The 228,072-nt window shown below is 69.0% G+C and carries 208 protein-coding genes, 4 pseudogenes and 1 riboswitch (2 of these 213 cut by a window edge); of the genes and pseudogenes, 126 read left to right on the top strand and 86 right to left on the bottom strand.

The genetic code is table 11. The features are described from left to right. Window positions 1-56 carry the final stretch of a hypothetical protein gene (locus OG555_RS06880; protein WP_327637732.1) on the top strand. Its footprint begins 169 nt before the window's first position, so the window shows 56 of its 225 coding nt (coding positions 170-225); its start codon lies beyond the left edge, outside the window; the stop codon is at window positions 54-56. Next, window positions 56-547 carry a Clp protease N-terminal domain-containing protein gene (locus OG555_RS06875; protein WP_329481976.1) on the top strand — a complete coding sequence of 164 codons (492 nt, stop codon included), beginning with the start codon at window positions 56-58 and terminating at the stop codon, window positions 545-547. Before OG555_RS06880 ends, OG555_RS06875 begins: the two co-directional genes overlap by 1 nt. Here OG555_RS06875 and OG555_RS06870 read toward each other — a convergent pair. The 6 genes from OG555_RS06870 to OG555_RS06845 form a co-directional block, all read right to left on the bottom strand. Next, window positions 544-2,061 carry a multicopper oxidase family protein gene (locus OG555_RS06870; protein ID WP_329481975.1) on the bottom strand — a complete coding sequence of 506 codons (1,518 nt, stop codon included), beginning with the start codon at window positions 2,059-2,061 and terminating at the stop codon, window positions 544-546. The two genes, OG555_RS06875 and OG555_RS06870, sit on opposite strands and share 4 nt — an antisense overlap. Further along, on the bottom strand, window positions 2,058-2,492 hold the full coding sequence (locus OG555_RS06865; RefSeq protein WP_329481974.1) for a hypothetical protein: 435 nt from the start codon (window positions 2,490-2,492) through the stop codon (window positions 2,058-2,060). Before OG555_RS06865 ends, OG555_RS06870 begins: the two co-directional genes overlap by 4 nt. Next, window positions 2,489-2,857, bottom strand: a complete 369-nt coding sequence (locus OG555_RS06860; RefSeq protein ID WP_329481973.1) for a hypothetical protein — start codon at window positions 2,855-2,857, stop codon at window positions 2,489-2,491. The genes OG555_RS06865 and OG555_RS06860 overlap by 4 nt, the downstream gene beginning before the upstream one ends. A gap of 72 nt (window positions 2,858-2,929) precedes the next feature. Then, on the bottom strand, window positions 2,930-3,274 hold the full coding sequence (locus OG555_RS06855) for a hypothetical protein (protein WP_329481972.1): 345 nt from the start codon (window positions 3,272-3,274) through the stop codon (window positions 2,930-2,932). A gap of 203 nt (window positions 3,275-3,477) precedes the next feature. Continuing rightward, window positions 3,478-3,693 (bottom strand): hypothetical protein, encoded by a 216-nt coding sequence (locus OG555_RS06850; protein WP_329481971.1) that lies wholly within the window; start codon window positions 3,691-3,693, stop codon window positions 3,478-3,480. Between the two features lie 119 nt (window positions 3,694-3,812). Then, window positions 3,813-4,850, bottom strand: a complete 1,038-nt coding sequence (locus OG555_RS06845; protein WP_329481970.1) for a LacI family DNA-binding transcriptional regulator — start codon at window positions 4,848-4,850, stop codon at window positions 3,813-3,815. 121 nt (window positions 4,851-4,971) lie between these two features. Here OG555_RS06845 and OG555_RS06840 point away from each other — a divergent pair, with 121 nt between their 5' ends. Next, window positions 4,972-5,676 (top strand): copper homeostasis protein CutC, encoded by a 705-nt coding sequence (locus OG555_RS06840; protein WP_329481969.1) that lies wholly within the window; start codon window positions 4,972-4,974, stop codon window positions 5,674-5,676. Then, window positions 5,673-5,945: a DUF4031 domain-containing protein gene (locus OG555_RS06835; protein ID WP_329481968.1), complete on the top strand. Its 273-nt coding sequence runs from the start codon at window positions 5,673-5,675 to the stop codon at window positions 5,943-5,945. The genes OG555_RS06840 and OG555_RS06835 overlap by 4 nt, the downstream gene beginning before the upstream one ends. 17 nt (window positions 5,946-5,962) lie before the next feature. On the opposite strand, the gene tuf is transcribed toward OG555_RS06835, so the two are convergent. Next, complete coding sequence (gene tuf, locus OG555_RS06830) at window positions 5,963-7,150, bottom strand: elongation factor Tu (protein WP_329481967.1); 1,188 nt, start codon at window positions 7,148-7,150, stop codon at window positions 5,963-5,965. 314 nt (window positions 7,151-7,464) lie between these two features. Beyond that, window positions 7,465-9,846: an outer membrane protein assembly factor BamB family protein gene (locus tag OG555_RS06825; protein ID WP_329481966.1), complete on the bottom strand. Its 2,382-nt coding sequence runs from the start codon at window positions 9,844-9,846 to the stop codon at window positions 7,465-7,467. A 176-nt stretch (window positions 9,847-10,022) separates the two neighbouring features. On the opposite strand from OG555_RS06825, the gene OG555_RS06820 reads away from it, so the two are divergent. From OG555_RS06820 to OG555_RS06810, 3 genes are all read left to right on the top strand, one after another. Further along, a complete protein-coding gene (locus tag OG555_RS06820; protein ID WP_329481965.1) occupies window positions 10,023-10,898 on the top strand; it encodes a Gfo/Idh/MocA family protein in 876 nt (291 codons plus the stop codon). Between the two features lie 65 nt (window positions 10,899-10,963). Then, window positions 10,964-11,587, top strand: a complete 624-nt coding sequence (locus OG555_RS06815; protein WP_329481964.1) for a TetR family transcriptional regulator — start codon at window positions 10,964-10,966, stop codon at window positions 11,585-11,587. Then, window positions 11,584-12,405, top strand: coding sequence for a class I SAM-dependent methyltransferase (locus OG555_RS06810; protein WP_329481963.1), 822 nt, complete (start codon window positions 11,584-11,586; stop codon window positions 12,403-12,405). Before OG555_RS06815 ends, OG555_RS06810 begins: the two co-directional genes overlap by 4 nt. A gap of 16 nt (window positions 12,406-12,421) precedes the next feature. On the opposite strand, the gene OG555_RS06805 is transcribed toward OG555_RS06810, so the two are convergent. After that, the gene (locus OG555_RS06805; RefSeq protein ID WP_329481962.1) at window positions 12,422-14,683 is read right to left on the bottom strand and encodes an outer membrane protein assembly factor BamB family protein; all 2,262 of its coding nucleotides are present in this window, start codon (window positions 14,681-14,683) and stop codon (window positions 12,422-12,424) included. 87 nt (window positions 14,684-14,770) lie between these two features. Next, window positions 14,771-15,082 carry an ArsR/SmtB family transcription factor gene (locus OG555_RS06800; RefSeq protein ID WP_329481961.1) on the bottom strand — a complete coding sequence of 104 codons (312 nt, stop codon included), beginning with the start codon at window positions 15,080-15,082 and terminating at the stop codon, window positions 14,771-14,773. An 88-nt stretch (window positions 15,083-15,170) separates the two neighbouring features. Here OG555_RS06800 and OG555_RS06795 point away from each other — a divergent pair, with 88 nt between their 5' ends. Genes OG555_RS06795 through OG555_RS06785 form a run of 3 tightly spaced genes read left to right on the top strand, consistent with a single transcriptional unit; the run spans window position 15,171 to window position 18,834 of the window. Then, window positions 15,171-16,361: an MFS transporter gene (locus OG555_RS06795; protein WP_329481960.1), complete on the top strand. Its 1,191-nt coding sequence runs from the start codon at window positions 15,171-15,173 to the stop codon at window positions 16,359-16,361. Between the two features lie 38 nt (window positions 16,362-16,399). Next, the gene (locus OG555_RS06790) at window positions 16,400-17,422 is read left to right on the top strand and encodes a hypothetical protein (protein WP_329481959.1); all 1,023 of its coding nucleotides are present in this window, start codon (window positions 16,400-16,402) and stop codon (window positions 17,420-17,422) included. Further along, the gene (locus tag OG555_RS06785; protein ID WP_329481958.1) at window positions 17,419-18,834 is read left to right on the top strand and encodes a hypothetical protein; all 1,416 of its coding nucleotides are present in this window, start codon (window positions 17,419-17,421) and stop codon (window positions 18,832-18,834) included. Before OG555_RS06790 ends, OG555_RS06785 begins: the two co-directional genes overlap by 4 nt. Here the strand turns inward: OG555_RS06785 and OG555_RS06780 are convergent. From OG555_RS06780 to OG555_RS06760, 5 genes are all read right to left on the bottom strand, one after another. Continuing rightward, window positions 18,811-20,835: a HelD family protein gene (locus tag OG555_RS06780; protein ID WP_329481957.1), complete on the bottom strand. Its 2,025-nt coding sequence runs from the start codon at window positions 20,833-20,835 to the stop codon at window positions 18,811-18,813. The genes OG555_RS06785 and OG555_RS06780 overlap by 24 nt on opposite strands. A gap of 39 nt (window positions 20,836-20,874) precedes the next feature. Next, window positions 20,875-21,666, bottom strand: coding sequence for a phosphatase PAP2 family protein (locus tag OG555_RS06775; protein ID WP_329481956.1), 792 nt, complete (start codon window positions 21,664-21,666; stop codon window positions 20,875-20,877). A gap of 122 nt (window positions 21,667-21,788) precedes the next feature. Then, window positions 21,789-22,709, bottom strand: coding sequence for a carbohydrate ABC transporter permease (locus OG555_RS06770; RefSeq protein WP_329481955.1), 921 nt, complete (start codon window positions 22,707-22,709; stop codon window positions 21,789-21,791). Continuing rightward, entirely contained in the window at window positions 22,706-23,650 is a 945-nt protein-coding gene (locus OG555_RS06765) for an ABC transporter permease (RefSeq protein ID WP_329481954.1), read from the bottom strand. Before OG555_RS06765 ends, OG555_RS06770 begins: the two co-directional genes overlap by 4 nt. Continuing rightward, a complete protein-coding gene (locus OG555_RS06760; protein ID WP_329481953.1) occupies window positions 23,651-25,273 on the bottom strand; it encodes an ABC transporter substrate-binding protein in 1,623 nt (540 codons plus the stop codon). It abuts the gene before it with no gap. Between the two features lie 47 nt (window positions 25,274-25,320). Here OG555_RS06760 and OG555_RS06755 point away from each other — a divergent pair, with 47 nt between their 5' ends. The 4 genes from OG555_RS06755 to OG555_RS06740 all read left to right on the top strand — a co-directional run bounded on the left by OG555_RS06755 (window position 25,321) and on the right by OG555_RS06740 (window position 29,098). After that, window positions 25,321-26,397 (top strand): sialidase family protein, encoded by a 1,077-nt coding sequence (locus tag OG555_RS06755; RefSeq protein ID WP_329481952.1) that lies wholly within the window; start codon window positions 25,321-25,323, stop codon window positions 26,395-26,397. A gap of 14 nt (window positions 26,398-26,411) precedes the next feature. Then, window positions 26,412-27,347, top strand: a complete 936-nt coding sequence (locus OG555_RS06750; protein WP_329481950.1) for a dihydrodipicolinate synthase family protein — start codon at window positions 26,412-26,414, stop codon at window positions 27,345-27,347. A 26-nt stretch (window positions 27,348-27,373) separates the two neighbouring features. Further along, a complete protein-coding gene (locus OG555_RS06745; protein ID WP_329481948.1) occupies window positions 27,374-28,084 on the top strand; it encodes a FadR/GntR family transcriptional regulator in 711 nt (236 codons plus the stop codon). Window positions 28,085-28,240: 156 nt separating this feature from the next. Next, on the top strand, window positions 28,241-29,098 hold the full coding sequence (locus OG555_RS06740; RefSeq protein WP_329481947.1) for a type IV toxin-antitoxin system AbiEi family antitoxin domain-containing protein: 858 nt from the start codon (window positions 28,241-28,243) through the stop codon (window positions 29,096-29,098). Window positions 29,099-29,136: 38 nt separating this feature from the next. On the opposite strand, the gene OG555_RS06735 is transcribed toward OG555_RS06740, so the two are convergent. The 5 genes from OG555_RS06735 to OG555_RS06715 form a co-directional block, all read right to left on the bottom strand. After that, complete coding sequence (locus OG555_RS06735; RefSeq protein ID WP_329484779.1) at window positions 29,137-30,309, bottom strand: IS110 family transposase; 1,173 nt, start codon at window positions 30,307-30,309, stop codon at window positions 29,137-29,139. Window positions 30,310-30,720: 411 nt separating this feature from the next. After that, the gene (locus OG555_RS06730) at window positions 30,721-32,361 is read right to left on the bottom strand and encodes a DNA repair helicase XPB (protein ID WP_329481946.1); all 1,641 of its coding nucleotides are present in this window, start codon (window positions 32,359-32,361) and stop codon (window positions 30,721-30,723) included. Between the two features lie 46 nt (window positions 32,362-32,407). Next, entirely contained in the window at window positions 32,408-34,693 is a 2,286-nt protein-coding gene (locus OG555_RS06725; protein WP_329481944.1) for a helicase-associated domain-containing protein, read from the bottom strand. Then, window positions 34,690-35,241, bottom strand: a complete 552-nt coding sequence (locus OG555_RS06720; protein WP_329481943.1) for an AAA family ATPase — start codon at window positions 35,239-35,241, stop codon at window positions 34,690-34,692. Before OG555_RS06720 ends, OG555_RS06725 begins: the two co-directional genes overlap by 4 nt. Next, window positions 35,238-36,020 carry a GNAT family N-acetyltransferase gene (locus OG555_RS06715; RefSeq protein ID WP_329481941.1) on the bottom strand — a complete coding sequence of 261 codons (783 nt, stop codon included), beginning with the start codon at window positions 36,018-36,020 and terminating at the stop codon, window positions 35,238-35,240. Before OG555_RS06715 ends, OG555_RS06720 begins: the two co-directional genes overlap by 4 nt. Window positions 36,021-36,377: 357 nt before the next feature. Between OG555_RS06715 and OG555_RS06710 the strand changes: the two genes are divergently transcribed. Then, the gene (locus OG555_RS06710; RefSeq protein WP_329481940.1) at window positions 36,378-37,142 is read left to right on the top strand and encodes an alpha/beta fold hydrolase; all 765 of its coding nucleotides are present in this window, start codon (window positions 36,378-36,380) and stop codon (window positions 37,140-37,142) included. Between the two features lie 161 nt (window positions 37,143-37,303). Here OG555_RS06710 and OG555_RS06705 read toward each other — a convergent pair whose 3' ends face one another. Next, window positions 37,304-37,681, bottom strand: coding sequence for a DUF427 domain-containing protein (locus tag OG555_RS06705; RefSeq protein ID WP_329481939.1), 378 nt, complete (start codon window positions 37,679-37,681; stop codon window positions 37,304-37,306). A 90-nt stretch (window positions 37,682-37,771) separates the two neighbouring features. On the opposite strand from OG555_RS06705, the gene OG555_RS06700 reads away from it, so the two are divergent. Both OG555_RS06700 and dmpI read left to right on the top strand, forming a co-directional pair. Next, window positions 37,772-38,644, top strand: a complete 873-nt coding sequence (locus tag OG555_RS06700) for a LysR family transcriptional regulator (protein WP_329481938.1) — start codon at window positions 37,772-37,774, stop codon at window positions 38,642-38,644. Window positions 38,645-38,732: 88 nt separating this feature from the next. Beyond that, a complete protein-coding gene (gene dmpI, locus OG555_RS06695; protein ID WP_328526316.1) occupies window positions 38,733-38,915 on the top strand; it encodes a 4-oxalocrotonate tautomerase DmpI in 183 nt (60 codons plus the stop codon). Window positions 38,916-38,960: 45 nt separating this feature from the next. Here dmpI and OG555_RS06690 read toward each other — a convergent pair whose 3' ends face one another. The 5 genes from OG555_RS06690 to OG555_RS06670 all read right to left on the bottom strand — a co-directional run bounded on the left by OG555_RS06690 (window position 38,961) and on the right by OG555_RS06670 (window position 44,600). Beyond that, entirely contained in the window at window positions 38,961-39,737 is a 777-nt protein-coding gene (locus OG555_RS06690) for a metallophosphoesterase (RefSeq protein WP_329481937.1), read from the bottom strand. Window positions 39,738-39,756: 19 nt separating this feature from the next. Further along, complete coding sequence (locus OG555_RS06685; RefSeq protein WP_329484778.1) at window positions 39,757-40,992, bottom strand: Nramp family divalent metal transporter; 1,236 nt, start codon at window positions 40,990-40,992, stop codon at window positions 39,757-39,759. Window positions 40,993-41,059: 67 nt separating this feature from the next. Next, window positions 41,060-41,824: a hypothetical protein gene (locus OG555_RS06680; protein ID WP_329481936.1), complete on the bottom strand. Its 765-nt coding sequence runs from the start codon at window positions 41,822-41,824 to the stop codon at window positions 41,060-41,062. Window positions 41,825-41,958: 134 nt separating this feature from the next. After that, the gene (locus OG555_RS06675) at window positions 41,959-42,576 is read right to left on the bottom strand and encodes an SIMPL domain-containing protein (RefSeq protein WP_329481935.1); all 618 of its coding nucleotides are present in this window, start codon (window positions 42,574-42,576) and stop codon (window positions 41,959-41,961) included. A gap of 560 nt (window positions 42,577-43,136) precedes the next feature. Continuing rightward, window positions 43,137-44,600, bottom strand: coding sequence for a restriction endonuclease (locus OG555_RS06670; RefSeq protein ID WP_329481933.1), 1,464 nt, complete (start codon window positions 44,598-44,600; stop codon window positions 43,137-43,139). 176 nt (window positions 44,601-44,776) lie between these two features. Here OG555_RS06670 and OG555_RS06665 point away from each other — a divergent pair, with 176 nt between their 5' ends. The 3 genes and pseudogenes from OG555_RS06665 to OG555_RS06655 all read left to right on the top strand — a co-directional run bounded on the left by OG555_RS06665 (window position 44,777) and on the right by OG555_RS06655 (window position 48,057). Further along, window positions 44,777-46,399, top strand: a complete 1,623-nt coding sequence (locus OG555_RS06665; protein WP_329481932.1) for an AMP-binding protein — start codon at window positions 44,777-44,779, stop codon at window positions 46,397-46,399. 132 nt (window positions 46,400-46,531) lie between these two features. Next, a pseudogene (locus OG555_RS42765) lies at window positions 46,532-46,945 on the top strand (FAD-dependent oxidoreductase); the annotation flags it as partial. A gap of 299 nt (window positions 46,946-47,244) precedes the next feature. Further along, window positions 47,245-48,057, top strand: a complete 813-nt coding sequence (locus OG555_RS06655; protein WP_329481930.1) for a glycosyltransferase — start codon at window positions 47,245-47,247, stop codon at window positions 48,055-48,057. Here the strand turns inward: OG555_RS06655 and OG555_RS06650 are convergent. From OG555_RS06650 to OG555_RS06640, 3 genes are read right to left on the bottom strand one after another with little or no spacing between them, the layout of a single operon-like run. Beyond that, window positions 48,031-48,987: a R2-like ligand-binding oxidase gene (locus tag OG555_RS06650; protein ID WP_329481928.1), complete on the bottom strand. Its 957-nt coding sequence runs from the start codon at window positions 48,985-48,987 to the stop codon at window positions 48,031-48,033. The genes OG555_RS06655 and OG555_RS06650 overlap by 27 nt on opposite strands. Next, entirely contained in the window at window positions 48,984-49,664 is a 681-nt protein-coding gene (locus OG555_RS06645) for a TetR/AcrR family transcriptional regulator (RefSeq protein ID WP_329481927.1), read from the bottom strand. The genes OG555_RS06650 and OG555_RS06645 overlap by 4 nt, the downstream gene beginning before the upstream one ends. A gap of 55 nt (window positions 49,665-49,719) precedes the next feature. Continuing rightward, window positions 49,720-50,649 (bottom strand): TauD/TfdA dioxygenase family protein, encoded by a 930-nt coding sequence (locus tag OG555_RS06640; protein ID WP_329481926.1) that lies wholly within the window; start codon window positions 50,647-50,649, stop codon window positions 49,720-49,722. A gap of 152 nt (window positions 50,650-50,801) precedes the next feature. Between OG555_RS06640 and larE the strand changes: the two genes are divergently transcribed. Both larE and OG555_RS06630 read left to right on the top strand, forming a co-directional pair. Next, entirely contained in the window at window positions 50,802-52,271 is a 1,470-nt protein-coding gene (gene larE / locus OG555_RS06635) for an ATP-dependent sacrificial sulfur transferase LarE (RefSeq protein ID WP_329481925.1), read from the top strand. Between the two features lie 143 nt (window positions 52,272-52,414). Further along, the gene (locus OG555_RS06630) at window positions 52,415-52,798 is read left to right on the top strand and encodes a cold-shock protein (protein WP_329481924.1); all 384 of its coding nucleotides are present in this window, start codon (window positions 52,415-52,417) and stop codon (window positions 52,796-52,798) included. Here OG555_RS06630 and OG555_RS06625 read toward each other — a convergent pair. Next, window positions 52,795-53,523 carry a TetR/AcrR family transcriptional regulator gene (locus tag OG555_RS06625; protein ID WP_329481923.1) on the bottom strand — a complete coding sequence of 243 codons (729 nt, stop codon included), beginning with the start codon at window positions 53,521-53,523 and terminating at the stop codon, window positions 52,795-52,797. The two genes, OG555_RS06630 and OG555_RS06625, sit on opposite strands and share 4 nt — an antisense overlap. Window positions 53,524-53,638: 115 nt before the next feature. Between OG555_RS06625 and OG555_RS06620 the strand changes: the two genes are divergently transcribed. Further along, the gene (locus tag OG555_RS06620; protein ID WP_329481922.1) at window positions 53,639-55,216 is read left to right on the top strand and encodes an MFS transporter; all 1,578 of its coding nucleotides are present in this window, start codon (window positions 53,639-53,641) and stop codon (window positions 55,214-55,216) included. Between the two features lie 1,120 nt (window positions 55,217-56,336). Here the strand turns inward: OG555_RS06620 and OG555_RS06615 are convergent. Continuing rightward, the gene (locus tag OG555_RS06615; RefSeq protein WP_329481921.1) at window positions 56,337-58,238 is read right to left on the bottom strand and encodes an MFS transporter; all 1,902 of its coding nucleotides are present in this window, start codon (window positions 58,236-58,238) and stop codon (window positions 56,337-56,339) included. A gap of 66 nt (window positions 58,239-58,304) precedes the next feature. Here OG555_RS06615 and OG555_RS06610 point away from each other — a divergent pair. Continuing rightward, window positions 58,305-59,075: pseudogene (locus OG555_RS06610) on the top strand (DUF3027 domain-containing protein); the annotation flags it as partial. 223 nt (window positions 59,076-59,298) lie between these two features. On the opposite strand, the gene OG555_RS06605 reads toward OG555_RS06610, so the two are convergent. Continuing rightward, on the bottom strand, window positions 59,299-59,613 hold the full coding sequence (locus tag OG555_RS06605) for a DUF2530 domain-containing protein (RefSeq protein ID WP_329481919.1): 315 nt from the start codon (window positions 59,611-59,613) through the stop codon (window positions 59,299-59,301). 81 nt (window positions 59,614-59,694) lie between these two features. On the opposite strand from OG555_RS06605, the gene OG555_RS06600 reads away from it, so the two are divergent. From OG555_RS06600 to OG555_RS06590, 3 genes are all read left to right on the top strand, one after another. Then, on the top strand, window positions 59,695-61,164 hold the full coding sequence (locus OG555_RS06600) for an NCS2 family permease (RefSeq protein WP_329481917.1): 1,470 nt from the start codon (window positions 59,695-59,697) through the stop codon (window positions 61,162-61,164). 567 nt (window positions 61,165-61,731) lie between these two features. Further along, entirely contained in the window at window positions 61,732-62,181 is a 450-nt protein-coding gene (locus OG555_RS06595) for a MarR family winged helix-turn-helix transcriptional regulator (RefSeq protein WP_329481915.1), read from the top strand. Further along, window positions 62,178-63,515 carry an MFS transporter gene (locus OG555_RS06590; protein ID WP_329481913.1) on the top strand — a complete coding sequence of 446 codons (1,338 nt, stop codon included), beginning with the start codon at window positions 62,178-62,180 and terminating at the stop codon, window positions 63,513-63,515. The genes OG555_RS06595 and OG555_RS06590 overlap by 4 nt, the downstream gene beginning before the upstream one ends. On the opposite strand, the gene OG555_RS06585 is transcribed toward OG555_RS06590, so the two are convergent. Then, window positions 63,512-64,228: a DUF4429 domain-containing protein gene (locus OG555_RS06585; protein ID WP_329481911.1), complete on the bottom strand. Its 717-nt coding sequence runs from the start codon at window positions 64,226-64,228 to the stop codon at window positions 63,512-63,514. The genes OG555_RS06590 and OG555_RS06585 overlap by 4 nt on opposite strands. Window positions 64,229-64,292: 64 nt before the next feature. Between OG555_RS06585 and OG555_RS06580 the strand changes: the two genes are divergently transcribed. Next, window positions 64,293-65,696, top strand: a complete 1,404-nt coding sequence (locus OG555_RS06580; RefSeq protein WP_329481910.1) for a mycothione reductase — start codon at window positions 64,293-64,295, stop codon at window positions 65,694-65,696. Here OG555_RS06580 and OG555_RS06575 read toward each other — a convergent pair. Beyond that, a complete protein-coding gene (locus OG555_RS06575; protein WP_329481909.1) occupies window positions 65,679-67,124 on the bottom strand; it encodes an LLM class flavin-dependent oxidoreductase in 1,446 nt (481 codons plus the stop codon). The genes OG555_RS06580 and OG555_RS06575 overlap by 18 nt on opposite strands. Before the next feature lie 33 nt (window positions 67,125-67,157). Here OG555_RS06575 and thpR point away from each other — a divergent pair, with 33 nt between their 5' ends. The 4 genes from thpR to efeB (OG555_RS06555) are packed head-to-tail and all read left to right on the top strand — an operon-like array spanning window position 67,158 to window position 71,052. Further along, on the top strand, window positions 67,158-67,721 hold the full coding sequence (gene thpR / locus OG555_RS06570) for an RNA 2',3'-cyclic phosphodiesterase (RefSeq protein ID WP_329481908.1): 564 nt from the start codon (window positions 67,158-67,160) through the stop codon (window positions 67,719-67,721). A gap of 45 nt (window positions 67,722-67,766) precedes the next feature. After that, a complete protein-coding gene (gene efeU, locus OG555_RS06565; protein WP_329481906.1) occupies window positions 67,767-68,615 on the top strand; it encodes an iron uptake transporter permease EfeU in 849 nt (282 codons plus the stop codon). Between the two features lie 26 nt (window positions 68,616-68,641). Then, window positions 68,642-69,781 carry an iron uptake system protein EfeO gene (gene efeO, locus OG555_RS06560; RefSeq protein WP_329481904.1) on the top strand — a complete coding sequence of 380 codons (1,140 nt, stop codon included), beginning with the start codon at window positions 68,642-68,644 and terminating at the stop codon, window positions 69,779-69,781. After that, window positions 69,778-71,052, top strand: a complete 1,275-nt coding sequence (gene efeB / locus OG555_RS06555) for an iron uptake transporter deferrochelatase/peroxidase subunit (protein WP_329481902.1) — start codon at window positions 69,778-69,780, stop codon at window positions 71,050-71,052. The genes efeO and efeB (OG555_RS06555) overlap by 4 nt, the downstream gene beginning before the upstream one ends. A 120-nt stretch (window positions 71,053-71,172) precedes the next feature. Here the strand turns inward: efeB (OG555_RS06555) and OG555_RS06550 are convergent, their stop codons facing one another. The 4 genes from OG555_RS06550 to OG555_RS06535 form a co-directional block, all read right to left on the bottom strand. Then, window positions 71,173-72,012, bottom strand: a complete 840-nt coding sequence (locus tag OG555_RS06550) for a carbohydrate ABC transporter permease (RefSeq protein WP_329481900.1) — start codon at window positions 72,010-72,012, stop codon at window positions 71,173-71,175. Next, on the bottom strand, window positions 72,005-72,988 hold the full coding sequence (locus OG555_RS06545) for a carbohydrate ABC transporter permease (protein WP_329481899.1): 984 nt from the start codon (window positions 72,986-72,988) through the stop codon (window positions 72,005-72,007). The genes OG555_RS06550 and OG555_RS06545 overlap by 8 nt, the downstream gene beginning before the upstream one ends. 100 nt (window positions 72,989-73,088) lie before the next feature. After that, window positions 73,089-74,411 carry an ABC transporter substrate-binding protein gene (locus OG555_RS06540; protein ID WP_329481897.1) on the bottom strand — a complete coding sequence of 441 codons (1,323 nt, stop codon included), beginning with the start codon at window positions 74,409-74,411 and terminating at the stop codon, window positions 73,089-73,091. A 321-nt stretch (window positions 74,412-74,732) separates the two neighbouring features. Further along, window positions 74,733-75,809: a LacI family DNA-binding transcriptional regulator gene (locus tag OG555_RS06535; RefSeq protein WP_329481895.1), complete on the bottom strand. Its 1,077-nt coding sequence runs from the start codon at window positions 75,807-75,809 to the stop codon at window positions 74,733-74,735. An 86-nt stretch (window positions 75,810-75,895) separates the two neighbouring features. On the opposite strand from OG555_RS06535, the pseudogene OG555_RS42760 reads away from it, so the two are divergent. Together OG555_RS42760 and OG555_RS42755 are read left to right on the top strand one after the other, a co-directional pair. Beyond that, a pseudogene (locus tag OG555_RS42760) lies at window positions 75,896-76,171 on the top strand (acyltransferase); the annotation flags it as partial. A 120-nt stretch (window positions 76,172-76,291) separates the two neighbouring features. Continuing rightward, window positions 76,292-76,430, top strand: a pseudogene (locus tag OG555_RS42755) (DapH/DapD/GlmU-related protein); the annotation flags it as partial. Window positions 76,431-77,862: 1,432 nt separating this feature from the next. Here OG555_RS42755 and OG555_RS06525 read toward each other — a convergent pair. The 4 genes from OG555_RS06525 to OG555_RS06510 are packed head-to-tail and all read right to left on the bottom strand — an operon-like array spanning window position 77,863 to window position 83,553. Beyond that, window positions 77,863-80,382 (bottom strand): hypothetical protein, encoded by a 2,520-nt coding sequence (locus OG555_RS06525; protein ID WP_329481891.1) that lies wholly within the window; start codon window positions 80,380-80,382, stop codon window positions 77,863-77,865. A gap of 10 nt (window positions 80,383-80,392) precedes the next feature. Beyond that, window positions 80,393-81,703 (bottom strand): ABC transporter substrate-binding protein, encoded by a 1,311-nt coding sequence (locus OG555_RS06520; RefSeq protein ID WP_329481889.1) that lies wholly within the window; start codon window positions 81,701-81,703, stop codon window positions 80,393-80,395. Between the two features lie 18 nt (window positions 81,704-81,721). Beyond that, a complete protein-coding gene (locus OG555_RS06515; protein ID WP_329481887.1) occupies window positions 81,722-82,582 on the bottom strand; it encodes a carbohydrate ABC transporter permease in 861 nt (286 codons plus the stop codon). Continuing rightward, the gene (locus OG555_RS06510; RefSeq protein ID WP_329481885.1) at window positions 82,582-83,553 is read right to left on the bottom strand and encodes a carbohydrate ABC transporter permease; all 972 of its coding nucleotides are present in this window, start codon (window positions 83,551-83,553) and stop codon (window positions 82,582-82,584) included. Before OG555_RS06510 ends, OG555_RS06515 begins: the two co-directional genes overlap by 1 nt. Window positions 83,554-83,785: 232 nt before the next feature. Between OG555_RS06510 and OG555_RS06505 the strand changes: the two genes are divergently transcribed. Continuing rightward, window positions 83,786-84,892: a hypothetical protein gene (locus OG555_RS06505; protein WP_329481883.1), complete on the top strand. Its 1,107-nt coding sequence runs from the start codon at window positions 83,786-83,788 to the stop codon at window positions 84,890-84,892. On the opposite strand, the gene OG555_RS06500 is transcribed toward OG555_RS06505, so the two are convergent. Both OG555_RS06500 and OG555_RS06495 read right to left on the bottom strand, forming a co-directional pair. Next, a complete protein-coding gene (locus OG555_RS06500; protein WP_329481881.1) occupies window positions 84,822-86,102 on the bottom strand; it encodes an MFS transporter in 1,281 nt (426 codons plus the stop codon). The two genes, OG555_RS06505 and OG555_RS06500, sit on opposite strands and share 71 nt — an antisense overlap. A gap of 14 nt (window positions 86,103-86,116) precedes the next feature. After that, on the bottom strand, window positions 86,117-86,743 hold the full coding sequence (locus OG555_RS06495) for a helix-turn-helix domain-containing protein (protein WP_329481879.1): 627 nt from the start codon (window positions 86,741-86,743) through the stop codon (window positions 86,117-86,119). 189 nt (window positions 86,744-86,932) lie between these two features. On the opposite strand from OG555_RS06495, the gene OG555_RS06490 reads away from it, so the two are divergent. The 3 genes from OG555_RS06490 (at window position 86,933) to OG555_RS06480 (ending at window position 89,775) form a co-directional block, all read left to right on the top strand. Continuing rightward, a complete protein-coding gene (locus tag OG555_RS06490; RefSeq protein WP_329481877.1) occupies window positions 86,933-87,298 on the top strand; it encodes a hypothetical protein in 366 nt (121 codons plus the stop codon). Between the two features lie 72 nt (window positions 87,299-87,370). Next, on the top strand, window positions 87,371-88,687 hold the full coding sequence (locus OG555_RS06485) for a class I SAM-dependent methyltransferase (RefSeq protein ID WP_329481875.1): 1,317 nt from the start codon (window positions 87,371-87,373) through the stop codon (window positions 88,685-88,687). Next, window positions 88,684-89,775 (top strand): hypothetical protein, encoded by a 1,092-nt coding sequence (locus tag OG555_RS06480; RefSeq protein WP_329481873.1) that lies wholly within the window; start codon window positions 88,684-88,686, stop codon window positions 89,773-89,775. Before OG555_RS06485 ends, OG555_RS06480 begins: the two co-directional genes overlap by 4 nt. 223 nt (window positions 89,776-89,998) lie before the next feature. Here OG555_RS06480 and serC read toward each other — a convergent pair whose 3' ends face one another. Further along, entirely contained in the window at window positions 89,999-91,123 is a 1,125-nt protein-coding gene (gene serC / locus OG555_RS06475) for a phosphoserine transaminase (protein WP_442914487.1), read from the bottom strand. Window positions 91,124-91,266: 143 nt separating this feature from the next. Continuing rightward, entirely contained in the window at window positions 91,267-92,130 is an 864-nt protein-coding gene (locus OG555_RS06470) for a phytanoyl-CoA dioxygenase family protein (RefSeq protein WP_329481871.1), read from the bottom strand. Window positions 92,131-92,270: 140 nt separating this feature from the next. Between OG555_RS06470 and OG555_RS06465 the strand changes: the two genes are divergently transcribed. Continuing rightward, on the top strand, window positions 92,271-93,029 hold the full coding sequence (locus tag OG555_RS06465) for an AraC family transcriptional regulator (RefSeq protein ID WP_329481869.1): 759 nt from the start codon (window positions 92,271-92,273) through the stop codon (window positions 93,027-93,029). On the opposite strand, the gene OG555_RS06460 is transcribed toward OG555_RS06465, so the two are convergent. Then, window positions 93,030-93,686, bottom strand: coding sequence for a DUF2293 domain-containing protein (locus OG555_RS06460; protein ID WP_329481868.1), 657 nt, complete (start codon window positions 93,684-93,686; stop codon window positions 93,030-93,032). 68 nt (window positions 93,687-93,754) lie between these two features. Next, complete coding sequence (locus OG555_RS06455; protein WP_329481866.1) at window positions 93,755-94,867, bottom strand: citrate synthase 2; 1,113 nt, start codon at window positions 94,865-94,867, stop codon at window positions 93,755-93,757. 161 nt (window positions 94,868-95,028) lie between these two features. Here OG555_RS06455 and OG555_RS06450 point away from each other — a divergent pair, with 161 nt between their 5' ends. From OG555_RS06450 to pdxH, 3 genes are read left to right on the top strand one after another with little or no spacing between them, the layout of a single operon-like run. Continuing rightward, window positions 95,029-95,604: a hypothetical protein gene (locus OG555_RS06450; protein ID WP_329481864.1), complete on the top strand. Its 576-nt coding sequence runs from the start codon at window positions 95,029-95,031 to the stop codon at window positions 95,602-95,604. A 31-nt stretch (window positions 95,605-95,635) separates the two neighbouring features. Next, on the top strand, window positions 95,636-97,528 hold the full coding sequence (locus OG555_RS06445) for a hypothetical protein (RefSeq protein WP_329481862.1): 1,893 nt from the start codon (window positions 95,636-95,638) through the stop codon (window positions 97,526-97,528). Between the two features lie 9 nt (window positions 97,529-97,537). Then, window positions 97,538-98,179, top strand: a complete 642-nt coding sequence (gene pdxH / locus OG555_RS06440) for a pyridoxamine 5'-phosphate oxidase (RefSeq protein ID WP_329481860.1) — start codon at window positions 97,538-97,540, stop codon at window positions 98,177-98,179. Here the strand turns inward: pdxH and OG555_RS06435 are convergent. Continuing rightward, window positions 98,128-100,311 carry an MMPL family transporter gene (locus OG555_RS06435; RefSeq protein ID WP_329481858.1) on the bottom strand — a complete coding sequence of 728 codons (2,184 nt, stop codon included), beginning with the start codon at window positions 100,309-100,311 and terminating at the stop codon, window positions 98,128-98,130. The two genes, pdxH and OG555_RS06435, sit on opposite strands and share 52 nt — an antisense overlap. A gap of 116 nt (window positions 100,312-100,427) precedes the next feature. Here OG555_RS06435 and OG555_RS06430 point away from each other — a divergent pair, with 116 nt between their 5' ends. The 4 genes from OG555_RS06430 (at window position 100,428) to OG555_RS06415 (ending at window position 103,335) form a co-directional block, all read left to right on the top strand. Next, window positions 100,428-101,150: a TetR/AcrR family transcriptional regulator gene (locus OG555_RS06430; RefSeq protein WP_329481856.1), complete on the top strand. Its 723-nt coding sequence runs from the start codon at window positions 100,428-100,430 to the stop codon at window positions 101,148-101,150. 302 nt (window positions 101,151-101,452) lie between these two features. Next, window positions 101,453-101,743 carry a hypothetical protein gene (locus OG555_RS06425; protein WP_329481854.1) on the top strand — a complete coding sequence of 97 codons (291 nt, stop codon included), beginning with the start codon at window positions 101,453-101,455 and terminating at the stop codon, window positions 101,741-101,743. Then, window positions 101,743-102,720, top strand: coding sequence for an SPFH domain-containing protein (locus OG555_RS06420; RefSeq protein ID WP_329481852.1), 978 nt, complete (start codon window positions 101,743-101,745; stop codon window positions 102,718-102,720). Before OG555_RS06425 ends, OG555_RS06420 begins: the two co-directional genes overlap by 1 nt. Before the next feature lie 3 nt (window positions 102,721-102,723). Next, the gene (locus OG555_RS06415; RefSeq protein WP_329481850.1) at window positions 102,724-103,335 is read left to right on the top strand and encodes a CGNR zinc finger domain-containing protein; all 612 of its coding nucleotides are present in this window, start codon (window positions 102,724-102,726) and stop codon (window positions 103,333-103,335) included. A 1,577-nt stretch (window positions 103,336-104,912) separates the two neighbouring features. On the opposite strand, the gene OG555_RS06410 is transcribed toward OG555_RS06415, so the two are convergent. Continuing rightward, window positions 104,913-105,638 (bottom strand): PaaI family thioesterase, encoded by a 726-nt coding sequence (locus OG555_RS06410; protein ID WP_329481848.1) that lies wholly within the window; start codon window positions 105,636-105,638, stop codon window positions 104,913-104,915. 283 nt (window positions 105,639-105,921) lie between these two features. On the opposite strand from OG555_RS06410, the gene OG555_RS06405 reads away from it, so the two are divergent. The 5 genes from OG555_RS06405 to OG555_RS06385 all read left to right on the top strand — a co-directional run bounded on the left by OG555_RS06405 (window position 105,922) and on the right by OG555_RS06385 (window position 110,580). Continuing rightward, a complete protein-coding gene (locus OG555_RS06405; protein WP_329481847.1) occupies window positions 105,922-106,548 on the top strand; it encodes a TetR/AcrR family transcriptional regulator in 627 nt (208 codons plus the stop codon). 143 nt (window positions 106,549-106,691) lie between these two features. Next, a complete protein-coding gene (locus OG555_RS06400; RefSeq protein WP_329481845.1) occupies window positions 106,692-107,642 on the top strand; it encodes an ROK family protein in 951 nt (316 codons plus the stop codon). Then, window positions 107,639-108,769 (top strand): N-acetylglucosamine-6-phosphate deacetylase, encoded by a 1,131-nt coding sequence (nagA, locus tag OG555_RS06395; RefSeq protein WP_329481844.1) that lies wholly within the window; start codon window positions 107,639-107,641, stop codon window positions 108,767-108,769. Before OG555_RS06400 ends, nagA begins: the two co-directional genes overlap by 4 nt. Continuing rightward, a complete protein-coding gene (locus tag OG555_RS06390) occupies window positions 108,757-109,728 on the top strand; it encodes a 1-phosphofructokinase family hexose kinase (RefSeq protein ID WP_329481842.1) in 972 nt (323 codons plus the stop codon). Before nagA ends, OG555_RS06390 begins: the two co-directional genes overlap by 13 nt. Window positions 109,729-109,743: 15 nt before the next feature. Beyond that, window positions 109,744-110,580, top strand: a complete 837-nt coding sequence (locus OG555_RS06385; protein WP_329481840.1) for a class II fructose-bisphosphate aldolase — start codon at window positions 109,744-109,746, stop codon at window positions 110,578-110,580. Window positions 110,581-110,583: 3 nt separating this feature from the next. Here OG555_RS06385 and OG555_RS06380 read toward each other — a convergent pair whose 3' ends face one another. Continuing rightward, entirely contained in the window at window positions 110,584-110,841 is a 258-nt protein-coding gene (locus OG555_RS06380; protein ID WP_329481838.1) for a hypothetical protein, read from the bottom strand. Between the two features lie 75 nt (window positions 110,842-110,916). Here OG555_RS06380 and OG555_RS06375 point away from each other — a divergent pair, with 75 nt between their 5' ends. The 3 genes from OG555_RS06375 to OG555_RS06365 all read left to right on the top strand — a co-directional run bounded on the left by OG555_RS06375 (window position 110,917) and on the right by OG555_RS06365 (window position 113,369). After that, a complete protein-coding gene (locus OG555_RS06375; RefSeq protein WP_329481836.1) occupies window positions 110,917-111,474 on the top strand; it encodes a TetR/AcrR family transcriptional regulator in 558 nt (185 codons plus the stop codon). A gap of 70 nt (window positions 111,475-111,544) precedes the next feature. Continuing rightward, window positions 111,545-112,069 carry a hypothetical protein gene (locus OG555_RS06370; RefSeq protein ID WP_329481834.1) on the top strand — a complete coding sequence of 175 codons (525 nt, stop codon included), beginning with the start codon at window positions 111,545-111,547 and terminating at the stop codon, window positions 112,067-112,069. Between the two features lie 85 nt (window positions 112,070-112,154). Then, window positions 112,155-113,369, top strand: a complete 1,215-nt coding sequence (locus OG555_RS06365; RefSeq protein ID WP_329481832.1) for an APC family permease — start codon at window positions 112,155-112,157, stop codon at window positions 113,367-113,369. On the opposite strand, the gene OG555_RS06360 is transcribed toward OG555_RS06365, so the two are convergent. The 4 genes from OG555_RS06360 to OG555_RS06345 form a co-directional block, all read right to left on the bottom strand. Beyond that, window positions 113,335-114,396 (bottom strand): ABC transporter permease, encoded by a 1,062-nt coding sequence (locus OG555_RS06360; protein ID WP_329481829.1) that lies wholly within the window; start codon window positions 114,394-114,396, stop codon window positions 113,335-113,337. The genes OG555_RS06365 and OG555_RS06360 overlap by 35 nt on opposite strands. Next, window positions 114,393-115,271 (bottom strand): ABC transporter ATP-binding protein, encoded by an 879-nt coding sequence (locus OG555_RS06355; protein ID WP_329481827.1) that lies wholly within the window; start codon window positions 115,269-115,271, stop codon window positions 114,393-114,395. The genes OG555_RS06360 and OG555_RS06355 overlap by 4 nt, the downstream gene beginning before the upstream one ends. Continuing rightward, entirely contained in the window at window positions 115,268-115,660 is a 393-nt protein-coding gene (locus OG555_RS06350) for a GntR family transcriptional regulator (protein ID WP_329481825.1), read from the bottom strand. Before OG555_RS06350 ends, OG555_RS06355 begins: the two co-directional genes overlap by 4 nt. Window positions 115,661-115,824: 164 nt before the next feature. Continuing rightward, entirely contained in the window at window positions 115,825-117,141 is a 1,317-nt protein-coding gene (locus OG555_RS06345) for a cryptochrome/photolyase family protein (RefSeq protein WP_329481823.1), read from the bottom strand. A gap of 51 nt (window positions 117,142-117,192) precedes the next feature. On the opposite strand from OG555_RS06345, the gene OG555_RS06340 reads away from it, so the two are divergent. From OG555_RS06340 to OG555_RS06295, 10 genes are all read left to right on the top strand, one after another. Beyond that, entirely contained in the window at window positions 117,193-117,906 is a 714-nt protein-coding gene (locus OG555_RS06340) for a metal-dependent transcriptional regulator (protein ID WP_442914486.1), read from the top strand. Between the two features lie 72 nt (window positions 117,907-117,978). After that, window positions 117,979-118,758, top strand: a complete 780-nt coding sequence (locus OG555_RS06335; protein ID WP_329481820.1) for a class I SAM-dependent methyltransferase — start codon at window positions 117,979-117,981, stop codon at window positions 118,756-118,758. Window positions 118,759-118,800: 42 nt separating this feature from the next. After that, window positions 118,801-120,174 carry an aminodeoxychorismate synthase component I gene (pabB, locus tag OG555_RS06330; RefSeq protein ID WP_329481818.1) on the top strand — a complete coding sequence of 458 codons (1,374 nt, stop codon included), beginning with the start codon at window positions 118,801-118,803 and terminating at the stop codon, window positions 120,172-120,174. Next, window positions 120,171-120,866, top strand: a complete 696-nt coding sequence (locus tag OG555_RS06325) for an aminotransferase class IV (protein ID WP_329481816.1) — start codon at window positions 120,171-120,173, stop codon at window positions 120,864-120,866. The genes pabB and OG555_RS06325 overlap by 4 nt, the downstream gene beginning before the upstream one ends. An 894-nt stretch (window positions 120,867-121,760) precedes the next feature. Continuing rightward, window positions 121,761-122,666: an SPFH domain-containing protein gene (locus OG555_RS06320; RefSeq protein WP_329481814.1), complete on the top strand. Its 906-nt coding sequence runs from the start codon at window positions 121,761-121,763 to the stop codon at window positions 122,664-122,666. A gap of 9 nt (window positions 122,667-122,675) precedes the next feature. Beyond that, window positions 122,676-122,885 (top strand): hypothetical protein, encoded by a 210-nt coding sequence (locus OG555_RS06315; RefSeq protein WP_328526396.1) that lies wholly within the window; start codon window positions 122,676-122,678, stop codon window positions 122,883-122,885. Further along, window positions 122,878-123,600: a GOLPH3/VPS74 family protein gene (locus tag OG555_RS06310; protein ID WP_329481812.1), complete on the top strand. Its 723-nt coding sequence runs from the start codon at window positions 122,878-122,880 to the stop codon at window positions 123,598-123,600. Before OG555_RS06315 ends, OG555_RS06310 begins: the two co-directional genes overlap by 8 nt. Window positions 123,601-123,660: 60 nt before the next feature. After that, window positions 123,661-124,023 carry a GntR family transcriptional regulator gene (locus OG555_RS06305; RefSeq protein ID WP_329481810.1) on the top strand — a complete coding sequence of 121 codons (363 nt, stop codon included), beginning with the start codon at window positions 123,661-123,663 and terminating at the stop codon, window positions 124,021-124,023. Further along, window positions 124,023-124,940 carry an ABC transporter ATP-binding protein gene (locus tag OG555_RS06300; protein ID WP_329481808.1) on the top strand — a complete coding sequence of 306 codons (918 nt, stop codon included), beginning with the start codon at window positions 124,023-124,025 and terminating at the stop codon, window positions 124,938-124,940. Before OG555_RS06305 ends, OG555_RS06300 begins: the two co-directional genes overlap by 1 nt. Beyond that, the gene (locus OG555_RS06295; protein WP_329481806.1) at window positions 124,937-125,734 is read left to right on the top strand and encodes a hypothetical protein; all 798 of its coding nucleotides are present in this window, start codon (window positions 124,937-124,939) and stop codon (window positions 125,732-125,734) included. The genes OG555_RS06300 and OG555_RS06295 overlap by 4 nt, the downstream gene beginning before the upstream one ends. Before the next feature lie 491 nt (window positions 125,735-126,225). Here OG555_RS06295 and OG555_RS06290 read toward each other — a convergent pair whose 3' ends face one another. The 4 genes from OG555_RS06290 to OG555_RS06275 all read right to left on the bottom strand — a co-directional run bounded on the left by OG555_RS06290 (window position 126,226) and on the right by OG555_RS06275 (window position 131,711). Beyond that, the gene (locus OG555_RS06290) at window positions 126,226-128,919 is read right to left on the bottom strand and encodes a glycogen debranching protein (RefSeq protein ID WP_329481804.1); all 2,694 of its coding nucleotides are present in this window, start codon (window positions 128,917-128,919) and stop codon (window positions 126,226-126,228) included. A 40-nt stretch (window positions 128,920-128,959) separates the two neighbouring features. Continuing rightward, window positions 128,960-130,000 (bottom strand): LacI family DNA-binding transcriptional regulator, encoded by a 1,041-nt coding sequence (locus OG555_RS06285; protein WP_329481802.1) that lies wholly within the window; start codon window positions 129,998-130,000, stop codon window positions 128,960-128,962. Window positions 130,001-130,073: 73 nt separating this feature from the next. After that, window positions 130,074-130,877, bottom strand: coding sequence for an LLM class flavin-dependent oxidoreductase (locus OG555_RS06280; protein ID WP_329481800.1), 804 nt, complete (start codon window positions 130,875-130,877; stop codon window positions 130,074-130,076). A gap of 93 nt (window positions 130,878-130,970) precedes the next feature. Next, entirely contained in the window at window positions 130,971-131,711 is a 741-nt protein-coding gene (locus tag OG555_RS06275; RefSeq protein ID WP_329481798.1) for an SDR family oxidoreductase, read from the bottom strand. 123 nt (window positions 131,712-131,834) lie between these two features. Between OG555_RS06275 and OG555_RS06270 the strand changes: the two genes are divergently transcribed. From OG555_RS06270 to OG555_RS06255, 4 genes are all read left to right on the top strand, one after another. Next, window positions 131,835-133,316 carry an AlkA N-terminal domain-containing protein gene (locus tag OG555_RS06270; protein WP_329481797.1) on the top strand — a complete coding sequence of 494 codons (1,482 nt, stop codon included), beginning with the start codon at window positions 131,835-131,837 and terminating at the stop codon, window positions 133,314-133,316. Between the two features lie 165 nt (window positions 133,317-133,481). Beyond that, window positions 133,482-134,036, top strand: coding sequence for a GNAT family N-acetyltransferase (locus OG555_RS06265; RefSeq protein WP_329481795.1), 555 nt, complete (start codon window positions 133,482-133,484; stop codon window positions 134,034-134,036). Next, window positions 134,018-134,518: a methylated-DNA--[protein]-cysteine S-methyltransferase gene (locus OG555_RS06260; RefSeq protein ID WP_442914485.1), complete on the top strand. Its 501-nt coding sequence runs from the start codon at window positions 134,018-134,020 to the stop codon at window positions 134,516-134,518. Before OG555_RS06265 ends, OG555_RS06260 begins: the two co-directional genes overlap by 19 nt. Before the next feature lie 46 nt (window positions 134,519-134,564). After that, window positions 134,565-135,137: a YdeI/OmpD-associated family protein gene (locus OG555_RS06255; RefSeq protein ID WP_329481791.1), complete on the top strand. Its 573-nt coding sequence runs from the start codon at window positions 134,565-134,567 to the stop codon at window positions 135,135-135,137. Window positions 135,138-135,699: 562 nt separating this feature from the next. Here OG555_RS06255 and OG555_RS06250 read toward each other — a convergent pair. Beyond that, complete coding sequence (locus OG555_RS06250; RefSeq protein ID WP_329481789.1) at window positions 135,700-136,974, bottom strand: cation:proton antiporter; 1,275 nt, start codon at window positions 136,972-136,974, stop codon at window positions 135,700-135,702. Window position 136,975: 1 nt separating this feature from the next. Beyond that, window positions 136,976-137,494 carry a cation:proton antiporter regulatory subunit gene (locus OG555_RS06245; RefSeq protein ID WP_329481788.1) on the bottom strand — a complete coding sequence of 173 codons (519 nt, stop codon included), beginning with the start codon at window positions 137,492-137,494 and terminating at the stop codon, window positions 136,976-136,978. Between the two features lie 202 nt (window positions 137,495-137,696). Between OG555_RS06245 and OG555_RS06240 the strand changes: the two genes are divergently transcribed. From OG555_RS06240 to OG555_RS06230, 3 genes are all read left to right on the top strand, one after another. Beyond that, window positions 137,697-138,239 carry a PadR family transcriptional regulator gene (locus OG555_RS06240; RefSeq protein WP_329481787.1) on the top strand — a complete coding sequence of 181 codons (543 nt, stop codon included), beginning with the start codon at window positions 137,697-137,699 and terminating at the stop codon, window positions 138,237-138,239. A gap of 118 nt (window positions 138,240-138,357) precedes the next feature. Continuing rightward, on the top strand, window positions 138,358-140,379 hold the full coding sequence (locus OG555_RS06235) for an NADPH-dependent 2,4-dienoyl-CoA reductase (RefSeq protein WP_329481786.1): 2,022 nt from the start codon (window positions 138,358-138,360) through the stop codon (window positions 140,377-140,379). Between the two features lie 103 nt (window positions 140,380-140,482). Then, complete coding sequence (locus tag OG555_RS06230) at window positions 140,483-141,718, top strand: FAD-dependent monooxygenase (RefSeq protein ID WP_329481784.1); 1,236 nt, start codon at window positions 140,483-140,485, stop codon at window positions 141,716-141,718. Here OG555_RS06230 and OG555_RS06225 read toward each other — a convergent pair. Together OG555_RS06225 and OG555_RS06220 are read right to left on the bottom strand one after the other, a co-directional pair. Beyond that, window positions 141,668-142,258 carry a TIGR03086 family metal-binding protein gene (locus tag OG555_RS06225; protein WP_329481782.1) on the bottom strand — a complete coding sequence of 197 codons (591 nt, stop codon included), beginning with the start codon at window positions 142,256-142,258 and terminating at the stop codon, window positions 141,668-141,670. The genes OG555_RS06230 and OG555_RS06225 overlap by 51 nt on opposite strands. 120 nt (window positions 142,259-142,378) lie before the next feature. Further along, a complete protein-coding gene (locus OG555_RS06220) occupies window positions 142,379-142,963 on the bottom strand; it encodes an HhH-GPD-type base excision DNA repair protein (RefSeq protein ID WP_328526415.1) in 585 nt (194 codons plus the stop codon). Between the two features lie 78 nt (window positions 142,964-143,041). Here OG555_RS06220 and OG555_RS06215 point away from each other — a divergent pair, with 78 nt between their 5' ends. Then, complete coding sequence (locus OG555_RS06215; protein WP_329481780.1) at window positions 143,042-143,974, top strand: GntR family transcriptional regulator; 933 nt, start codon at window positions 143,042-143,044, stop codon at window positions 143,972-143,974. 26 nt (window positions 143,975-144,000) lie between these two features. Then, a complete protein-coding gene (locus tag OG555_RS06210; RefSeq protein ID WP_329481778.1) occupies window positions 144,001-144,876 on the top strand; it encodes a hypothetical protein in 876 nt (291 codons plus the stop codon). Here OG555_RS06210 and OG555_RS06205 read toward each other — a convergent pair. Beyond that, window positions 144,830-145,657 carry a hypothetical protein gene (locus OG555_RS06205; protein ID WP_329481776.1) on the bottom strand — a complete coding sequence of 276 codons (828 nt, stop codon included), beginning with the start codon at window positions 145,655-145,657 and terminating at the stop codon, window positions 144,830-144,832. The genes OG555_RS06210 and OG555_RS06205 overlap by 47 nt on opposite strands. Window positions 145,658-145,716: 59 nt before the next feature. Continuing rightward, on the bottom strand, window positions 145,717-146,661 hold the full coding sequence (locus OG555_RS06200) for an NAD-dependent epimerase/dehydratase family protein (protein ID WP_329481774.1): 945 nt from the start codon (window positions 146,659-146,661) through the stop codon (window positions 145,717-145,719). Window positions 146,662-146,716: 55 nt separating this feature from the next. Between OG555_RS06200 and OG555_RS06195 the strand changes: the two genes are divergently transcribed. The 7 genes from OG555_RS06195 (at window position 146,717) to OG555_RS06165 (ending at window position 153,182) form a co-directional block, all read left to right on the top strand. Then, the gene (locus OG555_RS06195) at window positions 146,717-147,391 is read left to right on the top strand and encodes an SDR family NAD(P)-dependent oxidoreductase (RefSeq protein ID WP_329481773.1); all 675 of its coding nucleotides are present in this window, start codon (window positions 146,717-146,719) and stop codon (window positions 147,389-147,391) included. Window positions 147,392-147,478: 87 nt separating this feature from the next. Next, a complete protein-coding gene (locus OG555_RS06190) occupies window positions 147,479-148,987 on the top strand; it encodes an LCP family protein (protein WP_329481771.1) in 1,509 nt (502 codons plus the stop codon). A gap of 18 nt (window positions 148,988-149,005) precedes the next feature. Beyond that, window positions 149,006-149,362: a YciI family protein gene (locus OG555_RS06185; protein ID WP_329481769.1), complete on the top strand. Its 357-nt coding sequence runs from the start codon at window positions 149,006-149,008 to the stop codon at window positions 149,360-149,362. 84 nt (window positions 149,363-149,446) lie between these two features. After that, window positions 149,447-149,821: a YciI family protein gene (locus tag OG555_RS06180; RefSeq protein WP_329481768.1), complete on the top strand. Its 375-nt coding sequence runs from the start codon at window positions 149,447-149,449 to the stop codon at window positions 149,819-149,821. A 276-nt stretch (window positions 149,822-150,097) separates the two neighbouring features. Next, complete coding sequence (locus OG555_RS06175) at window positions 150,098-151,354, top strand: RNA polymerase sigma factor (protein WP_329481766.1); 1,257 nt, start codon at window positions 150,098-150,100, stop codon at window positions 151,352-151,354. Window positions 151,355-151,626: 272 nt separating this feature from the next. Next, window positions 151,627-152,400, top strand: a complete 774-nt coding sequence (locus tag OG555_RS06170) for an alpha/beta fold hydrolase (protein ID WP_329481764.1) — start codon at window positions 151,627-151,629, stop codon at window positions 152,398-152,400. After that, complete coding sequence (locus tag OG555_RS06165) at window positions 152,397-153,182, top strand: alpha/beta fold hydrolase (protein WP_329481762.1); 786 nt, start codon at window positions 152,397-152,399, stop codon at window positions 153,180-153,182. The genes OG555_RS06170 and OG555_RS06165 overlap by 4 nt, the downstream gene beginning before the upstream one ends. 69 nt (window positions 153,183-153,251) lie before the next feature. On the opposite strand, the gene OG555_RS06160 is transcribed toward OG555_RS06165, so the two are convergent. The 3 genes from OG555_RS06160 to OG555_RS06150 all read right to left on the bottom strand — a co-directional run bounded on the left by OG555_RS06160 (window position 153,252) and on the right by OG555_RS06150 (window position 155,043). Then, window positions 153,252-153,878, bottom strand: coding sequence for a superoxide dismutase (locus OG555_RS06160; RefSeq protein WP_329481761.1), 627 nt, complete (start codon window positions 153,876-153,878; stop codon window positions 153,252-153,254). A 220-nt stretch (window positions 153,879-154,098) separates the two neighbouring features. Beyond that, complete coding sequence (locus tag OG555_RS06155) at window positions 154,099-154,734, bottom strand: NADP-dependent oxidoreductase (protein ID WP_329481759.1); 636 nt, start codon at window positions 154,732-154,734, stop codon at window positions 154,099-154,101. Then, window positions 154,735-155,043, bottom strand: a complete 309-nt coding sequence (locus tag OG555_RS06150; RefSeq protein WP_329481758.1) for an alcohol dehydrogenase catalytic domain-containing protein — start codon at window positions 155,041-155,043, stop codon at window positions 154,735-154,737. It lies immediately after the preceding gene. A 71-nt stretch (window positions 155,044-155,114) separates the two neighbouring features. Here OG555_RS06150 and OG555_RS06145 point away from each other — a divergent pair, with 71 nt between their 5' ends. Then, window positions 155,115-155,474 (top strand): winged helix-turn-helix transcriptional regulator, encoded by a 360-nt coding sequence (locus OG555_RS06145; RefSeq protein WP_329481756.1) that lies wholly within the window; start codon window positions 155,115-155,117, stop codon window positions 155,472-155,474. Here the strand turns inward: OG555_RS06145 and OG555_RS06140 are convergent. Together OG555_RS06140 and OG555_RS06135 are read right to left on the bottom strand one after the other, a co-directional pair. Next, the gene (locus OG555_RS06140) at window positions 155,430-156,251 is read right to left on the bottom strand and encodes an alpha/beta fold hydrolase (protein ID WP_329481754.1); all 822 of its coding nucleotides are present in this window, start codon (window positions 156,249-156,251) and stop codon (window positions 155,430-155,432) included. The genes OG555_RS06145 and OG555_RS06140 overlap by 45 nt on opposite strands. Beyond that, window positions 156,248-157,153: a TIGR03564 family F420-dependent LLM class oxidoreductase gene (locus OG555_RS06135; protein ID WP_329481752.1), complete on the bottom strand. Its 906-nt coding sequence runs from the start codon at window positions 157,151-157,153 to the stop codon at window positions 156,248-156,250. The genes OG555_RS06140 and OG555_RS06135 overlap by 4 nt, the downstream gene beginning before the upstream one ends. Before the next feature lie 86 nt (window positions 157,154-157,239). On the opposite strand from OG555_RS06135, the gene OG555_RS06130 reads away from it, so the two are divergent. The 3 genes from OG555_RS06130 to OG555_RS06120 all read left to right on the top strand — a co-directional run bounded on the left by OG555_RS06130 (window position 157,240) and on the right by OG555_RS06120 (window position 162,490). Next, entirely contained in the window at window positions 157,240-157,776 is a 537-nt protein-coding gene (locus OG555_RS06130) for a TetR/AcrR family transcriptional regulator (protein WP_329481751.1), read from the top strand. Between the two features lie 54 nt (window positions 157,777-157,830). Then, window positions 157,831-160,818, top strand: coding sequence for a glycine--tRNA ligase (locus tag OG555_RS06125; protein WP_329484776.1), 2,988 nt, complete (start codon window positions 157,831-157,833; stop codon window positions 160,816-160,818). A 499-nt stretch (window positions 160,819-161,317) separates the two neighbouring features. Then, window positions 161,318-162,490 (top strand): IS110 family transposase, encoded by a 1,173-nt coding sequence (locus tag OG555_RS06120; RefSeq protein WP_329484775.1) that lies wholly within the window; start codon window positions 161,318-161,320, stop codon window positions 162,488-162,490. A gap of 1,050 nt (window positions 162,491-163,540) precedes the next feature. Here the strand turns inward: OG555_RS06120 and OG555_RS06115 are convergent. Both OG555_RS06115 and OG555_RS06110 read right to left on the bottom strand, forming a co-directional pair. Then, window positions 163,541-164,587 carry a GDSL-type esterase/lipase family protein gene (locus OG555_RS06115; RefSeq protein ID WP_329481749.1) on the bottom strand — a complete coding sequence of 349 codons (1,047 nt, stop codon included), beginning with the start codon at window positions 164,585-164,587 and terminating at the stop codon, window positions 163,541-163,543. Beyond that, a complete protein-coding gene (locus OG555_RS06110) occupies window positions 164,584-165,279 on the bottom strand; it encodes a GntR family transcriptional regulator (RefSeq protein WP_329481747.1) in 696 nt (231 codons plus the stop codon). The genes OG555_RS06115 and OG555_RS06110 overlap by 4 nt, the downstream gene beginning before the upstream one ends. Window positions 165,280-165,396: 117 nt before the next feature. On the opposite strand from OG555_RS06110, the gene OG555_RS06105 reads away from it, so the two are divergent. The 6 genes from OG555_RS06105 (at window position 165,397) to OG555_RS06080 (ending at window position 173,860) form a co-directional block, all read left to right on the top strand. Then, entirely contained in the window at window positions 165,397-166,455 is a 1,059-nt protein-coding gene (locus OG555_RS06105) for an isocitrate/isopropylmalate dehydrogenase family protein (protein WP_329481745.1), read from the top strand. Then, on the top strand, window positions 166,452-168,920 hold the full coding sequence (acnA, locus tag OG555_RS06100; protein WP_329481743.1) for an aconitate hydratase AcnA: 2,469 nt from the start codon (window positions 166,452-166,454) through the stop codon (window positions 168,918-168,920). Before OG555_RS06105 ends, acnA begins: the two co-directional genes overlap by 4 nt. Then, window positions 168,917-170,692, top strand: coding sequence for an aldehyde dehydrogenase family protein (locus OG555_RS06095; protein WP_329481741.1), 1,776 nt, complete (start codon window positions 168,917-168,919; stop codon window positions 170,690-170,692). Before acnA ends, OG555_RS06095 begins: the two co-directional genes overlap by 4 nt. Window positions 170,693-170,767: 75 nt before the next feature. After that, window positions 170,768-171,490, top strand: coding sequence for a VIT1/CCC1 transporter family protein (locus tag OG555_RS06090; RefSeq protein WP_329481739.1), 723 nt, complete (start codon window positions 170,768-170,770; stop codon window positions 171,488-171,490). Next, entirely contained in the window at window positions 171,487-173,265 is a 1,779-nt protein-coding gene (locus OG555_RS06085) for an FAD-binding protein (RefSeq protein WP_329481737.1), read from the top strand. Before OG555_RS06090 ends, OG555_RS06085 begins: the two co-directional genes overlap by 4 nt. Before the next feature lie 10 nt (window positions 173,266-173,275). Next, window positions 173,276-173,860, top strand: a complete 585-nt coding sequence (locus OG555_RS06080; protein WP_329481736.1) for a Chromate resistance protein ChrB — start codon at window positions 173,276-173,278, stop codon at window positions 173,858-173,860. Window positions 173,861-173,867: 7 nt separating this feature from the next. Here the strand turns inward: OG555_RS06080 and OG555_RS06075 are convergent, their stop codons facing one another. After that, window positions 173,868-174,800, bottom strand: coding sequence for a MurR/RpiR family transcriptional regulator (locus tag OG555_RS06075; protein WP_329481734.1), 933 nt, complete (start codon window positions 174,798-174,800; stop codon window positions 173,868-173,870). Window positions 174,801-174,990: 190 nt separating this feature from the next. Here OG555_RS06075 and OG555_RS06070 point away from each other — a divergent pair, with 190 nt between their 5' ends. The 17 genes from OG555_RS06070 (at window position 174,991) to OG555_RS05990 (ending at window position 193,768) form a co-directional block, all read left to right on the top strand. Then, window positions 174,991-176,172: a C45 family peptidase gene (locus OG555_RS06070; protein ID WP_329481733.1), complete on the top strand. Its 1,182-nt coding sequence runs from the start codon at window positions 174,991-174,993 to the stop codon at window positions 176,170-176,172. A gap of 46 nt (window positions 176,173-176,218) precedes the next feature. Further along, complete coding sequence (locus tag OG555_RS06065) at window positions 176,219-177,238, top strand: ABC transporter substrate-binding protein (protein ID WP_329481731.1); 1,020 nt, start codon at window positions 176,219-176,221, stop codon at window positions 177,236-177,238. A 1-nt stretch (window position 177,239) separates the two neighbouring features. Further along, the gene (locus tag OG555_RS06060; protein WP_329481729.1) at window positions 177,240-178,307 is read left to right on the top strand and encodes a FecCD family ABC transporter permease; all 1,068 of its coding nucleotides are present in this window, start codon (window positions 177,240-177,242) and stop codon (window positions 178,305-178,307) included. Continuing rightward, window positions 178,304-179,332 (top strand): FecCD family ABC transporter permease, encoded by a 1,029-nt coding sequence (locus OG555_RS06055; protein WP_329481727.1) that lies wholly within the window; start codon window positions 178,304-178,306, stop codon window positions 179,330-179,332. The genes OG555_RS06060 and OG555_RS06055 overlap by 4 nt, the downstream gene beginning before the upstream one ends. A gap of 7 nt (window positions 179,333-179,339) precedes the next feature. After that, window positions 179,340-180,155, top strand: coding sequence for an ABC transporter ATP-binding protein (locus OG555_RS06050; protein ID WP_328526448.1), 816 nt, complete (start codon window positions 179,340-179,342; stop codon window positions 180,153-180,155). A 19-nt stretch (window positions 180,156-180,174) separates the two neighbouring features. Beyond that, on the top strand, window positions 180,175-181,161 hold the full coding sequence (locus OG555_RS06045) for a threonine/serine dehydratase (protein ID WP_329481725.1): 987 nt from the start codon (window positions 180,175-180,177) through the stop codon (window positions 181,159-181,161). A gap of 169 nt (window positions 181,162-181,330) precedes the next feature. After that, window positions 181,331-182,128, top strand: a complete 798-nt coding sequence (locus OG555_RS06040; RefSeq protein ID WP_329481723.1) for a COG4280 domain-containing protein — start codon at window positions 181,331-181,333, stop codon at window positions 182,126-182,128. Then, entirely contained in the window at window positions 182,125-182,343 is a 219-nt protein-coding gene (locus tag OG555_RS06035; protein ID WP_329481722.1) for a hypothetical protein, read from the top strand. The genes OG555_RS06040 and OG555_RS06035 overlap by 4 nt, the downstream gene beginning before the upstream one ends. Window positions 182,344-182,510: 167 nt before the next feature. Beyond that, the gene (locus OG555_RS06030; RefSeq protein ID WP_329481720.1) at window positions 182,511-183,962 is read left to right on the top strand and encodes a TldD/PmbA family protein; all 1,452 of its coding nucleotides are present in this window, start codon (window positions 182,511-182,513) and stop codon (window positions 183,960-183,962) included. After that, on the top strand, window positions 183,959-185,284 hold the full coding sequence (locus OG555_RS06025) for a metallopeptidase TldD-related protein (RefSeq protein ID WP_329481718.1): 1,326 nt from the start codon (window positions 183,959-183,961) through the stop codon (window positions 185,282-185,284). The genes OG555_RS06030 and OG555_RS06025 overlap by 4 nt, the downstream gene beginning before the upstream one ends. Window positions 185,285-185,359: 75 nt before the next feature. Continuing rightward, window positions 185,360-186,007, top strand: coding sequence for an MBL fold metallo-hydrolase (locus tag OG555_RS06020; RefSeq protein WP_329481716.1), 648 nt, complete (start codon window positions 185,360-185,362; stop codon window positions 186,005-186,007). Continuing rightward, window positions 186,004-188,304 (top strand): aminotransferase class III-fold pyridoxal phosphate-dependent enzyme, encoded by a 2,301-nt coding sequence (locus OG555_RS06015; RefSeq protein WP_329481714.1) that lies wholly within the window; start codon window positions 186,004-186,006, stop codon window positions 188,302-188,304. The genes OG555_RS06020 and OG555_RS06015 overlap by 4 nt, the downstream gene beginning before the upstream one ends. A gap of 23 nt (window positions 188,305-188,327) precedes the next feature. Continuing rightward, a complete protein-coding gene (locus OG555_RS06010) occupies window positions 188,328-188,807 on the top strand; it encodes an amidohydrolase family protein (RefSeq protein ID WP_329481712.1) in 480 nt (159 codons plus the stop codon). Window positions 188,808-188,812: 5 nt separating this feature from the next. Further along, complete coding sequence (locus tag OG555_RS06005; RefSeq protein WP_329481710.1) at window positions 188,813-189,721, top strand: ribonuclease Z; 909 nt, start codon at window positions 188,813-188,815, stop codon at window positions 189,719-189,721. 104 nt (window positions 189,722-189,825) lie between these two features. Next, a complete protein-coding gene (locus OG555_RS06000) occupies window positions 189,826-190,950 on the top strand; it encodes an EfeM/EfeO family lipoprotein (protein ID WP_329481709.1) in 1,125 nt (374 codons plus the stop codon). After that, window positions 190,947-192,140 (top strand): iron uptake transporter deferrochelatase/peroxidase subunit, encoded by a 1,194-nt coding sequence (efeB, locus tag OG555_RS05995; protein WP_329481708.1) that lies wholly within the window; start codon window positions 190,947-190,949, stop codon window positions 192,138-192,140. The genes OG555_RS06000 and efeB (OG555_RS05995) overlap by 4 nt, the downstream gene beginning before the upstream one ends. A gap of 20 nt (window positions 192,141-192,160) precedes the next feature. Beyond that, window positions 192,161-193,768: a phospholipase C gene (locus OG555_RS05990; RefSeq protein WP_329481706.1), complete on the top strand. Its 1,608-nt coding sequence runs from the start codon at window positions 192,161-192,163 to the stop codon at window positions 193,766-193,768. Between the two features lie 103 nt (window positions 193,769-193,871). On the opposite strand, the gene OG555_RS05985 is transcribed toward OG555_RS05990, so the two are convergent. Then, window positions 193,872-194,816: a helix-turn-helix transcriptional regulator gene (locus OG555_RS05985; protein ID WP_329481704.1), complete on the bottom strand. Its 945-nt coding sequence runs from the start codon at window positions 194,814-194,816 to the stop codon at window positions 193,872-193,874. A 62-nt stretch (window positions 194,817-194,878) separates the two neighbouring features. Between OG555_RS05985 and OG555_RS05980 the strand changes: the two genes are divergently transcribed. Next, window positions 194,879-196,021, top strand: a complete 1,143-nt coding sequence (locus OG555_RS05980; protein ID WP_329481703.1) for an epoxide hydrolase family protein — start codon at window positions 194,879-194,881, stop codon at window positions 196,019-196,021. Here the strand turns inward: OG555_RS05980 and OG555_RS05975 are convergent. The 3 genes from OG555_RS05975 to OG555_RS05965 are packed head-to-tail and all read right to left on the bottom strand — an operon-like array spanning window position 195,984 to window position 198,456. After that, a complete protein-coding gene (locus OG555_RS05975; RefSeq protein ID WP_329481701.1) occupies window positions 195,984-196,631 on the bottom strand; it encodes a TetR/AcrR family transcriptional regulator C-terminal domain-containing protein in 648 nt (215 codons plus the stop codon). The two genes, OG555_RS05980 and OG555_RS05975, sit on opposite strands and share 38 nt — an antisense overlap. Then, window positions 196,624-197,598: an alpha/beta fold hydrolase gene (locus OG555_RS05970; RefSeq protein WP_329481699.1), complete on the bottom strand. Its 975-nt coding sequence runs from the start codon at window positions 197,596-197,598 to the stop codon at window positions 196,624-196,626. Before OG555_RS05970 ends, OG555_RS05975 begins: the two co-directional genes overlap by 8 nt. Before the next feature lie 27 nt (window positions 197,599-197,625). Continuing rightward, window positions 197,626-198,456 (bottom strand): oxidoreductase, encoded by an 831-nt coding sequence (locus tag OG555_RS05965; protein ID WP_329481697.1) that lies wholly within the window; start codon window positions 198,454-198,456, stop codon window positions 197,626-197,628. A 97-nt stretch (window positions 198,457-198,553) separates the two neighbouring features. On the opposite strand from OG555_RS05965, the gene OG555_RS05960 reads away from it, so the two are divergent. Then, window positions 198,554-199,111 (top strand): TetR family transcriptional regulator, encoded by a 558-nt coding sequence (locus tag OG555_RS05960; protein WP_329481695.1) that lies wholly within the window; start codon window positions 198,554-198,556, stop codon window positions 199,109-199,111. A 123-nt stretch (window positions 199,112-199,234) separates the two neighbouring features. Next, window positions 199,235-200,989 (top strand): S1C family serine protease, encoded by a 1,755-nt coding sequence (locus OG555_RS05955; RefSeq protein WP_329481693.1) that lies wholly within the window; start codon window positions 199,235-199,237, stop codon window positions 200,987-200,989. 114 nt (window positions 200,990-201,103) lie between these two features. On the opposite strand, the gene OG555_RS05950 is transcribed toward OG555_RS05955, so the two are convergent. After that, window positions 201,104-202,015 (bottom strand): NAD-dependent epimerase/dehydratase family protein, encoded by a 912-nt coding sequence (locus OG555_RS05950; RefSeq protein WP_329481691.1) that lies wholly within the window; start codon window positions 202,013-202,015, stop codon window positions 201,104-201,106. Window positions 202,016-202,153: 138 nt separating this feature from the next. On the opposite strand from OG555_RS05950, the gene OG555_RS05945 reads away from it, so the two are divergent. The 7 genes from OG555_RS05945 (at window position 202,154) to OG555_RS05915 (ending at window position 211,506) form a co-directional block, all read left to right on the top strand. Further along, window positions 202,154-203,566, top strand: a complete 1,413-nt coding sequence (locus OG555_RS05945) for an MFS transporter (protein WP_329481689.1) — start codon at window positions 202,154-202,156, stop codon at window positions 203,564-203,566. Further along, window positions 203,563-204,096 carry a TetR/AcrR family transcriptional regulator gene (locus tag OG555_RS05940; RefSeq protein WP_329481687.1) on the top strand — a complete coding sequence of 178 codons (534 nt, stop codon included), beginning with the start codon at window positions 203,563-203,565 and terminating at the stop codon, window positions 204,094-204,096. Before OG555_RS05945 ends, OG555_RS05940 begins: the two co-directional genes overlap by 4 nt. Before the next feature lie 81 nt (window positions 204,097-204,177). Further along, a riboswitch (S-adenosyl-L-homocysteine riboswitch) is annotated at window positions 204,178-204,255 on the top strand. 22 nt (window positions 204,256-204,277) lie between these two features. Then, window positions 204,278-207,883, top strand: a complete 3,606-nt coding sequence (gene metH / locus OG555_RS05935; protein ID WP_329481685.1) for a methionine synthase — start codon at window positions 204,278-204,280, stop codon at window positions 207,881-207,883. A 54-nt stretch (window positions 207,884-207,937) separates the two neighbouring features. Beyond that, window positions 207,938-208,789, top strand: a complete 852-nt coding sequence (gene sigJ, locus OG555_RS05930) for an RNA polymerase sigma factor SigJ (RefSeq protein WP_329481683.1) — start codon at window positions 207,938-207,940, stop codon at window positions 208,787-208,789. A gap of 1 nt (window position 208,790) precedes the next feature. Next, complete coding sequence (locus tag OG555_RS05925) at window positions 208,791-209,150, top strand: DoxX family protein (RefSeq protein WP_329481682.1); 360 nt, start codon at window positions 208,791-208,793, stop codon at window positions 209,148-209,150. 30 nt (window positions 209,151-209,180) lie between these two features. Then, entirely contained in the window at window positions 209,181-209,657 is a 477-nt protein-coding gene (locus tag OG555_RS05920) for a GNAT family N-acetyltransferase (RefSeq protein WP_329481681.1), read from the top strand. Between the two features lie 997 nt (window positions 209,658-210,654). Continuing rightward, window positions 210,655-211,506 (top strand): HAD family acid phosphatase, encoded by an 852-nt coding sequence (locus OG555_RS05915; RefSeq protein ID WP_329481679.1) that lies wholly within the window; start codon window positions 210,655-210,657, stop codon window positions 211,504-211,506. An 82-nt stretch (window positions 211,507-211,588) separates the two neighbouring features. Here the strand turns inward: OG555_RS05915 and OG555_RS05910 are convergent, their stop codons facing one another. Beyond that, complete coding sequence (locus OG555_RS05910; protein ID WP_329481677.1) at window positions 211,589-212,263, bottom strand: TetR/AcrR family transcriptional regulator; 675 nt, start codon at window positions 212,261-212,263, stop codon at window positions 211,589-211,591. A 98-nt stretch (window positions 212,264-212,361) separates the two neighbouring features. Here OG555_RS05910 and OG555_RS05905 point away from each other — a divergent pair, with 98 nt between their 5' ends. Beyond that, entirely contained in the window at window positions 212,362-213,303 is a 942-nt protein-coding gene (locus tag OG555_RS05905; protein WP_329481676.1) for an SDR family oxidoreductase, read from the top strand. Then, a complete protein-coding gene (locus OG555_RS05900) occupies window positions 213,300-214,067 on the top strand; it encodes a class I SAM-dependent methyltransferase (RefSeq protein WP_329481674.1) in 768 nt (255 codons plus the stop codon). The genes OG555_RS05905 and OG555_RS05900 overlap by 4 nt, the downstream gene beginning before the upstream one ends. Here the strand turns inward: OG555_RS05900 and OG555_RS05895 are convergent. After that, window positions 214,060-214,587, bottom strand: a complete 528-nt coding sequence (locus OG555_RS05895) for a GNAT family N-acetyltransferase (protein WP_329481673.1) — start codon at window positions 214,585-214,587, stop codon at window positions 214,060-214,062. The genes OG555_RS05900 and OG555_RS05895 overlap by 8 nt on opposite strands. A 60-nt stretch (window positions 214,588-214,647) precedes the next feature. On the opposite strand from OG555_RS05895, the gene OG555_RS05890 reads away from it, so the two are divergent. Continuing rightward, window positions 214,648-214,944 (top strand): YciI family protein, encoded by a 297-nt coding sequence (locus OG555_RS05890; RefSeq protein ID WP_329481671.1) that lies wholly within the window; start codon window positions 214,648-214,650, stop codon window positions 214,942-214,944. Here OG555_RS05890 and OG555_RS05885 read toward each other — a convergent pair. After that, a complete protein-coding gene (locus OG555_RS05885; RefSeq protein WP_329481670.1) occupies window positions 214,941-215,483 on the bottom strand; it encodes a dihydrofolate reductase family protein in 543 nt (180 codons plus the stop codon). The two genes, OG555_RS05890 and OG555_RS05885, sit on opposite strands and share 4 nt — an antisense overlap. A 252-nt stretch (window positions 215,484-215,735) precedes the next feature. Between OG555_RS05885 and OG555_RS05880 the strand changes: the two genes are divergently transcribed. Together OG555_RS05880 and OG555_RS05875 are read left to right on the top strand one after the other, a co-directional pair. Next, window positions 215,736-216,551 carry an SAM-dependent methyltransferase gene (locus OG555_RS05880; protein ID WP_329481668.1) on the top strand — a complete coding sequence of 272 codons (816 nt, stop codon included), beginning with the start codon at window positions 215,736-215,738 and terminating at the stop codon, window positions 216,549-216,551. Between the two features lie 171 nt (window positions 216,552-216,722). After that, on the top strand, window positions 216,723-217,625 hold the full coding sequence (locus OG555_RS05875) for a DUF3800 domain-containing protein (protein ID WP_329481666.1): 903 nt from the start codon (window positions 216,723-216,725) through the stop codon (window positions 217,623-217,625). Here the strand turns inward: OG555_RS05875 and OG555_RS05870 are convergent. The 4 genes from OG555_RS05870 to OG555_RS05855 form a co-directional block, all read right to left on the bottom strand. Continuing rightward, on the bottom strand, window positions 217,601-217,894 hold the full coding sequence (locus OG555_RS05870; protein WP_329481664.1) for a hypothetical protein: 294 nt from the start codon (window positions 217,892-217,894) through the stop codon (window positions 217,601-217,603). The two genes, OG555_RS05875 and OG555_RS05870, sit on opposite strands and share 25 nt — an antisense overlap. Before the next feature lie 84 nt (window positions 217,895-217,978). Further along, on the bottom strand, window positions 217,979-220,660 hold the full coding sequence (locus OG555_RS05865; protein WP_329481663.1) for an ATP-binding protein: 2,682 nt from the start codon (window positions 220,658-220,660) through the stop codon (window positions 217,979-217,981). 41 nt (window positions 220,661-220,701) lie between these two features. Further along, window positions 220,702-221,457: an SDR family oxidoreductase gene (locus tag OG555_RS05860; protein ID WP_329484774.1), complete on the bottom strand. Its 756-nt coding sequence runs from the start codon at window positions 221,455-221,457 to the stop codon at window positions 220,702-220,704. 726 nt (window positions 221,458-222,183) lie between these two features. Next, complete coding sequence (locus OG555_RS05855; RefSeq protein WP_329481661.1) at window positions 222,184-224,364, bottom strand: HNH endonuclease signature motif containing protein; 2,181 nt, start codon at window positions 224,362-224,364, stop codon at window positions 222,184-222,186. Between the two features lie 583 nt (window positions 224,365-224,947). Between OG555_RS05855 and OG555_RS05850 the strand changes: the two genes are divergently transcribed. The 3 genes from OG555_RS05850 (at window position 224,948) to OG555_RS05840 (ending at window position 226,412) form a co-directional block, all read left to right on the top strand. After that, window positions 224,948-225,319: a YciI family protein gene (locus OG555_RS05850; protein ID WP_328526498.1), complete on the top strand. Its 372-nt coding sequence runs from the start codon at window positions 224,948-224,950 to the stop codon at window positions 225,317-225,319. Window positions 225,320-225,321: 2 nt separating this feature from the next. Beyond that, window positions 225,322-225,699: a VOC family protein gene (locus OG555_RS05845; RefSeq protein WP_329481659.1), complete on the top strand. Its 378-nt coding sequence runs from the start codon at window positions 225,322-225,324 to the stop codon at window positions 225,697-225,699. Window positions 225,700-225,848: 149 nt separating this feature from the next. Next, a complete protein-coding gene (locus tag OG555_RS05840) occupies window positions 225,849-226,412 on the top strand; it encodes an adenylate kinase (protein ID WP_442914517.1) in 564 nt (187 codons plus the stop codon). Window positions 226,413-226,431: 19 nt separating this feature from the next. Here the strand turns inward: OG555_RS05840 and OG555_RS05835 are convergent, their stop codons facing one another. Beyond that, window positions 226,432-227,064: a hemerythrin domain-containing protein gene (locus OG555_RS05835; protein WP_329481656.1), complete on the bottom strand. Its 633-nt coding sequence runs from the start codon at window positions 227,062-227,064 to the stop codon at window positions 226,432-226,434. A gap of 108 nt (window positions 227,065-227,172) precedes the next feature. On the opposite strand from OG555_RS05835, the gene OG555_RS05830 reads away from it, so the two are divergent. Further along, window positions 227,173-228,072: the 5' portion of a lipoate--protein ligase family protein gene (locus tag OG555_RS05830; protein ID WP_329484773.1), read on the top strand. The gene runs 150 nt beyond the window's last position; only the first 900 of its 1,050 coding nucleotides appear in the window; its start codon is at window positions 227,173-227,175; its stop codon lies off the right edge, out of view.

Raw genomic sequence — 228,072 nt, 5'->3', positions numbered from 1 at the left:
ACAAGAAACACGCCCGGCGGCTCGTCGCCGCCGGCGTCGCCCTGAGGAGGCGTTGATGCCGACGGACGCAAAGGACGTCCGTGCGCTGCTGGTGCGTGGCGCGCGGGACGAGGCACGCCGGGACGGATCCCGGACGATCGAGGCCGAGCATGTGCTGCTCGCGCTGGCCGCTACCCGGACCACGTCCGCCGCGCGGATGCTGGCCGAGGCCGGCCTGACCGAGGACGCGATCCGGGCCGCGCTCGGGCGCGAGTGGGAGCACAGCCTCACCGTCGCCGGGATCGCGGTCCGGATCGGGTTGTTGCCGATGGCAACACCAGAGCGTGGCCGCGATCCGCAGATGGGAGAGTCGACCAAGCTGTTGCTCAAGCGCGCGATGGACGCGCCGCCGAAGATCGGCGCCGGCCGGATCGGCCCGACCCGGATCCTGGTCGGCCTCCTCGACACCGACCGTGGCCGCGTCGCCCGCGCCCTGCAGGTCGCCGGCGTCGACCGCACCGCCCTGCGCGCCAAGGCCGCCGCGGCCCTGGCTCAGGGCGTCCACTAGATCGTTTCGAACGCCGCCATCATGGCCATGTCCTCGTGCTCGAGGTTGTGGCAGTGGATCAGGTACTTGCCTTTGTGCGCGCTGAACCTGACCAGTACGTCGACCACCTCGGCCGGCCGGATAGCCACGGTGTCCTTCCAGCCCGCGTCGTACCCGCCGGGCTTGCCACCGCCGCGGCTGAGCACCTGGAACGGTGCGAGGTGGACGTGCACCGGATGATGGACATCGGTGACGAACGACCAGATCTCGAACTGATCCAGCTTCACCTGGGCCTGCATCACCGCCGGGTCGAACGCCTTCCCGTTGATCGTCCACCCCTGATGCCCGTTCGCGTTGCCGCGGTGGAACAGCCACTTCCGCCGGACGACACCGGCCGGCTCGGGGAGTACGGCGCACGACGAGAGCTTGGCCGGGATACTGCTGTCGTCGGTGGCCTTGCGGGCGACCTTGAAGCGCAGCACATTCGCGTTGTTGTCCAGCTTGTTGACGAGCGTGACCTCGTCGCCCGGCTGGTACTGCGAGAAGTCGACGATCACGTCGAAGCGCTCGGCCGGGGCGATCACCAACGTCCTGAGCTCGACCGGTGCGTCCAGCAGTCCGCCATCGCTGCCGATCTGGACGAATGTCGCCGGGCCTTTGTCGAAGGCGAGTTCGTAGCGGCGGGCGTTGCTCGCATTGAGGAACCGCAGGCGATAGCGGACCGCGTCCACCTCGTGCACCGGCCACGGTGCGCCGTTCACCAGGGTGACGTCGGCGACAACCCCTTCCATGTATGACGTTTCGACGCCGGGACCGTCCTTCGCGGCCGGATACAGGAACGAGCCGTCCGCGGCGAACGCACGGTCCGCGATGACCAACGGGATCTCCCGATCGCCCGCCGGCAAAGGCAAACGATCCTCTTCGTCGTCGCGAATGATGTGCAGACCGAACAGACCGCGATAGACCTGTGGTGCGGTGTAGTCCATCGTGTGATCGTGGTACCAGAGCATCGCGGCCCGCTGCGTGTTCGGGTAGGTGTAGGTCCGGCTGCCCATCTTCATGTCACCGCCGGCCATCATGTGGTGTCCCGAGTGATCTCCATCGGCCGGCATCAGCAGATCCAACGGCCAGCCGTCACTCGAGGCTGGGGTGTGACCACCGTGCAGGTGTACGACGGTCGACACGTCGAGCTCGTTGACCTGCTCGACGACCGTTGTCCGCCCACTCCGGACATCGAAGGTGGGTCCCGGCAGGAGGCCGTCGTACCCCATGACCTCGGTCTTGAGGCCGGGGAGGATCTCCAAGCTGGCCTTGCCTTGTACGACGCGGTAGTAGTCGGCACTCGTGTCGGTGCGGATCGGCTTCTTCACCGGTGGGATCGGGAGTGGCACCTTGAAGGGCTCGGGAAGTGGCGCCTTGCTGCGGAGCAGTTCACCGGCTTGCGCAGGCTTGGCCTCGCTGCCGCAGTTCGTCAAGGTCAGGGCGGCGCCGGTGCCTCCGGCAACGGCCAGGAACCCGCGGCGGGACAGCTTCATCGCTTTGCCTCCCGGCGACTCAGGCGTGCAGTGGGACGGAAGGACCAGACGGTCGTCCAGACGACGGTGATCACGATCGCCGTTCCGAGCGGGATATGGACGGCGAAGTTCCGCTGGTAGCCGAAGACGAGCTGGACGAACTCGGCGACGAACAGCACGGCGGTGAGGACGGTCGGCCAGCTCCGGCCGCCGCCGACCAGCCAGTAGATCGCCGCGACGACGAACTGGATCAGCGCGACCAGCCACACCGACGAGCCGATCGGGCTGTGGATGTTCATCGCGTCGACATTGCCGGACAGGAAGTAGCCGGCCAGGATCGGCTGCGCGACGATGAGTGCGGCGTGGAGAACGAGCACGATCCGGAGGGACACCAGGCTCGCGCGCGGCCGGCGTACCGACTTCTCGACCGGTTCGGCGGTGTGCGTCGTCATACCGGCACCGCCACGCGCTGGCGAGTGGTCCAGACGGCGAAGGCGACCGCGCCGGCGACCAGGGCGACGCCGAGCGGGATGTGGATCGCCAGTTGGCGGGTGTAGCCCATCGCGACCTGGAAGCCTTCGCCCAGCGTGATCAGCAGCGTCGCCGCCGGGGCGAGCAGCCGACCGCCGGACCGCCACCAGATCGTTGCTATGAGCAACTGGAGGAGCCCGGTGAAGGTGAGCGCCAGGCCGGTCGGCTCGTGCATCCGCATCGCGGCGCCGGATCCGTTCAGGTAGATCCCCGCGAAGACAGGCTGCAGGCAGATCGCGACGGCATGGACGCCGGCGACCAGTCTGAGGGCGGTGAAGGACTTCATGTAGACAGACAATAGTAGCCTGGCTACATGTAGATCAATCAGGTATTCCCCGAACCGTCGTCCGGGGGTTTGTCAGGTGAGGTGGCCGAGTGGGGCGACCTCGATCCCAGCGCGTTCGCAGACCCAGTGCGGATCGGGGCCGAGCTCGGGCTCGATCCGCAGCTCGTGGTCGTTGAGGTCGTCGCACGCCGTACAGCGCGGCCAGCGGACGCCGGAGTCGACCAGGCGGTCCTGAACGTCCTGCGCAACCAGCCCGGCGATGTGCTCCGCGCCGTCCGGCCACTGGTCCAGCCACCACTGCCGGCCGGCCACCGCGTCCTCGAGCAACGACACCATCACCGCGTCGTCGAATCCCCGCGCGGCCAGGTCGTGCAGGACCATGGCTCGGGCGGTCAGCAACACCCTTGGCTCACTCATCGCCCTTCAGAGTGCCAGACCGAACCGACAAAACCCCACGCCTCCCTCGCCGCCCACCCACCGGTCACTCCAGGGGAGATTCCCCGGAGTAGCCGGTTCTCCCACCGTATGAAGGCGGGAGAACCGGCACCGCGAGGGGTTATCCGCTCGCGTGGTCAGCCGGCGAGGGCCGGTCGGCGTGGGGCGGGGTCAGCCGGCCGGGGTCAGCCGGCGGTGGGGCAGGCGGGGTCGAGGCGGTCGGCGAGGCGGAGCTCGCGTTCGGCGGCGGAGCGCAGTACGGCGCTGAGCCGGGTGCGGGCCGCGAGAGTACGGCGCGGGGCCGGCTCGTGGTACGGCTGCTGGGGAGCGTTCGGGAGCGCCGACTGCGCGACTGCGCGAGCGTTCTCGACTGCGGTGTTGCCGGCGATGAAGTACGTCATGGTTCTGCTCCCTCCCGAGAGCGTGGTGGGTCGGCCGGCGGCCGGTCCGGCCGTCGGAAGAAGTCGTGCGGTATCAACCCAGGAACCCGGAAGTGGGGCCTAGGTGTGGTGTGGAATTGTCAGCGTCGAGGTGCCGGTCCGCTGCTCTTACGGACGACGAGCTCGGTCGGCATCAGGAGCTGTCGCTCGGTGGTGACCGGGTCCAGCAGCATCCGGCCGACCGCGCGGCCCTTGTCCTTGATCGGCTGGTGGACCGTGGTCAGTCCGGCCGGTCCCGCGGCCGGGATGTCGTCGAAGCCGGCCACGGTCAGATCCCGGCCTGGGGTCAGGCCGCGGACCTTCATCGCCTCCATCGCGCCGAGTGCCTGGACGTCGCTCAGGCCGACGATCGCGGTCGGCCGGTCCTGCGAGTCGAGCACCCACTCCGCGCCGGCGAGCCCGGAGCTGAACGCGTTGTGGCCGCCGGAGACGATCCGCAGCCGCGCGTCCGGCATCGTCTTCTGCAGGCCGCGAATCCGCAGCTCGCAGTCGGTGTAGCCGACCTCGTCCGGCGTCAGCTCCACCGGACGGCCCCCGGCCGCCTGGGCGTTGTCGACCAGTACGACGACGTCGCGGTGACCGAGCCGGGCCAGGTGCTCGCCCAGTTGCGCGGCCGCCTCCACCTCGTCGATGGCGACCCAGGACAGGTCCGGGTGGTCGCCGCGGTCGGTGGACACCGCCGCGATGCCACGGTTGGCGAGGATCTCGAGCGCCGGATGACCACCCGGCACACAGAAGATCGCCGCACCGTCGATGGAGGCCTGCTGGACGGCGTTGCTGCCGCCGGCGATGTCGGTCGAGCTGAGTGGCATCAGCAGCAGGCTGGTGCTGAATTCCTCCGCGACCTCGGCCAGGCCGGCCAGGAAGCCGACCGCGTACGGATCCGAGAAGGCGTAGGACAGCTTGTCGGTGAACAGGACCCCGATCGCACCGGCCTTGCCGCTGCGCAGAGCCCGGGCGGATGCGTCCGGACCGGAGTACCCGAGCTCGTGGGCGGTGCTCAGGATCCGCTCGCGGAGCGCGGCGGACAGTTGGTCGGGCTTGTTGTAGGCGTTGGAGACGGTCGACGGCGACACTCCCACGGCCTTCGCCACGGTTTTCAGGGTGACCCCAGCCATCGTCCGACTCCTTTCTACATCGTTCTACTAAATCGTTCTAGAAAAACGATACAGAAGACCCCGGGGGAGTGCAACACCTATTTCCGCGAGGTCTGACCGGCGGTGCGAGATGATGACCCTCATGGGTTCGTTGCTGGAGGTGATTGCGCTGCATCCCGCCGATGCGGAGGCGGCGCAGGAGGGTGGGGCGGACCGGCTGGAGCTGTGCGCGTCGATGGAGGCGGACGGGTTGTCGCCGTCGGTGTCGACGGTCAGTGCGATCCGGCGGTCGACCGACCTGCCGTTGCGGGTGATGCTGCGGCTGTCGGACTCCTTCACGCTCAGCGGCGCCGAGCAGAACAGGTTGACCGCGATGGCGCAGTCCTACCTCTCGGCCGGCGCGGACGGCTTCGTCCTGGGGTTCCTGACACCCGACAACCAGGTGGATGTCGAGTCGGTGGCCGCCTTGGCCAGCACCTTCGCCGGTACGCCGTGGACGTTCCATCGTGCGATCGACGCCGTACTGGAGCAGGGGCCGGCGTGGCGAGCACTCCGCTCGCTGGCCGGGCTGGACTGCGTGCTGACGGCCGGGTCGTCGATCGGTGTCGCACATGGGCTGGACGATCTGTGCAAACTGGCCAAGGAGGACGCCGCGATCGCCGGCGTGATGATGGCGGGCGGTGGACTCCAGCCGGAGCACGTGCCGTGGCTGTACCAGAGCGGCGTACGGCGTTTCCATGTCGGCTCGTCGGTCCGTCAGGACGGATCGTGGACCAAGGCGTACGTGAACTCCCGCTTCGTGCGTTCCTGGCGCAACCTGCTCGACGCCCAGGACGCGCGCGAATGATCCTCATCGACCCACCGGCCTGGCCGGCCTGGAACCGTCTCTGGTCCCACCTCGTCAGCGACGAGTCCTACGAGGAGCTCCACGCCTTCGCGAAGGCCGCCGGCATCCCCGCCCGCGGCTTCGACCGGGACCATTACGACGTACCAAGCGAGCGGTACGACGACCTGGTCGCTGCCGGTGCGGTCCCGGTGTCCAGTCGGGAAGTGGTTCGTCGATTGATTGCTTCCGGTTTGCGTCACCGGAAAAGACAACGGCCCCCAACCGATTGAGGTTGAGGGCCGTTGGGTCAGTCGAGCAGCTCGGTGACTGTGCCCGCGGCGACGGTGTGGCCGCCTTCGCGGACGGCGAAGCCGAGGCCGACGGTCATGGCGACCGGCTTCTCCAGTTCCACGCCGAGCTCGATGGTGTCGCCCGGCATGACCAGGGTGATCTCACCCAGGTCGATGCCACCGGAGACATCCGTCGTACGGAAGTAGAACTGCGGGCGGTAGTCCGCGGCGAAGGGGGTGTGCCGGCCACCCTCGGCCGTGGACAGTGCGTGCAGGGTCGCCCGGAACGTCCGGTGCGGGTGCACACTGCCCGGCAACGCCACCACCTGGCCGCGACGGACCTCGTCGCGCTTCACGCCACGCAGCAGCACTGCCGCGTTGTCGCCCGCCTCCGCGGACGCCAGCGTCTTGCCGAACGTCTCCATCCCGATCGCCGTACTGGTGACAGTCGGGCCGAGCCCGACCACCTCGACCGCGTCGCCGAGCTTCAGCGAACCGCGCTCGACCGCACCGGTGACCACCGTGCCGCGGCCGCTGATGGTGAGCACGTTCTCGATCGGCATCAGGAACGGCTCGCCCAGCACGCGGTCCGGCACCGGTACGTAGGAGTCGACCGCGTCCAGCAGCTCACCGATCGCGGCGGTCCACTGCGGGTCACCTTCCAGCGCCCGCAGTCCGGAGACGCGGACGACCGGTACGTCGTCGCCCGGGAAGCCGTACTCCGACAGGAGTTCACGGACCTCCAGCTCGACCAGGTCGAGCAGCTCGGGGTCGTCGACGGTGTCCGCCTTGTTCAGCGCGACCACCAGGTACGGCACGCCCACCCGGCGCGCGAGCAGCACGTGCTCCCGCGTCTGCGGCATGGCGCCGTCCTGTGCGGAGACGACCAGGATCGCGGCGTCCACCTGCGCGGCGCCGGTGATCATGTTCTTCACGTAGTCGGCGTGCCCGGGCATGTCGACGTGCGCGTAGTGCCGGGTCGCGGTCTCGTACTCGACGTGCGAGATGTTGATGGTGATCCCGCGCTGGACCTCCTCGGGCGCCCGGTCGATGCCGTCGAACGCCACGAAGTGGTTGACGCTCGGGTCGCGGTCGGCGAGCACCTTGGTGATCGCGGCCGTCAGGGTGGTCTTGCCGTGGTCGACGTGACCCATCGTCCCGATGTTGAGGTGCGGCTTGGTCCGCACGAACTGGCTCTTGGCCATGAAGATTTCCCTTTGCTGTCAGAAGATTCGATGCGAGCCAGGACCCTCCGGGCTGCCTTCCGCAGCGCTGTCACCGCGCGGAGGGGGCCGGTGAGCGACCACCCTCCTCCGCGGGTCCTGCTCAGCAGGAGGAGGGTCGGATTCGCGCGCCGGTGAAGGTTGCTGAATCAGCTGACGCCCACGTGGGAGCGCCCGTCAGGCCGGTGCCTGACAGGTCGGACTCGAAAACCACGCGGGACATGCGGATCACGGTAGGTAGGAACGCTGCCGACGGCAACAGAAATTCCCGCGCCGCGCCGGAGCGGGAGGCGAGGTCAGTTGAGGGCGAAGAGCCTGCTGCCGTCGGAGAAGATGGGGCGGGCGCCGGCGACGGTGACGGCCGGCTTGTTGCAGGTGACCACTTCGGACACTGCGACCGGCTTCGCGGTGGTGCCGGCCAGGATCGGGCGGGGCTGGACGCCGGTGGCGCCGATCATCACCGGTGAGCAGCTTCCGTTCGGCTGCGGCATCAGCGTGACGACCCGCCCGTCCGGCAGCAGTCCGAACCCGTCCCGCGGGTACTCCGGCTGCTGCAGCTTCGGTGGCACCTCCAGCAGGTGGTGCCACTGCGGTGTGCCGTCTGCGGGGCTCGACGCGGAGACGTCGTACGTCTGCGGCTGTCCGACGTCGCTGGCGTTCCGGCAGGTGATCAGGACGAGAGATGCGTGGGTGGCGGCGAGCTGTGCGTCGCACGACGCGGACCCGAGTCGGGGCCGCGGTGTGCCCGGCACCGGGGTTGTCCAGATGATGCGGCCCTCGCCGACATCGACAGACCACTGGAAGAGCGTTCCACCCGCGGCGCCGGTCCAGATCAGTCCGGAGACCTCCCGGGTGTCAGGTACGGCGACCAGGTCGCCGACCCAGGTGGACGGCTCCAGCTCGGCACTCAGGTCGAACCTGCTCCCCAGATCGACCTCCCAGCGCTGGTCACCGGTCTTGACATCCAGACCGCGTACGACGGCACTGTTGCCACCGCACGCGTCGACGACGACCGCCTGGTCGCCGATCAGCTCGCCCTGTGTCACGTTGCAGCGCAGTTGCGTGCGCCAGTGCGTCGGACTGCTCACGCCGTGGGCCACGACGTAGTTGTCCTCCGCCACCAGCAACTGGTCTTGGTCGACGGCCAGGGCGGTCCCGTCGGTGTGGACCTCGGTCAGCACCTTTCCGCTCACCGCATCGAGTACTGCGTACGTCGGCAGGTCGATGCCCGCCGGATCGCGATAGTCCGCGGACGGGAGGTGCGCGGCGATGGTCCGGCCGTCAGCGGAGACCAGGAGGCCCTTGGAGCCACTGGACGCGGCGTCCTGGACGTCGGAGCGCGAGTACCGCCAGCGGATCTGGCCGGTGGTCGCGTCGGACATGACCACGCCGTCGGAGCGCAATTCGGCCACGCCGCCCGCCGTACCAGCGATAGCGCCCGTGGCGGGCACTTCGCGGCTCCAGGCGAGCGTCCCGTCGAGCTGCACCGGCATCTGGTTGGGGGCGATGGTGGTCGTCGTACTCACCGTGTTGGCGGTCTCCAGCCGGGCCTGTACGAACGGCTCACCGGCCGACACCACGATCCAGGCCAGTAGCGCTGCGCACGCCACAGTGGCGCCGAGACCCAGCGTCCGCGGCGGAGCCTGCGCGTACGGCGGTGCGAGCCGCAGCCGTCTCGCCAGAGACAAGAGCGCACCAGCCAGCACCAAGGCGACGGACGCGAGCATCAGGTACGGCCAGCGCTCGGACATGGCCGCACCGGGCTGTGCGGCCGGCCAGCTCCACCAGCAGATGCCGACAGCGACCACTCCGACCACTGCGAACACAAGTGCAGGGATGCTCAACAGCCGCGGTTGGGTTCGGCGGAACCATGCGCAGGCCAGTCCGGCCGACAGCGCCGTACCAGCGATCGGCGTCCAGACCGGGAAGCCGCTGACGTCGTCCGGGCCGGCGGGCCACTTGGCGGCCGCGCCGAGGCCGCGGCCGAGCAGGACCGAGGAGGCGATGACCACACCGAGCGCCGCACCGAAGTAGATGACCGGGATCAGCCCGCCGATCGGCCGGGCGGCCTTAGGGCCTAAGGTGCCGACCTCCCGGGCGATGTTGTCGCGGGCTGCTCGCTCCCAATGGTCATGACCTCGGGTGGTCGCGTACAGCCGGGTCCCGGCCAGGCTCTGCAGGAACGAGATCCGGCCGCGGGCGAAGTCCCGGTCGGCGATGTGCCCGTACTCCTGCCGGATGCCGGCGGAGTACTCGTCGTACCGCTGCGGTACCGCGCTCAGGATGCGCAGATCGGCGTCGCACAGGACGGCGCCGTTGCGGTCGTCCGGCTCGCAGTCGTGCTTGGCGGTCAGGCGGACCAGCCGGCCGATCTCCTCGACCCGCCCGGCCTCGACGCCGTACGCCGCCAGCTCGAGCTCGGCCAGCTGGGCCGAGACCTCCTCGTTCTCGCCGGGGTCGGCCTGAGGGTCGTAGATCGCGTCGTGGAACCACGCCGCCAGCCGGACCGTGTCCGCGTCGTCGGCGGCGTCGGCCAGCTCGTCGATGGTCTCCAGGACCTCGGTCAGGTGCCGCTGGTCGTGATAGTGCCGCTGTTGCTCTGCGTAGCGAGCCAGCAGGTCTTCGCCCAACGGTTGCGCGTGCGGCAGCAGGCGATTCCACTGGTCGCGCAAGTCCATGGCTGGGAGTCTCGCACTCCCCGGGAGCCTGTACCGACCGATCCGGGGCTCCCGGATAGGGTCGTGGCCAAAGCGATATCGGCTCGTCACCTAGCCGCTTCGATGGGTGCACCAGGCACCGAATTCCAGCGGTGAAATTGCGGTGCAGGTCACAGTTCCGGCGCGAGGAGAAGTGCATGCGATTCGGGTTGGTCGGCACGGGTTCCTGGGCTCGGCGGACGCATGGACCGGGGTTGAACGCCGCATCCGGCGTGGAACTGGTGGGCGTGTGGGGGCGACACGCCGACAAAACCAGGGCGCTCGCGGGGGAGCTGGATGTTGCGCCATACGGCGACTACGCGGAGTTACTGGAGTCGGTGGATGCGGTCGCGTTCGCCGTACCGCCGAAGGTGCAGGCGTCGATGGCGCTGGAGGCCGCCGCCGTGGGCAAGCATCTGCTGCTGGACAAGCCGGTCGCGGACTCGCTGGACGACGCCCGGGCGTTGGCGGACGAGGCCGCGGACGAGGGCATCGCGTCGGTGGTGTTCTTCACCAGCCGGTTCCAGCAACCGCTGCGGTCGTTCTTCGCGGAGATCCGGGCGCGGGGAGGCTGGAAAGGCGGCTGGACCCGCATGCTCGCCGCCCTCGACGAACCGGGCAAGCCGCTCATCGACTCACCCTGGCGACGCGAGCGGCGTGGTGCCATCTGGGACGTCGGCCCGCACGCCCTGGCCAACCTGACCGCGATGCTCGGCCCGATCGTCGAGCTGGCCGCCGTCGGCGGTGCCGGCGGCCTGGTCCACCTCGTCCTCACCCACGAGTCCGGAGCCACCAGCACCGCCAGCATCTCGCTTTCTGCTCCGCCCCTGGGCAGCAACTTCGAGACCGGCGTCTGGGGAGAGACCGGTACGGCGCTCCTGCCGGCCGCCGAGACGTCCGCGATCGATGCGTTGCGACTCGCTGCTGAGGAGTTGGTCGCCGCGGCCGAGTCGGGCGAGTCGCACCCCGTCGACGTCGCCTTCGGCACGCGCATCGTCGAGCTCCTCGCCGCTGCCGAGCTGCAGCTCGCCTGACGTCCGGAGCGCCGTACACCTCGATCAGCTTGCGCGGCGTTGAACATGTGTTTAGTCTATTGAACATGCGTTCAGAAGACCTCACCGCGCGGGCCAGGATCCGCAATGCGGCGGTCGAGCTGTTCGCCCGGGACGGCTTCGAGAAGACCAACCTGCGGGCGATCGCGGCGGCCGCGGGCGTCAGTGCCGGCCTGGTCATTCACCACTTCGGCAGCAAGGACGGGTTGCGGGCGGCCTGCGACGAGTTCGTGCTCCAGGTGCTGACCCGCCGGGCCCGGGCGGCCGGGACACCGGATCTGCTGGGCGAGTACCTGGCGGATCCGGACGGCTATCGGCGGCAGGTGCAGTACATGACGCGGGCGATGGCGGAGGACTCGCCGGCCGCGCAGACCTTCGTCGACCGCATCGTCGGCGAGTCGGAGGCGGTGCACCGGGCGGGGGTGGACGCCGGCCGCATGCGCGAGTCATCGGATCCGCGGGCGCTCGCAGTGCTGAACGTGCTGCTCAGCCTGGCCACGTTGACGATGCCGCCGGCCCTCGCGCGAGCGCTCGGCCAGGAGGAGTTCGGGCCGGACGTGCTGCGCCGGCTGGCGGTGCCGACGCTCGAGCTCTACACGTACGGCCTCTACACCGACGACACCGCGCTGCGGACGGCAGCCGCGGCAGATGAGGAGATGAGCCAATCATGACGATCACGCTCCCGGTCTTCGACCAGCTGGAGGACAGTCTCTGGCTGACGTTGTGCGGCCGGGCGCTGGACAACCGGCGCGAAGACCCGTTGCTGCGTGACGAGCTGGCGGACCAGATCGTCCGTACGGTCGATTACGACTACGGCAAGCTCAAGATCAGCCCGAGCAGCGTGATCTACATCGCGCACCGGGCGCTGAAGCTGGACGAGATCGCCCGCGACTTCGTCACCCGTCATCCGGACGCGATCGGGCTCGACCTCGGTGCCGGGCTGGACTCGCGCGCGACGCGGATCGACGTACCACCGACGGTGGACTGGTACGACGTCGACTTCCCCGACGTGATCACCGCGCGGCAGCAGCTGGTCCCGGCGCGCCCGCACGTGCACAACCACGCGGCTGATCTCGCCGAGCCCGGTTGGCTGGACCGGATCCCCACGGACCGGCCGGCCGTCATCGTCGCGGACGGGCTGCTCGCGTTCTTCCCGCTGGCGGAGTGGAGCGCGATCCTGAACCGGATCATCGAGCATTTCCCGAGCGGCGAGATCGCCTTCAACGGATACTCGACCTTCGCCGTCAAGGCCGCGAAGGTGTATCCCGGCGCGAAGGCGGTGCGGGCGATCATGCGCTCGGAGGGTTTCGACGATCCGCACACCCCGGAGAGCTGGAACCCGAAGCTTCGGCTGGTGCGGGAGATCCTGCTGACCCGGGAGCCCGAGATCGAGCGGTTCCCGGCAGGACTGCGGTGGGCCAACCGGCTGTCGGCCCGGAGTGAGTCGTTGTCCCGGCGCGGGAACGTCGTACTGCACTATCGCTTCTGAATCAGCCGCTGCTGGATCAGCGCAGTGCGATGACGGTGTCGGTGCCAGAGGTGAGGACGAGGTTGCCGATGGCGCGAGGGTCGCGGCCGCAGGAGATGCCGGTGGGGAGCGGGACCTGACGGAAGCCGGTGCTGCCGATCACGTTGGCGACGCACCCGGTCGTGCCGCGGCCGAGCGAGATCACGCGGGCGTCGGCGGTGACGGTCACCTTCATGCGCGGGCTGACCGGTGCGGTCGTCTGCCAGGCGGTCAGGCCGGTGTTGGCGTCGATGGCCGTGACCACGGTCTTGCGGTTCTCCAAGGTGCTGGGACCTGGGCAGTCCACGACGACCAGGTACTTGCCGGCCGCGTTGAGCAGCGTCCGGCACGCCCAGGTCCGCGGCACCGGCCAGCGCCAGCGGACGTCACCTGTCCGCGGATCGATGGCAGCGAGGGCGACAGGTGCGTCGGAATCGTCGCCAGGCTCGGCCACGACCACCAGGCCGGCCACAACGACGGGTCGGCGGTAGGCGTCGGCGGAGGCCTTGGTCCACAGCCTCTTCCCGGACTTCAGATCCAGTGCGGTCATCTCGTCGGGCTCGTCGTTGCAGCTGTGCCCCACGAACGCGACCACGGTCTCAGCGGTCGCGACCGCGCCCAGATCCGTGCAGCCGCCCGGCTCGAACGTCCAGCGCTCGTGTCCATCCGGGTCGACGCCGTGCAGTTTGCTGGAGCCGCCCGGCGCCGGCCCGCCGGTCAGTAGTGGTTGCGCCTGCTGGATCAGGCGGTCGCGGGTGTGGCCGGGCCACGCGGCCTTGCGGTGACCGGTCCTCGCGTCGAGCAGCAGGTAGCCGACGTCGGCGAACTCTGCGAGCACGTAGTCACCGTCGCCGGTCGCCACGATGTTCGGCTGCTCGTCGGAATCGGACCGGCTGTAGCGCCAGCGCAGTACGCCGGTCGCGGCGTCGAGCATCTCGATCACGCCGCTCTGCCGGGGGACGGCGATGCCGTACCTGGTGCCGATCGCCTGCTCGGCCCCGGAGCCCGGCAGTGACTTGCTGACCCAGGCGACCGTGCCGTCGAGGACGGACGGGGACGCCTTGCCTGCCTCGTTCGGTGTGCCTTCCACTCGCTCGTTGGAGCTCAGCACGTAGTTGCGGGCCACGGGCTGGATGATCAACAGCAGGATGAGTGCCACCGTGGCCGGCACTGCCAGCCAGGCGAGTTGCTGACCGGGGTTGCGGGCGGGGAGGAAGCGGGCAGTTCTCGTGCGCAATAGCGAGGCGACCAGTGCTGCGGAGCCGGCCAGCAGGAGCAGGAGCAGGGCAGCGATGAGCAGCGGAACGCGCAGGCCCACGCCGACGGCTGGGTTGATCCTCGGGACCCGAGCCCAGGCGACGAGCAGTCCGGTGACAGCAATCGCGACCACCGCACCTGCGATGAGTCGAGAGCGTTGGCTGGCACTGCGGGCGCAGCGGAACAGCAGCGGTGCGCTGAAGAACGCGACGACGGCCAGCACGACGGGAGGCCAGCCGGCCTCGTTCTGGGCGGTCGGGACCTGCCATGAGGCACCGGATGCGGCGATGGAGACCACGGCGGCGGCGATCGCGCTGAAGATGGCGGTGGCGGTCAGGGCGGCTTGTTGCCAACCACGCCAGGGTGCTGGGAGTTGGCTGTCCAGCCCGGCGAGCTCTGACTCGAGGTTGACCCGGGCGACCGGGCCGAGTCGTTGGCGGGCCAGTTGGGTGCGGTAGAGGTGGCCGTCGAGCAGTTCGCGGACCTCGTCGTACCGCTGCTCGAGTGCGGCCTTGCGGTCGCCCGTGTCCCGCCGTACTTCGGCGGTGTGGACGGCGTACCGGCTGGGGTCGGCGGAGAGGATCGCGTTGACGGCGTCGAGGAGTACGTCGCCGTTCGCGTCGCGCCGGGGTGGTGCGTAGGAGTCGGGTGGGGGTGCGGCGAGCTCGCCGGTGAGGCGGATCAGGCGGGCGACTTCCGCGATCCGGATCGGTGGTACGCCGTACTGCGGGAGGATCTGCTGGGCCAGCCGGGCGGATGCCTCGGCGTCCTCGGCCGGTGTGCCGCCCGGCTCATGGACCGCCCGGTGGAACCAGGCCGCGAGCCGGACCGACGTCGGGTCGGTGGACAGCTGGATCAGTGAGTCCAGCGCCGTCAGCACGATCTCCAGGTACTGGTCGCGGTAGGCCCGGCGCGTCCGTTCTACGTACCTCGCCACCAGTTCATCCGCGAGCGAGGCGGAGCCGGGCACCAGCTCGCCCCACCGCCCACGCAGCTCGACCACTGCCCCAGTTTGCCAGTCCGACCCCTACAACGAACGCTCGATCACCCGACCGGCAGCTTGCGGTTGCGGTGCGAGGCTCGCACAGGGCTACCGGCGGGCGGCGAGGACGCCGGAGAGGAGGCCGGGGTAGAGGGACTCGAGGTCGGTGCGGCGGAGCTTGCTGATCCGCCGGGTGCCTTCGGTGTGGGTGGACAGGACGCCGGCCTCGCGGAGGATGCGGAGGTGGTGCGCCCGGGTCGAGGCGGTGACGGGGAGGTCGATCTCGCCGCAGGCGATGCCCTGGGGCACGTCGGCGAGGGCGCGGACGATCTGCAGCCGGACCGGTTCGCCGAGGGCCTGAAGCACCGTCTCGACGCGGATGGCATCGCGCTCAGGCTGCGGGAGTTCCTTACTACTCATATGTCCATGATACGACGCACGTCGAAGTTCGATGATCTTCGTAGTACGATGACGGTCGAACTATTGAACCTCGTCCGGAAGGTCTCCGATGTCCGCACGGATCTACCTGCTCGGCGCCGGCGCGTTCGCGGTCGGCACCAGCGCGTACGTCGTGTCCGGCGTACTGCCCGACGTCAGCTCCGAGCTCCACGTCTCGCTGACCGCCGCGGGCCAGCTCGCCACCGCGTTCTCCCTGTCGTACGCCGTCGGCGCGCCGATCCTGTCCACACTGACCGGCCGGTGGGAGCGTCGTACCCTCCTCATCGCCGCACTCGTTCTGGCCGCGCTGGGCAACCTCATCGCCGCGGTCGCCACCGACTACCCAGTGCTGATCGTCGGTCGTGTGGTGGCCGCCTTCGGTGCCGCCGTCTACACCCCCGCCGCCACTCTCTTCGCGACAGGACTGCTGCCACCCGAGGAACGCGGTAGGGCCGTTGCCATCGTGTTCGGCGGTCTGACCTTCGCTCTGGTGCTCGGTGTGCCGGCCGGCAGCCTGCTCGGTCCGACGCTCGGCTACAAGGGTGTCTTCGCCCTGATCACGGTCATCGCCGTACTGGTCGCCATCGTCGAGCGGGCCGCGCTTCCGAGGGTGGACGCGCCTCCTGTGGTCAGTCTGCGCGAGCGGTTCGCCGGTGTGACCGATCGGCGGGTGCAGATCGTTCTGGCGATGACCGTCCTCGGAGTGCTCGGCGCCTTCAGCGTCTACATCTACATCGTGCCGCTGCTGAAGCACTCCGCCGGTTTGACCGGCAGTGTCACCGGCATCCTGCTTCTCGTGTACGGCGTGGGCGCCGTGGTCGGGAACCTGGTCGGAGGACGCGCCACGGACCGATTCGGCAGCCTGCGCACGCTCCTGGTCCTGCTGACCGGCCTCACTGCCGTCGTCGGCACGCTGGACCTCACGATGACCACCGAGGTCGGCGCGGCTGCGGCCTTGTTCATCTGGGGCATGTTCACGTGGGCCTTCAACCCGCCGATCCAGAACCTCCTGCTGGAGCTCGGCGGTGGCCTGCTGATCTCGCTCAACGCGTCCGCGATCTACCTGGGCGCAGGACTGTCCGCTGTGGTGGGCGGTCTGGTCATCCAAGCATTCGGTGTGAGCTACCTGCCGCTGCTGTCCGCCGTGCTCTCGCTGGCGGTGCTCGGCCTGCTGTTCGCGCTCTGGCGCGACTCGGCTCTCCAGCGAGTCGAGGAGCTGGAGCGCGAAGAGGACATCTATCTCACAGCTGCAGCCGACTGATCACTGAGTGGTACCCCGGCTAGGGCAGGCTAGCGCCCATGTGTCTGCTCGCCGGGGTCCTCTTCGTGTCGACCGTGCTCGCACCGACGGCGGCCGTGCCCGGTCCGGATCCGGCGTCCGTTGTGGGTGGCTGGAAGACCTCGTCGGTGTACGTCGACCCGTCGCAGCGCCCCCTGGTCCCCGACAAGGACGCCGCCGAGTTGGCCGGGCGGGTGCGCGATCAGGATCCGGCCATCCGGATCGCAGTGGTCCCGGTGGCGGCCTTGAACGGGAGTGGTGACAACAGCGCCGCCGCCCGTGCGTACGTCGACAAGCTGGTGGACCTGCAGCGGGCCGATGGCATCTATCTGGTCGTGTTCGGCGGGGCGATCACCTGGGGGAGCGCGGTCGGGGTCGACACCCCGATCGCCGGCATTCTGACCGACGAGCTGGACAAGCACAGCCGCTCCGATCCGGTCGGCACGCTCAACGGAGTGCTGGACCAACTCGACGTACCCAAAGCTTCGAGCGGCCCGCCTGGCTGGCTGTGGCCGGCTCTGATCGTGCTCATTCTCCTGGTCGCCGGCGGCCTGGCCCTGCGCTGGTGGAAGTCGCGGCCCGGTAAGGACGAAGGCCCTGCGCTCTATCGACCGTCGTACGCCGTCCTGCCGGATGAGGCCGACAGTCTGTCGGAGCGGAGGGCGCTGGCGCGCGAGGACGTGACGCGGTTCGGCGAGGAACTGGATACCGCGGACGTGCGTCTGGACGGCGTGAACACTGCGGCAGACGTGCAGGCGGCGATGGATGCGTACGCCGACGCCGGCCGCCTGGTCGACGGCGAGCCCGATGACGACAAGCTGCGCGAGGTCCGGACCACTGTCGAGTACGGGCGCTGGCGGCTCGCCTGCGCCCAGGCACTCGTCGCGGGAACGCCCAAGCCGGCACGACGGGCGGCCTGCTTCTTCGACCCCGCTCACGGCACGTCCGTGACGGATTGGATGTACACGCCAACCGGCGGGCGGCCCCGGGAAGTCCCGGTCTGTGGTGCCTGTCGCGACGGGCTCTCGGGAGGAACACGATGAAACGACTGCTCGGTGCGCTCGCACTGGTCGCGGCCTCGATGCTGCCGGGGGTACCGGCGCACGCGGCCACCGACCCCGACGTCTACCTGAACGCCGTGGCCGGCAACCTCGGCGACCCTGGTGTCTGGGTCGACCCGGACGTCAAGGAGCTGACACCGGCCGAGGTCGCGGAGCTGGACGCCGCGGCGAAGAGTGCCGCGGCGCCGATCCGGATCGCGGTGATCCCCGCGGCCAAGATCAACACCTCGGACAGCGACTACTTCGTGAACCTCGCCTGGGAGGGCGAGGAGATCGCGGACCAGCTCTACGACCGCGTCGGCGTCGAGGGTGTGTACGCCGTACTGGTCGATGCGGACTCGGAGTCCGACGGACGTGGTTTCCACGCCGTCCAGCGAGCCGACCACGGGCCGACGTACCACGTGGGGGACGCGGTGGACCAGGCGGTCGACTGCTGTGCGCCGGACTACCAGGACATGCTGGTCAGGTTCATCCAACGAGCTCAGCAGGTCGACAAGCCGTTCTACGTCGACGCAGCGCCGTACGCCGGTGGTGTCGCCGGACTGATCGGGCTCTTGTTCGGCGTGACCGCGCTGGACGCTCGCCGGGGACGCCGGAAGGACGAGAAGGAGCACCTGGAGGTCACGCGGCCGCTGCTGAACGAGGAGATCATCGCGCTGTCGCAGCAGGTCTCAGCGCTGCCGACGACGTCCGACCCGCAGCAGTCCAAGCTCTCCAAGGATGTGCTCGACACAGTCGAGAAGGCCCGGCACAGACTCGACGCGGCCAAGGGTGACGCGGACGTCGAGGCGGTGACGTCGCTGCTGGGATCAGCCCGCTACGGGCTGGTCTGCCTGGACGCCGTACGTGCCGGCAAGCCGATCCCCGAGCCGACGGCACCCTGCTTCTTCGACCCGCGCCACGGGCCCAGCACGGACACCGTCGAGTGGCAGCCGGAGCGGGGGAGCGTCCGCGAGGTCAGCGTGTGTGCGGCCTGCAAGCAGCGGGCGGTGGCCGGCGAGGAACCGCAGGTCCGGATGGTCGAGGAGTGGAGCGACCACCTGCGGCCGTACTGGATGGTCGGCGAGGGCATGTCCGCGTACATCGACGGCTACTGGTCGCAGGGCGACGGCCGGCGCTGGTGGTTCCCCGACGACGACGCGCGCCGGACTGGCGAGCGGATGCGGGCGCGGTGGCGCTCCCGGCGCCTCGGTGCGCGGTTCAGCCGGTGGAGCTCTGACGTCGGGTCCTCTATGAGCAGCTGGTCGGCGTCCTCCGGCACCGGCTCGGACGGCGGCAGCGGCTGGTCCAGTGGCTCCCGCCGTCGCAGCTCCTGGTCCTCCCGCACCCGGTCGAGCGGCGGAGGTTCGTCGCGGCGCTCGTCGCGGCGATCAGGCGGCTCGCGTGGCTTCTAGTACGTCAGGCAGGTCTTTGCTGTGCAGGACGGCCAGCGACGTGACCGCACGGGTGAGGCAGACGTAGAGGCGGCGGAGGCCGGTCCGCTCGTCGGCCTCACCGGCCACGATGCCGGCCGGCTCCACCAGGACGACGTGGTCGAACTCGAGGCCCTTCGCCAGTGAGGCGGGTACGACGTCCAGGTGCGCGTCGACGTCGTCCTCGTCACCCAGCACGGAGAAGGCGATTCCCTTGTCCTGCAAGGCCTGCCGGGTCGCCGGAACCAAGGCATCCGGGACGATCAGACCGATCGAGCCGAGCCGCGCCGACACCTCGTCGACGGTCGTCACCGCGGCGGCCAGGCTGTCCGGCACCCGGTCGATGATCAGCTCACCGCGCGCCCGTCGTACGGCGGTCGGCGGGGTGAGATGTGGTGCGATCAGGGGGAGCAGGCGGGCGGCGTACTCGATCACCTGGCCGGGGACGCGGAAGCCCGCGGTCAGCTCCTCGGTGTGGGCGCCGGTCTTGCCCAGGTGCTTCAATGCCTCGTCCCACGACGGTGTGGCCCACGGAGTGGTGCCCTGGGCGATGTCGCCGAGCACTGTCATCGAGCCGGTCGAGCACCGCCGACCGACTGCGCGCAGCTGCATCGCGGACAGATCCTGTGCCTCGTCCAGCACCACGTGACCCAATGACGGCGTCCGGTCGACCAGATCGGCGATCTCGTCGATCAGAGTGGCATCGGCGACCGACCACTTGGCGGCTCCGGCCGACCGCGGCACCTTGTCCCAGATCAGGAGCGCCTGCTCTTCAGCAGTGAGGAGCCCGTCGGCGTGCTCGGCCAGCAGTCCCGGGTCGGTGAAGAGGCGGAAGAGCAGCTTCGCCGGATCCACAGCGGGCCAGAGTGCTTCGGCGTACTGCTTGACCGGGCGGCTCCGGGCCACCGAGTCCTGCACCCGGTCGTCCGGTGAGTCACCGGCCGCCTCCATCCGCAGCAGAACGGCGTGCGCCAATCGCTGCGGCAACATCGACCGGCCGGCGCCGTACCGGACTCCACGCGTCTCAAGCTCGGCGACCAGCTCCTCGGCCTGGTACGTCGGGACCCGCCACCGGTGTGATCCCCGCGGCACCACCAGCGCCTCCGTCGGCATCCGCACCTGCGACCACACAGCCCGATGCAGTACGCCGGCCATCCGCGCATCGCCCTTGAGTACGTCGACCGCCGCCGGACCCGGCCCCGCCACCCGCACCCGGGCGACCAGCTCCTCGACCGTGGTCTGCTTCGCCTCGATCTCACCCAACGCGGGCAGCACGTCGCCGATGTAGCGCAGGAAGCTCGCGTTCGGCCCGACCACGAGCACTCCGGCCCGGCTGAGCTGGTCGCGATACGCATAGAGCAGGTACGCCGCGCGGTGCAGACCGACCGCGGTCTTCCCGGTCCCGGGGGCGCCTTGGACGCAGATGGTGTCGTCGACCCCAGCCCGGACGATCACGTCCTGCTCCGGCTGGATGGTCGCCACGATGTCGCGCATGGGGCCGGAACGCGGTCGCTCGATCTCCGCGTCGAGGATGTCGCTGTGTTCGTCGGCCGGCGCGCTCGAGGTGAGGTCCTCGTCCTCGAAGGCCGTCATCTCGCCATGCGTGAAGCCGAACCGGCGGCGTACCCCCACGCCCATCGGCTCGGTCCGGCTGGCCCGGTAGAACGGCACGGAGATGTCCGCCCGCCAGTCCACCACCAGCGGCTCGCCCTGGTCGTCGTTCACGTGCCGCCGGCCGATGTGGAACGTCTCGTCGGTGGCCTCGAGGTAGTCCAGCCGGCCGAAGAACAGCGGCACGTCCGGGTCGTCCTCGAGCTCCTTCATCCGCCGCCAGATCGCGGCCTGCAGGTACTCCTGGTTGACCCGGTCGGCGCTGTGGACCTCCAGCGCGCCGGTCTTGTCCCGCATCACCGCCAGCGCGGCTCGCGAGCTCTTCAGGTAATCCTTCTCGGCCTGGAGGATGTCGGTCGTATCGGGGGGCATGCGGGACCTCCGGCGGGAGTCAGGGGGAGCCTCGCCACGTTACTTGAGCACCTGCCGCGGGGAAACCGAATTACGCGTCCGCGGCCGGTCGTCGTGCAGGCCGGGGCGGAGCAGCAGCGGCAGGCTGACGCCCAGCAGGAGCAGTACGACGATGCCGTCCAGCCAGTAGTGGTTCGCCGTCACCACGACCACGGTGAACGTGATGATCGGGTGCAGCAGCCACAGCCAGCGCCACTTGGACCGGGTGATCAGGATCATCGACAGGGCGATCAGCGACGCCCACCCGACGTGCAGGCTGGGCATGGCCGCGAACTGGTTCACCGGGCCGCCGGAGTGCTCCGCGCCGTAGACCGACTGGCCGAACCGCAGCCCGGTGTCGACGAACCCGGGCATCATCCGCGGCGGTGCCAGCGGGAACGCGATGTGCCCGACCAGTGCCAGCCCGGTCACCGACACCATCGTCCACCGGACGTGTGGGTAGGCCTTCGGCCGCCAGATGCTCAGCCAGAGCAGTACGGCGGCGGTCAGTGGAGCATGCACGCTGGCGTAGTAGAGGTTCGCTCCCTCGACCAGGTGCGGGAACTTCAGTGCCGCGTGCTGGACCGAGGCCTCGTTCGGCAGGTGCAGCCAGCTCTGGAAGGACAGCACCTCATGGGCGTTGCTGAACGCGGACCCGGTATGTCGCGCGGCGATCTGCCGGCCCGCACTGTAGACGAGGAAGAGGGTGGCCAACAGGACCGCCTCCCTGACCACCCGCCAGAAGACCTGCGCCCCGCGCTGTCCCTGCTCTTCCCCACCCTGCCCCACCCGCTCCAGCGCCTCTATCCCCATACTCCTCGACGGTACCTGCCATACCCCGAGGATTTGCCCAGGCGCAACCCTGGCGTTGCCCTGGGCAACCCCTGGCCGCGCTCAGGGGCACCGTTCGTGACGTGCTCGTCACGCCGTTGCGATCATCCCTTGACGGCACCGGTCAGCACGCCCTTGGCGAAGTACCGCTGCAGGAACGGGTAGACGAGCAGGATCGGCACGATCGAGACGACCAGGATCGCCATCTGGATCGACGCCTGCGGTGGCAGCCGCTCGGTGCCGAGCTCCGCGCTGCCCAGCTGGGCGTCGTTGATCACGTAGGTGCGCAGCACCAGCTGCAACGGCGACAGTCTGGAGTCGTTGAGGTACAGCAGCGCGGAGAAGAACGCGTTCCAGTAGGCCACCGCGTAGAACAGCCCGATCACCGAGAGCACGGCCTTGGACAGCGGCAGCACGATGTAGGTGAACGTCTCCAGCTCACCCGCGCCGTCGATCCGGGCGCTCTCGGTGATCTCGGTCGGCAGGTTCATGAAGAACGCCCGCAGTACGACGACGTTGAACGCGCTCACCATCGTCGGCACGATCAGCGCCCAGATGCTGTCCAGCAACCCGACGCCCTTGACGGTCAGGTACAGCGGGATGATGCCGGGGGAGAACAGCATGCTGAACAGGATGACCAGCAGGATCGGCCGCCCGGCGACGAACCCAGGCCGGGACAACGCGTAGGCGAGCAGGCACGACACGGTCAGGCTGAGCAATGTGCCGACCACGGTCACGAAGATGCTGACGAACAGCGCCTGCGTCACCACCCCGCCGGAGAACAATGACTCGTACGCGGCGAAGTTGACCGACTTCGGGAACAGCACCAGCCCGCCGGACTCGTTGATCTGCTTGTTCGGCGCCACGCTGGTCGAGATCACCCCGACGAACGGGACGATCACCACCGCGCAGAACACCAGCAGGACCAGTCCCTTGAAGACCCGCATCGGCCAGGAGGGCATCGGCACGCCCTGGACGATCTTCCGGCGAGGCGCGACTCTGCGGGCCACGATCGTCTGCGTCATCGGTTGTACACCCCTTGCTCCCCGAAGATGTGGGCGACCTTGTTCGCGGTGAGCACGAGGATGACCCCGACGATGCCCTTCACCAGGCCGACCGCGGCCGCCACGCCCCAGGCGCCACCGAGCACGCCGTTGTTGTAGACGTAGGTGTCGAGGACCTCACTGACGTCCCGGCCGACCGCCGGCTGCTGCAGGATGATCTGCTCGAAGCCGACGGTCAGCGAGTCGCCGAGCCGCAGGATGAACAGCAGGATGATGATCCCGCGCAGCCCGGGCAGGGTGACGTGCCACAGCTGTTTCATCCGGCTCGCACCGTCCACGCCGGCCGCCTCGTACAGCTGCGAGTCGATCTGGGACAGGGCGGCCAGGAACAGGATCGTCGCCCAGCCGGTGTCCTTCCAGATGATCTGCGACGTCAGCAGGACGTGGAACAGGTCCGAGTTCCCGATGATGTCGAGCGTGGCGAGGTCGTGCGAGCGCAGGTAGTTGTTCAGCAACCCGCTGCCACCGAGCATCTGCTGGAACAGCGCGACCACGATCACCCAGGACATGAAGTGCGGCAGGTAGAGGATGCTCTGCGCGATCCGCTTGATCCGCTCGGAGAACAGCGAGTTCAGCAGCAGGGCCAGCAGGATCGGCGCAGGGAACACGAAGACCGACTGCAGGCTGGTCAGGATCAGCGTGTTCTTCAACGCCCGCAGGAACGCCGGGTCGCCGTTGAAGATCACGCTGAAGTTCGCCCAGCCGGACCAGTCGCTGCCGCCGATGCCCAGGAACGGCTGGTAGTCCTTGAACGCGATCACGTTGCCGAGCAGCGGCACGTAGTGGAACGCGATGATCAGCGCCGTCCCGGGCAGCGCGAACAGCAGCAGCACCCGGTCCCGGAGCAGTCGCCGCCCCAGGCTCAGCCGCTGCCGCGATCGCGTCTTCGAACGTTGGAGCATCTACTTCCCTGCCGTGTCGGCGAGCGCTTGCTCGAGCTCGGTCCGCATCTTGTCGCCGCCCGCGGACTTCCAGGTCTGCACCGCCGCGGTCCAGTCGGACACCGGCTTCTTGCCCTGCGCGATCTGGCCTTCCAGGTCGGTCATCGTCTTCGCGAGCTGCGGCTGCTTCTTCGACTGGGTGTCGGAGTACAGCCCGTACGACGCGTCGTACACGAGCCGTTTCGCGACCTTCTCCTGGATCGCCTGCTGCTTCTGCGGTACGTCCGGCTTGCCGGCCCAGTACAGCGCCAGGGTGCTGTCGCTGATGTACTGCAGGCCGATACCGGTCTCCACCACTCCGACCTTGGTCGGCACCGGATCCGTGCCCTGCAGGGTGTAGTGCCGGCCCGCGACGCCGTACTTGCGGAACAGGTACTCCTCGGTGCCGAAGGGCGCGGCCATCCAGTTCGCGATCTTCAGCAGCGTCTCGGCCGTGTGCTTGCTGTCCTTGCTGAACGAGGTGACGTTGTTCAGCGCCGAGCCCATCCACGGGCTGCCCTCGCCACCGTCGAAGCCGGGCACGTCGAGCATGTTCACCGCGAACGCGTCGCCGGCGGTGTTGTCGGAGTAGTACTGGTTCCACGCCACGAAGCTGTCGTAGTCGAACGCGGCGGTACCGCCGTTGAACCACTGCTTGCGCGCGCTCGCCTTGTCGTTGAACGCGTCCGGGTTGATCACGCCGGCGGCGACCATCTTGCGGGCCGCCTCGAGCGCCTCGAGTTGCGCCTCGTGCTCGTACATCGAGGTGAACTTGCCGCCGTCCTCCTTCCAGACGTTCGGGACGCCGAGCATCTGCCGGATGGTCGACAGCGGCACCCTGGTCCAGGCCCACTTGTTCTGCTTGGCCGCGGTCATCTCCTTGGCCAGGTCGAAGAACTCCTGGAAGTTCTTCGGGGCCGGGTCCTTGATGCCCTTGGCGGCCAGCAGGTCCTCGCGGTACAGGGCCAGTGAGGTCCGCGACATCCCGCGCGGCACCGGGACGCCGTAGATCGCGCCGTTGAAGACGCAACCCTTCCAGTACTCGGTCGGGATGTTCGCCAGGAACGGGTACTTGCTGACCGCGTCACCGGACAGGTGCTCGGTCAGATCCATGCACTTGGCCTTCACCAGGCCGGGGATCTGCACGGTGTCGACCGGGATGTTCAGGATGTCGGGCAGGTCGCCGCCGGCGATCCGGGTGGCGAACTTGTCCTTGTACTCGTCGTTCGAGGCCATGCTGATCTGCAGTTCGGAGCCGAGCCGCTGGTTCACGGCCTGCCAGAACGGGTTCTTGTCCGCGGCCGGCGGGATCGCGCCCGGGATGTTGGTCAGGAACGTGATCGGCTTGCCGTCGCCGGGGACGTCGGTGATCACCTTGGCGGGGTTGGCCGGGTACTTGAGGAAGCCGTCCAGCACCACGTCGGTGCCGGGCAGGTCGGGCTTGATCTCGCCGTACCTGGTGTACGTCGGCAGTTTCACCGCCGCGTTGGCGGCCGCGGTGTTCTTCTTGTCCGACGCGCACCCCGCCAGCAGCGGCGTACCCGTGACCGCGACAGCGGCGGCGGCCAGGCCGCCGCCGAGGAAAGTTCTTCTGCTGACTGGCATGAGGCCTCACTTCCATCGGAGGGCCACACCATGACATAGTACGTCCTATGTCTTCAAGAGTCGGCGCCGTGGAAATCGCTGCGGCCGTGGTCTTCGACCCGGCGGGCAGCGGCTATCACACGTTCCGCATCCCGTCCGTGCTGGCGCGAGGTGAGCTGGTGCTCGCCTTCTGCGAGGGTCGGCTGCACGGGTCCGGCGACGCGGGTGAGATCGAGGTCGTCCTCCGGCGCTCGCTCGACGGCGGGCAGACCTGGTTGCCGCTGCAGGTGGTGTCGGCCGTGCCCGGCAAGACCTGTGGGAATCCGGTGCCGGTGATCGACTCCGCGAGCGGCGACATCGTGCTGGTCACGGTGCACAACGGCGCCGACGCCGTCGAGATGTCGCTTGCCCGCGGCACCGATCCGGAGTCCGGCCGGCGGGTGTTCGTGCAGCGGTCCGCCGACGACGGCGTGTCCTGGAGCCCGACGGTGGAGATCACCGCGCAGGTGAAGCCGTCCGACTGGGGTTGGTATGCGACCGGGCCCTGTCACGGGATCGCGCTCACGAGCGGTCGGCTCGTCGTACCGGCGAACCACTCGTTCGTGCCGCCGGAGCCGGTCGACGACCTGATCCGGCTGAACGGCGGGCACTGCATCGTCAGCGACGACGGCGGGATCACCTGGTCGGTCGGCTTCGTCGATCGCAACGACGGCGCGGAGATCAACGCGAACGAGACCACCGTCGCCGAGTTGCCCGACGGACGGTTGTACTTCAACGCCCGCAACCACCAAGGGACCGGGCCGGCGCGGGTGCACGCCTGGTCCTCGGACGGCGGTGCCACGCTCGATGCGCCGTACGCCGGGATCCCCGAGATCACCGCGCCGGGCATCCAGGGGAGTGTGCTCACCCTGCCCGACGGCCGCCTGCTGCTGTCGACGCCGGTCAAGCCGTCGAGCCGCCGGGAGCTGACCGTGTTCGTCAGCGACGACTCCGGTCAGTCCTGGCGGGCCGCAGTGGTCGTGCATCCGGGCATGGCCGGTTACTCCGATCTCGTCCTCCGGCCCGACGGCTCGGTCGGCATCTTCTACGAGGCCGGCGAGACCTCTTCGTTCGCGACCCTCCGCTTCGCCACATTCGCCCTTTGACGTTGGGAGACCCCTTGACCGACTCCGCCCAGTTGACCGGCGTGGTGCCGCCACTCGTCACCCCGCTCACCCCCGAGTACGACGTCGACACCGCATCGCTGGCCCGGTTGATCCAGTACCAGCTGACCGGGGGTGTGGACGGGGTGTTCGTGCTCGGCACCTCCGGCGAAGGCACGTTCCTGACCGACGAGCAGCGGCAGGTCGTGCTGGAGACGGCCGTGGCGGAGGTGTCGGGGCAGGTGCCGGTGCTGGCAGGTGTCATCGACACGTCGACCTCTCGCGTGAGTGCGCACGTGTCTGCTGCCTTGAAGGCCGGTGTGGACGGTCTGGTCGCGACGGCGCCGTTCTATGCCGCCACCCATCCGGCGGAGATCGAGCGGCACTTCACGCGGCTCGCCTCATCGACTGGGGATACGCCGCTCTATGCGTATGACATCCCGTCGCGAGTCGGGACGAAGCTGCCGGCGTCGTTGATGATCTCGCTCGGGCAGCAGGGCATCATCGCCGGCGTGAAGGACTCGAGCGGTCAGGAGACGAGCCTGCGGCAGTTGGTGCTCTCGCGACGAGAGGCCGGGTTGGACGGCTTCGCGGTCATGACCGGGTCGGAGGTCACCGTCGACTCCGCGCTGGCCTTTGGTGTCGATGGCGTCGTACCTGGGTTGGGGAACGTGGATCCGGCCGGCTACGTGCGGTTGTTCGATGCGTCGGTCGCCGGTGACGCGGCCGCGGCGCGGGCGGAGCAGGATCGGTTGTTCCGGTTGTTCGAGATCATCGACGTGGCGGATCGTTCGCGGATGGGCGCGAGTTCGGCGGCGCTCGGTGCGTTCAAGGCGGGGTTGTATCTGCTGGGCGTGATCGACTGCCCGGTGACGGCGTACCCGTGCATCCCCTTGAACGAGCAGGAGATCGCCGGGATCCGGCCCTTACTGGACCGCGCCGGATTACACTGAGCGGTCCTAGTCTCAAGGAGGACCGGGTGACAACGGGTGGGCTCGGCCGGGCGCGTGGTGCGGCGGGAAATCAGTCCTTCATTCGCGACCAGATGAAGTCGTACATCCTTGAGCGCGGGCTGAAGGCGGGTGATCCGCTGCCCAACGAGCAGGAGCTGATGGCTCAGCTCGGCGTCGGACGGCACCCGTTGCGCGAGGCGATGAAGGCCCTGCAGGCGGTCGGGATCATCGAGATCCGGCACGGGTACGGGACGTACGTCGGCGAGGTGTCACTGCAGTCGCTGGAGGACGGGCTCGCGTTCCGGATGTCGCAGTCGATGGCCGGCGACCTCCGCGACGTGCAGAACGTCCTCGAGGTCCGCCAGGCCATCGAGGTCGGCATGGCCGAGGACGTGGTGGAGTTCTTCAGCCGGCACGGGGACGACACCCTGGAGCCGATCGTCGAACGCATGGAAGCCAAGGCAGCCGACGGGAAGTACTTCCCCGACGAGGACTGGGCCTTCCACCAGGCGCTCTACGAGCCGCTCGGCAATGCCCTCGTCATCGATCTGCTCAGCGTCTTCTGGCGGACCTTCTCCCAGGTCGACGCTCGCCTCCCCGGCGCCCGCTACACCCCCGCCGACGCGGCCGCGTGGCACCGGGATCTCCTGAACACCCTGCGGACAGGAGATCCCGAGGCCTTCGCCCGCTCCATGAAGAAACACTTCAACGGCATCCACACCCGCCTCGGCGAATAGGCGCGTGCAGCTCGACAGGACGTATAGGTCCACTGAAGTGGCAACGGCCGGTGAGCTGAGCGTGCGGTGCACCCTCGGACCCGGACACGTCCTGTCGAGCCGTCCCTTGTGGATAAACCAACTCACGAGTCGACCGACTTCGGGCACCATCCTTGGATGGAATCGGTCGGCGAGGTCCTCGCGCGCCATGGTGGGTGGGCGACCCGCTCCGAGCTGATCCGCGCGACTTCCCGCCACGCCGTCGTGGCTGCGGTCGAGCGAGGTGAGGTGCAGCGGATCGCTCTCGGCATCTACGCGCTGCCGGGCCTCCCGGCCGGCAAGATGGCCGTGCTCGCGTACGACGGAGTCCTTTCGCATGTGAGTGCCGCAGAGGCGCTGGGGCTTCCGCTACTGCTGACACCGGAGAAGCCGCACATCACGATCCCGCCCAAGCGCCGCCCGCGTCCGGGACCACCCGCTGTTCTGCATTGGGCCGACACCACCTCCGGCGAGCGCCGGGACCGGACCACCTCACTGCTTCGGACCGTCGTCGATTGCTCCCGCATCCTCCCGTTCGCCGAGGCCCTGGCCGTTGCGGACGCAGCCCTCGCCACCGGCCGGCTCAGCCAGGACGAACTCCTGGCCGCCAGTGCCGCGATGCGTGGTCCCGGCTGCCCGAACGCTCGCAGAACAGCGGCAGCCGCGAGCCGCCGCTCCGGCATCCTCGAGTCCATCCTCCGGGCCCTTCTCATCAGCGCGGGCATCACTGGCTTCGAACCACAGGTCTTAGTGACCCACGGTTGGTTTCGGGCTCGTGTTGATCTGGGGCACCGGCAAGCCCGGTTGGCGCTCGAGGCGGACGGATTCGAATTCCACGGATCCCGGCGGGACTTCGCCGCCGACTGTCAGCGCTATGACGAGCTGGTTGCTGCGGGGTGGCTGGTACTCCGATTCACCTACGAGCAGGTGCTCGGTGACCCGGCCTGGGTCGTGGCGACCGTCCGTGCCGCGTTGGCGTCGCGTCTCGCCGGCTGACAAAGTGCACCTCGACAGACATCCCAGGAGTTTGGGTGTCAAGCTGCGAGGGTTTGGGTGGGGTGGGTCCAGGCGGTTGTTTCGTTGTAGTGGGTGTTGGTTTTGAGGCAGCCGTGGAGGATGCCGACGAGTCGGTTGGCGAGTTGGCGTAGGGCGGGGTTGTGGTCGGCTCCGCGGGCTCGTTGTTTGTCGTAGTAGGCGCGGGCTCCGGGCGAGGCGTTGAGTGCGGCGAAGGCTTGGCTCATGAGGGCGTCGATGAGCCGGTCGTTGTGGACGTAGCGGGCCAGGGCGACTTTCTTCTTGCCCGAGGCGCGGGTGATCGGGCTGGTCGCGGCGTAGTTCTTGCGGGCTTTGGCCGATGCGTAGCGGTCGGGGTCGTCGCCGAATTCTGCGAGCACCCGGGCGCCGAGGATCGGTCCCAGCCCGGGCTGGGACAAGATGATCTCAGCGGCCGGGTGCCGGCCAAAATGGGCCTCCACCTGCCCTTGCAGGCCGGTGACCTGCTCGTTGAGGACGGCCAGGACCGCGACCAGTGCGCGGGTCGAGGCGGCGTAGGCGGCGGTGACCACCGCGGGCTGGCCGAGGTGCTCGGCGCGCAGCGCCGCCTGGATCGCCGCGGCCTTGTCGGCGATGCTGCGGCGACGGGCCCGTTTCAGCGCCGCGGTGATCTGGGCGGTGGTCAGCCGGGCCGCCGCGGCCGGGTCGGGGGCCTTGGTCAGCAGCTCGAGGGTGTCGGCGGCGTCCAGGTCCTCGAAGGCTTCCAGCGCGGCCGGGAAGTACTCGCGCAGCGCGTGCCGCAACCGCTGCGTGGTCCGGGTCCGTTCCCAGATCAGGGTCTTGTGCATCCGGGTGACGACCTTGATCGCCTCGGCCTCGGCGCTGTCACCGGCCACCGGGCGCAGCTGGTGGGAGTCGGTGCGGACCATGTCGGCCAGCACATGCGCGTCGGCCGCGTCGCTCTTGGCACCCGACACCGCGTGCCGTTTGCGGTACTGCGAGGCCTGCAACGGGTTCACCGCGAACACCAGGTACCCCGCGGCCACCAGCGCGGCCACCCACGGGCCCCGATCGGTCTCGATCCCGACCACCACCTCGACCTCGTCAGGATCAGCCGCACCGAACTGCTCGGCCACCAGCGCATGCAACCGCGCCATCCCCGCCACCCCCTCGGGCAACCGCGCCTTGGCCAGCACCCGCCCCGCCGGGTCCATCACCTCCACATCGTGATGCGCCTCGGCCCAGTCATCTCCCACAAAGAACTTCAACACCGATCTCCCACACTCTCGACGCCATCCACACCACCAGCAAGCCGGTCGGGAGAACCATCAGCGACCTAATGAAGCAGTGCTCACGCCCCCAACCACACCAAGGGCCGGGCACGACATCCCATCAGCGATCAAATCTCCCGGTCACCGGCAGGGGCACGATCTGTCGACAGGACTCAAACGGTCCAGGAGGTACAAGTGCTCACCCACCGGCGGCTTACCAGCCCCGAGTCTGCCCGACGGCGACCCGGTAACTCTCATTAGGAGGTGTTCCTGGAGCGTCGGCTGGTAGCGCAGTCGCTGAGCGTGGCGATCACCGGCTGAGCCCGACACCTCCTGTCGAGATTGCACATCGGGTCAGGCGAAGAGGTTCTCCGCGTCCACAATCGTGTAGGCGTAGCCCTGCTCGGCCAGGAAACGCTGGCGGTGAGCGGCGAACTCGGCGTCGACGGTGTCTCGGGCGACGATCGAGTAGAACCGCGCGGTGCGGCCGTCGCCCTTGGGGCGAAGGACCCGGCCCAGGCGCTGAGCTTCTTCCTGGCGGGAGCCGAAGGTGCCGGAGACCTGGATGGCCACGGATGCCTCTGGCAGGTCGATGGAGAAGTTGGCGACCTTCGACACCACCAGCCGCTTGATCTCGCCGGTGCGGAACGCCTGGAACAGCCGCTGCCGTTCCTTCACCGTAGTCTCGCCCTTGATCACCGGGCACTCCAGTCGTTCGCCGAGCTCGTCCAGCTGGTCGATGTACTGACCGATCACCAGCAGCGGCTCGTCCGCGTGGTGCTCGGCGATCTGCTGTACCAGCCGGGACTTCGCCGGGGTCGACGCGGCCAGCCGGTAGCGGTCCTCGGGCTCCGCGGTCGCGTACACGAACCGCTCGCTCTGCTCCAGGTCCACCCGCACCTCGATACAGTCGGCCGGAGCGATCCAGCCCTGGGCCTCGATGTCCTTCCACGGCGCGTCGTACCGCTTCGGGCCGATCAGCGAGAACACGTCACCCTCGCGGCCGTCCTCCCGGACCAGCGTCGCGGTCAGGCCGATCCGGCGCCGGGTCTGCAGGTCCGCGGTCATCCGGAAGATCGGCGCCGGCAGCAGGTGCACCTCGTCGTACACGATCAGGCCCCAGTCCCGCGCGTCGAACAGCTCCAAGTGGGAGTAGACGCCCTTCCGGCGCGTGGTCATCACCTGGTACGTCGCGATCGTCACCGGCCGGATCTCCTTGCGGGCACCGGAGTACTCGCCGATCTCCTCCTCGGTCAGGCTGGTGCGCTTGAGCAGCTCGTCCTTCCACTGCCGCGCGGACACCGTGTTCGTCACCAGGATCAGCGTGGTCGCGGACGCCTGCGCCATGGCGGCCGCGCCGACGATCGTCTTGCCGGCCCCACAGGGCAGTACGACGACGCCGGAGCCGCCGTGCCAGAACGAGTCCACCGCTTGCTGCTGGTACGGGCGCATGTCCCAGCCGTCCCGGACCAGCTCGATCGCGTGCGTCTCGCCGTCGACGTACCCGGCGAGGTCCTCCGCGGGCCAGCCGAGCTTCAGCAGCGTCTGCTTGAGGTGACCACGCTCCGACGGGTGCACCAGCACCGTGTCGTCGTCGATCCGCGCCCCCAGCATCGGCTTCACCTTGGCGCTCCGCAGCACCTCCTCAAGCACCGGCCGGTCGGTCGTCACCAGAACCAGACCGTGCTGCGGGTGCTTCTCGAGCCGCAGTCGCCCGTACCGGTCCAGCGTCTCCGCGATGTCGACGAGCAGCGAGTGCGGCACCGGGTAGCGGCTGTAACGCAGCAAGACATCAATCACCTGCTCGGCGTCATGCCCCGCCGCCCGAGCGTTCCACAACCCCAGCGGCGTCAACCGGTAGGTGTGCACATGCTCCGGCGCCCGCTCCAACTCAGCAAACGGCGCAATAGCCTTCCGGCACTCGTTCGCCTCCGCATGCGCAGTCTCCAGCAAAAGCGTCTTGTCCGACTGCACAATCAGTGGACCGTCTGTCACTACCGCTCCCTATCGTCGCCCCGACCTTCCATTGTGCCTCAGGCGGTCAAAGGACAGGCCGGGCAGTGGAGATGCGGTGGAGGGCGTAGGTGCGGGGTTGGTCGGTGGCGTCTTCGTAGGCGGTGAGCCAGCCGTCGGCTACCCGGACCGGCTCGACGATGCGTTCGGAGGCGGTGCCGTTGTGGTCGACGTACGAGATCCAGGTGCGGGTGTGGGACTCGGCGGCGTTGGTCAGGACCGCGATGGTCTCGGCGGGGGCGGTGGGGTCGAGCAAGCCGTCGTCGGCGGGGCGCTCGGCGGCGATGCGGTCGCCGGCGCGGACCTTCTCGATCACAGCCTTCACCTGGTCGTCGGTGAGGTCGACCGGGTTGTCCACGAAGTCCCGGCTGGTACGACGCCGTGGCGCCTCACCGCGTCGCGCCGCACCACCGGTCACATGGACCACGCCGTCGAAGGTCTCCGCCAGCGGCGCGAGACCCGCCTCACGCAATCGGCTCAGCACCATGTCCGGCGGCGACGGCGAAACGACCACGGTCGGCGCCAGCCGGCGGAAACGAATACCCGGCAGGTTCGAGTTCACCAGCTGGGTCAGCACAGTCTCGTCATCACAGCGCAGGTACGTCGACGCCGTGCCGATCCGGAGTACGCCGTGCCGCCGTGCAACGTCATCGATCAGGTAAGTCAGCGGCTGGGGGACCGGAGTCCGAGAGTGCTCGGCCAACCACTTGTGCAACTGATCAGCGGTCCGCCCGAGGTCGAAGGCACGCCGCACTGAGCCTTCACTGAAGCGATAGACCGCCGCGCCACCGTGCGACTCGACATCGGCCATCGCAGACAGCTCTTCCTGCACAACCCGCACCAGGGGGCCGGGCGCAACAGCAGTCAGGTCAGCCTGCAACAGGACCTCAGACACCGGCTCCGGCACCAGCGGGTTGATCGCCTCGGCCAGATCGTCCACCGTCGGCTCCGGCTGCAGCAGGGGCCGCGCATGCTCCGCCAACGCGCCTAGACCAGTCAGCCCGAGCAGTGCGGCCTCAGTGACGCTCCACTCGACCAGATCGTCGCGGAACTGCCCGCCACGCCGCGGCCGATGCCACGCGACCCAAGTCACCACAGACTCCGTGGACGGCGCCGTACCCGGACCAGCCTCGGCCAACGCCTGCAACGTCAGCACCCGGACCTCCGGCGCCAGCAACCGCTCCAGATCCGGGGCGAGCGCGTTGATCAACCGCTCACGTGCAGCGGCCGTAGCACCACCACTGTCGCGTCTGCCGATCAGTCCGATCGCCCTGAGCCCACCGAACCACGCAAACACCAGCTGGGCCCACCGATGCGCCAGGTCAAGCTCCAGCCAGTCGTCGTACACGCTGGTAGGCAGCCACATCTCAGTGGTGCCGACTTCCACGGCCGCTAGCAACCCACCGGCGTACGCGATCTCCAGCACGGCTGCGGTCGTCTGCTCCTCCGCGCCGATCTTGCCGGCCAGACTGCGGAGGTCACGCACGCCAATTCCACCCGTACGCAGCACTGGCGGCGGCTCGGACCCAAGCTGCTCCAGCGCACGATCAACGAGCCGCACCAGGTCAAGCGCTGCCCCAGCCGCGGCCCGGTCGGCGATCGCCGCCGATACCTTCTTCCCGTCCAACGGCGGCGGCGTCGGCCGCGTCGACGCCAGCACTCGCCCGCCCCGCAGATGCAGACCGATCTGCCGCGGCAACACCACAGTGTTCGCGTCCTTGGGTACGACGAGACCGCGCGCGAGCAACCGCTCGACCGGCGTACGCGCCGAGGCGATCGTCACCGGACGCTCGGCCTTCTCTACCGAACCGGTCGGCGGACCCCACGTCAGCTTGTCGAGCACCGCACGTGCGTCCGGGCCGGCCTCTTCGATCAACTTGTCCAGATCGCCGAAATGCCTGGTCGTGACAGGACCGAGCCCAGCCGGTGTCGGCCCGAGCAGCTCGTGGACCGCGCGGATCGGCCGCAGGTCGTCCTCGGTGCCCCACACGAGCGCCAGATCCAGCAGTTCGGCCACCCGCGGCCGGACCACCTCGACAGGCTGATCCACACCGGCCGCCAGCGCGGCCAGATCCACCGGCTCAGGCAGGGCCGACAAAGACTCGAGCAGATCCACCCCGAACTCGTCCAGCCGGTTGATCGCCCGCGCCGCGGACGCGTTGGTGGTCGCCCGGGCTGCCAGCTGACCGGTGTCGGCGGGGATCGGCATCGCCAGATCGGGGCGCTTCTGGAGCAGTTGGCCGAGCGCGGCGTCGTCCCACCCACGCAGCGCCTCGGCGAGGGTACGTGGGCGGTTCCGCTCGGATGTGCTCATCCCTCCAACGGTACGGCCCCATCCCCAAACACCACTAACCGTTCCCCCAGATCACTCAGGATCCGAGCGATCGTCTCCTCCAAGGTGCTCTCCACGCCGATCACCACCTCGCCGACGCCGTCCAGCACGTCGTGGGCCTGGTACCAGCTCCGCATCAGGTCAACGCTCACCGTGTGCGCCAGCGGCCGGGTCACATGCCGTACGACGGTCTCCTCGAAGGGCAGGTCGAAGTAGTAGTGCCGGGTCAGCCCCTGATGGTCCACGGTCAGCTTGCGCAGCATGTCGCCGTACCGGCCGGCGTCCATGATGCCCTCGAGGATCACGTCGTACCCGTGGTCGAGGGCGTAGCGGACGTTCGCGTCGATCAGGCCGATGTTGACCGCGCCCGGGAGGTCCTTCTCCCACAGCAGGACGCGGCGGATCTGGTCCTGCTCGACCCACGCCGTGCCGCGGCCGAGGCGCTCGCGCAGGACTCGTGCGGTGGTCGACTTGCCGGAGCCTGAGTTGCCGCGCAGTACGACGAGACGGGAGGACGGACTGCCTGTCACTCGGCTGCGCCGGCGCTGCCGATCCGGCGGAAGCCGACGCGTTCGTAGACGGCGGCGACCGCGTCGGACTCCGCCGACAGCAGGACGAGATCGACCCCGTTCGCGAAGGCGTGCTCGACCAGCACGGAGGTGAGGGCCGCGGCCAGGCCGCGGCGGCGCATGGACGGCAGAGTCCCGACGCCGACGATCTCGGTGGTGGGCCCGACCGGCTGGTGCGCCCCACTGGCGACCATGCCTTCGTCGGTGAACGCACCCGCGTTCACCGTCACGCCCCTGAGCGCCCGGTCCCGCAGGCCCGCGATCATGTCGTCCGCCACCTCGGCCGCGTGGGCGTCGCGCTCCACCGGTCCGGCTGCGCCCACCGACGTACCGGGGTCGCTGAAGGCGAGTCCCGCGACCGCCCGGGCCTGCCGCAGTACGGCGTCCTCGGCGGGCAGGATCTCGCAGCGTGCGTCCACCGTCACCGCGCGGAAGTCGTCGCGCTCGAGCACAAGCAGCGGGTGTTCGACCACGGTCAGCCCGGCCGCGGCCGCCGCCGGACCCAGCGACGGGCAGGTCTCGACGACCCACTCGAAGCTCAGCGGGATGCCCAGCTCCGCGCAACGGGCCCGGACCAGCTCGACGTCGGCCGGCTCGACGGTGGTCCCCGAGCCCGGCACCGGCCGCGCGTAGTACGGCCAGATCGTCGTACTGCGGAACAGTGTGAACGGCCCGACCTGCTCGGCCACCGAGCCGGACAGCGGGACCGCATGAAGGTAGTCGTCGACTCTGCTGATCATCGCGACGCAGTGAACCACCCCGGCGGGGTCCACGCCAGGGAATATCCGGCTCTCGTGTCGTTTCCGCGCCGGACAGGCCAACCGGACAGCCTGGCCCGGCCGGCGGACTTGCAGGCCATCACAATCAGCGAGACGCCGCGACCGCCCGCGGAAGGTCTTCGTACTCGCCTCGTTGTGATGGCCTGGCGACCCGGTCGACGGCACGGGCAACACCCACGGAACCGACCGAAGCGCCGGATATCCCCTGGACTGTCTGCTTCTCGCTTGGCTCACGAGGGGAGAACCCAGCAGGAACATGTCGAAGTTCGTGAACCGGCTCCGACGTCCAGAGTGTTCAACCAAGACCTGGAGGACGCAATGGAGAAAGTGACGTCGACGGACGGTACGACCATCGCCTACGAGCGGCTCGGCAGCGGACCTCAGGTGATCCTGGTCGGAGGCGCGCTCTGTAACCGCAACGCACTCAAGCCCCTGGCGACCGAACTGTCCCGCAACTTCGATGTGGTGACCTACGACAGGCGCGGGCGCGGTGACTCCGGCGACAGTACGGCGTACGCCGTGGAACGCGAGGTAGACGACATCGCGGCGCTGCTTACGGCCGTCGGTAGTAGCGCGGCGATCTATGGACACTCCTCCGGCGCCGGGCTGGTGGCGATCGCGGCGAGCACCGGTCTGCCGTTCACGAAGGTGGTGCTGCACGAGCCGCCGTACGGACCGGACGACGTCGACTCGGAGGAGGACGGCGCTCAGGTGCTCGAGTTGCTGCGCGAGGACCGCCGGCAAGAGGCGGTCGAGTTGTTCCTGATGATGGCGGGCATGCCGAAGCATGCGGCGCTCGAGACCGCGGCGGCTCCCGGTGTGGCCGACCTCGCCCAGACGCTGGCCTACGACTTCGCCGTCATGGACCACGGCGCACCCGGCGGGCGGACCCCGGCTGAACTGCTCGCCAAGATCACGCAGCCGACGCTCGTGGTCGCCGGGACCGCGTCACCGCCGTTCATGGTCGATGCCGCGCACCGGATCGTGGCGCTGCTGCCCACGGCCCGGTACGCCGAACTCGCCGACCAGGATCACGTCGTACCACCGGAGCTCCTCGCCCCAGTACTGACCGACTTTCTATAGGGCGTGTCTGATGGCCCCCCGCCTACTGCGCGGCACTCGGCACGGCACCTCGCCGCACTGGCGCAAAGGCCACGATGCTCCGCATCGAGACCTTCGCTCCAGCACGCCGACGCACCGCACCGAGCACCTGCTCGCTACGGCGCGGGACCATCAGACACGCCCTAGTCGGCGATGATCTCGATCGATACCTTATTGGGGTAGAACGCGACGTGCTCGCGGATGTCCGCGACCGCGTCGTACGGCTGCTCGTAGGTCCACACCGCGTTCACCCCGTCCGCCCCGGCGGGGAGGACGCTGTAGTACGACGCGTCGCCCTTGTACGGGCAGTAGCTCTCGTGGTCGGTGCGCTCGAGCAGCGTGAGATCGACGTCCTTGCGCGGGATGTACTGCACGGCGGCGTAGCTCGCCTCCTGCAGCGACAGTGCGTCCCGGGTGTCCGCGATCACCTGGTCGCCGACCTTCACCACCACGCGGTCCGGATTCTTCCCGACCGTGATCGGGTGGTCCGGGCCAGGAATCTTCACGGTCTTGTCCGCCATTGCCGTCAGCTCTCTGTCGGGGTGTCGTTCAACCTTTCACCAACCGGCGGCGGCCCGGCGGCATTCCCGCCTATCCGCGATCATCGTGGGATGGAACTGCGGCAGATCCAGTACTTCGTGACGGTCGCCGAGGTACTCAACTTCGGGCGGGCGGCGGAGCAGCTCGGGATGGGACAGCCGGGCGTGAGTCAGCAGATCGCGCGCCTGGAGCGGGAGCTGGGTGTGCAGCTGTTCGACCGCTCAGCCCGCGCGATCCGGCTGACCGAGGCCGGCCAGCGCTTCCTGCCGGCCGCTCGCGCGGTACTCGTCTCGGTCGACCAGGCGCGCGCGGCCGCCACCGGCCGGTCAGGTCACGCGGTGCGCCTCGGCACCAGCACCGGGCTGGGCGAGCGGCTGGAGACGGTGGTCGCCGAGCTCGCCGCGAAGGGTGTGCAGGTCGAGCTGGTCAGTACGTCGACCCGCGCCCGGCTTGACCGGGTCAGGGGCGGCCAACTCGACGCGGCGTTCGTCCGAGGACCGAACGAGACAGCCGGTCTGGAGTTCGTCCCGGTCTGGGAGGACGCCCTGCTGATCGCCCTACCGGCCTCGGTCGCGCCGGTCGGCGACATCGCGTTGAAGGAGCTGAGTGCGTTGCCGCTGCGGATCACCTCGCGCCGGAACAACCCGCCGCTCGTCGACCTGGTGATGACCGCCTGTGCGGCCGAAGGGTTCGAGCCCGTGCTCGGGCCGCAGTCGAACAGCCTGCAGGACACGCACGCCGCCATCGGCGCGGGGACGCCCAGCTGGACGGTGATCTACGAGTCGCACGCGCAGCTCCTTCGCGAGGGACGCGTGGTCTTCCGCCGGCCGCAGCCACGTCTCGCCCTGACCACGAGCCTCGCCGTCCCGGCCGGGACCACGGTCGGCGGCGAACTCGCCGTACTGCTGGAGGCGTGCCGGAAGGCGTCCGATCGATTCGAGTGATGGCTGCGCATCGAAGCTGCGTCTCGTTCACGGGCGCGGCGGCGACTGGAATGGGTTCAACAGCCCCACGGAGAGAAAGGAACATCCGATGCCCGTCGTCACCGTTCTGCAAGGCCCGCGGACCCCGGAGCTCAAGCGCGAGCTGGTCCAGCGGATCACCGACGCGTTCGTCGACAGCCTCGGCGTACCGGCTCAGAGCGTGCAGGTCTGGATCCAGGAGACCCCGCCAGAGAGCTGGGCCGTCGGCGGCACCCTCACCGCCGACAAGTAGTTAGTCGAAGAGGAAGACACCCCCGCCGCGACGGCGGCAGTCGCGTCAGTCCGCGGCGGCGTCCTCGAGCTCGACGACCAGGCAGGGGCCGCCGTCGAAGGCGCCGCCGTCGATGCCGAGGGCCAGACCGTCGGCGTACAGGTGCGGGCCGGTCAGGAACTCCGGGTCGATGCCGAGCTGGTCGGCAACGATGCTGTGGCCGTGCACGATCCGGTCGCCGCCGAGGTGGTGCAACATGATGCGCGCCACCTCCGGACCGCTCGGGCCGCGGAACGCGTACCGCGCCGTCATCCGGCGCCAGATCTCCCACCACACCTCGATGTCGTCGGAGTGCAGCTCGGCCTGGGCCGCCGCGTTGATCCGATCGATGGTGTCGCCCCATTCGACGTACTCCGCGGTGTCGGAGTGCATCAGCAGGTGCCCCGCATCCAGCCCGAGCATCGGCCGGTCGAGCAGCCAGGCGACCTCGTCGCCGGTGAGCAGCTCCTGGTCGCGGTCCTGGCCGCCGTTCAGCGCCCAGGATCGCTCGAAGCTGCGCGCGCTGAGGCCGTCGTGCGGGACGAAGGTGTCGCCGAACTTCCACATTCCGAGCGCGAGGATCTCGTGGTTGCCGAGCAGCATCCGGATCGCGTCGTCCGGCGCCTGGTCGATCAGCTCGCGGACATAGCGCAGTACGCCGATCCCGTCCGGGCCGCGGTCGAAGAAGTCGCCGAGGAACCACAGCCGGGCGTCCTGGCCCGACCAGTTGCCCTCGGCATCGGTCAGCCCGGCCTCGTGCAGTGAGGCCTTGAGTTTCTCCGGGTGGCCGTGGACGTCGCTCACGGCGTACACCCGGGTCATGTCATCCCCGCACGGTCAAAACGATCAGTACGACGTTGAGCGCCGTGACGGCGGTGGCTACCAGGCATGCGGCGAGAGTAGTCGCCCGGCGGTTGACAAGGCTGCCCATGACGCGCCGGGAGGCGGTCAATCGGACCAGCGGCCACAGTACGCAGGGGATGCCGAAGCTCAGCACCACCTGGGAGACCACCAGCGCCCGGCTCGGGTCGATGCCGATCGCAAGAACCACCAGGGCCGGCACCAAGGTCACCAGGCGGCGAACGGCCAGCGGGATGTGCCGGTGCCAGAATCCCTCCAGGATGACGGAACCGGCGTACGTCCCGACAGAGGAGGACGCGAATCCGCTGGCCAGCAGGGCGAGCGCGAACAACAGCGCCGGAAGCTGACCGAGCCGGTCGCCGATCGCGGCGTGGGCGGCGTCGAGCGAGTCGGCGCCGGTGCCGCTCAGTGACGCCGCGGCGACCACGACCATCGCCAGGTTGACCGCGCCGGCCAGGGCCATCGCGACGGCCACGTCGATGCGGGTGGCGCGGAGTACGCGGGATTTGCCGCTGTCCGAGCGAATGCTCTTCCAGTGCCGGTCGGTGACGAGGGCGCCGTGCAGCCAGATCGCGTGCGGCATCACGGTCGCGCCGAGCATGCCGGCCGCCAGCACCAGCGACTCGGTCCCGTCGAGTCGCGGCACCAGGCCGCCGACCACACCGCTCGCGGACGGATCCGACTTCACCGTCGACACCACGAAGCCGACCAGGACGACCGCGAGTAACCCGATGATCGCGGCCTCGAACGGTCGCTGCCCGCGCTTCGACTGATAGATCAGCAACGCGAACGACACGGCACCGGTGATCACCCCGCCGAGCAGCAGCGGGATCCCGAACAGCAGGTTCAGCGCGATCGCTCCACCGACCACCTCGGCCAGGTCGGTCGCGACCGCCACCAGCTCGGCCTGCGCCCACAACCCGGTCGACGTGGACCGCTTGAAGTGGTCACGGCACAGCTGGGGAAGCGTTCGCCCGGTCGCGATACTCGCCTTGGCGGCCAGATACTGCACCAGGACGGCCATCAGGTTCGCCCCGACGACCACCCAGCAGAGCAGATAGCCGTACGTCGCCCCCGCCGCGATGTTGGTCGCGAAGTTTCCCGGGTCCACATACGCCACGGCGGCGACGAACGCCGGCCCGAGCAGCAAGAGCCCGGACCGGTTGAGTTGCCGCCGCAGCGGCGCCGGTGCGTACATGAAAGCAGTCTCCATGACGCGACCGACAACGCAACCCCTGTTCTGCGATTGAGACAGGCGTTACAGCTCAGGCACCGCCGGTGGTCGAGCCCAGCACCGTCTTCGCCTTCTTCGACGCCGCGAGTGCGGGGAGTTCGATGTCCGCGAAGTCGAAGTTCATGCTCAGCAGGACGTCGTCGAGACCGGCGAACGCGAACGTCACCTCGAGGCCGTCCAGTGGCCCGCCGTCCGCCGCGAACCGGACCGCCACCGGAGCGGCGCCGGCCTTGGGCGCGGCGACCTCGGTGATCGCGACCGTCGAGGTCCCGGCGCCGGAGATCGTCAGCTTGGCCTTGGTGCAGGACTTCACCGCCGCCTTGATCGTGGCGAGGTGGGCGGTGGTCGCCTTGGCCGACGGCATCGCTTCGAGTGTCTCCTGCACGAACGGACCGTCCTGACCACCGGAGAACCCTCGGGTCACCACGACCTTCGCTCCGGGCGAGGTGTCGGCGTTGAACAGCTTGACCAGCTTGGCGCACTTCGCGTTCGTCGAGGTCAGTTTCGTGCCGTCGTCGCCCTCGGCGTCGGGATCGATCGCGAACCCGGGCTGCAGGTCGTCGAGCGCCAGCAGGGCCTTGGTCAGCGACGCTTTCGTCCGCGGCGCCGGAGCGGCCGGTGTCGTGGGCGCGACACTCGGCGTGGCGCTCGTGGTCGGGACCGGAGTGGGCGTCGGTGTCGGTGTCGACGACTGGGTGGTGCCCGGAGCCGCGGCGGTGTCGCCCTTGGAGCCGCCGCAGGCGGCCAGGCTCAACGCGAGACCGGCGGTGATGGCAGCAGAAACGAAGGTTCGCATAACAGGTCCTCCCCAGGAATCAGGCGCAGTGCAACGATCTGCCGACCAGACTTCCCGGCGCACCTAGGCAGGAGGCTACCGGCCGATCGCGTCGGCGGCGAGTAACTTTCGGGCAACGACCGGTAGACCGGAACTCAGGCCCAGGAGAAGTGGACCTCGAGCGTGACCTGGACGTCCTGGCCGCCGGGGATGACGTTGACCGCCGAGTCGAAGGCCTTGCCGGCCGCGAGCATTGCGGTTTCCCGGATGGGGGTGAAGCCGTGGGTCTCGGAGATCAGGCTGACCGATCCGAGCGAGTAGCCGGCCAGGCCGGCGAGTTCCTCGGCTTTCGTCCGCGCCTGACGGAACGCGAGCCCGCGGGCGCGGGTCAGCAGCTCGGTCTTGTCCTCGATGTCGAACTCGAGCGCCTGCAGCCCCAGGCTGTTGCCTCCGGCATCCACGGCCGCATTGAGCAGCCGGCCGAAGCTGGTCAGGTCCTTCGTCGTCACCGTCAGCATGTGCGACCCGCGGTAACCCGGCGAAGTGTCCGGCTCGCGGTACTCCTGGTAGATGTTCACCGTCGTGGTCCCGATCGCCGATGGGTCGACGCCCTGCTCGCGCAGCGCGGCGATGACCGCGTCCGTGCGTTCGCCGACCCGCGCGACCGCGGCCGCGACGTCCGGTGCGACGTGCTCGACGCTGAACGACACCCGCAGTACGTCCGGCGCCGCAGTGACCTGTCCTGACCCGACAACCCGCACCCCAGTCTCCATAGCGGCCAGTCTGACACTTCCCCCGACCATCGGAGGCGGCGTCACCACCCTCCCCGCCGCACCTCACAACACCACCTACGACCCGGGCGGCCTAGCCCTCCTGGACCTCAAGTCCAACCGCATCCTTCACGAGATCCCCTTCCCCGCCTTCTCCCCAACCACCAACCACTCCGCCACCCGCAACCCCGTAGCCCTCGAAACCACCCCCACCAAACTCCGCCTCTTCCACCGCCCCCGACGACGGCGAAGACCCCCAGGGCACCGAACTCCAGATCTACGAGGCACCGCTCGGTTGAGCCTGCCGTACCGAACAACAGGAGATCGCGCAGCGTTCGCCCCGCGCCCGGCGCGAACCCGGCTCGAGCCGATCACGTCCGGTCCGTGACGTGGCTCCAGGCGGGACTTCGGACAAGAAACCGCGGCCTGGGACATGTCACTACCTGTCCCAGGCCGCCACAAGATGTCCCAACCGGCGGCGTTCGGCCGGTCTGGACTGACGCAGACCCTGGGAGCTCACTTTGCGCACTATTTCGGCCATATGCCCAGTTTTCAGAGCATAGTCAGCTAGCGCGGTGGATTATTCGGGCGGGGATGTTGTGGGTGTGGCACAAGGACAAGAGGGCTGTGCCGTCGATCAACTGGAGGGGTTTGCCGGTGGCGAACTGGTAGCTGGTGGGGCCGAAGCCGCTGGTGGTGATGAGGATGCCCTTGGTGGCGCCGGCGTCGAGGACGGTGCCGAAGAGGTCGCGGACGGCGGATGGGGGGACGGTGCGGGTCCAGAGCTTGGCCTGGACGACGAACTTGCCACCGGTGATGGGTCGTGGATCGTAAGCGACACAGTCGATCCCGCCGTCGTTGCCGCTGCGGAACAGCCGCGTTTCCAGGCCCATCCGGGTCAGCAGGTTCTGGACGAGGTGCTCGAAGGACTCGGGACTCAGCTCCAGCAGGTTCGGCCGGCTGTCGATCTCGCTGATCACGTCGACCGCCTCGATCGTGCGCGGATCCGCGAGATCGAACTCCAGCACTGGCTCCACCGGCTGCAGTTCCTCTGGATGCCGCGACACCTCCGCCGCGAAGTAGTGCCGCACGCACGCGACCGGATCCAACTGATCCAGCACCAGCGCCTGGAACTGCTCCCGCGTCGCCCGCAGCGTGATCAAGCATGGTCGCACCGTCTGCCCAGTGGTCAGGTCCACGGACTCGACCATCCCGTTGAACACCACCGTGTCGACCACGCCGTACCGATCACTGCCGAACACCAGATGCAAAGCCCGCAAGGCCAACTGGGCCACCAGTTGCTGATACAACCGCCGCAACTCGGGTGCCTCCCGCGGCACCGCGAGCACCGCATCAACTGACCGGTCATAGCGGTACGACGCCTCAGCCGGTACGACGCTGACGTCCGGAAGATCCCACTCGAGCGCCAGCAACGTCGACTCGGGCACGTATCCGACCCGCCGGCGGCGCGGGAAGTCGAGCGGCTCCGCCACCCGGTCCAGCGCCTTCTGGAAGTACCGCGTGACCGCGGCGCGATCGCGGTTCTCGACCGCGCGTTCGTACGCGTCGATCCGCGCGTGCTGCTCCGCGGTCGCCTCGTCGAGCCGGCGTTGTTGCTCGACCTGGTCCCGCAGTGCCCGGGTGACCCGCTCGCGACGGGTGTCCTCGGCGGCCCGGTGCCGCTCGATCGCCTCCGCGAACCGGTCCTCCGCGTCGGCGAGTCGACGCGCGAACCTCCGCTCGGCTCCCCACCAGCGGAACCGTCCCGGCGGATGGGGCACGAACGCATCCCAGACGGGTCCGGGACGCGCCTCGAGATCGCCCGGCGACACGGTCGGCGGGGCCCGCCGGGGTGTGCGTTTGAGGGTCCGCAGATCGGTGCCGTGGACATCGATCGCGAGGGCGCCGGCCAGGATGTCGCCCAGGACCCGGACGCGCTCCTCCACCGCAGCGGTACGTTGTGCCGCCTCGGCGGTTCGCCCGGGCGGACGGTCGCTGCGGGCACGTCCTTCAATGGATCGGCCCATCGCCTCACACCTCTCTACACCAATGTAACGGTCCAACCACTCTGCGCGACTGTCGTGACGGAGAGTTGGTCATGACATTGCTTGCCGTCTACCCCCTGTTTCCTGCCGGCCGCCGCCCGCGCCTCCCGCCGCACGTGCCCTTGCCGATGCATCGGACGAAGGTGACGATGACAATCATGAGCCTGCCTTCGTACGCGTCCGGGGTGTCCGAGGTTCCGTTGCTGGGCGAGACGATCGGGGCCAACCTGAGACGGACGATCCGGGAGTACGGCGACCGCGACGCGCTGGTGGAGGTCCAGACCGGAAGGCGCTGGTCGTACGACGAGTTCGGCGCCGAGGTGGAGCTGGTCGCACGAGGCTTGCTGGCGCGGGGGATCGCGAAGGGTGACCGGGTCGGCATCTGGGCCCCGAACCGCGCCGAGTGGACGATCACGCAGTACGCGACCGCGCTGGTCGGCGCGATCCTGGTGAACATCAACCCGGCGTACCGGACGCACGAACTGGCGTACGCGCTGAACCAGTCCGGTGTCCGGCTGCTGATCTCGGCGACCGAGTTCAAGAGCAGCGACTATCGCGCGATGGTCGACGAGGTGCGGCCGAACTGCCAGGCGCTCGAGGAGACGGTCTACCTCGGCTCCGGCGACTGGGACGAGCTCAGGGACGCCGCCGGCCGCATCAGCCTGGACGAGATCCACCAGCGCGAGGCGGAGCTGTCCTTCGACGACCCGATCAACATCCAGTACACCAGCGGCACCACGGGCTTCCCGAAGGGCGCGACGCTCAGCCACCACAACATCCTGAACAACGGCTTCTTCGTCACCGAGACGATCGCGTTCACCGCCGACGACCGGCTCTGCATCCCGGTACCCTTCTACCACTGCTTCGGCATGGTGATGGGGAACCTCGGCTGCACCACCCACGGCGCCTGCATGGTGATTCCCAGCGAGGCGTTCGATCCGGCCGCGACGCTCGAGGCCGTCCAGGACGAGCGGTGTACGGCGTTGTACGGCGTACCGACGATGTTCATCGCCGAGCTCGGGCTGACGGACTTCTCGGACTACGACCTCACGAGCTTGCGGACCGGCGTGATGGCGGGATCGCCGTGCCCGATCGAGGTGATGAAGCGCTGCGTCGCGGACATGCACATGGCCGAGGTGGCGATCTGCTACGGCATGACCGAGACGTCGCCGGTGTCGACCCAGACGCGGCGTGACGACGATCTGGACCGGCGCACGTCGACCGTCGGCCGGGTGATGCCGCACGTCGAGGTCAAACTGGTCGATCCGGCAACGGGTCTCGTCGTACCGACAGGTGAGCCGGGCGAGCTGTGCACCCGTGGGTACTCCGTGATGCTCGGCTACTGGGACGAGCCGGAGAAGACCGCGGAGGCGATCGACCAGGCCCGCTGGATGCACACCGGCGACCTGGCGACGATGCGCGCCGACGGGTACGTCAACATCGTCGGCCGGATCAAGGACATGGTCATCCGCGGCGGCGAGAACGTCTATCCACGAGAGATCGAGGAGTTCCTGTACACCCACCCGTCGATCGCCGACGTCCAGGTCATTGGTGTGCCCGACGAGAAGTACGGCGAGGAACTCTGCGCCTGGATCAAGCTCAAGCCCGGCGCCGACCCCCTCGACGCGGAAGCCGTCAAAGCCTTCGCCGACGGCAAACTGGCCCACTTCAAGATCCCCAAGTACGTCCTCCTGGTCGACGACTTCCCGATGACCGTCACCGGCAAGATCCGCAAGATCGAGATGCGCGAGAAGTCCGTCGAAATCCTCGAACTCGGCTGACTTCCTGGCTACACACGCGAAACCCGCGGGGGCGGTTTGGAAACCTGAGTTTGTTCCGGGGGCAATTGCGCGGCAATCGGGCGGTCCTTCACTGGATGTCATCCAGAACGGACCGAATCCCCGGGAGCCGGCATGCAACTCACCGACGGTGCGCACGTCCCCGTCGTCGTGGTCGGCGGCGGCCAGGCCGGGCTCGCGACGAGTTGGCACCTCACCGCGCAGGGCCTGGATCACCTTGTCCTGGAGGCGGATCGGGTCGGCAGCGAGTGGCGCAACCGGCGGTGGGACTCGTTCTGCCTGGTGACGCCGAACTGGCAGTGCAGGCTGCCGGGATTCCCGTACGACGGACCGGACCCGGACGGCTTCATGGTCCGCGACGAGATCGTCGACTACCTGGAAGCCTACAAGGAGTCGTACGACGTCCCGATCGTGGAAGGTGTCCGGGCGACGCGGCTCGACCACGGGTTCCGGATCGCCACGACCGCGGGGACGCTGACCGCCGACCAGGTGGTGGTTGCGACCGGTCCGTACCAGCTCCCGCGCATTCCACGGATCGCTGAGCGGCTCGCCGTACCTCAGCTGCATTCGTCGGAGGTACAAGAATCCGGACCTGTTGCCACCCGGCGAGATCCTCGTCGTCGGCACCGGTCAGTCCGGCTGCCAGATCGCCGAGGACCTGCACCTGGCCGGGCGTACGGTGCATCTGGCCACCGGCAGTGCCCCGCGCGTCGCGCGGCTCTACCGCGGGCTCGACGTGGTCGCGTGGCTGGACCGGATGGGCTACTACAGCAAGGGAATCGACGAGTTCGACGACGTCGACGCGGCGATCGTCGATCCGTACGCACATGTCTGCGTCTCCACCGCCGTCGCCGACGAGCTACTGGCCGGATGGGGGCTCAAGGCAACAGTCATCCCGAACGGCGTGGACGCCGCTCGCTTCGCGGCGGCAGCCGGTCCGCAGCCTGTCGCCACGGCGGATCGGGAGAGGTGGCGTTGGCCGGCTCGGGCGCTACGTTCTCACCGTCGGCGGGATCGAGCCCCGAAAGGGCTCGCTCGATCTGGTCGAGGCGTACGCCCTTCTCGGCGACCCGGACGTGCGGTTGGTGATCGCCGGTGGCGAGACGCTCTTCGACTACCGCGCGTACCGTGCCGCGTGGGACGAGCGTGCCGCGGAGCTCAGCGTCGCGCCGGTCGTGCTCGGTCCGGTCGACGACACGCAGCTCCCAGCACTGGTCGCGGGGGCCGAGGTCTTCGCCTTCCCTTCTGTCAAAGAAGGTTTCGGCCTGGCCCCACTGGAGGCGCTGGCCGCCGGCGTGCCGCTGGTGGTCTCCGACCTACCGGTCTTCCGGGAGATCTTCCGCGACGCCGCGTCGTACGCGATCGGTCCGGCGGACCTCGCGCGCCAACTGCGTGCGGCACCTCGAACCGATCGCTCCGCTCGCAGCCGCGCACTCGCCGCGACCTACACCTGGCCGGCCGCGGCGGCCGCTCACCTGGAGTTCTATGCGCGAGTTCTGAACACGAGCCAGCGGAGCGCCCAGTCTGCCAGCCCACCCGTCCTCGGCGCCGACTGTGGAGGGTTTCTGCCCGATCCGGGGGTAAAACCCTCCTCGGTCTGCCACGGGACCAGGCTAGCGGACCGCGGCCAGCGCCGCTGAGTCCTCGTCGCCGAAATCATCCTCGAGTTTCTCCGGGGAGTAGTCGAGGTCGATGCCGGCGACATCCGCGCCGACGGCCGACTCGATCGCGCCGAGGCGCCGGGTCGCGCGGTCACCGGCGTACGTCATCAACGCTGTCGGGTTGATCTCCGGGGGAAGCTCCGCGGAGTTCTCGAGAGCCCACTGGATCTGGGTGAGTGCGTGCGGCAGCAACTCCTCCATGGTGTCGGTGACGACCGTCCAGTTCGACGCGTCGGCGGCGACGTGCCGGCGGCAGGTGAACGTGCCCCAGGCCATGTGCCGGCGCTCGTCGTCGCCGATCCGGCGGATCAGTTCCTGCATGCCGGGCAGTACGCCGCGCGCCGTACAAAGCAGGTTCCACGCGTGGTAGCCGGTCAGGGCCAGCGTGCCTTCGACTACGTGGTTGTAGGTGACACTCGCCCGGACCTGGTTGGCCGGCGACGGGTCGTCCGCCAGCGACTTGAGTGCGACCGGCAGCGCCTCGTAGAAGATCGCGCGGTAGCCGGGGTTGTTCTCGACGTAGTGGTGCAGGTCCTCGGTGACGCCGACCGCGTCCAGCCAGAGCCGGAAGACCGCGGTGTGCTTGGCCTCCTCGAAGCAGAACTGGGTCAGGTACATCTCGTCGCCGAACCGTCCCTCGGCCGCCATTGCCTGCAGGAACGGCTGCAGGTCCTCGGTCACTGCCTCCTCCCCGGCGATGAACTGCGAGCACAGCAGCAACGCGTTGTCCTTGTCGTTGTCGCCGAGCTCCTGCCAGTCCTTCGCATCCTGACCGAAGTCGATGTCCCGCGGGTTCCAGAACTTCCGGTTGCCCTTGTCGAACAGCCGCAGCGGCAGCGCGTCCCAGTTGAAACCACCCGACCGCAGTGAGCTGAATCCCTGCCGGTGAAGGGGATTCGTGGTGGTCATGGGGCCTCCCGGCCTGGACTGAGGAGCGGAGGGAGCGAAGCGACTGGAGCGACGAGGGAAGGCCGGGAGTCAGTGCCCCATGACCCTGCTGGCGCCGAAGGCCCGGCCAAAAGAAACGGGGAGAGGACGCGAGCCAGCTGCGCGGCCACGGCCGCCGGGGGAGGGCCCGGCGTGACGATGTGGCTCATGACGACGCGCAAGGCGACGTCCACGCAGCTGGTCGCGTCCTCGGACGGAACCTCCGGCCAGTGCTCCCTGACATGCGCGTCCAGCCGGAGGTGAGCCAGCTCCAGCACCTGCTGCCCCCGTGTGGTCAGCAGCTGACTGGCCTGGTCGGATCCCGGCTGGCTCAGCGCAGCCCGGATCAGCGGGTTCTCGCCGGCCAGCGTGAGCGCGCGCTCGACCGCGGCCCGCAGGCCGTCGATCGGATCGGACTGCTCGGCGAGCGCGGCGTTCACGTCCAGGACGAACCGCTCGGTCTCACGTGCTGCCACCGCTTCCAGCACGCCCCATTTGTCGCCGAACTCGTTGTAGACGGTCTGCCGGGACACGCCGGTCCGGCGGCCCACGTCGGCCATCCGGAGTCCGTCGTACCCGCCGGCGACGACCGCGTCGTACGCGGCGTCCAGCAGTTCGTCCCGGAGACGGCGCTTGGTCCGGTCGGCGAACGAGTCCATGACGACGAGGGTTTACAAGAACCTCCTGGATGTCAAGAGTCCGGACAGAGTGTCCTCAGTTGTCAAGTGACGAGAAGTGCGCCGCGTCGCCGGTCCGCGGCGTACTCCGGACGCCGTCGATGCTGACCGGGACGTCGCCGGCCAGGGTGACCCGGTGCAGGCGGCGCGGCTGGTCGTCGTAGTCGGCGACGCCGTAGTGCTGGGTGGCCCGGTTGTCCCAGATCGCCAAGTCGCCCGGCTGCCACTGCCAGCGGACCGTGTTGTCGAGATTCGTGATCCGGTTCTGCAGCAGCTCGAACAACGCGGTCGTCTCGGCGGAGGTGAAGCCGACGAAGCGCCGGACGAAATGGCCGAGCACGAGTGAGCGCTCGCCGGTCTCGGGGTGGACGCGGACGACCGGGTGCTCGGTCTCGAACAGCGTCGACACGAACTGCTCGCGGTGCTTCTCGACCTTCACGTCCACACCGCCGATCCGGACCTCGTCTGCTGCGCCGGCGTAGTCGTACACGTTGCTGTGCACCGCCCACAGCCGGTCGACCAGCGCTTGCAGAGCGACCGGCAGCTTCGCGTACGCCGCGACCGTGTTGGCCCACGTGGTCGCGCCGCCGTACGTGGGCAACGTGACGGCACGGAGGATGCTGATCGCGGGGATCCGGTCGACGAAGGTGACGTCGGTGTGCCAGCTGTTCGCCTTGCCGTAGTCGGAGTCGATCGGCAGCACGTTCGCAGCGCCTTCGATGCTCTTCGAGGTCGGATGGGCGAGTGTCGGCGTACCGAGCAGTTGGGCGAACGCGAGCTGACCGGCATCGTCCAGGTGGTGCTGCTCGCGGAAGAAGACGACCTTGTGGTCGAGCAGGGCCTGCCGGATCGCGGCGACGGTCTGCGGGCTCAGGTCCCCGCCGAGCGTGACGTTGCCGATGACGGCGCCGATCGCGCCACCGGCCTTGGTGACGGTGATCTCCGGTGCTTCGAGCTGAGTGGTCATGGGTGGGCTCCCTCAGGGTTTCACTCCCCTCGCTCCGAGCGAGGCGGGGGTGAGTGTTGGTTAATGTGTATTTTCCTACTTAATTAGTAGACATAGCTCTCGTTTCGGGATGCGAGATTCGAGGAACGGGTGGACCACGTAGGGTTGGGGACGTGTCAACCGCCGAGATCCAGCCTGCTTCCGCGACCGCCGATGTGCCGGAGTTGGTGGTCGGATTCGACCTGGACATGACGCTGATCGATTCGCGGCCGGGGATCCAGGCAGTCTGGGACCTGCTCGCCGCGGAGACCGGCGTACCGATCGACTCCGAGCTGGTGGTCAGCCGGCTCGGGCCACCGCTGATCTGGGAGATGGCGAACTGGTTCCCGCCGGAGCAGGTCGACGCGATGGTGTCCCGGTACCGGGAGCACTACCCGTCGTACGCGATCACCGGAAGCCTGCCGCTGCCGGGAGTCGCCGAGTCGCTGGCCGCGATCCGGGCGCTGCGCGGGCGGACGATGGTGGTGTCGGCGAAGTACACCCCGTCGGTGCGGCTGCACCTCGAGCACCTCGGCCTGGACGTCGACGAGCCGGTCGGTGACCTGCACGGAGCCGAGAAGGGTACGGCGCTCTGCGAGCACAAGGCGACGATCTACGTCGGCGACCACACCGCGGACATCGACGGAGCCCGTGCGGCCGGTGCGGTGGCGGTGTCCGTCGCAACCGGTCCGTTCACCGCCGACGAGCTCCGGGCGTACGGCGCGGATGTCGTACTGAACGATCTCACCGAGTTCCCGGCCTGGCTGGATGCGTACGTGCTGGAGCAGCGGCTGGACGCGTTGATGCGGCGGCTGTCGAGCTACGACAAGCTGGTGGTCGCGTTCAGCGGCGGCGCGGACTCGGCGTTCCTGCTCGCGGCCGCGGCCCGGGCGATCGGTCCGGCGAACGTGGTCGCGGCGACGGCGATCTCGCCCTCGCTGCCGACGGCGGAGCTCGAGCCCGCAGCGCGGTTCGCGGACGGGATCGGCGTACGTCATCTCACCCCGCACACGCACGAGATGGAGCGCGAGGGGTACCAAGCCAACTCGGGCGCCCGGTGTTACTTCTGCAAGGCCGAGCTGGTCGAGACGCTGCAGCCGATCGCGGACAAGTTCGGCATCACCGCGATCGCGACCGGGACGAACGCCGACGACGCGATCGCCGGGTTCCGGCCGGGCATCCGGGCCGCGTTCGAGCGGGGCGCGATCACGCCGCTGAAGGACGCGCGGCTGACCAAGGCGCAGATCCGCGAGGCGTCCCGCAGTTGGGGACTCGAGACCTCGGACAAGCCGGCCGCCGCGTGCCTGTCCAGCCGGATCGCGTACGGCATCCGGATCACGCCGAACCTGCTGGCCCGGGTCGACCGCGCCGAACAGGCGGTCCGCTCGCGGCTCTCGTCGTACGGCGTCGAGAACGTCCGCGTCCGTGATGTCGGGGAGACGGCAAGTATCGAGATCGACGCCGCGTTGCTGGATCAGGTCGATCACCAGGTGCTCGTCGACGCGGTGGTCGCCGAGGGGTTCCCGGCCGCTCAGGTCGACCCGCGGGGCTTCCGGTCCGGATCGATGAACGAACGGTTGAAGGATCCGGACAAGTACCGCTGAGGTGTGGGCTTGGACAGATGCGGGAAGCCTGCCGGTTCAGGTAGTTTCCCGGAGGCGCCGCGGCGCCGGTTCACGTACGCTGGGTTTCCGGCCGGGCCGCGTGTCCGGTCTTGTTCCGACGATTGACGACTGAAGAGGTTCCCGTGCCCGTTGGCAAGGTGAAGTGGTATGACTCCGACAAGGGGTTCGGCTTCCTCAGCAAGGAGGAAGGCGGGGACGTGTACGTCCGCGCCGAGGCGCTGCCCACGGGAGTGACCAGCCTGAAGCCGGGCCAGAAGGTCGAGTTCGGCGTCGTCGAGGGACGCAAGGGCGAGCAGGCTCTCCAGGTCCGGCTGATCGACCCGCCGCCGTCGGTGGCGAAGGCGATGCGGCCGAAGCCGGAGGAGATGCAGCTCGTCATCGAGGACCTGATCAAGCTCCTCGACAACGTCGGCGAGCAGTACCGCCGCGGCCGCCACCCCGACGGCAAGGCCGCCCGCCAGGTCGCCACCGTCCTCCGCGGCGTCGCCGACAAGCTCGACGTCTAGCCTCGGCGGTCGATCAGGGCCTGGATGCCGTCGAGGACGGTGTCCAGGCCGAAGGTGAACTCGGCGGTGTCGAAGTCGCCGGCGTACCCCTCGGACGGTGGCTGCTCGAGGGTGGCCGCGATCCCGGGGAAGCGGTCCGGGGTGGCGAGCATCGCGAGTCGCCGGGTGTAGCGCAGGTCGGCCTCGCGGGCGGCGTCCGGCTCGGTGTGCATGCCCGCGGTGAGCTGCGCCGTACCCCGGACATAGATGTTCACCAGCAGCATCGACGACAACCGGTCCGGCGGCGACAGCGGCGTACCGTCGAACGCCTGCAACGCTGACTCCATCCAGGTCAGCTGGTTGGGTGACAGCGGCGGCTCGGTGACCGGGATCTGCAGGATCCACGGATGCTGCCGCAATCCGTCGCGGAACGCCAAGGCCCAGGCGGTGATCCGGTCCCGCCAGCCGGTGTGCGCGTCCAGGTCCGGGGGCGTGCCGAACGCGTGCTCCAGCATCACGACGTACAGGTCGTCCTTGGCGTCGACGTACCGGTAGAGCGACATCGTGGTGAAGCCGAGCTCGGCCGCCACCTTGCTCATCGAGACCGCGGCCAGCCCGCCCGCGTCGGCCAGCTTGACCGCCGCGCGGGCGATGTCGCTGATGTGAAACGCCGGCTTCGGCCCCGGCCGCTGGCGGCCCTCGATCCCCCACAGCTGCTGCAGCACCCGCGGCAGTTCCTCGTCCATGACTCTCCTCTGCTCCGTCCCTCCACCCTATCTGTTTACAGCATAGACAGTCTTGGATATGGTCTGTGTATGGCGCACACAGTGTGCGGCGTAGACAGATAACCCGGAGGGTGTCATGGGTACGACGGAACGGGCGGGACGCAAGGAGTGGATCGCGCTCGGCGTGCTCGCACTGCCGCTGCTGCTGGTCTCGATGGACGTCTCGGTGCTGTACTTCGCGGTCCCGTTCATCAGCGCGGACCTGGGCGTCTCGGCGACCGAGCAGCTGTGGATCTTCGACATCTACGGATTCGTGCTGGCCGGTCTGCTGATCACGATGGGCTCGCTCGGCGACCGGATCGGGCGGCGCCGGCTGCTGGTGTTCGGTGCGATCGGGTTCGGGCTGGCGTCGGTCGCAGCGGCGTACGCGCAGAGCCCGGAGCAGCTGATCGCGGCCCGCGCGGTGCTCGGTATCGGCGGCGCGACCCTGATGCCGTCGACCCTGGCGCTGATCCGGAACATGTTCCACGACCCGGCCCAGCGGTCGAAGGCGATCGCGTTCTGGAGCGCGGTGATGATGGGCGGGATCACGCTCGGCCCGGTGCTCGGCGGCTTCCTGCTGGAGCACTTCTGGTGGGGCTCGGTGTTCCTGATCAACACCCCGGCGATGGTGTTGCTGCTGGTGCTGGCGCCGATGCTGCTGCCGGAGTTCAAGACACCTCGGGCCGGCCGTTTCGACCTGATCGGGTCGGTGCTGTCGTTGGCCGCCGTACTGCCGGTGATCTGGGGGATCAAGGAGCTCGCGGCCAATGGTGCGTCCGCGTTGCCGGTGGTGTCGATCGTGGCCGGGTTGGTCTTCGGGGTGCTGTTCGTGCAGCGGCAGCGGACCGCGGCGTACCCGATGCTCGACCTGTCGATGTTCCGGAACCGCGCCTTCAGCGGTTCGCTCGCCGCCAACACGATCGGCACGCTGGCGCTGGTGGGCAACGCGGTCTTCCTGACGCAGTACCTACAGCTCGTGCACGGTCTGAGCCCGTTCAAGGCGGCGCTGTGGTCGCTTGCCCCGTCCATCCTGGTCGGTGGTGCTGCTCCGCTCGCCACGGTGCTCGCGGGCAAGATGGACCGCGCGTACGTGATCGGTGGTGCCTTCGTCCTCGCTGCGACCGGGTACGGCGTACTGACTCAGCTGGACGCGGACTCGTCGCTGGCGGTGCCGCTGACCGGCGCTGGTCTGCTCGCGGCCGGGCTCGTCATGGTGATGTCCCTGGTCACCGAGGCCGTCGTCGGCTCCGTCGCCCCCGAACGCGCCGGCTCGGCGTCGGCGGTGATGGAGACCTGCTCCGAGTTCGGCGGCGCGCTGGGCATCGCGATCCTCGGCTCCATCGGTACGGCGGCCTACCGCGCCGATCTCCCGTCGGACCTCCCGTCCGACGTGGCGGACCCGGTCCGCGAAGGCCTCCCCGCCGCCACCGCCGCGGCCGCCCACCTCCCGGCCGACGTGGCCGACACCATCCTCACCACGGCCCGCCACGCCTTCACCCACAGCATGAACGTCGTCTCCCTCGTCGGCTGCCTACTCCTCCTCACCACCGCACTGGCCGCCACCCTCACCCTCCGCGGCACCACCCCCCAACATCCCACCCCCACCGACCCCGCCACCCCCACCCCCACCCCCGACCCCATCTCCACCCCCGAACTCCACCTAACCGCCTAACCCCCAACACCAACTGGGCCCGCCGGACAAGCCACAACCTGCCCGACGGGCCCAGAACCCTGTCCCCGGTCCCCGGTCCCCAGAACCTGTCTCCTCCCCGGTGCCCGGGGTACGGGAGGACGCGACAAGCTCCTCGGCGCTGCCTTCGGTCGGGGCTTTGGACACGAAGTGGGGTCCTCGGACATGGCACAACCTGCCCGACGGGCCCACAACCCTGTCCCCGGTCCCCAGAACCTGTCCCCGGTCCCCGTGCCCGGGGTGCGGGAGGTACCGACGGGCTGCTTGGCGCTGCCTTTGGTCGGGGCCTTGGACAAGAAGTGGGGTCCTCGGACATGGCACAACCTGTCCGTGCACCCCAGAACCTGTCCCCGGCCCCGATCCCCGTGCCTTGGGGTGCGGGAGGTACCGACGGGCTGCTTGGCGCTGCCTTTGGTCGGGGCCCTGGACAAGAAATGGGGTCCCCGGACATGGCACAACCTGTCCAAGCACCCCACAATCTGTCCCAGGTCCCTCCAGATGCACGGTCCCCAGGGGATGACTAGTGCCTCGCCAGGAAACGTCGAGGTCGTTACGGCACTTGCCTTCCGCGCGGTCAGTTCAGGGGAGAACCTCGCAGCTGCACCCTTCTACCTACGCATTCCCAGGGTGAAGGGACCAGATCAGGGGTGAACCCCGCACCTGGCCGCCGGGGCGGGCTTCGGGGTGGTGGTCACTGCGGATTACCTCCCCAACCTTGCTTGACGCGGCACGAGATCCCCGGAGGTGCCCCGGTCCCAAGGTGATCAGGTCCTGGGCGTGACCTGGACCCCGCTGGTGAGAGAGGTCGCGACGGGTCGCTCGGCGCTTTTTGGCCGGGCCTTGGACAAGAACTGGGTCTCCGGACATGGCACAACTTGTCCGAGGACCCCACAACCTGTTCCAGGACCCGCCAGATGCCCGCCTTGGAGTGGTCGGGTCCTGGGGGCGAATAGGTTCCGCGGGTGGTGACCAGGTCCCCAGGTTGTGTCCTAGGTCCCGGTGGGTGGTGAGTGTGTCAGCGGTACAGGTGCCGGCGGGGAGGTTTCGGAGGAGGGCAGCCCGGGAGGGCTGTGGTCGGCGCCGGGGTTGGCGGTTGTCTGGGCTAGCGCGGGGGGCGGCGGGGGGTGTCGCCGCCGGGGCGGCGTCTGAAGAGGCCGCGGTCGCGGTCGTGTTCGACGGTTGGCTCCTCGGACCAGGGGGCCTGGTCTTCGACGGTGTCGTCGGCATCGTCTTCTGGTTGGCCGCTCCACCAACGGCCGATCGGCTGGTCCGGGGGTTTGCGGGCGTCCGGCTGCCGGGCGTCCGGCTGCCGATCGTCCTGGTCGGTGCGGAACTCGACCGTCGGCTCGTCGTGGCGGCCGGAGCGTTGGGCCCGGTTGGCGCGTTGCTCGGCGACGCTGGTCGTGAGGATCGTCCGACTCGTGGACGTCGCCTGATGCTCCGTCGGGCCAGGCCGGCTGGGGTGCGGGCCGGCCGGCTTCGGCGGGTGCGGCGCGCGGAGTGGTGGGGCCGGCGCCGGGCGGAAGCGCAGTACCAGGAACACGACGATCAGCAGTACGGCGGCCAGGAAGCCGAAACCCAGCCGGGGGAGCAGGGGGAGGATGATGCCGAAGCCGCCGCCGATGACCCATGCCAGTTGCAGCACGGTCTCCGAGCGGGCGAAGACCGACGTACGCACGGACTCCGGCACGTCACGCTGGATCATCGCGTCCAGCGACAGCTTGCCGAGTGAGCTGCACAGGCCGGCGATGAAGCCGAGCGCGATCAGGAACACGAAGCCGTAGAACACCGCCACTCCGAGCGCGACCGTCGCGTCCGCGATCAGGACGACCAGCACGACCGTCTCGGGTTTACGGGCCTTGAGCAACGATCCGAGCACGGTGCCGAGGCTGTTGCCGATCCCGGCCGCCGCGATCACCGCGCCCGCCGCGAGCGCGCCGTCGATCCCGCTGATCGGCTTGTCCCGGAGCAGGAACGCCAGGTACATGGTCAGGAACCCGGACACGAACCGCAGCCCGAGATTGCACCGGATCCCGCGTGCCACGGCCGCCGTGATCGCGCGCCGTCTCGCGTCTCGTCCCGCCGTACCCGTGATCTCCTCGCCGGCCGGCGAGTCGACCGCGCTCGGCAGCCGGATCGCGAGGATCAGGCCGATCGTGTAGACCACCGCGGCCCAGCGCAGCGACCACTGCGGGCCGATCGCGGCGAACGCGGCCGCGATTCCGGCGCCGATCGTCGCGCCGGCGACACCGGCCAGCGAGATCCGGGAGTTGGCTGTGACGAGGGTGATCTCCTTGGGGAGCAGGCGCGGTACGGCGGACGCCCGGGTGACGCCGTACGCCTTGGAGGCGACCAGGCAGCCGAGGGCGGCCGGGTACAGCCAGCTGGACGTGCTCCCGTTCATCGAGGCGGCGAGGCTCCAGACCAGGAACCCGCGCACCGCGAGCGTCGCACCGATCGCCCAGCGGCGGCCGTGCCGGAAGCGGTCGAGGATCGGGCCGATCAGCGGTGCCATCAGCGCGAACGGCGCCATCGTCAGCACGAGGAACAGCGCGACCCGGTCCCGGGCCTGGTCGCTCGGCACGGTGAAGAACACGGTCCCGGCCAGGGAGACGGCGAAGGCGGTGTCACCCGCGGCGTTCACCGCGCCCAGCTCGATCAGCCGGGAGAGCCCCGACTCGCCGGCACCTTGTGCACTGGTCAGCCCGCGGATCCGCCGACCGGTGGCGCGTCCGACCTTGCCGCTGACCGAAGCGGTCTTCTTCGAGGCGGCCGCGACCCCGTCCGCGCCGACCTTCGACGCGTGGCCCACCTTCTTACTGGCACTGCCCAACTTGTCCCGGGCGTCGCTGAACCGCTCGCCCGCAGACTTCCCGGCCGGACTCTCATCGGTTGGCTGCCCACCCGCCGGCTGCCCACCCGCCGGCCGCCCCCCGGCAGGCTGCGCGCCGGCGGGCTTGCCACCGGGCGTCGCCTTCGGGTCGGCGGGGTCTGGGGTGTGCATGGAACTATCCTGCCTCCTGCCGGGGACAGACCGGAGTCACGGCACGTTCGGGTCAGCTTCCGGAGCATGCGAGAATGGGCGATTGTGACTCCCGTCAGAACTCCGGAACCGGTGCGTGCCAAGCCCGACGCCATCTGTGTCGCGGCCGTCGAACCGGCCCGCGAGGCCGCGATCATCGAGGCCGGCGCCGCGGTGGTCGGGGAGCACCTCGGTCATCGGGTCGAGGGTGAGCGCCTCGTCACCCACTACTTCGCGTCCACCCACCCCGGGTACCGCGGCTGGCGCTGGGCGGTCACGCTGACCCGCGCCTCCCGGGCGAAGACGGTCACCGTCAACGAGGTCGTCATGCTGCCCGGCGACGAGGCGATCGTCGCACCGGAGTGGGTCCCGTGGTCGGACCGGGTTCAGCCCGGCGACCTGCGTCCCGGCGACCTGTTCCCGACCCTCCCCGACGACCCGCGCCTCGAGCCCGGGTTCACCGACACCGCGGGTGCTCCCGAGGACGTACTGACGGTCGTCGAGGAGCTCGGACTCGGTCGCGAGCGCGTCCTCTCGCCGTACGGTCGGGAAGACGCAGCCGACCGCTGGTACGGCGGAGACTTCGGGCCGACGTCCGCGATCGCGCAGGCCGTCCCGTACAAGTGCCACTCGTGCGGGTACTGGATCCGCCTGGCCGACAGCCTCGGACAGGCGTTCGGCGTCTGCGCCAACGAGATGGCTCCGGGCGAGGGCCGCGTCGTCGCGTACGACTACGGCTGCGGCGCCCACTCCGACGCCGTTATCGACATCCCCGACCAGCCGATCGCCGAACACGCCTTCGACACCACCGGCTACGACGCCCTCGAACTCGAGGCCGCCGCCAAAGCCGATGCCCTCGAGGCCGACGCCGTAGAGCCCGAGGTGGATCTCACCGAAGCCGCCGCGGAAGAACTCGCCGAGGTAGACGCCGTCCAGGCCGAGGTGGAAGCAGCCGCCGAGCCAGAATCCGACGACGAACTAACCCAGCAATAACCGGAACTGGCCGAGCCACCGACTGTTGTTCCGGGTGATTCCCCAACCGTCAGTCTTCGACCTCGCTGCGGTGGCCGGCTTGGATGGCGGCCCAGCGGCGGCGGCAGTACCAGAGGCCGATCAGGCCGAGGCCGAAGCCGGCGACGGTGACCCAGAGCCACCAGCCGTGGCCGTTCTTCTCCAGATCGGCGCGGAAGATCAGGACGACGACGAACGCGACCGCCCAGGCGATGATGCCGGCGATCACGCTGGGGATGCCGGACAGGTCGAGCGGCTTGACCTCGGCGTGCACCAGTTCGCCGCGGGCGAGCTGACTCGTCGGGTCGTTGCGCTTCTTCGGCGCTGCCGCCTCCTCCTCCGTCACAGGCTCAACCTTAAGGCACAGCTGAGAACGGCTTGCCGTTAGTGCTCGCAACCTGGCGGTGAGAACTGGCACGATGCCGTCATGAGCTCGCCCCAGGCCACGACGGCCCGCTCCAGGTCAGGTTTCCTCGAGTCCTACTTCAAGATCAGTGAACGTGGGTCCTCCCTCAGCCGGGAGGTTCGCGGCGGGCTGGTCACGTTCTTCACGATGGCCTACATCGTCGTGCTGAACCCGCTGATCATCGGCACCGTCAAGGACGGCGACGGGCAACTGGTCGGTGGTGGCACCAACCCGGATGTGTCGATCGCGAAGGTAGCGGTCGCCACGGCGCTGGTGGCCGGCGTGGTCACCATCCTCATGGGCGTCCTGGCGAACTTCCCGCTCGCGCTGGCGACCGGGTTGGGGCTGAACGCGTTCGTCGCGTTCTCGATCGCGACCAAGATGACCTGGGCCGACGCGATGGGCCTGGTCGTGCTGGAAGGTCTGGTCATCCTGGTGCTGGTGCTCACCGGGTTCCGGAAGGCCGTGTTCGAGGCGGTGCCGCTGCAGCTGAAGATCGCGATCAGTGTCGGCATCGGCCTGTTCATCGCGTTCATCGGGTTGGTCGACGCGGGCCTCGTGCGCCGGCCCGCCGCGCCGGACGGGCCACCGGTCGAGCTGGGGAGTGCCGGGGAGCTGCGGGGCTGGCCGGTCCTGGTCTTCGTCTTCGGCCTGCTGCTGATGGTCACGTTGTACGCCCGCAAGGTGAAGGGTGCGATCCTGATCGGCATCGTCGCCTCGACCGTGCTGGCGATGATCTTCCAGGCGGCATTCAACCTCGGGCTGCGCAAGGACAACCCAGGCGGCTGGGGCCTGCAGGTGCCGGAGCTGCCGGACAAGTGGTTCTCGAAGCCGAATCTGGATCTCCTCGGTGAGTTCAACCTGTTCGGGTCGTTCGAGCGCATCGGGGTGATCGCGGCGCTGCTGATCATCTTCACGCTGATGCTGGCCGACTTCTTCGACACCATGGGGACGATGACCGCGATCGGCGCCGAGGCCGGCCTGCTGGACAAGGACGGCATCCCGCCGAACTCGCAGCGGATCCTGGTCGTGGACAGCGTCGCGGCCGCGGCCGGTGGTGCCGCGTCGGTCTCGAGCAACACGTCGTACATCGAGTCCGCGTCGGGTGTCGGCGAGGGCGCCCGGACGGGGCTGGCGAGTGTGGTCACCGGGATCTGCTTCCTGATCTCGATGGTGGTCGCGCCGCTGGTCACCCTGGTGCCGTACGAGGCTGCGACGCCGGCGTTGATCCTGGTCGGTTTCCTGATGATGACGCAGGTGAAGGGGATCAACTTCGACGACATCGAGGTCGCCTTCCCGGCGTTCCTGACGATCATCCTGATGCCGTTCACATACTCGATCTCGGCCGGGATCGGGGCCGGCTTCGTCTCGTACGCCGTACTCAAGGCCGTCCGTGGCAAGAGCCGCGAGGTGCACCCGCTGCTGTGGGTCGTGTCCCTGCTCTTCGTCCTCTACTTCGCCATCCACCCGCTCCGCGACTGGCTCACCTGAGCCGGAGGTACCGGCGCGAGCCCGGTGAAGTTGGCGGTGCCCACGTCAACCTTCAGCAGGGACGCGCTGATCAGCATCGGGTGGGTTCAGCAGCGTGATGTCGTACGACCGGCCACCGCGGCTGATGCCCCACAGGTCGCGCTGATCGCGAGCATGCCGAAGGCAACAAATTACGGCTCTTGTGCTGGGTGTGTGGGTGATAAGGGCCGGGGGTCTGCGGTGCGGTCGGTGGGTCCGGGGGGCTGCGGGGTCACCCGTTGGGGAGTGCGGACATCGGGTGTGGTGTCCGCGGTCCCGATCAGGTGTCCGAGGTCCGGAGAGTTGCTGGATCGAGTCCCCGGGAAGACCCGGCGTACCGACGAACGGGTAGTAGTCGGCGACGCCTCACCCGACCGGCCGGCATTCAGGCCGACCGCCTCATCCAGGTGCGAGCGCGGGCTGACCACTACCCGTCCGTCGGTACACCGGCCCGAACCCTGGTACGCCGCCGTCGTAGCCGAGTCACCGGGAATGCCGCGGGCCGGTTATGCGTTTTCTTTAGCAAAGGTAATGAGTTAAGGTAAAGGTATGCCCGAAGTCGTAGCGCAGCAGGTGAAGAGTGACGTCGGGCTGGCGAGTGCCCTGAGGTCGTCCACCTTGCGGTTGTCCCGGCAGCTCCGGCGGCAACGTGAGCCAGGTCACGACCTGACCGCGAACCAGCTCAGCGTGCTCGGCGCGCTGTCCAAGCACGAGGCGATGACGATCGGCGAGCTGGCCGCTCACGAGCAGGTGAAGCCGCCGTCGATGACGCGGATCATCACCAACATGGAGGAGGCGGGCCTGGTCGTCCGCCGCCCGAATCAGACCGACAAGCGCCAGATCATGGTCGAGCTGACCCCGCGCGCGGACGAGCTGATCCACGCCAACCGCCGGCGTCGCGACGAGTGGCTGCAAACCAAACTCAAGCAACTCACTCATGAGGAGCGCGACATCCTGCGCAAAGCAGCCCCCGTTCTCGAACGCCTGGCGGCCAGATGAGCCCGACCTTCCGCGCGTTCAAGGTCCGTAACTTCCGTCTCTACGCCTCCGGTGCGATCGTCTCCAACGTCGGCACCTGGATGCAGCGGGTCGCCCAGGACTGGCTGGTCCTCGAGCTGACCCATTCCGGTACGGCGCTCGGCATCGTCACCGGACTGCAGTTCCTGCCCGCCCTCCTGCTCGGTCCGTACGCCGGTCTCGTCGCCGACCGCTTCCCGAAGCGGCTGGTGCTGACCTGCACGCAGATCGCGATGGCCACCGTCGCCCTGGTGCTCGGTGGTCTGACGATCGCCGGTGTGGTCCAGCCCTGGCACGTCTACCTGCTGGCCCTGCTGTTCGGCGTGGGCACCGCCTTCGACGCGCCGACCCGGCAGTCCTTCGTCGTCGAGATGGTCGGCCGCGAGGAGTTGTCCAATGCCGTCGGGCTGAACTCGGCGTCCTTCAACGCCGCCCGGCTGCTCGGCCCGGCGCTGGCCGGTCTGCTGATCAACTGGATCGGCACCGGCCCGGTGATCCTGATCAACGGGTTCACCTATGCCGCCGTGATCCTGTCGCTGCGGTTGATGCGGGTCTCGGAGCTGCACACGCCGAAGCCCGCGGCCCGCGACAAGGGGATGATCCGCGACGGCATGCGCTACCTGTGGCGCCGGCCGGATCTGATGATGGTGCTCGTCGCGGTGTTCTTCGCGGGCACCTTCGGGCTGAACTTCCAGCTGACCTCGGCGCTGATGGCGACGAGTGTGTTCCACAAGGGCGCGGGGGAGTACGGCATCCTCGGCTCGGTGCTCGCGATCGGCTCGCTGGCCGGTGCGCTGCTGGCGGCCCGCCGGGTCCGGATCCGCGCTCGCCTGGTGATCGGCGCGGCTCTGGCGTTCGGTGTGTTCGAGATCATCAGTGCCTTGATGCCGACGTACCTGACCTTCGCGCTGGTGCTGCCGCTCGTCGGGCTGGCCTCGCTGACCATGCTGACCTCGGCCAACGCGACCATGCAGCTGAGTATCGCGCCGACCATGCGCGGCCGGGTGATGGCGCTCTACATGACGGTCCTGATGGGCGGTACGCCGATCGGGTCGCCGTTCATCGGCTGGATCGGGCAGGAGTTCGGCGCCCGCTACTCGCTGATCGTCGGTGGCGGCATGACGATCATCGGCACCGTCGGTTCGGTGCTGTACTTCTCCCGCCGGCGCGGCCTCGCGATCCGGCCGCGGCTGCTGCCGCGTCCCCGGCTCGAGGTGCTGCCGCAGACCGAGCTCCTCGGCGAGAAGGCCGTGGTCGACGCCGCCCCGCAGACGGAGGTTCTCGCCGGCAAGGACATCGGGCCTCGGGTCGCTTAGGGCCGGATTCGGGTCAGCAGGCGGGCGGCGAAGAACAGCGCGTCGACGTCGGTCCGGCGTTCGGTGCGCATCGCTGCCGGGTCGTGCCGCGGCTTCGGGCGCTCGAGCGGCGTCCGGGCCGTGCTGACCCGGAGGAAGCCCTCGACGCCGAAGCGGCCCTCGTTCGGCCTCCACTCGACATCGATGATGTCGGCGAGCGGCACCGGCCACGGGTCTCCGTTCGCCCGCTTCTTCCGCCCCGCCATCCGCTTGTACGCGAACACAAGCCGTCCGTTCGCCACGGACAAGGTCGCGTCGCGGCCCTCGATCTCGTCGGGTGCGACCGGCGGCGCGACCAGCCAGCGTACGGCGGAAGTCGTCGGGACATCGCGCCGGGCGAGTGTCACCCGGATCTCGGTCGCCAGCCGCTCGGCGAGCGCGCGATCGGTGAATGGGAAGGTGTACGGATCGATCAGTGCGTCGAAGTACCCACCGGTGACCGACTGCAGTGGATCCGCCTGCTCACGCAGGATCAGCCGGAGCACCGGAGCATCCTGGCTCACCTCGACCGCCTGCAGCGCCTCGACCGGAACGATCCGCTCGCCCAGCCGGGTCCGCAACGAATCGGTCAACGTGCCCAGCTCGCCGGCCGACGCGTCGTACCGGATCCTGAGCGTGCCTGCCCCGTCCCAGTCGACCGTTCCGTTCGCGCTCTTCAGTTCACCACCCGCCACCCTTCCCATCATCCTCGGTCGGCGGGTTCATGCGCACAGCTTGCCGTCACGGTCACAATGGGGTGTGACTCATTACGAACTCGTCGTCATCGGGACCGGCTCCGGGAACACGATCGTGAACCGCCGGTTCGCGGACCGGAAGGTGGCGATCGTCGAGCGCGGCACGTTCGGCGGCACCTGCCTGAACGTCGGCTGCATCCCGACCAAGATGTTCGCGTACACCGCCGACCTGGCCTACACGCCGTCGGTGAGCTCCCGGTACGGCGTCGACGAGCAGCGGCTCGGCGTCGACTGGCCGGCCATCCGGGACCGGATCTTCGGCCGGATCGATCCGATCGCGGCCAGTGGCTCGGAGTACCGGCACCACCACGTCGACAACGCCAACGTCACCGTGTACGACGGCACCGGCCGGTTCACCGGCGTCAAGGAGCTGACTGTCGACAACAAGGACGGGACGACCAGCGTGTTCAGCGCGGACCAGTTCGTCCTGGCGACCGGCAGCCGCCCGATCGTGCCGTTCATCCCCGGCCTCGAGGAGACCGGATACCACACCTCGAACACGATCATGCGGCTCGAGCAGCTGCCGCGGCGGCTGGGCATCATCGGCAGTGGCTTCGTCGCCGCCGAGTTCGCCCACATCTTCTCGTCGTACGGCGTCGAGGTCACGCTGATCGCGCGGTCGGAGCTGCTGCTGCGGCACGAGGACACCGACATCGCCGAGCGGTTCACTCAGCTCGCCCTCAGCCGGTACGACGTCCGCCTCGATCACGAGACGATCCGGGTGTCCCGACGGGAGAACGGATCGATCCTGATCGGCATGCTCTACCCGGACGGCGCGGACGAGGTCGAGGTCGACGAGCTCCTGGTCGCCGTCGGCCGCACCCCCAACTCGGACCTGCTGAACCTGGACGCCACCGGCGTCGAGGTCGACGACCAGGGGCGCGTGGTGGTCGACGACTACCAGCAGACCAATGTCGACGGCATCTACGCGCTCGGCGACGTGACCTCACCGCACCAGCTGAAGCACGTCGCGAACCACGAAGCCCGGGTGGTGAAGCACAACCTGCTGAACCCGGCCGACCGGATCAAGGCCGATCACCGCTTCGTCCCGCACGCCGTCTTCAGCTCACCACAGGTCGCCGCGGTCGGCCTCACCGAGCAGGAGGCCCGCGACCGCGGGATCCCTTATGTCGCAGGCGTCGAGAAGTACGCCGACATCGCGTACGGCTGGGCGATGGAGGACACGACCGGCTTCGCGAAGATCCTCGCCGACCCGAAGACCGGCCAGATCATCGGTTGCCACATCCTCGGCCCGCAGGCGTCCGCGGTGATCCAGCCGGTCATCCAGGCGATGAGCTTCGGCCTCGACGCGTACTCGATGGCGCGCAACCAGTACTGGATCCACCCGGCGATGTCGGAGCTGATCGAGAACGCGCTGCTCAAGCTGAAGCTAGACCCGGAAGGCTGAGATCACATCGCCGACCGCGTCCAGGGTGTCGAGGTCGGGCAGGCTGATCATCACCTCGGCCACGCCCGCCTCGGACAGCTCGCGGAAGCGGCCGATCTGGTCGTCGACCGTGCCCGCGTTGACCGAGGCGGCGTACCGGGCCGGGTTCAGATTGCGCGGGCGGAGCCGGTCGACCAGCTCGTCCACAGCCCGGGAATCCTTACCCACAAGGGTTGTGGACAGATGCGTGAGCTCGACCTTCCCAGAGAGGTAGGAAGCCAGCTTGCGCACCTGAGCGACGTCACCGAAGACGTTGACCGCGTCGGCGTACCGGGCGGCCAAGCGCAACGTCCGTGGACCGCTGCCGCCGACCAGCACCGGCAGATGCTCCTGCAAAGGTCGCGGATAGCACGTCGTGTCCGGCACCTCGAGGACCTTGCCGTGGAACGGTTTGTTGCCTGGTCCCCATAAAACCGGCAACAGCTGTAACGCGTCCTCGAGCAGCGCATAGCGTTTACCAACCGGTGGGAAGGACCAGCCGTAAGCCTTGTGCTCCGCCTCGAACCACGCCAGCCCGACGCCGCAGACGGCCCGCCCACCACTCAGTACGTCGAGAGTCGCGGCGATCTTCCCGAGATGCGCGACGTTCCGGTAGGTGATCCCGGAGACCAGGGTCCCCAGCCGCACCCGCGTCGTACACGCGGCCAGATACCCCAGCGTCGTCCAGCTCTCCAGGAAGTCCTCCCAGGCCCGCCCGACCTGCGGGATCTGCCGGAAGTGATCCATCACGTAGATCGCGTCGAACCCCGCCGCCTCGGCCTTCTCTCCGACCTCACGGATCCACGCGGCCGTTCCCGTCCGTCCGGCCGGGTGCGTGTAGCTGCTCAACTGCAACCCGAACCGCAACCTTGCCGGCGCCTCCACCTGCCGCGTCGCAGCCGCCCCGGCCGCCACGAACGCCTCCGGTACGACGCGCAGCACGGTCGGCTGCAGCACGTCGTCGTACCCCTCCTCCGGCAACTCCTTCTTCACCGCGTTCCAGGACCGCAGTTGGGCGGTCAACACATCGGCAGGGATCCGCTTCGGCCGGGATCGATTCCGCCGCCGGCACTCGTCCGCAGGAGTGTCGAAACCGACTGCCACACAAGGCATCCCGGCCGCGCGCGCCAGCCCGAGCCACCGCAACCGCCGCTCCCGATCCAGCCCGAGCGTGTCGATCACCGTCGTCAGCCGGCGACCGATCCGTTGCCGCACCACCTCTTCCAGCAACGCGAACGCGTCCGCACTGGCCGTGATGTCGTCCTCACCGGCCCCCACCAACGCCCGCAGCCGATCACTGGACACGATCAACTCCGCCCCGAACCGCTCCGCCGCCCACGACGACTTCCCGGACGCCCCCGGCCCGACCAGCACCACCACACAGGGCGACGGCAGCTTCAGTTCATCCACAAAAGCAGTTTCCACCACGGATAGAGTTTTGGGATGCGATTGTTCGTGGCCGTGGTGCCACCCATCGAGGTAGTGGAGGATCTGAGCGAGTTCGTGGAGCCGCGGCGGGAGCATCCGGATGACGACATCCGGTGGGCCGCGGACGAGCACTGGCACATCACGCTGGCGTTCCTCGGCGACGTGCCGGACTGGAAGACCGAAGAACTGGGGGAGCGGCTCGAGCGGGCCGCGAAGCGGCAGAAGCCGTTCGAGCTGCAGCTGACCGGCGCCGGCGCGTTCCCGGGCGTGCCCGACGCCCGCGTGCTGTACGCCGGGGTGCGCGACGAGACCGAGTCACTCAAGCACCTGTCGATGACGACGCGGGCGGCGGCGAATCGGGCCGGAGTCACCGTCGAGGGACGGAAGTTCACGCCGCATCTCACGTTGGCGCGGTTGCGGCGTCAGGTCGATGTCACCAAGTGGGTCAGGGTCTTCGACACGTACGACGGTCCCGTCTGGACCGCGGGCAGCGTGCAACTCATCGAGTCCCGGCTGGGTGAGGGCCCGGGACACAGTGCGGCGTACGCCACAGTGGGCGAATGGGACTTCTTAGGTTAACCTCAGGAAGGTTAGCCGTACCTAATGTCGTGAGAGAGTTCCGCCATGCTCGCCAACTACCTGATCGGACTCCGAGAAGGACTCGAGGCCTCGCTGGTCGTCAGCATCCTCGCCACCTTCCTGGTCAAGTCCGGGCATCGTGATCGCCTCAAACTGGTGTGGATCGGTGTCGGCGCGGCCCTCGCGGTCGCTGCCGCCGCCTGGGGACTGCTGCAGTTCGTCACCGCGCTGACCGCGCGCTCGTTCACCGCGCAGGAGACCATCGGCGGGGTGATGTCGATCCTCGCGGTCGGCTTCGTCACCTGGATGATCTTCTGGATGCGCAAGGCCTCCCGGGGCATCGCCAAGGAGCTGCGCGAACGGATGGGCCAGGCCCTGGAGATCGGCTCCCGGGCGGTGGTGATCCTGGCGTTCCTGGCGGTGTTCCGGGAGAGCATCGAGACCGCGTTCATCGTGTACGCGTCCGCTGCCCTCGCGACCACCGCCGTACCGCTGATCGGCGTCCTGCTCGGGCTGGCCACGTCGGTGCTGCTCGGCATCGCGATCTACCGGGGCGCCGTCAAGGTCAACCTGGCCGTGTTCTTCAAGTGGACCGGTGCGGTGCTGATCCTGGTCGCGGCCGGCATCTTCGCGTACGGCTTCCACGACCTGCAGGAGGCCGGCGTCCTGCCCGGCCTGCAGCATCTCGCCTTCGACATCTCGCACGTCGTCCCGCCGGACAGCTGGTACGGCGTATTGCTCAAGGGCATCTTCAACTTCAACCCGGCGCCGACCGTCCTCGAGTCGATCGCCTGGCTCGCCTACCTCGTCCCCGTGCTGATCCTGTACTTCCGCCCGGTCAGGACCCCGGCGCCGCCCGCCGTACCGGCGAAGACCGCCGAAGAAGCGATCTGATCCACCCTCACCTGTCCAGGAGAATCATGTTCACGTCCACGGCCCGCCGGGTCTCCGTCCTCGGTGTCGTCCTCGGCCTCGCCTCGCTCACCGCGTGCGCCAAGGACACACCGGCCGCGAAGGACGACGGCACCGGCCCGGTGTCCGTCAAGGCGACCGACTCCGAGTGCTCGCTCAGCCGCCGCGACGTCAAGTCCGGCACCAGCACCTTCTCCGTCTCCAACGGTGGCAGCAAGGTGACCGAGTTCTACGTGTACGCCGACGGCGACCGGGTGATGGGTGAGGTCGAGAACGTCGGCCCGGGCCTGAAGCGCGACCTGATCGTGGAGCTGCCGACCGGCAAGTACCAGGCGGTCTGCAAGCCGGGCATGGCCGGCGACGGCATTCGCGGCGACCTGACCGTGACCGGTGACGCGCCCGCGCAGACCGACGAGGACACCCTGCTGAAGCAGGCCACCGACAGCTATCAGCGGTACGTGAACTCACAGGCGGTCGCGCTGGAGCAGAAGACCACCGAGTTCGTCACCGCGGTGAAGGCCGGCGACGTCGCCAAGGCCAAGGCGCTGTTCCCGGTGTCGCGCACGTACTGGGAGCGGATCGAGCCGGTCGCGGAGTCGTTCGGCGACCTCGACCCGAAGATCGACGCCCGGGTCAACGACGTCGAGCCGGGCACCGAGTGGACCGGCTACCACCGGATCGAGCAGGCGCTCTGGGTCTCCAACACCACCAAGGGCGTGGAGAAGTACGCCGACCAGCTGCTGGTCGACGTGAAGACGGTGGTGGCGAAGGCCAAGGTCGTGAAGCTCAACCCGCTGCAGCTGGCCAACGGCGCCAAGGAACTGCTCGACGAGGTTGCCACCGGCAAGGTCACCGGCGAGGAGGACCGCTACTCGCACACCGACCTGTGGGACTTCCAGGCCAACGTCGAGGGTTCGCAGGCCGCGGTCCAGGCGCTCCGGCCGGCCCTGCAGACCCGGGACGCGGCGCTGGTCACCCAGCTGGACACGAACTTCAAGGCGGTCTTCGCCGCGCTGGACAAGTACCGCGAGGGTGACGGCTTCAAGACCTACACGGCCACCGAGGCGGAGAAGAAGCAGCTCGGCGCGGTGGTCGACGGACTGGCCGAACCGGTCAGCAAGGTCGCCGGAGTGATTGCGCAGAAATGACCGACGACACAGCTGCTTCCGCCCCAGCCCGGCGGGGCCTCTCCCGCCGGAGCCTGTTCGGCGCGGCCGGAGCCGCGGTCGCGACCGGCGTCGCGGGGTACGCCGCCCACTCGGTGCTGTCCAGTGAGCCGTCGCAGGCCGCGGACAACACCGGTCCGGTCGAGTTCCACGGTCCGCACCAGGCCGGGATCACCACTCCGGCGCAGGACCGGCTGCACTTCGCCGCGTTCGACGTGACGACGACGAACCGGAACGACCTGATCGCGCTGCTGAAGGAATGGACCGCCGCGGCCGCGCTGCTCACGGCCGGCCGCGACATCGGTCAGTACGGCGCGGTGAACGGGCCGGGCGAGGCGCCGCCGGAGGACACCGGTGAAGCCGTCGGCCTGCCGCCGGCCCGGTTGACCCTGACGATCGGGTTCGGTCCGGGCCTCTTCGACAAGCGCTTCGGCCTGGCGTCGAAGCGGCCCAAGGCCCTGGTGGACCTGCCGCACTTCATCGGCGACGATCTCGACCCGGCCCGGTCCGGCGGTGACATCGCCGTACAGGCCTGCTCGGACGACCCGCAGGTCGCGGTGCACGCGATCCGCAACCTGGCCCGGATCGGCTTCGGCCGGGTCGCGGTCCGCTACTCCCAGCTCGGCTTCGGCCGGACGTCGTCGACGTCGAAGGCGCAGACCACCCCGCGGAACCTGTTCGGCTTCAAGGACGGCACGAACAACCTCAAGCTCGAGGACGCGGACAAGCTCGAGCAGCAGCTCTGGGTGCAGCCCGAGGACGGCCCGGACTGGATGGTCGGCGGCTCCTACCTGGTGTCGCGGCGGGTCCGGATGAACATCGAGATCTGGGACCGTACGTCGCTCGGCGAACAGGAAGCCATCATCGGCCGGGGCAAGGGCACCGGCGCGCCGCTGGGCAAGGCGGATGAGTTCGACACGATCGACTTCACCGCGAAGAACGCCGACGGTGAGCCGAAGGTCGCGATGGACTCGCACGTCCGGCTGGCGCACCCGCAGTTCAACAAGGGCGCCGAACTGCTCCGCCGCGGCTACAACTTCGTCGACGGCTCCGACGGTCTCGGCCGCCTGGACGCGGGTCTGTTCTTCCTCGCCTACCAACGCGACCCGCGCAAACAGTTCATCCCGATCCAGAACCAGCTGGCCAAGAACGACACCATGAACGAATACATCCACCACGTAGGCTCCGGCATCTTCGCCTGCCCCGCCGGCGTAACCCCCGGCACCTACTGGGGCGAGAAGCTCTTCACCTGAGTCTGCCACCCGCTGATGGGCTGACCCACGTGCTTGCGGGTTGGCCCACCGGAATCGGGTGGGCCAACCCGCCGACGGATGGGTCAGCCCATCAGACGTGGTGGAGCGTGGCTGGTTGGACTACTTGACAGCTCCGGCGGTGACGCCGGCGACGAAGTGGCGTTGGGCGAGGAGGAAGCCGATCACCACGGGGACGCTGACGACCAGCGCCGCGGCCATGATCTGGTTCCAGTAGATGTTGGTCTGGGTGGAGTACTGGCGCAGTCCGACGGACAGGGTGTGGTTGGCCTCGGTCGTCATCACCGAGGCGAAGAGGACCTCACCCCAGGCGGTCATGAACGAGTAGATCGCGACCGCGATGACACCCGGCCGGGCCGCCGGCAGGACCACTCGCCAGAGCGCGCCCATCGGGCCGCAGCCGTCCACGAGCGCCGCCTCGTCGAGCTCGCGCGGGATGCTCTCGAAGTACCCGGCCAGCATCCAGATCGAGAACGGCAGGCTGAAGGTCAGGTACGTGATGATCAGCCCGAGTCGCGTCCCGACCAACTGAATGCCGAACTGGTTGTTGATGTTCACGAAGATCAGGAACAACGGCAGCAGGAACAGCACACCCGGGAACATCTGCGTCGACAGCACCGTGGTGGTGAACACCGACCGCCCGCGGAACCGGAACCGCGACACCGCGAACGCGGCCAGGATCGCGATCGCCACCGAGAACACCGTCGCGGCCACCGACACGATCGTGCTGTTCACGAAGTACCGCGCCAGCGGCACCGTCTTCCACATGTCCACGAACGGCGCCAGCGTCAGGTTCGACGGCCACCAGGTGAACGCGCCCTGCACGTCCTTCAGCGGCTTGAGCGACGACGTCGCCATCACGTAGAGCGGGATCAGCACGAACAGGCCGAGCACGACCAGCACGACGCCGCGGTAGAGCTTGAAGCCTCTGGTCTCACGCACGACGCGACTTCCTTCCGGTGACGAGCAGGTAGGTGCCGGTGACGATCATCAGGAAGATCAGCAGCAGCACGGACATCGCCGAACCGGTGCCGAAGTTCCAGGTCAGGAACGACGCGTTGTAGATGTGGAACGTGATCAGGTCACCGGCCGGCGGCTGCGCCGTACCGAACAGCACGTACGGCGTGTTGAAGTCGCTGAACGTCCACAGGAACAGGACCAGCACCAGCACCAGGTTGACCGGCCGCAGCGACGGCAGCGTGATGTTGCGCCACTGCCGCAGGTTGCCGGCGCCGTCCACCGAGGCTGCCTCGTAGATGTCGCGCGGGATGCTCTGCAGCCCGGCCATCAGCGTGAGGAACGCGAACGTCCACAGCTTCCAGGTCGCGACCGTGATCAGCGAGACCAGCGCGTTGCCACCGATCAGCCAGAACGGCCGGTCCGAGGTGAGATGCAGGTTGTCGACGATCACGTGGTTCACCACACCGGTGTCCCGTTGCAACATGAAGTTCCAGGTCAGGATCCCGGCGTACGCCGGAAGCGCGTACGGCACCAGGAACAACGTGCGGACGAAGCTCCGGCCCCGGAACGACGGCTGCAGCGCGACGGCCGCGGCCATCCCGAACACCCACGACAGCGCGACCGTGACGAGGGAGAAGGCGACGGTGACACCGAACGACTTCAGCAGGCCCTGGCCGACGGCGTTGTTGAAGTCGAGCGCCACCTTGTAGTTGTCGAACCCCGCCCAGGGCGCGGCGGACCAGTTCGCGATGAAGAACTTGGTCAGTTTGACGAAGCTCATCCAGATGCCGGTCAGCATCGGGATGATGTGGATGAACAGTTCCAGCAGCACCGCCGGAGCCAGCAGCAGATACGGCAGCCACCGGCTCAGACCTGGCCGGTGTTCGGGGCCGCGCCCGGCCTTCTTCGCCGGCTCGGTCGTGGCCGGCGATGTCGCTTCGGTTGTGGCGACGGACATCCTGGCGGTCGCCTCCTCTCCCTCGAAGTGCTGAGACGTGCGTTGCGTCCGAAGAAGTGTGGGTCAGAGGCCACACATCTTCGGACGCAAGCGCCGGTGGTCAGCTGCCTGCGGCGACCTGGTCCTCGGCGGTCTTGAGGGCCGCCTTCACGTCATCGGCCGTCACCGTTCCACCGGTGGCGATCTTGGCGAACATGGTGTTCATCGCCTTGCCGACAGTGCTCTCGAACTGGTCCTCGGCCGGCACCAGCGGCAGCGGCTTGGACTTGGTGTTGTACACGTCGGCGAAGGTCGCCGCCTCGGCCGCGTCGGTGGTGAACACCGGCTTGGCGTCCTTCAGCACCGGCAGCGAGGAGAACGGCTTGCCCAGCGTGGTCTGGGTGGTCGCGTCCGTCATGTACTTGACGAACTTCAGCGCCGCGTCCTTGTGCTTGGTGTTCTTGAAGATCGACAGGTTGATCCCGGCCACGTGGCTGGCGACCGGCGCCGCCGCGCCCTGCGGTGCGGGGAACGGTACGACGCCGTACTCGCCGGCCTTCATGCCGTTGGCAACGATCGAGTTGTCGGCGTTGTTCTGGTTGATCACCATCGCCACCTTCTTGGTGGCGAAGTCGTTCACCGACTTGGTGCCGTTGTCGTACTGCGCGTTGGACGGGTTCGCGACCTTGTCCTTCTGCATCAGGTCGAGGTACCGCAGCACGCCCTGGACGTTGCCGTCACCGGTGAAGGTCGGCTTGCCGTCCTTGTCGAACCAGTCCGCGCCGTTCTGCGCGGCGTTGATGAACGCGAAGTGCACGTTCTCGGTGTAGCTGCCCGCCGCCAGCGACATGCCCCACTGCTTCTTCGCGGGGTCGGTCAGCTTCTGCGCGTCGGTGACCATCTCTTCCCAGGTCTTCGGCGGCTGCAGGCCGGCCGCGGCGAACATCGCCTTGTTGTAGTACAGGCCGTAGGCCAGACCGTAGAGCGGGACCGAGGTCGGGTCGGTGCCTTCCTTGCCGCCGGTCGCCAGCGCCGTCGGCACGAACTTGTCCTTCCCCCCGATCGCGGTCATCGCGTCGCCGTCGAACGGCAGGAACGCGTCGGTGGCCTGCAGCGAGGCCGCCCAGGTGTTGCCGATGTTGACCACGTCCGGGCCCTGACCCGAGGTGGTCGCGGTCTGGATCCGGGTCTGCAGGTCGTTCCAGCCGATCACTTCGAGGTTGACCTTGATCCCGGTGTCGGCGGTGAACTTCTGCAGGACCGGGGTCAGCACCTCCTTGTCGTTGTCCAGGCTGGTGCCCTGGTTGCTGGCCCAGTAGGTCAGCGTCTGGTCACCACCCGAACCGCCGCCGGAGGAATCATTCTTGTCGCCACCACCACACGCGGCGAGGCTGATTCCCATGGCGGTCGCCGCCACCGCGGCTACAAACGAACGCAGTCTCACGTCGGACTCCCTCGTCCCGTCGAGCCTCCACAGACCTGCGAAGGCGGATCGGCCCCCATAGTGGCCTAACCGGTTAAGTTTCGAAACCCTAACCGGTTCAGTTGGCGGTAGTTCGTTACTGCCTCGTGACTCATCCAACCTCTCGTGGGCCTCCGGCAAACGCAATCCGACACACTCCGGAACCACGCGATTTCAAAGAGTCTTAACTCGGCCGTACTCCGGCCTCTTCCCGTCGCGCGAAGGGATATCCCCTCGGGACGTCGGTTCTCCCCTCCCACACCAGGGGAGAAGGCTCCGTTCCAGGGGATATCCCCTCGAAGGTCAGGCGACCGGACCGGAGGAGCCGCGGCGGTGGAGTTCGCCGGGAGGTGCCTCTTCGTGGAGCTCGGGGTCGCCGGCGACGATCCGGAGCAGGAGGTCGGCGGCCGCGCGGCCGCGTTCCATCGTCTTCTGGTCGACCGCGGTGATCCCGGGGCGGGCCAGTTCGCACAACGGCGAGTCCTCCCAGGCCAGGATCGAGACCTCACCGGGCACCGCCGTACCGAGATCCATCGCCACCCGGAGCGCGGCCACGGCCATCAGGTCGTTGCCGAGCACGATCGCGGTCGGTGGGTTGGGCCCGGTCAGCAGCTGCCGGGTCAGCTCGGCGCCGTCGTCGTACCGGTAGGTGCCCTCGATGTGGCGCACCGTGATGCCGCGCCGCACGGCGTGCTCCTGCAGCATCCGCATCCGCAACTGCTCGTGGATGAACGTGAACGGACCGCTGATGTGGGCGACGTCGCGATGGCCGAGTTCGACCAGGTGGTCGAGCAGCAGCGTGACGGTCTCCTCCGGCGAGCTGATCAGCCGGCCGACCTCGTCGCCCGGGTCGTTCGAACTCACCACCACGCAGGGCACCCCGAGCTCCTTGAGCAGCGGGATCCGCGGGTCGTCGTTGTGCTCGTCGAACAGGATGAACCCGTCGACCCGCCCCTGCCGGGACCATCGCCGCAGTACGGCGAGATCGTCGCCGTGCTCGCCCGTCAGCCGGAGCAGCAGGGACGAGTCGACCTCGTTCAGGTACTGCTCGATGCCGACCAGGGTGCGCATGTAGAACGCTTCGGTCGAGATCAGCGCCGGGTCGCGGGCGATCACGATGCCGATCGTCCGGGTCCGGCTGGCCGAGAGGGCGACGGCGGCGGAGTTCGGGTGGAATCCGAGCTCCTCGGCGAGGGCGAGGACGCGTTGCCGGGTCTCCTCGCTGACGCCGGCGCGACCGTTCAGCGCGTACGAGACCGAGGCCTTGGAGATCTGCAGACGGCGCGCGAGATCGCTGATCGTGACTCGCCGGCGCCCACTGGTGCTCGCCGGACCGTCGTCGGCGTTCTCACTGCCCGCCCCGGATCCGGTTGTCGTCATGTCTGCCTGCCACCCCGCACAGACGCGAGATTAGCAGCGGGTTCGTGGGACTAGCGGTTGTCCCACGTTTTGGATAGCGTTTTCCCATGACGCCTGACGAGCCGCTGCGACTGGATTTCCTGCCCTGGGAGTACAAGCGGAAGGCGTCGGAGGAGGAGCGGGAGCGGCAGGCCGAGCGGCAGGCACGGCTCGGCGGGTCGATCGAGCTCGCCGAGGATGTGTACGTCGCGGAGTCGGCCGCGGTGTACTGCGACGAGCTCCGGATGGGGGAGCGGTCGTATATCGCGGCGCACGCCTACGTCACCGGGCAGATCGTGCTCGGATCCGACTCGACCATCAACCCGTTCGCGGCGGTCCGCGGCCGGATCACGATCGGCGACGGGGTCCGGATCGGCGCGCACACGTCGCTGATCGCGTTCAACCACGGCACGGCCCCGGGACAGCCGATCTTCCAGCAGCCCCACACCGCCCTCGGCATCACGATCGGCGACGACGTCTGGATCGGCTCCAACGTCACCATCCTCGATGGCGTCACCATCGGCCCCCACACCATCATCGGCGCCGGCGCAGTAGTCACGAAGGACGTCCCAGCCAACACCATCGCCGCCGGCAACCCCGCTCGAGTGCTTCGCACGCGCGAAGTGGGAGAAGAGTCGGTCGCCTCGTCTCAGGCCCCGACCGCCACCTGGTCGCCGGCGCCGGCCGCCGTCTCGTCCCCGGTCCCGGACAGCGCCCCCTCTCCGGTTCCCGCCGGCGGTTCATCCCCGGCTCTGGCGGCCTCTTCCCCCGCCGGCTTGGTCAGCGTGAGTCGGCCGGCTAACGCGGCCGATCTGCCCGAGCGGCTGAGCGCGTTTGCCGCCAAGGCGCGGGATCAGGTCGACGACCTTCTGCTGCGCTGCTGGGACGGCGTCCGCTTCATCGACCGGCCGGGGCTCGACCACGAACCGGCGATCCGGCCGTGGTGTGACGCGGTCGAGATCGCCGACCTGCTGCTCCGGCGTACGCCGGCCGGCCACACCTGTGACGACCTCGTCCGCCGCCTCCGCGCCCGCCAGGACCCAGCGACCGGACTGGTCTCACCCGGAGACCTCTCCGACGCCGGCCTCGCCCTCCCGTCCGACGCGAAGCTCTCCGTCCTGGACGGCCCCGCGAGCTACCACATCCTCTGCGTCGGCTACGCACTCCAAGTCCTGGACAGCAGCTTCGAACACCCGATCCGGACCGACTTCACCCTCGACGAACTCGACAACTTGCCCTGGGCAAGGCGAGCCTGGTCGGCTGGCTCCGCGATCGATGCCCTCGGCACCGCGATCGCCCGAAACCTCCACGAACACAAGGAATCCGGCCCGCTCGAGCAACTGATGGGCTGGCTCGTCACCAGAGTCGACCCGTCCACCGGCGCCTGGGGCCGGCCGCACCCCGACGACGGCTGGCTGCAGGTCGTCAACGGCTTCTATCGCCTGACCCGCGGCACCTACGCCCAGTTCGGTCTCCCGTTGCCGCACCCCGAGCAGGCCGTCAAGACAGTTCTTGCCCACAGCAACGACCGTCGCATGTTCACCGGCGACAACTACAACTCCTGCAACGTCCTCGACGTGATCCACCCACTCTGGCTGGCGCGTAAGCAGACGACGTACGGCGAGCAGGACGCCCTGCGCTGGGCCGAGGACCAACTCAGCCGCATCCTCGACCGCTGGGTCGACGGCGCCGGCTTCGCGTTCGCGCCGGACGGCACCGACGACCGCTCGATCCCGGGTCTGCAAGGCACCGAAATGTGGCTCGCCATCATCTGGCTGCTCTCCGACTACCTCGGCCTGTCCGACGCCGTCGGCTACCGTCCCCGAGGCGTCCACCGCCCCGAACCGCTGGTCGGCCCGCGCTGAACCCCGGCCGCATCGATCTCCTGACCGATGCGGCCGGCACGGTGATACCCCCTGCCCTGACCGGCGGTGTGCAGGGGTCCACTAGCCTGAAGGAGTGGACCCCCGCACGCGTCGACTCGTCACCTCTGTTGTCCTGGCGGCGCTTGTCGCGATCGTGGTGATCGCGGCGTTCATTCGCTGACGGTCGCGGAGCCCAGGACGACATACGGCTGGTTCGACAGGTCGGCGGCCAGCCCGGGGTGGAGCGCTTGCCCGCCGTCTTGGTGCAGCACGCTGAAGAAGTACATCAGCGGGTACGTCGAGGCCGTGTAGTCACCGTCGATCGTGCCCGACAAGGTCTGCCCGGACAGTTCCATCGGGACCTGCCGCCAGGACTCCGACTGGTCCACGTGCCGGTAGTGCAGCGTCGCGCCGACCACGGCCGGATCCACCACCTGCAGCGAGAGCGTGACCGGTTCGCCCCGTTCGAAGCTCGTCGGCACCGAGTGGTCCACTCCCGGCGTGGCCGGCCGGGCGGGTGCCGCGGGCAAGGCCGCTGCTGCTCGCGGGTCTGCCGCCTCCTGCAGTTCCTCGGCGAGGGCCGCCAGGTCGGCGTCGATGGCCGGGACCCGATCCGCCCAGTGACCGTGCTCGGAGGCCTCGATCCCGAACCGCAGATCCGGCTGATACACGCCGTCCACGATCACCGGGATCTCGGCGTACGCGTCCCGGGCTGTCCGGTAGCGTCGCAGCGCCGACTCCAGCGAACCGACCTCCCCGGTCGTCCGATAGGTCGAGTAGTCGACCGCGGCCCGGAACTTGCCGGCGAAGAACCTGCCCAGCCGGACCAGGACCTCGAGATCGATGAGGACCCTACGAACCTGCGCGTCCGACTGGTCTGCGGTCTGCTTGGCGCGGTCGAGGGCCCGCGCTCCGTCGGCGACCAGTTGCTCGATCCACGCGGCCACCTCCAGCGGCGTGTACTTCGCCGAGAGTTCACCGCCGGCCAGCGCCGCGACGTACTCGTCGATGGCGTAGAAGGTGGTCGGGTCGAACGGGCTGACGCCACCCCAGTTGGCCGGCGGGTCGGTGTCGCCGGCGTAGTGATCGGAGTGCACCTGCGACGAGATCGGGAGGTTGAGGTACACCTCGGGCCAGTAGCCGTTGTTCGATCCGCCGACGCCGTGGACCACGGTCACCAGCGGGAGGATCCGGCTGAGCGGGCTCAGGGCGTCCTCCACGTCCGCCGCGGCCTCGCCGTACGTCGACCGGAGATGGCGGCGCCAGGTCTCGGGCTCGGCATCGGGGTTGTAGAGGAGCCGCCCCCACAGCAGGTAGCCGTAGCGGTACTTGGTCCACTCCCGGCTGCCGGGCAGCTTGAGGTCTTCGCGGATGTACGGGTCGCGCATGCCGGGTTCGCCGCTGCCGTGGCGTCCTTTGAAGAACAGCGGTTCACACAGGTCGACACCGCGAGATCCGCCGAATGTCGACAACCGCCCGTACCCCGCGGCGATCGCGGGATCGCCCCAGGCCAAGAGCTTCTGGGTGCCCGGCCAGACCCGGAACATCAGGTCGACGGTCCGGTCCTCGCGCAGGAAGTCGCCGTAGCCGTAGCGGGTGAACCGGCGGGAGAACTCGGTGATGCCCTTCATCTCATGCCCGGCGGGGATCGGCTTGGCCGCCTCCTTGGCCCGGATCGAGGCCTGGTGGTACGGCAGTCCGACGTGCTCGGCCCAGTACTTCGCGGACAGCACCGGGGACAGGTTCGGCAGGTCGACGGCATCGAGCAGGGCCTGGTCGACACCCTTGGCGTGCATGTCGATCTCCAACTGTCGGCCGGCCGAGTTCGCCCCCTCGAACACCGCCCGCCAGAAGATCTCGTGCCGATCGTCGGGGATGCCGCCCTCGTAGTGCACCCGGAACGTCAGCCCGTCGATGTCGGGGCACTCGGCGAGCAGCTGGGCGATGCCGGCCTTGCAGTACGCCGCGTGGTTGTCCGGGCCGATGCCCGTGATCGGGTAGCGGTGGACCGAGTCCCGGCCGTAGTCGTACGCGTGGTTCCACAGGCCCAGCTGGAACTTCAGCCCTCGCCGCTTGCTCTCGGCGGCGATGAAGCGCAGCATCTCCAGGTTGCGCTTCTGCTCGTCCGCTCCGACGCCCTCGGCCCGTACGTCGTAGCCGTCCACGTCGAACAGGAACGGATAGGCGAAGCACAGGTAGTTGTCGGTGGCGCCGTGCCGATCAGCGCCGTAGTTGTACTGCATGCCGAGCGCGAGGTGGAACCGGTTGAACCGGGACGCGGCCAGCCAGGTCAGGTAGTCGGTCCAGAACTGCTTGTCGTGGAACCAGGACGAGTCCTCGTCCACGCTGGAGAACGACCGCACCACGCCCCGGACGGGTACGGCGGGCTGCTCGGCGAACGGCGTCGTACAGGCGAGATCTTCGCCCGCGGCGACTCGGTCCGCGAGTTCGAGCACACCGCACCGGAGGCCGGGCTCATCGTTGCTGACAACAACGATCTCGTCGTCGGCACGGAGTACGGCGTACGACTCGGGCACAGCTGCGAGGGCCGCGGCGGGGACCTCGTCGGGGGTGGCCAGCCGGACCGGCGGGTCGTCGGCGGCGATCCCCCGCTCGGCCAGGGCTTGCACCAGCTGCTCGATCGCCCAGGTGGCGGTGCGGCCGGTGGTGACGGGGTTCTGCTCGTTCATAGGGCTCCAATCACTTGCCGTCGAGGGTCTTGCGGGCGTCGGCCATGAACTTCGGGACGCCCTGCTTGATCGAGATCTTGTTGAACGCGATGTCCTGGCTGGTCTTCAGCAACAGGTCGGCGACGGCGGTCGAGGCGGCCGGGCTGGCCTCCGGCGGGGCGGACGAGTTCTTCAGCGCCAGGTCGGTGTAGGCCAGCACCTGCTTCTCGCTCGCCGACAGGTCACTGCCCTTCAACAGCACGTCGCGGCCTTCGGCCGAGGCAGGCGGTCCGCTGATCAGCCGCAGGGTCTTCGCGGCCTCCTCGCCGTTGGCGAACCAGTTGATGAACGCGGCGGCGTCGTCCGCGCGCTGGCTCTTGGCGTTCAGCGACAGGAAGCTGCTCGGTGCCGGGAACGTCCCACACTTGCCGTCCTTCGTGTTCCGCGGCGGCAGGGTGATGTCGATGGTGTGGTCAGTGAGGTCCTGGAACCCGCCCTTGAGGTTGGGCGTCTGGATGTGCGCGAGTGCCGCCTGCTTCTTGACCAGCGGCCCGGTCGGCCAGTCGCCGTACTTGGCCTGAGCCGCGATGTCGGCCGGGATCGTGCCGCCGGTGGCTCGCAGCGCGGCCCAGTACTCGAACCACTCGATCAGCGAGGCATCGGTGAAGGCGAGCGTGCCGTCCTTGTACAGGTCTTCGCCCTTGCCGCGCAGGAAGATCTGCAGCGACGCTGTGTCCCCACTGGGGTCCTCCGCGCCGTAGATCTTCTTTCCGGACTTCTGCCGGATCTCGTTGGCCAGGTTCGCGAAGTCGGACCAGGTCCACGTCTCCTTCGGGTGCTCCAGGCCGAGCTGGTCGAGCACGGTCACGTCGTACCCCAAGCTGAAGGTGCTCATCGCGACCGGGATGCCGAACTGCTCGCCCTTCAGCTGGCCTTGGACGAGCAGGTTCTGGTCGATCGGCTTGGTGTCGATGGTGTCCGGGATGTACTTCTTCAGGGACTGCAGCGCTCCGGCTGCGCCGTACTGGCCGATCCGCGGGGCGTCGATGTTGATCACGTCGGGGGCGTTCCCGCCGGCCATCTGGGTGGCGAGCTTGTCCCAGTACTCCGCGGTCGCGGTACCCTCGAAGACCATCTTCACGTTCGGATGGCTCGAGGTGTACTTGTCCGCGAGCTTGCTGCGCAGGCCGAGCTTGGTCGGGTCGCCATAGCTGCTGAACCGGACCGATCCCTTCGCCTCCTTGGCCGCGGGGTCGAGGTTGCAGGCCGACAGCAACGGTGCGAGAACGCCGGCCGCGAGTCCGGCCTGCAGGAAGCGCCGACGGCTGAGCGGTGTGGTCATGACTGGGTTCCTTTCGGGCTAGCCCTTCAGGCCGGTCGTGGCGATGCCCTCGACGATCCGGCGCTGGGCGAGGAGGAAGACGATGAAGGTCGGCACCAGCGACAGCACCGACATGGCCAGCAGTTGCCCGTACGACGAGTCGCCGGTCGCGTCGACGAATCGCCGCAGAGCGACCGGTACGGTCTCGCTGCTGGGGTAGGACAGATAGATCAGCTGGGCGAAGAAGTCGTTGTACGTCCAGATGAAGGTGAAGATCATGGTGGTGATCAGCACCGGGCCGGTCAGCGGCAGGATGATCCGGCTGAAGATGCGGACCTTGCCGCAGCCGTCGATCATCGCGGCCTCGTCCAGCGTGCGCGGGATGGTGCGGATGAACTGGACCATCAAGAAGATGAAGAACGCGTCGGTGGCCAGGAACTTCGGCACCACCAGCGGGAGATAGGTGTTCACCCAGCCGAGGTGGAAGAACAGCACGTACTGCGGGATCAGCAGCGCGTGCGCGGGCAGCATGATCGAGCCGAGCATGATGCCGAAGAACACCTTCTTGCCGCGGAACTCCAGCCGGGCGAACGCGTACGCCGTGAGCGTGCAGGCGATCACGTTGCCGGCCACCGCGAGCACCGCGATCAGCAGCGAGTTGAAGTAGAACCGGGTGAAGGTGGGATCGGTCGCGGTCCAGCCGGCGATGTAGTTGCGCGGGTCCAGCGAGCTCGGGAACGGGTTGAGCTGGGAGAAGATGTCGCGCTCGTCCTTGAAGGATCCGCCGACCATCCAGAGCAGCGGATAGACCATCACCACGGTGCCGGCGATCAACGCGAGGTGGGTCAGCCACCGCCGCCCGCGACCCCGGCGTACCGGGCTTTGCAGAAGAGTTGTCATCAGCGGTCCTCGTAGTAGACCCAGCGGCGGGCGAGCCCGAAGTTGATCAGCGTGAAGGTGGCGATGATCAGCAGCAGCGCCCACGCCATCGCGGAGGCGTAGCCCATGTTCAGGTTCGTGAAACCCTGCTGGTACAGGTAAAGCGTGTAGAACAACGTCGAGTCCGACGGTCCACCGCTGCCGCCGCTCACGACGTACGCCGGGGTGAAGGCCTGGAACGCCTGGATGATCTGCAGCACCACGTTGAAGAAGATGATCGGTGTCAGCAGCGGCACGGTGACCGACCAGAACCGTCGCCAGGCGCTCGCACCGTCCACCGAAGCCGCGTCGTACAGCTCCTGCGGGATCTGTTTGAGCCCGGCCAGGAAGATCACCATCGGCGAGCCGAACTGCCAGATGTTCAGCAGGACCAGCGTGTAGAGAGCCGTGTCGGGGTTGGAGATCCAGCTGCGGCCGGCGACGCCGAAGAAGGCGAGGAAGCTGTTCAGGACGCCGTCGTCGTCGAACAGCTGGCCCCAGATCACCGCGATCGCGACGCTGCCGCCGAGCAGGGACGGGATGTAGTAGATCGACCGGTACCACGCCATCCCACGCAGCGGGCGGTTCAGCATCACGGCGACCGCTAGTGCGAATCCCAGCTGCAGGGGGACTGTCAGCGCGACGTAGATGAAGGTGACCTTCAACGACTGCAGGTAGCGGGGGTCGTCGGTGAACATCTTCACGTAGTTGCCGAAGCCGTTCCAGGCGGGTGGCTGCAGCAGGTTGAACTTGGTGAACGACAGGTACAGGGACCCGAGCAGGGGCCCGGCCGTGAGCAGCAGCAGACCGACGAACCACGGGGCCAGGAAGAGATAGGCGACCCGGTCACGTCGCCTGCTGGGTTTGGGCCGTGCTGCCGGGGTGCCGCCGGCCGGGACGCCGGCCGTCGATTCGCGGCCTGCCGGAGCAGAGATCTCGGTCCTCATGCTCATGGTGGCCTCCTCTCAGGGGCCTTCTTCACCGATGTAGAAGCGTGTCGGAAAAGTGCCGGAGCCTTCGGATCGGGTGACGTGAAGGACTCCGGCCGGTGGGCGGGGTTTACCGCTTGGTGGAAATGGTGTTCCACTACGCGAGAGGTTAGGGCGCCGTCGGACGATGCGCAAGAGCGGAGTGCATTCGTATTCATAAGCCTGAAACAGCCGTCGCCCGCTAAGGTTCTCGCGCATGAGCTCCAATGCGCGGTCGTCGTACCTGATGAGGGCCGGCCTGGTCCGCAACGTGCGGTCGGGGGAGCATCTGACCACCTTCGTGGTGGCCGGCGTGGCGACGGTGCTGGTCACCCGCCTGATCCTCAGCCTGAGCGGCTACCCGCAGATCGGCGGGAAAGGCCTGCACATCGCCCATGTGCTCCCGGGCGGCCTGCTGATGCTGGTCGCGATCTCGCTGTTGCTCGGGTACGTCGGTCCCGTCGTACGGCCCGCGGCCGCACTGGTCGGCGGGATCGGGTTCGGCCTGTTCATCGACGAGGTCGGGAAGTTCATCACCTCGGACAACAACTACTTCTACCAACCGGCCGCGGCGATCGTGTACATCGTCTTCGTGCTGATCGTGCTCGCGACCCGGTTCCTCACCACGCGGCGGCCGATCGACCCACGCGAGCAGCTGGCGAACGTGATCGATCACGCGGTGGAGGGCGTGGCGGGCGGTCTGTCCCGGCGCCGGCTGGCGCAGGCCTCGGAGGAGCTCCGCCAGGTGGGTCCGGAGGTGGCCGGTCGCCGCGAGACGCGGGAGCTGCTGATCGCCTGCCCGGCTGACGAGGTGGAGCTGGCCGCTCCGGTGGACGCCCTGCGGCGGACCGTCCTGCGTGGGTTCGACCGGCTGGCCACGCATCCGCTCGCGCCCACGATCGCGGTCTTCGTCCTGATCGTCCAGGCGATCGGCGCGCCCGCGATCGCGGCCGGGATCCGGTTCGACAACGGGCTGGTCGCCGACATCCCGGTGCTCGGGGTGGCGGCCGGGAGCTTGCTGTCGGCAACGTTCACGGCGCGCGGTGCGTGGCAGCTGCGGAAGGGGAACCGGGTCCGTGCGGTCCGGCTGTTCGAGCTCGCGGTGCTGGTGTCCTTGCTGATGACCCAGGTGTTCCAGTTCGCCGGGACGCAGTTCGCGGCGGTCGGCGGGATGTTGCTCGACCTGGTGCTGCTCGGGCTGCTGAAGGCCGAGCGCGACCGGATGCGGCGCCAGGCGACCGAGGTGACGAGGGCTAAGACGCAGCGACTGCCACCGGATCCTGATCAGCCTCCGTTCCCCCAGGATCCGTCGGCTCCGGTGTAGCCTTCCAGTTCTCGTGGCGGCCGATCAGCACCGGTGACATGGTCGCGACGAGGTAGACCGCCCCGGCCGCGAGCAGTGCGGGCGCCAGGCCGATGCCGGCGATCGCAGCACCCGCGATGATTCCGCCGAGTGGCACACCGGTCCAGCAGACCGCTTCGGCCAATGAGTTGACTCGGCCGAGCATCTGTCGCGGGATCCGCTCGATGAACAGTGCACCGAGCACCGGGTTGATGAAGCCGGCTCCGACGCCTCCGACGGCATAGACGGCCATGAGTGCCCAGACGGGAGCGTCGTACGCCATCACCACGAAGCGCGGCGCGCCACAGATCAGGAACGCCAGCGTGAAGACCAGCTTGCGCGGGATGCGCTCGCCGACGGCCGACGCCAGCAATGCGAACAGCGTCGCGGTCACACCGAACGATGTGAGGATCAGGCTGGTGTGCCCGGGGCCGAAGCCGTGCTCCTTGATCCAGACCGGCAGCAGTACGGCGCCGACCGCCGCGTCGAGCAGGTTCGTCACCGCGATCATCAGGACCAGCGGCATCATCAGCTTGTCCTTGCGGAGGAACCGCCAGCCCTCCAGGAGGCGCCGGCCGTAGCCGTCCTCGGTCATGACTGTCTTCTCGTGGTGCTTGGGGATCCAGCGGTAGATCAGTACGGCGCAGACGCCGAAGGACGCGGCGTCGATCCAGAGGGCGTTGACCGTGCCGACGAGCGTGATCAGGCCGCCGGCCAGTGCATAGGCGAAGAAGCTGGCCAGGCGCTCCGTCGTACTCTCGAGCCCGGTCACCCGCTCCAACGGGACCTGTGCCGCCCGGGCGATGTCGGGGATCAGTGTCGCCTTGGCCGCATCACCCGGACCGCGAAGCGCTCCTGCGATGGCTACCAGGATGAGGAGTACGGGAAACGACAACGCGCCCATCATGTGGAGCAGTGGCACCAGACCGACGACGCCCGTACTGGACGCGTCCGCGATCACACTGACCCGTCGTGCTCCTACCCGATCGATCAGCGGGCCGCCGACGGCCTTGACGAGGACGAGCGGCCCCATCTCCGCGAGCGCCACGATCCCGGTCTTCACCGGGGAACCGGTCGTGACCAGGACGAACCACGGGATGGCGATCGCACTGACCCGAGTGCCACAGATCGACACCACATTCGCCACCAGGAAGGCAACCAGTGGCGCCCGGTACCGCTTCTCCGCACCCACGTCCCTCACCTCACTCAGTGGGTCTCGCGCGGATACGCCTGGATCTGCACCGTCACGTGCTCGGCCCCCTCGGGCAGCGGAGCCGTCAGATCCGGTGTCTTGTACTTCTCGAACACCGCCACGACCTCGCGCATCATCGCGGCCAGCTCGTCGGGCCGCAGGTGGAAGAGGACGTCCGACAGCAAACTCGCTTCCTGCCACTCGGGCGGCATCGTCTGCATCGCGTCGATGAAGCCGAACATGTTCTCGGCGTACGTCTGTCCGATCCCGTGCAAGAACCCCAGCGCCAGCTCAGGCTCCTGGTCCAGCAGTTCGGCCGCGTCGAACTCGGTCCCCTGGTGCGCGGCCTTCCACCAGCGGTCGCGCGCGTTGCCCCGGCTGTCGTCCTCCACCACGAGGCCCGCCTCGGCCAGCTGGCGAAGGTGATAGCTGGTCGCGCCGGTGTTCACCCCGAGCCGGCTCGCCAGCGTGGTGGCCGTCTGTGGCCCGTAGACCCGCAGCAGGCCGAGCATCCGGTTCCGCATCGGGTGCGCCAGCGCACGGACCAGGTGCCGATCCAGCCGGACGGTCTTGGCGTCCTGCGCCTTCTCGTCCTGCGCGGTCTTGTCGTGGGGGTTCTCGTCGCCGGGCGTCTCGCTCATGCTGTCGATCGTAGGACTGCAAAGACAGTTTGCAAAGAGTTTTTGCAAACGAGTTGTGCGATCGGTTGTCCACAGGTCGCGAATCGGTCGCCGGGGCGGGGTGGAATCGCGGCATCTTCTCCGGTGAGACAGGGACCGGGCGCGCCCCTCGAGGCCGCCCGGTCCGCACCATGAAACGGAGATCAACCCATGCTGCGAGTGATGCTCGAGGACGCCGACTACTGCGACGTCCCCGCCGACCTGATGACGTTCGACGACGGGGCGGTGGTGTTCTGGCGCGAGGGCGAGGAGGTCGGCCGGCACCGCCAGGCCCGGATCCGCTCCCTGGAGCTGATGGACACCCGCTCGATGACCCGCAAGATCAAGGCCGCCCGCAAGAACCATCCGAACGCGTTCCGCCCGTGGTCCGCCGCCGACGAGGAGACCCTGACCGAGATGTATCGCAACGGCGCGACCAAGGACCAGCTGATCGATGCCCTCGGCCGCCAGGAGGGCGGCATCGCCACCCGCCTGCGCGGCCTCGGCCTCCTCCCGGAGGACGAGAAACTGCGATGAGCCCTCCCTCCACAACCAGCTGTGGGCGAGACCTCTTTGTGATCCGGCGGAGCGGTCGGCGACAATGGCGCGATGCAGGCAGAGGTGCACCCGGATCCCAGCGGCCCGGCCCTGGATCCGCGGGCCACGTCCGGCGATCCGGCCCCGGCGTCACAGCCGGAGCCCGGCGCGTGGGAGGTGATCCGGGCGGCGCTACTGGACCAGACCGGTCTGGTCCGCGCGCTCGCCTCCGGCCGTCGCCGCGGCGCCGAGGCACCGCACTACCTCCGGATCGAGCTCAGGTACGTCGACCTGAAAGGGCAGCGCCACCTGCAGATCACCGAGTACGACGAACGCCAGGCCCACACCCGCAACGTCGCGGCGTCGGACAGCGAGAAGGCCGTCGACGAACTGCTCGACCTGCCGTACGGGACGTGGCATGTCGAGACGACCACCGAGACACTGCGGCTGCGCTACACCAAGAAGGGCAAGGAGCTGCTCCACCGGCAGGAGGACAGCCGCGAGCAGAAGACCGGCCACGACCGGGTGAAGCAGCGCGTGCTCGACCCGGCCGCGCCGTTCCTGATCGAGCTCGGCATCAGCGACCACCAGGGCCGGGTGAAGCCGTCGCGGCAGGCGAAGTACAAGCAGATCGAGGAGTTCTGCAAGCTGCTCGCGCCTGCCCTCGACGAGGCTGTCTCGGCCGGCCGGATCACGACCGGCCGGCCATTGCAGGTCGTCGACCTCGGCTGTGGCAACGCCTACCTCACCCTGGCCGCGTATCACCTGCTGTCCGCGGCCGGCCACGACGTCCGGATGACCGGCATCGATCACAACCCGGCCGCCCGGAAGCGGAACACCCGGGTGGTCGAGGCGCTCGGCTGGCAGGATCACCTGCGCTTCGTCGACGCGACCATCCAGGCCGCCGAGCTCGACGTACGTCCGGACGTCGTACTGGCGCTGCACGCGTGCGACACGGCGACCGACGACGCGCTGGCCCGGGCGGTCGGCTGGGAGGCTCCGCTGGTGCTCGCGGCTCCGTGCTGTCATCACGACATCCAAAAGCAGCTCAAGAGCGTCTCACCACCGGCGCCTTATGCGCTGATGACGAGATATGGCATCGTTCGTGAGCGGTTCGCCGACGTCCTGACGGATTCGCTGCGGGCGGCGGTGCTGAGGCAGGTCGGATATCGAGTGGAGGTCGTGCAGTTCGTGGACAGTCAGCACACCCCGCGCAACCTGCTGCTCCGCGCCGCCCGGACCGGCGCCAAGCCGACCGCCGATGTGCAGTCCGAATACCAGACCTTGATCGCCGACTGGCAGGTCACACCGCGCCTGGCCCAGCTCCTGCTCCCGCCGGCAGCCGAGGCCGGAGCAGAACAGGCAGTCGGCTCCGAGGTGATGCCGTGAGACAGCTCCGGACGGCACTTGCCCTGACCGCCGCAGCCCTGTTCACGCTCGCCGGCGCCGCCCTGCCCACCTCCGCGTCGGCCACCACCACCGCGGACCCGACGCCGCCGAAGAAGCTGTTCACGATCAAGGACGACCGGATCAAGGACCCGTCGGGGCTGGCGAAGAGCCAGAATTACGATGACCTCTACTGGACGGCGAACGCGACGACTGACAGTGTCCGGGTGTTCGGCCTCGACACCACCGGCAGGTTGAAGGTGGAGCTGGGGTTCAAGGCGCAGGCGCAGGACATCGAGGCGGTCGGGGTGGACCGCGACGGCACGATCTACATCGCGGACATCGGCGACAACAAGGTCAACCGGGACATGATCGAGATCTACACGATCCCGGAGCCGGCCTCGCTGAAGGACTCCGACAGCGTCAAGTACCACCGGTTCGACTTCACTTACCCTGATGGTCCGCACGACGCCGAGACCCTGCTGGTCGAGCCCGGGACGAACCAGCTCTACATCGTCACGAAGTCGACGAAGGGCACCGGCGCGATCTACGCGGCGCCACCAGCACCGACCCGCCAGGGCACGAACGAGCTCTCCAAGCTCGCCCCGGCCCCGTCCGGCGTGATCACCGACGGCACGTTCCTGCCGGACGGTCAGCGCGTCGTGCTGCGAACGAACCGCGACGTCGCCACCGTCGCGTGGGGCGACACCCCCACGGCGATCGCCCGCACCCCGGTCGCGTTCGGCGAAGGCGAGAGCGTCGCCGTCGGCCCGACCGACACCACGGTCCTCGTCGGGACCGAGGGCACCAACTCGGCCGTCTACCAGGTCCAGATCCCTGCGAAGGCCGCCGCCGCCACACCCCCCGCGGCCTCCGCGACCCCCAAGCCCACCGGCAGCGCCGACGCCAACAGCGATACCGGCAAGAACCACAACCTCCGCTGGATCCTCATCGGCGCCGCGCTCTTCGCCCTCATCATCACCATCGTCACCTTCCCTCCAGGCCGCCGCGAACGCCTCGACCGCATGGCCGAAAACGCCCGCCTAACCGGCCAAACCCCCCGCACCCCCCACCGCCGCTCCCACTCCTAACCCCCCGGCACCACGCACCACCCACCCTGGTCCGCGGCGCTGAGCCACAGCCGCTCACAGGCGGTGCTTTGCCTGGCCACCGCGGTCAGGCGGGAAGCAACCTGCAAAGCATCGGCCGGGAGCTACCTGCACGGACGAGCGATGGCTGCGGCAGCGGCAGGTGCTGGGGAGACAAACAGCCGCCGGCCCCGGGCTGGGGTCGGCGGCTGTGGGGTGCGGCGGGTTACTTCAGGCGGTCGACGACGAAGTCGATGGCTTGGGTGAGCTTTTCGACGTCGTCGGGGTCCACCGCGGGGAACATCGCGACGCGCAGCTGGTTGCGGCCGAGTTTGCGGTAGGGCTCGGTGTCGACGATTCCGTTGGCGCGCAGCGTCTTCGCGACCGCCGCGGCGTCGATCGCGTCGTCCAGGTCGACGGTGCCGATGACGAGCGAGCGAGCGTCCGGGTCCTCGACGTACGGCGTCGCGTAGTCGGACTTCTCGGCCCAGGTGTAGAGCCGGGTGCTCGAGTCGGTCGTCCGGGCGACGCTCCACTCCAGGCCGCCCTGGGTGTTGATCCAGTCGGTCTGCTCCGCCATCAGGAACAGCGTGGCCAGCGACGGAGTGTTGTAGGTCTGGTGCTTGCTCGAGTTGTCGATCGCGGTGGCCAGGTCCAGGAACGCCGGGATCCACCGGCCGGACGCGGTGATCTCCTCGACCCGCGCCAGCGCGGCCGGGCTCATCAGCGCGATCCACAGACCGCCGTCCGAGGCGAAACACTTCTGCGGCGCGAAGTAGTAGACGTCGACCTCGTTGATGTCGACCGGCAGGCCGCCGGCGCCCGAGGTGGCGTCGATCGCGACCAGCGCGCCCTCGTCGGCGCCCTCGACCCGCTTGACCGGTGCCATCACGCCGGTGGAGGTCTCGTTGTGCGGCCATGCGTACAGGTCGACGCCGGCCTCGGCGACCGCGACCGGGCGCGTGCCGGGGTCGGACTTCACGATGGTCGGGTCGGCGAGATGCGGCGCGAGCTGTGCGGCCTTGGCGAACTTCGACGAGAACTCACCGAAGCTCAGGTGCTGGCTCTTCTCCCGGATCAGCCCGAACGTCGCGATGTCCCAGAACGCGGTCGAGCCGCCGTTGCCGAGCACCACCTGGTACCCGTCGGGCAGCTGGAACAGGTCGGACACACCCTGTTGGACCCGGGCCACCAGGTTCTTCACCGGCGCCTGCCGGTGCGACGTACCGAGCAGCTTGGCGCCCTCGGTCGCCAGCGCGGCCACAGCCTCCGGCCGCACCTTCGACGGCCCGGCCCCGAAGCGTCCGTCAGCGGGCTTGAGCTCTGCAGGAATCAGAATCTCGCTGGTCACCAGCGTTTCCCTTCGTCGTCTGCGTTCAGAAAGCCGACGACGCTGTCAGCGCACCCCATCCTCCCACACCCACCGCAACCCCCACCCCCGGGTCTCATCCCAGCCACGCCGCTCGGGGGCCGGAGTGCGGTGGGGAGTTGGGGTCACTCGTGTTTGCGGGTGATTGTTTGGGTGCCGGTCAGGAGGGCGACGGGGCCGTCCGGGGTGTCGGTCCACTCGCCGCACGCGCCGCCACCCTCGGCGATGTCGAGTGTCAGCTCGGACCCGTCCATCCGCAGCGCCGGGTGGTAGTACTGCGCGACCTTCTCGGCTTCGCCTTGGATGTAGTGGCCGATGAGGGCTCGGCGGAAGCGGTCGGCGGTGATGTTGGGAGCGCTGCCGTGGACCAGGGCGCCGTGGAAGAACAGGACATCGCCCGGTTCCATCTCGACGGGTACGGCGGCGCCCGCCTCAGGCAGCGGGACGGTGATGTCGGTGAAGCTGACCGTGGTGTCCGCCTTCTCGGTGCACAGGATCGGCCAGCGGTGGCTACCGGGCACGACCTCGAGGCAGCCGTTCGCGCGGTCGACCCGGTCGAGCGCCATCCACGCCGCGACGCAGGTGCCGGGGTCGGCCTTCAGATAGAAGTTGTCCTGGTGCAGCGCCTGCCCCCGCGAACCCGGCGGCTTGAAGTAGATCATCGTCTGCACCGCGTACGGCGACCTGCCGAGCAGCGCGGTCATCACCCGATCGATCCGCGGGTCGATCATCCACTGCAGCGAGGCGTCGTCCCAGCGGTGCATCTGCGCCATCCGCGGGTACCGCTTGAGCGGATCCCGGTCGGTCGCGGTGTGCCCGGCGAAGTCGTGGGGGTTGGTCCCACGGCGGCGCACCTCCATGTAGTGGTCCCGCAGCCGATCGACCTCGTCCTCGCTCCACAGTCCGCGCACCAGCGTGTACCCGGTCTCGTCGAACTCCGCCTTGTACGCCGCGCCGGTCTGCTCATCGATGTTGTACGAAACGCTCATCCACAACTCCCGCACTCGATCCGCCACTCACGCAAGGACCGCCTACTCTGTCCCTGACACAGCAATTCTCCGACCAATCGCCGCCGGCCGACCACGGACGATTCACGCGAGGTGTTGAACTTTTGTCGCATCGCCCGGCAGTGCACGCGCCCTTGCGGATCACTCTGCTGTCACCGCCGACGTTCTGGCGCTGCGAGCCGAGCTGGTCCTGGACGTCGCGTCCGCTCCCGGACCATCTGTTGTGGTGTGTGCTGGATGGACGTGGCCGGCTGGAGCTCGGCGGCGACCTGCGGGAGTTGCACCCTGGTGTCTGTGCAGTCTTCGCACCGGGCGACGCCCCGCGAGCGACCCATGATCCGCGCCGGCGCTTGCTGGTGTTCGGCATGCATTTCGAGGTCGACCGCCCGAGGGTGGCTCAGGATCCGCGGTGGGGCGAGGTGATGGATCGCGAGTTGCTCGGCGTACTCGCGCGCACCTGCGACGCGTCGTACCGGCGGCAGGACGCGTTGGGCCGGAGGCAGGCGGAGCTGTGTCTGGAGCAACTGCTCGGGGTGATCTGGGACGCGGTCCACAACCCCGGGCGGAGCGTGACCGACACGGCTGTGGACGAGGTGGCGCGGCAGATCCGGCAGGATCCCAGCCACGACTGGACCGTCACGGAGATGGCTCGCCGGGCCGCACTCTCCAGGGCGCAGTTCACCCGGAGGTTCGTCGCACAGCTCGGGATGTCGCCCGCGCAGTACCTGATCCAGTCCAGGATCGACCGCGCTCACCAGCTACTGACCGATTCAGGGATGACGGTGACCCAGACAGCCGCCGCGCTCGGCTACACCGACGTCCCGTACTTCAGCCGCCAGTACAAGCAACGCACCGGCCGGTCACCAAGCCAGGATCGGTGACTAGGACCGCCAGCGAGTCAGCACGTCGTCGAGTTGCGAGCGGATCTGATCGCGGGCGTCCTGCCGACTGATGCCGGTCATCAGGAGCCTGTCGTAGGGCGTGTCCTCGTGGCGAATGGAGGCAACCACCGCGAGCGTGACCGCGTGCTCATCGAGGGCTCGGCCGGCCGCCGATCTGCCGACCCGTCCACTGCTGCGGGTGCCGGCGTGCAGGGCGATCGCTGTGGCGCGCGACGCCGGGCAGGCGGGGAACAGACGCCGGATCTCGATGGCCAGCCGGTGCTGGAAGTCGACGTCCTCGATCGCACGCCGCTCCCGCGACCGTTCGCGCTGCCGCGCCCGGAGGTCCTCGTCGGCGAGGCACTGCTCCTCGGCGATCTCCAGCGCGGCTTGCTCAACCAGGACGCCTTGGCGCTCGTACCGTTTCCGCGCCCGGCTCCACCGGACCACGACCGCCGACAGCGTGCTCGCCTTCCGCGCGCGCCGGGTCAGCGCGGTGTTGCCCGACGGCAGGAACACCAGGTGGTCGAGATCCGCACAACCGAGACAGTGCGGCGCGTCGTTCTCCAGACGCATCAGATCTGTCTCGGTCGTTCCACAGTCCGCGCAGGTGAACTCTTTCACTGGCGAGATGACCAGCAGGTCGTCCGGCTTCACGACCAAAGACCTTACGTCCGAATGACGGTGGCCCATAACCCACACTTCTTCGGACGCAGGGGGACTGATCAGGCCCAGTCCGGGTTCCAGCCCTCGATGGAGGTGGCTGGGCGGCTGGCGGGACCGGAGTAGATCGCGGACGGACGGATCAGGCGGCCGGTGCGCTTCTGCTCCAGCACGTGGGCGCTCCACCCGGCGGTCCGGGCACAAGTGAACATCGACGTGAACATCGGCGGCGGCACCTCTGCGAAGTCCAGGACGATCGCCGCCCAGAACTCCACATTGGTCTCCAGCACCCGATCCGGACGCCGCTCGCGCAGCTCTGCCAGCGCGGCCTGCTCCAACGCCTGCGCCACCTCGTAACGCGGTGCCGCCAGCTCTCGCGCCGTACGGCGAAGCACTCGGGCGCGCGGGTCCTCCGCCCGGTACACGCGGTGCCCGAAGCCCATCAGGCGCTCGCCCGCGTCCAGCAGACCCTTCACGTACGCACGGGCGTCGCCACTGCGCTCCACGCCCTCGATCATCGTCAGTACCCGCGCCGGCGCCCCACCGTGCAACGGCCCGGACATCGCGCCGACCGCTCCGGACAACGCGGCAGCGACGTCCGCACCGGTCGATGCGATCACGCGTGCGGTGAACGTCGACGCGTTCATGCCGTGCTCGGCCGCGGACGTCCAGTACGCGTCCACTGCCTGCACGTGCTTGGGATCCGGCTCACCGCGCCAGCGGATCATGAACCGCTCGGTGATCGTCTTCGCCTTGTCCACCTCGCGTTGCGGCACCATCGGATGCCCGATGCCACGAGCCGCCTGGGCGACGTACGACAGGGCCATCACCGCGGCCCGGGACAGGTCGTCGCGAGCCTGTACGTCGTCGATGTCGTAGAGCGGCCGCAGACCCCAGGCGGGTGCGAGCATGGCCAGCGCGGACTGCACGTCGACGCGGATGTCACCGGTATGGACAGGCAGCGGGAACGGCTCGGCCGGCGGCAGGCCCGGGGTGAACGCACCGTCGACCAGCAGGCCCCAGACCGCTCCGAACGGCACCCGGCCGACCAGGTCCTCGATGTCCACGCCGCGATAGCGCAGCGCCGAACCTTCCTTGTCCGGCTCGGCGATCTGCGTGTCGAACGCGACCACGCCTTCCAGTCCGTGCTGCACCTCGGTCCTCGGATCTGACATGCGACTCCCTCGTCCTCGTGGCGGCGCACCCGGCCCACCAGAGACCGCGCGCACCGATAGGCGCCCAGGCAGCATAGTTCTCGCCGGTAACCTCCGGACAGATCTGTGACGAGCTCGGCACGTCGGCGCCGTGGACCGGTCGCGGGTCTACTCTCGACGCCATGGCCGCCAAGCCCAATCCCGCCCTCGGGCTCGTGCTCGGGATCATCGCCGGTTACGCCGCTGTCGTCGGTGCGTCCTACGCCGGCGCCCGGATACAGCTCACCCGCCAGGTCACGTTCGACAGCATCGTCCGGCACGGTCTGCAATGGCTCGTGCTGTTGCTCCTGATCGCCTCCGTGCTCGGCCTGCTGATGGCGGGCCGCACGATCGGCGCCGGAGTGATGGTCGGAGCCGGCGCCGTGATGGCCCTGGCCGGGCTGTTCGTCCAGGTGGCGCCGATCAACCGGGTGTCCGACCTGCTCAAGCTCTTCCAGGTCCCCGGCTCCAGCATCCCGCCGTACCTGCTGATGGACAGCTCGGTGCTGTTCATCGGAGTCGTCCTGCTCGTCGCCGGCGTCGGGCGCTGGGCCTCCGACGCCAAGGTGGCCAGACTGCTGCAGAGCGGCGGTTCCCAGTCGGGCTACCCCGTGCAGCAGCAACCGCAGCAGTGGGGTGGGTACCCAGGCCAGCAGCAACAACCGCCGTACCCGGGCCAGCAGCAACCGCAGCAGTACCCGAGTCAGCCGCCGCGATAACTTTCTCCGCGGAGCCAGCATCAGGCTCTGCATGGAAACGCTGATCGCCTACACCTTCTCTCACGACAGTGTGGTGAGGGCCGCCGCGGGCCGCGCCCGCGTCGAGGCGTACTACGGCGACCTGTGGAACCACGAGGCCAAACACCAGGGGTACGACGGCAGCACGCTCGGGCTGCACATCTGGGACCGGTTCGACGGCCACTGCTTCTGGCCGTCCTGGCACGACACCGGTGACCTCCGCGTCGCCAGCCTGCACACCCCACTCGGCTATCAACGTGTCGTCGGCGACGTCTCGCCGTACGACGCTCCTGGTCGGCTGGCTGAAGCGGTACGGCGTACTCCGGCCAGCTTCCTGGAATTGGCGCCACCGTTCACCATGGCGGTGCTGGACCCGGCCGAGGAACGGCTCGAGCTGTTCACCGATTCCATCGGCGTCGGCCGTCTCTTCCAGTTGCGGCTGTCCGACGGCTGGGTGTGGAGCAACCGCCCCGTCGCGGCCCTGCTCTTCGCTGGTGTGCCGGCTATGGCGGCTCCACGCGGTTGGAGCTTCGCTGCGGCGTGCGGCTGGTTCATGGACGACAGCACGCCGTACGACGGTGTGCTGGCTGTGCCCGGGGCGACACACATCGTTGCCGACGGCAGCCGTCGGCAACGTACGGTCAGCCGGATCGAGACGACCAGTGTGTGGTCGACGGACAGTCCGGACACGGTGGAGGAGACCGCCGAGGCACTGCAGGACGTGGCGCGGTCGGTGGGTCGACTGTGGCCCGGCAGACCTACTGTCGACCTCAGTGGTGGTCGCGACTCCAGAGTGGTGGCCGCGGCGTTCCTGGCCGCCGGTGTGGATCTCAAACTGAACAGCCACGACGCGGTGCCGGGTGAGGTCGAGGTGGCGGAGTCGCTCGTCCGGGCGTTGCCTGGCACGGTCGAGCATGTCGTCAGCCGCAAGCCCCCGGGCGGGCCGGTGCGGCCACAGCCGGTCAAGCCGCAGCCGCTCGAGCTGGTGGAGCGCGCGCGGCGCTGGCACCGGTACGCGGAAGGGCTGCGGCCCGCGAGCTACCTGTTCCACGCGCCGCCGAAGAATCTCACCGCGGTCGATCACCTCGCGATCGGCGGAGCCGGTGGTGAAGTCGCTCACGGCCACTTCTATCCGGCCGACGTACTGCAGCTCGACGAGCTCCCGCTGCAACGGAAACTGCATGCCTTCGGCAACCGCCTGCAGACCCGGCTGACGCCGACCGCGGGGCCGGCCGAACCGGCCCGGGCCGCGGTGGGCGAGCAGATCGAGCGTGTCCTGCTGACCGCGGTGCACGGCGGGATCCAGAACGCGACGATGCTCGACTACTTCTACGTCGTCGAACGGCTGCGCAGGTGGGGTACGACGGGGGAGCGGAGCGGAGTCGTGTCGCCACTGCTGATCCCGGCGTTCGTCCGGGCCGCCTTCGCGCTCGATCCGGCGCACCGCGTCGACAACGCGCTACACGGCGCGCTGGTCCGCCGCCTCGTCCCCGAGTGGGCCGACATCCCCTTCTTCAAGCCGACCGCGGCCACACCGCGCCGAGCCCCGGCCAGAGTCTGCGGCCTCGCCGAGGCAGCCGACAGTGAACTCATCGAAACGCTCCTCACCGACGTCGAGGGCTTCGACGCCCACGCGCTCAACACCTTGTGGGCCGCATCCGCAGCCGGTGCAAGCTCAGCCGCCGCCGAAGCCACCCTTCGCCAAGCTCTCTGGCGTGCCACCTTCGACGACCACCTCGCGGAGGTCAACCACCATCTTCCGGCCGGCCCGCCACCGATCGTCCGAGTCGAGACACCCGCGCCGAAACCACCCGTACGACGCCGTACCCGCAGCCCGCTGGTCCGCGCCTTGGCTCGCACCAGGCTGTGGCGGGCCTACCGCCGCAGCAGGTTCGGACGTAAGTAGGCTCAGGGTGTGGATCTTGCGGAGATGCGGCGGGCGTACGGGCTAGGGGAGCTGCTCGAGAGTCAGGTGGATGCCGATCCGGTCGTGCAGTTCCAGACCTGGCTGGCGCAGGCGACCGAGGCCGGGCTGCCTGAGCCCAACGCGATGGTGCTCGCGACCGCGGACGCCGATGGGCGCCCGTCGGCGAGGACCGTGTTGCTGAAGCGGGTCGACGCACGTGGTCTCGTGTTCTACACCAACCAGCAGTCCCGCAAGGCCGACGACCTGGCCGCGAACCCCCACTGTGCGCTGGTCTTCCCGTGGCACGCGATGGAGCGGCAGGTCCGCGTCGAAGGAACCGTCACCAAGCTCCCCACCGACCAGGTCGACGAGTACTTCGCCAGTCGTCCGCGCGGGTCGCAGCTCGGCGCGTGGGCCTCGCAGCAGAGCCAGCCGGTCGAGTCTCGCGAGGAGCTCGACCTGCAGTACACGTCGTACGAGCGACAGTGGCCGGAGGGCACGGACATCGCGACGCCGTACTTCTGGGGCGGCTATCTCGTCGAGCCGCTGGCGTTCGAGTTCTGGCAGGGCCGCACCGGCCGCCTTCACGACCGCCTGGCCTACCGGCGGACCAACCCGTCCGGCTGGGAGTTGCTCAGGCTCCAACCCTGAGGAGCTTCTGAGGTCTCGCGGAACCCGTACCGCGACCACCACTGGACCAGCGGCTTCGGCGCCCACCAGTTGACCCGCCCGAGCAGCCGCATCGTCGCCGGCACCAGCAGCGCCCGCACGATGGTCGCGTCCAGCGCGATCGCGATCACCAGCCCGACCCCGATCATCTTCACGAACACGATGCCCGACGTGGAGAACGCGGCCACCACGATGATGAGCAGCAAGGCGGCGCTGGTGATGATCCCGCCGGTCCGCTGCAGCCCCAGCGCGACCGCGTGGGTGTTGTCCCTGGTCCGGTCGTACTCCTCCCGGATCCGGCTGAGCAGGAACACCTCGTAGTCCATCGAGAGCCCGAACAGTACGGCGAACAGCAGCACCGGATTGGTCGCGTCGAGGAACCCGGCCGAGGTGAAGCCGAGCACCCCGGACAGATGCCCCTCCTGGAAGATCCACACCATCGCCCCGAACGCCGCCGACAGCGACAGCACGTTCATCACCAGCGCCTTGGCCGGGAGTACGAAGGAGCCGAAGGCAACGAACAGCAGGACGAACGTGACCAGCACGATGAACCCGGCCATGTACGGCGCGCGCTCCCTCAGCACATGGAGCAGATCGATCACCGCTGCCGTCTCACCACCGACCTCGGCCTGCGTCCCGCCCGGCGGCGCGACCGCCCGAATACTGTGCACGACAGCTCGCGCCGGCAGCTCCTGTCCGGTGTAGTGCGTGTGCACGACGACCGAGGCGACACCGTTCTGATAGCCACCGATCCGGACGTTGTCGACCTCGCCGATCTGCCGCAGCGACTCCAGGTACGGCGACAACGAAGCAGCCGGATCGGCAGGCGGCGACGAGAACCGCACCGCAACGAAGATGTCCGACCCACCGGCCCCGGCGAAGTCGCGCTGCAGCGTCTCGGTCACCGTTCGAGAGGTCGCGCCGGACGGCAGCGCTCGATGGTCGACGCCACCCAGTTGCGCCGACAGGAAGGGAATCCCGAGTACCAGCAGCACCGGGACGAGCACGACCACATACCGCACCGGCCGCCGCATCACGTTGTGCGCCAGGCGATACCACGCACCATGCTCGGTGGCAGTCCTCCGCTGCTTGAAGATCCGCAGGTTGTTCACCCGATGCCCCAGTACGGCGAGCAGCGCGGGCAGTGCGGTCAACGCCGCGATCATCGCAACCACGACCGCGGCGGCACCGCCGTACGCCATCGAGCGCAGGAACATCACCGGGAACAGCACCAGGCTGCTGATCGCGACCCCGACCGTCACGCCGGAGAACGCGACCGTCCGCCCCGCCGTCGCCATCGTCGCCGTCAGCGCCGTCTCCACATCATTGCCCTTGGCAAGTTCCTCACGGAACCGGGTGATGATGAACAGTGCGTAGTCGATCGCCAGCCCGAGCCCGATCATCGTGACGATGTTGATCGAGAAGATCGAGACGTCGGTGACTGCCGACAGCCCGCGCAGCAGCACGAACGCGCCCAGGATCGCGAGCGCGCCGACGAACAGCGGCAACGACGCGGCGACCAGACCGCCGAAGACGACCACCAGGAGCACCAGCACGATCGGCGTCGAGATCGTCTCGGCCCGCACGATGTCGTGCTCGGTCTGCGTGTTCACCTCGTCGAACACCGCGATCTCCCCGCCGACCTTGGCGTCCAGGCCCGGCGGCGCCGTCCCGACCTTTTCGGCGATCCGGTGGAACGTCGCCAGCCGGGCCTCCTGATCCGCTCCGGCCAGCGTGAGTACGGCGTACGTGCTGTGCTGGTCCTTGGACACGAACACCGGGGACTTGGTGTTCCAGTACGTCTTGGTGCCGGTCACGTCGGCGGCCGGCAACCCGGACAGGTGACTCTCGACCGACTGCCGGAAGGCGGGATCGGCCACCGTCTTCGCGCCACCGTCGTACAGCACGATCACATCGGTGCCGGTGCGGCCGATGTTCTGCTCGATCGTGGCGACCGCGTGGGCGGCCTCGGTGTCCGGCGCGTCGAAGCCGCCGTTGGCCAGCGAGCCGAACACACCGGTGCCCCACGCCAGCCCGAGGGCGACGAAGACGCCGGTCAGGGCGAGCACCAGCCGGCGGTGCCGATACGTGAAGTGGCCGAGCGTCTCGAACACGAAAATCTCCCCCAGGGCGTAGATTTGAGCGGTCGGGGCCTGAGTGAACAGCGTTAACTGTTAACGGTGTTAACTCTAGACACCTGCCCTACGGCTATGTCAAGGAGAGTTTTCGGGTGGAGTTCGGTGCGAGCCGGCGGGACCGGCAGCGGGCGGCGACGCTGGCGGACATCAAGGCGGCCGCCCGCCGGTTGCTGGTCAGCGGTGGCGCGGCCGCGGTCGGCCTGCGCGCGGTCGCCCGCGAGCTCGGCCTCACCCCGCCGGCCCTCTACCGGTACTTCCCGAGCCACGAGGCCCTCATCGGCGCGCTGATCGCCGACCTGTACGACGAACTGACGACGGCACTGGTGGAGTTGCAGAGCACCGATGAGGACATCGATCTGGGCGCCCGGCTGTATCTGCTGGCCAACGGGCTGCGGGACTGGGCACTGGCGCACCCGTCCGAGTTCGCGCTGCTGTTCGGCACCGCGATCCCGAACCCGTACGACGAGGATCACGCGGACACCCCCGGGCATCAGGCGGCGATGCGGTTCGGTGCCGTGTTCAAGGAGCTGGTGGCGCAGATCTGGTACTGGAAGCCGTTCCCGTACCCGCCCGACGAGGCGCTCGGCCCGGCGCTGGTCGCCCAGCTCACACAGGAGTCGGAGCACTTCCATGGCATGCCGCCCGGAGCGATCTACCTGTCGCTGACCTACTGGACCAGGCTGTACGGCCTGATCTGCATGGAGGTGTTCGGTCAGCTGGACTGGGTGCTGCCGGATGCCGCCGCCTACTTCGAGGCGCAGCTCTTCGAGATCGGGCAGGCCCTGGGTCTCGACTGCCCGCCACCTGAGCAGTAGGAGGGCAGTAAAAAGCCCGCGGGCGCTTCCAGAACGCGACCGGGTGGCCGAAACTCTGGGTCAGGCGGACTGACCTGACTGCCCGCGGGCCCGGTGGCTGGCGTTGAATTGGCCGACCCCGGTTCAACGCAATAAAGCGCTGTCCCACTTAACTAGTGGTTGGCGGTCAACCCGCCGCCACCTCACGAGTCCGATAGCAATTCATGCGTTGGACCACCTCCCTTCGCGTGTACTGCGAACTTACTGTCCGGCGGTCCACGGTTCAACCGGTTTTCGCCCAGGGATGAACGACAATCGGAGCCATGATCAGACTTGGCCTCCCGGTGATCGTGCTGTTGGTCGGAACCGGCTGGTTCGCGTGGGCGTCGTACCGCCGGGCCGCCCTGGCAGAGCAGGCCCTGGCCGAGGTCAACGCCGAGCATCGGGCGCTGATGCACGAGGTCAGGACGCTGGAACGGGCGGTCGCGGCTGCCGAGCAGGGCCTGCGTACGCTCAGCTCGCATCCGTCGGTGCCGCGGGACGTCGCGGTCACCGCAGACCTGACCCTCGCCGACATCCGGCGCATGGTGGAACGCAAGGAGCTGGACGAGTAATGGCAAAACTGGGGAACGCTGCTGCCGCGATCAGGCCCAAGGGCGGTGGCAGCGTGAAGGCCAAGGTGATCGGTGGCCTGATCGTCGCGGTGATCGTGATCATCGTGCTGTTCAACATCTTCAACTTCGCCAGCACCGACACGAACCGGATCGGCCTGCACTACGGCGGCGGCGTGGTCGAGGCCAAGAAGTTCAAGTCGATCATCCCGCCCGGCTCGACGAACAAGCTGATCGGCCCGGGCGACACGTTGTACACCTACCCGATCGACCAGCGCTCGTACATCATCGGCGGTGACGCCGCCGACACCGACGCGGCCGACGAGGTCACCGTGGTCAGCAAGGACAACGTCCGGCTCGGCGTCCGGGTCCAGGTCTACTTCACGCTGAACCGGGACAAGGACGTGATCAAGTCCTTCCACGAGCGGATCGGCCTGAAGACCGAGGCGTACGAGGAGCGCGGCTGGAACGACATGCTGCAGAGCTACTTCCGCCCGCAGATCGACCGGGCGCTGGCCGCGGTCGCGACGAACTACGGCTGGGCCGAGCTCTACAACAACGAGTCGAAGAAGGCCACCTTCCAGACCGCGGCGGCCCAGGAGTTCACCCGGTTGCTGCCGGCCGCCGTCGGCGGTGACTACTTCTGCGGGCCGTCGTACAACGGCAGCAACGACTGCGGCGAGCTGTCGTTCACGATCCAGAAGCCGACGCCGCTGGACAAAGGCATCATCGACGGACTGGAGGCCAAGCAGCGCGCCGAGCTGGCCAAGGCCACCCAGGAGCAGAAGAACCAGCAGGTCAACGTCGAGCTGCAGTCGGTCAAGCAGCAGGTCGCGATGCTGGGCGCGCAGGGCTACCTGCTGAAGACCGCGATCGAGTCGGGCAAGATCCAGTTCATGGTCATCCCGCAGAACGGCAACGTCAGCATCCCGGTGCCGACCACGCCAACCACACCGACCACGACCGAACAACCGCGCTGACCCATGAATGGCCTGCCGTCACATCTCGAGCTCGTGCAGGGCGTCGTGCTGCCCAGGCCGGTCGGCATGGACCCGGTGCTCGACTTCGTCAACACCCGGTCCGACTGGACCACCCGTGGCCCGGCCCGGACCGAGTGGCTGACGTCGTACGAGGCGTTCCTGATCTGGACGTCGTACGTCGGCCTGTTGCGGCCGGCGACCGTCTTCCGGCTGATCGAGCAGGCCGGCGGCAAGCCGACCGAGGCGGCGCGGCGACTGAACGAGACGCTGGAGTTCCGGGTCGACCTGTACGACGTCCTGACCGGCGAGGCGGCCGATGGGTCGTTCGAGGCGGTGGCGCGGGTGATCGAGCGGGCATCCGGGCGGCGGCGTCTGGTGCCGACCGACGAGGGTGCCGGCTGGGAGCTGCCGGAGGATCTCGCCCAGCCGCTCGACCACCTCGCGCTGCTCGCGGGTGAGCTGCTCACCGGTCCGTCCCGGGCACACGTGCGCGTGTGCCCGGGGGAGTCGTGCGGCTGGCTGTTCCTCGATCCGCGCGGACGCCGTCGCTGGTGCTCGATGGCCACCTGCGGCAACCGCGCCAAGGTCCGCGCCCACGCCGCGCGTACCCGCTAAGGTCTGCGGACATTTCGACAGGACGTGTCTGCATCTGGCAGGACGACGTACGGTCACACGACCGGCCGGCGCCTCGTCAGTGGAGGTATACGTCCTGTCGATCTGCACAGGCCACGTGGCGGGAGGAGGTTTGCCCGATCTCCCCTGGTCTTGCTCCTCTCCCGTGATCCTTCGGAGGTAGAAGGAGCAACTTGAAGGGAGATCCGGCCCTCCTGCTCAATGTGTGGGTGGTCCGCGCGGCTTTGGGTCGCGCGCCGGTCCGGGCTGTGTGGCCGCACCCTGCCCGACATCCTGCGGTCGTCGAGTCGTCGAGTCGTGGATTCGGGGGGAGGATTGGTGGTTTCTGGGACCGCGATCCACGACTCGGCGCACGCCTCTCGTCTCCCTGGGCAACGACCGGGCCGGTTAGCGGTCTGGTGGTGCCGGGGTGTCCCGGAGGTGCTGCGACGAGGTGTTCGGGTTGCGTCGGCAGGCGGGCGCGGGGGCGGGACATGCAATAGCGGCTCTTCTGCTGGATGTGTGGGCCAGGTCGGCTGGGCGTGTCAGCTCGACAGGCGGTGTCGGTCCAGGGGTGCTGGTCGGAGGAGGCATTCACGCCTGGCTCCGGCCGGCCAGGCCGGGGCCAGGGCGGACACCTCCTGTCGCCCCGGGCACACCCAGCCTCCGGGCCCGCGTCCGCAGCCCGGACCGGCCGCCGCCCACGGGCGGGCAGGTGCAGTGCTGGACGGGTTCGTCGTGGCGGCGGCCGGGACCGGTGGCGATCTGCGCGGCCTGGGACACCATCTGGTGGCCTCGGACAGGCTGTGCGGTGTCCAAGGTCCCCGGTACCTGTCCAGGGTCGCGGCAACCGCGCCGATCAACACCCCCGGCGGCGCCGGCAGGCCGGGACCCCGACATCTGCGCGTCTGGAGGCTGCCGACCGGATACCGGGAACCCGGGGGCCGCGACCGGACCACGGGCCGTCTGAGGTCACCGGTCCTGGGTCCGCCCGCCGACCACGACGCGGCAGGTGGGCCACCACCCACACATCGAGCAGAAGAGCCGGATATCCGGCTCTCCGGTCGGTTCCGTGGGTGTTGCCCGTGCCGTCGACCGGATCGCCAGGCCATCACAACGAGGCGGGGACGGAGGCCTCCCGCGGACGGATCGCGGCGTCTCGGTGATTGTGATGGCCTGGAAGTCCACCCACACCCCGCCCTGCGGCGGTGGCGGTCTCGGCGATGCCGCGCCGCTGACCGGACCTGCACCACTCACAGCACGATGCCAGACAGGCCCCGCTCGCCCGCGAACACTCGGCGGCTGACGGACGGGGTTGGTGAGTGCGCCACGTCCCGCCCAGGTCGAGACCCGCGGACAGGCCGGGCCGGGCTGGGGAGGATCTTCACACCCGATCCGGGACGAGATCCTCCCCACCCCGGCGGCAACCGAACAGGACAAGGCCGACGGCCGAGACGCGAAGGAGGCGATCGAACCACCCACGGATACGTCAGAAGAGCTGGAGATCCCCTCGCCGCGGACAGCGGTTCGGCCGCCCGAGGCGAGCGGCTACAGCCGTCGGTCCATGGATCCAGGTGCCGCTAGTTGAAGGCCGCTGGGTCGACGGTGATCCAGGTGTGCCGGGCGCGGGCGAGGACCCGGCCGTCGGCGTCGTACAGGGTGCTGGCGGTGAAGGTCTTGCGGCCGTCCTCGCCGAGGTAGCGGCCGAGCGCGACACACTCCTCGCCGGCCTGCGGCCGCGCGTCGATGCAGGCCGTCAGCTGCCCGAGGACCGACGGGCGGCCCTCCAGGTCGATCGTCCAGCCGCCCGGACAGTCCAGGGCGGACCACAGGAAGATCTCGTCGACCAGCCCGTCGTGGCGCGCCAGGTCGGCGGCCGGCTTCCAGGTGCACGCCGTACGCCCGTCGCCGACCGGCCCCGGCTTGAGTTGCAGACCGCGTGAGTTGGCCGGCCCGCATACGAAGCACGTCGGAAACGGATGATCCGTGAGCCCGCGGTACGCCGCCTCCGCCACCCGGGCCTCTTCCGGCAGGACCGGGTCGATCGTCGCGTCCGCCAGGAAGTCGCCGTCGACCGGCACGGCCTGGGCCACCAGGCTGTCCGCATCCAGCAGCCGCGCGCCGTCGGCATCCGCGGTCAGCTCGAGCTCCTTCTCCAACGGCGGCGGCATCCGCAACGTCACCTTCGGCACCACGTCCGACCCGATCTTCCCGGCCAATGCGGTCCCCACCAGACCGGCGACGTACCCGCCGTTGCCCGACCGCTCCGGTCCTTGAAACCGCCGTTCGACCCGCACCAGATTCATAGGCCCCGACCCTAGTACCAGTCACGCATGCCGACCGCACAGCGACGGACGGTGATCGCGACTGGCGGAGCCGATCTTCGGCCGAAGATGCTGACGAAGAGGAAGTGTGAGTGCCAAGAACCGTGGGAAGGAAGGAGTTTCAGAGAAATCTGAGGAATTCTCGGAGATTACCGGGCTGAGCCCTCCAGTTCAAACGACCGCTTGAACTATGCTGACTGCAGGCTACGGCGAGTGAGCAGGTGGGGTGCCTGAGCAAGCAGTGGCCGGGGGGAAGGAGAACTCTGTGGAGACACCGGTCGAGTCGACCCGGGAGAGGTTGCTCAACGTCGCCGAGCAACGATTCGGAGAAGGGGGTTACGAGGGGACATCGCTGCGCGCCATCACGGTCGCCGCGGCGGCGAACATCGCCGCGGTCAACTATCACTTCGGTTCGAAGGAAGCACTGCTGCGGGCGGCGGTCGCTCGTGCGATGGCGCCGATCAACACCGAACGGCGGCGCCGGCTCGACCAGTTGGAGGCGAGTGGGCTGCCGGCACCGGAGCAGCTGATCCGGGCGTTCATCGAGCCCGGCCTGGAACTGGTCCTGCGCCGCGGCGAGCGCGGTCCGGTGGTAGCGCGGTTCATCGGCCGGATCGCCTTCGATCCGAGCCAGCGGATTCGCGAGTTGTACGCGGCGGAGTCCGATCCCGTCGAGAAGCGGTACCTGGCGGCGCTCCAGGCCGCGCTGCCGCACGCGACGCCCGAGGCGGTCGCGTTCGGGTACGTGAACATGCTCGGTCTGCTCGCCCTGCACCAGTCGCAGGCGCTGTCGCGAGCACCTGGCGTCACGGAGACCGAGGATCCCGGCAAGCTCGCCGAGAACCTGATCACCTTCCTCGTGGCGGCCTTCGACAACGGCCTACGGTCCTGATCCGGAGGCGTCCGAAACCCGTGGCACCCTGCCCACGGATTCCGGACGCAACTGAACCACAAGGGCCAGTGGTCTGGTCGGAGTTGTCCGAAGATTGCTCATGGATGTTCGGACTGCCTGGTAACGCTGCATAATGGCGCTCCGTGGACCCCTGTGAAGTCGTGGTTGCCGTCGATCTCGGTGGAACCCGGATGAAATGCGGCCTGGTCGCCGCCGACGGTGCCGTGCTGCACCGCGAGACCAGGCCTACGCCCCGGGAGGCCGGGGGCCGCGCGGTGCTCGACGCGCTGCTGGAAACCGTCGTCGAACTCGGCCAGAAGGCGACCGCCGACGGCCATATCGTGCGCGCGATCGGCGTCGTCGTGCCCGGCGTCATCGACGCCGCGACCGGCACCGTCGGCGCCGAGAACCTGGCCTGGGTCGGGATGCCGGTGCTGGCCGAGATCATGGCCGCGGTCGGGGACGACGTACCGATCGTGCTCGCCCACGACGTCCGGGGCGGGGGGTACGCCGAACTCCGCCAGGGCGCCCTGGTCGGCACCACGAACTCGATGTTCCTCCCGCTCGGCACCGGCATCGCCGCGGCGATGGTGATCGACGGTTCCCTGGTCAGCGGCGACGGGTACGCCGGCGAGCTCGGCCACACGAGGTTCATCCACGGCGACGCCGCCGAGCTGTGCGCGTGCGGCCAGTGGGGCTGCCTCGAGACGGTCGCCTCCGCGGCCGCCCTGGCCCGCCGGTACGGCGCCCGCACCGGACGGACCGTCGACGGCGCCCGGGAGGTGCTGGAACTGCTCGCGGCCGGCGACCCGGACGCCGCGCAGGTCTGGGACGACGCGCTGCGGGTGCTGGTCGACGCCCTCGTCCTCTACACGACCCTGGTCGCGCCCACACGGATCGCGATCGGTGGTGGACTGGTCGGTGCGGGCGAGACGCTGCTGCAGCCCCTGCGCGACGGAATCCACGCGCGGCTGACGTTCCAGCGCGAGCCGGAGATCGTCGCCGCCGTACTGGGCGAGGAGGCAGGCTTCATCGGCGCTGCCCGGATGGCCTGGGACCGCGTCGAGGCGGACGAGAAAGGGAAGACCGAATGACGACCTATCGCGTGGGCCGGCTGGTTACGCCGGACGACGTTCTCGAGAACGCCTGGATCCAGGTGGTCGACGAGGACATCCGCGCGTTCGGCCGCCGCGCGGACGGGATGCCTGCCGACGGCAAGCGGCCCGAGGACCTCGGTGACGTGACGGTGGTGCCGGGGTTCGTCGACATCCACACCCACGGTGGCGGCGGGTCGACGTACTCGACCACCGATCCGGAGGAGGCGCGCAAGGTCGCGGCCTTCCACGCCAAGCACGGTACGACGACCACCCTCGCCAGCCTGGTGACGTCGCCGCTCGACGACCTGGTCTCGCAGACGGCCTGTCTGGCGGAGCTGATCGAGGACGGTGTGATCGCCGGCGTCCACCTGGAAGGTCCGTTCCTGTCCGAGGCCCGATGCGGCGCGCACGAGCCCACGTTGTTGCGGCCGCCGCTGAAGGACGACGTCGCGAAGGTGCTCAGCGACGCGGTCAAGATGGTGACGATCGCGCCGGAGTTGGAGAACGGCCTGGAAGCGATCCGTCAGGTGGTCGACGCGGGCGCTATAGCGGCGCTCGGGCATACCGACGCGACCTACGAGCAGATGATCGCCGGCGCCGACGCCGGTGCCAGGGTGGCGACGCACCTGTTCAACGGGATGCGGCCGTTCCACCACCGCGACCCCGGTCCGGTCGGCGCGGCGCTCAACGACGAGCGGTTGCTGCTCGAGGTGATCAACGACGGCCTGCACGTGAATCCGCAGGTGGTCCGGGTCGCCCTCGCGGCCGCTGGGGTGAACCGGATCGCGCTGATCACCGACGCGATGGAGGCGACCGGGATGCCGGACGGCCGGTACAAGCTCGGGGGTCTCGAAGTCGACGTCAAGGAGGGCCTGGTGACACTGGCCCACGGCAAGCACTCGATTGCCGGCAGCACCCTGACGATGGACGTCGCCTACGCCAACGCGGTGCGGGCCGGGGTTTGGCTCGTGGACGCGTCCCGGATGGCCTCGACGACCCCGGCGCAGACGTTCGGCTGGTACGACGTCGGCTCGATCGAGGTCGGGAAGCGGGCGGACCTGGTGCTGCTGGACGACGCGTACGCCGTTCAGAAGGTGATGCGGGCCGGCTCGTGGCTGGACTGATCGGGACCGTCACCCTCAACCTCGCGCTGGACGTCACCTACGAGGTCGACTCGCTCGTGGTCGGCGGAAGTCATCGCGTCGCCGCGATCCGCCGGCGGGCCGGTGGCAAGGGTGTGAACGTCGCGCGGGTGGCGGCGACGCTCGGCCATCAGGTGCTCGTGCTCGGGCTCGTCGGTGGGATCACCGGGGAACTGGTGGCCGAGGAACTGTTCGACGCCGGACTCACCGCCCTGCTGACCCCGATCGCCGGCGAGACCCGCCGTACCGTTGCCATCGTCAACGGCGCCGACGGGGACGCGACGATCTTCAACGAAGCCGGTCCGTCGGTGAGTGGGGACGAGTGGCGCGCGTTCGGCGACCGGATGCCGTGGGGACGGCTGGGTGTGCTGGCCTGCTCGGGAAGTCTCCCGCCCGGGTTGCCGGCCGACGCGTACGCCGAACTCGCGGTCCGCGCGCGGCATCACGACGTACTGACCGTGATCGACGCGGGCGGTGCGGCGCTGACCGCGGCCGCGAAGGCCGGTGCGGTGGTGCGATCGAACGCGGCCGAGCTGCGGGAAGCACTCGGGGACACGACGGTCGAGGACGGCGCCCGGCAACTGGTCGGGCTGGGCGCGACCGCGGCCGTGATCACCGACGGCGCGCGCGGGATGGTTGCTGCGAGCAACAAGGGTGTCTGGCGGGCGTTGCCGGTGGAGCAGGTCAGCGGGAACCCGACCGGCGCGGGCGACGCGTGTACGGCGGTGGTCGCGGCAGCCGTCGCGGAATCGCCGGAGCCGGACTGGTCCGTCGTACTCAAGTCGGCCGTCGCCGCATCCGCCGCCGCGGTGCTGACCCCCGTTGCCGGGGACATCGATCTCGCCGCGTACCGCCGCTGGCAACCCCAGGTCACCGTCAACTCGTCGCCCACCGCACCTCCATCACCTTCGCCTTCCGGGGCACCTCCGGTCACGTCTTAGCTAGGGAGAAGTTCAATGCCATTGGTATCCGGGGCCGAGGTCGTGCTCGCTGCCGCCAAGGCCGGTCGCGGGGTCGGTGCGTTCAACGTGATCCAGCTCGAGCACGCGACCGCGCTGATCGCGGGTGCTGAGCAGGCCGGCGCGCCGGTCATCTTGCAGATCAGTGAGAACGCGGTGAAGTACCACGGCGCGCTCAAGCCGATCGGAGTCGCGACGCTGGCCGCCGCGGCCGCCGCCTCCGTGCCGGTGGTCGTGCACCTCGACCACGCGATGGACCGCGACCTGGTCACCGAGGCGGTCGCCCTGGGCTTCACCTCGGTGATGTACGACGCCTCGAAACTCGAGTACGCCGACAACGTCGCGACAACGACCGAGGTCACGGCGTACTGCCACGACCACGGCGTCTTCGTCGAGGCCGAGATCGGCGAGGTCGGGGGCAAGGACGGTGTGCACGCGCCCGGCGCCCGCACACGCCCCGACGAGGCCGTCGCCTTCGCCGAGGCCACTGGCGTCGACGCACTTGCGGTCGCGGTGGGCTCCTCGCACGCGATGACCGAACGTACGGCGCAACTCGACTTCGACCTCATCGCGGACCTCAAGGCCGCCGTCGCGGTCCCGCTGGTCCTGCACGGCTCCTCGGGTGTAGCGGATGCCGACCTGACCCGGGCGGTCGAGTCCGGCATGACCAAGGTCAACATCGCCACCCACCTCAACAACGTCTTCACCGCCTCGGTCCGCCAGACCCTGGCCGCCAACCCGAAGCTGGTCGACACTCGCAAGTACCTGGGCCCGGCCCGCGACGCCGTGGCCGCCGAGGTCGCTCGGCTGCTCGGAGTCCTCAGGGCGGTCTGAGCACTACCCCAACGATGCGCTGCCCCGCACCCAGTGGGCGCGCAGGTTGTCACGGGCGAGCCGCACCTGCTCGCGGGCTTCCGGGTCCGGTACTTCGAAATCCTCCATCAACCGGGTGAGCGCCAGCTCCATCGCCGCCACCAGCGCGTCCTCCTCGGTGAGCTCGGACTCGGCGACCCCGCGCAGCCCGGCGGCGAGTGCGGTCAGGCCGGCCTGCTCCTGGGCCGTGAACCGCAGCCGGATCTCGATCGTCGTGTCCACTCGTCCTCCTCGCGGCTTGATAGGGTCATGGTGCAATGCAACGACCATGTTGCACAAGAGTGCGGGGTGAGGCCGATGACGATCGCGGTGGACGAGACGCTGCGCGCGGCGACCATCGCCGTACTCGGCGAGCACGGCTGGTCCGGCGTCACGCTGGAGCGGGTGGCAGAGAAGGTCGGCCGCTCCCGCGTCACCCTGTGGCGGCAGGGGCTGACCGTCGAGTTGCTGCTGAACGCGCTGCTCGACGCGCTGGCCGAGGACTACCGGGACAGCATGTGGCCGGTGCTGGCCGGGTCCGGCTCGGGCCGCGAGGGCCTGGTGAAGGCGGTGGAAGCCTTGTTCGAGGTGATCGATCGGCATCTGCCCCTGATGCTCTCGTCCGACCTGGTCTTCCACCAGGAGCAGGCGCGCAACGGCCCGGTGTCGTTCCTCGATCCGTTCGAGCGGTTCCTGCGCGAGGGTGAGGCGGACGGCACGCTGCATCCGCACGGCCGGGTCAGCGACGTCGCCGAGGTGCTGATGGTGTCCGCCGCCTTGACCTACGTGCACATGCGCGGCCGGCACCACTGGTCCCGGACCCGGTCCCGCCGGCTCACCCTCGACCTGGTGCTCCGTGGCGTGCTGAGCTTCTGAAGCATATCAATTGCATTTGATGCAACGACCGTGTTTCACTGGCGGCATCGACAAGTTTTGGAGGACCGCCATGACTCTTCCCTACGCCGAACCGCTGACCCGGCTCGAGCCGCAGCCCCGCGTGATCCCCGAGCCGCCCCGGGTCGGTGAGCCCAGTGGCGACCCGTGCGGACTGTGCAAGTGGCTGGCGAACTACGACGAGTCCGAGCACGAGTCGCCGCTCTGGGCCGACGAGAACTGGGCTTTGTGCCGGGCCACCGGCGTCACGATTCCCGGGGTGGTCTGGCTGGCCAGCCGGGGCCATCACGACTCCTTCGCCGACCTGCCCGACCCGGTCGCCGCGAGCTACGGTCCGGTCGTCGCCCGGATCGAGCGGGCGATCCTGGCGCTGGGCGACATCGCGCGGGTGCATGTCTATCGTTGGGGCGACGGCTTGGCCCACTTCCACGTGTGGTTCTACCCCCGCCCGCTGGGCATGCTCGAGGCCAAGCGGGAGATGCTGCCGCTATGGGCCGACCTGCTGCCCGAAGCACCCAAGGAGGTCCTGGCCGATGCCGAGCGAAAGATCGCCGCGGCGCTGGCGGCGGACGCCTGAGGTGAGCTCGACCGACCCCCGCGGCCCGCGCCCCGAGCCACGGCCGGCCTCCGGCGCTCAGCCCGGTTTGATACGGCGGCTTGGGGTGACCGATGCCGTGGTGATCGGGCTTGGCTCGATGGTTGGCGCCGGAGTGTTCGCGGTCTGGACGCCGGCCGCTCAGGCCGCCGGCTCCGGACTGCTGATCGGGCTGGCGCTCGCGGCGGTCGTTGCCTACTGCAACGCCGCGTCCTCGGCGCAGCTCGCCGCGGTCTACCCCGTCTCGGGTGGGACGTACGTGTACGGGCGCGAGCGGTTGGGGGAGTGGTGGGGGTTCGCCGCCGGCTGGTGTTTCGTGGCCGGGAAGACGGCGTCGTGTGCCGCGATGGCGCTGACGTTCGCCACCTACGTCGTACCGGGCACCGAATGGCTGCAACGACTTCTCGCGCTCGCGGCGGTGATCGCCCTCGCCGCGGTCAACTACCGCGGCGTGACCAGGACCGCCCGGCTGACCAGGATCCTCGTCGCCTGCACTCTGACAGTGCTTGCCCTGGTGCTGATCGTCCTCTCCACCGGCGAGCCGCACCGTGACCTGCCGTCGCTCGCCGGCGCCTCGCCGTACGGCGTTCTGCAGGCAGCCGGACTGTTGTTCTTCGCATTCGCCGGGTACGCGCGGATCGCGACGATGGGTGAGGAGGTCCGGGACCCGGCGCGGACCATCCCGCGCGCGATCAGTATCGCCGTACTAGTTGCTATCGGCATCTACCTGGCGGTGGGGGTCGCGCTGTTGCGAGTCCTCGACCCGGCGTCGACCGCAGCGCCCCTCGCCGCCGCGGTCGACACCGTCGGCGCGGCCTGGGCGTCCCCGATCGTCCGGGTCGGCGCGGCCGTCGCCAGCCTCGGCGCACTGCTCGCGCTGATCGCCGGCATCGGCCGCACCGCCCTCGCGATGGCCCGCAACCACGATCTGCCCGGCTGGCTGGCCGCCGTACACCCGCGCTTCCAGGTCCCGCACCACGCCGAGATCGCGCTCGCCGTGGTCGTCGGCGTCCTGGTGCTGACCACCGATCTGCGGGGCGTGATCGGCTTCTCGTCCTTCGGTGTCCTGCTGTACTACGCGATCGCCAATGCCTCCGCCTTCACCCAACCGGCCGATCAACGTCGCTGGCCCCGCGCCCTCAACGTGATCGGCCTGGTCGGTTGCGTCGTCCTCGCGGTCACCCTCCCCTGGACCTCCGCGGTGGCGGCCGCCGCACTCCTCGCGCTCGCCCTGCTCGTCCGAGCCGTCAGGACAGGTCGCGCCGGATCCGCCAGAAGCTGAACCCGATCAGCGCGAACGCGGCCAGCAGAAACAACCCGAACTCCCGCCACTGCAGGGCCCAGAACCGGTCCGCGGTGAAGTACTTGATGTGCTGCCGGTACCCCTCGTCGGCCAGCCGCTGGTAGCAGGCGGCGGCCTTGTCCGACACGCTGCCCTGGCTCGACACGGTCGCGCCGTCCGCCGCGGGAGGCCTCGGCGCACAGTCGATCACCCAGCTCGGCAGGGAGCTCACGGTCTTGCCGGCCTTGTCCACGGTCTTGTCGGACAGCTTCCACGCGCCGACTGCTCCGGACGCGACCTCCATCTGAATCACCCGTGGATTCGGACCGTCGCCGCTGAGCCCGAAGCCACGGATGTTGTCGGCGGTCGCGACGATGTACTTCTCCGTCGGCGCGAGCAGGTGTGGCCGGATCAGCGTCGGAGTGACGACCTGCACCAGGATCACGGCCGCCAGAGTGATCGCGAGCGAGACCACGGTACGGCGAACCACCAGACCCACCGCGACCCCGAGAGCGAACGCGAAGGCGGCGTACCCGACCGGGACCAGCCCACGCGCGGAGAAGATCGGCGGGAACATCCGGGGCAGGTAGGTGTTCGAGTCCTGCCCGGCGTTGATCGCGTCGTCGATCGGATCGGCCCACCAGGTCACGGCCAGGCTCAGCAGACCGGTGATCGCGATCGCGGTCAGGCCGGTGAACGCCACCTTGGTGGCGAGCCAGCGACGCCGGCCGATGCTCTGGCTCCACACCAGCCGGTGGGTGCCGGTTTCCAGCTCGCGCGAGATCAGCGGTGCGCCCCAGAACGCCCCGATCACCGGTGGTGCGGCGTACAGCAACACCTGACCGACGATGTACAGCAGGGGGTTGAGGCGCTGGAACCCGAGGTTCTGGATGAATTGGGTCGTCAGCCGCCGGTAGTCGTCGGCGAGCCCGGGTCCGGTGAAGGCGAGGATGATCGCGGCCGCGACGATCACCGACGCGACCACCAGGAACTGCACGCGGAACTGCCGCCAGGTCAGCCAGATCATCGCTGCACCTCCAGGACCGGACGCTCGGGCTGGACGTCGCGGCCCATGTAGGCCAGCACCAGATCCTCGAGCGTGAGTTGGGTGACGTTCCAGGCCGGATCGAGGATCGGCTGGTCGGTCCGGATCAGATACGTCGACTGCCGGTCGGTGTGGCTTTCGGTCACCACGTGCTGGTCCCGCGGCAGGTCCTTCGCGTCGCGTCGCGGTCCGGTCAACCGGCGGTGCGTCGCCAGCAACGTGTCGATCTCGCCGCTCACCTGCACGCGCGAGTCGACCAGCACGATCAGGTAGTCGCACGAGCGCTCGACGTCGGAGACGAGATGCGACGAGAGAACGACACTCAGCTCCTGCTCGGCGACCGCCTCCATCAGATCCTGCAGGAACTCCCGCCGTGCCAGAGGATCGAGCGCCGCGACTGGTTCGTCGAGGATCAGCAGGTCCGGGCGCTTGGCCAGGCCGAGCGTGAGCGCGAGCTGGGCCCGCTGGCCGCCGGACAGCTTGCCGGCGCGCTGCTTCGGATCGAGCTTGAGGTGCTGAATCCGTTGCTGGGCAAGGGAATCGTCCCATGCGCGGTTGAGCCTGGAGCCGAGTTTCAGGTGCTCGGCGACACTCAACCGGCTGTACGTCGGCGTGTCCTGCGCGACGTACCCGACCTTGGCCTGCTGCGTCCCGGCCGGCGCACCAAGCACCTCGACCGAACCGGTGGTGGGGTTCAACATCCCGACCGCCATGTTGAGCAGGGTGCTCTTACCGGCACCGTTCGGCCCGACCAGCCCGACAACATGCCCGGCCGGCACTTCCAGATCACAATCGGTCAGCGCCCAGCGCCGCCCGTATCTCTTGCCCAATCCCTGGGCTTGCAGAACCGCGGTCATGCTATCTCCTCCACAGAGGCGGACCGAAACGTTGTCAGGAACAGCGCCTCGATGCTCTCGTCGTCGAGGCCCGCCTTGCGTGCCTTGGTCAGCCAGCGGCGGAGGTCCTGCCGCAGCGGGCCGTGGGCGGCCAGCGTGTTGTCGGTCAGGGTCCGGGTGACGAACGTGCCCCGCCCGGGCCGGGCCTGGACCAGGCCTTCGTGCTCCAGCTCGCGGTAGGCCTTGAGCACGGTGTTCGGGTTGATCGCCAGCGCCGCGACGACGTCCTTCACGGTCGGCAGCTGGTCCCCCTCCCGCAGCAGGCCGAGCCGCAGCGCGTTCCGGACCTGCTGAACGATCTGCTGGTACGGCGACACCCCCGACCGCCCGTCCAGATGGAACTCGATCATCTCCAACCCCATTCATCTAGTTACCTAGCACTATAGATGTACTGGGTGACCGGTGGTCAAGGGAGGAGGACGTGCAGCACTCACAGTGCCGGGAGCGTGAGTAGCGAGGTCGGCCGAGCGTGCGGTGGTGAATGGTGGGCTCACTGTGAGTGGTGCAGGTCCGGTCAGCGGATGGCGTCGTACCGCCGGAGGGCTTCGCTGCGCGCGTCGGCGTGGTCGACGATCGGGTCCGGGTAGCCGTCGGCGCCGCCGTGCTTCCAGGGTTCGTGGGCGGTCTTGCCGTCGAGGTGCCGCAGCTCGGGCACCCAGCGCCGGACGTACTCGCCGGCGGGGTCGAACTTCAGTCCCTGGCCGACCGGGTTGAAGATCCGGAAGTACGGCGCCGCGTCCGCGCCGCAGCCGGCCACCCACTGCCAGTTCAACGAGTTCGACGCGAGGTCGCCGTCGCGCAGCGACCGCAGGAACCAGCGCGCGCCGAACTTCCAGTGCACATGAAGGTCCTTGACCAGGAACGACGCGACCACCATCCGGACCCGGTTGTGCAGGAAGCCGGTCGAGGCGAGCTGACGCATGCCGGCGTCGATCAACGGGAACCCGGTCCGGCCGGCACACCAGGCGTCGAACAACGCGCCGGGTTCGTCGTACTCCATCCGCTCGAACTCCGGGCGCAGCGGCTTCCACGCGGCCTCGGGATGCCGCGCCAGCAGGTCCGCACAGAACTCCCGCCAGGCGAGCTCGCGGCGATACGCGTCCGCGCCGGCGCTGCGCTTGCGGGCCAGATCGGCCAGCATCGTCCGCGGGTGGATCTCGCCGTACTTGAGGGGGATCGACATCCGCGAGGTGCTGTCGAGATCGGGCCGGTCCCGCTCGTCGTCGTACTGCGCAACCCGCTTCAGGTACTCCTGCCACTGCTCGAGAGCCGCCTGCTCACCAGCGCCGTCCCCCCTGCTGTCCGGCAGCTCCTCGCCGGCCGCGTTCACCCACTCGACCTTCGCCGGGGCATCGACGGGCTTCCGCCACCCGTGCTCGAGCCACGCGCGGAAGTACGGCGTGAACACCTGATACGGCCGCCCTTGCTGGTTGAGGATCCGCCCGGGCGCGATCGCGTACGGCGATCCCGTCGCCACCAGCGGACACTTCAACGAGGCTTCAACCTGTGCGTCCCGCGTCTGTCCATAAGGCCCGTGATCCGCGCTGACGTGCACGCTGGACGCGCCGACCTCCGCGCCTAGGGCCGGGATCACGTCCACCGGATCACCCCGCCGTACGACGAGCCGACCTTCGAGCGAATCGGACAAGCGGTGCAGAGACGCCACCAGGTGCTCACGCCGCGGATCGCCCGCGCGATCCCACAGGCGCGAGTCCACGACGAAGACCCCGAGCACCCGGCCGTCACCCGCGGCCACGGCGTCGAGCAACGCCGGGTTGTCGCTGAGCCGGAGATCCCGCCGGAACCACATCACCGCTGTCACGTCTCGCATCCTTCAGCAGTACCCACACCAATTGGGTAAGGCTTGCCTACATAGGTGACAATGGGTGTCGTGAGCGAGCTGATCGATACCACCGAGATGTACCTGCGGACCGTCTACGAGCTGGAAGAAGAGGGGATCCTGCCGCTGCGGGCGCGGATCGCCGAACGGCTGCACCAGTCCGGTCCGACGGTCAGCCAGACGGTGGCTCGGATGGAGCGCGACGGCCTGATCAAGGTCGAGGGCGATCGGCACCTGGAGCTCACCGATGTCGGCCGCAAGCAGGCGGTCCGGGTGATGCGCAAGCACCGGCTGGCCGAGCGGTTGCTGGTCGACGTGATCGGCCTGGAGTGGGAGGACGTGCACACGGAGGCGTGTCGCTGGGAGCACGTGATGAGCGACGCGGTCGAGCTGCGGCTACTGAAGATCCTCGACAACCCGACCGAGTCCCCGTACGGGAACCCGATCCCGGGCCTGGAGGAGCTCCAGACCAGCGGTATCGCGAGCGACATCGGCGAGTTCCGGATCGGCGTCGAGCCGCTGGACAAGGTGCTCGACCAGGCCACCGGCGACAGCGTGCGGGTGCTGGTCCGGCGGATCGCCGAGCCGGTGCAGACCGACGACGACGCGATGGCGGTGCTGCGCAAGGCCGGCGCGCTGCCGGGCCGCGAGGTGGACTCGACCCTGGACGCCGAGGGCGTGCTGGTCGGCAGCCGCGAGGCCGGTGGCGTGATCAGCGACGAGACGGCCGGCCACATCTTCGTGAGCCTGGTCTGACATTCAAAGCTCTGTTAACGCTGAGCACTCGATGCGGTACGTCGGGTGTCCAGCAGGTAGCCTCTAGCCGCAATGTCTGAGAACGAGATCGACTGGCCCGAGTATCTGCGAGAGTTCCACTCCGCGACTCCGGGCAGCACTGAGGCCCTGTTGTCCCGAGCGGTGGCAGGGGACCACACGCCGTACCGCTGGCTGGTCCGCGCGGTGTCCGGCGAGGCCAAGCGCGTGCTGGATCTCGCCTGCGGCAACGGCCCGGTCTCCCGCGAGCTCCACGGCCGGTGGGTCGTCGGTGTCGACAACAACCCGGCCCAGCTGGCCGGTGCGCCCGGCCCGAAGGTGCAGGCGGACGCGCTGCACCTGCCGTTCGCGAACGAGGTCTTCGACGTCGTCACCTGCTCGATGGGCCTGATGGTCCTGCAGCCGCTGCCCGAGGTGCTGGCCGAAGCCGGCCGGGTCCTGCGGCGGGGCGGCGTACTGGCCGCGATCGTGCCCGCGGTGCGGCCGCTGCGGCGCGGTGACATCCGCACCCTGAGCGGTCTGACCACGCGGCTGCGGTCGACTCCACAGTTCCCGGCCGGTGGCGAGATCACCGAGCTCAAGGACCAGTTGCACCACGCCGGTTTCGACGTGATGGAGAGCCAGCGCGAGCGGTACGTGTACACGATCCACAGCCGCGACGACGCCCGCCGGCTGGTGAACGCGCTCTACCTGCCCGGTACGCCGGACGTCCGCCGCGACACCGCGGCCGGGTGGCTCGCGGACCGGGCCGAGTCCAAGGACGGCCTCGAGGTCGCGATCCCGATCCGCCGGATCACCGCGATGCGCACCAAGCTCGCACTGACCGGTTCCTGAACCAGGGCTTACGCCGCGCCCCGCGGTCTGTACGGTGTGCCTGTGGGTGCGCTGAGCTGGTCCATCCGGACGGTCGACCGGGCGCTCGACGGTGAGACGATCTACCGCGAGCTGCTGGCCGGTGAACCCGTCGCGTTCTGGCTCGACGGCAGCCTGACCGACCGGGCCGTGCGCCGCGTCTCCGTCCTCGGTACGACGCTGGGCCCGGCCGCGGAGGTCGTCGTCCGGGATGTTGCCGATGGCGATGTGTTTGCCGAGCTGAACGCGTTGCTGGCGGGGCGGTCCGCCGACGTACCGGCTGAGCTGGCGGGGCTCTTTAGCGGTGGGTACGTCGGGTATTTCGGCTACGAGTTGAAGGCGCTGACCGGGGGAGCGGCGGCCCACGAATCGCCGGCACCGGACGCGCTGTGGATCTGGGCGAACCGATTCGTCGTCATCGATCACGACAACGACGTGACCTACCTCGTCGCGGTGGACGAACCCGGTGCCGGCGACGACTGGCTGGCGCGGGCGGAGCGGGCGGCCGCCGACTGGTGGATGGGCAGCGTCGAGGTGCCCGCGATCGCGACGCTCGACCTGGAAGCACATCTCGAGCAGGGCCGGTCGACGTACCTGGCCGGTATCGCCGCGTGCAAGGCCGCTCTGGAGGCGGGGGATACCTGGGAGATCTGCCTGACGAACCGCGTCCGGCTGCCGGCGGTGCCCGACCCGTTCGAGTTCTTCCGCTGGCAGCGGGCGGCCAACCCGGCGCAGTACGCCGCGTTCCTGCGGTACGGCGATCTCGCGGTGGCGAGCTCGTCAGCGGAACGCTTCCTGACCGTGGACGCGGACGGGTGGGCCGAGTGCCGCCCGATCAAGGGCACCGTGCCACGCGACCCGGACCCTGCGCTGGACCGGCTGGCCGCGAAGACACTGGCCGAGGACGAGAAGACCCGGGCCGAGAACCTGATCATCGTGGACCTGATCCGCAACGATCTCGGCCGGGTGAGCGAACCCGGGACGGTGCAGGTGCCGCGGCTGATGAACGTCGACACCACTCGCTCGCTGCACCAGCTCGTCACCACGGTGCGCGGCCGGCTGCGGTCCGGGGTGACCGCGGTCGACGCGGTGCGGGCCTGCTTCCCGCCGGGGTCGATGACGGGTGCGCCGAAGATCCGCACGATGGAGATCCTCGACGAGCTGGAGTGGAGCGCGCGCGGCGTGTACTCGGGTGCGCTCGGCTATCTCACCGTGGACGGCCGCGCGGATCTGAGTGTGGTGATCCGGACAGCGGTGCTGACTCCGGACGAGACGATGATCGGTGCGGGGGGTGCGATCGTGCTCGACTCCGAGCCGGTCGCGGAGTACGACGAAATGGTGCTGAAGGCAACGGCAGCCGTCGGCGGGAACGCCGCGGCCGAAGGGTGGGGGAGATGAGTGGTTTGCAGGTGGCGGATTCGTTCCTGGTCGCCAACGGCACGGTCCGCGGGATCGAGCTGCACCGGGAGCGGTTCGTGCGGTCGTGTGCCGCGGCGGGAGTGGATGCCACGGGCTTCTGGGACGAGCAGGTCCAGCGACTGCCCGGCTTCGGCCGCTGGTTCCCGCGCTTCGAGCTGCACACGTCCGGCGAACTGGCGGTCCAGCTCCGCCCCGCACCACCGATCGGCGGCCGCGTCCGCGTGGTCGTCCACGAAGGTCCGGACCCCCGGGTCAGTCCGCGCGTGAAGGGCCCCGATCTCGAACTGCTCGGCAAGCTGAAGGAGTCCGCGGCGCACCGCGCCGACGAGATCCTCCTGCTCGACCAGGACGGCACCGTCCTCGAGGCGGCGTACTCCGCCCTCGCCTGGTGGGAGGACGACACCCTCTGCTTCCCGCCCTCCGACCGCCCCCTCCTCCCGTCCGTCACCGCCGCGTTGCTCCGCCAGATCGCCACCACACAAGGCGTTCCGGTCGCCGAGCACCCCATCACGCCGCGCGATCTCGAAGCCACCACGGAGGCCTGGCTGGTGAACGCCCTGCACGGGATCCGCCCGATCCACGCCTGGTCCGACTCGGCCATCGACCCCCTCCCCAACTCCCACTCCACCCCCTGGCAACACGACCTGGAGTCCCTCGCCCAACCCCTCTGACGCCAAGTCGCCATCTGAGCGGTCAACCCCTCGCTCGGTGGGTTGCCCCCTGAGAATCCGTGGGGGCAACCCACCAACTCGGGGGGTTGACCGGCTCTTCTGCTGGATGTGGGCGAGGTGAGCCAGGCTGGCCGATGTGCAGCTCGACAGGTGGTGTCGGTCCAGGCTGCTGGTCGGGCGAGGCATTCACGCCTGGCCCCGCCCGGCCCGGCAGGGGCCGGGGCGTACACCTCCTGTCGAGCTGCCCACCCCTCCCGCAAACCACCGTCCCACAGCACGTCCGCCCGGACCGTGAGCTCCGGATGCCGTGCCCGCAACACACTCCCGGGCTGCGACCGTCCGCACCCGACCAGCCGGCACCGGCGGGCAAGTGCGGTGACTGGACGGGGTCGTCTTGCCGGTGGCGGGACCGTTACCGGTCCCGGGGCTGGGACACCGTTTGGGCGCCTCGGACAGGCTGTGCCGTGTCCGAGGTCCCCACTGCCTGTCCGAGGTCGGGCCTGGACGACCGGGGTCGGGCGCCGCCGGCCGAGAGCCTCGACCAGACGGGGTGCGCGGGGACCTGGCATTTCTGATTCCCGCGCACCAGGGGCTGTCTCAAGTCACCGGACCCGGGTCCGCCCGCCGACGAGGACGTGGCCGGCCACCCACACATCGAGCAGCCGGTTGACCCCTGAAATGGGCCCGCGTGGTCCGGACATCCGGCCCGCCTGATCGCCGTACCGACTTGCCCTCCGCCCACAGCTGAGGGTCAACCCCTCACCTGGTGGGTTGCCCCCTGAGAATCCGAGTGGGCGACCCACCAACTCAGGGGTTGACCCCCGAACAGGCCCGGGAGTGTTTGCTAATGTGATATCACTTTGCTACCGTTGAGCTATTCGAGAGGAGCTGGTGATGGTGGATGTCGCGGTGGAGATGCCGAAGCCCAAGGTGACCGAGCGGGTGGCCTGGCAGCTCAATGGGTGGCCGATGGCCGGGATGGCGTTCGTGCTGGTGGTGGGTGGAGTGGTGCTGTTCATCGCCGGCGCCGGGTCGGGCAATGGCGTGCTGATCACGGTCGGGATCCTGGTGTTCGTCGCGGGCGTGATCGTCGCGGCCGGACTGACTCCGGTGGCGCCGGGGCGGGCGCGGGTGCTGCAGATCCTCGGGCGGTACGCCGGGACGATCCGCATCGACGGTCTCCGCTGGGTCAACCCGATCGCCACCCGCAAGGAGGTGTCCACCCGGATCCGCAACCACGAGACGGCCGTTGCCAAGGTCAACGATGCCGACGGCAACCCGATCGAGATCGCCGCGGTGGTGGTCTGGCAGGTCGAGGACACGGCGCAGGCGATGTTCGAGGTGGACGACTTCGTCGAGTTCGTCGCGATCCAGACCGAGACCGCGGTCCGCCACATCGCGAACAGTTATCCGTACGACGTGCACAGCGACGACGACGTACTGTCGTTGCGGGACAGCACCGACGAGATCACCGAGACCCTGTCCGCCGAGATCGGCGCCCGGGTGCAGGCGGCCGGCGTCCATGTGATTGAGTCGCGGATCACCCACCTCGCGTACGCCCCGGAGATCGCCCAGGCGATGCTGCGCCGCCAGCAGGCCGGTGCGGTCGTGGCGGCCCGGCAGCGGATCGTCGAGGGCGCGGTCGGCATGGTCGAGCTCGCGCTGGACCGGCTGTCCGAGCACGAGGTGGTGGAGCTCGACGAGGAGCGCAAGGCGACCATGGTCAGCAACCTGCTGGTGGTGCTGTGCGGCGATCGTGACGCCCAACCGGTGGTCAACGCCGGCACGCTCTACCAGTAAGCGGCCGCCGTGGCCGCCGAACGCAAGAAGATCCTGCTCCGGCTGGATCCCGTGGTGCACGACGCGCTGGCCCGCTGGGCGGCCGACGACCTGCGCAGCACCAACGCTCAGATCGAGTACCTGCTCCGGCGGGCGCTGGCTGACGCCGGCCGGCTGCCGACAGGCGTCGGTAAGATCCGCCGCCCGGGCCGTCCGGCCAAGGAGGAAGATGATGAGTAGGACACTGGTGACTCCGCTGAGGCGGCCGCCGACGCCGGCGAGGCGTATGCCGCGCCGACGGAAGGCAGTTGCGCTGGGCAACGCAAAGGCCCCGGATGCCTTGGCTGCAAGGCTTTTCCTGCTGGCCTACGATCCGGAGCGCGGGCGGCTGGTGGGTCGATCGAAGCTCGGGAAGTTGCTCCGGGCCGCGGCTCTGACCGACCTGCAGCTCAACGGGAACCTTGCCGACGACAACGGCCGGGCCAGGCTGACGATGGCGGCCGCACCGTCCGATCCGGTGCTCGCCCTGGTCCTCGAGGACATCCGCGCCGTCGGCCCGCGGAAGTGGCGGCACTGGGTCGACCGGCGGCAGCGCGCCATCGTCCGCGAGGTCCGCGACGACCTCGAGCGCGCCCGCATGATCAAGGTCGAGCCGCATGGCATCCTCGGCCTGATCCCCGCCGACCGCATCACCCTGCGCCACCCGCTGGTACGACGCCAGATCCTGCAGAGCGCGCGCGACACCCTGCGACCGTCGCGCCTGGTCACCCGCGTGGATCTCTGGGACGCCGCGATCGTCGTCCTGGCGGCCACGGCAGACCTACGGACGGTCGTCACGAAGGAGCAGCGCATCCGCCACAAGGACCGGCTGGCTCAGTTGGCGGTCCGCGTCGGTCCCGTCGTACCCGCTCTGAAGAGGTCGCTCCAGCAGTCGCAGTATTCCGCGGGCGGCTGACCCCGAGGGGCGCTACGGTTCGTTACTCAAGTAACTAACCCAGGAACCGGGGAGGGGGTCGTGGTGTTCGACGATCGGAGTCCGATCTATCTGCAGATCGCGGAGCAGATCAAGAACGACATCGTCACCGGCGCCCTCGCCGAGGACGAGCAGGTGATGTCGACGAACCAGTACGCCGCCTTCTACCGGATCAACCCGGCCACCGCGGCCAAGGGATTCGCGCAGCTGGTCGACGAGGGCGTGCTGTACAAGAAGCGCGGGATCGGGATGTTCGTCAGCCCGAACGCCCGCGACCTGCTCCGCACCGGCCGGCGGGACTCGTTCTTCGCGGACGTCGTCGACCCGATGATCCGCGAGGCCAAGGCCATCGGCGTACCACTCAAGGACGTCATCCAGCACATCCGCACCTACGGAGACTCGTGATGAGGACCCTGGAAGAAACCGCCCTGACTGTGCGCACCGAGGATCTTTCGGTCCGGTTCGCGGGGGTGCCCGCGCTCGACCGGCTGGACCTGCGCCTCGCGCCCGGCAAGATCCACGGACTGCTCGGCCGGAACGGATCCGGCAAGAGCACGCTGGCCGCGACGCTGGCCGGCTTCCGGCGGCCGGACGCGGGCCGGGTATGGATCGAGGGCGGCGACCTCGGTACGGCGCAGGAGCCGTACGAGAACGCGGTCGTGACGAGCCGGGTGTGCCTGATCCGCGAGTCCGGCGACCTGATCGACGCAGCGCTGGTCCGGCATGCGATCGGTCTCGCCGCGAGCCTGCGCCCGTACTGGGACGACGAGCTCGCCGGCGACCTCCTGGACCGCTTCGAGGTCCCGTTGAACAAGAAGGTGCAGAAGCTGTCCCGCGGTAAGAAGTCCGCGCTCGGGGTCGTTCTCGGCCTGGCGAGCCGGGCGCCACTGACCATCTTCGACGAGAGCTACCTGGGCATGGACGTCCCGTCCCGGAATCTGTTCTACGACGCTCTGCTCGCCGACTACGCCGAGGTGCCGCGCACGGTCCTGCTGTCGACCCACCTGGTCAGCGAGGTCAGCACGATGCTCGAGGAGGTGGTCATCCTCGACAACGGACGCCTGGTCACCCAGTCGCCGGTGGACGCGCTGCGCGGCCGTGGCGCCTCGATCGTCGGCCCGGCTGCGGCGGTGGACGAGTTCACCGCCGGCTTCACGGTGCTTGCCGAGGATCGGCTCGGCGGCACCAAGTCCACGACGGTCCTCGGCGACCTCGATCCGGCCCTGCTCGCGCAGGCCGCCTCATCCGGTCTCGAGATCGGACCCGTCGGCCTGCAGGAGCTCTTCGTCCACCTGACCGCCCCGACGGGAGGCCGCTCATGAGCGCAACAGTCGACAACCGCACGCGTCCGGCCGAACAGGCGGTCGCTCGTGCGAACCTGCCGCGTGGTGTGACGAATGGCCATCGGCTGCGCCGGATCCTGCTCGCGATGTGGGTCGGGATGCGGCCGATGCTGGTCGGCTACTGGATCGTGATGCTGGTCGGCTTCCTGATCGTCGGTATCGGGATCAAGGCCGCGACCGGCGGGATCGACCACAGCACCTGGGATTACGGCACCCAGTCGCCGAAGTACTTCTCGATGGCGGTCGGCATCATCATCACCCCGGCATACCTGACTCTGCTGATCGCCCAGGGCATCACCCGGCGGATGATGTCCGTTGCCGTGAGCATCTATCTTGCCGGTGCCGCGGCCGCGACCGCCGCGCTCTGGGTGCTGGTCTACCAGGTCGAGCACCTGCTCTACGGCTGGCAGGGCTGGAGCCAGACGCTCGCCAACCCGCACCTGTTCACCAGGACCTCGCAAGTGGGCCTGATCTTCACCGAGTTCTTCCTGCTGATCCTGTCGCACGAGGTGGCCGGGTGGTTGCTGGGGATCACGTTCGTCCGGTTCGGCTTCTGGCGTGGCGTGCTGCTCCTGCCGCTGGCACTGATCCCGGCCGCGGCCGCCGAGTTCCTGCTCGTCGCGCAGTGGCTCGCGGACGTGCTGAACGGTCTCGGCTATCACCGTCCACCACTCGCCGTCGCCGTACCCTCCGTCCTCGTGGTCAGTGCTCTCGGTCTGTACGCCGGCTATCTCGTACTGCGACCGATGGCGATGAAACAAGCGAAAGGCTGAGCGATGTTATACACAGGGGGTGTGTATAAGTCGGCCGGTTTCTGTGGATGGTCAGGCGGTCACTGTGGATGACACGCACCGTCTCGCGAAGTAGTCCAATCTGTTGGCAGGGAAGGGTTGTGCGACCCTGGCCCGCGGCGGTAGAAATGTCGACACGCAACTTCTGAAAAAGGGGTGGCGGGTCGAACGGAAACCGAGGACCTTCACGGTGGGGATCCCCACCGAGGTAGACCGGTGACGGGGTCTGCCGGCCTCTACGGACCCGTTCGGGAGGCTGGAGACGTCACCTTCCTTCAGCTAGCGGGGCCCCTCCGACTCATACTCGGAGGGGCCCCGCCTCGCGTCGGCACGACACTTGTGTCCTGTAACGGCACCAGCAGGTATCGATAACCGTGGGTCGGGCAACAGAAAGCCGGCCGGCGCACAGAACGGTTGTGCGCCGGCCGGCGATCCGGGGGTCGTGCCGTACCGGCCACGCCCCCCCCCCGGTCTCAGGCGAGGGTGATCTTCAGTGCCGAGGACGCACCGCGCGCCGGCACCTGCACCTCCACTCCCCGCGTCGTCGTGACCAGCTCGTACGTCGCGGTCCGGCCGTCGAGGGTCACGTTCTTGACCTTCGCACCGGACGGCAGCACCGCACCGATCGTGACCGATGCGCCGACACCCTTGACGGTCACGTCGGTCCGCAATTCCTTACCTGTAAGGCGTGCCGAGACATCGACCGATCCGCGGCCGACCCGGATGTTGCTTCCGGCCACCTTCTGCTGACCCTGCGGCAACTGCGGGATCACGGAGACCCGGCCGTGCCCCAGATCGGGGTCGACGCCGAGCTGCTGGTGGATCACCGGCCAGAGGATGCCGTACGCGCCCCAGGCCTGCAGCGCCATCGAACGGTCGTAGAACGGCCGGCCGATGTTCGCCGGGGAGTCCGGCGAGGGAGCGATCTCCGGCATCGCGCCGGGCGTCTCCCACACCGTCGGGTCGAGCTGGATCCGGGCGTTGCCGGTGGTGTACACCTGCTGCTGCTTCGTGCCCAGCCGACCGAAGTTGCCTTCGGCAACCGCCATGATCGACGTGTTCAGGCTGAAGATGGCGCGCTCGCTCTGCACCTGGGAGACAACCGAGTCGCACGCGTCGCCCTTGTTGCCGGCCGGGTCGGAGGTCGGCCCGGTGCCGGTATGGAAGAGCCCGAATTCCCCTGTGTAGCAAGACGTTTCACGCTGGTCGAGGGCAGTCTTCGCGTGATCCGCCGACGCGAGTGGGGCGTTCGACTGGCCCGGCCGCACCAGCACCGCTTCCATCGGTGTGACACCGATCCAGTGCCGCTGGAAGATCGGCGTATTGTCGTTCGCCGGGTCGGTCGGGCTGTCGACGGAGTCGGCGTACCCCATTGCCTGCGGGACCCACCACTGCGCCTCGAAGCGGGACTCCAGGTCGTTCGCGCGGGTGGTCGCCCACTGCTGGACCGTGGTGTCGTGCTTGGACGCGGCCAGATCCGCGAGGTCGCGCAGACCGCGGGCGAGGTAGACGGTGCTGTCGAGTTTCTCCACGCCCATCCCGGCCCGCTCGACGTTCGCCAGGCCTTCCGGCCAGCCGTCGCCGTCCTTGTCGAGCTCGCGGTAGACGTACTGCAGGTTGCGGACGCTGAAGTCGTACATCTCGTCGCGGAACCTGTTGTCGCCGGTCCACCGCCACAGCAGCGCGACGGTGCTCGGGAACTTCACCGTCTCGTCGGTGTTACCCGCACTCTGGTTGGAACCGAAGTACACGTCACCGGTCGGGGTCACTTCGTGTGCGACCTTGCCGCTGCGGTTGTTCAGGATGTCGCTGACATCGCGCAATGCGCGCAGGTGCTGCTTCACAGTGTCGAACTGACCGGCTGCGACGGCGGCGTACGCGGTGTACTCACCGTCGGTCGCGAACAGCCACGGATAGTCCGGGAAGCCCGCGCCGAACCAGCGCGCGGTGTCGACCGTGCCGACCGGCGCCGGGTAGTCCTTGCCTTCGTTGACATCGCGGATCTTGAGGTTGTGCGCCTCCTGGACGGAGTCGGCGAGGTTCTGCTTGCTCCACTCGACGCTCTGCTGCAGTAGCCGGTCACCAGGAAGGTCCACCGCGGACTGGGCGTCGATCTGCTTCCGCTCGGAAGCCTTTGCCTTGAGCAACTTCTCCGGGTTGCTCAGTGCCTTGCCGTACTCGCGCTGCGCCGCCGACGCACCCTGGTCGGAACCGGCCACCGCGAACCAGATCGTCTTCTGTTGACCGGGTTCGAGGCTGACGTCGTACGTCAGTTGCCCGCCGGTGCCCTTGCCGACCAGCGAGTCGTCACACCGCGCTGGCGTCGTCCCGTCGGCGGGGCAGATCACCGCCGGGTCCTGGGGACCGCGGTGGTTCGGGCCGAGTGCGTGGGCCGTCGGACGCAGGGACGATCCGACGAACGCGGCGTAGTCGTGGGCGGTCGCGTTGGGGTACGACGGTGTGCCCTGCTCCTGGAAGCGGAGTGCACCGTCGGCGTACGCGCCCGTGTCCGGGAGGTTCGCGTCGGCCGCACCGGGTGCGGTCCAGCCCCACGGGTAGGACTGCATCAGCTCGGAGTGCGCGTCCACGGCCAGCTTGACCGTCTTCGCCGTACTCGAGCTGAGCGTCAGGCCGACCAGCGTGGCGCGGACGCCGTCGGGGACGAAGTCGGTACGACGGACGTCGACGGAACCGGAGTAGTCGATCCGGCTGTAGCCGTGGCCGCTGGTGTACTTCGCGGCGGCGACGTCCTTGCCGAGCCAGTTGCCGTCCAGGCCGAACCAGAGCCCGTCGAGCAGCTTGATCGGCTGGGTCCAGAACCCGCCCATCTCGCCGCGGATGTGCCAGCCGCTGGCCGGGTACAGCCCGCTCTCGTCGCCCATCGCGTAGGCGCGATCGCCGACGACGAGCGACCGGCGGTCGGCCAGGCGTGTCGTCTCGGACAGCTCGGACGACGCGCCGGTCTGAGCGGCGGCCGCCGTGGCGCCGGCAGCCGAGCCCGCGGTGGCCGGACCGGCGGCTGCGCCGGTGGTGGTCGGGCCGGCGATCGCGGACGCTGTGCTTGCCAGCACGGTGGCTGTGGCCAGCAAGGCGATGCCGACGGTCTTGCGGACCGGTTTGCGGCGCGGTGGGGACGCACTGCGTCGGGGGTTGGGATGGGGAGTCATGGCGGTTCCTCCTTCTCGCGGCGCTCGGGGTTGCGCCGCATCAGCCAGGGGCTGAGCTGCCCCTGATCACCAGTTCGGGTTGCAGCAGGCGTTCGATCGGTGCCCCGGAATCGGCACCGGAATCGGCACCGGAATCAGCGTCGGTGCCGGCGGCGATCAGGATCGTGATCAGCTCGGCGGCGATCCGGTCCATCGGTTGCCGCAGGCTGGTCAGGCCGGGGGACACGACATCGGCGAGAGGTGAGTCGTCGAAGCCGGTGATGCCGACGTCCCGGCCGGGGGTGAGGCCACGGCGGCTGAACTCGCGGAGCGCGCCCAGCGCGAGAATGTCGCTCAGGGCAACGATTCCGTCCGGCGGCCGGTCGGAGTCGAGCAGATTCGCGGTGGCGCGGGCGCCCTCGTCGAGGCTGTCCTCGCGGCACCGCACCGACAGGCCCGCGGTCGGCAGGCCGAGCGCCTTGCATTCGCTGCGCCAGCCGCCGAGACGGTCCTCGGCCAGGCCGGACGACTTCGGCCAGCCGATGAAGGCGATGCGCCGGCGGCCGGTCTCGTGCAGGTGCCGGACCGCTGTGGCGGTGCCGGCCGCGCCGTCGACGTCGACCCACGGGCCGGGCTGGGTGGTCTCCTTCCAGACCCGGCCGAAGGACACGAACGGGATCTTCTGGTCCTTCAGCCAGCCGTGCCGCGGATCGTGGGTCTCGGTCTGCGAGAGCACGAACCCGTCGACCATGCGGCGCGCGTGCAGATCGTCGTACACCTCCATACCGTCGACGCCGGCCGGCGCGGTGAACAGCAGGATGTGGCGGCCGCTGCCCTCGGCCGCCGCGCACAGGGCGTGCAGGAACTGGTCCATCACCAGATGAGTCTGGTTCGGCCAGTTGGGCACGCAGTACCCGATCAGTTCGACCGCGCTGGTGCGTAGGCTGCGGGCGTTACGATTCGGCCGGTAGTTGAGCAGTTCGATCGAGCGGTTGACCCGTTCGAGCGTGTCCGGGCGGAGCCGCTGCGGCGCGTTGAGCGCGTTGGACACCGTCTGCACCGACACCTCGGCGTGGGCGGCGACCTGCTTCAACGTGGCCACGGCAACCTCCCACGGGGGTTTGAACGTTAAAAACACCCGCAGTCTCCCGCGCGACCCTCGTCGTGTCAACGGCTCAGAGCGTCGGCGGTCCCGGCCTGACGATCGCCGCCGTCTCGTCCGGCGGGAGCGGCGGGATCCATCGCCCCCACCAAGTCGCTCCCGCCGCGGCGAAGGCCGCCGGATCGCCCCCGCTCACCTTCACGTCGAACCAGCCGGCGGCGGTCCCGGCGGTTGCTTGACGCTCCGCCAGCAACTGCCGCGCGTCGTCCGGCGTGATCTGCTGCGGTGCGTCGGTCGTGCCCTTGTAGGCGCAGCTCCCGTCCCACCGAAGGATCCTGCGCCGGACCGCCGGGACGAGCAGGTTCCCACCGATCCAGATCGGAATCCGCGGCTCCTGCACCGGCCGGGCCGTCAGCTGCACGTCGTCGAGCCGATAGTGCCGGCCAGCAAAGCTCACCGGACGCCCGGTCCACAACCGGTCGATCACGGTGAGCCCTTCGTCCAGCATCTCCGCCAGTTCCCTCGGCGCGCGCGCAGGCATGAACGGATCCCCAGAGTCACCGATCCCGACCCCCAGCACGAAGCGCCCGTTCGACAGGTGATCCAGCGCGACCGCCTCGGCCGCGACCTTCCACGGACTACGCCGGGGCAGCGGTGTCACCGTCGTACCGATCCTGATCCGCGAGGTCGCCGCAGCCATCGCGGCCAGACAGATCCACGGGTCGTACGTCGGCTGGGACGCATCCCCCTGGTAGACGAGATAGTCCTCCAGGAACAACGCGTCCCAACCCGAGTCCTCCACGGCTCGCGCGAGCTCCGCGAGCCCCCGCGGATCCCGCCCCCCGCCGACCGCCCCGACCGTCACCGAGAACCTCATGCAGCGACCCTAGCCAGGCCCACCGACACCCACCCAGCTCCACCTGTACGGAAACAAATCGGCAGCTGGTGACGAATTCTTTCCGCAAAGCGGTCAGGCCAGGTGACCGCCGTCGATCGTCAGTTCGGTGCCGGTGATGTAGGCGGCAGCCGGCCCGGCCAGGTAGGTGACGGCGGCGGCCACCTCGGCCGGGGTGCCGAAGCGATCGAGGGCGAGGGCTCCGATCTGGGCTTGCGCGAAGGGGCCGTCGGCCGGGTTCATGTCGGTGTCGATCGGGCCTGGCTGGACGACGTTCGACGTGATGCCGCGTGCGCCGAGTTCGCGCGCGAGTCCCTTGCTGAACCCGACCAGCGCGGCCTTGCTCATCGCGTACAGCGTCATCCCCGGACTGGTGACCCGCCCGGCGGCGCAGCTACCGAGGTGGATCACCCGCCCGCCGTCGGACAACCGCGGTACGGCGGCCTGCGCGGCGGCGTACGCGCCCCGGACGTTGATCGCGAGCACCCGGTCGACATCGGCCAGGGTGAGCTCGGTGATCGGGGCGATCGCGCCGACGCCGGCGTTGTTGACCAGGATGTCCAGCCCGCCGAGCCGGTCCGCGGCCCCCTGTACGCCGTCCGCGACCGCCACCGCGTCCGCGGCGTCGACCTCGAGCGCGAACGCCCGCCGCCCGAGTGCCTCGATCTCCTTCACCACCTTGGCCGCTGCGTCGGCGGAACTCTTATAAGTGAAGGCGACGTCGGCGCCACCTTCCGCGAGTGCGATCGAGGTGGCGGCGCCGATCCCGCGGCTGCCGCCCGTCACCAGGGCCTTCTTGCCAAGTAGTTCGTTCATGCCTCCAGTCCACCGACCTGCGCGGACCGAAGCTGGCGGAAATCGGACCCCGGATCCTGGCGTCGCAATCCCGCGATGCCTCGATGGCGCAAAACCGCTAGCGAACTGTCGGTGGCGGCAGGGATGCTGGAGCACGTGTACGAATGCCGGGAGCGATGTATCCGCGCCGTCCAGTCCAAGGACGCGCGCTTCGACGGGTGGTTCTTCACCGCGGTGCTGACCACGAGGATCTACTGCCGGCCGAGTTGCCCGGTGGTGCCGCCGAAGGTCGAGAACATGCGGTTCTACCCGAGCGCCGCGGCCGCGCAGCAGGCCGGATTCCGCGCCTGCAAGCGCTGCCGGCCGGACGCGAGCCCCGGCTCACCGGAGTGGAACGACCGGGCCGATGTGGTCGCCCGCGCGATGCGGCTGATCGCGGACGGCGTGGTCGACCGCGACGGTGTACCAGGCCTGGCCGGACACCTCGGCTACAGCGTCCGCCAGGTGCAGCGTCAACTGCACGCCGAGCTCGGCGCCGGGCCGCTCGCGCTCGCCCGCGCCCAGCGCGCACAGATCGCTCGGCTCCTGATCGAGACCAGCGAGCTGCAGATGGCCGACGTCGCGTTCGCCGCGGGGTTCTCCAGCGTGCGGACCTTCAACGAGACCGTTCAGGAGGTCTTCGCGCTCGCGCCGACCGAGCTGCGCCGCCGGGCCCGACGAGGTACGACGACCTCCGCGCCCGGGACGATCTCACTCCGGCTGCCGTTCCGCGCGCCGCTCACCCCGGACAACCTCTTCGGTCACCTGATCGCGACCGGCGTGCCAGGGGTGGAGGAGTGGCGCGACGGCCACTACCGGCGCACGCTCCGCCTGCCGCACGGTCATGGCGTGGTCGCCTTGCGGCCGATGCCCGACCACATCGCCTGCCAGCTCTCGCTCACCGACCAGCGCGACCTGGCGATCGCGATCAGCCGCTGCCGCCGGATGCTCGACCTCGACGCCGACCCGATCGCCGTCGACGATCTGCTCAGCATGGATCCGTTGCTCGCTCCGCTGATCGCGAAGGCGCCGGGGCGCCGGGTCCCGCACACGGTCGACGGTGAGGAGTTCGCCGTACGCGCGGTGCTCGGTCAGCAGGTGTCGACGGCGGCGGCGCGGACGCATGCGCATCGGCTGGTGGTTCAGCATGGTGAGGCGATCGAGGACGCGGCCGGTGGACTGACACATCTCTTCCCGACGATGCAGGCGCTGGCGGGGCTCGACCCGGAGACGCTGGCCTTTCCGAAGTCCCGTCGTACGACGCTCACCACGTTGATCGCCACGCTCGCCGCCGGCGAGATCGATCTGGGTGCGGGCGCGGACTGGGATCGCGCGCGGGAGCAATTGGCCGCGCTGCCGGGGATCGGGCCGTGGACAGTGGAGTCGATCGCGATGCGGGCGCTCGGTGACCCGGATGCCTTCGTGGCCAGTGATTTGGGTGTCCGATACGCAGCGCGTGATCTAGGATTGCCGGAAGCCCCTAAACCGTTGACCGACCACGCACGTGCGTGGCGGCCCTGGCGTGCGTACGCGGTGCAGTACCTCTGGGCCACCGGTGACCACGCCATCAACAAGATCCCGGAGTGAGCATGACAGTGTTGATGCCTCGCCTCCGGCGAGGCGGGTCATGGGGCTTTTGCTCCCGGCCTTCCCTCGTCGCTCCAGTCGCTTCGCTCCCTACACTCCTCAGTCCAGGCCGGGAGGCCCCACGACCGGGCTCCCTACGCTCCTCAGTCCAGGCCGGGAGGCCCCATGACCACGCTGACCACCGATCGTCTCCTACTGCGCCAGTGGCGTGACTCCGACCGCGAGCCGTTCGCGGTGCTGAACGCGGACCCGGCCGTGATGGAGCATTTCCCGGCCTCGCAGACGCGCGAGCAGAGCGACGCCCTCATCGACCGGAACATTCCTGAGATCGACGGGCGCGGCTGGGGCCTGTGGGCGCTCGAGGTGCGCGAGACGGGCGAGTTCATCGGCTTCACCGGGTTGTCGGTGCCGAGCTTCGATGCCCACTTCATGCCGGCGATCGAGATCGGCTGGCGCCTGATGAAGGGTGCCTGGGGCAACGGTTATGCGACCGAGGCGGCCCGGGCGACACTCGCGCACGGCTTCGGCCCGGCGGGGCTGGACGAGATCGTCTCCTTCACCACGACCACCAACCTGCCGTCGCAGCGGGTGATGCAGCGGATCGGGATGACGCACGACGAGGCCGGGGACTTCGACCACGTCCGCATTCCGGCCGGCCACCGGTTGCAGCGGCACGTGCTCTACCGGATCAACCGTGCGCAATGGGAGGCAACGCGTTGACGTACGCCGTCATGGACAGCCCGCTCGGCCCACTCACGCTGGTCGCGACCGGCGCGGGTGAGCTGGCCGGGCTGTACATGGCCGAGCACCGGCATCGCCCGCCGATGGAGACCTTCGGGGACCGCGACGACTCGGTCCTGCCCGCGGTCGCCGCGCAACTCACCGAGTATTTCGAGCACGGCCGGACCACGTTCGACGTACCGCTGCAGCTCGCGGGGACGCCGTTCCAGCAAAAGGTCTGGACGGCGCTCCAGGACATCCCGTACGGCGAGACCACGACGTACGGCGATCTCGCGCGGGAGCTCGGCCTCGTGCCGGGCGCCTCCCGCGCGGTCGGGCTGGCCAACGGCAAGAACCCGATCAGCATCATCGTCCCCTGCCACCGCGTCGTCGGTTCCACCGGCAGCCTGACCGGGTACGGCGGAGGCCTCGAACGCAAGCAGGCACTGCTGGACCACGAGCGAGGCGACGCCCTCTTCTGAGGAAAGTGCTCACTCGATGAGCACTTATCCGGAGCATGCTCGTCGTATGAGCATCGTTGACGAGGAAGCGCTGGAGTGTGGATCCGCGGCCGAGTGGCGCGAGTGGTTGGCCGCGAACGGGCGGACGGAACGCTCGATCTGGCTGATCGTGCGCCGTGACGAGGGCGGGGTGAATCTCGCGACTGCGGTCGAGCAAGCGCTGTGCTTCGGCTGGATCGACAGCAAGACCGTGAAGCGCGACGACCGCAGCACGTACCAGTGCTTCACCCCACGCAACCCGCGCAGCACCTGGAGCAAAGTCAACCGCGACCGTGTCGACCGCCTGACCGCCGCCGGCCTGATGGAACCACCCGGCCAGGCACTGATCGACCACGCCCACCACACCGGCACCTGGGACCTCCTGGCCGACGCCCAGAACCTGATCGTCCCCGCCGACCTGGCCGCCGCACTAGCCGCGAATCCCCAGGCAAACAAGCACTTCCAGGCCTTCCCACCCTCCGCCCGCCGCACGATCCTCGAGTGGATCACCCTGGCCAAACGCCCGGAAACCCGAGCCACCCGCATCGCCCAAACCATCACCAAAGCAACCCAAAACCACCGAGCCAACACCCCCCACTAACCCACCCAACCCACCCACCGGAGCCCACGCCCCTGCCCACCCCCACACGACCGCCCGCGCCCACCCGCCGGCGCCCCTACCTCCGCCCGCGCCCACCCGCCGACGTGCCACTCGGCGACGTGCCACTCGGCGAGGGCTTGAACAGCAACTGGGGCGCTGGCACAGGAAATAGCCTGTTCAAGGCCCCGCTTGCATAAGTCAGCCCACGAGACGTGGCACGAACCACGTGGGCGCCGCCCCGCCAGCGCCCCCACCTCCGCCCGCGCCCACCCGCCCACCCGCCGACGCGCCACTCGCCGGGGGCTTGAACAGCAACTGGGGCGCTGGCACAGGAAATAGCCTGTTCAAGGCCCCGCTTGCATAAGTCAGCCCACCAGGCGTGGCACCGACCAGCTGGGTCCCGCCCGTGGGGCAGCCCACGAGACGTGGCGCCAATCCGGTGGGTCCCACCCCGTCGGCGCCCGCCCGAGTCGCCCTGTCCGCGTGCCAGTTGCCGGGGGCTTGAACAGCAACCGGGGGCCCGGCACGGGAAATAGCCTGTTCAAGGCCCCGGTGGCGCGGGTCAGGCCCCGACAGATGGCGCGCCCGAGGGCGTGTGCGGGTGGTCAGTGGTGGGGTCAGGTGGGGGTGTTTGCTGGGGTGTCGAGTGCTCGGCGGCGGGTGCCTGGACCGGTGTCCCGGGCTTGGTCTTGGATAGGCGGCGGGCGACCGGCTCGGTGTAGCGGGCGGCGACCGGGCCGAGGATGACGAGGATGAGGACGTAGGCGGTGGCGAGAGGGCCGAGTTTTGGTTCGACGCCGACCGCCAGTCCGGCGATGACGATGGAGAACTCGCCGCGGGCGACGAGGGTGCCGCCGGCCCGCCAGCGGCCGGCCGACTTGATGCCGGCGCGGCGGGCGGCGTACCAGCCGGTGGCGATCTTCGTGAGGGCCGTGAGTACGGCGAGGCCGAGAGCGATCGCGAGGACCGGCGGGATCTCCGCGGGGACGGTGCTCAGCCCGAAGAACACGAAGAAGACCGCGGCGAACAGATCGCGCAGCGGGCTGAGCAGATTGCGCGCGCCGTGCGCGACCTCGCCCGACAACGCGATCCCGACCAGGAACGCGCCGACCGCCGCCGACACCTGCAGATGCTGCGCGATGCCCGCGACCAGCAGCGTCAGCCCGAGGACGACGAGCAGCAACATCTCCGGGTTGTCCGAGGAGACCGCCCGGCTGATCACTCGCCCGTAGCGCAGCGCGATGAACAGTACGACGCTGACCGTACCGAGCGAGATCAGTAGCGTCACGCTCCCGCCGGCCAGCCCCACACCGGCTAGCATCGCGGTCAGGATCGGCAGGTAGACGGCCATCGACAGATCCTCGAGGACCAGAATCCCCAGCACCACAGGGGTTTCGCGGTTGCCGAGCCGGCCGAGATCGCCGACCACCTTCGCGATCACGCCGGACGACGAGATCCAGGTGACACCTCCGAGCGCGACCGCGGCGACCGGCCCCCAGCCGAGCAGCAACGCGACGGCCGCACCGGGCAAGGCGTTCAGGAGGAAGTCGACCGCGCCCGACACGTACTGCGTCTTGAGCGTGCCGACCAGATCCGACGCCGTGTATTCCAGTCCGAGCAGCAACAGCAGCAGGATCACGCCGATCTCGGCGCCGGTGGCAACGAACTCCTCACTGGCTGCCAACGGCAACAAACCGCCGCGCCCGAACGCGAGCCCGGCCAGCAGATAGAGCGGGATCGGCGAGAACCCGAGCCGCCCGGCGATCCGGCCGAGGATGCCGAGGGCAAGGATGACCGCGCCCAGCTCGATCAGCAGGGCGGTGATGTTCTCGTGCACGTCACCCTCCCGCGATCAGATCGGCGACGGCGTCCACACCTTCACGCGTGCCCACGACGACCAGCGTGTCCCCGGTCGCGAACCGGAAGTCCGGGGCCGGCGACGGGGTCGCGCCGAGACGCCGCAGTACGGCGACGATCGACGCGCCGGTCCGGCTGCGGGCCTGGGTGTCACCGAGGGTGCGACCCGAGTACGGCGACCTGGCCGTGACCGGGATGTGTTCGGTGACCAGGTCGATCTCGATCTCGCCGCGGACCGGGTCGAGCGGCGCGGGGATCAGCAACTGCGCCAGCGCCGCGGCCTCACCGGGATCCAGCGGGACGGAGTCCTTGCAGGCGTCGTCGTCCTCGGGGTCGTGGAAGCCCAGGAACCGCCGGCCGTCGTTGTGCACCACCACCGACACATGCTTGCCGCCTTCGGTGATGAGGTCGTACCGGGTGCCGATCCCTGGCAACGTCGTTCTGGTCGGGTGGGCCTGGTGGTCCATGATGCTCCGATCCGCGATAGCTGGCGTCTGCAACCATTCTCCCATCCCGGTCGCGTCGGCCTGGCGTGGCGCAATCTCATGGGTCGACGTACCAGATGGCGGGTTGGCCCACCAGAATCCCGGGTGCCAACCCGCCATCTGGTGGGCTGGCCCATCGGACGGGGGAGCGGCGAGATCGTGTGATCTGGGCTGCAATCAGGTGCAGTGCAACTGGTTGCATAGATAGCCTGCCGGTATGGCGTTGGAGCACGCGATCCTGGTGGCGCTGAGCGAGCGGGACGGGTCCGGCTACGAATTGGCTCGGCGGTTCGACCGGTCGATCGGCTACTTCTGGCCGGCCACGCACCAGCAGATCTACCGGGTGTTGCGCCGGATGGACGAGGCCGGCTGGGTGACGCACACCGAGATCGCCCAGGAGGGGCGTCCGGACAAGAAGGTCTATCGGGTGTCCGCGGCGGGCCGGGACGAGTTCTCGCGCTGGCTGGCCGAGCGGGAGGACCCCGCCGTACTGCGGGATGGGCTCGGGGTGAAGTTGCGTGGTGCCTCGCTCGGCGACCCAGGCGTCGTACTGCAGGAGATCGAGCGGCATCGGGCCGAGCATGCGACGCGGCTCGAGGAATATCGCGGGATCCAGCAGCGGGACTTCCCGAAGCCGGCCAAGCTGCACGAGCGGGCCTTGCACCAGTACCTCGTGCTCCGCGGCGGGATCCGGGCCGAGGAGTCGTTCGTGGACTGGTGCGACGAAGTGATCGAAGCCCTCGGGAAGGACCACCGATGACTGTGCCTTTGGCCGGGCCTTCGGCGCCGGCGTGGTCATGGGGCCTTGGCTCCCGGCCTTCCCTCGTCGCTCCAGTCGCTTCGCTCCCTACGCTCCTCAGTCCACGCTGGGAGGCCCCATGACCGCCTATCCACACGTCGCCGCGCCGTTGGATCTCGGTCACGTCGTGCTGCCCAATCGGGTGATCATGGGGTCGATGCACACCGGCCTCGAGGACAGGCTCAAGGATTTGCCGAAGCTGGCCGCGTACTTCGCCGAGCGGGCTCGTGGTGGTGTGGGGCTGATGGTGACCGGCGGATATGCCCCCAATCGCACCGGCTGGCTCACGCCGTTCGGGTCCAGGCTGACCAGTCGCCGCCAGGCCCGCAAGCATCGCCTGCTCACCGACGCCGTCCATGCCGAAGGCGGCCGGATCGCGCTCCAGATCCTGCATGCCGGTCGCTATGCCTACCATCCGTTCAGCGTGTCCGCCTCGGCTCTCAAGGCGCCGATCAACCCGTTCAAACCGCGGGCGCTCTCCGACGGTGGAGTCCGCAAGCAACTGAAGGCGTACGTCGACTGCGCGGCGCTGGCGCGTGAAGCCGGGTACGACGGCGTCGAGATCATGGGCTCCGAGGGGTACTTCATCAACCAGTTCCTGTCCGAGCGAACGAACAAGCGCACCGACCGGTGGGGCGGCAGCCCGGAGAACCGCCGCCGCCTCGCCGTGGAGATCGTCCGCCAGACGCGTGAACGCGTCGGAGACGACTTCCTGATCATCTATCGCCTCTCCATGGCCGACCTGGTCGAAGGCGGCCAGGCCTGGGACGAGGTCGTTGCGCTGGGCAAGGAGATCGAAGCGGCCGGTGCGTCGATCATCAACACCGGCATCGGCTGGCACGAGGCCCGGGTGCCGACGATCGTGACCTCGGTGCCGCGGGCGGCGTTCACGTCTGTGACCGCCGCGTTCAAGCCGCACGTCGGCATCCCGGTGGTCACCTCGAACCGGATCAACCTGCCGCAGGTCGCCGAGGAGGTGCTGGCCCGCGGCGACGCCGACCTGGTCAGCATGGCCCGGCCGTTCTTGGCCGATCCGGACTGGGTGCTCAAGGCAACGACCGATCGAGCCGACGAGATCAACGTGTGCATCGCGTGTAATCAGGCCTGCCTGGACCATGTGTTCGCCAAGCAGAAGGCGAGCTGCATGGTCAACCCGCGGGCCGCTCGTGAGACCGAATTGCGGTTGCTGCCGACCCGTCGTACGAAGAACATCGCGGTCGTCGGGGCCGGCCCGGCCGGGCTGGCCGCCGCGGTGACGGCGGCCGAGCGTGGGCATCGGGTCGAGCTGTTCGAGACGGATCCGGAGATCGGTGGGCAGTTCGGGATCGCTCGGCGGATCCCTGGGAAGGAAGAGTTTGCGGAGACGATCCGGTACTACCGGCGCCGGCTCGAGCTCACCGGTGTGAAGCTGCACCTAGGTCGGCGCGCGACGGCCGACGACCTCGCCGGCTTCGACGAGATCGTGCTCGCGACCGGCGTCGTACCGCGGGTGCCGGCGATCCCGGGCATCGATCACCCGAAGGTCCTGTCGTACGTCGAGGTCGTCCGGGAAGGCAAGCCCGTCGGGGCGACCGTTGCCGTGATCGGCGCGGGCGGGATCGGTGTGGACGTGAGCGAGTTCCTGACCACGGAGGCGTCGCCTGCGCTCGACCTCGCTGCGTGGAAGGCCGAGTGGGGTGTCGCGGATCCGACCGTCGCGCCTGGTGGGCTGACCACCCCGAGGCCGGAGCCGTCGCCGCGGAAGGTGTACCTCTTACAGCGCAAGCCCGGGAAGATCGGCGCCGGCCTCGGCAAGACCACCGGCTGGGTGCACCGCGCCGCACTGAAGAGCAAGCAGGTCGAGCAACTCCGCGGCGTCAACTACGAACGCATCGACGACGAAGGCCTCCATCTCACCTTCGGCCCGCACCACGAGAACCCCCGCGTCCTGGCCGTCGACACCATCGTCATCTGCGCCGGCCAGGAACCGGTCCGCGACCTCGCCGACGCACTCGCCCCGGCCAACCGCCCCATCCACCTCATCGGCGGCGCCGACATAGCCGCCGAACTAGACGCCAAACGCGCCATAGACCAGGCCACCCGCCTAGCCCTCACCCTGTGATCGCGTACTAGGGCATCGACCTGAGCGCTCTAGTACGCGCTCGCCTCGGGCGGGGACTGCAGTGCACCGTTTACGGCGTACGCGCACTAGGTGAGGAGACAGGATGACGAAGCGAGTATTGATCTCCGGTGGGGGGATCGCGGGGCCGGCGGTCGCGTTCTGGTTGCGACGGTTCGGGTTTGCGCCGACGGTCGTCGAGGTCGCGCCGGGACCGCGGCCGGGCGGGCAGACCGTGGACCTGCGCGGGGTGTCCCGGGTGGTCGTCGAGCGGATGGGGCTGATGGCCGCGGTCGGGGAGCGGCAGATGCATGAGCGTGGGCTGGAGTACGTGCGGGCCAACGGGCGGCGCGCGGCCGCGATGCCGGCCGAGTTGTTCGACGGCGCGGGCCCGGTCGCCGAGATCGAGATCCTCCGTGGAGATCTCGCCGGGATCCTGGCCGACGCGACCGGCGACATCGAGTACCTGTACGGCGATTCGGTCGCCAAGTTGGACGAGGATGCGAGCGGTGTCGAGGTGACGTTCGCCGGCGGTACGCAGCGGCGGTTCGACCTGGTGGTCGGGGCCGACGGCGTGCACTCGCGGGTCCGCCGGCTCGCGTTCGGTCCGGAGGAGCGGTTCGTACAGCACCTCGGCGGCTACATGTCGTACTTCACCATCGAGACCCCGGAACCGCTGAACGACTGGATGAAGATCTACTCCGCACCCGGCGGTCGCTGGGTCGGACTGCGGCCCGACCACAACCCGCGCTTCGCGAGGGCTCTGCTGGCTTTCCGATCGCCGGTGCTCAGCTACGACCGCCGCGACGCCGAGGCGCAGAAAGCCTTGGTGCGAGAGCGGTTCGAGGGCCTCGGCTGGCACACCGAGCGCATCCTGGCCGGGCTGCGCAACGCGGACGACTTCTACTTCGACAGCGTCAGCCGCGTCGTCGTACCGGAGTGGTCGCGCGGCCGGTTCGCCCTCGCCGGGGATGCCGGGTACTGCGGCTCACCGCTGGCCGGCCACGGTACGGCGCTGTCGCTCGTCGGCGCCTATGTTCTGGCGGGAGAGCTCGCCGCCGCGGACGGCGATCACCTGCGGGCGTTCCCGGCGTACCAGGCCCGGATGCAGGCGTACGTCGACCAGCGGATGGAACTGCCGCCCGGTGGGATCAAGATGGCGATGCCGATGACCTCAGTCGGTGTCCGGCTGCGCGACACCTCGACGCGAGTGATGACGTCCCGCCCGTTCTCTGGTCTCCTGGCCAAGATGGCGATCGCGAAGCCGGATGCGATCGACCTGCCCGACTACTCAGTCGAGCGGGGAGACCCAGTCCGGATTGCGGCCGAGCAGGCCGAGTAGCTGGTCGAAGTCGGAGGCGTTGCCGGAGACCTTGACACTGCGCTCGAAGGCGGCGCCCGGGCCGCGGGTGGCCTTGGTGTCAGGGATCCGGCGGGCCAGGGCGAGCGCCACCTCGACCATGTCCGGCGGCGCGTCGTAGGTGACGTCGATGGCCCGGGCCAGGTCCCAGGCGTGCACGACGCAGTCGAGCTGGTGGAAGGTCAGCGCGACCCGGCGCGGGAACGTGCCGAACTCGCGGACCTCCATCAGCCGGTCGAGTGCGCCGCCGTCGGCGAACGCGTCCGCGACCCCCACGTTGGACCGCCGGTACGCGCCGGCCGGGTTGTCGCCGAGCCGGCCGCCGTTCCAGGTCTGTACGGGGGCCGAGCCGTTCAGGGCCGCGGCGGCGAAGCCCTCGTTCTCGCTGACGATGTGACGGAGCAGGCCGCGAACGGTCCAGTCCGGGCAGGGAGTGGGATACCAGAGCTGCTCGGGTCGCACCTGCATCACGACTTCCCCGAGTACTGCGCCGGCCCTACGATCCAGATCCCGGATGTCCATCCGTGCTCCTCCCGTCGCCTGCCGCCTCAGCGAGCATAGGCTGCTCGAAGGTGATTCGGCAGGAACCCGCGTGAGCACAAGGGACAACCCGCGCGGCGGGGCCGGGAGAGGTGGCTGCGGTCAGGCGGTTCCCGCGGCGGCTGCCTTGGCGGCCTTCTTGAAGGAGCGGACCTCGTTGAGGGACGCGGCGTCGGTGACGTCGGCGATCGAGCGGTGCGAACCACGGTCGCCGTAGCTGCCGGCCGCCTCCCGCCAGCCCTTGGGCTGGACCCCGCGCTGCTTGCCGAGGAGTGCGAGGAAGATCTTGGCCTTCTGCTCGCCGAACCCGGGCAGCGCCTTCAGTCGCTTCAGCACCTCGGCCCCGTCGGGCTTGGGGCGGCCGGCGGTCCAGATGCCCGCGGTGTCACCGTCGTACTTCGCGATGATGTGTTCGGCCAGGGCATGCACCCGCCGGGCCATCGATCCGCCGTACCGGTGGATGGCCGGTGGAGTCACGCAGAGCTCGACGAACGTGTCGAGGTCGGTGGCGGCGATCTTGTGCAGGTCGAAGCCGTCCATCCGGTTGGCGATCTTCAGCGGCCCCGAGAAGGCGTGCTCCATCGGGTACTGCTGGTCCAGGAGCATGCCGACCAGCAGGGCGAACGGGTCGTCGTTGAGCAACTTGTCGGCGTCCGGGTTGCCGGTCAGGTGGAGTTCGCGCAGCATGGCGCCCATCTTGACACGAAGCGGTGGCTCGGTGGGCTAGTGCGCGTACGATGTATGCGTACTAGTTCGGGAGGGTTGATGGGTGCGGCGCCGTACCAGGTGATCGCTGCGGAGCTCCGGCGGCGGATCGAGTCGGGCGAGCTGAGGCCGGGGGACCGGGTGCCGTCGACGCGGGCGCTGGTGCGCGACTTCGGGGTCGCGATGGCGACCGCGACGAAGGCGTTGCAGGCGCTGCAGCAGGAGCGGCTGGTGCATGCGAGTCCGGGCGTCGGGACGGTCGTCGGTCCGCCGCCACGCTCGGCCACGCGATCCCGGCAGGCCGGCGCTCGTCGCGCCGTACCGGCGGACGGCGGCCTGGACCTCCATCGCGACGAAGTGGTGCGGATGGGGATCGCGATCGCGGACGCCGAGGGACTCGGCGCGCTGTCGATGCGCAGGATCGCGGCCGAGCTCGGGGTGTCGACGATGGCGCTGTACCGGTATGTCGGCGGCAAGGACGCGCTGGTGCTGCAGATGGTCGACACCGCCATGGGCGAGTTCCCGTTGACCGAGGCGCCGGACGGTTGGCGGGACGGGGTCGCCGCGGTGGCCCGGTCGCAGTGGGCGGCGTACCGGCGGCATCTGTGGCTGGCGAGCGCGGTCAGCCTCGGCCGCCCGCAACTGCTGCCGAACCTCCTGCCGCACACCGATGCCGTCCTGCGTGCGCTCCGCGGGGTCGACAAGAGCGACGCGCTGTACGCCGCGATCTCTGTGTTCGCGTTCGTCCGTGGGGTGGCGCTGGCGATGGAGACCGAGGCGTACGCCGAGCAGGACACCGGGCTGACCGCCGACGAATGGGTCGACCGGCAGAGCGGCCAGATGGCCGCGCTGGTCGCCAAGGGGAACCTGATCGGGTTCCGTGAGCTGCTCGCGGACGGCTTCGACTTCGACTACGACCTGGACCGGCTGTTCGAGTTCGGTCTCGGACTGGTGCTGGACGGACTCGAAGTGAGACTCGCGCCGCTACGCTGAGTACTGACGGTCTCGAGGAGGTGACTGTGGACCCTGTGTTCGCGCCTGACGTGCCGGTCGGCGTACGGCGGTTGTACGAACACCGGCCCGAGTTGTTCGTCCCGGCCTCGGCGCCGCGGCCGAAGCGGGAGACGTCGTGGTCGGTTGCTCCTGCGAACACGTTCGGCACGCTGCTGGTGTGGATCACGGTCTGTGTCGGCGGATGGATCCTGGCGCTGATCTTCCTGGCCGGGACGCTGCCGGTCGCGGTCGCCGCCTGGTCGGCGGTGGCGCTCGCCGGGATCGCGGTGGTCGCGACCGGCGGGATCCTGGTGAAGTCGGGGATGGAGGATCGCGGGCACAAGGCGGTCCGGTTGCAGCACGGGAAGTACCTGCTGCCGGAGGACTTCGACGCGCCCGCGGCGCGGCTGCTCGGCCGGGCCCAGCGCGCGGTGAAAACGGTGCTCGAGGCAACAGTTACCCAACGCGGGCTGCTCGACGAGATGAAGAACGAGCTGGTTCTGCCCGAGCAGCTCTGGGACATCGCGCAGGTGCTGCGGGAGCACACCGTGCTGCGGGCCCGGCAGCGCGACGTAGCTCGTGGGATGGCGACCGCCGAGCTGGAGGCTGTCCTCGGGCCGCAGCGCCGGGCCCTCGCGCTGTCGGTGGACGCGATCAAACGCAAGGTCGATCTGCTCGACCACTACGCCGACCGGGTCCGCTCCGCCGACGCCGCCCTCCGCGCCGAGGCGGCGCTGGGCGACGGCGATCGCTACATCGAGCTCCTGGCCCGCACCGAGCCGGTCGGCGACACCTCGCTCGTGCAAGGCTTCGCCGACGAAGCCACCGCCCTCAAGGAGACCCTCACCCGAACCATCAACGCCGCCCGCGACGCCGGAAGAACCCTCGCCCTCCCCGAGTAGCACTCCGGCGAGGGGTTGAAGTTCCCCGGACGTGTGTGAGATCGACCCGGTGGTACGCCGGTTCCTTCGAGTCCCGGCGGATCGAGACGGCCAGGATGGCGGCGGGGAGAAGGACGGCCGCGAACGGCCAGACGATCTCATCCATGCTCAGCGACAGGAGTTCGAGCAAGGCTCCGACCAGGGCTGCGCAGAAGAGCCCTAGGAACGGCAGCGCGATGCCCGCGAACACGGTGGCTTCCATCCCCCGGGTCGGGTCGCCGCGGCGGCGCAGTAGCCGCCAGACGCAGGCGACTGTGATGAGCAGGCCGCTGGGGACCAGGAAGAGTGCCGCCTCGAAGGACCGCGCGCGCATGTCGGCCGGGGCCCTGGTGGTCTCCTGGACGGCGCCCTTGGCCGTGATCTCGGTCAGCCGGCCGCGCCAGATGGTGCCGGTGACGCGGTCGCCCTCGTCGAGGTGGTCCAGGACGGGACCAGTGTTTCCGTAGAACGTGTTCCACCTGGCGCCGTGCGCGCTGATCAGGACCGCGCTGCTGTTCTTGTCCCTCATGTAGTGGTTCAGGTAGATGTCGGACACGGTGAACTCGCCTGTCCAGCGGCATTCGGCCCGTGTGGACGGAGCGGCGAGACAGCGCGGTGCGGCCTCGTAGGCGCGCACGTCGCGAGCGCCGTTCGGGGTCTCCGCCACGACGAGGGCTGCGGCACCACCTATCAGCCCAAGGCCGACAAGGAGAGCGCCAACGGTCCCGCTGATGCTATCCAGGAACGAATGATCCCGATTCACCCAACTCTCCCCTGTGACAGATCTTGGTGCCTACCTGATAAACGTTGGTCGTCACCGCTTTAGTTGCTCAGGAGATCGGCTTCTTCCTCGGGTGTCAGCCCGATTCCGAGTTCGGGTTTGCCGCGGGCATCGTCCCAGGTGAGGACGTCGGCGACTGTTCGGCGGAGGGGAGTGACCGGCATGCCGGCAGCTCGTGCCTTGGCGGGGTTGCGGCGGCGTTCGCCCCATTCGGCCTCGGGGTCGATGAGCGGGAACCGGGGCGGGACGGAGTCGAAGGGGACCTCGACGATGTCGACCGTGGTGCCGGCGAGATCGGCGGCGGTGGTGATGAGTTCGGCGATCGTGCTGTCGGGGCCGATCGCGTTGTACGCGCCCGGGCGCTCGTCCGTGATCAACCGGACAACGAGCCGGGCGACGTCGCGGCTGTCCACGAGTTGCAGCGGCGCCTCGGGCTTCGTCGGCAGTGCGACCCGACCGCCGCGGGCACCACGTCGTACCCAGTAGAGGGCCGTGCCCGACGAGTCACCGGGACCTGTGACCCGGCCGGGACGCACGATCGTCGCGCGGTCGCCGTACCGCGCGAGTATGTCGTCCTCGCAGGCGACCTTGCACGGCCCGTAGGTCTCGTTCGTGAGTACGTCGGCCGCCCGCATCGGCGGCCTCCGTGGCGCCGTCTCGTCGGTCCCGGCCGGCAGGTCGCGCACGTACACCGCGTGACTCGAGATGAACACGTACCGTCCGACCCGATCGCCGAGCACGTCCATCGTCTCGTCGACCTGCTTCGTCTGGAAGCCACTCAGGTCGACGACCGCATCCCACTCGCCGGTCCGCAACGCCTCGTAGTCGCCGGTCTCCCGATCGCCGACCAACTGTGTGACCTCCGGCGGCAGCGCCGTACCACTCCTTCCGCGGCTGAAGGACGCGACGTCCGCGCCTTGTGCCAGCGCGTCCTCGACGACCGCGCGACCGACAAACCCGTTCCCACCCAGCATCAGAATCCGCACGACCGACCAACCTAGTCCCGGCTTACTGCCCACGCGACCGGATTAGGCTCTCGCCATGACCAACACTGTGGTGGTTGCTGGTGGCACCGGTGCGCTCGGGGTCGCGGTGACCGCGGAGTTCCTCCGGGCCGGGTGGCGCGTCGTGGTCCCGGGGCGGACCGAGGAATCCCTCGCCCGGCTCGGCACCGACCCGGCCCTCAACCCGGTGATCGCCGATCCCTTCGACACGGCCGGTACGGCGGACGTCGTCGCGCTGGCCACGTCCGACGAGGCCGCCCCACTGACCGCACTGGTCAACCTGATCGGCGGCTTCGCCTCCGGCGCGCGGGTGCACGAGACCCCGATCGAGGACTTCGAGGAACAACTCCGGCTCAACCTGCGCCCGACGTACCTGATCACTCAGGGCGTGCTGCCGCATCTGCTTGCCGCGGGTGCTGGAGCGATCGTTTGTACGTCGAGTGGCGCGGCGCAGCGACCCTTCTCCGGCGCGGCCGGATACATCACCGCGAAGGCCGGCGTGATCGCGTTCGCGGACGCACTGCACGCGGAGTATGCACGCGATGGCATCCGGGTGAACACGATCATCCCCGGCACCATCGACACCCCCGCCAACCGGGCCGAGAGGCCGAAGGCCGACACCACCAAATGGACCCCGCCGGCGCGCATCGCGACCGTCGTCCGGACCCTCGTCGAGGTCGACGGTTTCGCGGGTGCCCATCTGTCCGTATGACAACCGATTGACCCTGTAATACGTCTGAGGAGGTACAGGTGCGGGTACTTGACGCACACTGGATCTGGGGACGGCGACAGGGGAGCCATGGGGAGAAGTGCGCGCGCCGCAGCCAACCGGCCACGGTCGGTGCCGAAGCTGCTGAGTCTGACGCTACTGGGCGCGCTGTTGCCTGGGCTCGGACTGATCGCCGGCGGTCGCCGCCGGATCGGCGCGTTCGTCCTCACCCTCACCCTCGGGCTGGTCGGCCTGGGCGTGTACGTCGGTCTCACCCGGCGGGACCAGGTCCTCGCGGCGGCCGTCGTACCGAGCCGGCTGCTGATGACCTCGGTCGCGATCGGGGTGCTGGCGTTCCTCTGGATCATGGTGATCGTCGCCTCGCACCGGTCGTTGCGTCCGGCAACGGGCGGGCGCGGCGGGCGGGCGATCGGCGCGGTGTTCGTCGGCATGCTGTGCTTCGCGATCGCGGCCCCGGCGGCCCTCGGCGTACAGAGCGTGCTCGCGCAGCGCACCCTCGTGCAGGACGTGTTCCAGGCGCAGGCGGAGAGCAAGAGCGCGACCCGGCCGACGGTGGTCAACGTCAAGGATCCCTGGGAGGACCGGCCACGGCTCAACCTGCTGCTGATCGGCGGTGACGACGCACCGAGCCGGGTCGGCGTCCGGACCGACACGGTGATCGTGGCGAGCATCGACACCAGGACCGGTAACACGGCGCTGATCTCGTTGCCGCGCAACCTCACCTTCATGCCGTTCCCGAGCGACTCGCCGCTGCACAGGATCTACCCGGAGGGCTTCGGCAAGGAGGGCCTCAGCCTTGACGGCCGGCTGGAGTGGATGCTGACCGCGATGTACCAGAACATCCCCGACGCGCACCCCGGCATCCTCGGACCGTCCGACAACGAGGGCGCCGACGTGCTGAAGCAGTCGGTGGGCGAGGCGACCGGGCTGAAGCTCGACTACTACTTGCAGGTCAACCTGCAGGGCTTCCCGGAGCTGGTGGACGCGATCGGCGGGATCACCGTCAACGTCAACGAGCGGGTCGCGATGGGCGGGATCAGCAGCTCACACATCCCGCCGTCCGAGTGGATCGAGCGTGGGCCGAGGCAGCATCTGGACGGCCGGCACGCGCTGTGGTTCGCCCGCGGCCGGTACGGCGCCGACGACGACCAGCGGCAGGTCCGCCAGCGGTGCGCGATCAAAGGCATCGTCGACGCGGCGGACCCGCAGACACTGGTGACGAAGTACCGGGCGATCGCCAAGGCCGGTCAGCACCTGCTGCGCACCGACATCCCGCAGGAGCTCTTGCCCGCACTGGTCGAGCTCGCACTCAAGGTGAAGTCGGCGACCGTCTCCAACGTCACCCTCGACGCGTCGAAGCTGCGGCTGAAGTACCTGCACCCCGACTACGGCGCCCTGCGCGACACCGTCGAGAAGGCTCTCGAAGCCGACCCGGCGCCGGCCGTTACGCCGACCACCCCGCCGACGCCCTCGAAGTCGGCCCGCAGGCCCGTCACTCCGCCGCCGACGCCGGCCGGCCCGACGCAGAACCTCGTCGACGCCTGCGCCTATCAGCCCAACGGCGATCAGCCCAACTAGGGGCGTAGGTTCGGCGTCATGCGTTTCGACCGCTACACCGTGATCCTGCTGACGCTACGGCCGGACGCGCCTGCGATGACGGACGAAGAGGCAGACGAACGGCAGGACCGGCACCTGGCGCACGGCGCGGACATGCAGGAGCGTGGGCTGGTCCTGGCTCGGGGACCGCTCGTGGACCAGGACAACGAGCGCTACCGTGGCTTCTCCATCTGGTCGGTGGACGCCGCGACAGCTCGCAACCATGCCGAAGCCGATCCGGCGGTCCGAGCCGGCCGCTTGGCGGTCGAGGTCATGACGTGGATGATGCCCGCCGGCAACCTCCAGTTCTCCCGCGTCCGGCGACCCCGCTCGATCGCCGACGCAACGACCGACTGATTGCTGCGGATCTGCTGTCGATCTGGTGGTGGGTCGCTCGACGTGAGAGTAAGTGGTCGACCGACACGACGAGGAGCGGGTGCAATGCGCTACATGATCATCAACAAGGCGGACGCTGACAGCGAGGCGGGGAGGTTGCCGGCGCCGGAGGTGGCCGAGGGGGTCGGGAAGGTCGTCGAGGACCTGTCGAAGGCCGGCGTACTGCTGTTCGCGGAGGGCGTGCACCGCAGTTCGCTCGGCGCCCGGGTGAAGGTCGAGGACGGCAGGCGCACGGTCACCGACGGCCCGTTCGCCGAGACCAAGGAACTGATCGGCGGCGTGATCGTCGTCGAGGTCCGCAACCGGGACGAGGCCGTCGAGTGGGCCGCCCGCCTGGCCGAAGCCCTGGGCAACGAGGTCGAGGTCCGCCGCGTCGTCGAAGAAGCCGACTTCGATCCGAACTCGGACCTCTACACCTGAGCCTGCCCCCACAGCCAGAGGGTTGCCCCCCGAGATTCCGACTGGGCAACCCTCCAGCTGGAGGGGCAGCCCCTGAGCTGGAGGGTTGCCCCCCGAGATTCCGACTGGGCAACCCTCCAGCTGGAGGGGCAGCCCCTGAGCTGGAGGGTTGCCCCCTGAGATTCCGGGTGGGCAACCCTTCGGCTGGAGGGGCAGCCCCCTGAGCTGGGGGGGGGTTGGCGTGCTGCGGGGGAGGGGTGGGTTGATGTTGGACGTGGGGTGTTGTTCTATCGGCGGGTGACAGTTATCGAGGCGGCCGGGGCGGTTGACGCGGTCTGGCGGATCGAGTCGGCCCGGATCATCGCGGGCGTGGCCCGGATCGTGCGCGACGTCGGGCTGGCCGAGGAGCTGGCGCAGGACGCGCTCGTGGCGGCGCTCGAGCAGTGGCCGGAGTCCGGCGTACCGAACAATCCCGGCGCCTGGCTGATGGCGATCGCCAAGCGGCGCGCGATCGACCTGATCCGGCGCAAGGAGACCTACCAGCGCAAGCTCGCCGAGATGGGTCACGAGCTGGAGATCGACGGCGACAGCGTCGAGGACGACGTCGAAGCGATTCTCGAGGACCACATCGAGGACGACCTCCTCCGGCTGGTGTTCACGGCCTGCCACCCGGTGCTCACGATGGATGCGCGGGTCACGCTGACGCTGCGGTTGCTCGGCGGTCTGAAGACCGACGAGATCGCCCGCGCGTTCCTCGCCCCGGAGCCGACGATCGCCCAGCGGATCGTCCGGGCCAAGCGCAACCTCGCCAAGGCGAACGTGCAGTTCGAGGTGCCGGCCGGCGACGAGCTGCTCGAGCGGCTGTCGGCGGTGCTCGAGGTCGTCTACCTGATCTACAACGAGGGCTACTCCGCGACCGCCGGCGACGACTGGATGCGCCCGGCGCTGTGCAACGAGGCGATGCGCCTCGGCCGGCTGCTGGCCGAGCTGATGCCGGACGAGCCCGAGGTCCACGGTCTGCTCGCGCTGATGGAGCTGCAGGCGTCGCGTGCCAACGCGCGGATCGGCCCCGAGGGTGAGCCGGTCCTCCTGCTCGACCAGGACCGTCGCCGCTGGGATCGGCTGCTGATCCGCCGCGGCCTCGCAGGTCTCGACCACGCCTGGGCCCTGGAGAAACCGCCCGGCCCGTACCTTCTCCAGGCCGCGATCGCCGCCTGCCACGCCCGCGCCGCCGACCCCGACGACACGGACTGGGCCCGCATCGCCGGCCTGTACGCGATCCTCGCCCAAGTCACGCCGTCACCGGTCGTCGAGCTCAACCAGGCGGTCGCGATCTCCATGGCGTTCGGCCCGCAACGCGGGCTGGAAGCCGTCGACGCGCTCGCCGACGACCCGTCCCTGAAGGACTACCACCTGCTCCCGAGCGTCCGCGGCGACCTGCTGTTCAAACTGGGCCGCCTCGCCGAGGCCCGCCAGGAATTCGAGAAGGCTGCCGCCCTCACCCGCAACGAACGCGAACGCACCCTCCTGCTCGAACGCGCCGCCGCCTGCTGATGCCGCGTCAAGCAAGGCTGGGAAGATAGTCCGGCGTGATCACCACCCCGAAGCCGGCCCCGGCGGCCAGGTGCGGGGTCCACCCCTGATCTGGTCCTTTCACCCCGCGCATGCGGTGGGAGAAGGGACCAGCTGCGAGGTTCTCCGCTGAAATTGCCCCGGGCGGGAGCCGAGTGGGGTAACGACCTCAACGCGGGTGTCGATTCTGGGTGGCGTTGTTCGACGCGGTAGGTGAGGCCAGCTGAGTGGCCCGCTGAACCTGGAGGAACATCATGGAGAAGGTCACTTCGGCGGACGGCACCGCCATCGCGTACGACCGGCTCGGCGAGGGACCCGCGGTGGTCCTCGTCTGCGGCGGCTCGGTGGACCGGATGTCGAACGCCCCGCTGGCAGCGCTGCTGGCGCAGAACCACACCGTCTACAACTACGACCGCCGTGGCCGCGGCGACTCCGGCGATGCGCCGGAGTACACGGTCGAGCACGAGTTCGAGGACCTGGACGCGATCTTCGCGGCTGTCGGCGCACCGGCCTGCCTGTACGGGACCTCGTCCGGTGCGGCGCTCGCCCTGCTCGCCACCGCGGCCGGTCGCCCGGTGACCAAGCTCGCGCTCTGGGAGCCGCCGTACATCCTCGAGGGCACGCGGAAGCGGCCGCCGGCCGACACCGCGTCGATCTACAGGGCCTTCGTCGCCGAGGGTCGCCGCGACAAGGCGGCCGAGTACTTCATGGCCGAGGTAGTCGGGCTGCCGGCCGACTTCGTCGCGATGGCGAAGGAGTCGCCGTGGTGGCCGGCTCAGGAGGCGATCGCGCACACGCTCGCGTACGACGCGACCGTGATGGGCGACTACTCGATCCCGGCCGCCGCGGCAACGGTGACGGTACCGACCCGGGTCTTCACCGGCGGCGCGTCGGAGGAGTGGATGAAGCTCGGCAACCAGGCCGTCCAGGACGTGATCCCGGGCGCGACCGGCCGCGTGGTCCCCGATCAGCAGCACAATGTCGACCCAGCCGCGCTGGCTCCGTTCCTGAAGGAGTTCTTCGCATGACCAGCACAGTGTTTTCCAAGGACGGTACGACGATCGCCTATGACCGGCGTGGTGAGGGGCCGGCCATGGTGCTGGTCGACGGTGCGCTGTGCGGGCGAGCCCAGGGGCCGATGCCCGAGCTCGCCGAGGAGCTGGCAAGTCACTTCACGGTCTACAACTACGACCGGCGTGGCCGAGGCGAGTCCGGCGACGCGGACAGCTACGCAGTGGATCGCGAGATCGAGGACCTGGCTGCCGTGATCGAGGCCGCGGGTGGTTCGGCGTACGTGTACGGCTCGTCGTCCGGGGCGGCGCTGGCGCTGCGGGCCGCGGCGGCGGGGGTGGCGATCGAGAAGCTGGTCGCGTTCGAGCCGCCGTTCGTCGTCGACGACAGCCGCAAGCCGGTGCCTGCGACCTGGGTCGAGGACCTCGAGTCCCGCGGTCCGGCGGACGCGGTGAAGTACTTCATGACGAAGGTGATCGGCCTGCCCGGGCCGTTCGTCGCGATGTTGAGGCTGATGCCGGCCTGGAAGCACCTGAAGGCGATGGCCCCGACCCTTCCGTACGACGCCCGCGTCGTCGGCGCCAATGTGGCCGGCCGGCCGCTGGACGCGGCGCAGTGGGCCGGAATCGAGAGCCCGGTGCTGACGGTCTACGGCGGGAAGAGCCCGGCCTGGATGAAGACCGCCGTACGCGCGGTGGCCGACGCCGTGCCCGGTGCCGAGTGCCAAGAGGTGCCAGGCCAGAACCACATGATCAAGACCGGCGCGATCGCCCCGGTCGTGACCGAGTTCTTGCGCTGATGGAACCGTTACGTCCGAAGAACCGAGGGCTACAACCCTCGGTTCTTCGGACACAAGCAACTGTTCGCGTCAGGCGCCGGTGACCAGCGCGCCGGCGCCGGCGCGCGCGGCGTCGAAGCGGGCTTGCGCGTCGGCCCAGTTCACCACGTTCCACCAGGCCTTCACGTAGTCCGGCTTCACGTTCTTGTACTGCAGGTAGAAGGCGTGCTCCCACATGTCCAGCATCACGATCGGGATCTGCCCGGCCGGCAGGTTGCCCTGCTGGTCGTACAGCTGGTGGATCAGCAGGTTGCCGCCCAGCGCGTCCCAGCCGAGGATCGCCCAGCCCGAGCCCTGGATCGTGGTGGCGCTGGCGGTGAAGTTGGCCTGGAAGGCGTCGAACGAGCCGAAGGACTCGTCGAGCGCCGCGCCCAGCTCGCCGTCCGGCTTGTCGCCACCGTCCGGAGACAGGTTCTTCCAGAAGATCGAGTGGTTGACGTGCCCGCCGAGGTTGAAGGCCAGCGTCTTCTCCAGCCCGACGATCGAGCCGAAGTCACCCTTCTCGCGGGCCTCGGCCAGCTTGTCCAGGGTGTCGTTCAGCCCCTTCACGTAGGTGGCGTGGTGCTTGTCGTGATGCAGCTCCATGATCTCGCCGGCGATGCTCGGCGCCAGTGCGCCGTAGTCGTAGGGGAGGTCGGGAAGCGTGTACGTGGTCAACTCTGCTCCTTCGTCGGGGCCCGCGGGGGCCGATATCTGCGATGTCCTGTCTCAGCGGCACCAGCTTGAAACTTCAACCACGGTTGAGGTCAAGGCGCCACGCTGTGGGACGGGCCAGGCAGCACCTCCGACCGGTGCCCGGTGCGACCGCCGTTCACACGGCGCACGCACCGAACACCCCCAGCTTCACATACTGCCCCGCAGGATCCACGGCGGCGTCTCACCTGATCGCGAGCACCAGCTTGCCCCGGGTCCGGGCGTCCTCCATCCGCCGGTGTGCAGCGGCCGCAGCCGCCAGCGGGAACACCTCCTCGACCTCGGCCCGGACCGCTCCGCACTCGATCAGCGCTGCGATCTCGGCGAGTGCGTGACCGTCGGGTTCGACCAGGTACGACGCCACCCGGACACCGGACTCCGCAGCGCGGGCGAGCAGCTCCGGCGAGGTCCCGGACGGTACGGCGACCACCAGGCCACCCGGCCTGGTGACGGCCACGGACTGAACCAGCGTGGTCTCACTGCCGACCAGGTCGACCGCGACGTCGATGTCCCCGGTCGCCTCGGCCACGTCCGCCGAGTGGTAGTCGATCACCTCGTCCGCGCCGAGGCTCCGCAGCCACTCGTGCTTACCGGCGCTCGCCGTGCCGACGACGTACGCGCCGAGCTCCTTGGCGAACTGCACGGCCAGGTGCCCGACCCCACCCGCGGCCGCGTGGATCAGCACCCGCTGACCCTTCTCTACGCCGGCCAGCGCGGTCAGGATCTGGTACGCCGTGAGTCCGGCCAGCGGAACCGCGGCTGCATCGGTGTGGCCGAGGTTGGCCGGCTTGCGGGCGAAGTGCCGCGACGGCGCGGTCACTTACTCCGCATACGCCGAAGCTGCCCGTGGGAACCACGGCATCCCGTAGACCTCGTCGCCGACCGCGAGGGTGTGGACGCCGTGGCCGATCTCCTCGACGACACCCGACACGTCCCAGCCGAGGATGAACGGCGGATCTCCGAGGATGCCGGCGACGCCCTGACCCGCACGGGTCTTGGCATCGACCGGGTTCACGCCGGCCGCGTGGACGCGGACCAGCACCTCGGTGGGAAGCGGCGTGGGGCGGTCGGCCTCGACGAGGTGCAGGACCTCAGGGCCGCCGAAGATGTCTTGACTGATGGCTCTCATGGCCCGCAAGCTATCTCTGGGACGGTAGTATCCCGCGAGGACCACTACTATCTATAGGGAAGTACGAAGGTATGTCGACCACCTGTGCGACCGGGATGCACGACAAGCACGACGTGTACGCCGCGCAGTGTCCGTGCCGGGAGATCCTTGATCTGCTCGCGAACAAGTGGGCCGCCCTCGCGATCGGTGCGCTGGAGGACGGCCCGCTGCGGTTCGGTGAGCTGCAGCGACGGCTGCAGGGGATCAGCCCGAAGGTGCTGACCCAGACTCTGCGCCGCCTCGAGGAGAACGGCTTCCTGCATCGGGAGATCTACCCCGCCGTGCCGCTGCACGTGGAGTACTCACTCACCGACCTCGGCCACAGCGTGTCCAAGCCCCTCGCCGCGTTACGCACGTGGGTCGAGACCCACCTGGACCAGCTCACCGCGTAGCGCCTTCGCGAACTCGTCCGGTACGCCGACGAAGCCGGTGTGGTCACCGGGGAACCGCGTCGGCGTGATGCCGAGGCGTTCAGCCAGCGCGGTCGAGGTCCGGTCACACAGCTGACCGGTCGACCCCTCACCGATGCCGATCACAATCCGTACGCCGCTGTCCCGCAGCCGATCCACGTCCGGCAGCCACGTGATCGACTCACGCATCTCGTGGGCGAACCAGAACCGCTCGTCGGCCACCTGCTGCGGATCCCGCTCGCCGCCGAACATCCCCTCGATCATGCCGTCGGGCACCTGGATGTTCGCCAGCGCGAAGAACTGCTTCCACGCGCCGATCACATCCCCGGCGAGGTAGTCGGCCATCATCTGCTCGGACCTGGCGAGCAGCTCGTCAGCGTCGTCCACGAGCCGGTCGAGCGGCGGCTCATGCGCGATCACCGTGCTCACGACGTCGGGGTGGGCCTGGGCCAACGCCAGCACGGTGACCGCGCCACCACTCGAACCGAGCACCGTCGCGGGGCCCGCATCGACGTGCCGGATCAACCGGGCCAGGTCGTCGGCGCGCTGCTCCGGTGTCGACGTACCGCCGGCGTGAAGCCGACTGCGCTTCACGCCGCGCGGATCCGTCGTCAGGACTGTGTAGTCGTCGGCCAGCAGGTCGGCCAGGGGCGCGAACGCGTCCGCATCCATCGGCGCACCGACCAGGACCACCAACGGTCCGGTCCCACGCACCTCGTAGTACAACTCCGCCTCGGGAACCACCAGTGTGTTGTTCATGTCGTCTCCACGAACGGCACCCGCCCCGATGGACACCCGCTGAGGAACTCCATAGTCCGCTGCTGCTCGGTCGGCGTACCGATCGGCGCGAGCATCAGGTCGGTGAGGCCGGTGTCGCGGAGCTGGTCGATCTGCCGGGCGACGGCGTCCTCGTCGCCAGCGAGCAGTACGTCGGCCGGACCGTCGACTCCCTCGCGGTCGAGCATCGCCCGATACTCCGGCACCTGTCCGGCCAGCGCGAAGTCGCTTGCGAACCGCGCGCGTACGGCGTCCTCCTCGGCCGTCACGCACACCGCGAAGCCGGCCACGATCCGCGGTGGAGTATCCGCGGCTTTGGTGATCGAGGGGACGACATGATCGGCGAGAGTGCGCGGCCCAGTCATCCAGGTGATGGTCCCGTCCGCGAGCTCACCCGCCACTCGCAGCATCGCCGGACCGAGCGCGGCTACCAGTACAGGCGGCGCCTTCGCATCTTCGACGGTGACTGATCCAACCGCGGTTAGTGTCTCGCCATGATGGTCGACAGCCTCGCCGCGCAGCAACGGTCGCAGTACCTCCAGGTACTCGCGCAGTCGGCGAGCCGGCCGGTCAGTCGGCAGACCGAACATCCCGCCGACCATCAGCGAGATCCCCGCGCCGATCCCCAAGGTCAAACGATTGCCCGTGGCCGCCTGCACGGTCAGCGCCTGGCTCGCCAGCACCAACGGATGCCGCTGTGGAAACGGCACCACCGCGGTGCCGAGCTCGGCGGGACCTTCGCCGACAACCGCGAGCGTCGTGAGGGCGTCGAGGTTCGGCCCTTGAGAGATCCACGCGGTGCCGCTCGTCGCCTGGATCTGCTCGGCGATCACTCCGGGGTCGCGTTGTCCCCGAACGTCGCCGTACGTCAGTCCGATCTGCATCCAAGCCTCCAGAGATAAACGGGGCAGGTCCCCGGTTATGGCTGGTACGATATGGGGGACCACCCCGGTTAGCAAGGGACTTGATCATGCGGGCTGACGCGCAGCGGAACTACGACCGGATGGTCGCGGTCGCCGCCGAGGTCGTCGCGGAACAGGGTGCCGAGGCCTCGCTGGAGGAGATCAGCAGAAGGGCCGGGGTCGGATCGGCGACCCTGCACCGGCACTTCGGCGGGCGGGTCGCGCTGCTGGAGGCGGTGTTCGACACCAGCATCGACGCGGTTTGCGCACGCGCCGACGAACTCCAGCATCACCCGGAACCCCTGCAGGCGTTGACGATCTGGCTGCACGACCTGGTCCGTCACATCACGACGAGCCGCGGTCTCGGGCCGGCGTTGAAGCTGATTGCCGAGCGGGGTTCGCAGTGTCACGCCCGCATCCTCGACGCCGGCCGGAGCCTGCTGGTGCGGGCTCAGAAGGACGGCGCGGTGCCGGATGACGTGGCGGTCGACGACCTGCTGAAACTGGTCAACGGCATCTCGCTGGCGAGCGATCAGGACACCGCCCAGGCCGGCCGGCTGCTCGACCTGGTTATCCGGGGCGTGGCATCCGGCCGGGGCGAATAGACTTCGTTCCCGGAAACCCCTCCGGAAGATGGCTCGAGGTTCGCTGTGCTCACCATGCAGGACGCGCTGCTGGCGCTGACGAAGTACTGGACCGACCGGGGCTGCATGATCGTGCAGCCGTTCAACACCGAGGTCGGAGCCGGGACGCTGAACCCGGCGACGATCCTGCGGGTGCTCGGTCCCGAGCCGTGGCGGGTCGCGTACGTCGAGCCGAGTGTCCGGCCCGACGACAGCCGCTACGGCGAGAACCCGAACCGCCTGCAGACCCACACCCAGTTCCAGGTGGTGCTCAAGCCGGACCCGGGCAACCCGCAGGAGCTGTTCCTGGCCAGCCTGGAAGTGCTCGGGATCGACATCCACGCGCACGACATCCGGTTCGTCGAGGACAACTGGGCGAACCCGGCGACGGGCTCGTGGGGTCTCGGGTGGGAGGTCTGGCTGGACGGCCTGGAGATCACCCAGTTCACCTACTTCCAGCAGGCCGGTGGCATGACGCTGGACCCGGTGTCGGTGGAGATCACTTACGGCATCGAGCGGATCATGATGGCGCTGCAGGGCGTCTCGCACTTCAAGGACATCTCCTACGCCCCGGGCATCTCGTACGGCGAGGCGTTCGGCCAGGCCGAGTACGAGATGAGCCGGTACTACCTGGACGACGCCGACGTCGAGTCGCAGAAGCGCCTGTTCGAGGAGTTCGCGAACGAGGCCCGCCGGATGATCGACGACCGGCTCCCGGTGCCCGCGCACATCATGGTGCTGCGCTGCTCGCACACGTTCAACGTGCTCGACGCCCGCGGCGCCGTGAGTACGACGGAACGCGCCAAGGCCTTCGGCCGGATGCGGACCCTGGCCCGCGAGGTCTCGCGCCTGTGGGCCGAGCGCCGCGCCGAGCTCGAGTACCCGCTGGGGATCGCGGAGCTGCCAGCCGCTGCGCCGGAGCCCACTGAGTTCCCTGCCAGCAGCGGGACCCGGCAGCTGACTTTCGAGATCGGCACCGAGGAGATGCCGCCGTCCGAGGTCACCAAGACCGCCGAGGCCGTGAAGACCGCCCTCGCCGAGAAGCTGGCCGCGACACGGCTCGGCCACGGCGACATCACGACGTACGCGACGCCGCGCCGGGTGATCGCGTTCGTCGCCAGTGTGCAGTCCGGTGAGCCCGACGCCGAGCGGGTTGTGCGCGGCCCGCGGAAGTCGGCCGCGTACGACGCCGACGGCAACGTCACCAAGGCCGCCGCCGGGTTCGCCCGTGGTCAGGGTGTCGACGTCAGCGAGCTGCACGATCTGGACGTCGACGGCGTCGAGTACGTCGCGGTGACCAAGCCGGACCCGGGTCGCGGGGCCGCCGAGGTGCTGAGCGGCGTACTGAGCGAGATCGTCAGCGGACTGCGGTCGGACAAGAACATGCGCTGGAACGACGCCAAGCTGTCGTTCACCCGGCCGATCCGCTGGCTGGTCGCGCTGCTGGGCGACCAGGTCGTCCCGGTGTCGGTGTCGACGCTGGCCGCGGGCCGGATCACCCGCGTTCACCGCAACGCCGCGCAGCCGAAGGTGGAGATCGCCGCGGCCGAGGGGTACCTGGACCTGCTCCGGATCCACGGCATCGAGGCCGACCCGGCCCGGCGGCGCGAGCAGATCGTGACCGCGGCGCGCGAGCTGGCCGTGGGCGCCGGCGGCACGGTCGACGTCGAGGGCGAGGCTGCACTCCTCGACCAGATCGTCAACCTGGTCGAGGAACCGGCCTCGATCCTCGGTGGTTTCTCCGCCGATTACCTGGAGCTGCCCGGCGAGATCCTCACCACCGTGATGCGCAAGCACCAGCGGTACCTGCCGGTGCGGGACGCTGACGGCAAGCTGCTGCCGCACTTCGTTGCCGTGGCCAACGGTTCGGTCGACGAGGACGTGGTCCGCGGCGGCAACGAGGCCGTGCTGCGGGCACGCTACGAGGACGCCGCGTTCTTCTGGCGGGCCGATCTGGAGACGTCGCTCGAGGACATGAAGATCGAGCTGGAGAAGCTGGCCTTCGAGGAGCGGCTCGGTTCGATGGCGGACCGGGCCGGGCGGATCGGCCGGATCGCGCTGTCGCTGGCGTCGACGGTCGAGTTGGGTGACGACGACCTGACCACGCTGAAGCGGGCGGCCGAGCTGGCGAAGTTCGATCTCGGGTCGCAGATGGTGGTCGAGCTGACCAGTCTGGCCGGCACGATGGCCCGCGAGTACGCGCGCCGGGCCGGTGAGACCGAAGGGGTCGCGCAGGCGCTGTACGACATGGAGCTGCCCCGGTCGGCCGGGGACCCGGTGCCATCGACGACTCCGGGTGCGCTGCTGGCGCTGGCGGATCGCTTCGACCTGCTGGCCGGGCTGTTCGGCATCGGCGCGAAGCCGACGGGTAGTTCCGACCCGTTCGCCCTTCGTCGCGCTGCTGCCGGCGTGGTCGCGATCCTGCGCGAGCACCCAGAGCTGCGGGCGATCACGCTGCCCATCGGTCTGCAGGCCGCCGCGGCGGAGATCGGTGCCCAGGGCATCGACGTACCGGCGGAGTCGCTCGACGAGGTGGCCGAGTTCACCGTCCGGCGCTACGAGCAGCAGCTGCTCGACCGTGGCGACGACCACCACCAGGTCGCCGCAGTGTTGCCGTTGGCAACGGCTCCGGTGGTCGCGGACGAGACGCTGGCGTCGCTGCAGCAGCTGGTCACTGGCACCGAGTTCGCCGACCTGGTCGCCGTCCTTCAGCGGGTGCGGCGGATCGTGCCGGAAGGCACTGAGGCGTCGTACGACGCGAGCAAGCTGACCGAGCCGGCCGAGGTCGTCCTGCACGAGGCCGTCCAGAAGGTCGGCCAGGCACCGACCGCGCTGGCTGATTTCGTCAGCGCCGCCTCGGTCCTGGTCGAGCCCGTCACCACCTTCTTCGACGAGATCCTGGTGATGGCCGAGGACCCGGAGATCCGCGCCGCCCGCCTCGGCCTGCTGGCCACCATCAACGCCCTGGCCGCCCCGGTCCTCGACTGGCAGGCCCTGGGCACCAGCCTCAACCCATCCACGTAACCGCCCTCCCCGCCCTGGGGGGACGCGACCACGATCCACGATTTGGGCCTCTTCTGCTGGGTGTGTGGGCGAAGTGAGCGAGGTCGGCTGGTGTGCAAGCTCGACAGGAGGTGTCGGTCCAGGGGTGTGGTCGGGCGAGGCATTCACGCCTGGCCTCGCCCGGCCCGGGGCGGATACCTCCTAATGAGAGTTACCGGGTCGCCGTCGGGCAGACTCGGGGCTGGTGAGCCGCCGGTGGGTGAGCACTTGTACCTCCTGGACCGTTTGAGTCCTGTCGACAGATCGTGCCCCTGCCGGTGACCGGGAGATTTGATCGCTGATGGGATGTCGTGCCCGGCCCTTGGTGTGGTTGGGGGGCGTGAGCACTGCTTCATTAGGTCGCTGATGGTTCTCCCGACCGGCTTGCTGGTGGTGTGGATGGCGTCGAGAGTGTGGGAGATCGGTGTTGAGGTTCTTTGTGGGAGATGACTGGGCCGAGGCGCATCACGATGTGGAGGTGATGGACCCGGCGGGGCGGGTGCTGGCCAAGGCGCGGTTGCCCGAGGGGGTGGCGGGGATGGCGCGGTTGCATGCGCTGGTGGCCGGGCAGTTCGGTGCGGCTGATCCTGACGAGGTCGAGGTGGTGGTCGGGATCGAGACCGATCGGGGCCCGTGGGTGGCCGCGTTGGTGGCCGCGGGGTACCTGGTGTTCGCGGTGAACCCGTTGCAGGCCTCGCAGTACCGCAAACGGCACGCGGTGTCGGGTGCCAAGAGCGACGCGGCCGACGCGCATGTGCTGGCCGACATGGTCCGCACCGACTCCCACCAGCTGCGCCCGGTGGCCGGTGACAGCGCCGAGGCCGAGGCGATCAAGGTCGTCACCCGGATGCACAAGACCCTGATCTGGGAACGGACCCGGACCACGCAGCGGTTGCGGCACGCGCTGCGCGAGTACTTCCCGGCCGCGCTGGAAGCCTTCGAGGACCTGGACGCCGCCGACACCCTCGAGCTGCTGACCAAGGCCCCCGACCCGGCCGCGGCGGCCCGGCTGACCACCGCCCAGATCACCGCGGCGCTGAAACGGGCCCGTCGCCGCAGCATCGCCGACAAGGCCGCGGCGATCCAGGCGGCGCTGCGCGCCGAGTACCTCGGCCAGCCCGCCGTGGTCACCGCCGCCTACGCCGCCTCGACCCGCGCACTGGTCGCGGTCCTGGCCGTCCTCAACGAGCAGGTCACCGGCCTGCAAGGGCAGGTGGAGGCCCATTTTGGCCGGCACCCGGCCGCTGAGATCATCTTGTCCCAGCCCGGGCTGGGACCGATCCTCGGCGCCCGGGTGCTCGCAGAATTCGGCGACGACCCCGACCGCTACGCATCGGCCAAAGCCCGCAAGAACTACGCCGCGACCAGCCCGATCACCCGCGCCTCGGGCAAGAAGAAAGTCGCCCTGGCCCGCTACGTCCACAACGACCGGCTCATCGACGCCCTCATGAGCCAAGCCTTCGCCGCACTCAACGCCTCGCCCGGAGCCCGCGCCTACTACGACAAACAACGAGCCCGCGGAGCCGACCACAACCCCGCCCTACGCCAACTCGCCAACCGACTCGTCGGCATCCTCCACGGCTGCCTCAAAACCAACACCCACTACAACGAAACAACCGCCTGGACCCACCCCACCCAAACCCTCGCAGCTTGACACCCAAACTCCTGGGATGTCTGTCGACCTTGCACACCCCAGCCACCGTCGGCCCCCGGGGCTGTCATCGTCTGCACCCCCGCCTGACTGCCACGCGTCGCACCCTCTGGGCTGCCGCGCGTCGCACTCCCGGGCTGTCATCGTCTGCACCCCGGCCGGGCTGCCACGCGTCGCACCCCGGGCTGTCGTCGTCCGCACCCCCTCTGGGCTGCCACCCGTGCGCACCCGGCCAGCCGTACCGGCGGGCGGGTGCGGTGACTGGACGCACTCGTCGTGGCCGCCGTGGGACCGGCACCGATCCCCGCGACCCCTGGACCGATTCCCGGGATCTGGCACCTGGAACCTGGGACCTGGGACACCGTCTGGGGACCTCGGACAGGCTGTGCCGTGTCCGAAGGCGCCACTGCCGGTCCGAGGTCGCGGGTCATCCCACCGGTCAACACCCCTGCGACCCAGCAGTTCGCGACTGCGGCGCCGTGACGTCTGGTTGCTGCCGGCCGGGCCGGATACAGCGGAACCCGGGGACCCAGGAACCCAGGAACCCGGGGACCCAGGAACTCAGGAACCCGGGGACTCAGGAACCCGGGGACCGGGGACCCGGGCCTGGATGACCGGGCCTGGATGACCGGGTCCGGGGGTGCGGGCGGTGGCTCGGGTGGGCAAGCTCGACAGGAGGTGTCGGTCCTGGCAATGGCCTGGCCGGCCGAGGCCAGCCGTGCATGCCACGCCAGACCACCACCCCTGAACCGACACGTCCTGTCGAGCTTGCACACCGGCCGACCTCGCCCACGGCCGGAACGCGTTGCATACCTCAGGATCTGATGCCTGCCCTGAGGATGTGTACTCCGCCCACACATCCAGCAGGAGAGCCCCATCTGGTGGGTGGGCGTCCGGAGTGGTGGGTTCTGCACCGTGGTTTCGGGGCGCCAACCCGCAGTTTGATGGGTTGGCCTCCCAAATAGGGCGGCCGTCGCTGCCGTATAGGGAGCGGGGTGGACGTGCGGGCTAACGGACGTGCGGCTAACGGACGTGCGGCTAACGGACGTGCGGCTAATGAATGTGCGGGCCGAGGAGGGTGGTGAGGCGTTCGCCGATCAAACGGTAGCCGTCCGGCCCCGGATGCACATCATCGGCATACAGGGCCCGGGCTTCGTCCACGCTGAGCACGGTCCGCCCGTCGATGAGCTGGATGTCCGGATCCCTGCGCGCGCCGAGCTCCACACACTCGCGTACGTCGTCCAGCGTGAGCCCGACCGCGTTCGGTTTGCCCTCGCGGTTGGGCGCGAACAGGGGCGTGATCACCACGATCGGGGTCTTGGGGTGGCCTGCGCGGACTGTCGAGATGAAGGCCTCGATCTGGCCGGGCAAGGTGCGGCCGCTGAAGGTTTCGCCGCCGTAGATGTTGATGCCGAGGCACAGCGAGATCAGACGGGCCGGGAGGTCGCGGATCGTGTGGGCGGCGACCGGGTCGAGGTGGCATTCGCCGGCGAAGCCGAGCGAGACACAGTTCCAGCCGTGCTGCCGGGCGACCAGCGCCGGCCAGGTCTCGGACGGGCCGTAGGCGCCGCCGCACTGGGTGATCGAGCTGCCGTAAGTGACCCACCGCGGCCCGGTCGGCGCCAGCGGCTCGGCTTTTGCTGGCTCCTTCTCCGCCCCACCGCCCCGGTCAGGGCCGTCAAACGTGAGCCCGCGGCTCGCGATGACGCCGAGTTGAGGTAGCCAGATCTCCACCTCGACCGAGCGACCCGGCAGGTCGACGGTCAGGCGTTGCTGACCCTCGCGGACAGCGCAGCGCGCGTGCAGTTCGCCGTCGACCAGGACGTCCACGGGCGCGATCGCTTTGGCGATACCGCGCGCCGCCCGGATCTCCAGTCCGACCGAGGAGGCCGCCGTACGCCAGGCTCCGCGCACACCGGCGGGGGTCGCGGCGCGCTCCCAGAGCCGGTGGCCAGGGCGATCCGGGGACCCGGTCCAGTCGGTGAGGTGGAAGTCGTTACCACGCGGATCGAGACCACGCGGATCGAGTCGCCAGAACGTCGTCCAGCCGTCCGCATCGACCTCCTGATGCTGGAAACCGGTCCACAAGGCGTCGCTCACGTTCGCCCTCCTCGGATGCCCCGGAGTGACCGGGCGACGGGTTGCGCGGCGGCGGACGTGAGGCGCGAGACCGCGCGCGCACCGAGGCTGGCGTTCACATGGGCGAGCATGACCGCGGCGGCGGTGCCGGAGTCTCCGGCCGCGATCGCGTCGACCAGTGCGAGGTGCTCGGTGTGGGTGCGGTCCAGATCCTGCTCGGTCCGGCCGTCCTCGAGAGCAAGCCTGCGGTACCGGTCGGCTTTGTCCCACAGCCCGTCCAGGGTCTGGACGAGCAGCTCGTTGTGCGAGGCCGAGTAGATCGCGACGTGGAACCGCCGATGCGTGAGCAACTCGGCCGAGCCGGGGTCGGTCCGCAGCGGTCGCAGCCCGTCGGCCGTCTCCCGGATCAGGGCGAGATCCTCTCGGGTACGCCGCTCCGCCGCCAGGCCGGCCGCCAGCGGGTCGAGCGAGCGGCGGATCTCGACCAGATCGCGCGCCTCCTCCGCGGTCAACCGGGTGACGCGCGCGTCCCGATGCGCGTCGAGCTCGACCAGGCCCTCGGTCATCAGCCGGCGCAACGCCTCGCGCAGGGGTGTCGTGCTGATGCCGAGCTCGCGGGCCAGGTCGGCCTGCGGGATGACCGCACCGGGTCCGAGCCCGCCGCGCAGCACCTGGTCGCGGACGAGTTCGTAGGCGATCTCGGCCTTGGTCACGGGATCCTCCAGCTAGTTATAACGACCGGCTGGCTCAGAATACCTTGAGATCATGCCTTGATACGAGATCTGCCGAACACTTGACGTGAGTCGTTATAACGACTCACACTCCTCACCATGGCTGACAACTTCCGGTTGGGTGTGCTGCTGGGTGACGGCGTCGGGCCCGAGATCGTGCCCGCCGCCGTTCAGGTGCTCGATTCCGCTCTCGCCGCCGTCGGTGCGCCCGCCGTCGAGTGGGTGCCGCTCCCGGTCGGCGCCGCGGCGATCGACACCCACGGCAGCGCGCTCCCGGAGATCACGGTCGAGACGCTCGACAAGCTCGACGGCTGGCTCCTCGGCCCGCATGACAGTGCGTCGTACCCGGCGGAGCATCGCGCGCTGCTCAACCCGAGCGGGTTCCTCCGCAAGCACTTCGACCTGTTCGCCAACATCCGCCCGGCGAAGGCTTTCGACGGGACGCCCGCGCTGCGGCCCGGGCTCGACCTGGTCGTGGTCCGGGAGAACACCGAGGGCTTCTACGCCGATCGCAGTACTTATCGCGGCACCGGTGAGTTCATGCCGACCGCGGACGTGGCGATCGCGATGGGCATCTTCACCCGTCCCGCGATCGAACGGATCGCACGGCAGGCCTTCGAGCTCGCGGTCCAGCGCCGCAAGCGTCTGACCATCGTCCACAAGGCCAACGTGCTCCGGACCACGACCGGCTTCTTCCTGGAGATCTGCCGGGAGATCGCCGCCGAGTACCCCGACGTCGCGGTCGACGACTTCCACATCGACGCGATGACCGTCCACCTGGTCCGGCACGGGGCGGACTTCGACGTACTGGTCACGGAGAACATGTTCGGCGACATCCTGTCCGACCTGACCGGCGAACTGGCCGGCTCGCTCGGGATCGCGCCGTCCATCAACGCCTCGCACGAGCGGGCGATGGCGCAGGCGGCGCATGGCTCCGCCCCGGACATCGCTGGCCGCGGCCTGGCCAACCCGACGGCGATGATCTCCTCCGGCGCGATGCTGCTCGACTGGCTCGGCAACCAGCCCGCCGCCGAGCTGATCGATCGTGGTCTCCGGGCAGCGGTGGCCGGAGGCGTCCGTACGGCGGACCTCGGCGGAACCGCCGGTACGGCGGAGTTCACCGCGGCCGTCGTCGAGTCGATCAACGGACTCGCATGAACATCCAGTCACTGCGAGGCATCGCGCCCGACCACTTGCCGCGGACCCTCCGGATCCTTCTGGAGAACGCACTGCGGCACGGCACGGCGAGCGACGTACTGCGCGACTGGAAGCCGGGCGCGACCGGCGAGCTGGAGGTCTACCCGTCGCGGGTCTTCCTGCACGACACGAACGGCGTACCCGTGCTGGCCGACCTGGCCGCGATGCGCGACGCCATGGTTGCCCGTGGCAAGGATCCCGGACTGGTCGACCCGGTGATCCCGGCGGAGCTGGTGGTCGACCACTCGGTGATCGCGGACGTGTTCGGCCGGCCGGACGCGTTGCGGCGCAACGTCGAGCTGGAGTACGAGCGCAACGCCGAGCGGTATCGCTTCCTGCGCTGGGGACAGCGGACGTTCCGGCAGCTCGAGGTGGTGCCGCCGGGATCCGGGATCATGCACCAGATCAACCTGGAGCACCTGGCCCGGGTGGTCGAGGAGCGCGACGGCTGGGTGTTCCCGGATCTCTGCCTGGGCACCGACTCGCACACCACGATGGTCAACGCCCTGGGTGTGCTCGGGTGGGGGATCGGCGGGATCGAGGCCGAGGCGGCGATGCTCGGGCAGTCAGTGTCGATGATGCTGCCGCCGGTGGTCGGCGTACGCCTGACCGGTGCGCTGCCGGTCGGGACGACCGCGACCGACCTGGTGCTGACGATCACCGAGACGCTGCGGGCGCACGGTGTGGTCGGCAAGCTGGTCGAGTTCACCGGCCCCGCGCTGGCAGACCTGCCGGTGCCGGACCGGGCGACGATCGCGAACATGAGCCCGGAGTTCGGCTCGACCGCGGCGTACTTCCCGATCGACGAGCGCACGCTCGAGTACCTGCTCTTCACCGGCCGCACGCCGGAGAAGGTCGCGCTGGTCGAGTCGTATGCCCGAGAGCAGGGCCTGTGGCACGATCCGTCCGTCGACCTGACCTACGACGAGTGCCTGGACATCGACCTGACCACAGTGGTCCCCTCCATTGCCGGACCTCGTCGGCCGCAGCAACGCACGCAACTGTCGACCGCCAAGCAGGCAGTCGAGCGTGAGTTGCCGGCCGGCCCGCGCACCACGACCACGGTCGGGCACGGTGCGGTCGTCGTCGCGGCCATCACGTCCTGCACGAACACGTCCAACCCCGCGGTGATGGTCGCCGCCGGTCTGCTCGCCCGCAACGCCGTCGAGCGCGGTCTTGCCAGCAAGCCGTGGGTGAAGACGACGCTGTCTCCCGGGTCGCGCGTGGTGATGGACTATCTCGGCGACGCCGGACTCACGCCGTATCTGGAGAAGCTCGGCTTTCACCTGGCGGGGTTCGGCTGTATGACCTGCATCGGGGCGTCGGGTGCGTTGATCGACGAGGTCGCCGAGGCGGTCCGGACGCAGGACCTCACCGTCGCGGCCGTGCTGTCGGGCAACCGGAACTTCGAGGGCAGGATCCAGGCGGACGTCCGGCTGAACTACCTCGCGTCGCCGCCGCTGGTGATCGCCTACGCCCTCGCCGGCCGGATGGACATCGACCTGCTCTCCGAGCCGCTCACCTCAGAGGGACCACCGGTCTATCTGAAGGACCTTTGGCCCGAGGCGGCCGAGATCGAAGCGGTGATCGGCCGCACGCTCAAGCCCGAGTTGTTCGATCGCGCGTACGACGATCTGTTCGCCGGCGACGACCGCTGGCAGCAACTCGCTGCGCCGGCGGGTGAGACCTTCGCCTGGGAGGACTCGACGTACCTTCGCCGGCCGCCGTACTTCGACGTGCAGCCGACACCGGGTGACTTGGTCGGCGCTCGCGCGTTGGTGCGGCTTGGCGACTCGGTCACCACGGACCACATCTCGCCCGCGGGCGCGATTCCGCCGGACAGCGTGGCCGGTCGCTATCTGCGCGACGCCGGGACGGACCAGCTGAACACGTATGCGTCGCGACGCGGCAACCATCAGGTGATGGTCCGTGGCGCCTTCGCCAACCTGCGGCTGCGCAACGCGCTTGCGGACGGCGTCGAAGGCCCGGTCACACCCGGCCCGGACGGCGTCCTGACCTCGATCTACGACGCGGCCGAGGCCTACCGCGCGGCCGGCGTGCCGATCGTCGTTGTCGCCGGCAAGGAATACGGCACCGGGTCGTCGCGCGACTGGGCGGCCAAGGGCCCGGCGCTGCTCGGAGTGCGGGCGGTACTCGCGCAGTCGTTCGAGCGGATCCATCGATCGAACCTGGTCGGCCTCGGCATCCTGCCGCTGGAGTTCCTGCCCGGAGAAGGCGACGACCTCACCGGAACAGAGCCCATCGACATCCGGCTCGGCACGGACGGCTTTGCCACCGCGTGCTCCGCGGGCCGGACGTACCGGCTGAAGATCCGCCTCGACACACCTCGCGAAGTCGACTACTACCACCACGGCGGTGTGCTGCCCTACGTGCTGCACCGCCTGAGCGAAGGGCAGCCCTCGTGATCGCCTCGATCAACCCCGCCAGCGGGGAAGAACTCGTCACCTTCGACGCGTACGACGCGGACCGCCTCGACGCGATGCTGACCGCCGCAGCGGTTGCCCAGGGCAACTGGCGCTGGACCGAGGTGTCGGAGCGGACCGACCTGCTCACCGCACTCGCCGACACGCTGCGGAGCCGGAAGCCCGAACTCGCCGCGCTCATCACCAGCGAGATGGGCAAGCCGCTGACCGAGTCGGTCGCCGAGATCGAGAAGTGCGCGATCACCTGTGAGTACTACGCATCGCGCGCGGAAGGCTTTCTGGCCGCGGAGACGGTCACGCCCGACAGCCGGGTCGAGTTCGAACCGCTCGGTGTCGTCCTCGCGGTGATGCCCTGGAACTACCCGTTCTGGCAGTTCTTCCGGTTCGCCGTGCCGGCCCTGGCCGCGGGCAACGGCGCGATCCTCAAGCACGCCAATTCGGTCCCGCGCTGCGCGCTGGCGATCGAAGCCGTCCTGCGGGACGCTGGGATGCCGGCCGGGTTGATCGGGGTCGTCCTGGTCGAGACCGAGCAGGTCGCCGGCCTGATCGAGGACGACCGGATCGCGGCCGTCACCTTCACCGGCTCCACCGAGGTCGGTAGCGTCATCGCCGCGCAGGCCGGTCGGGCCCTGAAGAAACAGGTCCTCGAACTCGGTGGCTCGGACCCGTTCATCGTCCTCGCCGACGCCGACCTGGACGCGGCCGCGCGGACCGCCGTCACCGCGCGGTTCCTCAACGCCGGACAGAGCTGCGTCAACGCGAAGCGGTTCATCGTCGAGGAGTCCGTCGCCGACGATTTCGTCTCTCGTTTCGGTGCGGCGGTCGACCGGCTGGTCCTCGGTGATCCAGTCGACGGTGCCACCACGATCGGCCCGCTGGCCCGGGCCAATCTGCGTGACACGTTGCACGCTCAGGTTCGTCGTACGGTCGGAGCCGGCGCGACCCTCGTCCGTGGCGGCGACGTGGTCGACCGGCCCGGGTTCTACTACCAGCCGACCGTGCTCGATCACGTACTGCCGGGGATGGCCGCGTTCGACGAGGAGACGTTCGGACCGGTCGCGGCGATCACGCGGGTGCGCGACGCCGACGAGGCGATCCAGCTGGCGAACCAGACCGAGTTCGGACTGGCCGCATCCTTGTGGACGCGGCCGGAGCGCGCCCGTGAGCTGACCCGGCGGCTGGACGCGGGGGCGGTGTTCGTCAACGCGATGGTCGCCTCGGATCCGCGGCTGCCCTTCGGCGGGATCAAGCGGTCCGGGTACGGCCGCGAGCTGGGCGTACACGGGATGCGCGAGTTCATGAACACCAAGACCGTCTGGTCGGCCGAGCCGGCGCCGCGCTTGGTGATCCGGCCGGACGAGGTCGAGGTGTTCGACCGGGGCAGCGGCGTACGCACCGTTCCTTATGTCGGCGCCTGGAACTGTGGACCCAACCGGGTCACCACCGGTACGACGGTGTTTGCCGTCGGCACCGAAATCCCGCTGCACTCGCACAACGTCGAGGAGTCGGTGCTGGTGTTCTCCGGCCAGGCGACCGCGGTGATCGACGGCGAGCGGGTCGACCTGCAGGCGGGTGACGCGACCTGGGTTCCGGCCGGCGTACCGCACCAGTTCATCAACCGCGGCGACGGCGAACTGACCATCTACTGGGTGTACGGCGGGCGCGAGGTGACGCGGACGATGACCGCGACCGGCGTGACCGTGGCGCACCTCTCGGCCGGGGACCGCGGCGCCGTTGCCGCGTCAGGAAAGTAACGAGTAAGCTGATGTAACAGGTGATGCAAAAGAACTTAGGTTACGCTCACCTCACTGTGGAAGGGAAGTCCCTGAATGACCGCGGAAGTTGCGGAACAGCAAAACCCCGAGCTCCATCACTCGCACCGCGACGTCACCGGCGGCTGGCTGCGGCCCGCCACCTTCGGTGTGATGGACGGCCTGGTGTCGAACTTCGCCCTGGTCGCCGGTGTGGTCGGCGGCGGCGCGACCGGCAAGGTCGTGATCATGACCGGGCTGGCCGGCCTGGTCGCCGGCGCCTGCTCGATGGCCTCGGGAGAGTTCACCTCGGTCTCGTCCCAGACCGAGCTGATGAAGTCCGAGATCGAGGTCGAGCGGCGCGAGTTGCGGATCCACCCCGAGGAAGAGGAACGCGAGCTGGCCCGAATGTACGAGGCGAAGGGCCTGCGCCCCGAGCTCGCCGCCGAGGTCGCCCGTGAGCTGACCGTCAACCCCGAGGTCGCGCTCGACGTCCACGTGCGCGAAGAACTCGGTGTCGACCCCAACGACCTGCCGTCGCCATGGGTCGCGGCCGGTTCGTCGTTCGCCGCGTTCGCGATCGGTGCGCTGATCCCGCTGATCCCGTTCATCTTCGGCGCCGCGAGCGTGCTGCCGGCGTTGCTGCTCAGCGCGGTCGGCCTGGTCGTCACCGGCGGCATCGTCGGCAAGATCACCGCCCGCCCGTTCTGGTACGGCGGCGGACGACAGCTGCTCCTCGGTGGGCTGTCGGCCGGTGTCACCTTCGTGATCGGCCTGGCCGTAGGAACCGGTTTGTCATGAACCTCATCGTCACGGCCCTGGTGAAGCAGGTGCCCAAGGGTGATCACAGCGGACGCCTCGACGCGGACGGCCGGCTCGAACGGGCCGGCGCGATCGCCGAGATGAATCCGTGGTGCCGCCGGGCCGTGGCTCAGGCGGTCAGGCTGGCAGGGGAGTCCGGAGGTCGCAGTACGGCGATCACCATGGGTCCGCCCGCGGCTGCCGACGTACTGCGAGAAGCGCTGGCCTGGGGTGTCGACGATGCTCTCCACCTGACGGATCCCGCACTGGCCGGCTCGGACTGCCTCGTCACCGCCCGCGCGCTCGCGTCGACGATCGGACTGCTGGAGGATCGCCCGGACCTGATCCTGGTCGGCGCCAGCTCGGTCGACGGCAGCACGGGCGCGGTCGGTGCCATGCTCGCCGAGCTCCTCGGCGTCCCGTTCACCGGGCCGGTTCTCTCGCTGGAGCCGGACGAGACCGGCCGAAGGCTGCGGACCACGGTTCAGTACGACACCGGCACCGAGGAGGTAGTCGTCGACCTGCCCGCAGTCGTGGCGGTCGCCGAACGCTCCTGCCCGCCGGCCAAGGCTCCGGCCGAGTCGTGGCCACCCGCCAGTGCAGTCCGTCGCGTCACCACTGCCGACCTTGCCCCCGGTCGCTGGGGTCTGCCTGGGAGCCCGACCAAGGTCGCCCAGGTCCACCCGGCGCCGTTGACCCGCGACCCGGTCATCTTCCGCGGTCGCCCCCAGACCCAGGCCAGCCGGGCTGTCACCGAACTGCTCGCCCGGGGCTGCTTCGAAGCGCCGACAGCGCAAGCGGCGGAAGTCGTGCCCACTCCGCATCCCCTGGGGACCGAGGTGGTTGCGCTGGTCGGTCCAGGACCAGTGGCCGGCACTCGGGCGCTACTGGGAGCCGCCGCCGCGCTCGCGGTCCAGGTCGGCGGTGCGGTGACCGCAGTAAGAACAGTGCAGAGCGACGACGATCTCGCGCGGTGGGGCGCCGACAGTGTGGTGACGTTGAGTGCCGACGAGCCGCGTCCCGTGGCCGCTGTGTTGGCCGAGTGGATCCGCGAACGGTCGCCGTGGGCCGTGCTCGGTGCCGCCTTGCCATGGGATCGCGAGGTGCTGGCCCGGCTGGCCGTCGCCTCAGGGGCCGGGCTGATGTCGGACCTGGTCAGCCTGAGCGTCAAGCCTGGTACGACGCCGCGCCTCGCCGGACTGAAACCGTCAGGCGGTGGAACGCTCGCGGAGATCGTCAGCCACGGCTCACCACAGATCGCCACGCTCCGGACCGGCCTCTTGCCTTTGCGCGAACCGCGTGCCGACCGAGAACTCACCGACCACCTGCTGCAGGTCCCTGCGGATCCGGCGATCCACCGGGCGGAGCGTCGTACCGGAAGTGACGGCGACGCGCTGGACCGGGCCGAGGTGGTGATCGGCATCGGCCGGGGCGTGCAGCCCGAGACGTACGCCGAACTCGAGCCGATGCGCGTACTCCTGGGCGCCGAACTGGCCGCCACCCGCAAGGTGACCGACGAGGGCTGGTTACCGCACGGGCGCCAGGTCGGCATCACCGGACGCAGCATCGCGCCGCGGATGTACCTCGCGGTCGGCCTGTCCGGCAACTTGAACCACCTGGCCGGCGCGAGCCGGGCCGGGACCGTACTGGCCATCAACACCGACCCGGCGGCAGAGATCTTCGCGCAGTGCGACGTCGGTCTGGTCGCGGACTGGCGGGAGGTGATGCCCCACTTGGTCGATCGACTCCGCGTCGTGGTGGGCACCGGCAGATAACCTGTGCGGCATGGCGACGACCCGACGGACGAAGGCTGCGGTGAAGACCACTGAGACCGAGGCCTGGCTGCTACTCATCTACAAGGTGCCGAGCGACTCGTCGCGGGCGCGGGTGGCGGTCTGGCGGGAGCTGAAGCGGCTCGGCGGGTTCTACGTCCAGCAGGCCGTGTGCGTGCTGCCGGATCGCGACAACCTGCGGACCGGCATGGAGAAGGTACGGGAGCGGGTCGCCGAACTCGGTGGCTCGAGTGTCTTCCTCACCCTCACCGACGTCGATGACGACGCCCGTGACCAGTTCGTCGAGGGCTTCCGGAGTCAGTCCGCCAAGGAGTACGCCGAGATCGTCGAGGAGTGCGACACCAAGTTCGTCAAGGAGATCGAGTTCGAGCGTTTCCGCGAGAACTACACCTTCGAGGAAGCCGAGGAGATCCGTCAGGACCTGGAGAAGCTCCGCCGCTGGCTGGCCAAGGTGGAGCACCGGGACTGGATGGGTGCCGACGGCAAGGATTTGGCGAGATCCAAGGTAGCCGACTGTGAGCGGCTGCTGGAGGAGTTCGAGGCCGATGTGTACGAACGGACCGAGGGAACCGTCTGACCGGAGACTATGTCCGGCGTTGCGTGGTGCGCTTCGCCTTGGGCAGGGTCAGCAGTCCTTCATCCGCGAGCGAGTAGCCGTTCAGGTCCTCGCGCAACTGGTTCATCCGTTCGGTGTGGTCGAGCGAGTGTTCGCGGTCGCCGGCGGCCACGGCGATCGTCAGCGCCTCCAGCAGGATCAGCACGGTCGCCTGGCTGGTGAAGGTGCCCGGACGGCTCATCGGTGCGGACAGCACGACGGCGACCTCGTCGCGCAACGCCTCGCCGAGCGTGTCCGTCAGCAGGATCACCGGTACGCCGGTCGCGGTGCAGTGATCCAGGATCACGCGGGTCTCACGGGTGATCCGGTTGTGCCCGATCACGATCACCACGTCCTCGGCGGTGATCAGCAGCAGCCGGTCGGCCAGCCGGTAGCCGGTGTCGGACGCGGCCCGGGCCCGGTGCCCGATCCGGGTCAGATGGGTCGCGATGTACTCCGAGACCCCGTCGAGGCCGGCGAATCCGCAGATCACCGTCTCCCGGGCCTGGTCGATCAGCTCGACCGCCCGCCGGAACTCGGCGGCGTCGATGGACCGCTCGGCCTGGGTCAGGCGCTCGATGTGGTCGCGCAGGGTCGCGCTCAGCACGGCCTCCGGGCCGTCGCCGACCGTCTCGAGGCTGGCGCTCAACCGGTTCGCGGGGGTCAGCAGGCTCTGCAGGTGGCCCTGCAGCGACCGCTTCAGGCCGGGCAGACCGTCGAAGCCGAGGGCCTTGGCGGTGCGGACGACGCTGGCGTCGCTGGTCCCGGTGGCCCGGCCGAGCTCCTCGGCGGAGGAGAAGGCTGCTTCCTGAGGATGGGTGGACAGGTACTCGGCCACCCTGCGCTCGGTCGCGGTCAGCGTCCCGATCCGGGCGGCGACGCGCTCCTGCAGGCTGGGCGGCTTGGGTTCCGCAACAGTCACGACGGCTCCTTCGCCTCGCAGGACTACTACCCGTATCCGCCGATCATGTCATCCGCCCGGTCAAGATCACCGGCAGGTAAACGATCGGCTGACTCGTTGACAGCCACTGTAGCAGTCACTACCGTCGTCTGAAACTTCGTAGCAAACACAACGAACCCTGGATTTCCCTCCGATTTCACTGGAGATTCCCGTGACCGAGCTCCTCAGCATCGACCTCACCGCGGCCGACCCGCGCGAGCGGGGCCGCCAGTACGGCGAGGCCGCGCGGGCGCCGATCGACCGGTCAGTGGCCTTCTACGCCGAGTCGACGGCCCGCAAGACCGGCCTGTCCTGGCCGGAGATCCTCGACCGGGCGCCCGCCTGGGTGCCGGTGATCGAGGGCTACCTGCCGGACATCGTCGACGAGTTGCGCGGCATCGCGGAGGGTTCCGGCCACAGCTTCGAGGAGATCCTCGCGCTGAACAGCCGGGGCGAGCTCACCAAGGGCAATCCGTTCAGCGCTGATCGCCGGTCCGAGGACGAGGGCTGCACCTCGTTCGCGATGCTCCAGCAGGCGAACGCGCTCGGCCGGGTCTGGGCCGGCCAGAACTGGGACCTGTGGGACGCGATCGCCGACACCGTCCTCGTGCTCCGCATCGCCCAGCCCGGCAAGCCCACCATCATCTGCCATGTCGAGGCCGGCCAGGTCGGCCGGCACGGCGCCAACTCCGCCGGGATCGCGTTGAACGCCAACGGTCTCGGCGCCGGATTCGGTACCGGACTGGGGGTTCCCGGTACCTTCGTCCGCCGCAAGGTGCTCGAGAGCTGGGACATGCACGACGCGCTGGACGCGATCTTCAGCGTCCGGCAGAGCCTGTCCAGCAACCTGTTGCTCACCCATGCCGACGGTTTCGCCATCGATGTCGAGACCACTCCCGGCCGGCACGGCTGGATGTACCCGACCGAGGGGTTGCTGGTGCACGGCAACCACTTCCAGTCCTTCGTCCCGCCGCAGATCGAACAGTCCTACAAGCCCTTCTCGGTGGACTCGCTCTACCGGACACCGCGCGTCGAGGAGGGCCTGTCCCGGGTCCGCGTCGACGGCACCACCGAGGAAGCGGTCGAGACCATCGTGCGGACCACGATGAGCGACCACTTCGGCCACCCCAACGCCGTCTGCCAGCACGTCGATCCGCGCCGGCACGAGCTCGACCGCTATTCCACGATCGTGTCCAGCCTGGTCGATCTGACCACCGGCACGTATCGGCTCACTCCCGGCCTCCCGTGTAGCAACAGCTACCAGCGGGCCCCCTGGAACTTGTACGACGGTCCCGGTTCCGAGGACCGTCCGCACGTCCCCGGCCCGGCGCACTCCCTCGCCGCCGCCAGGTGATCCCCACTACCCCTGCAAGGCATCTTCGACTCGAGGAGCGAATGCCATGTCTGTCTCCGTCACGAGAATGCGGTGCTCCGTCGCCGCTCTCGCCCTGACCCTCGCCGCGGTCGCCTTGGCCGGCTGCGGTTCGTCCGCCTCCCCGGCCACTGGTGCCGCCCCGAACGCCGATCGTGCCGCGGCCGCCCAGGGCGTCAGCTCGGACGTCAACCTCGATCAGTGCGGCAAGGCGACGCGCACGATCAAGCACGACCTCGGCACCACCACCATCACCGGCAACCCGACCCGGGTGGTCGCGCTGGAGTACTCGTTCGTGGACGCCCTCGTCTCGGTCGGGATGTCTCCGGTCGGCGTCGCCGACGACGACAAGCCCGAACGGATCATTCCCGGGATCCGCAGCAAGATGGGTGAGTACAAGTCGGTCGGCCTGCGGGCCACGCCGAACATCCAGGTGATCACCGCGCTGAAGCCGGACCTGATCCTGGCCGAGACCGGCCGGCACAAGGCGATCTACGACCAGCTGTCCAAGATCGCCCCGACAGTCGCCTTTCCCAGCCTGAACGGCAACTACCAGCAGGTGGTCGACAGCGAGATGTCGACGGCGATCGCGCTGAACAAGTGCGACCAGATGAAGACCCGGCTGGCCGAGCACGAGAAGGTGATGGCCGAACTGAAGGCCAAGGTGCCGACCGACGACGAGCGTAAGGCGATGTTCGTGGTCACGTCGGACAAGGGCTTCACCGGCTTCCCGCCGAAGTCCTACACCGCCGGCGTACTGAAGCTGCTCGGCATCGACTCGCCGCTGTCCGACGAGGGCGGGGACGCCTCGGTCTCGCTCACCTTGGAGACGCTGGTCGCCACCAAGCCCGACTCGATGTTCATCGCCGGCTGGACCGACAAGACGCTGGCCGAGACCTGGGCCAAGAGTCCACTGTGGAAAGAGGTGCCCGCGGTGAAGAACAACGCGACGTACAAGGTCGACCAGAACATCTGGTCGAGGTCGCGCGGGCTGCTCGCCTCCGAGTTGATCGCCCAGCAGGCGATCGAGAACCTCTACGGGAAGTGACATGTCGCTCTCCACGGGCACCCTGCCCCCACCGGCTGACACCGCGGACGCCGCCCACCGGCGTCCGCGGGTCACCACCAACCGGCAGCGCGTCACCTGGGTGACGGCGGCGATGCTGGTGCTGCTCGCCGCCGGGACCGCCTGGAGTCTGTCGATCGGCAGTCAGCACATCGATCTGAGCAATCTGCCGGCCGCGATCTTCCACGCCCGGACCACCGACGAGTTGATCGTGCACTCGATCCGGCTGCCCCGGGTGGTGCTGGCGCTCTGCGTCGGCGCCGCCCTGGCGGTGGCCGGTGCGCTGATGCAGGCGGTCGCGGCGAACCCGCTGGCCGCTCCCGAGATCATGGGCGTCAACGCGGGTGCGGTGCTGGTCGTCGTCCTGGCGGTCACCGTGGTTCCGTCGCTGTCCGGTGCGCCGACGATCCTGCTGGCCTTCGGCGGCGCGGCAGCCGCCGGCGTCTCGGTGATGTTGCTGGCCGGATCGGGGCGTGGCCGGGTCAGTCCGGTCCGCCTCGCACTGGCCGGCGTCACCGCGAGCAGCCTGCTCATCTCGCTGACCCAGGTGCTGATCATCTTCGACGAGAACTCGACCGACAGCGTGCTGTTCTGGCTGGTCGGCGGCGTCAACTACGCCGGGTGGACCGACGTCCGGAATCTGGCGCCGTGGCTGGTGATCGGCCTAGCCGGTGCGTTCGCGATGGCCCGGCCGCTGAACCTGCTCGCGCTCGGTGACGACATGGCTCGCGGTCTGGGCCAGAACGTCGAACGCACCCGGCTGTTCGGGTCGGCCCTGGTGGTCGTGCTCTGCGGTGCGGCGGTGTCCGTGGCCGGTCCGGTCGCGTTCATCGGGCTGATCATCCCGCACATCGTCCGGCGGCTGGTGGGATCCAGCTACGTGGTGCTGCTCCCACTGTGTGCCCTGGGCGGCGGCGCCCTGGTGCTCTACGCGGACACCGTCTCCCGGTACGTCAAACCGCCGTTCGAGGTGCCGGCCGGAGTCGTCACGGCCCTGATCGGTGCGCCGATCTTCGTCTACCTCGCGCGCCGACAGAAGGTGACCTCATGACGAGTACGACGATTGTCGCGCAGCAGGTCGGGCGTACTTCGCTGGCCAAGAAGCATCCCGCGATCCTGATGGCGTCGCTCGGAGCACTTGCCGTACTGCTGAGCTTCTACGGTCTCAGCGTCGGCGCCACGGACGTGTCCCTGGGCGACGTGTTGCGGGCGCTGGTCGGCGACACCTCGACGCAGGCGTCGCAGATCGTGGTCCAGTTCCAGTTGCCGCGAGTCCTGCTCTGCTGGCTGGTCGGCACTGCTCTCGCGGTGTCGGGCGGGGTCATGCAGGGCGTGATCCGGAACCCGCTGGCGGCGCCGGACATCATTGGCGTCACCAAGGGTGCGGGCTTCGCGGGGATGTTGATGCTGCTCGCGATCCCCGGTCTCCCCGTGGTGGCCGTCGTACCCGCCGCTTTCCTGGGCGGTCTGGCTGCGGCTGGGATCGTCTACCTGCTGGCTTACCGCCGCGGGGCCACACCGGTGCGCATCGCGCTGGTCGGTATCGCGGTCAGTGCGGCCTTCGAGGCGGGCATCCGGTTCCTGTTGGTGCGCAACCCGCTGGACGTCAGCGCCGCACTGATCTGGCTCACCGGCAGCCTCTTCGGCCGGTCGATGACCTCGGTGCTGGAGATCCTGCCCTGGGTCCTCGTCCTGGTCCCGTTGATCGTCGTGTGGAGCCGCAAGCTCGACGTCCTCGGTCTCGGCGACGACTTGGCCGCGGGGCTCGGCGAACCGGTCGAGAAGACCCGCAGACTGCTGTTGTTCTTCTCTGTCGCACTGGCGGCCGCGGCGGTGGCCGTGGCCGGCACGATCGGCTTCGTCGGCCTGATCGCACCGCACATGGCACGCCGGGTGTTCGGCGGCAAGCACATGGCCTCGATCCCGGCCGCCGCCCTCTTCGGCGTCCTCCTGATGCTGATCGCCGACATGATCGGACGCGGCCTCGCCCCGCCGCTCGAGATCCCCGCCGGCCTGGTGACAGCCGTCGTCGGAGGCCCGTACTTCCTGTACCTGCTCGTGAAGACCGGAAAGTAGGAGAGCCATGCGTCTGCAGGCAGAAGCTGTCGAACTGGCCTATGACCGCACCGTCATCGCCAGGGACCTGACGCTGACCATCCCGGACGGCAAGGTCAGCGTGCTGATCGGTCCGAACGGCTCGGGCAAGAGCACCGCGCTGCGCGCGCTCGCCCGGTTGCTGCCACCGGCCAAGGGCAGCGTGATCCTGGACGGGAAGTCGATCCAGGACACGCCCACCAAGGAGGTGGCCCGGCTGCTGGCGATCCTGCCGCAGGTCCTGGTCACGCCGGAGTCGATCTCGGTCGAGGATCTGGTCTGGTTCGGCCGGCATCCGCACCGGACGTCGCTGAAGACCCCGAGTGCGGCCGACAAGGAGGCCGTCGAGTGGGCGATGAAGGTCACGAGTACGGCGGAGTTGCGGCACCAGCACGTCGACCAGTTGTCCGGTGGCCAGCGCCAGCGGGTATGGATCGCGCTCTGCCTGGCCCAGGGCACCGATCTGATCCTGCTCGACGAACCCACGACGTACCTGGACGTGGCCTACCAGCTCGAGGTGCTCGACCTGTTGCACCAGCTCAACCAGGAGCAGGGCAAGACGGTCGCGATGGTGCTGCACGACTTCAACATGGCGGCCGAGTACGCCGACCATGTGTTCGTGATGAAGTCCGGCAGCCTGGTCACCCAGGGCCCACCGGAGGACGTGTTCACCTGCGACATCATCCGGGACGTGTTCGGGGTGGAGTCGAAGGTCGTCCCGCATCCGGTCAGCGGCAAGCCGATGTGCATCCCGCTGCGGGCCGGCCTGCTGGACCGTGCCAACCTGGCGGTGGCCACCGGATGAACCCGACGAAGAGGCGCGCATGACACAGATCGAACAGATCACCCCGGCGGCGAGTGCCGCCCGCTCGGAGCAGGTCGCGCCACAGCTGCGCGAGCACCTCGTCCTCACCCCGCTGGTGAAGTACGACGTGTTCAGTGAGGAGCTCGGCGCGGAGGTGCTGGTGAAGTCCGAGCACCTGCAGCGCACCGGCTCGTTCAAGGCGCGCGGCTCGATGGCGAAGATCCTCACACTGACCGACGAGCAACGGGAGCGCGGCGTCGTGACCGCCTCGACCGGCAACCACGGTCTGGGCGTCGGCAACGCCTTGGCCACGCTGGGTGGTCACGGCATCGTCTACCTGCCGGAGAACGCGTCGCCGAGCAAGGTCGCGGCACTGCGCCGGCTCGGTCTCGAACTACGGGCCGAGGGCAACGATTCCGGCGTACTGGAGCCGAAGGCCCGCGCGTACGCCGCTGAGCACGACCTGACCTATGTGCCGCCGTACAACGACCCGGACATCATCGCCGGGCAGGGCACGGTCGGGGTGGAGATCCTCGAGCAGCTCAATGGTCAGCGGCTCGATGCGGTGATCGTCGCGGTCGGTGGCGGTGGACTGATCAGCGGGGTCGCGTCGGTGCTCAAGCAGCACCTGCCGGGGATCCGCGTGTACGGCGCCTCACCGGTGCGCGACGACGCGATGGCCGCCTCGGTGCGGGCCGGGGAAATCATCCAGATCGACGCGCAGGAGACCTTGTCCGACGGTACGGCGGGCAGCGTCGAACCGGGCAGCATCACCTTCGACCTGTGTCGCGAGCTGGTCGACGACTGGGTGCTGGTCAGCGAGGACGCGATCAGCGCCGCGCTACGGATGGTGATCGACACCGAGCACCAATTGATCGAAGGATCCGCCGCGATGGCGTTCGCGGCCGCACGGGCCCGGCGGACCGAACTGGAAGGACAACGCGTCGTGGTCGTGTCGTGTGGCGGCAACATCTCGTCGAGCACACTGGCGGCCGCGCTGGCCTGACCCCCTCCGCGGCCGGGGCACCCGAGGCGACTCCCTGATCGTCTCGGGTGCCTCGGCATGCCCGCGTCCGGCCGTCTCACCGGTTGTGCGTCCGTCATTGACACCCGGAGATCTGTGTAACTATCGTTTCGTGCAGCATATGTTTCATCTGACGTGAGGGAAGTGAGAGATGGACGCGGCAACGTGGGGACTCATCATCGCGACGTTCGTCGCGTGTTTCGTGGAGATGGTGGAAGCCACGACGATCGTGATGGCGATGGGGTACACCCGGGGCTGGCGGTCGGCGCTGATCGGTACGGTCGCGGCGCTGGGCGCGCTCGCGGTGGTCACGCTGGCGGCCGGCTACGCGCTGGCGAACTGGCTGCCGGAGTCGGCGCTGCAGCTCGCGATCGGCGGTCTGCTGCTGATCTTCGGCCTGCAGTGGTTGCGCAAGGCGATCCTCAGATCGTCCGGGCGCAAGGCGGTGCACGACGAGGATGCGATCTACCGGGAGGAGGTCGAGGCGGCCAAGGCGGCCGGTGAGGCCAAGCAGGGCCTGGACATGTTCGGCTTCATGGTCTCCTTCAAGGGCGTCTTCCTGGAGGGCATGGAGGTCGTCTTCATCGTGCTGACCTTCGGCCTGAACGCGAACAACATCCCGGCCGCCAGCCTCGGCGCGATCGCCGCCGTGGTGATCGTGCTCGGCATCGCCGTCGCGCTGCGCCGGCCGCTGTCGATGATCAACGAGAACCTGCTCAAGTACGGCGTCGGCCTGCTGCTGGCGTCCTTCGGGACGTACTGGGCGATCGAGGGCATCGGCATCTTCCGCGACGGCCGGGAGAGCCTGAACTGGCCCGGCCACGACCTGATGATCCTGATCCTGCTGGCGGCCTGGTTCCTGCTCAGCCGGATCTTCATCGCCGTGCTGCGCAAGCCGGTCGCCGCGGCGCCGGCCGCCGCCGGCGTTCCTGTGGAGGTGAAGAAGTGAAGTTCCTCAAGTCCTTCGGGCAGTTCTGGTACGACTTCATCATCGGCGACGACTGGAAGATCGCCGTCGCGGTCGTCCTCGCGCTGGTGGTGCTGTTCGCCGCGATGACGGTCGGACTGTTCGGCGACACCGGACTGACCCTGCTCGGCGGCGCGCTGGTGGTGGTGGCGTTCAGCATCAGCCTCGCCATCGACGTCCGCCCGAAGCGGCGGTGACGCCCGGATTCCCCTGTCCTGCTTGACGGAACGGCCCCGCACAGCTGTGCGGGGCCGTTCTCTTTGTGTCGCTCTGTAGCAAACACCACGTCTTCTCAGGATCTCGTAGTATCTGCTACAGTGCTGGGCGAAGCACCTTTCCACCCCCACGAAATCGGAGGATCCAGATGCGAGATACCGCCGAAACCGTGCTCGCGCTCCTGCCGTCCGACGTTCAGTACGGCGATATCCGCGTGGTCCGCCGGACCCACGAGCAGGTCCTGGTCGAGCTCGACGGCCCGGGGGAGGTGAACTACGACGACTCCCTGGGACTCGGACTGCGGGTCGTGATCGGTGGCCACTGGGGTTTCGCGGCCACCCACCGGCTGGACCCGGACGGCATCGACGCGGTCATCGCCCAGGCGGTCGGTCAGGCCCGCGCCGCGGGCGGCGGTGGTCACGTCGCACTCGGGCAGCCGGTGACGACGCGCGACAACTGGTCGTCGCCGATGGACGTGGACCCGTTCACGGTCCCGCTGTCCACCAAGCTGGACCTGCTGTCGGCCACCGTCAAGGAGGCGACGACCGCGGGACCACTGGTCCAGCAGATCGAAGCCTCCGTTGACTTCTACCGCGACGAGAAGGTGTTCGCGAACACCGAGGGCGCGCTGATCGAGCAGACGCTGACCGAGAGCGGCGGCGGCCTGATGGTCAACGCCGGCGACGGGAACGACGTCCAGCGGCGATCCTTCCCGCAGGGTGTGCCGCGGCAGATCCGCGGCCAGCGCGGCGACTTCGCCACGGCCGGCTTCGAGCACGTGCTGTCGCTCGGCCTGCCGGAGAACGCGGCCCGCGTCGCCTCCGAGGCGGTCGCGCTGCTGACCGCGCCGCAGTGTCCCGACGAGATCACCACTCTTGTTGCTGGGAGCAACCAACTCGCGATGGTCCTGCACGAGTGCGCGGGCCACCCGATGGAGGCCGACCGCGCGCTCGGCACCGAAGCCAGCCTGGCCGGTGGCACCTACGCCACCCCGGAGCGGCGCGGCAACTTCCGCTGGGGTACGCCGATCGTCTCGGCGTACGCGGATGCGACCATCCCCGGTGGGCTCGGCTCCTTCGCGTACGACGACGAAGGCGTGCCGGCGCAGCGCACCCAGCTGGTGAAGGACGGCATCTTCCTCGGCTACATGTCCGGACGCGAGTCCGCGGCCGCCCTCGGTGACGAGCCGAGCGGGGCCTCCCGGGCGGACGGCTGGCAGCGGCTGCCGTTGGTCCGGATGACCAACATCTGCCTCGAGCCGGGCGAGTCCTCGCTGGCCGAGATGATCGCCGGCACCAAGCGCGGCATCCTGGTGGACACCAACCGCGGCTTCTCGATCGACGACCAGCGGATGAACTTCCGCTTCCAGACCGAGATCGGCTGGGAGATCCGCGACGGCAAGGTCGGCCGGATGCTGAAGAACTGCACCTACCAGAGCGACACCCCGACCTTCTGGGGCAGCCTCGACGCCCTCGGCGGACCGGACGAGTGGAAGCTGCACGGCGTCCCGTCCTGCAACAAGGGCGAGCCCTTGCAGGTGGCCCACGTCGGCCACGGCACCGTGCCCGGACGTTTCCAGAATGTGCAGGTGGGACGATGAGCATCAATCAGGCAGAGGTCCAGCAGGCGCTGGAGATCCTCGGCGACGGTACCCGGCTCGACATCCTCGGCGAGAACGCCGACCTGTTGCGGTACGCCGAGTCCGAGATCACCGCCCAGCACAGTGAGCGCCGGATGCGGGTCCGGGTCCGGATCAACCGCGACGGCCGTGCGGTCGCCGGTTCGCTGGAGACCCTCGACCCGGTGGCGGTTCGCGTCCTCGCCGACCGGCTGAGCGCGGCCCTCACCGAGCTGCCCGACGGCCCGGTGAGCAGCGCCGTCCCGACCGCTGACCACTCCGCCGAGACGCCCGTGATCCCCGCGTCCGGCTCGGTGCTCGAGTCCGACCCCGCGGTCCGCCACCGCTGGTTCGCCACCGTCCGCGACGGCCTCGACCCCGACATGAAGCTGGGCGGCGCGATCCGGTACGACGTGCTGGACCGGGTGGTGGCGGACTCCACCGGACTGTTCCGGTCCGAGACGTTGACCAAGGCATCGATCCAGGCGATCGCGAAACAGGACGGCCGGTCCGCCAGTGTCAGGTTCATGCACCGCGACGCCGACCAGATCCCGATCGAGGAGATCCCGGGCCGGCTCCGCGGGGCGCTGACGCCGCTGCCGATGGGCGAGGCGCACCACGGCACCTGCCGGGTGCTGCTGAAGCCGCAGGCGGCCAACGCGCTGATCGCCACCTACGGCTACGCGGTCCTCGGCGCGAACGCCTATGCGACCGGACGGTCCGCGGTGGCCGGCCGGCTCGGCGAGAAGGTCGCGAGCGAGCTGATCACGCTGGTCGACGACGGCTGCGACGCGGACGGACTGCCCAGCGGATTCGATGCTGAGGGCAACGTTCGGCGGCGGACCACCTTGATCGACCACGGTGTGCTCACCGGTGTCGTCTCCGACCAGCGCCGGGCCGGCGTCACGGGCGGGGTGCCGACCGGTCACGCCGTACCGGATGGGTGGCGGTTCGGTGGTGATCCGGTTCCGTCGCACCTGTTGCTAGAGGCCGGCGAGTCCACCGAGGACGAGTTGCTGGCCGAGTGCGGGAGCGGTCTGGTGGTGAATCGGCTCGACTACCTGCGGGTGCTGCACCCGAAGGAGACGCTCGTCACCGGGACCACCCGTGACGCGACGTACTGGGCCGAGGACGGCAAGCTCGTCTCCTGGCATCCGCAACTGCGGTTCACGTTCCGGATGGACGAGGTGATGAACGCGATTCTGGGCGTTGGCTCCGTGCGGGAGCGGTGTGACCAGACCTTCATGGAGAGCGTCGTCGTACCGTCACTGCTGATCGACGCCGGTCCGCTCATCCTCCCCTGAAACCAGCGGCGCCCCGTGCATTGCGTGCTCATCACCGCCGCGGGGCGCTGCTGCTCCACCCCAGCGAGGCAGATCATGGCCACACCCTCGGTGCACACGCTGCTCAACGGCTACCTGATGCCGACCGACCAGGGCAATCCCGCCTTCTGTGCCGTCTATCTGATCGAGAGCGACGACGGCCGGATCGTGTTCGACTGCGGTCACGTCGGTCGCCGCAAGGCGTTGCTGGCCGCGCTGTGCGAGCGCGGCCTGAGCCCGGGCGACATCGCCACCGTCGTGGTGTCGCACGGGCACTGGGACCACCTGCAGAACGTCGACCTGTTCCAGCGAGTGGTCATGCATCCGCACGAACTGCGCTACCTCAAAGCACCGTCGCGCCGCGACCTGGGTACGCCGCCTTGGACGTCGGCCGTCCTCGAGGGGCTCGACGTACGGGAGGCGAGCGAGGGTGAGCAGCTCGCGTCCGGGGTGCGTGTGGTCGAGTTGCCGGGCCACACGCCGGGGTCGATCGGCCTTGCGGTCGACACCGATGAGGGGACCGCTCTGTTGACCGGGGACGCTGTTCCCGCGGCAGGGGTGCTGCTCGCCGGTGAGCCGCTCGGCAGGGCGTTCGACTCGGCCCGCGCGCGGGCTTCGATCGAGCGGGTCGCCGAGCTGGCCGATGTCGTTCACCCTGGTCATGACAAGTCCTTCCGGGTCACCCGTGCGAAGAGGTCGCGATGAACCTGATCACCGGACAGACGGCCAGCCTGGTCGAGGAGCCACCGACGGTCGACCTGGGCGAGGCCACAGACTTCCTGCGCAGCCGCTACGGGATCGCCGCCGAGCTCGAGGCCTCGCGTAGCGAGCGCGACCTGAACTTCCTGGCGACCGCCGACGGTCGCCAGTTCGTCGTCAAGGTGTCGAACTCCGGCGACGATCCGGCGCAGATCGAGATGGAGAGCGCGGCGATGCGGCATGTCGCCGAGGTGGACCCGGAGCTGCCGATTCCGCGCATCGTCGACGCGGTCGACGGCGCGCGGACGGTGACGCTGCGGGCTGCGGACGGCCGGGTGCACCAGGTGCGGGTGATGACCGTGATGCCGGGCGCGGTCGGTGATCTCACGGCGTTGCCCGAACACTTCCCGGCCGACTTCGGTGCGGTGTGCGCGCGACTGACGCGGGCGATGCAGGGGTTTATCCACCCGGCGGCCGATCGCCGGCTGGACTGGGACCCACGGCTCGTCACCGCGTTGCGGCCGTTCGCGCAGCAGTTGCCCGACCCGGCCCGCCGGGAACCGATGGAGAAGCTGCTCGATCGCTTCGAGGGGTTGGCGGCGGCGACCCGCCGGCTGCCCGCGTTCGTGGCGCATGGTGACCTGACTTTGAGCAACGTCCTGATCGAGGCCGGGCGCATCTCGGGGGTGATCGACTTCGGCGACATGCACCACACCGCCCGGGTCTGCGACCTCGCGATCAGCCTGACCTCGTTGCTGCGAGAGTCCGCCGACCCGTGGCCCGCGGCCGGCGCGTTCCTGGACGCGTACCAGCGAGTGCTGCCGCTGGAGCCCGACGAGGTGGAGTTGATCGGTGAGCTCGTGCTCGCCCGGCTCGCCGCGAGTGTGCTCATGTCGGCCTGGCGGGCGCCGCTGTATCCGGACAACGAGGACTACCTCACCAGTCTGGTGGCGGGCAGCTGGCACGGGCTCGACCTGCTGGCCGGTTTCGATCCCGCCGAGCTGGCGACTCGCTTCCACCGCCTATGCGGGACGTCGCGAGTCGCGTCGTCCCAGCTCCCTGATCCGACCATCGGCGATCGACGATCGGCCGCGATGGGTGGCCAACTCTCGCCCTTGTTCTACCGCGAGCCGCTGCAGGTCGTGCGGGCTGCCGGGGCGTGGGTCCACACCGCCGACGGCACTCGCTATCTCGATGCCTATAACAACGTTCCCGTTGTCGGACACGCGCATCCCGCGGTGGTCCAGGCGATCTCGCGACAGGCCGCGACGCTCAACATCAACTCGCGGTACTTGCATCCGCATGCGGTCGAACTGGCCGAGAGACTCACGGCCACCATGCCCGCCGGCATGAACACCTGTGTGTTCGTCAACTCCGGTAGCGAGGCCAACGACCTGGCCTGGCGGATGGCGCGGGTCGTCACGGGTCGCTCCGGTGTCGTCGTCGCGGATCTCGCGTATCACGGGGTCAGCGAGGCGACCGCCGCCTGGTCGACCAACACCTACCCACCCGAGCAGCGTCCAGCCCACGTCGCGACGTTCGAGGCCCCACGGCTGGATGCGGACGGTCAGCAGCCAAGCGGAGTGGAGGCGAGCCGGCGGGTCCGGTTCGCGTACGACGACCTGCGCCGAGCCGGCCACGACGTGACGCTGCTCGCGGTCGACTCGGTGTTCAGCAGTGCCGGCATCCTCACGCCCACCGGACAGTTCATGCGCGGACTGCAGGACGAGACCCACGCGCTCGGCGGTCTCTTCCTGGCGGACGAAGTACAGGCCGGCTTCGGACGCGGCGGCCGCAATCTGTGGCGGTTCAGCGATTTCGGGCTGACGCCGGATTTCGTCACGCTGGGCAAGCCGATGGGCAACGGTCATCCGATCGCCGCGCTGATCACGCGCCGCGAGATCGCCGAGCAGTTCGCCGCGGTCGACGAGTTCTTCAGTACCTTCGCGGGCAACCCGGTGTCGTGCGTCGCCGCGCTGACCGTGCTCGACGTGATCGAGCAGGCCGGCCTGGTCGAACGATCCGGCCGGATCGGCAGCGAGCTCGCGGTCGGGCTGGCGCCGCTCGTGGCGAAGCTTCATCCAGCCGCGCGGGTCCGCGGTCAGGGGCTGATGGCCGGCGTCGCGATTCCTGCGGACGCACCGCTGACGGCGGCGGAGCTCGCGGAGCGACTGCGTGACCAAGGCGTCCTGGTCGGGACGACGGGTCCCGGGGGCAGCGTGCTCAAGATCCGCCCGCCGCTGATCTGGGAGCGCGAGCACGTGGAGCGGTTCCTGGCGGCGTTCGCTGCCGCGCTGCCCTGAGGTACCTGCGTATCATCCGTTACATGGCTGGACATCGCGTTACACCCGCAGGCCACGACACCGCCGCAGATTCCTCCGCCGAGGTCATCAGCGAGCTGCGCAGACGCATCCGGGAGCACTGGGAGGGCTTCTCCCCGGCCGCCCGGTCGGTCTGCCGGGCGTTGTCGGAGCGGTCGGCCGAGCAGCTGGTCTTCGTCTCGGCCGCCGAGCTGGGTGCGGAGACGAAGACCAGCAACGCGACCGTCGTCCGCACGGTGCAGGGGGACGGGCGCTTCCACCCGGAGCAGGCGATCACCATTGACGAGGCGCTGCGCGCGTACACCGCCAACCCCGCGTTCTCCTCGCACGAGGAGGACGTCAAGGGCACCATCACGCCCGGGAAGCTCGCCGATCTGGTGGTCCTCAGTGAGGACATCCGGGGTGACGATCCGTCGGTGCTGCTGCGCGCCAGGGTCGAGCAGACGTATCTCGGTGGGCGGCTTGTGCACTCTCGACTAGCCTGAGGTTCGTGCGTGAACTCGTTGTGCTGGGCACCGGTAGTCAGGTGCCGTCTCGGGAACGCACGCAGAACGGCTACTTCCTGCGGTGGGACACCGAGGGGTTCCTGTTCGATCCGGGTGAGGGCACGCAACGGCAGATGCTGTACGCCGGGGTCGCGGCGGGGGCGATCACCCGGCTGTGCGTGACGCACTTCCACGGCGACCACTGCCTGGGAGTACCGGGGATCGTGCAGCGCCTGTCGCTGGACGACGTACCGCATCCCGTCCGGGCGCACTATCCGGCGTCGGGTCAGAAATACTTCACCCGCCTGCGGTACGCCGCGTCGTTCTTCGAGCGTGCCGAGTTGGTCGAGGAGCCGGTCGAGGAGGACGGTCTGCTCTCCGTCGGCTCCTTCGGTCAGTTGTGGGCGCGTCGGCTGGAGCACTCGATCGAGTCCTTCGGCTACCAGGTGATCGAGCCCGACGGCCGCCGGATGCTGCCGGACAAACTCGCTGCCCTCGGCATCGTTGGTCCGGCCATCGGTCGTCTCCAGCAGGCCGGCTCGCTCGAGGCCGACGGCCGGACGGTGCGGATCGAGGACGTCAGCGAACCTCGTCCAGGTCAGCGGTTCGCCTTCGTCATGGATACCCGGCTGTGCGAGAACGTGCTCCGCCTGGCAGCCGGCGCCGACCTGCTCGTGATCGAGTCCACGTACCTGTCGCCGGAGTCCGAGTTGGCCCGTCGCTTCGGCCACCTGACCGCCCGCCAGGCGGCCCGCGTCGCCCAGGAATGCGGCGTCCGCAAGCTCGTCCTCACCCACTTCTCGCAGCGGTACCTCGAACCCGAACGCTTCCACGAAGAAGCCGCCGCCGAGTTCTCCGGCGAGATCGTCGTCGCCGCCGACCTGACCCGTACCCCGGTCCCGTCCCGCCGCTAAGACGAACAGTGCGTGACGAGTGGGCCAACAGTGCCCGAGTTCCGTCACAGCCCAATTAACATCACCGACGAATGTAAATCGCCGATCATCAGGAGCGACCTGTCGTGCGCACTCCCAGTCCGCTGCCGGCGGCGATCGCGCTGGCCGGTGTTGGCGCGTTGGTGGCGGTAGCGGTGTGGCGGCCCTGGGCGGGCGCCGCCGATGCGGCCAGTGGCCCACCCCAGATCACCGTGTCCCGCAGCCAGTGCGGCCAGGGCTGGACCGACCCGAAGACCGGTCGGCAGACGATCGTCGTGCACAACACCGGCGACGCGGCCGCCGAGGTCGACCTCGTCGAGGTCAGCAGCAACAAGGTGTACGGCGAGGTGGAAGGCCTAGGCCCGAACACGAGCGCGCCGATGGACGTGCAGCTCGGCGCCGGCCGGTACGCGATCCGCTGCCTGATCGAGGACACCGAGGCCATCACCGGTCCGAGTGTCACTGTTGCGGGCGACGCGAAGGGTGGCCCGGCCGCGGTCGCCGTCACCAAGAACGACATGTTGCCGCTGGTGAAGCAGTATGAGGCCGGGGTCGCCGCAGGCGTCGCCGACCTGGCCGCGAAGACGGACAAGCTGCGCCGCGATGTGGACGCGGGCAACCTGGATGCCGCCCGGGCCGACTGGCTCCCCGCGCACCTGGCGTACAACTCGCTCGGCGCGGCCTACGACGCGTTCGGCGACTTCGCCGACAAGATCGACGGATCCGATGCCGGCTTCCATCCGCTCGAGAAGGGCCTGTGGCACAACGCTTCCGCCGCCGGGCTGAAGCCGATCGCGGACCAGTTGGCCGTCGACGTGCACGGTTTGCAGCATGACCTGCCCAACGACCAGGTGGACCCGAACGATCTCGGGCTGCGCGCCCACGAAATCATGGAGAACGCCCTCCAGCTTGAGCTGACCGGCGAGAACGACCAGGGCAGCGGTACGTCGCTGAACACCGCGCTGGCCAACCTGGATGGCACGGCGAAGGTGCTGGCCATCCTCAACCCGGTGCTCAAGCCGCGCTACCCCGACCTGGCCCAGGTGCAGAAGTGGGAAGACCGGGTGCGGGCGCTGCTGACCGCGCACCAGAACACCCCCGTCGACCAGTTGGACCGGACGACCCGGGAACAGCTCAACGGCGCGGTCGGCCAACTGCTGGAACTGCTCGCCCCCGTCGCCGCCATCTGCGAAGTCCGGAGGAGCTCATGAGTGGCGTCGGGCGCCGGTCCTTCCTGCGCGGTGCGCTGGCCGGCGCGGGCGCGGCGGCGGTGACCGGGCTGTCGGTGTCCGCCGACGCGGCGACGTCGACGTCCGGGGCGTTCCACGGCGTGCACCAGGCCGGCATCACCACCGACCCACAGAAGCAGGCCATCTTCGCGTCGTTCGACGTGATCGCGGCGGACAAGGGCGAGCTCAACGAGTTGTTCAAGACGCTGACCGACCGGGCCCGGCTGCTGACCGCGGGCGGCGCGCTGCCGCCACTGGGCATCACCGCGCCGCCTGCCGACTCCGGCGTACTCGGCCCGGACATGCCCGGCGACGACCTGACGGTCACCGTCGGCGTCGGCGCGTCGCTGTTCGACGACCGGTACGGCATCAAGGACCGCAAGCCGGCGAAGCTGACGGCGATGAAGGAATTCCCCAACGACAGCCTGGACGACAGCCAGTGCCACGGGGATCTGAGCCTGCAGCTGTGCGCGTCGGAGACCGACACCGTGCTGCACGCGCTGCGCGACATCGCCCGGCACACCCGCGGCGCGATGCAGCTGCGCTGGCGTGTCGACGGCTTCCAGAACCCGCCGCGGCCGTCCGGCGCGCAGCGCAACCTGATGGGCTTCAAGGACGGCATCGTCAAGCCGGCACCGGCCGACCACGACAAGCTCGTGTGGGTCGGCCAGGGCAACGGCGAGCCGGCGTGGACCGCGGGCGGCAGCTACCAGGTGCTGCGCCAGATCCGGATGCTGGTCGAGTTCTGGGACCGGGTGTCGGTCGGCGAGCAGGAGAACATGTTCGGCCGGCGGCGGGACTCCGGCGCGCCGCTGGACGGCAACGGCGAGACCGATCTCCCCGACTACCCGGCCGACCCGACCGGCGGGGCGATCCCGCTGACCAGCCACATCCGCGTCGCGAACCCGCGCACCGCGGAGACCGCGGCCAGCCAGTTCCTGCGCCGCGGCTACAACTACGACAAGGGCACCGACTCGGTCGGGGACCTGGACCTGGGGCTGTTGTTCTGCGCCTACCAGCAGGCCATCGCCCGGCAGTTCGAGGCCGTGCAGACCCGGCTGATCGACGAGCCCCTCGTCGACTACATCCGGCCGGTCGGCGGCGGCTACTTCTTTGCGCTTCCCGGTGTACGGGACGGCAGCGACCACCTTGGGCGGTCGTTGCTTGCATGAGTCACTCAGAAGGAGAAGGCATGCGTGCAAGAGTCCGTGTCGCAGCCACGGCCGCTGTGGCCGCGACGGGTTTGTTGCTGGCCGGCTGTAGCGGCGGCGACACCAACCAGGTGGCCAACGCCGCCTATTCGTACAAGGTGGTCCACCCGACCACGCCGATCCAGCATGTGGTGGTGATCTTCGGCGAGAACATCTCGTTCGACCACTACTTCGGCACGTACCCGAAGGCCACCAACGAGAACGGCACGCCGTTCACGGCGGATCGGCACACGCCCAAGGTGAACGGCCTGTCGCAGCAGTTGCTGACCCACAACCCGAACGCCTACGACCCGAAGCGGCTGGCGCCGTCGCAGGCCCTGACCTGCGACCAGAACCACGGCTACGGTCCGGAGCAGAAGGCTGTCAACGGCGGCAAGATGGACAAGTTCGTCGAGAACACCGAGACGGACAAGTGCACCGGCCAGCCCGTGCTGTTCGGCGAGCCGGGACTGGTGATGGACTACTACGACGGCAACACCGTCACCGCGCTGTGGAACTACGCGCAGCACTACTCGCTGAGCGACAACTCGTTCAACACGGTGTACGGACCGTCGACCCCGGGCGCGCTGAACCTGATCTCCGGGCAGACCCACGGTGGCCAGGCGTACGACCCGAAGACGGGGCAGCCGACCACCGACGCGTACGCCGTGCAGTCGCCGGACAAGAACGGCATCGGGACGATCACCAACGACCCCGACCCGATCTACGACGACTGCTCGAACAACAACGGCAAGTCCGCCAACAATCTGGCCGGGATGCACGGGCAGAACATCGGTGACCTGCTGAACGCGCGCAACGTCACCTGGGGCTGGTTCCAGGGCGGCTTCAAGCCGACCGGTACCGCGAACGGCATGGCCGTCTGCGGCGCGTCGCACCCGAACATCGGCGGCATCGCGGCGAACGACTACAGCCCGCACCACGAGCCCTTCCAGTACTACAAGTCGACGGCGAACCCGAAGCACCTGCCGCCGAGCTCGGTGAAGGCCATCGGGTACACCGACCAGGCCAACCACCAGTACGACACGTCGGACTTCGACGCGGCCGTCGCGGCGAACAACCTGCCGGCAGTCAGCTTCCTGAAGGCCGGTGAGTACCAGGACGGCCACGCCGGATACTCCGACCCGCTGGACGAGCAGGCCTTTGTGGTCAAGGAGATCAACCAGTTGCAGAAGTCCAAGGAGTGGGCGTCGACCGCGGTCGTCCTGGCCTACGACGACTCCGACGGCTGGTACGACCACCAGAAGTCGCCGACCGTGAACGGATCCAAGGACGCGGCGCTCGACCAGGCGGCAACGTGTGGCAAGGCCCCGGTGTCCGGCGGGTACGCCGACCGCTGCGGCTACGGCCCGCGCCTGCCGCTGCTGGTGGTCTCCCCGTACGCGAAGACCAACCACGTCGACCACTCGCTGACCGACCAGAGCTCGATCCTGAAGTTCATCGAGGACAACTGGCGGACCGGCCGGATCGGCGACCACTCGTTCGACCAGCGCGCCGGCAGCCTGACCGGCATGTTCGACTTCCGGCAGCACCCGAGCAACAAGAAGCTGATCCTGGACCCGAAGAGCGGGGCCGTCGTCAGCAACCACTGATTGTCAGTAACCGCCCTGGTCGGCGAGAAAATCGTCGATCAGGGCGTTCACCTCCGCGGGAGACTCCAGCGCCGCGAGCTGAGCGGATTGTTCGCTCTACTGCTCATAGCGGCGCGACCGAGGCTGCCAAGCGCGTCGCCAGGCCTCGGACATGCTCGATCAGCTCGGGCGGCGACTGGACCTCGAACGGGTGTCCGAGCAGGCCGAGATGAAGAGCCAACTCGTCGAGAGAGTTGGCGCCTGCCTCGACCAGAGTCGTCGTCGCGTCGACCGGAGTCACCGTCGCGACGCTGGGCGCGAACCGATCCGCCACCTGCTCGGCCGGCGCCTGGACGAGGAAGCGGGCCTGGTACCGGTAGCCACCGGAGGCGATGCCACGAGCGGTGGTGCCCAGGTCCGGGATCTCGCGCGGAGTGAATCGCGGCCCGGTCGGGATCCGCGGCTCCAGCCGGTCGAGCCGGAACGTGCGCCAGTCGGAGCGGTCCAGATCCCACGCGACCAGGTACCAGCGCCGGCCCGTGTGCACGAGCCGATGCGGCTCCGTCGTACGGGTTGTCGCCGTACCGTCGTGGTTGCGGTAGTCGAAGCGCAGGCGCTGGTGATCGCGCGACGCCGCGGCTGTTGTGAGGAGGACGTCCGGATCGACCGGTGGGCTACCCGACGGGGTGACGGCGACCGCCTGGAGGAGCTTGATCCGATGACGCAGCCGGGACGGCAGGACCTGCTCGAGCTTGGTCAGCGCGCGGACCGACGACTCCTCGATCCCGGCCACGGAGCCGGTCGCGGCCGCGCGCAAGCCGATCGCGACGGCCACCGCCTCCTCGTCGTCCAGAAGCAGCGGCGGCAGCGCGGCTCCGGCCCCGAGCCGGTAGCCGGCCACTCCTGGAAGGGCGTCGACCGGGTAGCCGAGGTTGCGCAGCTTCTCGACATCCCGGCGGACCGTGCGGACCCCGACGCCGAGCTCGGCGGCGAGCGCGGCGCCGCTCCAGTCTCTCGGCGACTGCAGGAGCGACAGCAGTTTGAGGAGTCTCGCGGAGGTTTCCAGCATGACCTCGATTCTTCCACCTGGTTAGGACCGAAGCTGTCCTAACCAGGTGAAAGAGTCGAGACATGATCAAGCCCTACAGCATCGACATCCCGCAGAGCGCCCTCGACGACCTGGCGGCCAGGCTGGCCGCCACCCGCCTCCCCGCCCCGCTGCCCGGTGACGACTGGGACACCGGCGTACCGGTCTCCTGGCTGGCCGAGTTGGTCGACTACTGGCGGGCCAAGTACGACTGGCGGGCCGCGGAGGCGGAGCTCAACGCGTATCCGCAGTTCACCACCGAGATCGACGGTCAGCGGATCCACTTCCTGCAGGTGAAGTCACCGGAGCCGGATGCCTTGCCGCTGGTGCTGACGCACGGGTGGCCGGGGTCGATCGTCGAGTTCCTCGATCTGATCGGTCCGCTCACCGATCCGGTCGCGCACGGCGGTGACGCCGCGGACGCGTTCCATCTGGTGATCCCGTCGCTGCCTGGGTTCGGGTTCTCCGGGCCGGTGTCGGACAGCGGTTGGAGCCGGGAGCGGATCGGTCAGGTCTGGGCGGTGTTGATGGATCAGCTCGGCTACGAGCGGTACGGCGTACAAGGTGGTGACATCGGTGGGGCCGTGTCGCCGGCGGTGGCGCGTGCGGCTCGGGACCGGGTCGTCGGGGTCCACACCAACGGTGGGCCTTCGCTGCCACCGTTCCCGTTGCCGGAGGAGGAGCTCGCGACGCTCACGCCGCTCGAGCAGGACCGGATCGCGCGGATCGGCGGATTCCTGCAGAAGGAGTTCGGCTACATCTCGATCCAGTCCACCAGGCCGCAGACGGTGGCCTACGGCCTGGTCGACTCCCCGGTCGGCCAGCTGGCCTGGATCATGGACAAGTTCCGGGCCTGGACGTACCCTCTCGAAACCTTGCCTGAGGCAATCATCAGCAAGGACCGGCTGCTCACCAACGCGATGATCTACTGGCTCACGGGGACCGCGGGCTCAGCGGCGTACGTCGGCTACGCCCAGACGGAGCCGTGGGGCACCCGGCTCGAGAACTCCGGCGTGCCGACCGCGGTCCTGGCCTTCGCCCACGACGTCTGCATCCGCCGTTACGCCGAACAGGACAACACCATCACCCGCTGGACCGACGTCGACCACGGCGGCCACTTCGCCGCCCTCGAGGAGCCTGATCTGCTGATCAGCGACGTCCGCGAGTTCTTCCGCGACCTGCGCTGAATCCGTCCATCATGGCCTGCAGGCCGGCGTGGAAGTGGTCGCCTGGTGTGGAGCCGTCGGCGGCCTCGGCGAGGAGGTTGTAGGCGGGATCGGTGGGCGCCGGCCTGCGGCTGCGGCGGTCGGCGCCCAGGGTGAGGACGGCCATGGTGAGGGCGTGGCCGATGGTGAACTCACGAAGGGATCGGCTGATCCGGAGCGCGTCGGCCGGCGTGAAGCCATCCTCGGTCAGGGTCTCGATCATGCGGTTGCCGGTGGCAATGGCGGCGGGAGAGCGGACCGGGCGGGAGGCGAACAGCGTGACGGCGTGCGGATGCCCGAGCAACGTGTCGCGGAGTCTTTCGCAGTACGCCGCCGAGACCTCTCGCCATCCCTTTGCCCAGGGCAATGAGTCGGTGTCCAGCCGGTCGAACAGCAGCTCGGCGATGCCGTCGTACAGATCCTCCTGGTCGGTGAAGTGCCGGTAGGCGGCCATCGGGTCCGCACCGAGCTCGGCACCGAGCTTGCGCATCGAGAACTTGGCCAGCCCGATCCGGTCGATCAGCTCGAGCGCGACCGTCGCGATGTAGCCGCGGTTGAGCACGGTCCGCGTCGGTGGGGTGCGGTCAGCCATCGATGAACTCTTCCAGTCGGCGGGCGAACTCCGCGGCGTGCCGCTGATAACCGAGATGACCGCCCGGGAACTCCAGACACGGTACGCCGAGCTCGGCGCTGAGCTGCCGTGCGGGCCGACTGTAGTACCGGCCCTCGCTGGCCACGCCCACGCCGAAGGCCCAACGTACGTCGGTTTGCCGCAATGCCGCGAGGTCCGGCTGGTACTGGAGGAACTCGGGCATCTCGGACCGCATCAAGAGCTCGGCGTTGCCGAACAACCGGTTCATCTCGTTGCCGGGGGTCAGCCGCTTCGCCAGTTTGACCCCGGCCGCACCGATCGTCCGGCCGATCTTCGCGTCGAACAACCTGGTCGGCTTGTCCATCGTGCCCGCGGCGAACTTGAGCATCGCCGGCAGTGCGCCCTCCCGCTGGGTGATCCGGCCCAGGTCGTCGAAGTACGCCACTCGCGCGGCCGCGTCCGGCAGGACCTGGATCACCGGCGGCTCGTGCACGATCGCGCCGGCGACCCGATCGGTGTGCGAGATTAGCAGGCTGAGTGTGACGAGCGCCCCGGCACTGTTGCCGAACACGAACGCCCGCCCCACCCCCGCATCATCCATAACCGCCACCACATCCCCAGCCTGCGCCGCCAGCCCACCCCGAGCCTGCTCCGCGAGCCGAATCCGCCGGTGCTCATCGGCTCCATCGCGCCGGCGCTCGTCCCGTGGGTGCCCCTCGAGCCCGCCGCTCGGGTGCTCCTCGGGTGCAGCCCCCGGGCTACCTCCGTCCTGGGGGTGCTTCCAGCGACTTCGGGAGTTGCCGCGGCGGTCGAAGGTGATCACGGTGAACCGCTGGGCCAGCTCCCGCACCAGATCCCGGTACATGGCTGCATCACCACCCCCGCCGGGCACGAGGACGACAGCCGGCCCGGTGCCGGTCCGCTCGACATGCAACGTCACGTCTGGAATGTCTACACTGTAGATCATATCTACAGTGTAGACATACGTTCGAGCTCAGGAGAAGTCGGTCGAGGTGCTGAAGTGAGCCCACGCGGCGGCTTCTTCGGCACGGGCCTGGGAGGACCGTTCGGCGTGGGTGAGCGCGTCCTTGCCGAGCAGCAGCCGGCGGGGCGGCTCGTCCAGGGAGACGACCTCGAGGATGGCGGCGGCCGCCCTGGCGGGGTCACCCGGTTGCTTGCCGTCGGCTTCGAGGCGGTAGCGGTTCATCGCGCCGACGGTCGAGTCGTAGTCCGGGAGTACCGGGGCGATCGTCATCGACGAACCGCCCCAGTCGGTCCGGAACGCCCCCGGCTCGACGATCGTCACCTTCACCCCGAACGGCTTCACCTCGTTGCTCAGCACCTCCGAGAACCCTTCGACGGCGAACTTCGCGGTCTGATACGCCCCCATCCCCGGTGTCCCGCCAACCCGCCCACCGATCGACGAGAACTGCAGAAAGTGCCCGGCCCGCCGCTCCCGGAACACCGGAAGGGCAGCCTTCGTGACGTTGACGACCCCGAACAGATTCGTCTCCAGTTGTGCCCGGAAGTCAGCGTCGGTCGTCTCCTCGATCGGCGCACTGTTCGCATAGCCGGCGTTGTTCGCAACCACATCAAGCCCGCCGAACGCGTCCAGCGCGGTCTGTACGGCGGCTCGCGCGGCGCCCGCGTCCGTGACGTCAAGCGCGATCGCCCGGACCCGTTCGCCGTACCGCTCGACCAGGTCGTCGAGCTGCTCAGGCTTGCGTGCGGTGGCGACCACCCGGTCGCCGGCGGCCAGGGCCGCCTCGGTGAGGGCGCGGCCGAGCCCACGGGAACTGCCGGTGATCAGCCAGATCTTGCTCATGATGGATTCCTAACTAACCAAACGGTTGGATACACCACCAAACTAACCAACCGGTTGGTTGGAAATCAACCAACCGGTTGGTTGCTAAGCTGGCGGCATGCAGCAGCGGAACGCCGACCGGACCAGGATGCGGATCCTCGCCGCCGCCACCGAGGAGTTCGCCGCGCGCGGGATCGCAGGCGCACGGGTGAGCCGGATCGCCGAGGTCGCCGAGTGCAACAAGGCGATGCTCTATGCGTACTTCGGCAACAAGGACGGGCTGTTCGATGCGGTGTTCACCGCGTCCGTGGACGCCTATCTGGACGAGGTGGGGTTCGACGCCGAAGACCTGCCGGCTTACGCGGGGCGGGTGTTCGACTACTTCGAGGCGCATCCCGATCACCTGCGGCTGTCGATCTGGTACCGGCTCGAGCGGCCGGAGGGTCAGTCGCTGGAAGCGATCCTCGCCGTCAACCAGAGCCGGCTCGACGAGCTGCAGCGGGGTCAGCGGCGGAGGGCGGTGCCGCGGGAGTTCACAGCGGTCAGTCTGCTGTCGCTGATCCAGGCGATCGCCACCAGTTGGTCGTCGATGAACCCGGAGTACATCGCTGCTGTACCGAACGAATCCGTGCGGCGCCGGGCGGTTGTGATGGCGGTCCGGAAGATTCTCAGCTGATTCATTGGCTGGCTCGATGGAGTTCTCAGCCTTGCGAGGTCTACTCGAATGCAGAGGGAACTGGCTGAGAGGGCAACCGCAATGAACGACAGCACGGGACGGCAGGGCGCTGAACAAGGGCCTGTGCAGGATCCAGGACACCAGCAGCACGCCGCACACCAATCCGGCGCGCAGCCGACGGGGCCGCAGTACGCCGGCCCACAGCAGGGTGGTGTGCCCCAGCCGACTCCGCAGCAGCCTGGCGCACAGCCCACCGGACCGCAGTACGCGGGTCCGCAGCAGGCGGGTGCACCGCAGCAGGGGCCGTGGCAAGCGGCCCCGCAGCAGTCCGGCGCGCAGCCGGCGGGACCGCAGTACGCGGGTCCGCAGCAGGCGGGTGCGCCGCAGCAGGCGCCGCAGCAGGGCGGTCAGCAGCAGAGTGGTGTGCAGTACGGCGGTGCGCTGCAGGCGGGTCCGTGGTACGGGCCGTACGGCGGACCTCAGCAGTACTACCCGTTCGGTCCGCAGCAGTCTCCGCGCAAGCGTGGGCGGCGACGGCTGTTCGGGACTGTCGGCCTGGGACTGGCCGCGGCGCTCGTCGCCGGATCGGTTGCCTGGGGCATCGGTCAGCACAATGGCGGGAGCACTTCGCAGTTGTCGCAGCAGCAGTTCGATGCCGCGTCGGTCGCCGCGAAGGTGTCGCCCGGCCTGGTCGACGTGAACACCGTGCTCGGGTACCAAGGTGCACGGGCGGCCGGCACCGGCATCGTGCTCACCTCCGACGGCGAGGTGCTGACGAACCACCACGTGATCGCGGGTGCGACGTCGATCACAGTGACGGACATCGGCAACGGGAAGACGTACAACGCGAGTGTGGTCGGGTACGACGGCTCCCACGACATCGCCGTACTGAAGCTGAAGGACGCGTCCGGGCTGCAGACCGCGAACACCGGTAACTCGGACAAGGTGAAGCTCGGGGATCAGGTGGTCGGGATCGGCAACGCGGGTGGCGTCGGCGGTACGCCGAGCTTCGCGGCCGGTCAGGTGACCGGACTGAACCAGGCGATCACCGCGACCGACGAGGGCGGGCAGGACCCGGAGAACCTCACCGGGCTGATCCAGACCGACGCGAACATCCAGGCCGGCGACTCCGGTGGTCCGCTGGCGAACGCGTCCGGCGAGGTCATCGGCGTCGACACCGCCGGATCCAGCAACAACAACGGCGGGCAGGGCCAGTTCGGCCAGACCGCCGCCACCACCGGCTCCACGTCCACCGCGACCCTGACGGCGGACGGCAACGGACTCGGGAACGGCGACGGCAACCCCGGCTTCGGCCCGGGCTCCGGCTTCGGTGACGGCTCCGGCAACGGATCGGGCAATGGCAACGGGTTCGGCGACGGATCGGGCAATGGCAACGGGTTCGGCGACGGATCGGGCAACGGCAACGGGTTCGGCGACGGCTCCGGCAACGGCGACGGATCGGGCAACGGCTCCGGCAACGGGAACGGCTCCGGCAACGGCGGCGGGACGACGACCGAGGGCTATGCGATCCCGATCAACGACGCGCTGAACATCGCCAAGCAGATCGAGAACGGCAAGGCGTCGGACACCGTGCACATCGGAGCATCGGCGATGCTCGGGATCTCGGTCGAGACGAGCCCCGGTACGACGGGCGCCGTGGTCGGCGACGTGGTCGCGGACGGCAAGGCGGACGACGCCGGCATCACCGCCGGTGACGTGATCACCTCGTTCGACGGTCACGCCGTGGACTCGCCGGACGCCCTGTCGGCGCTCCTGAACAAGCAGCACCCCGGCGACAAGGTCGAGGTCGGATGGGTCGACCAGTCCGGCCAGACCCACAAGGCAACCATCGAACTGATCACTGGACCGGTTCGCTGACAGGCAACAACTGAACCCGGTCTGCTGGCACCAGCGGTTCCCGTCGCTGAGCGGACCGAACGATCGGGCCCGGCACTCTCTCCCCCTCGGAGTGCCCGGGCCCGATCCCCATGTTCAGGACCAGAACCCGCTGCGCCAGGTTGGGTGAGCGGGCGTCCAGTCGAGGTTGGTGCGGGCGTGGATGCTGGAGGCGCCGCGGGCCCAGGGGGTTCGGGCGGGAGCGGCCCCGGATGGCGCCGGCGAGGCGGGTGAAGCAGGTACGTCGGCGGACGTGGCGGGACCAGGTGGGCCGGCGGAGGTGGTGGGAGCGGGTGCGCCGACGGACTCGGCGAAGGCTGGAGTCCACTCGGAGGCTGGGGCTGGGGTGTTGTCGACGATGTTGACTGGGCCGGTTGGCCAGTGGAGGGCTGCGGCTGCGGCCGAGGCGGCGTCGTCGACGTGGAGGAAGCTGGTGATATCGGGGCCGGTGGGGAGATTGCCGGTGGCGGCGAGGTCTGCCATCGCGCCGCCCTTCGTGTACCACGTGTCAGGGCCGTAGAGCATGCCGTAGCGGAGGACGACCCATTCGGAGGCTTCGGCAGTGATGTCTTCCAGGGCGGCGACGGCTTGGACTGATGCGCGGCGGCGGTCGTCCGCGGCATTCAGGTCGAACGGTGTTGATTCCACCGCGGGTGCGTCACCCGGCTCGTAGGCCCAGGCGATGCTCTGGGAGATCACGCGGTCCACGCCGGCGAAGAGCGCCGCGTCGATCAGGTTGCGGGTGCCCTCACGCCGGATGCGGCTGTTGGCGGCGAAGTCCTGCGAGGACAGGTCGGTCAGTTGGTGGAAGACCACCTCCGGCCGGGCCGCCGCGACCACCTCGCGCAACCCGGCAGCGTCGTACACATCCCCGACGACCGTCCGGACGCCCTCCGCGACCGCGTGGTCCCGGCGGGTGAGCGCGGTCACTTCGTGGCCCTGAGCAACCAATTGGGGAACGAGACGGCGGCCGATCACGCCGGTGGCGCCGGCGACGAAGATCCTCATGGGATCACGGTAGGCAGCTCACCTACGACGATCGTGGTCCAGTTGGTGAACGATTTCCTGGGCCACTTCCGGCGGGGGTGAACGCTCGTTTACGCTGGGAGCTGAGTAAACAGATGTTCACCGTGTGAGGAACCCAGCTTGACGCTTCGCCCTGCCGCTCATCCACGCCTGATTCTGGCCGCGCTCGCCTTCTGCGGCGTCCTCGTCTCGATCAGCCAGACCATCGTCGTACCGCTGCTGCCCGAGTTGCCGCGGATCACCAACAGCTCGGCCGCCGACGTCAGCTGGCTGATCACGGTGACGTTGCTCACCGGCGCCGTGTTCACCCCCCTGCTCGGACGAGCCGGCGACATGTACGGCAAACGCCGCGTCCTGCTGATCGCCCTGTCCTCGATGGTGATCGGGTCGTTCCTCTGTGCCGGCAGCAACGATCTGACGGTGCTGATCGTCGGCCGCGCGTTCCAGGGCGCCGCGGTCGCCGTCGTACCGCTCGGGATCAGCATCCTGCGCGACGAGTTGCCGCCGCGCCGGGTGATCCCGTCGATCGCGATGATGAGCTCGACCCTCGGCGTCGGTGCGGCGTTCGGGATCCCGGCCGCGACGCTCGTGGTGCAGTACGCGAACTGGCACACGATGTTCTGGATCACCCTCGGTCTCGGGCTGCTCGACATCGTCCTGGTGCTGCTGATCGTGCCTGAGTCCGCGGTCCGGACCAGCGGACGCTTCGACGTCATCGGCGCTGTCGGGCTGAGTGCGTTCCTCGTCTGCCTGCTGCTCGCCGTCTCGAAGGGCAACAGCTGGGGTACGGCGGAGATCGTCGGGCTGTACGTCGTTGCCGCGGCCATCGTCCCGTTGTGGGGCTGGTACGAGCTGCGGACCACCAGCCCGCTCGTCGATCTGCGAGTGTCGGCGCGTCCCGCCGTACTGTTCACCAATCTGGCCGCGCTGCTGATCGGATTCTCGTTCTACGCCAACTCGCTGTCGACCGCGCAGTTGGTGCAGGAGCCGACGTGGACCGGGTACGGGCTGGGCGAGTCGATCGTCGTGAGTGGCCTCTGCCTGTTGCCCGGTGGTGTCGCGATGGTGCTGCTGTCGCCGGTGTCGGCCCGGATCTCGGCCGCCCGCGGGCCGCGGTTCACGCTGGCGATCGCGTCGGTGCTGATGGCGGCCGGGTACGTCGTCCGGCTGTTCACCAGCGGGAACGTCGCGGGGATCGTGGCCGGGGCAACCGTGGTGTCGGCTGGAACCGCGGTGGCGTACTCGGCGCTTCCGGCCCTGATCATGCATGCTGTGCCGGTGACCGAAACGGCCGCGGCGAACGGCCTCAACACCCTGATGCGCACGATCGGCTCCGCGATCTGCAGCACGATCGTCGCGATCGTGCTGGCCGGTGTGACGATCAGCAGGGCCGGCCAGGTCGCGCCCGCGTTGTCGGCGTACCTGATCGTCTTCGTCATCGCCGGGCTCGCGGCGGTGGTGGCGGCCGGCCTGGTGTTGCTGATCCCGGCCCGGCGGCCCGCGCCGGTTCCTGTCGAGGTCGGTACGACGTGACGGACCCGGGGCGGATCGCGATCCTTCGGGCGGCGCGGCGGGCGTTCGCCGTGCAGCCGTACGACGTGGTCACCCTGCGCGGGATCGCCGCCGACGCGAACGTCAGCGCGGCCCTGATCGTGAAGCACTTCGGCAGCAAGGAATCGCTGTTCGAGCAGGTCGCCGACTTCAGCGAGGCCGCCGAGCTCCTGCTCGCCGCGCCGGACGCGGAGCTCGGGCGGCACGCCGTACTCACGCTGGTGAACTACCGTCGCGACCACGGGCTGGACCTGCTCGTCCGGGTCATCTTCGCGGCCGGCAGCGGCGACGAACGCGCGCTGATCCGCGAGCACTTCCGCGACCAGGTGACGCGCGCCTTCGCCGCCCGCCTGACCGGCGCCGACGCAGGCCTCCGCGCCGAACTGATCACCGCCCAGCTCCTCGGCCTCGGCGCCGCCATCTCCGTCAGCAAGACCGGCCCCATCGCCACCACCGACCCGGAAGCGATCGCCGACCTCTACGCTCCAGCCCTCCAGACCCTCATCCACTGACCGCGCCACGGGTTGAACAGGCGTCTTAGTATGTGGGCAAGGCGCTTGGTCAGAGGTGTGACGCCGTTAACATGGGGCAACCAGGACGAGAGGCGCTGCAACGGACCCAGGTCCGCCACGCTCGACCTGGTGCACCGACTGCAAGGGCGCCTCCGGAATCTTTTTCTGGAGGGGACGGCAGATGAGTGAAACCGCGCTACGGGAACTGCTGGATCAGCGGGTCGCGGTGCTCGACGGTGCGTGGGGGACGATGCTCCAGGGCGCCAAGCTGACGCCGGAGGACTACCTCGGCGACCGCTTCGGCGACCACACCCACGAAGTCACCGGCGACCCGGACCTGCTCAATCTGACCCGCCCGGACGTCATCCTCGACGTCCACCGGCAGTACCTGGCGGCCGGCGCCGACATCACCACCACGAACACCTTCACCGCGACCAGCATCGGCCAGGCCGACTACGGCCTGCAGGACTACGTGCGCGAGATGAACATCGCCGGCGCCCGGCTGGCCCGCCAGGCCGCGGACGAGGTCGGCGGCCGGTTCGTGGCCGGTTCGATCGGCCCGCTCAACGTCACCCTGTCGTTGTCCCCGCGCGTCGAGGACCCGTCGTACCGCGCGGTGACGTTCGAGCAGGTGCGGGACGCGTACGCCGAGCAGATCGCAGCGCTGGCCGAGGGCGGCGTCGACCTCCTCCTGATCGAGACCATCTTCGACACCCTGAACGCGAAGGCTGCCGTCGCCGCGGCCCGCGAGGTCGCGCCACATCTGCCGTTGTGGATCTCGGTGACCATCGTCGACCTGAGCGGCCGGACGCTGTCGGGTCAGACGGTCGAGGCGTTCTGGAGTTCGATCGAGCACGCCAAGCCACTCGTTGTCGGCGTCAACTGTTCCCTCGGCGCCGCCGAGATGCGCCCACACGTGGCCGACCTGGCCCGCTTCGCCGACACGTACGTCGCCTCGCACCCGAACGCCGGCCTCCCGAACGCCTTCGGTGGGTACGACGAGACGCCGGAGCAGACGGCCGGGATGCTCGAGGAGTTCGTCGAGTCCGGACTCGTGAACATCGTCGGCGGCTGCTGCGGTACGACGCCCGCCCACATCAACCGGATCGCCCAGGCGGTCCAGGACCTGCCGCCGCGGACCGTCGTACCCACTGATCACACCACCAGGTTCTCCGGCCTGGAGCCGTTCAAGATCGCCCCGGACACCGGGTTCGTGATGATCGGTGAGCGGACCAATGTGACCGGGTCGGCCAAGTTCCGCCGGTTGATCGAGGGGGACAACCACCAGGCCGCGGTCGACGTGGCGCTGGAGCAGGTGCGCGGCGGCGCGAACCTGCTGGACGTCAACATGGACGCCGACCTGCTGGACAGCGAGCAGGCGATGACCACGTTCCTGAACCTGATCGCGACCGAGCCCGAGGTGGCCCGGATCCCGATCATGATCGACAGCTCGAAGTGGTCGGTGCTGGAGGCCGGGCTGAAGTGCGTGCAGGGCAAGGGCGTGGTCAACTCGATCAGCCTGAAGGAGGGCGAGGAGGAGTTCCTCGAGCGCGCCCGGCGGATCCGCGACTACGGCGCCGGCGCGGTGGTGATGGCCTTCGACGAGCAAGGCCAGGCCGACACGGTCGAGCGCAAGGTGGCGATCTGCGGCCGGGCGTACGACCTGCTCACGCAGAAGATCGGCTTCCCGCCCGGGGACATCATCTTCGACCCGAACGTGCTCGCCGTCGCGACCGGTATGTCCGAGCACAACGGCTACGCCAAGAACTTCATCGACGCCTTGCCGTTGATCAAGGCCCGCTGCCCGGGCGTCCACCTCAGCGGCGGTATCTCGAACCTGTCCTTCTCGTTCCGCGGCAACGACGCGGTTCGGGAGGCGATGCACTCGGCCTTCCTGTACCACGCGGGCAAGGCCGGCCTGGACATGGGCATCGTCAACGCCGGCCAGCTCGCCGTCTACCAGGACATCCCGGCGGACCTGCTGGAGCTCGTCGAGGACGTCATCTTCGACCGGCGCGACGACGCCACCGACCGCCTGGTCAGCTTCGCCGAGAACGTGAAGGGCAAGGGCACCCAGCGCGAGGTCGACCTGACCTGGCGCGAGGGCACCGTCGAGGAGCGGCTCTCGCACGCGCTCGTGCACGGCATCGTGGACTTCATCGAGGCCGACACCGAGGAGGCCCGGCTGACCCGGAAGCGGCCGCTCGAGGTGATCGAGGGCCCCTTGATGGACGGGATGAAGATCGTCGGTGACCTCTTCGGCGCCGGCAAGATGTTCCTCCCGCAGGTGGTGAAGAGCGCTCGCGTGATGAAGCGCTCGGTCGCCTACCTGGAGCCGTTCATGGAGGCGGAGAAGGAGCAGGCCCGGCGGGAGGGACGCGCCGAGATGGTGCGCGGCCAGGGCAAGGTCGTGCTGGCCACGGTCAAGGGCGACGTCCACGACATCGGCAAGAACATCGTCGGCGTCGTGCTCGGCTGCAACAACTACGAGGTGATCGACCTCGGCGTGATGGTGCCGGCGGCAAGGATCCTGGACACCGCGGTGGCCGAGGGCGCGGACGTGGTCGGCCTGTCCGGGCTGATCACGCCGTCGCTGGACGAGATGGTTGCCGTGGCCACCGAAATGCAGCGGCGCGGGCTCAAACTCCCGCTGCTGATCGGCGGCGCGACCACGTCGAAACAACACACCGCGGTCCGGATCGCCCCGGCGTACGAGCGGACGACCGTGCACGTGCTGGACGCGTCCCGGGTGGTCGGCGTGGTGTCCGACCTGCTCGACGAGGACCGTGCCGAAGCGCTTGCCAAGAGCAACAGTATTGACCAGGAGCGGTTGCGCGAACAGCACGCCAACAAGCAGCGCAGCCCGTTGCTGACGATCGCCGAAGCCCGGGCCAACGCCGAACCGGTCGAGTACGGCGAACTCCCGGTGCCCGCGTTCACCGGGCTGCGCCGGGTGACGCCGAGCATCGAGACGTTGCGGGCGATGATCGACTGGCAGTTCCTGTTCCTGGCCTGGGAGCTGAAGGGCAAGTACCCGGCGATCCTGGACCAGCCGGTCGCGCGCGAACTGTTCGACGACGCGAATACCCTGCTCGACGAGATCATTGCCAACGGCTCCTTCATGGCCGAGGGCGTGTACGGGTTCTGGCCGGCGCACAGCGAGGGTGACGACATCCTGCTGGACGGGCTGGACGTGTCGTTCCCGATGCTGCGGCAGCAGACCGAGAAGCCGGCCGGACGGCACAACCGCTGCCTGGCCGACTACGTCGCGCCGTCGGGTGACCACCTCGGTGGGTTCGGCGTCGCGATCCACGGTGCCGAGGCGCTGGCCGCGTCGTACGAGGCGCGCAACGACGACTACCGGGCGATCATGGTCAAGGCGCTGGCCGACCGGCTGGCGGAGGCCTTCGCCGAGTGGATCCATCTGGAGGCGCGGCGGGCGTGGTTCGAGCCCGACGCTCAGCCCTTGCTGGCGGATCTGCACGCGGAGCGCTTCCGCGGGATCCGGCCCGCGCTCGGGTACCCGGCCAGCCCGGATCACTCCGAGAAGCAGGAGCTGTTCGACCTCCTTGAGGCGGACAAGCTCGGCCTGGGCCTGACCGAGTCGTTCGCGATGACGCCGGCCGCGGCCGTCAGCGGTCTGATCTTCGCCAGCCCGGCCGCCCGGTACTTCAGTGTCGGCCGCCTCGGCCGCGATCAGATCGAGGACTACGCCGTACGCCGAGGCATGTCCGTCCAGGACGTCGAGCGCTGGTTGCGACCGAACCTGGCCTACGACCCGCAGTGATGTCACACTTCCGCGGCCGGAACGCTCATAGCCGGTGTGAAGGCACACGATGAAGTGAATTCGACCGAGGAGTTCGTTGCGCATCGGGAGTTGTTGTTCTCGATCGTCTACAACGTGCTCGGTTCGGTGGCGGATACCGAGGATGTGTTGCAGGAGACCTGGCTGGCGTGGTCCGGCCGGTCCGGTGTGGAGAATCCGCGCGCATATCTCGTGCGGATCGCGGTGAACGCTGCGCTTGCTCGCCGTACGACGATCAACCGGCGCAAGGAGGACTACGTCGGGCCGTGGTTGCCGGAGCCCGTGGTCACGCTGATCGATCCGGTCGAGCGAGCCGAGGCGGTTTCGCTGGCGATGCTGGTCGTGCTGGAGACGCTGACGCCGCTGGAGCGGGCGGTGTTCGTCCTGCACGAGGTCTTCGGCTACGCGCATCCGGAGATCGCGGAGATCGTCGACCGTACGCCGGTCGCCGTACGGCAACTCGCGCACCGCGCCAAGGAGCACGTGCAGGCGCGGCGGCCGCGCTACACCGCGGATCCACAGGTGCGGCTCGAGGTGACGCAGCGGTTCATCGACGCGGTGGTCGGTGGGGATCTGAACGCGTTGATGGAGGTGCTCGCGCCCGACGTGACGCTCTGGGCCGATGGTGGCGGCAAGGCCCGGGCGGCCGGGCTGCGGCCGGTGCTGGGGCGGGACAAGATCGCGCCGCTCATCGTGGGCGACGGGCGGCGGCGGCCGGTGCCGTCGCTGGGCATCCGGTACCGGGCCGTGAACGGCGATCCGTCGGCGTTGCTGCTGTCCGGGGACACGCCGTTCGCGGTGATCGTGCTGGAGGTCGAGGGTGATCAGGTGACCGGCATCTTCGCGATCACGAATCCGGACAAGCTCGCTCGGGTGGCGGTGAGCTGACGTGACTGCCTTCGCTGTTGTCGTTGTCGCGGTGACTGTTGGCCTGAACGCCTTCTCCGGGATCGCGGCTTTGCTGCACTGGCAACCGATCCTCCCCGGGATGGTGAAGGCCGGGGTGCCGGAGTCGTGGTTGACGTTTCCGATCGGGACGCTCAAGACCGCGGGGGCGGCCGGGCTTTTCGCCGGTCTGCTGGTGCAGCGTCCCGGGCTGATCATCGCGGCCGCGGTGGGGTTGGTGCTCTTCTTCGTCTGCGCGTTGTACACGCATGTGCGGGCTGGGGATTACACCGCGCAGTTCTTCCTCGCGGTCTTCTTCCTAACCATGGCGTGCGCCTCGCTCGTGGTCAGCCTGACTGCCTGACGGCGGGGCCATCCTGCTTACCCTGACTGCATGACTGTGAACGTGCGGCCCGCGGTTGCCGCTGACGTCGATGCCGTCGCCGCGATCTGGTACGCCGGGTGGGGCGATGGGCACCTTGGTCACGTGCCGGACGAGTTGGTCGCGATCCGGACGGAGGAGTCCTTCTGGACCCGGGCGGCGGACCGGATCGCCGACACCACGGTCGCGGTCGTCGGTGACGAGGTCGCCGGGTTCGTGATGGTGGTGGGGGAGGAGGTCGAGCAGGTGTACGTGTCGCGCGATCACCGCGGATCCGGAGTAGCTGGGACGCTACTCGGCGAAGCCGAGCGGCAGGTGAAAGCCAACGGACACAGCGAAGCGTGGCTCGCGGTCGCCACCGGCAACGCCCGGGCCCGCCGGTTCTACGAGCGCAGCGGCTGGACCGACACCGGCCCGTTCGACTACCCGGCGAACGTCGACACCGGCACCTTGCCCGTCCCGTGCCACCGCTACGTGAAGCCGGTCTAACGGATCCTGCTGCCGCGATCTACGGACAAAGCTGCGCGGTCTAACGGATCGTGGGCGCCGCCGCGACGCTCGACTGGTGCGCAAACCCGGGCGGAACGACAACCACCACCAGCCGGCACCGGCCGGCGGCGGTGGCCATCAGGAATCGGCTCGTCGGCAACTGGTGGTCGGCGGTGGGCGGCGGCGTACGGGGGCGTGGATTTCGGGCCGGAGCAGGGAGCTGGGACAAGGCGTCGGGCCCTGGGACAGGCCAAGAGTTGTCCCAGGCCCCAACCTGGTGTCCGCGCCCCGGCCCAGCAAACGGTGCCCGCCGGCCGAGCGCGTGCTCGCGCAGGACCACCGCGTTGGCGTCCCGGACGGTGGACCGGATATCCGAACGCATGCCGGCTTCCTCGTGGGTGCCCGAGGGGAAACCCCGAGCCGAGGGGTTGTCCGGGCTGGTGTGGCGTCTCGGGGGCTGCCCAGTCTTGGCGGTGTCGCCGCCGCGGTTGCGTGGATCGGTGCGGGTGCGGACCTGAGACACTCGCCAACCCCACCGTCGGCTCACCGCCGGCCCGGGATCGGGGCGTGGCCGGGCAGGACCGCGTCTGCTTGGTGAGTGTGTCAGCACCGCGGACTCGAGCGTGGCCTGGCCCAACTGGTGTCGGCCACAGGAGAGATCGACTTTGTGCACCAGTTCCGTACCCCGAGGGCTGACGCCGTACGGATCTGGTGCACAAAGTGACCGATCGAGGCAGCCGGGCGGGGTAGCGAGGCGGGGCTGTCGGGCGGCCGGGCGGGGTCGAGTGGCGGCTACCAGCGACCGGGACTGGCGCGGTGGTGTCGGTTGGGGTGGGGTTGGTCCCCGGGGGCACCCACGGAGACGACAGGAGAGCCGGCTGTCAACTGGCGTGGCGTCGTGCGGAGGATTCCCCTGGATTTGTTGCGCGGGTCGGGGTGATCCGGCGGGACCGGGTTAGTTTGCTTTTGCACGTTTCCCGTTCTTGGAGAGGTCACCATGGTCATCCGTTCCTGGCGCCGGCCGTCCCGTCGGCTGGTTCTGACCGGCGTCGCGGCCGTCGCGATGGCGTCGGTCGTCGGCGGAGTCGCGTACTCGGCCGGGGCCGCGTCTCCGCAGCCGGCGATTCAGACGTCGACGCCGCGGAGTGAGAAGCAGGTCACCAACATCGACGTGTTGCGCCAGCAGTTGCGCAACTACTACGGCGACCCGCTCGGCAGCGGCACGTTCGCGGCGGACAGCAACTACGCCAAGGAGGCCAGTTCGGTCGCCGCCGCGGGGACGCGCTGGATCTCCGCGCCGCACCACACCAAGGAGACCAAGGCGATCCTGCTGGACGTCGACGACACCTCGCTGGCCACGTGGAACTACGAGATCTTCAGCAACTGGGCGTTCAACCCCACCACCAACGCGGACTTCGTGCTGAACCAGAGGTTCCCCGCCGTGCCGGGCATGGTCGACCTGGTGAAGACCGCCGAGCGCGAGGGTTATGCGATCTTCTTCCTGACCGGGCGCGGTGCCGCGCAGGAGCAGGCGACCCTCGGCAACCTGACCGAGGACGGTATCGGCGTCGACGCCGGCTACCCGAAGCCGACCGCGCTGCGGAACGGTGAGGACGGCCTGTTCACCAAGCCGGCCGTCGCCGACTACCCGGACTACCTGAAGAAGGCCTGCGCCGCGGACCCGAACGGCTCCTGTACGACGATCCACTACAAGTCGGCCACCCGCGCGCACATCGAGTCGCTCGGCTACGACATCGTCGCGAACTTCGGCGACCAGTTCTCCGACCTCAAGGGCGGCTTCGCCGACCGCACCTTCAAGCTCCCGAACCCGAACTACTACCTGCCGTAACTGCTGGATCGTCCACCGAGTCGTGGATCGTGGTCGGCGCCCAGCCAAACCCGACCCGAATCCACGACTCGGCGGATGACCATCACTGCGTGAGCCGGGGGAGCGCACCGCGGAGGAGGAGCCAGAGGTTGTCGCGCAGGGCCGGCTCGAACTCCATCCGGATCGTGCCGAGCGAGAGGTCCGCCTCGTAGGCCGCGACGACGGCCGGGACGGGATGGGAGTGGGTCCAGATCGCGCCTGCCAGCATGCTCGCGGCGGCGATGAAGCGGCCTGATCCCTCCGCGCCGAGCTCCGGTAGCGCCCCGACGACCACCGCGATCATCCGCTCGAAAGCGATCGCGGCCGCCCGCTTGAAGGCCAGCGCGGTCTCGGTCGAGATGTTCCGCTCGAGCACCGACGCCTGTGCGCTGATCAAATCGCACAACACCGGTCGCGCGGCCAGCGTGCTGACCACGGCCGACACCAGCCGCTCCGCCCGCTCGTCGACCGGCGCCGTCGGTGCGACGCCGGCGAGCGCGGCCGCCAGGTCCTCCACCCAGGCCGTGAGCTCCGTGCTGGAGAGCTCGAGCAGGACCGCCTCGCGGGACTCGAAGTAGTTCAGCACGTTCGACTTCGCCAGGCCGACGCGGCGGCTCAGCTCGTTCAGGCTGACGTCCGCTACCGGCATCTCGGTCAGCATGGCCGCCGCCGTCTCGAGGATCGCCCGCCGCCGGACCGCCCGCTGCTCCGCGCTCCGCGCGCGCTGGAATGTCGTCACGCTCACATTCTACAGACCGGCGGTCTGTTGTTATCAAACCGGCGGTCTGATACCGTCGAGGACATAACAGACCACCAGTCTTTTACGAGGAGCAGACCATGTACGACGTCCCCGACCAGACCGGCAAGCTCGCCGTCGTCACCGGCGCCAACAGCGGCACCGGCAAGGAGGCCACCAAGCGCCTCGCCGCCGCCGGGGCGCGGGTGATCATGGCGGTCCGGACTCCTGCCAAGGGAGAGGCTGCCCGGGCCGAGATCCTGGCCGAGCACCCCGACGCCCAGCTCGAGGTACGCCGGATCGACCTCGCCGACCTGGCATCGGTGCAGGAGTTCGCCGACGGGCTGGCCGCGGACGAGCCGCACGTCGACCTGCTCGTGAACAACGCCGGCGTCATGCACCCGCCGACCCGGATCACCACGAAGGACGGCTTCGAGCTGCAGTTCGGTTCGAACTTCCTCGGCCCGTTCGCGCTCACCGTGCGGTTGCTGCCGCTCGTCCTCGCCGCGCCCGCGCCGCGGATCGCGACGATGGCCAGCGGTGCCGCGAACTTCGGCCGGATCCGCTTCGACGATCTGCAGTGGGAGCGCCGGTATCGCCGGATGGCGGCGTACTCGCAGTCGAAGCTCGCCGACCTGATGATGAGCAACCACTTGGCCAAGCTGTCCGCCGACCGCGACTGGGGCCTGCTCAGCGTCGCCGCACACCCCGGTTTCACCCGTACGAACCTGCAGACCGCCGGCGCCTCGCTCGGCCGGGAGCGGCCGTCGCGCCTCACCCACTGGGGCCTGCGGTTCAACCCGCTCCCGACACAGGGCGTGGAGGTCGGCACCGAGCCGCTGCTGTTCGCGGCGACCAGCCCGGATGCCCAGCCCGGCGCGTACTACGGCCCGTCCGGCCGCCTCGGCCTGGTAGGCCCCACCACGCTGGTCAAGGCCCCGAAGAACGCACTGGACCCGGAGACCAACGCCCGCCTGTGGTCGGTCGCCGAGGGCCTGACGGGTGTCTCACTTCCCGCATCCGGTCCTATCCTGCGCAAATGAGCGAATGGTCGAGCGGGGAGATCTACGAGTCCTACGTGGGTCGGTGGAGCCGGTTGGTGGCGGCCGAGTTCGTGGCCTGGCTGGATCAGCCCAACGGCCAGCGTTGGCTTGACGTCGGCTGCGGTACGGGCGCTCTGACCAGCACGATCCTGCGTACGGCGGATCCCGCGTCGGTGCTCGGGGTCGATCCGTCGGCCGGCTTCGTCGAGTACGCGCGGAAGACCGTCACCGACGAACGGGCGAGCTTCGAGGTCCGATCGGCGGCCGAACTCCCCGACGGCCCGTACGACGCGGCCGTCGCGGGGCTCGTGCTCAACTTCATCCCCGAGCGGGTCGAGGCGCTCCGCCGGATGCGAGAGATCGGGTCGACGGTCGCGGTCTACGTCTGGGACTACTCGGACGGCATGGAGCTGATGCGGTACTTCTTCGACGCGATGATCGAGGTCCGGCCGCAGGATCGCGAGCAGGACGAGGGGCTCCGGTTCGCGTTCTGCACGGCGCACGGTCTGGAGGGGCTGTTCAGCGAGAGCGGGTTCACCACGGTCGACCTGCGCGAGATCGTCGTACCCACGGAGTTCGCGTCGTTCGACGACTATTGGCAGCCGTTCCTGGGTGGGCAGGGGGTCGCGCCGGCCTACCTGCGTGCTTTGGGCGAGTCGGACCAGCTGGCGTTGCGGGAAGCAGTGCGTTCGCGGCTGCCGATCGAAGCGGATGGGACGATCCGGTTGAAGGCGAAGGCCTGGGCTGCGAAGGCGGTCAGCTGAGGTAGTCGCTGCGTAGCAGGCCGAAGAGCAGGTCGTCGGTCCACTCGCCCTTGAACCAGCTGTTGGACAGCCGCAGCCCTTCCTGCTTGAAGCCGACCCGTTCGAGCAGCCGGGCCGACGCGGTGTTGCGGGCGTCGCACTCGGCGGAGACCCGGTGCAGCTTCCGCTCGATGAAGACGTTGTCTAGCAACCCGCGGACGGCCTCGGTCGCATAGCCCCTGCCCTGGTACGCCGATGCGAGCGTGAAGCCGAGCTCGGCCTGCATGAGGTTCTCGTCCAGGTTGAGGCCGAGATCCCCGATCAGTACGTCGTTGAGGTCGACGGCGTACTGGAACCAGCCGGGCGCGGCCGGGTCGCCCTGGGCGAACTCTTCAACCTTCTCCACCGCCTTGGACAGCGGCAGCGGGGCGTCCCACGACTGGTACCGGGCGATGTCGGGATCCGACCGGTAGGCCGCGAACGCCTCCGCATCGGCGGCGGTGAAGCGGCGCAGAGTCAGCCGTTCGGTGCGCACGAACATCAAGCCATCATGTCAAAACCAGGGCCTCGACTCCGACCTGTCAGTGAGAGGGGTGATCCGATGAAATACCTACTGATCCTGCAGGGCGAGGGCGAGCCGTGCCCGGGCCGCGACGACTTCGAGCGGATCGCTTGCGACACGGGCGAACTGGTCGGCGGTGAGGTACTCGCGGATCCGCAGCTGGCCGTCCACGTGCCCGATCGGGCTGCTCCTACGCCCATCGACGCCTACTACCTGATCGACGTGGAGAGTCGCGAGCGGGCGGTCGAGCTCGCGCGATTGCTGCCGGACGCCCGGACAGTCGGGCGATCCGTCGAGGTCCGCGCGGTGATGCACTCGACCGCCGCCGACTTCTAATCCGCGACCCTGAACCAGAGGTGGGTGGCGAGCGGGGTCTGTGTCACGCTCAGGCGGTCGAGGCGGACGGAGTGGCCGCCGGGGTGGTCGAAGAGGCGGGTGCCTTCGCCGAGCATGACCGGGGCGAAGAGCAGTAGGACCTCGTCCAGTTCGCCGGCCTCGATGCACTGTTTGGCGATGTTGGCGCCGATCACGTTGACGTACTTGTCGCCGGCTGCCTCCTTGGCGACTGCGAGTGCCTTCGCGAACTCGTCGACGTACGTGATGCCGGGCTCGGGAGTGTCCGGCGGGCGGTGGGTGAGCACGAACAGCGGCCCGCTCCACCCACCTCCGAACGCCTGCCCTTCGCCGGCCTCGCCCTTGTGCGGATCGTCGCCGTCGTGGGAACGGCGGCCGGCCAGGACAGACCCGATCCGGGGGAGGAGTTGCTCGACCTCCGGATCGGGCCCGAGGTACGGGCGCATCCACTGCATGTCACCGTCCGGTCCGGTGATGAAACCGTCCACCGACATCGTCACCGAATACAGAACCTTCGCCATCGAGTCCTCCTGAGTCGCTCGTCCGGGTGTCCTTCGTTGAGACGAGCGAGCCCGAAAGAACTCATCGCGGACCGCCAGGCCATCACGACTGCGGGCCCAAGCCCGTGCCGCCGCGTGCGGACGAAGTGGTGGCGTGATTGTGATGGCCTGGGCGTTCGCATCACGAGCCCCGGTGCGACTGCGGTCCGTGCTGGCGGTAGCCTTCCCGGCAATCGGCCTTTTCGGATACGGAAATCGAGGTGGATCGGGGCGATGCCGGAGCCGGAGCACGCGATGATCGACCTCGAGCAGCCGTCCCAGGCCCGGTTGTACGACCTGTTCCTCGGCGGCAAGAACAACTTCGAGGTGGAACGCCAACTGTTCCAGGAGCTGGTCAAGATCGCGCCCGAGGCGCCGGAGCTGGCCCTGGAGAACCGGCGTTGGCTGGCCGAGGTGGTCGGCCGGATGATCACCGACGGCGGCATCGGCCAGTTCCTCGACCTCGGCGCCGGGCTGCCGACCCGGCGGAACACCCACGAGATCGCCGCCGAGGCGGACCCGCTGGCTACCGTCGTGTACGTCGACAACGACCCGACCGCGATCTCGCACGGCCAGGCGCTGCTCGCCGACGATCGCACCAGCTTCTTCGCCGGTGCCGACCTGACCGACCCGGCCGCCGTCCTCGGGCACCCGGTCGTCACCGCGGCGCTCGACCTGAACCGCCCGGTCGGGATCATCCTCGGACTCGTGCTGCACGCGATCCCGGACACCGATCGGATCGAGCGCGTGATCGCGGAGTACCTGGCCGCCGTACCGTCCGGGTCGTACCTGGCGCTCAGCCACCCGCTGAACCCGCGCGACGGCAGCCGGCTGGCCGAGTTCTCGACGGCGGTCGAGGACAAGGTGCGGGAAGCCTTCCCGCAGGTGATGTTCCGGACCCGGCACGAGATCGCCGGGTTCGTTGCCGGCCTCGACCTGGACAAGCCCGGGCTGGTCGACCTGACCGACTGGTGGCCGAGCGCTGATCAGCACCTCAGCCCCACCGGTGCGGCCCAGTTGCTGCTGGTGGCACTCGCCCGCAAGCCCTGACAAACCACTGGTGATCCGGCCGTCCGCGGCCGATGATGGGTCGTATGTCTGCCAAGGCTGCTGCCGCTCACTGATCGCGCCCGGCCTGATGTCTCCGGGCTCGCCTGATCATGCCCGTCGCGACGACGGGCCCCGCAGCGTGCAGTTCCTCAGCCTTGGAGTTCGTTCCTCATGACCAATCTGTCGTCGTGGGTCGAGATCGCGTGTGACGAGTCCGGATTCTCCGGGACCAACCTCCTGGATCCCGCCTCGCCCGTGATCACCCACGCCAGTGTCGATCTCGCCATCCCCGCAGCCGCCGACCTGGTCGCCATCCTGCGACCACGGCTCCGCCACCGCACCGAGTACAAGTCCAACCAGTTGCTGCGACCCGCGCAGCGAGCCGAACTCGAGTGGTTCCTCACCACTCTGCGCGGGCATGCGCACGTCCACGTCATCGACAAGGCCCGGTACGTCGCCGCCCGGGTCTTCGAGCTGTTCACCGGCGAACCGTCCTACGGCGATGGCACGAGCCTGGCCCGGGAACACTGCGATGGCGTGCTCGCGCTGCAGCACCGGACCGACTTCCTGGCCGCGTTCGTCGACCTGACGCGGACGAAGCGGTTGCGGCTGGTCGACCACGCCGCTGTTGACCGGTTCTTCGCCACGATGCCGTCCGATGTGCCCGCCTTGCGTGAGGTGACGCGTGCTCGGGTGGAAGGCGTGATGCTGCGGCTGATCAACGACGATCGGACGATCCCGCCGCCGCTCGAGCCGTTGGTGCCCGCGCTCGCCGAGACCACGCTGTTCTGGAGTGCCGGACAACGGTCGGTCGCCGTGGTGCACGACGAGCAGAGTGCGCTGACGCGACATCGGGTGGCGCGATTGCGCACGTACCTCGCCGACGCGGTGTTCCCGGCACCACCGCCCCTGCTCACGCTCACGCAGGTCGACTCGAAGGCCGACCCGCGCGTGCAGGTGGCGGACCTCCTCGCTGGAATCGCCCGCCACCTGACCACCCGGCCGGCCACCCCCCAGCTGGCCGAGCTACTCGCTCCCTACCTGAACGGTCAGCCCACCGGCTGGCGGGTGTAGGAGCGCGCCACCGCGATACCGACGATCTCGGGGCGGCCGGCCGGTTCGGGGCCGAGGACCTTGGCGAAGGCCGGTCCGAGGCGGTCGGCGAAGAACCGGTCGGCGTGCTCCTTGGACTCCCAGAGTGTGACGACCCGGAGTCCGTCGCCGGTGCTGCCGACGTACCTGGCCTGCAGGCCGGCCGGTTCGTCGGCGCCGAGCTGCGCCATGACCTGGTCGAACTGTTCGATCGCCGCGAACGGCGGGGTGGCGACTGCGATCCACTGCATGATTCCTCCTTGATGATGCGGATGTTCATCACGGTAGGAATCCGCCGGCGATCAGGAATCCGCCAGATCACTCATCCGGGGTACTCATCTGCGGCTGGACCAGGCCGCGATCTGACTGCGGGTGGCGAAGCCGAGCTTGGTCAGGATGTGCTGGACGTGGTTCTGCGCGGTCCGCTCCGAGATCACCAGCCGGGCGGCGATCTGGCGGTTGGTCAGCCCTTCGGCGACCAGTCCGGCGACCTCCAGTTCGCGCCCACTCAGCTTGTGCTCGGGGTCGCCGTTCAGCCGGACGAGCAGCACCTTCAGTTGATCGGCGTACGCCGCCATCCCCAGCGACTCGACCAGGCGGGCAGCCTCGACGGTGAGGGGCCGAGCTTGTTCGCGGTCACCCGGCCGGTCGCGGGTGAACAGGGTGCGGGCGAGGTGGAACTGCGCCTCGGCGACGAACCCGGCGGCTCCGGCAGACTCGGCCATCGCCACCGCGATGGTCAGATCCTCGACTGCGGAGTCCAACCGTCCGAGCGCGGCGCCGGCCCGTCCGATCGCCAGCTCCGCCGGCCCCATGTACGCGACACCGTTGCCAACGGCATGCTCCCCACGGAACGGCTGCAACCGGTCCAGCAGGACGCCGAGGTCGTCGTACCGGCCGAGGCCGCAACAGGCGAGCGTCGCGTACACGTACGCCGGCAGCACGAAGAACGCGGGCAACGACCACTCGTCGATCGGGCCGGCCAGCCGGTACGACGCCGCCGCCTGCTCGGGTTCGTCCGCGCACAGCAACAGCTGCGCCCGGGACAGCAGCGACATCGTCGCGAACCGCGGTGGTGGATCGAACCGCTGCTCGGCGAACTCACGCATCTCCGCGCTGACGCCGATATGACCGGCCAACGCGATCTGGAGCGCGAGGTACGCGCCGGTCGCGGGTGCTCTCTCGACCGGTCGCATCCGGTCGAACCCGCGCCGCGCGACCGCCGCCGCCTCGGTGTACTGCCCGCGAGCCTGGGCGATACACGCGGCGATGCGGTCGTGATGCCAGGCAGCGACCGGTCCACCGAGGCGATCGGCCGCGACCCGCAGCCGGGGGAGTTCCTCGGCCGCGGCGGCGAGCCGGCCGCTCTCGATCAGCGCGTCCAGCCGCCAGATCTCTCCCCACATCTCGGCGCGGGGATTGTTCGTCCGCTGGGCGAGTTCGAGCATTTCGGCCGCGAGATCCAGCCTTTCCGCTCGCCCGTCCGGGCCCGGGCACGCCTCCTGCCTGGCGCGGAGCGCATCGGCGAGGGCTCGATCGTCCGCCGAGGATCGAGCCAGCTCGAGGGCGGTCGCGCTCAGCGCGTCGAGTCGTGCCTGTTCGCCGGCGTAGAAGGCGAGATGGCTGCGCAGGGCAAGCAAGCGGGCTCGCAGCGCGAGATCGATGCTTTGGGCAAGCGCTGCTTCGCACAGTCGCTCAGCGGTCGCGTTGATGGTCGGATCGGGTACGGCCTCGAGGACCAGCGCGGCCTCGGCGGACTGCTCCGGAGTCTGCGCTGCCGCAGCAGCTTCGACCGCCGCCGCACAGCACGCGGTCAGATCACCCGCGAGGTACGCCGCCTTGCCCAGGGCAACCAAGAGGTCGCACGACTCCGCGGGATCGAGCGGCCGAGTCGCCAGCGCCTGCCGATACAGCCGAACACCTTCCTCATAGGCCAGTCGTCGTACGGCGTCCTCCGCGGCGCGGACCAGCCAGGTGCGTGCCGTCGTACCGTCGCCGTACTGAGCCAGGACCGCGTAGTGGCCGGCGATCGCTGCCAGGTGGTCACCGGGGTCTTTTGCCAGCGCATCGGCGATCGCCCGGTGCAGGGCTGTGCGCTCGGTGGTGGACAGGGACGCCTCGACGGCATCGCGGGTCAGGGCATGGATGAAGCGGAAGCCGTCGCCCAGGTGCTCGAAGAAGCCGAGGCTGGTCGCCTCGTCGACCAGTGGCAGGCATTCGTCTACCGATCGTTGCAGCATCGCGGCAATGGTCCGCAGCCGGACCTCCCGGCCGGCGATTGCGCTGGCCTGAACCAGCCGGCGACAGTCGTCCGAGGCGCGGCCGAGCCGGGCGGTGACGATCTCGAGTACCGACCGCGGCGGCCGGTCCGGCTGCCAGGAGCCGTCGGCGATGGCGCGGGCGATCTCCCGGACGAAGAGCGGGTTGCCGCCGGTGATGCGGTGCACCGTCGACACCACCGTGGGGTCTGTGGTTGCTGTCAGCAACTGTTCGGCGACCTCGGGGCGATCGAAGGTGTGCAGCTGAAGGCGTTCGGCGGTGGAGAGGTCGCCGAGGTTCGTCGCGTCGCGGGCGGTCGCCAGGATCAGGACCGGCATGTCCGGGAGCTGTTCGGCGAGGTGACGCAGTACCAGGACGGACGGTTCGTCAGCACGGTGGACGTCGTCGAGGATGATGACCAGGCCGCGGTCGCCGGCGGCTCGTCGTACCGCGTCGGTGACTTCTTCGAAGAGCAGGAAGCGGTCGTCACCGGAGAGCACTTGATCCGCGTCCAGGCCGAGGGATCGCAGGACCTGCCGCCAGGGCCAGTAGGCCGGCGCGCCATCGGTCTCGGCGCAGCGGCCCCAGGCAACGGCAGCGCCTTGTGCAAGCGCCGATCCAGCGAGTTCCTGCGCCAGCCGGGTCTTGCCGATTCCTGCCTCGCCGGTACACACCACGAGGCGCCCGCTGCCCGCGCGCGCCTCGTCAACCCACCCCCGCAGCGCCCGCAGTTCCCCCAGGCGCCCCACCATCGCCATGCGCCAAGCATCGCGCCCGGCGACCCGAAGCGGAAGCCCACTCAGCGCTGGGAGATGTGCTCGGCGAGGTAGTCCTCCCAGGTGCGCGTGCCGACGGTGGCACCGCTCAGGGTCAGATTCCCGCCGGCCCGGTAGACCTTGCCGGTCTTACCGGGGATGTGGATCGGCAGCGACAGCCGGTGCTTGCCCGTGGCCCGTAGGTAGTCGCGGGATAGCTCGCCCATGGTGTACACCTTCGGGCCTACAAGGTCGGGCACGAGCCCGGCCGGCTCGCCCAGCGCCAGCTCGACCAGCCGCTCCGCCACATCGCGCGCATCCACCGGCTGGAGCCGCAACCCACTCGGAACGGGCATCACCGGAAGCTTGGCCATCGCTCCCACCGTCTTCACGGCGAAGTCGTGGAACTGCGCCGCCCGCAGGACCGTCGACGGCACCGAAGACGCCAGCACCGCCTCCTCGGCGCCCAGCTTCGACTTGAAGTACGTCAATGACAGCTGGTCCACCGCCGTCACCGAGATGTGCACCAGATGCCGCACCCCAGCCCGCTCCGCAGCCCGGACAAGATTCCGCGTCCCGATGTCGTCCCCCTTCGGGCCGCCGGCCAGATGGACGACTACCTCGACCCCGCCGAGCGCCTCGTCGATCCCGTCACCCTTCAGCAGATCCGCCGCGACGTACTCGACCCCGTCGCCGCCCTCCCGCGCGTGCCGGCTCAGCACCCGCACCTTCCACCCCGCCGCCTGCACCAACGGCACAACTTGCCGCCCCAACGTCCCCGTGCCACCAGTCACCAACATCGTCCCCACGATTTCCTCCACTCGTCCGCGGACCCGATCTCCGGAGCCCACCGCTCTGACGGACCTCAACAGTCGGATGTGACAGCGACCGCCGGTGGTGGCGGTGGTGGCGGCGGTCGCGCTGTGCCGGGGGCCTGGTGGTGGCTGTGGTTGCGGGTCCGGGGGATGGGCCGGGGATTGGTGGTGGTTGCGGTCGGGGGTTGGTCGGCCGGGCGGTTGGTGGTGGTTCCGGGGCGGGGGTGGGCTGGGGGTTGGTGGTGGTTCCGGGGCGGGGGTGGGCTGGGGGTTGGTGGTGGTTCCGGGGCGGGGGTGGGCTGGGGGTTGGTGGTGGTTCCGGGGCGGGGGTGGGCTGGGGGTTGGTGGTGGTTCCGGGGCGGGGGTGGGCTGGGGGTTGGTGGTGGTTCCGGGGCGGGGGTGGGCTGGGGGTTGGTGGTGGTTGCGGGTCGGGGTGGTGGTGGTGGCGCCGGCTGTGGCTGCGGCGGGTCGGGGTGCTGGTGGTGGGGCCGGGGTTGTTGTGCTGGGGCGGCATTCAGCAGAGGCCGGAGGACGTTGATCGCAAGTCCTTCATCCGCAAGGAAAGTCCGAACACCGGAACGGCGACCGTCTCCCCGATGAGTCCGACTCTGGCAGTCACCCGTCACAGGTGGCGGCCGCCGGCCGGGTCTGAGATGTGCCTGGCCGGCGTGAGCGGCTTGCTTGCGACTGATTCAGAACCGAGTGCCGGGCCTACGCCGCGGTGGTCGAGGCCTTATGAGGGTTTGTGGTGTCGGCCAAGGGGTCTGCGGAGTGAGGGCTGGGTTTCGGATCGTCGTCAGCAGGGTTGTGCTCGTCAGCGGACTCCGGAGCGAGGTCGTTCCATGGGTCGAACGTGCGGGTGGCATTCGTGCGCCGCTGATCCAAGGGCAGGACAACTTCGGTTCCGAGCTGGCTGCGGCGATCAACGGCCGGGTTCGGGTCCGCGGTGTCGCCCCAGATGTCGAGGCCTGTGCCGGTCTGCGCTGGGCGGGCCGGCTTGCTGGGTACGCTGCGATGCCTGCTGTCCGGTCCTTCGCCCCAGGGGTCGAACCCATCGGCGGATAGGAGCGGCGGCTCGGGTGGCGAGGACGGTCGAGGCGGGGACGCCTCCGGTGATGGCTCCTGATGGTCCTGCTGCTTTCGCATGTGGGTATGGGGCGGTCGCTGGGCGGCGGTGTCTCCCCAGGGGGCGAAGTCACCGCCGGGTGGTGGGGGTTTCTGCGGGCGCACGGATCGTTCGTCGGTGGTTTCGCCCCAGGGGTTGAGGCGTGCGGTGTCCTCAGCGGTGATCCAGGGTGGGTCGGTGTCGCGTGGCCAGGCGCGGGTGACGGGGCCGCCCGCGGCTCCGCCGGTCGTGGATGCGCGACCGGTGGTGGCGTCGGTTGTGGGTGGGTGACCGGTGGTGGTGCTGGTTGTGGGTGTGGCCGGGGGTGGGTGGGGTGTGGTGGTTGGTGGCCGGTATCTGTCGCGGGGGATGGGGTTGGGGGTGGCCCAGGCGGGGCGGTCGACCTCGACGATGCCGTTGGTGATGTGGATGGTCCAGTGCCCGGCGTGGAGGTCGCGGTGACACCGTTTACATAGGAGCACGAGGTTGGTGATCTTCGTGGCGCCGCCGTCGATCCACGACTTCACGTGGTGGGCGTCGCAGTAGATGGGTGGGGCGCCGCAGCAGACGCAGCCCTTGTCGCGGGTGATGAGGGCTTTGCGGATCGGGCCGGTCGCGAGTCGCACGGTGGTGCCGACGTCGAGGGGTTGGGAGTCCGAGCCGAGCACGATCGGGAGGATGTGGGCGTCGCAGGCGAGTCGCCGGATGGTGGCCGCCGACAGGGCGTCGCCGTAGATCAGGTGGCCGAGTTTGTCGGCGGTGGCGGCCTTGAGGTCGTTGTAGTCGATGGTGACGGTGATGTGGGGCTTCGGGCCGTGCCCGGGAGTGAACCCGGGTCCCTGACGGTTACCCGCGCTGCCCGCGCTGTCGGTGGTGGCGGCAGTGTCCGTGGGCTCACTGGCGCCCGTGGAGGCGCTCGCGGAGGCGGCCGTGGCGGTGTCTGCGGGCGCGGTGGCGCGTGTGGTGGCGGCGGTGGTGGTGGTGGCTGTGCCCGTTGTGGGGTTTGTGGTGGTGAGGAGGGTGGTGAGGGCGTCGGCTTGGCGTTTGGTGCGGGGGCGGGGGTCGGGGGCGCCGTCGATGGTTTTGTGGGGTTTGGCGTGGGTGTGGATGAGGGTGCGGAACAGTTCGGCGTTGTCGTTGGCCAGGTAGCCGGTGAACGCGACGCCGTTGGCGGCGTTCTTCAGGGTGAGGGTTTCGCGGTCGTAGGCTTTTTGTTCGGCGGGTTCGGGGCCGTCGGTGTCGAGGCGGTCGCGGACGAGGCGGCCGGCCTTGCGCAGGTCGAGGGGGCCGTGGGTGCGGCCGAGTTCGACCAGTTGCTGTTCGGCGATCCGCAGGTCGTCGGCTGGAACGGTGGCCGGGACCTTGTCCAGCGCGGACACGATCGCCTCGGCCTGCGCCGGATGCAACAACACCCCCACCCCCGCACCATCCACCCCCGCACCATCCACCCCCGCACCATCCACATCCGCGCCGTGCTCGTCGTCGTTGGCGGCTTCTGCCGAGTGGGGGTCGGGGAGTGCGGCGGCGACGGCGGGGTATTTGGGCAGGGTGGTGGCGAGGTGGACGTCGCGGCGGGCCTTGGTGGGGTCGATGCGGTAGCGGAAGGTGAGTAGCCGGGCGGTGGTGCCGGCGCCGAGTTCGTGGGCGTGGCCGGTGGTGTCGAGGCCGGCGATGAGGTGCAGGGCGAGGGTTTCCAGGCGGGCGATCTCGGCGTAGGTGGCGTCGAGAGTGGACAGCATGTCGCTGCCGCTCATCGACCACACCGGTCGCTGTCCGAGAATCTCCATACACAAACTGTAAACAGCCTCGCCGACAGTTTTCAAACCCGGATGCCCTTGTTTTCAAGGGATTCCGTTCACAGGAGGTTGTCCACAGTGGCGCCGGGTTGTGGACAACGCGCCCCGGGAGGTGAGGTGTTGTGCTACCACTCTGAGCGGATGGGTTCAGGACCGTTGCTATTGGCAACTACGATGCTCGATAGACCGACGTGAGCGCTGAACGACCCCGGCGAACGGCAGGCGGCGGACCCGGAGCGCGAACACGAATCGGGGCGATCGGCGCGCCGGGGACGGCGATGCGGCACCAGGTTGTCTCCGCGGATCACCGTCGTTCGTGAGCCGGGTCTACTCACCAAGCTCTGTCGATCATCGGAGTCAGCCGCCGGCTGAGCGTGGGTTGGTCGAGCTGTGAGAGCTTGGTGAGTGGCTCACGTCCGGCCGGGCCCTGCGACCTTCGAGATCCCAGTCGCGAACAAGCCTGCCGATTGTGCAGCATGCCGGCCGCGTAAAGTGTCGAGAGCCTTCGTCCGGGTCCGACGTCTCGGGTGCCGGGCGCAGTACGGCGTACCGGCTGAGAGCACTGGAGGTTGTCATGAAGTATGTGGTGCTGATCCACTCCAACCCGCAGCCGTGGAATCACCCGACGATCGACTTCACCGAGATCGGCCGGGCGATCCCGGCCGAGGAGCGGGCGGCGATGGGCAAGGAGTTCGAAGAGATGCTGACCGAGCTGTCCGCGTCCGGTGAGCTCGTGAGCGGGCTCGCGCTGGGGTCGCCGGAGTCGGCGCGGATCTACCGGTGGGAGGGGAAACGGCCGGTCAGCACCGATGGGCCGTACGCCGAGGCGAAGGAGCACCTGGCCGGGTTCTTCATCCTGGACTGCGCCACCCGGGAGCGCGCCGAGGAGCTCGCCGCCAAGTTCGCCGGCCCCGGCGACACGATCGAACTGCGCCCGGAGATGTGACCGTGGCCGGCGGGATCAGGCTGAGTTCGCCGACGATCAACTGCCCGGACGCGCTGGCGCTGGCCGGGTTCTATGCGCAGATCACCGGCGGCCGGATCGCGTACAGCGACCCGGTCTGGGCGACCGTGGACGGGCCGGGCGGGCGGATCGACTTCCAGACCGATCCCGCCCACGTGCCGCCGACCTGGCCGGATCCGGCGGTCCCGATCCAGTTCCACCTCGACTTCTACGTCGAGGACCTCGCGGCGGCCGAGGCGACCGTGCTGGCGGCCGGCGCGACCAGGTACGACCACCAGCCGAACGCCGGCCACTGCCTGGTCTTCGCCGATCCGGCCGGCCATCCGTTCTGCCTGTCGACGTGGGATTTGCTCGAGAATTAGCGATACCGGCCAGGTACGGACGGTTACGCGCGGGTGTCAGGTGTCCGTGCGGTACGGAGTGACGTACGCCGTACCGCACGGGCGGAGGTTTCCCTATCCTGTGTGACTTACCGGGAGCAAGGGAGCGCGCTGTGACGACGATCGTGCTGATGGGTCCGCCAGGGGCCGGCAAGGGAACCCATGCCGATCACCTCGCGGGACACCTCGGTGTGCCCGTGATCTCCACCGGCGACATCTTCCGGGCGCAGGTCGCCGACGGCACCGAGCTCGGCCGGACCGCGCAGCGTTTCCTCGACGCCGGTGAGTACGTCCCCGACGAGGTCACCAACGCGATGGTCCGCGAGCGGCTCGCCGCGGACGACGCCCACTTCGGCTTCCTGCTCGACGGCTATCCGCGCACGCTCGACCAGGCCGCCGTACTGGACGAGATCCTGGCCGCGCAGGGCCGGTCCCTCGACGCGGCCGTCGTACTCCAGGTGGACCCCGAAGAGCTGGTCCAGCGGCTGCTCCGCCGGGCCGAGATCGAGCACCGCTCCGACGACACCGAGGAGGTCATCCGCCGGCGTTTCGAGGTGTACGACGCGCAGACCTCCCCGCTGGTCAGCCTGTACGGCAACCGCGGCATCCGCCACGAGATCGACGCGTCGGCTGACATCGACACCGTCCGGATCCACGTCCGCCAGGTCGCCAGCCTGCTCCAGCCGGCCGCGTAACCGTTGCCTGGAGCAACCGTCAGCTGCGCCAGACGGGGGCGACCGACTTGCGGTAGGAGCGCCCGAAGACGCCGGTGATGACGGTGAGGACGGGCTTGGGGACGGTGCCGGTGATGGCGGCGGACTCGTCGGGGGCGGCGCCGTCGAGGGCCCAGGCGAAGAACGTGCCGCCCTGGACCGGGCCGACCTTGGCGAACTCGCGGCCCATCGCCTTCATCTCCGGGGTGTCCTTCTTCGCGAGGTAGACCGGCTCGATCTCCGCCTCCTCGTGCTCGAGGTGCTGGATCGTCACCCGCTGCAGCTCCTGCATCGCGGTCAGTGCGGCTGCCGCGTCCTCGGCGCTCGCGGACCTGTGCAGCGTCGCCATCGCGGTCCGCGTCGCGGCCAGCGCGGCCGCCATCGTGTCGTGCTCGGCGTCCATCTGCTTGAGGAGGTCGTGGCTCACCCCGACCTTCTCCAGCGCGGGCCAGGCGATGTCGTGCTCGCCCTCGTGATGCCGCGTCAGTTGGTCGTCGAAGTTCGCCCATGCCGTCGCCAGCTGCTCGGCCCGCTGCCGATTCCCCGCCGGAAACCGCCCCAGTGCGTCAATGAAGCGTCCCAGATCCCGCCGGAACGCCGCGTGAATCGCCTTGTTCATGCTCATTTCCGCCATACGTCGGAGTCTAGGCTGAAGCGGGCTTGAAGTGGGGTGTTCGGACCGCTACGCAGGGCGAGTTCGTTGCCGGGAACATCCTTAGGTGGGCGCCGGTTGTTGCTCGACATGCATGGTGAGTACAAGGTGCCGGGCGGGAAGCTTGTCGTTGCCGACCTCGACGTGGTCGGCGATCACGTGCGGCGGGCGCAGATCAGTGGGGACTTCTTCCTCGAGCCCGACGACGCGTTGGAGCGGATCAACGGCGCGCTTGCCGGTCTGCCGATCGCGATTCCGGCTGCTCAGATCGCTGCGCGGGTGCGCGCCGTACTGGGTGATGGCGTGGAGATGCTCGGATTCTCACCGGAGGCTGTCGCGGTCGCCGTACGGCGTGCTCTGACCGGCGCGACCGGTTGGCGCGATCACCAGTGGGAGTTCGTGCACGACGTACCGCGGGAGCCCGCGTTGCAGATGGCGCTCGACGAGGTGCTGGCCGAGCAGGTCGGTTCCGGCGAGCGCGCACCGACGTTGCGAGTGTGGGAGTGGGCCTCGAACGCGGTCATCATCGGCAGCTTCCAGTCCCTGCGCAACGAGGTCGACCTGGAGGGCGCCGCCAAGCACGACGTGACAGTGGTACGCCGGATCAGCGGCGGCGGAGCCATGTTCGTTGAACCAGGCAACACCATCACGTACTCGCTCTACGTCCCCGAGTCCCTGGTGTCCGGGTTGTCGTTCGTCGAGTCGTACGCGTTTCTCGACGACTGGGTGATCGGCGCGCTCAACGATCTCGGCATAGCGGCGACGTACCAACCGATCAACGACATCACCTCACCGGCCGGCAAGATCGCCGGCGCCGCGCAGAAGCGGTTCGCGGGTGGCGCCGTACTGCATCACGTCACGATGGCGTACGACATGGACGCCGCGAAGATGCTGGACGTCCTGCGGATCGGCCGCGAGAAGCTGTCCGACAAGGGGACCACGAGCGCCGGCAAACGCGTCGACCCGTTGCGCAGTCAGACCGGCCTCGAC

This window comes from Kribbella sp. NBC_01484, assembly GCF_036227145.1.
In the GTDB taxonomy this organism is placed as follows: Bacteria; Actinomycetota; Actinomycetes; order Propionibacteriales; family Kribbellaceae; genus Kribbella.
This window is presented reverse-complemented; position numbering and strand designations above follow the sequence as displayed.

Excerpts from the sequence above, each read along its gene's own strand:
- OG555_RS06145 (WP_329481756.1), top strand. The coding sequence starts at position 155,115 with ATGTCGACCACCTGTGCGACCGGGATGCACGACAAGCACGACGTGTAC.
- OG555_RS06140 (WP_329481754.1), bottom strand. The coding sequence starts at position 156,251 with ATGAACAACACACTGGTGGTTCCCGAGGCGGAGTTGTACTACGAGGTG.
- OG555_RS05875 (WP_329481666.1), top strand. The coding sequence starts at position 216,723 with ATGACCAATCTGTCGTCGTGGGTCGAGATCGCGTGTGACGAGTCCGGA.
- OG555_RS06150 (WP_329481758.1), bottom strand. The coding sequence starts at position 155,043 with ATGAGAGCCATCAGTCAAGACATCTTCGGCGGCCCTGAGGTCCTGCAC.
- OG555_RS05985 (WP_329481704.1), bottom strand. The coding sequence starts at position 194,816 with ATGCTGGAAACCTCCGCGAGACTCCTCAAACTGCTGTCGCTCCTGCAG.
- OG555_RS06825 (WP_329481966.1), bottom strand. The coding sequence starts at position 9,846 with ATGGACTTGCGCGACCAGTGGAATCGCCTGCTGCCGCACGCGCAACCG.
- OG555_RS06165 (WP_329481762.1), top strand. The coding sequence starts at position 152,397 with ATGACCAGCACAGTGTTTTCCAAGGACGGTACGACGATCGCCTATGAC.
- OG555_RS06505 (WP_329481883.1), top strand. The coding sequence starts at position 83,786 with ATGAGCTCCAATGCGCGGTCGTCGTACCTGATGAGGGCCGGCCTGGTC.
- OG555_RS06595 (WP_329481915.1), top strand. The coding sequence starts at position 61,732 with ATGCCCGAAGTCGTAGCGCAGCAGGTGAAGAGTGACGTCGGGCTGGCG.
- OG555_RS06455 (WP_329481866.1), bottom strand. The coding sequence starts at position 94,867 with ATGTCAGATCCGAGGACCGAGGTGCAGCACGGACTGGAAGGCGTGGTC.
- OG555_RS06105 (WP_329481745.1), top strand. The coding sequence starts at position 165,397 with ATGGCTGACAACTTCCGGTTGGGTGTGCTGCTGGGTGACGGCGTCGGG.
- OG555_RS06020 (WP_329481716.1), top strand. The coding sequence starts at position 185,360 with ATGGCCACACCCTCGGTGCACACGCTGCTCAACGGCTACCTGATGCCG.
- OG555_RS06680 (WP_329481936.1), bottom strand. The coding sequence starts at position 41,824 with ATGCGAACCTTCGTTTCTGCTGCCATCACCGCCGGTCTCGCGTTGAGC.
- OG555_RS05970 (WP_329481699.1), bottom strand. The coding sequence starts at position 197,598 with ATGATCTACAGTGTAGACATTCCAGACGTGACGTTGCATGTCGAGCGG.
- OG555_RS05840 (WP_442914517.1), top strand. The coding sequence starts at position 225,849 with ATGGGTCCGCCAGGGGCCGGCAAGGGAACCCATGCCGATCACCTCGCG.
- OG555_RS06705 (WP_329481939.1), bottom strand. The coding sequence starts at position 37,681 with ATGGCGGACAAGACCGTGAAGATTCCTGGCCCGGACCACCCGATCACG.
- OG555_RS06535 (WP_329481895.1), bottom strand. The coding sequence starts at position 75,809 with ATGACGACAACCGGATCCGGGGCGGGCAGTGAGAACGCCGACGACGGT.
- OG555_RS06275 (WP_329481798.1), bottom strand. The coding sequence starts at position 131,711 with ATGAACGAACTACTTGGCAAGAAGGCCCTGGTGACGGGCGGCAGCCGC.
- OG555_RS06740 (WP_329481947.1), top strand. The coding sequence starts at position 28,241 with ATGGAATCGGTCGGCGAGGTCCTCGCGCGCCATGGTGGGTGGGCGACC.
- OG555_RS06370 (WP_329481834.1), top strand. The coding sequence starts at position 111,545 with ATGACTCTTCCCTACGCCGAACCGCTGACCCGGCTCGAGCCGCAGCCC.
- OG555_RS06515 (WP_329481887.1), bottom strand. The coding sequence starts at position 82,582 with ATGACAACTCTTCTGCAAAGCCCGGTACGCCGGGGTCGCGGGCGGCGG.
- OG555_RS06260 (WP_442914485.1), top strand. The coding sequence starts at position 134,018 with ATGGGAGGCAACGCGTTGACGTACGCCGTCATGGACAGCCCGCTCGGC.
- thpR (WP_329481908.1), top strand. The coding sequence starts at position 67,158 with ATGCGATTGTTCGTGGCCGTGGTGCCACCCATCGAGGTAGTGGAGGAT.
- OG555_RS06835 (WP_329481968.1), top strand. The coding sequence starts at position 5,673 with ATGATCCTCATCGACCCACCGGCCTGGCCGGCCTGGAACCGTCTCTGG.
- OG555_RS05850 (WP_328526498.1), top strand. The coding sequence starts at position 224,948 with ATGAAGTATGTGGTGCTGATCCACTCCAACCCGCAGCCGTGGAATCAC.
- OG555_RS06085 (WP_329481737.1), top strand. The coding sequence starts at position 171,487 with ATGAACCTCATCGTCACGGCCCTGGTGAAGCAGGTGCCCAAGGGTGAT.
- OG555_RS05965 (WP_329481697.1), bottom strand. The coding sequence starts at position 198,456 with ATGAGCAAGATCTGGCTGATCACCGGCAGTTCCCGTGGGCTCGGCCGC.
- OG555_RS06295 (WP_329481806.1), top strand. The coding sequence starts at position 124,937 with ATGAGCGCAACAGTCGACAACCGCACGCGTCCGGCCGAACAGGCGGTC.
- OG555_RS06240 (WP_329481787.1), top strand. The coding sequence starts at position 137,697 with ATGGCGTTGGAGCACGCGATCCTGGTGGCGCTGAGCGAGCGGGACGGG.
- efeU (WP_329481906.1), top strand. The coding sequence starts at position 67,767 with ATGCTCGCCAACTACCTGATCGGACTCCGAGAAGGACTCGAGGCCTCG.
- OG555_RS06490 (WP_329481877.1), top strand. The coding sequence starts at position 86,933 with ATGCTGCGAGTGATGCTCGAGGACGCCGACTACTGCGACGTCCCCGCC.
- OG555_RS06385 (WP_329481840.1), top strand. The coding sequence starts at position 109,744 with ATGCCATTGGTATCCGGGGCCGAGGTCGTGCTCGCTGCCGCCAAGGCC.
- OG555_RS06620 (WP_329481922.1), top strand. The coding sequence starts at position 53,639 with ATGGGTACGACGGAACGGGCGGGACGCAAGGAGTGGATCGCGCTCGGC.
- OG555_RS06445 (WP_329481862.1), top strand. The coding sequence starts at position 95,636 with ATGGAAACGCTGATCGCCTACACCTTCTCTCACGACAGTGTGGTGAGG.
- OG555_RS06800 (WP_329481961.1), bottom strand. The coding sequence starts at position 15,082 with ATGAGTAGTAAGGAACTCCCGCAGCCTGAGCGCGATGCCATCCGCGTC.
- efeB (WP_329481708.1), top strand. The coding sequence starts at position 190,947 with ATGAGTGGCGTCGGGCGCCGGTCCTTCCTGCGCGGTGCGCTGGCCGGC.
- OG555_RS06265 (WP_329481795.1), top strand. The coding sequence starts at position 133,482 with ATGACCACGCTGACCACCGATCGTCTCCTACTGCGCCAGTGGCGTGAC.
- OG555_RS06710 (WP_329481940.1), top strand. The coding sequence starts at position 36,378 with ATGGAGAAAGTGACGTCGACGGACGGTACGACCATCGCCTACGAGCGG.
- OG555_RS05905 (WP_329481676.1), top strand. The coding sequence starts at position 212,362 with ATGTACGACGTCCCCGACCAGACCGGCAAGCTCGCCGTCGTCACCGGC.
- OG555_RS06510 (WP_329481885.1), bottom strand. The coding sequence starts at position 83,553 with ATGAGCATGAGGACCGAGATCTCTGCTCCGGCAGGCCGCGAATCGACG.
- OG555_RS06845 (WP_329481970.1), bottom strand. The coding sequence starts at position 4,850 with ATGGCTGGGGTCACCCTGAAAACCGTGGCGAAGGCCGTGGGAGTGTCG.
- OG555_RS06735 (WP_329484779.1), bottom strand. The coding sequence starts at position 30,309 with ATGGACCCGGCGGGGCGGGTGCTGGCCAAGGCGCGGTTGCCCGAGGGG.
- OG555_RS06525 (WP_329481891.1), bottom strand. The coding sequence starts at position 80,382 with ATGAACGAGCAGAACCCCGTCACCACCGGCCGCACCGCCACCTGGGCG.
- OG555_RS06655 (WP_329481930.1), top strand. The coding sequence starts at position 47,245 with ATGTCTGCGTCTCCACCGCCGTCGCCGACGAGCTACTGGCCGGATGGG.
- OG555_RS06760 (WP_329481953.1), bottom strand. The coding sequence starts at position 25,273 with ATGCCAGTCAGCAGAAGAACTTTCCTCGGCGGCGGCCTGGCCGCCGCC.
- OG555_RS06225 (WP_329481782.1), bottom strand. The coding sequence starts at position 142,258 with ATGGACATCCGGGATCTGGATCGTAGGGCCGGCGCAGTACTCGGGGAA.
- OG555_RS05960 (WP_329481695.1), top strand. The coding sequence starts at position 198,554 with ATGCAGCAGCGGAACGCCGACCGGACCAGGATGCGGATCCTCGCCGCC.
- OG555_RS06080 (WP_329481736.1), top strand. The coding sequence starts at position 173,276 with ATGGCGACGACCCGACGGACGAAGGCTGCGGTGAAGACCACTGAGACC.
- OG555_RS06015 (WP_329481714.1), top strand. The coding sequence starts at position 186,004 with ATGAACCTGATCACCGGACAGACGGCCAGCCTGGTCGAGGAGCCACCG.
- OG555_RS06775 (WP_329481956.1), bottom strand. The coding sequence starts at position 21,666 with ATGGGGATAGAGGCGCTGGAGCGGGTGGGGCAGGGTGGGGAAGAGCAG.
- OG555_RS06195 (WP_329481773.1), top strand. The coding sequence starts at position 146,717 with ATGACCAACACTGTGGTGGTTGCTGGTGGCACCGGTGCGCTCGGGGTC.
- OG555_RS06040 (WP_329481723.1), top strand. The coding sequence starts at position 181,331 with ATGGACGCGGCAACGTGGGGACTCATCATCGCGACGTTCGTCGCGTGT.
- OG555_RS06025 (WP_329481718.1), top strand. The coding sequence starts at position 183,959 with ATGAGCATCAATCAGGCAGAGGTCCAGCAGGCGCTGGAGATCCTCGGC.
- OG555_RS06840 (WP_329481969.1), top strand. The coding sequence starts at position 4,972 with ATGGGTTCGTTGCTGGAGGTGATTGCGCTGCATCCCGCCGATGCGGAG.
- OG555_RS06280 (WP_329481800.1), bottom strand. The coding sequence starts at position 130,877 with ATGAGGTTCTCGGTGACGGTCGGGGCGGTCGGCGGGGGGCGGGATCCG.
- OG555_RS06765 (WP_329481954.1), bottom strand. The coding sequence starts at position 23,650 with ATGCTCCAACGTTCGAAGACGCGATCGCGGCAGCGGCTGAGCCTGGGG.
- OG555_RS06820 (WP_329481965.1), top strand. The coding sequence starts at position 10,023 with ATGCGATTCGGGTTGGTCGGCACGGGTTCCTGGGCTCGGCGGACGCAT.
- OG555_RS06230 (WP_329481784.1), top strand. The coding sequence starts at position 140,483 with ATGACGAAGCGAGTATTGATCTCCGGTGGGGGGATCGCGGGGCCGGCG.
- OG555_RS06725 (WP_329481944.1), bottom strand. The coding sequence starts at position 34,693 with ATGAGCACATCCGAGCGGAACCGCCCACGTACCCTCGCCGAGGCGCTG.
- OG555_RS06130 (WP_329481751.1), top strand. The coding sequence starts at position 157,240 with ATGCGGGCTGACGCGCAGCGGAACTACGACCGGATGGTCGCGGTCGCC.
- OG555_RS05835 (WP_329481656.1), bottom strand. The coding sequence starts at position 227,064 with ATGGCGGAAATGAGCATGAACAAGGCGATTCACGCGGCGTTCCGGCGG.
- OG555_RS05920 (WP_329481681.1), top strand. The coding sequence starts at position 209,181 with ATGACTGTGAACGTGCGGCCCGCGGTTGCCGCTGACGTCGATGCCGTC.
- OG555_RS06615 (WP_329481921.1), bottom strand. The coding sequence starts at position 58,238 with ATGCACACCCCAGACCCCGCCGACCCGAAGGCGACGCCCGGTGGCAAG.
- OG555_RS06700 (WP_329481938.1), top strand. The coding sequence starts at position 37,772 with ATGGAACTGCGGCAGATCCAGTACTTCGTGACGGTCGCCGAGGTACTC.
- OG555_RS06335 (WP_329481820.1), top strand. The coding sequence starts at position 117,979 with ATGTCTGAGAACGAGATCGACTGGCCCGAGTATCTGCGAGAGTTCCAC.
- OG555_RS06410 (WP_329481848.1), bottom strand. The coding sequence starts at position 105,638 with ATGAATCTGGTGCGGGTCGAACGGCGGTTTCAAGGACCGGAGCGGTCG.
- OG555_RS06190 (WP_329481771.1), top strand. The coding sequence starts at position 147,479 with ATGGGGAGAAGTGCGCGCGCCGCAGCCAACCGGCCACGGTCGGTGCCG.
- OG555_RS05870 (WP_329481664.1), bottom strand. The coding sequence starts at position 217,894 with ATGCAGTGGATCGCAGTCGCCACCCCGCCGTTCGCGGCGATCGAACAG.
- OG555_RS06345 (WP_329481823.1), bottom strand. The coding sequence starts at position 117,141 with ATGCGAGACGTGACAGCGGTGATGTGGTTCCGGCGGGATCTCCGGCTC.
- OG555_RS05865 (WP_329481663.1), bottom strand. The coding sequence starts at position 220,660 with ATGGCGATGGTGGGGCGCCTGGGGGAACTGCGGGCGCTGCGGGGGTGG.
- OG555_RS06120 (WP_329484775.1), top strand. The coding sequence starts at position 161,318 with ATGGACCCGGCGGGGCGGGTGCTGGCCAAGGCGCGGTTGCCCGAGGGG.
- efeB (WP_329481902.1), top strand. The coding sequence starts at position 69,778 with ATGACCGACGACACAGCTGCTTCCGCCCCAGCCCGGCGGGGCCTCTCC.
- OG555_RS06350 (WP_329481825.1), bottom strand. The coding sequence starts at position 115,660 with ATGATCGAGTTCCATCTGGACGGGCGGTCGGGGGTGTCGCCGTACCAG.
- OG555_RS06135 (WP_329481752.1), bottom strand. The coding sequence starts at position 157,153 with ATGCAGATCGGACTGACGTACGGCGACGTTCGGGGACAACGCGACCCC.
- OG555_RS06360 (WP_329481829.1), bottom strand. The coding sequence starts at position 114,396 with ATGATCTGGCTGACCTGGCGGCAGTTCCGCGTGCAGTTCCTGGTGGTC.
- OG555_RS06425 (WP_329481854.1), top strand. The coding sequence starts at position 101,453 with ATGATCAGACTTGGCCTCCCGGTGATCGTGCTGTTGGTCGGAACCGGC.
- OG555_RS05900 (WP_329481674.1), top strand. The coding sequence starts at position 213,300 with ATGAGCGAATGGTCGAGCGGGGAGATCTACGAGTCCTACGTGGGTCGG.
- OG555_RS06290 (WP_329481804.1), bottom strand. The coding sequence starts at position 128,919 with ATGACTCCCCATCCCAACCCCCGACGCAGTGCGTCCCCACCGCGCCGC.
- OG555_RS05880 (WP_329481668.1), top strand. The coding sequence starts at position 215,736 with ATGCCGGAGCCGGAGCACGCGATGATCGACCTCGAGCAGCCGTCCCAG.
- OG555_RS06255 (WP_329481791.1), top strand. The coding sequence starts at position 134,565 with ATGAGCATCGTTGACGAGGAAGCGCTGGAGTGTGGATCCGCGGCCGAG.
- OG555_RS06770 (WP_329481955.1), bottom strand. The coding sequence starts at position 22,709 with ATGACGCAGACGATCGTGGCCCGCAGAGTCGCGCCTCGCCGGAAGATC.
- OG555_RS06055 (WP_329481727.1), top strand. The coding sequence starts at position 178,304 with ATGACGAGTACGACGATTGTCGCGCAGCAGGTCGGGCGTACTTCGCTG.
- OG555_RS06045 (WP_329481725.1), top strand. The coding sequence starts at position 180,175 with ATGACACAGATCGAACAGATCACCCCGGCGGCGAGTGCCGCCCGCTCG.
- acnA (WP_329481743.1), top strand. The coding sequence starts at position 166,452 with ATGAACATCCAGTCACTGCGAGGCATCGCGCCCGACCACTTGCCGCGG.
- OG555_RS06415 (WP_329481850.1), top strand. The coding sequence starts at position 102,724 with ATGAATGGCCTGCCGTCACATCTCGAGCTCGTGCAGGGCGTCGTGCTG.
- OG555_RS06855 (WP_329481972.1), bottom strand. The coding sequence starts at position 3,274 with ATGAGTGAGCCAAGGGTGTTGCTGACCGCCCGAGCCATGGTCCTGCAC.
- OG555_RS06270 (WP_329481797.1), top strand. The coding sequence starts at position 131,835 with ATGCTGGAGCACGTGTACGAATGCCGGGAGCGATGTATCCGCGCCGTC.
- OG555_RS06650 (WP_329481928.1), bottom strand. The coding sequence starts at position 48,987 with ATGACCACCACGAATCCCCTTCACCGGCAGGGATTCAGCTCACTGCGG.
- OG555_RS06065 (WP_329481731.1), top strand. The coding sequence starts at position 176,219 with ATGTCTGTCTCCGTCACGAGAATGCGGTGCTCCGTCGCCGCTCTCGCC.
- OG555_RS06420 (WP_329481852.1), top strand. The coding sequence starts at position 101,743 with ATGGCAAAACTGGGGAACGCTGCTGCCGCGATCAGGCCCAAGGGCGGT.
- OG555_RS06470 (WP_329481871.1), bottom strand. The coding sequence starts at position 92,130 with ATGAGCGTTTCGTACAACATCGATGAGCAGACCGGCGCGGCGTACAAG.
- OG555_RS06050 (WP_328526448.1), top strand. The coding sequence starts at position 179,340 with ATGCGTCTGCAGGCAGAAGCTGTCGAACTGGCCTATGACCGCACCGTC.
- OG555_RS06520 (WP_329481889.1), bottom strand. The coding sequence starts at position 81,703 with ATGACCACACCGCTCAGCCGTCGGCGCTTCCTGCAGGCCGGACTCGCG.
- OG555_RS06860 (WP_329481973.1), bottom strand. The coding sequence starts at position 2,857 with ATGAAGTCCTTCACCGCCCTCAGACTGGTCGCCGGCGTCCATGCCGTC.
- OG555_RS06450 (WP_329481864.1), top strand. The coding sequence starts at position 95,029 with ATGGCCGCCAAGCCCAATCCCGCCCTCGGGCTCGTGCTCGGGATCATC.
- OG555_RS06235 (WP_329481786.1), top strand. The coding sequence starts at position 138,358 with ATGACCGCCTATCCACACGTCGCCGCGCCGTTGGATCTCGGTCACGTC.
- OG555_RS06590 (WP_329481913.1), top strand. The coding sequence starts at position 62,178 with ATGAGCCCGACCTTCCGCGCGTTCAAGGTCCGTAACTTCCGTCTCTAC.
- OG555_RS06600 (WP_329481917.1), top strand. The coding sequence starts at position 59,695 with ATGAGCTCGCCCCAGGCCACGACGGCCCGCTCCAGGTCAGGTTTCCTC.
- OG555_RS06300 (WP_329481808.1), top strand. The coding sequence starts at position 124,023 with ATGAGGACCCTGGAAGAAACCGCCCTGACTGTGCGCACCGAGGATCTT.
- OG555_RS06815 (WP_329481964.1), top strand. The coding sequence starts at position 10,964 with ATGCGTTCAGAAGACCTCACCGCGCGGGCCAGGATCCGCAATGCGGCG.
- OG555_RS06625 (WP_329481923.1), bottom strand. The coding sequence starts at position 53,523 with ATGGACGAGGAACTGCCGCGGGTGCTGCAGCAGCTGTGGGGGATCGAG.
- OG555_RS06030 (WP_329481720.1), top strand. The coding sequence starts at position 182,511 with ATGCGAGATACCGCCGAAACCGTGCTCGCGCTCCTGCCGTCCGACGTT.
- OG555_RS06340 (WP_442914486.1), top strand. The coding sequence starts at position 117,193 with ATGGGTGTCGTGAGCGAGCTGATCGATACCACCGAGATGTACCTGCGG.
- OG555_RS05860 (WP_329484774.1), bottom strand. The coding sequence starts at position 221,457 with ATGTTGGTGACTGGTGGCACGGGGACGTTGGGGCGGCAAGTTGTGCCG.
- OG555_RS06685 (WP_329484778.1), bottom strand. The coding sequence starts at position 40,992 with ATGTACGCACCGGCGCCGCTGCGGCGGCAACTCAACCGGTCCGGGCTC.
- OG555_RS06485 (WP_329481875.1), top strand. The coding sequence starts at position 87,371 with ATGCAGGCAGAGGTGCACCCGGATCCCAGCGGCCCGGCCCTGGATCCG.
- OG555_RS06665 (WP_329481932.1), top strand. The coding sequence starts at position 44,777 with ATGAGCCTGCCTTCGTACGCGTCCGGGGTGTCCGAGGTTCCGTTGCTG.
- OG555_RS06755 (WP_329481952.1), top strand. The coding sequence starts at position 25,321 with ATGTCTTCAAGAGTCGGCGCCGTGGAAATCGCTGCGGCCGTGGTCTTC.
- OG555_RS06215 (WP_329481780.1), top strand. The coding sequence starts at position 143,042 with ATGGGTGCGGCGCCGTACCAGGTGATCGCTGCGGAGCTCCGGCGGCGG.
- dmpI (WP_328526316.1), top strand. The coding sequence starts at position 38,733 with ATGCCCGTCGTCACCGTTCTGCAAGGCCCGCGGACCCCGGAGCTCAAG.
- OG555_RS06780 (WP_329481957.1), bottom strand. The coding sequence starts at position 20,835 with ATGCCCCCCGATACGACCGACATCCTCCAGGCCGAGAAGGATTACCTG.
- OG555_RS06670 (WP_329481933.1), bottom strand. The coding sequence starts at position 44,600 with ATGGGCCGATCCATTGAAGGACGTGCCCGCAGCGACCGTCCGCCCGGG.
- OG555_RS06785 (WP_329481958.1), top strand. The coding sequence starts at position 17,419 with ATGAAACGACTGCTCGGTGCGCTCGCACTGGTCGCGGCCTCGATGCTG.
- OG555_RS06640 (WP_329481926.1), bottom strand. The coding sequence starts at position 50,649 with ATGACCACTCAGCTCGAAGCACCGGAGATCACCGTCACCAAGGCCGGT.
- OG555_RS05890 (WP_329481671.1), top strand. The coding sequence starts at position 214,648 with ATGAAATACCTACTGATCCTGCAGGGCGAGGGCGAGCCGTGCCCGGGC.
- metH (WP_329481685.1), top strand. The coding sequence starts at position 204,278 with ATGAGTGAAACCGCGCTACGGGAACTGCTGGATCAGCGGGTCGCGGTG.
- OG555_RS06870 (WP_329481975.1), bottom strand. The coding sequence starts at position 2,061 with ATGAAGCTGTCCCGCCGCGGGTTCCTGGCCGTTGCCGGAGGCACCGGC.
- OG555_RS06355 (WP_329481827.1), bottom strand. The coding sequence starts at position 115,271 with ATGACCGCGGTTCTGCAAGCCCAGGGATTGGGCAAGAGATACGGGCGG.
- OG555_RS06170 (WP_329481764.1), top strand. The coding sequence starts at position 151,627 with ATGGAGAAGGTCACTTCGGCGGACGGCACCGCCATCGCGTACGACCGG.
- OG555_RS06495 (WP_329481879.1), bottom strand. The coding sequence starts at position 86,743 with ATGAGCGAGACGCCCGGCGACGAGAACCCCCACGACAAGACCGCGCAG.
- OG555_RS06850 (WP_329481971.1), bottom strand. The coding sequence starts at position 3,693 with ATGACGTACTTCATCGCCGGCAACACCGCAGTCGAGAACGCTCGCGCA.
- OG555_RS06675 (WP_329481935.1), bottom strand. The coding sequence starts at position 42,576 with ATGGAGACTGGGGTGCGGGTTGTCGGGTCAGGACAGGTCACTGCGGCG.
- OG555_RS06810 (WP_329481963.1), top strand. The coding sequence starts at position 11,584 with ATGACGATCACGCTCCCGGTCTTCGACCAGCTGGAGGACAGTCTCTGG.
- OG555_RS06865 (WP_329481974.1), bottom strand. The coding sequence starts at position 2,492 with ATGACGACGCACACCGCCGAACCGGTCGAGAAGTCGGTACGCCGGCCG.
- OG555_RS06185 (WP_329481769.1), top strand. The coding sequence starts at position 149,006 with ATGCGTTTCGACCGCTACACCGTGATCCTGCTGACGCTACGGCCGGAC.
- OG555_RS06645 (WP_329481927.1), bottom strand. The coding sequence starts at position 49,664 with ATGGACTCGTTCGCCGACCGGACCAAGCGCCGTCTCCGGGACGAACTG.
- efeO (WP_329481904.1), top strand. The coding sequence starts at position 68,642 with ATGTTCACGTCCACGGCCCGCCGGGTCTCCGTCCTCGGTGTCGTCCTC.
- OG555_RS06010 (WP_329481712.1), top strand. The coding sequence starts at position 188,328 with ATGGCTGGACATCGCGTTACACCCGCAGGCCACGACACCGCCGCAGAT.
- OG555_RS06220 (WP_328526415.1), bottom strand. The coding sequence starts at position 142,963 with ATGCTGCGCGAACTCCACCTGACCGGCAACCCGGACGCCGACAAGTTG.
- OG555_RS06795 (WP_329481960.1), top strand. The coding sequence starts at position 15,171 with ATGTCCGCACGGATCTACCTGCTCGGCGCCGGCGCGTTCGCGGTCGGC.
- OG555_RS06790 (WP_329481959.1), top strand. The coding sequence starts at position 16,400 with ATGTGTCTGCTCGCCGGGGTCCTCTTCGTGTCGACCGTGCTCGCACCG.
- OG555_RS06125 (WP_329484776.1), top strand. The coding sequence starts at position 157,831 with ATGCAGGACGCGCTGCTGGCGCTGACGAAGTACTGGACCGACCGGGGC.
- nagA (WP_329481844.1), top strand. The coding sequence starts at position 107,639 with ATGACGACCTATCGCGTGGGCCGGCTGGTTACGCCGGACGACGTTCTC.
- OG555_RS05885 (WP_329481670.1), bottom strand. The coding sequence starts at position 215,483 with ATGGCGAAGGTTCTGTATTCGGTGACGATGTCGGTGGACGGTTTCATC.
- OG555_RS05895 (WP_329481673.1), bottom strand. The coding sequence starts at position 214,587 with ATGTTCGTGCGCACCGAACGGCTGACTCTGCGCCGCTTCACCGCCGCC.
- OG555_RS05980 (WP_329481703.1), top strand. The coding sequence starts at position 194,879 with ATGATCAAGCCCTACAGCATCGACATCCCGCAGAGCGCCCTCGACGAC.
- OG555_RS05975 (WP_329481701.1), bottom strand. The coding sequence starts at position 196,631 with ATGGCTGACCGCACCCCACCGACGCGGACCGTGCTCAACCGCGGCTAC.
- OG555_RS06875 (WP_329481976.1), top strand. The coding sequence starts at position 56 with ATGCCGACGGACGCAAAGGACGTCCGTGCGCTGCTGGTGCGTGGCGCG.
- OG555_RS06320 (WP_329481814.1), top strand. The coding sequence starts at position 121,761 with ATGGTGGATGTCGCGGTGGAGATGCCGAAGCCCAAGGTGACCGAGCGG.
- OG555_RS06325 (WP_329481816.1), top strand. The coding sequence starts at position 120,171 with ATGAGTGGTTTGCAGGTGGCGGATTCGTTCCTGGTCGCCAACGGCACG.
- OG555_RS06310 (WP_329481812.1), top strand. The coding sequence starts at position 122,878 with ATGAGTAGGACACTGGTGACTCCGCTGAGGCGGCCGCCGACGCCGGCG.
- OG555_RS06090 (WP_329481739.1), top strand. The coding sequence starts at position 170,768 with ATGACCGCGGAAGTTGCGGAACAGCAAAACCCCGAGCTCCATCACTCG.
- OG555_RS06180 (WP_329481768.1), top strand. The coding sequence starts at position 149,447 with ATGCGCTACATGATCATCAACAAGGCGGACGCTGACAGCGAGGCGGGG.
- OG555_RS05855 (WP_329481661.1), bottom strand. The coding sequence starts at position 224,364 with ATGGAGATTCTCGGACAGCGACCGGTGTGGTCGATGAGCGGCAGCGAC.
- OG555_RS05990 (WP_329481706.1), top strand. The coding sequence starts at position 192,161 with ATGCGTGCAAGAGTCCGTGTCGCAGCCACGGCCGCTGTGGCCGCGACG.
- tuf (WP_329481967.1), bottom strand. The coding sequence starts at position 7,150 with ATGGCCAAGAGCCAGTTCGTGCGGACCAAGCCGCACCTCAACATCGGG.
- OG555_RS06375 (WP_329481836.1), top strand. The coding sequence starts at position 110,917 with ATGACGATCGCGGTGGACGAGACGCTGCGCGCGGCGACCATCGCCGTA.
- OG555_RS05950 (WP_329481691.1), bottom strand. The coding sequence starts at position 202,015 with ATGAGGATCTTCGTCGCCGGCGCCACCGGCGTGATCGGCCGCCGTCTC.
- OG555_RS06715 (WP_329481941.1), bottom strand. The coding sequence starts at position 36,020 with ATGATCAGCAGAGTCGACGACTACCTTCATGCGGTCCCGCTGTCCGGC.
- OG555_RS05915 (WP_329481679.1), top strand. The coding sequence starts at position 210,655 with ATGGTCATCCGTTCCTGGCGCCGGCCGTCCCGTCGGCTGGTTCTGACC.
- OG555_RS06545 (WP_329481899.1), bottom strand. The coding sequence starts at position 72,988 with ATGTCCGTCGCCACAACCGAAGCGACATCGCCGGCCACGACCGAGCCG.
- OG555_RS06060 (WP_329481729.1), top strand. The coding sequence starts at position 177,240 with ATGTCGCTCTCCACGGGCACCCTGCCCCCACCGGCTGACACCGCGGAC.